This is a genomic window from Rickettsiella endosymbiont of Miltochrista miniata (genome assembly GCF_964031245.1).
Lineage (GTDB): Bacteria > Pseudomonadota > Gammaproteobacteria > Diplorickettsiales > Diplorickettsiaceae > Aquirickettsiella.
The window spans coordinates 749731-980416 of the sequence record NZ_OZ035017.1 but is presented as its reverse complement, the minus strand read 5'-3'; the positions used below and the strand labels follow the sequence as shown (position 1 = coordinate 980416).

Annotated in this window: 201 protein-coding genes, 8 tRNA genes, 3 rRNA genes and 1 riboswitch (2 of these 213 running past the window's edge); of the genes, 113 read left to right on the top strand and 99 right to left on the bottom strand. The window is 40.2% G+C overall.

All coding sequences use genetic code 11. From position 1 onward, the window contains the following. The 6 genes from rnhB to rrf all read left to right on the top strand — a co-directional run. Window positions 1-415, top strand: partial view of a ribonuclease HII gene (gene rnhB / locus AAHH40_RS04480; protein ID WP_342219489.1) — the 3' portion only. 182 nt of this gene lie to the left of the window's left edge; only the last 415 of its 597 coding nucleotides appear in the window; the start codon falls outside the window, past its left edge; the stop codon is at window positions 413-415. A gap of 606 nt (window positions 416-1021) precedes the next feature. Further along, window positions 1022-2582 (top strand): 16S ribosomal RNA (locus tag AAHH40_RS04475). A 351-nt stretch (window positions 2583-2933) separates the two neighbouring features. Beyond that, window positions 2934-3010, top strand: a tRNA-Ile gene (locus AAHH40_RS04470). An 18-nt stretch (window positions 3011-3028) separates the two neighbouring features. Next, window positions 3029-3104: transfer RNA gene (locus AAHH40_RS04465), tRNA-Ala, on the top strand. Window positions 3105-3416: 312 nt separating this feature from the next. Continuing rightward, window positions 3417-6537: ribosomal RNA gene (locus AAHH40_RS04460) — 23S ribosomal RNA — on the top strand. Between the two features lie 224 nt (window positions 6538-6761). Next, a 5S ribosomal RNA gene (rrf, locus tag AAHH40_RS04455) occupies window positions 6762-6877 on the top strand. The 16S, 23S and 5S rRNA genes sit together here with 2 tRNA genes alongside, the layout of an rRNA operon. A gap of 282 nt (window positions 6878-7159) precedes the next feature. On the opposite strand, the gene AAHH40_RS04450 is transcribed toward rrf, so the two are convergent. Together AAHH40_RS04450 and AAHH40_RS04445 are read right to left on the bottom strand one after the other, a co-directional pair. Further along, window positions 7160-7450: a hypothetical protein gene (locus AAHH40_RS04450; RefSeq protein WP_342219488.1), complete on the bottom strand. Its 291-nt coding sequence runs from the start codon at window positions 7448-7450 to the stop codon at window positions 7160-7162. After that, window positions 7443-8921 carry a hypothetical protein gene (locus AAHH40_RS04445; RefSeq protein WP_342219487.1) on the bottom strand — a complete coding sequence of 493 codons (1479 nt, stop codon included), beginning with the start codon at window positions 8919-8921 and terminating at the stop codon, window positions 7443-7445. Before AAHH40_RS04445 ends, AAHH40_RS04450 begins: the two co-directional genes overlap by 8 nt. A gap of 200 nt (window positions 8922-9121) precedes the next feature. On the opposite strand from AAHH40_RS04445, the gene AAHH40_RS04440 reads away from it, so the two are divergent. Further along, entirely contained in the window at window positions 9122-10222 is a 1101-nt protein-coding gene (locus tag AAHH40_RS04440) for a D-alanine--D-alanine ligase family protein (RefSeq protein WP_342219486.1), read from the top strand. Here the strand turns inward: AAHH40_RS04440 and AAHH40_RS04435 are convergent. Together AAHH40_RS04435 and AAHH40_RS04430 are read right to left on the bottom strand one after the other, a co-directional pair. After that, window positions 10219-10959, bottom strand: a complete 741-nt coding sequence (locus AAHH40_RS04435; protein WP_342219485.1) for a hypothetical protein — start codon at window positions 10957-10959, stop codon at window positions 10219-10221. The two genes, AAHH40_RS04440 and AAHH40_RS04435, sit on opposite strands and share 4 nt — an antisense overlap. 104 nt (window positions 10960-11063) lie before the next feature. Beyond that, a complete protein-coding gene (locus AAHH40_RS04430; protein WP_342219484.1) occupies window positions 11064-11738 on the bottom strand; it encodes a hypothetical protein in 675 nt (224 codons plus the stop codon). A gap of 308 nt (window positions 11739-12046) precedes the next feature. Between AAHH40_RS04430 and AAHH40_RS04425 the strand changes: the two genes are divergently transcribed. From AAHH40_RS04425 to lysS, 19 genes are all read left to right on the top strand, one after another. Continuing rightward, window positions 12047-12403: an NADH-quinone oxidoreductase subunit A gene (locus AAHH40_RS04425; RefSeq protein WP_342219483.1), complete on the top strand. Its 357-nt coding sequence runs from the start codon at window positions 12047-12049 to the stop codon at window positions 12401-12403. Beyond that, a complete protein-coding gene (locus AAHH40_RS04420; protein ID WP_422395876.1) occupies window positions 12394-12876 on the top strand; it encodes a NuoB/complex I 20 kDa subunit family protein in 483 nt (160 codons plus the stop codon). The genes AAHH40_RS04425 and AAHH40_RS04420 overlap by 10 nt, the downstream gene beginning before the upstream one ends. Before the next feature lie 3 nt (window positions 12877-12879). Continuing rightward, a complete protein-coding gene (locus tag AAHH40_RS04415; protein WP_342219482.1) occupies window positions 12880-13575 on the top strand; it encodes an NADH-quinone oxidoreductase subunit C in 696 nt (231 codons plus the stop codon). Between the two features lie 4 nt (window positions 13576-13579). After that, complete coding sequence (locus AAHH40_RS04410; RefSeq protein ID WP_342219481.1) at window positions 13580-14833, top strand: NADH-quinone oxidoreductase subunit D; 1254 nt, start codon at window positions 13580-13582, stop codon at window positions 14831-14833. Continuing rightward, window positions 14830-15339 (top strand): NAD(P)H-dependent oxidoreductase subunit E, encoded by a 510-nt coding sequence (nuoE, locus tag AAHH40_RS04405; protein ID WP_342219480.1) that lies wholly within the window; start codon window positions 14830-14832, stop codon window positions 15337-15339. Before AAHH40_RS04410 ends, nuoE begins: the two co-directional genes overlap by 4 nt. Then, the gene (gene nuoF / locus AAHH40_RS04400) at window positions 15329-16609 is read left to right on the top strand and encodes an NADH-quinone oxidoreductase subunit NuoF (RefSeq protein ID WP_342219479.1); all 1281 of its coding nucleotides are present in this window, start codon (window positions 15329-15331) and stop codon (window positions 16607-16609) included. Before nuoE ends, nuoF begins: the two co-directional genes overlap by 11 nt. 206 nt (window positions 16610-16815) lie before the next feature. Next, window positions 16816-19224: an NADH-quinone oxidoreductase subunit NuoG gene (nuoG, locus tag AAHH40_RS04395; protein ID WP_342219478.1), complete on the top strand. Its 2409-nt coding sequence runs from the start codon at window positions 16816-16818 to the stop codon at window positions 19222-19224. Further along, window positions 19214-20242: an NADH-quinone oxidoreductase subunit NuoH gene (nuoH, locus tag AAHH40_RS04390; protein WP_342219477.1), complete on the top strand. Its 1029-nt coding sequence runs from the start codon at window positions 19214-19216 to the stop codon at window positions 20240-20242. Before nuoG ends, nuoH begins: the two co-directional genes overlap by 11 nt. Continuing rightward, window positions 20239-20736 carry an NADH-quinone oxidoreductase subunit NuoI gene (nuoI, locus tag AAHH40_RS04385; RefSeq protein WP_339049501.1) on the top strand — a complete coding sequence of 166 codons (498 nt, stop codon included), beginning with the start codon at window positions 20239-20241 and terminating at the stop codon, window positions 20734-20736. The genes nuoH and nuoI overlap by 4 nt, the downstream gene beginning before the upstream one ends. 188 nt (window positions 20737-20924) lie before the next feature. Then, window positions 20925-21524 carry an NADH-quinone oxidoreductase subunit J gene (locus tag AAHH40_RS04380; protein WP_342219476.1) on the top strand — a complete coding sequence of 200 codons (600 nt, stop codon included), beginning with the start codon at window positions 20925-20927 and terminating at the stop codon, window positions 21522-21524. Then, a complete protein-coding gene (nuoK, locus tag AAHH40_RS04375) occupies window positions 21521-21826 on the top strand; it encodes an NADH-quinone oxidoreductase subunit NuoK (RefSeq protein WP_342219475.1) in 306 nt (101 codons plus the stop codon). Before AAHH40_RS04380 ends, nuoK begins: the two co-directional genes overlap by 4 nt. A gap of 6 nt (window positions 21827-21832) precedes the next feature. Then, window positions 21833-23743, top strand: coding sequence for an NADH-quinone oxidoreductase subunit L (gene nuoL, locus AAHH40_RS04370; protein WP_342219474.1), 1911 nt, complete (start codon window positions 21833-21835; stop codon window positions 23741-23743). Window positions 23744-23758: 15 nt separating this feature from the next. Further along, window positions 23759-25303, top strand: coding sequence for an NADH-quinone oxidoreductase subunit M (locus AAHH40_RS04365; protein ID WP_342219473.1), 1545 nt, complete (start codon window positions 23759-23761; stop codon window positions 25301-25303). Further along, complete coding sequence (gene nuoN / locus AAHH40_RS04360) at window positions 25300-26760, top strand: NADH-quinone oxidoreductase subunit NuoN (RefSeq protein WP_342219472.1); 1461 nt, start codon at window positions 25300-25302, stop codon at window positions 26758-26760. The genes AAHH40_RS04365 and nuoN overlap by 4 nt, the downstream gene beginning before the upstream one ends. Before the next feature lie 15 nt (window positions 26761-26775). Continuing rightward, window positions 26776-27348, top strand: a complete 573-nt coding sequence (locus AAHH40_RS04355) for a BON domain-containing protein (protein ID WP_342219471.1) — start codon at window positions 26776-26778, stop codon at window positions 27346-27348. Window positions 27349-27430: 82 nt separating this feature from the next. Then, complete coding sequence (locus AAHH40_RS04350) at window positions 27431-28612, top strand: DesA family fatty acid desaturase (protein WP_342220799.1); 1182 nt, start codon at window positions 27431-27433, stop codon at window positions 28610-28612. A gap of 44 nt (window positions 28613-28656) precedes the next feature. Continuing rightward, window positions 28657-28974 (top strand): hypothetical protein, encoded by a 318-nt coding sequence (locus AAHH40_RS04345; protein ID WP_342219470.1) that lies wholly within the window; start codon window positions 28657-28659, stop codon window positions 28972-28974. A gap of 36 nt (window positions 28975-29010) precedes the next feature. Further along, a protein-coding gene (gene prfB / locus AAHH40_RS04340; RefSeq protein ID WP_342219469.1) for a peptide chain release factor 2 occupies window positions 29011-30109 on the top strand; the annotation gives its coding sequence in 2 pieces (ribosomal slippage) (window positions 29011-29085 and window positions 29087-30109; 1098 coding nt in all). 40 nt (window positions 30110-30149) lie between these two features. Further along, window positions 30150-31661 carry a lysine--tRNA ligase gene (lysS, locus tag AAHH40_RS04335; protein ID WP_342219468.1) on the top strand — a complete coding sequence of 504 codons (1512 nt, stop codon included), beginning with the start codon at window positions 30150-30152 and terminating at the stop codon, window positions 31659-31661. A gap of 48 nt (window positions 31662-31709) precedes the next feature. On the opposite strand, the gene AAHH40_RS04330 is transcribed toward lysS, so the two are convergent. From AAHH40_RS04330 to AAHH40_RS04305, 6 genes are all read right to left on the bottom strand, one after another. Beyond that, complete coding sequence (locus AAHH40_RS04330; protein WP_342219467.1) at window positions 31710-34307, bottom strand: hypothetical protein; 2598 nt, start codon at window positions 34305-34307, stop codon at window positions 31710-31712. 204 nt (window positions 34308-34511) lie between these two features. Beyond that, on the bottom strand, window positions 34512-34664 hold the full coding sequence (gene rpmG, locus AAHH40_RS04325; RefSeq protein ID WP_339049490.1) for a 50S ribosomal protein L33: 153 nt from the start codon (window positions 34662-34664) through the stop codon (window positions 34512-34514). A gap of 15 nt (window positions 34665-34679) precedes the next feature. Next, entirely contained in the window at window positions 34680-34916 is a 237-nt protein-coding gene (gene rpmB, locus AAHH40_RS04320; protein WP_342219466.1) for a 50S ribosomal protein L28, read from the bottom strand. 77 nt (window positions 34917-34993) lie between these two features. Continuing rightward, complete coding sequence (gene radC / locus AAHH40_RS04315) at window positions 34994-35668, bottom strand: RadC family protein (protein ID WP_342219465.1); 675 nt, start codon at window positions 35666-35668, stop codon at window positions 34994-34996. A gap of 91 nt (window positions 35669-35759) precedes the next feature. Next, window positions 35760-36224 carry an EVE domain-containing protein gene (locus AAHH40_RS04310; RefSeq protein WP_342219464.1) on the bottom strand — a complete coding sequence of 155 codons (465 nt, stop codon included), beginning with the start codon at window positions 36222-36224 and terminating at the stop codon, window positions 35760-35762. Between the two features lie 27 nt (window positions 36225-36251). Further along, complete coding sequence (locus tag AAHH40_RS04305; RefSeq protein WP_342219463.1) at window positions 36252-37961, bottom strand: proline--tRNA ligase; 1710 nt, start codon at window positions 37959-37961, stop codon at window positions 36252-36254. Between the two features lie 208 nt (window positions 37962-38169). Between AAHH40_RS04305 and AAHH40_RS04300 the strand changes: the two genes are divergently transcribed. The 11 genes from AAHH40_RS04300 (at window position 38170) to AAHH40_RS04250 (ending at window position 47972) form a co-directional block, all read left to right on the top strand. Then, the gene (locus AAHH40_RS04300) at window positions 38170-38859 is read left to right on the top strand and encodes a hypothetical protein (RefSeq protein WP_342219462.1); all 690 of its coding nucleotides are present in this window, start codon (window positions 38170-38172) and stop codon (window positions 38857-38859) included. Between the two features lie 132 nt (window positions 38860-38991). After that, a complete protein-coding gene (locus AAHH40_RS04295) occupies window positions 38992-39342 on the top strand; it encodes a zinc ribbon domain-containing protein (RefSeq protein WP_342219461.1) in 351 nt (116 codons plus the stop codon). A gap of 12 nt (window positions 39343-39354) precedes the next feature. Further along, window positions 39355-41127: an aspartate--tRNA ligase gene (gene aspS / locus AAHH40_RS04290; protein ID WP_342219460.1), complete on the top strand. Its 1773-nt coding sequence runs from the start codon at window positions 39355-39357 to the stop codon at window positions 41125-41127. 15 nt (window positions 41128-41142) lie between these two features. Beyond that, window positions 41143-42192, top strand: coding sequence for a hypothetical protein (locus AAHH40_RS04285; RefSeq protein WP_342219459.1), 1050 nt, complete (start codon window positions 41143-41145; stop codon window positions 42190-42192). Beyond that, entirely contained in the window at window positions 42185-43189 is a 1005-nt protein-coding gene (locus tag AAHH40_RS04280; RefSeq protein WP_342219458.1) for a hypothetical protein, read from the top strand. The genes AAHH40_RS04285 and AAHH40_RS04280 overlap by 8 nt, the downstream gene beginning before the upstream one ends. Continuing rightward, entirely contained in the window at window positions 43182-44006 is an 825-nt protein-coding gene (locus AAHH40_RS04275) for a hypothetical protein (protein ID WP_342219457.1), read from the top strand. The genes AAHH40_RS04280 and AAHH40_RS04275 overlap by 8 nt, the downstream gene beginning before the upstream one ends. 175 nt (window positions 44007-44181) lie before the next feature. Next, entirely contained in the window at window positions 44182-44898 is a 717-nt protein-coding gene (locus tag AAHH40_RS04270; protein ID WP_342219456.1) for a YebC/PmpR family DNA-binding transcriptional regulator, read from the top strand. After that, complete coding sequence (ruvC, locus tag AAHH40_RS04265) at window positions 44898-45446, top strand: crossover junction endodeoxyribonuclease RuvC (RefSeq protein WP_342219455.1); 549 nt, start codon at window positions 44898-44900, stop codon at window positions 45444-45446. Before AAHH40_RS04270 ends, ruvC begins: the two co-directional genes overlap by 1 nt. Next, window positions 45443-46048, top strand: coding sequence for a Holliday junction branch migration protein RuvA (ruvA, locus tag AAHH40_RS04260; protein WP_342219454.1), 606 nt, complete (start codon window positions 45443-45445; stop codon window positions 46046-46048). Before ruvC ends, ruvA begins: the two co-directional genes overlap by 4 nt. 99 nt (window positions 46049-46147) lie before the next feature. Further along, window positions 46148-47167 (top strand): hypothetical protein, encoded by a 1020-nt coding sequence (locus tag AAHH40_RS04255; RefSeq protein ID WP_342219453.1) that lies wholly within the window; start codon window positions 46148-46150, stop codon window positions 47165-47167. A 25-nt stretch (window positions 47168-47192) separates the two neighbouring features. After that, on the top strand, window positions 47193-47972 hold the full coding sequence (locus tag AAHH40_RS04250) for a hypothetical protein (protein WP_342219452.1): 780 nt from the start codon (window positions 47193-47195) through the stop codon (window positions 47970-47972). Here AAHH40_RS04250 and AAHH40_RS04245 read toward each other — a convergent pair. Continuing rightward, complete coding sequence (locus tag AAHH40_RS04245) at window positions 47955-48869, bottom strand: Rpn family recombination-promoting nuclease/putative transposase (RefSeq protein ID WP_342219451.1); 915 nt, start codon at window positions 48867-48869, stop codon at window positions 47955-47957. The two genes, AAHH40_RS04250 and AAHH40_RS04245, sit on opposite strands and share 18 nt — an antisense overlap. A 212-nt stretch (window positions 48870-49081) precedes the next feature. Here AAHH40_RS04245 and ruvB point away from each other — a divergent pair, with 212 nt between their 5' ends. The 5 genes from ruvB (at window position 49082) to AAHH40_RS04220 (ending at window position 53583) form a co-directional block, all read left to right on the top strand. Beyond that, complete coding sequence (ruvB, locus tag AAHH40_RS04240; protein ID WP_425287978.1) at window positions 49082-50143, top strand: Holliday junction branch migration DNA helicase RuvB; 1062 nt, start codon at window positions 49082-49084, stop codon at window positions 50141-50143. Between the two features lie 272 nt (window positions 50144-50415). Further along, entirely contained in the window at window positions 50416-51051 is a 636-nt protein-coding gene (gene tolQ, locus AAHH40_RS04235; protein ID WP_425287977.1) for a protein TolQ, read from the top strand. After that, on the top strand, window positions 51041-51499 hold the full coding sequence (gene tolR / locus AAHH40_RS04230; RefSeq protein WP_342219448.1) for a protein TolR: 459 nt from the start codon (window positions 51041-51043) through the stop codon (window positions 51497-51499). Before tolQ ends, tolR begins: the two co-directional genes overlap by 11 nt. 12 nt (window positions 51500-51511) lie before the next feature. Next, on the top strand, window positions 51512-52351 hold the full coding sequence (gene tolA, locus AAHH40_RS04225; RefSeq protein ID WP_342219447.1) for a cell envelope integrity protein TolA: 840 nt from the start codon (window positions 51512-51514) through the stop codon (window positions 52349-52351). Between the two features lie 227 nt (window positions 52352-52578). Further along, window positions 52579-53583 (top strand): hypothetical protein, encoded by a 1005-nt coding sequence (locus AAHH40_RS04220; RefSeq protein ID WP_342219446.1) that lies wholly within the window; start codon window positions 52579-52581, stop codon window positions 53581-53583. A 106-nt stretch (window positions 53584-53689) separates the two neighbouring features. On the opposite strand, the gene AAHH40_RS04215 is transcribed toward AAHH40_RS04220, so the two are convergent. Beyond that, complete coding sequence (locus AAHH40_RS04215) at window positions 53690-54865, bottom strand: hypothetical protein (protein ID WP_342219445.1); 1176 nt, start codon at window positions 54863-54865, stop codon at window positions 53690-53692. 155 nt (window positions 54866-55020) lie between these two features. Here AAHH40_RS04215 and AAHH40_RS04210 point away from each other — a divergent pair, with 155 nt between their 5' ends. After that, entirely contained in the window at window positions 55021-55419 is a 399-nt protein-coding gene (locus AAHH40_RS04210) for a cupin domain-containing protein (protein ID WP_342219444.1), read from the top strand. A 90-nt stretch (window positions 55420-55509) separates the two neighbouring features. Here AAHH40_RS04210 and AAHH40_RS04205 read toward each other — a convergent pair whose 3' ends face one another. Continuing rightward, window positions 55510-56670, bottom strand: coding sequence for a serine hydrolase (locus AAHH40_RS04205; protein WP_342219443.1), 1161 nt, complete (start codon window positions 56668-56670; stop codon window positions 55510-55512). 275 nt (window positions 56671-56945) lie between these two features. On the opposite strand from AAHH40_RS04205, the gene AAHH40_RS04200 reads away from it, so the two are divergent. Then, window positions 56946-58229, top strand: a complete 1284-nt coding sequence (locus tag AAHH40_RS04200) for an MFS transporter (RefSeq protein ID WP_342219442.1) — start codon at window positions 56946-56948, stop codon at window positions 58227-58229. 144 nt (window positions 58230-58373) lie between these two features. Here AAHH40_RS04200 and AAHH40_RS04195 read toward each other — a convergent pair whose 3' ends face one another. Then, window positions 58374-59261, bottom strand: a complete 888-nt coding sequence (locus AAHH40_RS04195; RefSeq protein WP_342219441.1) for an N-acetylmuramoyl-L-alanine amidase — start codon at window positions 59259-59261, stop codon at window positions 58374-58376. A 270-nt stretch (window positions 59262-59531) separates the two neighbouring features. Between AAHH40_RS04195 and AAHH40_RS04190 the strand changes: the two genes are divergently transcribed. The 15 genes from AAHH40_RS04190 (at window position 59532) to AAHH40_RS04120 (ending at window position 71637) form a co-directional block, all read left to right on the top strand. Next, window positions 59532-59831, top strand: a complete 300-nt coding sequence (locus AAHH40_RS04190) for a cytochrome b (protein WP_342219440.1) — start codon at window positions 59532-59534, stop codon at window positions 59829-59831. Window positions 59832-59860: 29 nt separating this feature from the next. Beyond that, window positions 59861-60079: a hypothetical protein gene (locus AAHH40_RS04185; RefSeq protein WP_342219439.1), complete on the top strand. Its 219-nt coding sequence runs from the start codon at window positions 59861-59863 to the stop codon at window positions 60077-60079. Window positions 60080-60082: 3 nt separating this feature from the next. Then, window positions 60083-60568: a hypothetical protein gene (locus AAHH40_RS04180; RefSeq protein WP_342219438.1), complete on the top strand. Its 486-nt coding sequence runs from the start codon at window positions 60083-60085 to the stop codon at window positions 60566-60568. Between the two features lie 82 nt (window positions 60569-60650). Next, window positions 60651-61067 (top strand): hypothetical protein, encoded by a 417-nt coding sequence (locus AAHH40_RS04175; protein WP_342219437.1) that lies wholly within the window; start codon window positions 60651-60653, stop codon window positions 61065-61067. Then, window positions 61009-61443 (top strand): hypothetical protein, encoded by a 435-nt coding sequence (locus AAHH40_RS04170; RefSeq protein ID WP_342219436.1) that lies wholly within the window; start codon window positions 61009-61011, stop codon window positions 61441-61443. The genes AAHH40_RS04175 and AAHH40_RS04170 overlap by 59 nt, the downstream gene beginning before the upstream one ends. A gap of 19 nt (window positions 61444-61462) precedes the next feature. Next, window positions 61463-62008: a peptidoglycan-associated lipoprotein Pal gene (gene pal, locus AAHH40_RS04165; protein WP_342219435.1), complete on the top strand. Its 546-nt coding sequence runs from the start codon at window positions 61463-61465 to the stop codon at window positions 62006-62008. A gap of 14 nt (window positions 62009-62022) precedes the next feature. After that, entirely contained in the window at window positions 62023-63096 is a 1074-nt protein-coding gene (gene ybgF / locus AAHH40_RS04160) for a tol-pal system protein YbgF (RefSeq protein ID WP_342219434.1), read from the top strand. A 163-nt stretch (window positions 63097-63259) separates the two neighbouring features. Then, entirely contained in the window at window positions 63260-64048 is a 789-nt protein-coding gene (gene truA, locus AAHH40_RS04155) for a tRNA pseudouridine(38-40) synthase TruA (protein ID WP_342219433.1), read from the top strand. A gap of 80 nt (window positions 64049-64128) precedes the next feature. Then, window positions 64129-65226, top strand: a complete 1098-nt coding sequence (gene potA, locus AAHH40_RS04150) for a spermidine/putrescine ABC transporter ATP-binding protein PotA (protein WP_342219432.1) — start codon at window positions 64129-64131, stop codon at window positions 65224-65226. After that, the gene (potB, locus tag AAHH40_RS04145) at window positions 65216-66082 is read left to right on the top strand and encodes a spermidine/putrescine ABC transporter permease PotB (protein WP_342219431.1); all 867 of its coding nucleotides are present in this window, start codon (window positions 65216-65218) and stop codon (window positions 66080-66082) included. The genes potA and potB overlap by 11 nt, the downstream gene beginning before the upstream one ends. Then, window positions 66060-66833 carry a spermidine/putrescine ABC transporter permease PotC gene (potC, locus tag AAHH40_RS04140; RefSeq protein WP_342219430.1) on the top strand — a complete coding sequence of 258 codons (774 nt, stop codon included), beginning with the start codon at window positions 66060-66062 and terminating at the stop codon, window positions 66831-66833. The genes potB and potC overlap by 23 nt, the downstream gene beginning before the upstream one ends. A gap of 2 nt (window positions 66834-66835) precedes the next feature. Next, on the top strand, window positions 66836-67870 hold the full coding sequence (locus AAHH40_RS04135; RefSeq protein ID WP_342219429.1) for a spermidine/putrescine ABC transporter substrate-binding protein: 1035 nt from the start codon (window positions 66836-66838) through the stop codon (window positions 67868-67870). Between the two features lie 157 nt (window positions 67871-68027). Next, complete coding sequence (gene accD, locus AAHH40_RS04130; protein ID WP_342219428.1) at window positions 68028-68921, top strand: acetyl-CoA carboxylase, carboxyltransferase subunit beta; 894 nt, start codon at window positions 68028-68030, stop codon at window positions 68919-68921. Further along, window positions 68908-70188 (top strand): bifunctional tetrahydrofolate synthase/dihydrofolate synthase, encoded by a 1281-nt coding sequence (gene folC, locus AAHH40_RS04125; RefSeq protein ID WP_342219427.1) that lies wholly within the window; start codon window positions 68908-68910, stop codon window positions 70186-70188. Before accD ends, folC begins: the two co-directional genes overlap by 14 nt. Before the next feature lie 84 nt (window positions 70189-70272). Beyond that, entirely contained in the window at window positions 70273-71637 is a 1365-nt protein-coding gene (locus AAHH40_RS04120; RefSeq protein WP_342219426.1) for an NCS2 family permease, read from the top strand. Window positions 71638-71654: 17 nt separating this feature from the next. On the opposite strand, the gene AAHH40_RS04115 is transcribed toward AAHH40_RS04120, so the two are convergent. Further along, entirely contained in the window at window positions 71655-71915 is a 261-nt protein-coding gene (locus AAHH40_RS04115; RefSeq protein WP_425287952.1) for a Txe/YoeB family addiction module toxin, read from the bottom strand. After that, window positions 71905-72168: a type II toxin-antitoxin system prevent-host-death family antitoxin gene (locus AAHH40_RS04110; protein ID WP_342219424.1), complete on the bottom strand. Its 264-nt coding sequence runs from the start codon at window positions 72166-72168 to the stop codon at window positions 71905-71907. Before AAHH40_RS04110 ends, AAHH40_RS04115 begins: the two co-directional genes overlap by 11 nt. 253 nt (window positions 72169-72421) lie before the next feature. Between AAHH40_RS04110 and AAHH40_RS04105 the strand changes: the two genes are divergently transcribed. The 7 genes from AAHH40_RS04105 to lapB all read left to right on the top strand — a co-directional run bounded on the left by AAHH40_RS04105 (window position 72422) and on the right by lapB (window position 79829). Beyond that, on the top strand, window positions 72422-74170 hold the full coding sequence (locus AAHH40_RS04105) for an ABC transporter ATP-binding protein/permease (RefSeq protein WP_342219423.1): 1749 nt from the start codon (window positions 72422-72424) through the stop codon (window positions 74168-74170). A 194-nt stretch (window positions 74171-74364) separates the two neighbouring features. Then, entirely contained in the window at window positions 74365-74832 is a 468-nt protein-coding gene (locus tag AAHH40_RS04100) for an SPOR domain-containing protein (RefSeq protein WP_342219422.1), read from the top strand. Continuing rightward, window positions 74833-75618 (top strand): orotidine-5'-phosphate decarboxylase, encoded by a 786-nt coding sequence (pyrF, locus tag AAHH40_RS04095; RefSeq protein WP_342219421.1) that lies wholly within the window; start codon window positions 74833-74835, stop codon window positions 75616-75618. Continuing rightward, a complete protein-coding gene (gene cmk, locus AAHH40_RS04090) occupies window positions 75609-76316 on the top strand; it encodes a (d)CMP kinase (RefSeq protein ID WP_342219420.1) in 708 nt (235 codons plus the stop codon). Before pyrF ends, cmk begins: the two co-directional genes overlap by 10 nt. A gap of 148 nt (window positions 76317-76464) precedes the next feature. After that, window positions 76465-78036 (top strand): 30S ribosomal protein S1, encoded by a 1572-nt coding sequence (rpsA, locus tag AAHH40_RS04085; RefSeq protein ID WP_342219419.1) that lies wholly within the window; start codon window positions 76465-76467, stop codon window positions 78034-78036. Window positions 78037-78264: 228 nt separating this feature from the next. Further along, the gene (locus AAHH40_RS04080; RefSeq protein WP_342219418.1) at window positions 78265-78555 is read left to right on the top strand and encodes a LapA family protein; all 291 of its coding nucleotides are present in this window, start codon (window positions 78265-78267) and stop codon (window positions 78553-78555) included. Between the two features lie 113 nt (window positions 78556-78668). Then, window positions 78669-79829 (top strand): lipopolysaccharide assembly protein LapB, encoded by a 1161-nt coding sequence (gene lapB, locus AAHH40_RS04075; protein WP_342219417.1) that lies wholly within the window; start codon window positions 78669-78671, stop codon window positions 79827-79829. Between the two features lie 5 nt (window positions 79830-79834). On the opposite strand, the gene AAHH40_RS04070 is transcribed toward lapB, so the two are convergent. After that, window positions 79835-81415, bottom strand: a complete 1581-nt coding sequence (locus AAHH40_RS04070) for an ABC-F family ATP-binding cassette domain-containing protein (protein WP_342219416.1) — start codon at window positions 81413-81415, stop codon at window positions 79835-79837. Window positions 81416-81876: 461 nt separating this feature from the next. Here AAHH40_RS04070 and AAHH40_RS04065 point away from each other — a divergent pair, with 461 nt between their 5' ends. Continuing rightward, a complete protein-coding gene (locus AAHH40_RS04065; RefSeq protein WP_342219415.1) occupies window positions 81877-84048 on the top strand; it encodes a hypothetical protein in 2172 nt (723 codons plus the stop codon). A gap of 51 nt (window positions 84049-84099) precedes the next feature. Here the strand turns inward: AAHH40_RS04065 and AAHH40_RS04060 are convergent, their stop codons facing one another. Continuing rightward, a complete protein-coding gene (locus AAHH40_RS04060) occupies window positions 84100-84987 on the bottom strand; it encodes a class I SAM-dependent methyltransferase (protein WP_342219414.1) in 888 nt (295 codons plus the stop codon). A 256-nt stretch (window positions 84988-85243) separates the two neighbouring features. Here AAHH40_RS04060 and AAHH40_RS04055 point away from each other — a divergent pair, with 256 nt between their 5' ends. Further along, window positions 85244-85906: a beta/gamma crystallin domain-containing protein gene (locus AAHH40_RS04055; protein ID WP_342219413.1), complete on the top strand. Its 663-nt coding sequence runs from the start codon at window positions 85244-85246 to the stop codon at window positions 85904-85906. 100 nt (window positions 85907-86006) lie between these two features. Here the strand turns inward: AAHH40_RS04055 and AAHH40_RS04050 are convergent, their stop codons facing one another. Both AAHH40_RS04050 and AAHH40_RS04045 read right to left on the bottom strand, forming a co-directional pair. Then, entirely contained in the window at window positions 86007-87107 is a 1101-nt protein-coding gene (locus AAHH40_RS04050; RefSeq protein WP_342219412.1) for an ankyrin repeat domain-containing protein, read from the bottom strand. Window positions 87108-87766: 659 nt separating this feature from the next. Next, entirely contained in the window at window positions 87767-88789 is a 1023-nt protein-coding gene (locus AAHH40_RS04045; RefSeq protein WP_342219411.1) for a hypothetical protein, read from the bottom strand. Window positions 88790-88935: 146 nt separating this feature from the next. Between AAHH40_RS04045 and AAHH40_RS04040 the strand changes: the two genes are divergently transcribed. The 3 genes from AAHH40_RS04040 (at window position 88936) to mutM (ending at window position 92115) form a co-directional block, all read left to right on the top strand. Then, window positions 88936-90534, top strand: a complete 1599-nt coding sequence (locus tag AAHH40_RS04040; protein WP_342219410.1) for an anthrax toxin-like adenylyl cyclase domain-containing protein — start codon at window positions 88936-88938, stop codon at window positions 90532-90534. A 77-nt stretch (window positions 90535-90611) separates the two neighbouring features. Beyond that, window positions 90612-91223, top strand: a complete 612-nt coding sequence (locus tag AAHH40_RS04035) for a hypothetical protein (RefSeq protein WP_342219409.1) — start codon at window positions 90612-90614, stop codon at window positions 91221-91223. Window positions 91224-91293: 70 nt separating this feature from the next. Continuing rightward, complete coding sequence (mutM, locus tag AAHH40_RS04030; RefSeq protein WP_342219408.1) at window positions 91294-92115, top strand: bifunctional DNA-formamidopyrimidine glycosylase/DNA-(apurinic or apyrimidinic site) lyase; 822 nt, start codon at window positions 91294-91296, stop codon at window positions 92113-92115. Here mutM and AAHH40_RS04025 read toward each other — a convergent pair. From AAHH40_RS04025 to AAHH40_RS04015, 3 genes are all read right to left on the bottom strand, one after another. Further along, entirely contained in the window at window positions 92105-94384 is a 2280-nt protein-coding gene (locus AAHH40_RS04025; protein WP_342219407.1) for a hypothetical protein, read from the bottom strand. The genes mutM and AAHH40_RS04025 overlap by 11 nt on opposite strands. 491 nt (window positions 94385-94875) lie before the next feature. Beyond that, on the bottom strand, window positions 94876-95715 hold the full coding sequence (locus tag AAHH40_RS04020; protein WP_342219406.1) for a DNA replication terminus site-binding protein: 840 nt from the start codon (window positions 95713-95715) through the stop codon (window positions 94876-94878). A gap of 264 nt (window positions 95716-95979) precedes the next feature. Beyond that, window positions 95980-96402, bottom strand: a complete 423-nt coding sequence (locus AAHH40_RS04015) for a response regulator (protein ID WP_342219405.1) — start codon at window positions 96400-96402, stop codon at window positions 95980-95982. Window positions 96403-96872: 470 nt separating this feature from the next. On the opposite strand from AAHH40_RS04015, the gene AAHH40_RS04010 reads away from it, so the two are divergent. The 4 genes from AAHH40_RS04010 (at window position 96873) to folE (ending at window position 100032) form a co-directional block, all read left to right on the top strand. Continuing rightward, window positions 96873-97919 (top strand): methionine ABC transporter ATP-binding protein, encoded by a 1047-nt coding sequence (locus AAHH40_RS04010; protein ID WP_342219404.1) that lies wholly within the window; start codon window positions 96873-96875, stop codon window positions 97917-97919. Continuing rightward, window positions 97897-98550, top strand: a complete 654-nt coding sequence (locus AAHH40_RS04005) for a methionine ABC transporter permease (RefSeq protein ID WP_342219403.1) — start codon at window positions 97897-97899, stop codon at window positions 98548-98550. The genes AAHH40_RS04010 and AAHH40_RS04005 overlap by 23 nt, the downstream gene beginning before the upstream one ends. A gap of 108 nt (window positions 98551-98658) precedes the next feature. After that, entirely contained in the window at window positions 98659-99459 is an 801-nt protein-coding gene (locus AAHH40_RS04000) for a MetQ/NlpA family ABC transporter substrate-binding protein (protein WP_342219402.1), read from the top strand. A 33-nt stretch (window positions 99460-99492) separates the two neighbouring features. Beyond that, window positions 99493-100032 (top strand): GTP cyclohydrolase I FolE, encoded by a 540-nt coding sequence (gene folE / locus AAHH40_RS03995; protein ID WP_342220798.1) that lies wholly within the window; start codon window positions 99493-99495, stop codon window positions 100030-100032. Window positions 100033-100172: 140 nt separating this feature from the next. On the opposite strand, the gene AAHH40_RS03990 is transcribed toward folE, so the two are convergent. Next, window positions 100173-101675 carry an ArnT family glycosyltransferase gene (locus AAHH40_RS03990; protein WP_342219401.1) on the bottom strand — a complete coding sequence of 501 codons (1503 nt, stop codon included), beginning with the start codon at window positions 101673-101675 and terminating at the stop codon, window positions 100173-100175. A 176-nt stretch (window positions 101676-101851) separates the two neighbouring features. Here AAHH40_RS03990 and lpxO point away from each other — a divergent pair, with 176 nt between their 5' ends. Beyond that, the gene (gene lpxO, locus AAHH40_RS03985) at window positions 101852-102754 is read left to right on the top strand and encodes a lipid A hydroxylase LpxO (protein WP_342219400.1); all 903 of its coding nucleotides are present in this window, start codon (window positions 101852-101854) and stop codon (window positions 102752-102754) included. Between the two features lie 23 nt (window positions 102755-102777). On the opposite strand, the gene AAHH40_RS03980 is transcribed toward lpxO, so the two are convergent. The 7 genes from AAHH40_RS03980 to AAHH40_RS03950 all read right to left on the bottom strand — a co-directional run bounded on the left by AAHH40_RS03980 (window position 102778) and on the right by AAHH40_RS03950 (window position 115622). Continuing rightward, window positions 102778-103089 (bottom strand): CopG family antitoxin, encoded by a 312-nt coding sequence (locus AAHH40_RS03980; protein WP_342219399.1) that lies wholly within the window; start codon window positions 103087-103089, stop codon window positions 102778-102780. Then, window positions 103070-103381, bottom strand: coding sequence for a toxin (locus AAHH40_RS03975; protein ID WP_342219398.1), 312 nt, complete (start codon window positions 103379-103381; stop codon window positions 103070-103072). Before AAHH40_RS03975 ends, AAHH40_RS03980 begins: the two co-directional genes overlap by 20 nt. Before the next feature lie 225 nt (window positions 103382-103606). Then, complete coding sequence (locus AAHH40_RS03970) at window positions 103607-105115, bottom strand: adenosine deaminase (RefSeq protein WP_342219397.1); 1509 nt, start codon at window positions 105113-105115, stop codon at window positions 103607-103609. Window positions 105116-105314: 199 nt separating this feature from the next. Continuing rightward, window positions 105315-106103: a TatD family hydrolase gene (locus AAHH40_RS03965; protein ID WP_342219396.1), complete on the bottom strand. Its 789-nt coding sequence runs from the start codon at window positions 106101-106103 to the stop codon at window positions 105315-105317. Further along, window positions 106097-107080 (bottom strand): DNA polymerase III subunit delta', encoded by a 984-nt coding sequence (gene holB / locus AAHH40_RS03960; RefSeq protein ID WP_342219395.1) that lies wholly within the window; start codon window positions 107078-107080, stop codon window positions 106097-106099. The genes AAHH40_RS03965 and holB overlap by 7 nt, the downstream gene beginning before the upstream one ends. After that, window positions 107077-107736: a dTMP kinase gene (tmk, locus tag AAHH40_RS03955; RefSeq protein WP_342219394.1), complete on the bottom strand. Its 660-nt coding sequence runs from the start codon at window positions 107734-107736 to the stop codon at window positions 107077-107079. The genes holB and tmk overlap by 4 nt, the downstream gene beginning before the upstream one ends. 353 nt (window positions 107737-108089) lie before the next feature. Beyond that, window positions 108090-115622, bottom strand: coding sequence for an ankyrin repeat domain-containing protein (locus AAHH40_RS03950; protein WP_342219393.1), 7533 nt, complete (start codon window positions 115620-115622; stop codon window positions 108090-108092). A gap of 274 nt (window positions 115623-115896) precedes the next feature. Between AAHH40_RS03950 and AAHH40_RS03945 the strand changes: the two genes are divergently transcribed. Further along, a complete protein-coding gene (locus tag AAHH40_RS03945) occupies window positions 115897-116178 on the top strand; it encodes a hypothetical protein (protein WP_342219392.1) in 282 nt (93 codons plus the stop codon). A 145-nt stretch (window positions 116179-116323) separates the two neighbouring features. Here AAHH40_RS03945 and mltG read toward each other — a convergent pair whose 3' ends face one another. The 11 genes from mltG to ubiA all read right to left on the bottom strand — a co-directional run bounded on the left by mltG (window position 116324) and on the right by ubiA (window position 124965). Next, window positions 116324-117415, bottom strand: a complete 1092-nt coding sequence (gene mltG / locus AAHH40_RS03940) for an endolytic transglycosylase MltG (protein WP_342219391.1) — start codon at window positions 117413-117415, stop codon at window positions 116324-116326. A 6-nt stretch (window positions 117416-117421) separates the two neighbouring features. Next, entirely contained in the window at window positions 117422-118657 is a 1236-nt protein-coding gene (gene fabF / locus AAHH40_RS03935) for a beta-ketoacyl-ACP synthase II (protein ID WP_342220797.1), read from the bottom strand. Between the two features lie 84 nt (window positions 118658-118741). Beyond that, complete coding sequence (gene acpP / locus AAHH40_RS03930) at window positions 118742-119008, bottom strand: acyl carrier protein (protein ID WP_342219390.1); 267 nt, start codon at window positions 119006-119008, stop codon at window positions 118742-118744. A 139-nt stretch (window positions 119009-119147) separates the two neighbouring features. Further along, window positions 119148-119888 (bottom strand): 3-oxoacyl-ACP reductase FabG, encoded by a 741-nt coding sequence (gene fabG / locus AAHH40_RS03925; protein ID WP_342219389.1) that lies wholly within the window; start codon window positions 119886-119888, stop codon window positions 119148-119150. Between the two features lie 10 nt (window positions 119889-119898). After that, a complete protein-coding gene (gene fabD, locus AAHH40_RS03920; protein ID WP_342219388.1) occupies window positions 119899-120828 on the bottom strand; it encodes an ACP S-malonyltransferase in 930 nt (309 codons plus the stop codon). A 137-nt stretch (window positions 120829-120965) separates the two neighbouring features. After that, on the bottom strand, window positions 120966-121916 hold the full coding sequence (locus AAHH40_RS03915) for a beta-ketoacyl-ACP synthase III (protein WP_342219387.1): 951 nt from the start codon (window positions 121914-121916) through the stop codon (window positions 120966-120968). Further along, window positions 121913-122950, bottom strand: a complete 1038-nt coding sequence (plsX, locus tag AAHH40_RS03910) for a phosphate acyltransferase PlsX (protein ID WP_342219386.1) — start codon at window positions 122948-122950, stop codon at window positions 121913-121915. The genes AAHH40_RS03915 and plsX overlap by 4 nt, the downstream gene beginning before the upstream one ends. An 8-nt stretch (window positions 122951-122958) precedes the next feature. Continuing rightward, the gene (rpmF, locus tag AAHH40_RS03905) at window positions 122959-123135 is read right to left on the bottom strand and encodes a 50S ribosomal protein L32 (RefSeq protein ID WP_342219385.1); all 177 of its coding nucleotides are present in this window, start codon (window positions 123133-123135) and stop codon (window positions 122959-122961) included. Between the two features lie 76 nt (window positions 123136-123211). Then, complete coding sequence (locus AAHH40_RS03900) at window positions 123212-123472, bottom strand: YfhL family 4Fe-4S dicluster ferredoxin (RefSeq protein ID WP_342219384.1); 261 nt, start codon at window positions 123470-123472, stop codon at window positions 123212-123214. Window positions 123473-123593: 121 nt separating this feature from the next. After that, window positions 123594-124040, bottom strand: coding sequence for a pantetheine-phosphate adenylyltransferase (gene coaD, locus AAHH40_RS03895; RefSeq protein ID WP_342220796.1), 447 nt, complete (start codon window positions 124038-124040; stop codon window positions 123594-123596). A 61-nt stretch (window positions 124041-124101) separates the two neighbouring features. Continuing rightward, window positions 124102-124965: a 4-hydroxybenzoate octaprenyltransferase gene (gene ubiA, locus AAHH40_RS03890; protein ID WP_342219383.1), complete on the bottom strand. Its 864-nt coding sequence runs from the start codon at window positions 124963-124965 to the stop codon at window positions 124102-124104. A 94-nt stretch (window positions 124966-125059) separates the two neighbouring features. On the opposite strand from ubiA, the gene AAHH40_RS03885 reads away from it, so the two are divergent. From AAHH40_RS03885 to AAHH40_RS03875, 3 genes are all read left to right on the top strand, one after another. Then, a complete protein-coding gene (locus tag AAHH40_RS03885) occupies window positions 125060-125653 on the top strand; it encodes an outer membrane beta-barrel protein (RefSeq protein ID WP_342219382.1) in 594 nt (197 codons plus the stop codon). A 76-nt stretch (window positions 125654-125729) separates the two neighbouring features. Continuing rightward, window positions 125730-126368, top strand: coding sequence for an outer membrane beta-barrel protein (locus AAHH40_RS03880; RefSeq protein WP_342219381.1), 639 nt, complete (start codon window positions 125730-125732; stop codon window positions 126366-126368). 177 nt (window positions 126369-126545) lie between these two features. Beyond that, window positions 126546-127160 carry an outer membrane beta-barrel protein gene (locus AAHH40_RS03875; protein ID WP_342219380.1) on the top strand — a complete coding sequence of 205 codons (615 nt, stop codon included), beginning with the start codon at window positions 126546-126548 and terminating at the stop codon, window positions 127158-127160. A gap of 188 nt (window positions 127161-127348) precedes the next feature. Here the strand turns inward: AAHH40_RS03875 and AAHH40_RS03870 are convergent, their stop codons facing one another. Together AAHH40_RS03870 and AAHH40_RS03865 are read right to left on the bottom strand one after the other, a co-directional pair. Beyond that, a complete protein-coding gene (locus AAHH40_RS03870; RefSeq protein WP_342219379.1) occupies window positions 127349-133306 on the bottom strand; it encodes an NB-ARC domain-containing protein in 5958 nt (1985 codons plus the stop codon). Between the two features lie 92 nt (window positions 133307-133398). Next, entirely contained in the window at window positions 133399-134550 is a 1152-nt protein-coding gene (locus AAHH40_RS03865) for a hypothetical protein (protein ID WP_342219378.1), read from the bottom strand. A gap of 230 nt (window positions 134551-134780) precedes the next feature. On the opposite strand from AAHH40_RS03865, the gene AAHH40_RS03860 reads away from it, so the two are divergent. Then, window positions 134781-135437 (top strand): outer membrane beta-barrel protein, encoded by a 657-nt coding sequence (locus AAHH40_RS03860; protein WP_342219377.1) that lies wholly within the window; start codon window positions 134781-134783, stop codon window positions 135435-135437. A gap of 107 nt (window positions 135438-135544) precedes the next feature. Here the strand turns inward: AAHH40_RS03860 and AAHH40_RS03855 are convergent, their stop codons facing one another. Continuing rightward, window positions 135545-135835 carry a GIY-YIG nuclease family protein gene (locus tag AAHH40_RS03855; RefSeq protein WP_342219376.1) on the bottom strand — a complete coding sequence of 97 codons (291 nt, stop codon included), beginning with the start codon at window positions 135833-135835 and terminating at the stop codon, window positions 135545-135547. A gap of 335 nt (window positions 135836-136170) precedes the next feature. Between AAHH40_RS03855 and AAHH40_RS03850 the strand changes: the two genes are divergently transcribed. From AAHH40_RS03850 to AAHH40_RS03830, 5 genes are all read left to right on the top strand, one after another. Continuing rightward, on the top strand, window positions 136171-136857 hold the full coding sequence (locus AAHH40_RS03850; protein ID WP_342219375.1) for an outer membrane beta-barrel protein: 687 nt from the start codon (window positions 136171-136173) through the stop codon (window positions 136855-136857). Between the two features lie 230 nt (window positions 136858-137087). Further along, the gene (locus AAHH40_RS03845) at window positions 137088-137783 is read left to right on the top strand and encodes a porin family protein (protein ID WP_342219374.1); all 696 of its coding nucleotides are present in this window, start codon (window positions 137088-137090) and stop codon (window positions 137781-137783) included. 191 nt (window positions 137784-137974) lie between these two features. Beyond that, window positions 137975-138697: an outer membrane beta-barrel protein gene (locus tag AAHH40_RS03840; RefSeq protein WP_342219373.1), complete on the top strand. Its 723-nt coding sequence runs from the start codon at window positions 137975-137977 to the stop codon at window positions 138695-138697. Between the two features lie 192 nt (window positions 138698-138889). Next, a complete protein-coding gene (locus AAHH40_RS03835) occupies window positions 138890-139606 on the top strand; it encodes an outer membrane beta-barrel protein (protein WP_342219372.1) in 717 nt (238 codons plus the stop codon). A gap of 241 nt (window positions 139607-139847) precedes the next feature. Next, window positions 139848-140522, top strand: coding sequence for an outer membrane beta-barrel protein (locus tag AAHH40_RS03830; protein ID WP_342219371.1), 675 nt, complete (start codon window positions 139848-139850; stop codon window positions 140520-140522). Between the two features lie 151 nt (window positions 140523-140673). On the opposite strand, the gene uvrA is transcribed toward AAHH40_RS03830, so the two are convergent. Further along, window positions 140674-143544 (bottom strand): excinuclease ABC subunit UvrA, encoded by a 2871-nt coding sequence (gene uvrA / locus AAHH40_RS03825; protein WP_342219370.1) that lies wholly within the window; start codon window positions 143542-143544, stop codon window positions 140674-140676. A 189-nt stretch (window positions 143545-143733) separates the two neighbouring features. Here uvrA and ssb point away from each other — a divergent pair, with 189 nt between their 5' ends. From ssb to AAHH40_RS03810, 3 genes are all read left to right on the top strand, one after another. Next, window positions 143734-144213, top strand: a complete 480-nt coding sequence (gene ssb, locus AAHH40_RS03820) for a single-stranded DNA-binding protein (RefSeq protein WP_342219369.1) — start codon at window positions 143734-143736, stop codon at window positions 144211-144213. A 531-nt stretch (window positions 144214-144744) separates the two neighbouring features. Then, the gene (locus AAHH40_RS03815) at window positions 144745-145095 is read left to right on the top strand and encodes a BON domain-containing protein (protein WP_342146535.1); all 351 of its coding nucleotides are present in this window, start codon (window positions 144745-144747) and stop codon (window positions 145093-145095) included. 73 nt (window positions 145096-145168) lie between these two features. Further along, on the top strand, window positions 145169-147211 hold the full coding sequence (locus AAHH40_RS03810) for a reprolysin-like metallopeptidase (protein ID WP_342219368.1): 2043 nt from the start codon (window positions 145169-145171) through the stop codon (window positions 147209-147211). A 149-nt stretch (window positions 147212-147360) separates the two neighbouring features. On the opposite strand, the gene AAHH40_RS03805 is transcribed toward AAHH40_RS03810, so the two are convergent. Next, on the bottom strand, window positions 147361-149211 hold the full coding sequence (locus tag AAHH40_RS03805) for a transglycosylase SLT domain-containing protein (RefSeq protein WP_342219367.1): 1851 nt from the start codon (window positions 149209-149211) through the stop codon (window positions 147361-147363). Window positions 149212-149236: 25 nt separating this feature from the next. Here AAHH40_RS03805 and AAHH40_RS03800 point away from each other — a divergent pair, with 25 nt between their 5' ends. Further along, on the top strand, window positions 149237-150436 hold the full coding sequence (locus AAHH40_RS03800; RefSeq protein ID WP_342219366.1) for a DNA recombination protein RmuC: 1200 nt from the start codon (window positions 149237-149239) through the stop codon (window positions 150434-150436). Between the two features lie 274 nt (window positions 150437-150710). Here AAHH40_RS03800 and AAHH40_RS03795 read toward each other — a convergent pair whose 3' ends face one another. Beyond that, a complete protein-coding gene (locus AAHH40_RS03795) occupies window positions 150711-150935 on the bottom strand; it encodes a DUF378 domain-containing protein (RefSeq protein ID WP_342219365.1) in 225 nt (74 codons plus the stop codon). Window positions 150936-151170: 235 nt separating this feature from the next. Between AAHH40_RS03795 and AAHH40_RS03790 the strand changes: the two genes are divergently transcribed. Next, on the top strand, window positions 151171-152841 hold the full coding sequence (locus AAHH40_RS03790) for a hypothetical protein (RefSeq protein ID WP_342219364.1): 1671 nt from the start codon (window positions 151171-151173) through the stop codon (window positions 152839-152841). Window positions 152842-153100: 259 nt separating this feature from the next. Here the strand turns inward: AAHH40_RS03790 and AAHH40_RS03785 are convergent, their stop codons facing one another. The 18 genes from AAHH40_RS03785 to AAHH40_RS03700 form a co-directional block, all read right to left on the bottom strand. Continuing rightward, window positions 153101-153547: a universal stress protein gene (locus AAHH40_RS03785; protein WP_342219363.1), complete on the bottom strand. Its 447-nt coding sequence runs from the start codon at window positions 153545-153547 to the stop codon at window positions 153101-153103. A gap of 136 nt (window positions 153548-153683) precedes the next feature. Further along, window positions 153684-153760, bottom strand: a tRNA-Pro gene (locus AAHH40_RS03780). A gap of 181 nt (window positions 153761-153941) precedes the next feature. Continuing rightward, the gene (locus tag AAHH40_RS03775) at window positions 153942-154241 is read right to left on the bottom strand and encodes an integration host factor subunit alpha (RefSeq protein WP_342219362.1); all 300 of its coding nucleotides are present in this window, start codon (window positions 154239-154241) and stop codon (window positions 153942-153944) included. A 6-nt stretch (window positions 154242-154247) separates the two neighbouring features. Beyond that, window positions 154248-156623 (bottom strand): phenylalanine--tRNA ligase subunit beta, encoded by a 2376-nt coding sequence (gene pheT, locus AAHH40_RS03770; protein ID WP_342220780.1) that lies wholly within the window; start codon window positions 156621-156623, stop codon window positions 154248-154250. A gap of 1 nt (window position 156624) precedes the next feature. Then, a complete protein-coding gene (pheS, locus tag AAHH40_RS03765) occupies window positions 156625-157644 on the bottom strand; it encodes a phenylalanine--tRNA ligase subunit alpha (protein ID WP_342220779.1) in 1020 nt (339 codons plus the stop codon). Between the two features lie 44 nt (window positions 157645-157688). Then, entirely contained in the window at window positions 157689-158270 is a 582-nt protein-coding gene (locus tag AAHH40_RS03760) for an Rpn family recombination-promoting nuclease/putative transposase (RefSeq protein ID WP_342220778.1), read from the bottom strand. Then, window positions 158248-158478: an Rpn family recombination-promoting nuclease/putative transposase gene (locus AAHH40_RS03755; RefSeq protein ID WP_342220777.1), complete on the bottom strand. Its 231-nt coding sequence runs from the start codon at window positions 158476-158478 to the stop codon at window positions 158248-158250. Before AAHH40_RS03755 ends, AAHH40_RS03760 begins: the two co-directional genes overlap by 23 nt. Before the next feature lie 67 nt (window positions 158479-158545). Then, window positions 158546-160468: a hypothetical protein gene (locus AAHH40_RS03750; RefSeq protein WP_342220776.1), complete on the bottom strand. Its 1923-nt coding sequence runs from the start codon at window positions 160466-160468 to the stop codon at window positions 158546-158548. Window positions 160469-160817: 349 nt separating this feature from the next. Then, window positions 160818-161006, bottom strand: a complete 189-nt coding sequence (locus AAHH40_RS03745; protein ID WP_342220775.1) for a Trm112 family protein — start codon at window positions 161004-161006, stop codon at window positions 160818-160820. After that, window positions 160999-161697: a tRNA (adenosine(37)-N6)-threonylcarbamoyltransferase complex dimerization subunit type 1 TsaB gene (gene tsaB, locus AAHH40_RS03740; RefSeq protein WP_342220774.1), complete on the bottom strand. Its 699-nt coding sequence runs from the start codon at window positions 161695-161697 to the stop codon at window positions 160999-161001. Before tsaB ends, AAHH40_RS03745 begins: the two co-directional genes overlap by 8 nt. Before the next feature lie 6 nt (window positions 161698-161703). Continuing rightward, window positions 161704-163407 (bottom strand): hypothetical protein, encoded by a 1704-nt coding sequence (locus tag AAHH40_RS03735; protein WP_342220773.1) that lies wholly within the window; start codon window positions 163405-163407, stop codon window positions 161704-161706. A gap of 21 nt (window positions 163408-163428) precedes the next feature. Further along, on the bottom strand, window positions 163429-163752 hold the full coding sequence (gene fdxA / locus AAHH40_RS03730) for a ferredoxin FdxA (RefSeq protein ID WP_342220772.1): 324 nt from the start codon (window positions 163750-163752) through the stop codon (window positions 163429-163431). A 45-nt stretch (window positions 163753-163797) separates the two neighbouring features. After that, window positions 163798-163884: transfer RNA gene (locus AAHH40_RS03725), tRNA-Leu, on the bottom strand. Between the two features lie 36 nt (window positions 163885-163920). Beyond that, window positions 163921-163994 (bottom strand) — tRNA-Cys (locus AAHH40_RS03720). 231 nt (window positions 163995-164225) lie between these two features. Then, window positions 164226-164301: transfer RNA gene (locus AAHH40_RS03715), tRNA-Gly, on the bottom strand. Between the two features lie 36 nt (window positions 164302-164337). Further along, window positions 164338-164886 (bottom strand): CDP-diacylglycerol--glycerol-3-phosphate 3-phosphatidyltransferase, encoded by a 549-nt coding sequence (gene pgsA / locus AAHH40_RS03710; RefSeq protein WP_342220795.1) that lies wholly within the window; start codon window positions 164884-164886, stop codon window positions 164338-164340. 59 nt (window positions 164887-164945) lie between these two features. Next, a complete protein-coding gene (uvrC, locus tag AAHH40_RS03705; protein WP_342220771.1) occupies window positions 164946-166778 on the bottom strand; it encodes an excinuclease ABC subunit UvrC in 1833 nt (610 codons plus the stop codon). A 290-nt stretch (window positions 166779-167068) separates the two neighbouring features. Continuing rightward, window positions 167069-167368: a hypothetical protein gene (locus AAHH40_RS03700; RefSeq protein WP_342220770.1), complete on the bottom strand. Its 300-nt coding sequence runs from the start codon at window positions 167366-167368 to the stop codon at window positions 167069-167071. Between the two features lie 399 nt (window positions 167369-167767). Here AAHH40_RS03700 and AAHH40_RS03695 point away from each other — a divergent pair, with 399 nt between their 5' ends. Together AAHH40_RS03695 and AAHH40_RS03690 are read left to right on the top strand one after the other, a co-directional pair. Further along, the gene (locus AAHH40_RS03695) at window positions 167768-168697 is read left to right on the top strand and encodes a hypothetical protein (RefSeq protein WP_342220769.1); all 930 of its coding nucleotides are present in this window, start codon (window positions 167768-167770) and stop codon (window positions 168695-168697) included. 50 nt (window positions 168698-168747) lie between these two features. Next, window positions 168748-169650: a hypothetical protein gene (locus tag AAHH40_RS03690; protein WP_342220768.1), complete on the top strand. Its 903-nt coding sequence runs from the start codon at window positions 168748-168750 to the stop codon at window positions 169648-169650. A 27-nt stretch (window positions 169651-169677) separates the two neighbouring features. Here the strand turns inward: AAHH40_RS03690 and uvrY are convergent, their stop codons facing one another. The 5 genes from uvrY to rlmB form a co-directional block, all read right to left on the bottom strand. After that, the gene (gene uvrY / locus AAHH40_RS03685) at window positions 169678-170355 is read right to left on the bottom strand and encodes a UvrY/SirA/GacA family response regulator transcription factor (RefSeq protein ID WP_342220767.1); all 678 of its coding nucleotides are present in this window, start codon (window positions 170353-170355) and stop codon (window positions 169678-169680) included. 34 nt (window positions 170356-170389) lie between these two features. Beyond that, window positions 170390-170479, bottom strand: a tRNA-Ser gene (locus tag AAHH40_RS03680). Between the two features lie 116 nt (window positions 170480-170595). Further along, entirely contained in the window at window positions 170596-171069 is a 474-nt protein-coding gene (gene tadA, locus AAHH40_RS03675) for a tRNA adenosine(34) deaminase TadA (RefSeq protein WP_342220766.1), read from the bottom strand. Window positions 171070-171236: 167 nt separating this feature from the next. After that, entirely contained in the window at window positions 171237-171470 is a 234-nt protein-coding gene (locus tag AAHH40_RS03670; protein WP_342220765.1) for a hypothetical protein, read from the bottom strand. Window positions 171471-171546: 76 nt separating this feature from the next. Then, a complete protein-coding gene (rlmB, locus tag AAHH40_RS03665) occupies window positions 171547-172308 on the bottom strand; it encodes a 23S rRNA (guanosine(2251)-2'-O)-methyltransferase RlmB (protein ID WP_342220764.1) in 762 nt (253 codons plus the stop codon). Window positions 172309-172354: 46 nt separating this feature from the next. On the opposite strand from rlmB, the gene AAHH40_RS03660 reads away from it, so the two are divergent. Further along, window positions 172355-173362, top strand: coding sequence for a hypothetical protein (locus AAHH40_RS03660; RefSeq protein ID WP_342220763.1), 1008 nt, complete (start codon window positions 172355-172357; stop codon window positions 173360-173362). 77 nt (window positions 173363-173439) lie between these two features. Here the strand turns inward: AAHH40_RS03660 and rnr are convergent, their stop codons facing one another. Together rnr and AAHH40_RS03650 are read right to left on the bottom strand one after the other, a co-directional pair. After that, window positions 173440-175662 (bottom strand): ribonuclease R, encoded by a 2223-nt coding sequence (rnr, locus tag AAHH40_RS03655; protein ID WP_342220762.1) that lies wholly within the window; start codon window positions 175660-175662, stop codon window positions 173440-173442. 138 nt (window positions 175663-175800) lie between these two features. After that, window positions 175801-176526 carry a 16S rRNA (uracil(1498)-N(3))-methyltransferase gene (locus tag AAHH40_RS03650; RefSeq protein WP_342220761.1) on the bottom strand — a complete coding sequence of 242 codons (726 nt, stop codon included), beginning with the start codon at window positions 176524-176526 and terminating at the stop codon, window positions 175801-175803. A 60-nt stretch (window positions 176527-176586) separates the two neighbouring features. On the opposite strand from AAHH40_RS03650, the gene lolB reads away from it, so the two are divergent. From lolB to AAHH40_RS03630, 4 genes are all read left to right on the top strand, one after another. Continuing rightward, window positions 176587-177198: a lipoprotein insertase outer membrane protein LolB gene (gene lolB, locus AAHH40_RS03645; protein WP_342220760.1), complete on the top strand. Its 612-nt coding sequence runs from the start codon at window positions 176587-176589 to the stop codon at window positions 177196-177198. 4 nt (window positions 177199-177202) lie between these two features. Further along, entirely contained in the window at window positions 177203-178081 is an 879-nt protein-coding gene (gene ispE, locus AAHH40_RS03640; RefSeq protein WP_342220759.1) for a 4-(cytidine 5'-diphospho)-2-C-methyl-D-erythritol kinase, read from the top strand. Then, window positions 178061-178135, top strand: a tRNA-Gln gene (locus AAHH40_RS03635). The genes ispE and AAHH40_RS03635 overlap by 21 nt, the downstream gene beginning before the upstream one ends. Window positions 178136-178187: 52 nt before the next feature. Beyond that, window positions 178188-179138, top strand: a complete 951-nt coding sequence (locus AAHH40_RS03630; RefSeq protein WP_342220794.1) for a ribose-phosphate pyrophosphokinase — start codon at window positions 178188-178190, stop codon at window positions 179136-179138. Here AAHH40_RS03630 and AAHH40_RS03625 read toward each other — a convergent pair. After that, complete coding sequence (locus tag AAHH40_RS03625; RefSeq protein ID WP_342220758.1) at window positions 179098-180219, bottom strand: TcdA/TcdB catalytic glycosyltransferase domain-containing protein; 1122 nt, start codon at window positions 180217-180219, stop codon at window positions 179098-179100. The genes AAHH40_RS03630 and AAHH40_RS03625 overlap by 41 nt on opposite strands. A gap of 342 nt (window positions 180220-180561) precedes the next feature. Here AAHH40_RS03625 and AAHH40_RS03620 point away from each other — a divergent pair, with 342 nt between their 5' ends. The 3 genes from AAHH40_RS03620 (at window position 180562) to ychF (ending at window position 183098) form a co-directional block, all read left to right on the top strand. Next, entirely contained in the window at window positions 180562-181272 is a 711-nt protein-coding gene (locus AAHH40_RS03620; protein WP_342220757.1) for a 50S ribosomal protein L25/general stress protein Ctc, read from the top strand. 107 nt (window positions 181273-181379) lie between these two features. Next, a complete protein-coding gene (gene pth / locus AAHH40_RS03615) occupies window positions 181380-181994 on the top strand; it encodes an aminoacyl-tRNA hydrolase (RefSeq protein WP_342220756.1) in 615 nt (204 codons plus the stop codon). 12 nt (window positions 181995-182006) lie between these two features. After that, window positions 182007-183098: a redox-regulated ATPase YchF gene (gene ychF, locus AAHH40_RS03610; RefSeq protein WP_342220755.1), complete on the top strand. Its 1092-nt coding sequence runs from the start codon at window positions 182007-182009 to the stop codon at window positions 183096-183098. A 1-nt stretch (window position 183099) separates the two neighbouring features. On the opposite strand, the gene AAHH40_RS03605 is transcribed toward ychF, so the two are convergent. Next, window positions 183100-183435, bottom strand: coding sequence for a hypothetical protein (locus AAHH40_RS03605; RefSeq protein WP_342220754.1), 336 nt, complete (start codon window positions 183433-183435; stop codon window positions 183100-183102). A 180-nt stretch (window positions 183436-183615) separates the two neighbouring features. Between AAHH40_RS03605 and AAHH40_RS03600 the strand changes: the two genes are divergently transcribed. Further along, window positions 183616-185346 (top strand): hypothetical protein, encoded by a 1731-nt coding sequence (locus AAHH40_RS03600; protein WP_342220753.1) that lies wholly within the window; start codon window positions 183616-183618, stop codon window positions 185344-185346. A gap of 183 nt (window positions 185347-185529) precedes the next feature. Here AAHH40_RS03600 and AAHH40_RS03595 read toward each other — a convergent pair whose 3' ends face one another. The 9 genes from AAHH40_RS03595 to sdhC form a co-directional block, all read right to left on the bottom strand. Further along, complete coding sequence (locus AAHH40_RS03595; protein ID WP_342220752.1) at window positions 185530-186507, bottom strand: cysteine synthase family protein; 978 nt, start codon at window positions 186505-186507, stop codon at window positions 185530-185532. Window positions 186508-186517: 10 nt separating this feature from the next. Further along, window positions 186518-187387 (bottom strand): succinate--CoA ligase subunit alpha, encoded by an 870-nt coding sequence (gene sucD / locus AAHH40_RS03590; protein ID WP_342220751.1) that lies wholly within the window; start codon window positions 187385-187387, stop codon window positions 186518-186520. A 48-nt stretch (window positions 187388-187435) separates the two neighbouring features. Further along, window positions 187436-188611, bottom strand: a complete 1176-nt coding sequence (sucC, locus tag AAHH40_RS03585) for an ADP-forming succinate--CoA ligase subunit beta (protein ID WP_342220750.1) — start codon at window positions 188609-188611, stop codon at window positions 187436-187438. Between the two features lie 266 nt (window positions 188612-188877). Further along, on the bottom strand, window positions 188878-190113 hold the full coding sequence (gene odhB / locus AAHH40_RS03580) for a 2-oxoglutarate dehydrogenase complex dihydrolipoyllysine-residue succinyltransferase (RefSeq protein WP_342220749.1): 1236 nt from the start codon (window positions 190111-190113) through the stop codon (window positions 188878-188880). Between the two features lie 33 nt (window positions 190114-190146). Continuing rightward, window positions 190147-192936, bottom strand: a complete 2790-nt coding sequence (locus tag AAHH40_RS03575) for a 2-oxoglutarate dehydrogenase E1 component (RefSeq protein ID WP_342220748.1) — start codon at window positions 192934-192936, stop codon at window positions 190147-190149. 26 nt (window positions 192937-192962) lie between these two features. Continuing rightward, entirely contained in the window at window positions 192963-193661 is a 699-nt protein-coding gene (locus tag AAHH40_RS03570; RefSeq protein WP_425287970.1) for a succinate dehydrogenase iron-sulfur subunit, read from the bottom strand. Between the two features lie 201 nt (window positions 193662-193862). Continuing rightward, window positions 193863-195629: a succinate dehydrogenase flavoprotein subunit gene (gene sdhA, locus AAHH40_RS03565; RefSeq protein ID WP_342220747.1), complete on the bottom strand. Its 1767-nt coding sequence runs from the start codon at window positions 195627-195629 to the stop codon at window positions 193863-193865. After that, window positions 195626-195988 carry a succinate dehydrogenase, hydrophobic membrane anchor protein gene (gene sdhD, locus AAHH40_RS03560; protein WP_342220746.1) on the bottom strand — a complete coding sequence of 121 codons (363 nt, stop codon included), beginning with the start codon at window positions 195986-195988 and terminating at the stop codon, window positions 195626-195628. Before sdhD ends, sdhA begins: the two co-directional genes overlap by 4 nt. After that, complete coding sequence (gene sdhC / locus AAHH40_RS03555) at window positions 195982-196353, bottom strand: succinate dehydrogenase, cytochrome b556 subunit (RefSeq protein WP_342220745.1); 372 nt, start codon at window positions 196351-196353, stop codon at window positions 195982-195984. The genes sdhD and sdhC overlap by 7 nt, the downstream gene beginning before the upstream one ends. Before the next feature lie 180 nt (window positions 196354-196533). Here sdhC and AAHH40_RS03550 point away from each other — a divergent pair, with 180 nt between their 5' ends. Then, window positions 196534-197043: a hypothetical protein gene (locus AAHH40_RS03550; RefSeq protein WP_342220744.1), complete on the top strand. Its 510-nt coding sequence runs from the start codon at window positions 196534-196536 to the stop codon at window positions 197041-197043. On the opposite strand, the gene AAHH40_RS03545 is transcribed toward AAHH40_RS03550, so the two are convergent. The 5 genes from AAHH40_RS03545 to scpB all read right to left on the bottom strand — a co-directional run bounded on the left by AAHH40_RS03545 (window position 197036) and on the right by scpB (window position 199918). Further along, a complete protein-coding gene (locus AAHH40_RS03545; RefSeq protein ID WP_342220743.1) occupies window positions 197036-197401 on the bottom strand; it encodes a helix-turn-helix domain-containing protein in 366 nt (121 codons plus the stop codon). The genes AAHH40_RS03550 and AAHH40_RS03545 overlap by 8 nt on opposite strands. Then, window positions 197370-197648, bottom strand: a complete 279-nt coding sequence (locus AAHH40_RS03540; protein ID WP_342220742.1) for a BrnT family toxin — start codon at window positions 197646-197648, stop codon at window positions 197370-197372. The genes AAHH40_RS03545 and AAHH40_RS03540 overlap by 32 nt, the downstream gene beginning before the upstream one ends. A gap of 48 nt (window positions 197649-197696) precedes the next feature. Continuing rightward, window positions 197697-198434 (bottom strand): 23S rRNA pseudouridine(2605) synthase RluB, encoded by a 738-nt coding sequence (gene rluB, locus AAHH40_RS03535; protein WP_342220741.1) that lies wholly within the window; start codon window positions 198432-198434, stop codon window positions 197697-197699. A gap of 204 nt (window positions 198435-198638) precedes the next feature. After that, window positions 198639-199178, bottom strand: a complete 540-nt coding sequence (locus tag AAHH40_RS03530) for a gamma carbonic anhydrase family protein (protein WP_342220740.1) — start codon at window positions 199176-199178, stop codon at window positions 198639-198641. 146 nt (window positions 199179-199324) lie between these two features. Continuing rightward, on the bottom strand, window positions 199325-199918 hold the full coding sequence (gene scpB / locus AAHH40_RS03525) for an SMC-Scp complex subunit ScpB (protein WP_342220739.1): 594 nt from the start codon (window positions 199916-199918) through the stop codon (window positions 199325-199327). Between the two features lie 154 nt (window positions 199919-200072). Further along, a riboswitch (TPP riboswitch) is annotated at window positions 200073-200175 on the top strand. Here scpB and thiM point away from each other — a divergent pair. The 4 genes from thiM to AAHH40_RS03505 all read left to right on the top strand — a co-directional run bounded on the left by thiM (window position 200167) and on the right by AAHH40_RS03505 (window position 206230). Then, window positions 200167-201015: a hydroxyethylthiazole kinase gene (gene thiM, locus AAHH40_RS03520; RefSeq protein ID WP_342220738.1), complete on the top strand. Its 849-nt coding sequence runs from the start codon at window positions 200167-200169 to the stop codon at window positions 201013-201015. (Overlaps the previous riboswitch by 9 nt.) 34 nt (window positions 201016-201049) lie before the next feature. Then, window positions 201050-201886 carry a bifunctional hydroxymethylpyrimidine kinase/phosphomethylpyrimidine kinase gene (gene thiD, locus AAHH40_RS03515; RefSeq protein ID WP_342220737.1) on the top strand — a complete coding sequence of 279 codons (837 nt, stop codon included), beginning with the start codon at window positions 201050-201052 and terminating at the stop codon, window positions 201884-201886. Beyond that, entirely contained in the window at window positions 201879-202529 is a 651-nt protein-coding gene (locus AAHH40_RS03510) for a TenA family protein (RefSeq protein WP_342220736.1), read from the top strand. Before thiD ends, AAHH40_RS03510 begins: the two co-directional genes overlap by 8 nt. A gap of 248 nt (window positions 202530-202777) precedes the next feature. Continuing rightward, the gene (locus tag AAHH40_RS03505; protein WP_342220735.1) at window positions 202778-206230 is read left to right on the top strand and encodes a hypothetical protein; all 3453 of its coding nucleotides are present in this window, start codon (window positions 202778-202780) and stop codon (window positions 206228-206230) included. Between the two features lie 43 nt (window positions 206231-206273). On the opposite strand, the gene AAHH40_RS03500 is transcribed toward AAHH40_RS03505, so the two are convergent. Continuing rightward, entirely contained in the window at window positions 206274-206630 is a 357-nt protein-coding gene (locus AAHH40_RS03500; RefSeq protein WP_342220734.1) for a DUF4383 domain-containing protein, read from the bottom strand. Window positions 206631-207059: 429 nt separating this feature from the next. Between AAHH40_RS03500 and AAHH40_RS03495 the strand changes: the two genes are divergently transcribed. Both AAHH40_RS03495 and AAHH40_RS03490 read left to right on the top strand, forming a co-directional pair. Beyond that, window positions 207060-209714, top strand: a complete 2655-nt coding sequence (locus AAHH40_RS03495) for a PD-(D/E)XK nuclease family protein (protein WP_342220733.1) — start codon at window positions 207060-207062, stop codon at window positions 209712-209714. A gap of 91 nt (window positions 209715-209805) precedes the next feature. Continuing rightward, window positions 209806-213207, top strand: a complete 3402-nt coding sequence (locus AAHH40_RS03490) for a UvrD-helicase domain-containing protein (protein ID WP_342220732.1) — start codon at window positions 209806-209808, stop codon at window positions 213205-213207. Here AAHH40_RS03490 and AAHH40_RS03485 read toward each other — a convergent pair. From AAHH40_RS03485 to AAHH40_RS03475, 3 genes are all read right to left on the bottom strand, one after another. Further along, window positions 213194-214471 carry a hypothetical protein gene (locus AAHH40_RS03485; RefSeq protein ID WP_342220731.1) on the bottom strand — a complete coding sequence of 426 codons (1278 nt, stop codon included), beginning with the start codon at window positions 214469-214471 and terminating at the stop codon, window positions 213194-213196. The two genes, AAHH40_RS03490 and AAHH40_RS03485, sit on opposite strands and share 14 nt — an antisense overlap. Before the next feature lie 201 nt (window positions 214472-214672). Beyond that, a complete protein-coding gene (locus AAHH40_RS03480; RefSeq protein WP_342220730.1) occupies window positions 214673-215275 on the bottom strand; it encodes a DedA family protein in 603 nt (200 codons plus the stop codon). Window positions 215276-215383: 108 nt separating this feature from the next. Further along, entirely contained in the window at window positions 215384-216295 is a 912-nt protein-coding gene (locus AAHH40_RS03475) for a L,D-transpeptidase (protein WP_342220729.1), read from the bottom strand. Window positions 216296-216396: 101 nt separating this feature from the next. Between AAHH40_RS03475 and AAHH40_RS03470 the strand changes: the two genes are divergently transcribed. Then, window positions 216397-217911 carry an MFS transporter gene (locus AAHH40_RS03470; protein ID WP_342220728.1) on the top strand — a complete coding sequence of 505 codons (1515 nt, stop codon included), beginning with the start codon at window positions 216397-216399 and terminating at the stop codon, window positions 217909-217911. A 219-nt stretch (window positions 217912-218130) separates the two neighbouring features. Then, entirely contained in the window at window positions 218131-221076 is a 2946-nt protein-coding gene (locus AAHH40_RS03465; protein ID WP_342220727.1) for a hypothetical protein, read from the top strand. A 69-nt stretch (window positions 221077-221145) separates the two neighbouring features. Here the strand turns inward: AAHH40_RS03465 and cysS are convergent, their stop codons facing one another. Continuing rightward, on the bottom strand, window positions 221146-222546 hold the full coding sequence (cysS, locus tag AAHH40_RS03460; RefSeq protein ID WP_342220726.1) for a cysteine--tRNA ligase: 1401 nt from the start codon (window positions 222544-222546) through the stop codon (window positions 221146-221148). Further along, window positions 222530-223933 carry a glutamate--tRNA ligase gene (gltX, locus tag AAHH40_RS03455; RefSeq protein ID WP_342220725.1) on the bottom strand — a complete coding sequence of 468 codons (1404 nt, stop codon included), beginning with the start codon at window positions 223931-223933 and terminating at the stop codon, window positions 222530-222532. The genes cysS and gltX overlap by 17 nt, the downstream gene beginning before the upstream one ends. 230 nt (window positions 223934-224163) lie before the next feature. Here gltX and AAHH40_RS03450 point away from each other — a divergent pair, with 230 nt between their 5' ends. Next, on the top strand, window positions 224164-224892 hold the full coding sequence (locus AAHH40_RS03450; protein ID WP_342220724.1) for a UDP-2,3-diacylglucosamine diphosphatase: 729 nt from the start codon (window positions 224164-224166) through the stop codon (window positions 224890-224892). A 6-nt stretch (window positions 224893-224898) separates the two neighbouring features. On the opposite strand, the gene AAHH40_RS03445 is transcribed toward AAHH40_RS03450, so the two are convergent. The 4 genes from AAHH40_RS03445 to AAHH40_RS03430 form a co-directional block, all read right to left on the bottom strand. Then, window positions 224899-225411 (bottom strand): CvpA family protein, encoded by a 513-nt coding sequence (locus AAHH40_RS03445; RefSeq protein ID WP_342220723.1) that lies wholly within the window; start codon window positions 225409-225411, stop codon window positions 224899-224901. A 147-nt stretch (window positions 225412-225558) separates the two neighbouring features. After that, the gene (locus tag AAHH40_RS03440) at window positions 225559-226092 is read right to left on the bottom strand and encodes an orotate phosphoribosyltransferase (RefSeq protein ID WP_342220722.1); all 534 of its coding nucleotides are present in this window, start codon (window positions 226090-226092) and stop codon (window positions 225559-225561) included. Between the two features lie 8 nt (window positions 226093-226100). Then, entirely contained in the window at window positions 226101-228719 is a 2619-nt protein-coding gene (gyrA, locus tag AAHH40_RS03435) for a DNA gyrase subunit A (RefSeq protein ID WP_342220721.1), read from the bottom strand. Window positions 228720-228912: 193 nt separating this feature from the next. Next, window positions 228913-229242 carry a hypothetical protein gene (locus AAHH40_RS03430; RefSeq protein ID WP_342220720.1) on the bottom strand — a complete coding sequence of 110 codons (330 nt, stop codon included), beginning with the start codon at window positions 229240-229242 and terminating at the stop codon, window positions 228913-228915. Window positions 229243-230074: 832 nt separating this feature from the next. Here AAHH40_RS03430 and AAHH40_RS03425 point away from each other — a divergent pair. Beyond that, window positions 230075-230686 carry the 5' portion of an Rne/Rng family ribonuclease gene (locus AAHH40_RS03425; RefSeq protein ID WP_342220719.1) on the top strand. 1779 nt of this gene lie beyond the right edge of the window, so the window shows 612 of its 2391 coding nt (coding positions 1-612); the start codon lies at window positions 230075-230077; the stop codon falls past the right edge of the window.

Sequence of the window (230686 nt, the reverse complement as noted above, 5' to 3'; positions counted from 1 at the left end):
AAAAGCAAAGGCATGGGCGATAGGTCGTGCTGAAGTGGAAGAAATCGATCGCTTAAATATTTTTCATGCAAGTTTGCTGGCTATGCAACGTGCTGTGTGTGCTTTAGCGTTAATACCGAGCTTAGTCTTAGTCGATGGTAAACATTGCCCTAAGCTAAATTATCCGACCGAAGCTATTATTAAAGGCGATGAGAAAGTTGCGGTCATTAGTGCGGCTTCTATCTTAGCCAAGGTTCACCGTGATGCCTGCATGGTCTTGTTAGATGCTGAATATTCAGGCTACGGATTAGCACAACACAAAGGCTACACTACGCAGCAACATTTATTAGCCTTAAAAAAATTAGGACCTAGTCCAATTCATCGCCGTTCTTTTGCGCCTGTCCGACAATCAGCTTTCGTCATTGCGAGCGCGTAGTAAACTCTCGTCATTGCGAGCGCGTAGCGCGCGGCAATCTAAAAATTACAATTATACCAAAACTGGATGGCCACGCTCATTGCATTCGCTCGCCATGACGTTTTTCTACAACTGTTTAATTCAATTCGTAAAACTTCTGATAATGTTTTGTAAAATAGTTATATAAATATTTAAATTAGCATTAATAGTGGTTAATTTTATTACTGAATAATGGTATAATGGGCCGTATTCTACGGTATAAAAGCAAATAAATTTCTTTAGATAGAAAACTTATTTCAAGCGGCTTGGTTTTTGTAACAAAATAGTTAAAAAATTTTTTAGCGCTTGACAGAAAAAATGTATGATGTAGAATTCGCGAGCTCTTGAGTTTTCGGCTTGAGGGAAAGGATAAAAGCTTAGAAGGGTTTAGGCTAAAAGCTAAACAACGACTAAGAAAAATCTTAAAGAAGTTCATTAACAAAGTAGATGCAGTAAGCAAAGTGTGTGGGCGCTTGGCAAGAGCCGATATGAGGGCTATTAGAAGAAATTTTGATAGTTATAAGTATTAGCAAACCGAGCGCTGAGATTGTGAGAGATCATAATTTGAGTGAGACGGGATTAAACAAAAAAGTGAAGAGTTTGATCCTGGCTCAGATTGAACGCTGGCGGTATGCCTAACACATGCAAGTCGAACGGCAGCACAGTAAAGATTTCGGTCTTTATGGGTGGCGAGTGGCGGACGGGTGAGTAACGCGTAGGAATCTGTCCTGGAGCGTGGGATAACCCGAGGAAACTCGGGCTAATACCACATGATATCGAGAGATCAAAAGCAGGGGACCGAAAGGCCTTGCGCTCTGGGGTGAGCCTACGTCGGATTAGCTAGTTGGTGGGGTAAAGGCCTACCAAGGCGACGATCCGTAGCTGGTCTGAGAGGATGACCAGCCACACTGGGACTGAGACACGGCCCAGACTCCTACGGGAGGCAGCAGTGGGGAATCTTGGACAATGGGGGAAACCCTGATCCAGCGATACCGCGTGTGTGAAGAAGGCCTTCGGGTTGTAAAGCACTTTAGGTGGGGAAGAAAGGTAGTGAGCGAATAACTCATTGCTATGACGGTACCCGCAGAATAAGCACCGGCTAACTCTGTGCCAGCAGCCGCGGTAATACAGAGGGTGCAAGCGTTAATCAGAATGACTGGGCGTAAAGGGCGTGTAGGTGGTTGACTAGGTTTGATGTGAAATCCCCGGGCTTAACCTGGGAATTGCGTCGAAAACGGGTCGACTTGAGTGAGATAGAGGGTTGTGGAATTTCCGGTGTAGCGGTGAAATGCGTAGATATCGGAAAGAACATCAGTGGCGAAGGCGACAACCTGGATCTTAACTGACACTGAGGCGCGAAGGCGTGGGGAGCAAACAGGATTAGATACCCTGGTAGTCCACGCAGTAAACGATGAGAACTGGCTGTGATGTGTAGGGAGCAATCTCTGCATGACGTAGCGAAGCTAACGCGTTAAGTTCTCCGCCTGGGGAGTACGGCCGCAAGGTTAAAACTCAAAGGAATTGACGGGGGCCCGCACAAGCGGTGGAGCATGTGGTTTAATTCGATGCAACCCGAAGAACCTTACCTACCCTTGACATCCTTGGAAGAAGGCAGAGATGCCTTTGTGCCGAAAGGAACCAAGAGACAGGTGCTGCATGGCTGTCGTCAGCTCGTGTCGTGAGATGTTGGGTTAAGTCCCGTAACGAGCGCAACCCTTATCCTTTATTGCCAACAGGTTATGCTGGGAACTTAAGGGAGACTGCCGGTGATAAACCGGAGGAAGGTGGGGACGACGTCAAGTCATCATGGCCTTTATGGGTAGGGCTACACACGTGCTACAATGGGGCGTACAGAGGGAAGCCAACCCGCGAGGGGGAGCCAATCCTTTAAAACGTCTCGTAGTCCGGATTGGAGTCTGCAACTCGACTCCATGAAGTTGGAATCGCTAGTAATCGCGAATCAGCAAGTCGCGGTGAATACGTTCTCGGGCCTTGTACACACCGCCCGTCACACCATGGGAGTGGGTTCTACCAGAAGGCGGTAGATTAACCTCGCAAGAGGGGATCGCCGACCACGGTAAGATTCATGACTGGGGTGAAGTCGTAACAAGGTAGCCGTAGGGGAACCTGCGGCTGGATCACCTCCTTATGAAAATAAGATAATAAACCCTACGCCCAGCGCCCACACACATTGCTTGCTTTTAAAGAATATAAAACCTTCATTGCGAGTTCCATAGGAGAGCGCAGCAATCCAGATAATTACTAGATTGCCGCGCGCTACGCGCTCGCAATGACGATGTAGAAATAACAGAACTAAAGAAGCGAAGAATTTTAAACTTGGTTTGTTAAGCCGAGTGAACTGAATTATCGGGCCAAGTATTTTGTTTTAGTTCGAGGCGGACGCGCTTTGAGAAGCGGAGTGTACTGGAAGGTACATGAGCATTCGAAAAGCAAGTCCAACGAAGAAATAAAATAAAAGACGAAGGCCTTAAAAGATTAAGGGTCTGTAGCTCAGTTGGTTAGAGCACACGCTTGATAAGCGTGGGGTCGGTGGTTCAAGTCCACCCAGACCCACCAGCTTAAGAACTAGAACGAGGGGCCATAGCTCAGCTGGGAGAGCATCGGCTTTGCAAGCCGAGGGTCGTCGGTTCGATCCCGACTGGCTCCACCAAGAATACAGGCCCAGAAAGAATTTAGAGAATATAAGGAAGAGAAGGAAAAAATAATAAGAAGCCAGGAAGGTAAAAGGAGATCGTAGTCGTCTTTGGCGGCTATAGAGAAGTTCATTAACAAAACAGAAATCTGTAAGAAGGCGCGAAGATATAAAAGAAGTAAAATTTTTTTATGATCTTCCAAGAATGAAATAATGAAGTTGTTGTAAAACAATTTCAGGGTATGTTGCATTCAGCGAAAAGAACCAGAAAGAGAGGGATCCAACGAGTCAAAGCTTGCAAGCTTTTAAGAGTAACGAGTTGGGTTCTCAAATCAAGTAAAGAAGCGCAGAAGGTGAATGCCTTGGCAGTCGAAGGCGAAGAAAGACGTGGAAGCCTGCGAAAAGCTTCGGGGAGTTGGCAAACAAGCTTTGATCCGGAGATATCTGAATGGGGAAACCCGATCTATTTTATATAGGTCATTGTTAACTGAATACATAGGTTAACAAAGCGGACCGAGGGAACTGAAACATCTAAGTACCTCGAGGAAAAGAAATCAAATGAGATTCTGCAAGTAGCGGCGAGCGAACGTGGAAGAGCCTTCACGAGCTAGTTAATAGGTTAGCCAAAAGGTCTGGAAAGGCCTGCCATAGAGGGTGAAAGCCCCGTCGGCGAAAATCTGTTAATGAGACTAAGCGTGAAAACAAGTAGGGCGGGACACGAGAAATCCTGTTTGAAGATGGGGGGACCATCCTCCAAGGCTAAATACTCTCGACTGACCGATAGTGAACCAGTACCGTGAGGGAAAGGCGAAAAGAACCCCGGTGAGGGGAGTGAAATAGAACCTGAAACCGTCTGCGTACAAGCAGTAGGAGCTCCGCACTTAAATTACTTTGTAGACCAGTTAATAGAGATATGAAACTGAAAAATAAAGAAGACTATTAGGGTAATAATAAAAAATAAGATTGAAGATTATTGTCTTAGATAGTACACAGAGTAATTAAAGTGCGGAGTGACTGCGTACCTTTTGTATAATGGGTCAGCGAGTGACTTTTAGTGGCAAGCTTAACCGAATAGGGTAGGCGAAGGGAAACCGAGTCTGAATAGGGCGTTGAGTCGCTAGGAGTCGACCCGAAACCGAGCGAGCTAGCCATGTCCAGGGTGAAGCTTGGGTAACACTAAGTGGAGGCCCGAACCCACATCTGTTGCAAAAGATGGGGATGAGGTGTGGCTAGGAGTGAAAGGCTAAACAAGCTCGGAGATAGCTGGTTCTCCTCGAAAGCTATTGAGGTAGCGCCTCGTGTTAACGACTAGGGGGTAGAGCACTGTTTCGGTAAGGGGGTCATCCCGACTTACTGAGCCGATGCAAACTTCGAATACCTAGTTCGTGATGCACGGGAGACACACGGCGGGTGCTAACGTCCGTCGTGAAAAGGGAAACAACCCAGATCACCTGCTAAAGTCCCAAAAGTTAGGTTAAGTGTGAAACGTAGTGGAAAGGTTTAAACAGCCAGGAGGTTGGCTTAGAAGCAGCCATCCTTTAAAGAAAGCGTAATAGCTCACTGGTCGAATCGGTCTGCGCGGAAGAATGAACGGGGCTCAAACCTAATACTGAAGCAGTGAATGTCATTGATTTACGAATCGATGATGTGGTAGAGGAGCGTTCGGTAAGCCGTTGAAGGTGACCTGTAAAGGTTGCTGGAGGTATCCGAAGTGCGAATGCTGACATGAGTAACGATAATGCGGGTGAAAACCCCGCACGCCGAAAGTCCCAGGATTCCTGCGCAACGGTAATCGACGCAGGGTGAGTCGGCCCCTAAGGCGAGGCGGAAACGCGTAGTCGATGGGAAACAGGTTAAAATTCCTGTACTTTTATAGACTGTGATGGGAGGACGAAGAAGGCTAGATTAGCCGGAGACTGGTAGTTCCGGTTTAAGCGTGTAGAGAGAATCTCTAGGAAAATCCGGAGGTTCATTAATCTCGAGGCGTGATGACGAGTTGTTAACCTCGGTTAACGATGAAGTAATTGATGCCCTGCTTCCAGGAAAACTCTCTAAACTTCAGGTCTATAGGAACCGTACCGCAAACCGACACAGGTGGACAGGTAGAGAATACTAAGGCGATGAGATAACTTGGGTGAAGGAACTAGGCAAATTGGCACCGTAACTTCGGGAGAAGGTGCACCTTTTTTGGTGATTGGGTTTACCCCAAAAGCTGAGGGAGGTTGAAATAATCAGGTGGTTGCGACTGTTTACCAAAAACACAGCACTCTGCGAACTCGAAAGAGGAAGTATAGGGTGTGACGCCTGCCCGGTGCCGGAAGGTTAATTGAAGTGGTTAACTTGCGCTGAGATGGCTTTTGAAATTGAATTAGAGAGAAGAATAATTCGAAGAGAAAGATCAAAAGTCATGTCAGCGCAGGTGAAGCTGCGGATCGAAGCCCCGGTAAACGGCGGCCGTAACTATAACGGTCCTAAGGTAGCGAAATTCCTTGTCGGGTAAGTTCCGACCTGCACGAATGGCGTAACGACAGCCACACTGTCTCCACCCAAGGCTCAGTGAAATTGAAATCGCTGTGAAGATGCAGCGTACCCGCGGCAAGACGGAAAGACCCCGTGCACCTTTACTACAGCTTTACACTGGACTTTGAATTTAACTGTGTAGAATAGGTGGGAGGCGTTGAAGCGAGTTCGCTAGAATTCGTGGAGCCGAGAAGTGAAATACCACCCTGTTAAAGTTGAAGTTCTAACCTAGGGCCCTGAACGGGCTTGGGGACAGTGTATGGTGGGTAGTTTGACTGGGGCGGTCTCCTCCTAAAGAGTAACGGAGGAGCACGAAGGTACCCTCAGCGCGGTCGGACATCGCGCATTGCGTGTAATGGCACAAGGGTGCTTGACTGCGAGACAAACACGTCGAGCAGGTGCGAAAGCAGGTCATAGTGATCCGGTGGTTCCGAATGGAAGGGCCATCGCTTAACGAATAAAAGGTACGCCGGGGATAACAGGCTGATACCGCCCAAGAGTTCATATCGACGGCGGTGTTTGGCACCTCGATGTCGGCTCATCACATCCTGGGGCTGAAGCAGGTCCCAAGGGTATGGCTGTTCGCCATTTAAAGTGGTACGCGAGCTGGGTTCAGAACGTCGTGAGACAGTTCGGTCCCTATCTGCCGTGGGCGCTGGAGATTTGAGAGGAGCTACGCCTAGTACGAGAGGACCGGCGTGGAGGTACCGCTGGTGGTCCGGTTGTTTCGCCAGAAGCATAGCCGGGTAGCTACGTACCGACAGGATAACCGCTGAAAGCATCTAAGCGGGAAGCCTCCCTCAAGATAAGATCTCCCGAGGATTTATTCCTCCTAAAGGTCCGTTGAAGACGACGACGTAGATAGGTGGGGTGTGTAAGTGCAGCAATGTATTGAGCTAACCCATACTAATTGACCGTGAGGCTTGATTTGAGAATCCAACTGGTTATTCTTAGTGAATACACTGGATACACTGAATCAGCATATCCAACACTTTTTACAGATTTTTTGTTTTAATAAGCATTATTTAAGAATTATTTTCGTCATTGCGAGGGTATAGAAACCCTCGTCATTGCGAGCACCGAAGGTGCGCGGCAATCCAACTAGATGGCCACGCTCACTAACGTGAGCTCGCCATGACGGAAATTAAAAGAATGCCTGGCGACCTTAGCGAGTAGGTCCCACCTGATCCCATTCCGAACTCAGACGTGAAACTACTCTGCGCCAATGATACTTTGGGGTTCCCCCATGGGAAAGTAGGGCATCGCCAGGCTACTGTATAGCACCAAAAAACCCGCTTTCCGCGGGTTTTTTCTTTATAATCGGCGTCTTTTTATTTACTTCTTTGTTGAAAGATCGACGTCATGGCAAGCTCACGTTAGTGAGCGTGGCCATCTAGTTGGATTGCCGCGCGTTTAGCGCTCGCAATGACGATCTGCACTCTCAGCGCTCGCAATGACGATCTACATTTTCAGTGTTCGCAATGGACGAGCTGCACTCTCAGTGCACGCAATGACGTAGATAATCATTATTGCTAAATTAAAAATAGTAAAATTTAAAATTTAAATATATTCATACTTCCACCTGCCAATCCGATTGAAAAGTTAAATTCATCAGGGAAATCTTGTCTAAATTTTTGCTTAAAAAAATTAGCGTAAACCTTTGTGTCTGTTGTATCTAAATTTCTGTTGCTAGCAGAATTTGTTTCGGTGTTTTCAGCGGTGCTGCCATAGGAAGAGTTTCCAGAGGTGCAGGTAAGTGGTATGGTTTCTTGTTGTTGCGGCATAGAGTTCCTCTTCTTGTTTACAAATAATTGAAAATATTTATTCCATGGTTGATTAGGCATAATGCAGTTTCGAAACAGTTTCTGCTTCTGCTTGTGATGTTTCCAGAGCATTTAAATGCGTGAGCGTAAAAGCATATTTTTCGTTATCGGCGAGTCGAATTCCATACGGACGTTGACAATAAAATAATGGATACCAGTTTTTAGGATGCGCTAATTCAATAAATTTACTATAAACAGCCTGTGTTAGTAATTCAATTATAAGTGATTGTTGAGTTTTACAAATATCGGAAATTTTACGATTGTTACCATGTGACTTTTCCAATACATATTCTACGTAGATTTCTCTTGCTGCTTCAATTTCTCTAACGGGTATCGATGAAAAGCGAGGTATTTTTTTTATTAATTCATCCCAGTGGATTATTATTTCATTAATTTTAGGGTCGCTAGTTTGATCTAATTGAGAACCGATTTTCATGAAAAAATTGGATTTTGACGCACGTAAGCTGCCGCTGCCGGCAAAAAATTCGTAATCCATAAAGTAAGCCAAATCTGAAAAGTCTTGCACTGTTTTCTTATCGCCAATATAGCAACAGGGTACGCCTAATTCTTGGGCAATAGTGTGTGCATGTGCTAATCCTACTAACAATAAAAATTTAGGATGATGCTGCTTAAATTGTAATGCTTCGATGCTTCTTATCATACAAGCATTTCCTACCTTGAGCCGATGTTCTTTATCCAATATTTGCTCAGTTTGATTGAGAAAATTTAACGAATTAACATCGCAGGCTTGAATAGCAATCCCGTGGTTTCTTGCCGCTAATAACAATTTTCCAAAATGCTTAAGAAAAGTTTTATCCTGGTAAAGCTTACTCGCTCCTTTTTTTAATTCACTGATGATAAGTCTATGATCAGATTTCTTCTTATTAAAATCTTCAAGTAAGGGCGAAAAAACGCGGTAAGGTAGCTCTAGATAAAGAATTTTTATTTCTTGAAATTTACAGGTGAGTAGTAAACTAATGAGTTCAGCATAAGAGGAGGTATCATTATGGACATGTCCGAGTACCAAACCCGAATTACACGTTAAAATTTGCTGTATCGCAAAGCTTGAGCTTACAATTCCATTGAATAGCGGAAGATTTTTACTATTTTTACTTTCATAAGTCCTTATGCTTTGTGAGAATAAAAATCCATTATCACCTAACATCAGCGCTTCTGCTTCAGAAGTTGCAAACTTTAAATTTTTAAAAAAATCACTACAAAGCTTATCGAGACCGATTTTTTTACTAATTGTTACTAGGGCAGCTTGGGAGTGTTTAACGCATTCTGTCTCCAATAATCGAGTATTTTTATTATAATGAAAAAATAATTTTTCTTGTTGCCAAATCTTTTCATTGGTATTATCGATAGAGATAGGTTTTGATTTTTTTTGATTTACTGTTAAATGGATACACAATTGATTAAATAAAATGCAGGTTAACTGTTCTTCTTGAAGTGGCGTCAGTCCCTCTAAAAATGCGGCATAATGCTTCATTAATTAACTCCCTATTATCTCATTATTTCTGACATAGTAGCATAATTAAGTATCCTCCTACGAATTAAACTATCTAAATATATGACCTTCTTTGTAATTTTAAACTAAAACTATTGGGATAGGGGTTATCGTTCGCGGATGGCTTTAATTAAGGTTTGTTAGGTTCTATAATGAATTTTTATTATCGTGTATGAGCTTTTATGTCATTAAAAGAAAATTCAAAGATTAAAGTGGCGGTTCTGTATGGTGGTCGATCGGCTGAGCACGAAGTTTCACTGTTATCCGCGGCTTCAGTGATTAAAAATTTAGATAAAAATAAGTTTACAGTTATTCCTATCGGTATCGATAAACAAGGACGTTGTTTTATCAATGAGATCCAAGACTTATATTTAAATGACGCGATAGTGTTAAAAACTAAACATGCAGAGTGCGTGAATAGTTTAGCAGAACTAAGTCACCACAAAAAAAATCATGCCGATGTCGCTTTTCCAGTATTACATGGAACGTTTGGTGAAGATGGCACGATACAAGGTTGTTTAGAAATATTAAATTTGGCTTATGTGGGTGCGGATGTATTGGGTTCGGCCATCGGTATGGACAAAGATGTGACTAAACGCTTAGCCAGTGCAGCGGAGATTCCGGTCGTGCCTTTTTTAAGTTTTAATTCGGGTCTCTGGGCGACCAAAAAACAGCAACTGATACAAAACATTGAGCAAAAAATATCGTATCCGCTGTTTGTTAAACCGGCAAATGCGGGTTCAAGTTTGGGTATTACTAAAGTAAAAAAATCAGATGAACTAGCCGATGCTATCGAACTCGCTTTCACTTATAGTACTAAGGTATTGCTTGAGCAAGCATTGGAAATCCGTGAAATAGAAATGGCGGTATTAGAAAATCTACAATGGGGTGCTGAGCCGTTAGTGAGTAGAGTGGGTGAGATTATACCTAGCCATGAATTTTATTCTTATGAAGCCAAATATTTGGATCCTAAAGGCGCAGAATTGATTATTCCGGCCATACTGCAAGAAGGCCAATTGCAACAATTAAAAGATCTAGCGATTAAAATATTTAAATGTTTAGATTGTTCAGGGATGGCTAGGATAGACTTTTTTATCGAAAAACAATCGCAAAAAATCTATTTTAACGAGCTGAATACTATTCCTGGATTTACGCAGATTAGTATGTATCCAAAATTATGGGAAGCATCCGGTCTTTCCTATCAACAACTATTGACGCAGTTAATTGAATTAGCCTTGGCACGTCATCAGCGTCTCTCCTTGCTGAAACGTTCATTAAATTAATTATAAGATTCCAATCTTATTTGCTGAAAAAATTGTGGTATTTGTTGTTGCAGCAGCGCATCGATAATTAAGGCCCGCGGCTGATACGTCCAAGGTCGGCGCGGATAGATTCTATCGTTAACCCAATGCAAGGACCAATCACTGGTGGTGTTAACACAAGCCGCCGCAAAATTTCTTAAATGGAATTTTTCCTCAATCTCTAAACAACCCGCTAAAAAAATATCGACGTAAGATTCGACGATAGGGTAACGAGCGGAGGGTGGAGCGAGTAATTCAGGCTTTAGTTGATAGATCCAAAATTGTCCTTGCGGTAGCTTTTTTCCGGTTAATAAGTGAATATCGCGCGGTGCAACCAAAACTCGACAGTAATATTTTTCTCGTGCGTCATAATTTTTGAATAAGTGAGCAGTGGGCAAATTAAAAATTGTGCCATTAAAATGCGCATGCTTACTTTTAATGACGCCTAAATAAGTGGTGCTAAATCCATCCGATAAACCTTTAGAGAACCATCCACGTTGATAGTGTTCAACCCAAACGGGTTTGTTTTCACCGCTGTGATTATCAGTGGCTTTTTTGGAATTGCTTTCCATCAATGAGCCATAGGCAATAATATACTGTTGGCTATGCGAATTGACACGAGGATGACACATACTATCGTCAATAGCCAATGCTGATTGGGTTAGAAAAGTTAAAAAAATAAAGATAAAACTTCGGCTAACGATCCAGGGCTGCATCATGTCAATAGCTCATAGGTTAATAGGTGACAACGAAGCTTAAGTCTATTTTAAGCGATCTGAGTTTGTAAAGCGTGGACATGATAGTTTTTTTTCGTTTGGAAGAACTATTTAGTAAAAGAAATTAAATGATTGTCTTCATTAGGCTCGATGGAAGCGTCATAGAAATCTTCATTGATAGGAGAGAGTCGGCGTTCAATATGATTTAAACGATTGTTATCTATATTAGCGCTAAGCACATCATTTTGTGGGATTTTTTTAGCCGAAAATAGACAGGGATCAGACGTAGGGCTAGAAACTTTCTGTAATGGGCTATTTAGACTCTGCGTCTTAAACTTTTCTGAGTATAACTTTTTTGTAAATTCTGAACAGTGTGTTTTTAGTTTGTTCCAATCAATTTCTTGCTGATAACCACTCATTTGGTTAAACAACGTAAAAATATTAACTGAAAATAATAGTAAAGAAACGATAAAAATTAAAGTAATACTGACGGCAGTAACGGGAAAGATTGCTAACGCAATAAACGACATAGTCAAACTAGCAAATAAGCACAACAGTAAAAAGACACGAATACGTTCACTGGCTAAAAAAGCGTTATTACATTCTTTGAGATAATTATTCAGCGCATGTGCTATTTCTATAGAGTCTGGCGGGGTATCTGAGTTTCCAGCAATTGGATGAAGAAGGATAGTTAAAGCTTCTTTGACCAAATCGATATCGCATTCTAGTAGGTAGGGTTGGTCAGAGAGTGATATCCACTGATAATCCATTGCAGGGTACATTTTATTTTCCTTAAAATTTTTCAACCTTAATCTTTTGTCATCCTAACATTTATTAAATTAGAGCTCAATCACAAACAACGACAGGAAATTTTTCTAAATTAAATTCATTTTTATCGAAATAAGTTTGTCACTGCGAGCGCAAAGAGTATTGATCGTCATTGCGAGCGCGTAGCGCGCGGCAATCGACTGGATGGCCATGCCTCATTACATTCGCTCGCCATGACGGTGATCTTTCTGTATTAAGTATAGAATTTTGACCGATGAAGGTTGTATACTAGCAACAAAATTGCTCAGGGTAACGAAAAACCATGTTACAGAATTATTTTCCCATACTGATCTTTATTGCCTTTGGCTTATTTATTGGTGTGGCGGCCTTATCAATTGGGCGCTTAACGGGCTTGCGGCGTCCGGATCCGGCGAAGTTATCTTCCTATGAATGTGGTTTTCCAGGCATTAGCGACGCGCGATTGCCTTTTGATATCCGTTATTATCTTGTAGCTATTTTATTCATTATCTTTGATTTAGAGACTGCTTTTTTATTTCCATGGGCGGTTTCCTTAAGACGCATAGGTTTGTCTGGTTTAATAGCGATGGGTATCTTCCTGGGTCTATTATTGATAGGTTTTATATATGAGTGGAAAAAAGGGGCCTTACAATGGGAATAGAACCATTATTACAACAACAAGGTTTTGTCACCACGTCCTTAGATAAGCTGCTGGGTTGGGCTCGCAGTGGATCATTATGGCCGATGTCCTTTGGTTTGGCGTGCTGTGCGGTAGAAATGATGCATTCGGCCGCAGCACGTTATGACCTGGATCGATTTGGTGTGGTATTTCGTCCCAGCCCGCGGCAGTCCGATGTCATGATCGTTGCTGGGACTTTGTGCAATAAAATGGCTCCAGCTTTACGTAAGGTTTATGATCAAATGGCGGAACCGCGCTGGGTGATATCGATGGGATCGTGCGCGAATGGTGGAGGTTACTACCATTATTCCTATTCAGTAGTACGCGGTTGCGATAGAATTGTGCCAGTGGATGTGTATGTGCCGGGTTGTCCGCCCACCGCAGAGGCATTAGTGTATGGCGTTATACAATTACAAAATAAAATAAAAAAAACACACTTTATTGAGCGTACTTAAACTATGTCAGACGCTGTTCTGCAACTTCAAAAAATTAACCAACGTTTTGACGCGGTTATTCAAGAAATAATCGTTGCGCGTGGCGAAATCAGTTTGGAAATTTCTGCTGAAAAATTACTTGAGGTTTGTTTGGCGCTGCGTGACGAAGCAGATTTTAAATTCGAATTATTAGTGGATGTCTGTGTCGTGGACTATTCTGACTATGGTATCAGTGAATGGACCACCGAGCGTTCAACGTTAACCGGTTTTGAGCGCGGCGTGGACGTCACTGGTGATCTACACCCGGTGGCTTGGACTAAGCCACGCTTTGCCGTGGTCTATCATCTATTATCACTTCAGCATAATCAGCGTTTACGTTTGCGTGTGTTTGCCCATGGTGAACCCCCACAAGTGCCGTCGATCATTAAATTATGGCCGGCGGCTAATTGGTACGAGCGAGAAGCGTTCGATCTGTATGGTGTGTTTTTTAATGGACATCCCGATTTGCGGCGTTTGCTAACCGACTATGGTTTTGTCGGCCATCCTTTTCGTAAAGATTTTCCATTAACCGGACATGTCGAGGTACGTTATGATGCGACCCAAGGCCGGGTTATTTACCAGCCGGTCACGGTGACGCCACGTACCTTAGTGCCAAAAACCATTCGTAAAACAACGACTGAAGATACCTTAACCTGTTTTCACGAAAACCAGAACGAGTAAACACATGCCTGAAATACGTAATTACACGTTAAACTTTGGTCCGCAGCATCCTGCCGCGCACGGTGTGTTGCGTTTAATTTTAGAATTAGACGGTGAGGTCATTCAATCGGCAGATGCGCATATTGGTTTATTACATCGTGCGACCGAAAAGCTAGCCGAATCAAAACCTTATAACCAAAGTATTGGTTACATGGATCGCTTGGACTATGTGTCCATGATGTGTAATGAACATGCCTATGTTTTAGCGATAGAAAAATTATTAGGTGTGACGCCTCCGAAACGTGCCCAATATATTCGAGTCATGTTTGACGAGATTACGCGCATCTTGAATCATTTATTGTGGTTAGGTGCACATGCCTTGGACATCGGTGCGATGACGGTTTTTTTATATTGCTTTCGGGAACGTGAAGATTTAATCGACTGTTATGAAGCCGTGTCAGGTTCGCGTATGCACGCAACCTATTATCGACCGGGAGGCGTGTATCGTGACTTGCCGGATAAAATGCCGCAATACAAACCTTCACAATGGCATAATGAAAAAGAAACACGTGAGATGAATGCCAATCGCGAAGGCAGTTTATTAGACTTTATTGAAAGTTTTATTACTCGATTTCCCAAGCTGATTGATGATTACGAAACCTTACTCACCGATAATCGCATTTGGAAACAACGAACTGTCGGTATTGGTGTATTATCGGCGGAACGCGCTTTACAATTAGGCTGCACGGGTCCAATTTTACGCGCCTCGGGCGTCGCTTGGGATCTGCGCAAAAAACAACCGTATGAAGTGTATGACGAGTTAGATTTTGATATACCGATAGGTAGCAAAGGCGATTGTTATGATCGTTATCTAGTGCGAATCGAAGAAATGCGTCAATCGAACGCTTTAATTCAGCAATGTGTGCGTTGGTTACGCGCGAATCCCGGCCCAGTCACACTGACTGAACATAAAGTGGTGCCGCCGACGCGTTTGCAGATGAAAGAGGATATGGAATCCTTGATCCATCATTTTAAGCTTTTTAGCGAAGGTTATTGCGTGCCACCGGGTGAAGCCTATGCCGCGATAGAGCATCCTAAAGGGGAATTTGGAATTTATATGGTATCGGATGGCGCTAACAAACCTTATCGGGTTAAAATACGCGCAGCGGGGTTTCCGCATTTGGCAGCTTTAAATGAATTAGTTTCTGGACACATGATTGCCGATTTAGTCGCTATACTATCCAGTCTTGATATCGTATTTGGTGAAATCGATCGATGAAGCGTGTGACGAATAACAAAAGCGACCTATTGCCTGAAGCATTAAAAATCGCTATTGAGAAATGGGCCAAGAAATATCCGCCGGATCGCAGACAATCGGCGGTGTTACCGGCGTTGACTCTCGCGCAGGATTATAATGGTGGTTATTTATCTCAAGATTTAATCGATGCTGTGGCTGATTATCTAGAGATGTCACGCGTGACCGCTTATGAAGTCGCCACGTTTTATACGCTTTATGAACTCAAGCCGATAGGTCGGCATAAGATTGGGGTTTGTACCAATGTTTCTTGCATGCTGAGCGGATGTGACAAAATTGTTAAGCATTTGCAAAATCGTTTGCACATTACTCTGGGCGAAACCACTGCTGACGAAAAATTTACCTTACGCGAAGTCGAGTGCTTAGGTGCGTGTGCAAACGCCCCGGTAGTACACATCGGACAACGTTATTATGAAGATTTAACACCCGAAAAATTAGATAAAATCTTGGATAACTTAGATGGCGAATGATATTTGTTTCCGAACCCTGCAGTTTGATGAGCCATGGAGTCTCGAGAATTATCGGCGCGTGGGTGGTTATCAAGTCTGGGAAAAAATCTTAAAAGAAAAAACGCCTGCAGAACAAATTATTGCTGAACTAAAACTTTCTGGTTTACGGGGTCGTGGTGGGGCAGGGTTTCCGACGGGTTTAAAGTGGAGCTTCATTACGCGCGGCGCTCCGGGTCAAAAATATATCGTGTGTAACTCCGATGAAGGAGAACCGGGAACCTGCAAAGATCGCGATATTTTACGTTTTAATCCGCATCAACTCATTGAAGGGATGGCGATAGCTGCTTATGTGATGGGTGCTAGCGTGGGTTATAATTATATACGCGGTGAATATTATGAACCTTTTGAACGTTGTGAAACCGCGATAGCAGAGGCGTATGCGGCCGGTTTATTGGGCGCTAATATTTTAGATTCCGGATTTGATTTCCAACTGTATAACCATTTAGGCGCCGGTGCTTATATTTGTGGTGAAGAAACCGCTTTAATGGAATCTTTAGAGGGAAAGAAAGGTTTTCCGCGTTTTAAACCCCCTTTCCCAGCGAATTATGGTTTATACGGCCGTCCGACAACGATAAACAATACTGAAACCTTAGCTTCGGTTCCGGTGATATTACAAAAGGGCGGGCAATGGTTTTTAGAATTAGGTAAACCTAACAACGGCGGCTGTAAATTATTTAGTGTCACTGGCCATGTTAATAAGCCCGGTAATTTTGAGGTGCCTTTAGGCATTTCATTTAAAGAATTATTAGCACTTGCGGGTGGTATGAAAGACGGGAGAAGCTTAAAAGCAGTGATTCCAGGCGGATCGTCTATGCCGGTGTTAACGGCTGAAGCCATGTGGAATGTAACCATGGACTATGATTCGATTGCCAAAGCAGGTTCAATGTTAGGTTCTGGCGCAGTGATCATTATGGACGAAACTACTTGCATGGTGAAAATTTTAACGCGTATTGCGCATTTTTATAAAGAAGAATCCTGTGGTCAATGTACTCCCTGTCGCGAAGGAACCGGCTGGATGTGGCGTGTGTTACACCGTATTGAACACGGCCTAGGACGAATGAGTGATTTGGATTTGTTAGATAGTGTGGCAGGCAAGATTATAGGGCATACCATTTGTGCCTTAGGTGATGCGGCGGCGATGCCGGTGCAAAGTTTTATTAAGCATTTTCGGAATGATTTTATTGAGCATATTGAACATAAACGTTGCCCTGTTGGTGATTTGCATGATTAGTCACTCCAAATGCTCGTCATTGAGAGCGCGTAGAATCTTGATCGTCATTGCGAGCACCGTAGGTGCGCGGCAATCCAGATGGCCACGCTCACTTTGTGAACTCGCCATGACGGATCGTTGGTTTTTTTGTCATTGCGAGCGCGAAGAATTTAGATCGTCATTGCGAGCGCGGAGCGCGCGGCAATCCAAGATGGCCACGCTCCGCCATGACAGCTTCAGTGAGAAATGAAACGATGATAGACATTGAAATAGACGGTCGTACCTTACACGTCGAGCCAAATACCACTATTATAGAAGCGGCCGATAAAGCGGGTATTTATATTCCACGTTTTTGCTATCATAAAAAGCTTTCCATCGTTGCCAACTGTCGCATGTGTTTAGTCGAAGTTGAAAAATCAGGAAAACCGTTACCGGCTTGCGCGACGCCAGTAACAGCGGGTATGAAAGTTTATACGACATCAGCAAAAACCAAAGAAGCGCAACGTTCAGTGATGGAATTCTTACTCATTAACCATCCTTTAGATTGTCCCATCTGTGATCAAGGCGGCGAATGCGAATTACAAGATCTTTCCTTAGGTTATGGTTCTTCGCTGTCACGGTTTACTGAAGGTAAACGTTCCGTCAAAGATGATAATTTGGGATCTTTAATTTCAACTGAAATGACACGCTGCATACAATGTACCCGTTGCGTGCGTTTTGGTCAGGAAATTGCTGGAATTAAAGAATTAGGCACACTGAATCGTGGCGAAGATTTACAAATCAGCACCTATATCGAACATAGTTTGGAATCAGAATTATCAGGAAATATTATAGACCTTTGCCCTGTCGGTGCGCTCACGTCGAAACCCTTTCGCTTTACTGCACGTGCTTGGGAATTACAACAATCCGCTAGCATAGCGCCGCATGATTGTTTGGGCTCTAATATTTATTTACATACACGTCGCGAACAAGTGATGCGGGCAGTGCCACGTGAGAATGAAGCGATCAATGAGACTTGGCTATCGGATCGGGATCGATATAGTTATCTCGGCATTCATAGTAAAGAACGCTTAACAAAACCGCACATTAAAGAAAATGGACAATGGTTTATTGTCGATTGGGAAACCGCGCTAGCAAAAGTGGTGACTGAATTTAAAAAAATTCTGCAAACACACGGTTCTCAAGCTATCGGAGGTTTGGCTTCGCCTTCCTGTACGACAGAAGAATTTTATTTTTTCCAAAAATTATTGCGTAGTTTGGGGTCGCCGCATATTGATCATCGTTTGCATCAAACCGATGTATCGGATCAAATGCACTCAGCGCTGTGCCCGCTGGGGATCACGTTGTCTGAATTCGAAAAGGCCAATTTTGTGTGGTTGGTAGGTTCGAATATTCGACGTGAACAACCGATAGCGGCGCATCGCTTGCGCAAAGCGAATTTAACAGGCACAAAAATTGCGAGTCTGCATTGTGTGGATGTCAGTGTTCCTTTTGCATTGCATGAAAACTGGCGCGTGAGTCCGGATACATTCGTACCCACTTTATTGAGCATTGCTAGAGCGGTGGCGGATGATGAAAAATCACTGGCGGCGTTTGCTGCGATCCCAGCCAGTCCCATACAAAGTGATTTGGCTGAACAATTAAAAGCGTCCGAAAATACGCTGATCGTATTGGGCGCCTTGGCACATAACCATCCACAAGCAAGTTTAATTCGATTATTAACGCAGTTTATTGCTCAGCAGGCCGGCGCACGTTGTGTGACTTTAAGCGAAGGTGCGAATAGCGCGGGCGCTAGCTTAGCCGGCGCTATACCCCATCGTTTGCCGTGCGGTGTTTCCGTTGCTGAACCTGGTTTATCCGCTGCTGAGATGCTCAATGCGGATTTACGCGCGTTTATGCTATTAAATATCGAGCCCACTTTAGATTGCGCTAATCCGCAACAGGTTAGCAAGGCGTTAAAGCAAGCCGATTTTGTATTAGCTTTATCACCGTTTAAAGCGAAATCGTTGTTAGATCATGCGCATGTTATTTTACCGATGGCAACATTTGCTGAGATTGAAGGTAGCTTTATCAATATGGCGGGTTGTTGGCAAAGCTTTTCAGCAGCGATACCGCCGTTAGTGCAGTCGCGTTCAGGATGGGAAATCCTTCAGACATTAGGCAATAGTTTGGAATTAGCTGATTTTAACCGATCCGATCATGCCTTTATTCGTGAAGAGCTGGAGCCAACATTACTAGAATATCTTGGACTCGCTCAGCTTGCCGCTAAGCTCGATACACAAAACCTAAACATCGACTTTAATGTGATGCAAACTTCGCAACAGGACAAAAACAAAATAACACGCGTCAGTGAGTGGCCTATTTATAGTGTCGATAGTTTAGTGCGTCGATCGTTAGCGTTACAAGCTTCAGCAACGAATGATCCGGTTTCTGTTGCCATGAATCCCACATTAGCCAATGAATTAAATTTTACTTCTGGTCAATTAATTCGTATCGAACAAGGCGTAGGCCAGGTTTTATTACCGCTGTCGATACAAGCAGGTATTCCTGATCAGTGTGTTTACATTGCCGCCGGTTGTGAAGAAACTGCCGCTTTAGGCGAATCATTTGGCGAGGTTAAACTCTATGCTGAATGATTTAGTATTATTAATTTGGATCTTGATCAAGATAGTTGTCATTACCATCCCTTTATTGCTAACGGTTGCGTACTTAACCTTTATTGAACGTAAAGGTATCGGTTATATGCAAACGCGGATAGGACCGAATCGGGTGGGGCCCTTAGGCTTTCTACAGCCCATAGCCGATGTGATTAAGTTGATTACCAAAGAAATCATTGTTCCCACCGCGTCGAATCGTTATTTATTTATTTTAGCCCCGGTTATTACCATCGCCCCGGCGTTAGCCGCTTGGGCAGTTATTCCGTTTAGCGAAGGTTTGGCATTAACGCAAATTAATGCCGGTGTACTTTATTTATTTGCGATTACTTCGTTGGGTGTATATGGCATTTTAATAGCAGGTTGGGCGACTAACTCTAAATATGCTTTGCTGGGCTCGCTAAGAGCAGCGGCGCAGACCATTTCTTATGAAATTGCCATGGGCTTTTCGTTTGTCGGTGTTTTATTAGCAGCGGGCAGTATGAATCTGCATGATATTGTGCTTCGCCAACAAGGCGGCATTTGGCATTGGTATTGGTTACCATTACTACCATTATTTGTTTGCTATTGGATTTCGGGAATCGCTGAAACCAACCGCGCTCCTTTTGATTTAGCGGAAGGTGAATCCGAAATTGTAGCGGGTTTTCATGTCGAATATTCAGGCGTTAGTTTTGCTTTATTCTTTCTCGCTGAATATATGAATATGATTTTGATTTCAGCCATTGCCAGCTTATTGTTTTTAGGGGGTTGGTTATCACCTTTTCAAGGTATTGCGGGGTTAGATCAGGCATTCGTATGGGTTCCCGGTATCATTTGGTTTTTTATAAAAATGATTAGTTTTTTGGGGCTTTTTATTTGGTCGCGAGCAACTTTTCCCCGTTATCGCTACGATCAATTAATGCGTTTGGGTTGGAAGGTGTTAATTCCGGTTACTTTACTTTGGATATCGGTGGTGGCGGTCGCTGTACAATTTAAATGGGGTCCTTGGTTTAACGTATGAACTTGTTAAGAAAAATCGTACAGCTCATCAAAACCTTCACACTTTGGGAACTTTTTAAGGGACTGGGTGTGACCGGCCGACATTTTTTTAAGAAAAAAGTCACGATCCAATTTCCCGAAGAGGAAACGCCACGTTCAGTCCGGTTTCGCGGTTTACATGCATTACGTCGTTACCCTAATGGTGAGGAACGCTGCATTGCCTGTAAATTATGTGAAGCGGTGTGTCCGGCGTTGGCAATTACGATTGAAGCAGAGCCACGTGATGATGGTTCCAGACGCACGACCTTATATGAAATCGATTTATTTAAATGCATTTATTGTGGATTTTGCGAAGAATCATGCCCGGTAGATGCCATCGTCGAAACCAATATTCCACATTATCATTTTGAAAATCGTGGCGAAGAAATTATGACTAAGGAAAAGTTGCTGGCAATTGGTGACAAATATGAAAAACAGATAGCGGAAGAAAGGAAAGAAGATGCCCCTTATCGTTGATTTTCGTCATTGGATGGCTACGCTCATTCCATTCGCTCGCCATGACGTTGGTTTTCGTCATTGCGAGCGCGTAGCGCGCGGCAATCTAAGATGGCCACGCTCACTTCGTGAGCTCGTCATGAGGGATGGTTGGTTTTCGTCATTGCGAGCGCGCAGCGCGCGGCAATCTAAATTTTAAGTATTTATTTATGATATTTCCGATTCAACAAGGTGCTTTCTTCTTATTCGCTGCAATGTTAATTGGCGCGGCGTTAATGACGATAATTTCGCGTAATCCGGTTCGTTGCGCGTTGTTTTTAGTGCTGGCTTTTTTTGCTGCTGCCGCTTTATGGATATTATTAGAAGCAGAATTTTTAGGTTTAATCTTGGTTTTAGTGTACGTCGGCGCGGTCATGACGCTATTTTTATTCGTCATTATGACTCTGAATATTGCTAGTGCAGAAAAGCAACCTATCCACGTGCGTTATCTATTTTTTGCGGTTATCAGTGTGCTGATCTTATTGGCATTATTGATCTACGCGGTATTTCCGCTTTCGGGTACTCCCGGCCTGCTGCCATTGTCTCAAGATGCGAGTAATACACAAGCCTTAGGAGATGTACTGTATACGCAGTATGCCTATCCCTTTGAAATTACCGGTGTTTTATTACTGGTGGGTATTATTGCGACCATCGCCTTGAGTTTTCGTGAAAAGCGTTTGAATAAAGCGATTGCGCCTGAATTACAATTAAAAGTGAAGCCTTCGGATCGATTACGAATTATAAAAATGCCAGCCGAGAGAAAAAAATGATTCCGTTAAATTATTACTTAATACTCGCCGCTATCGTATTCAGCTTGGGTTTACTCGGATTGATAATCAATCGGAAAAATATCATTATTTTACTGATGTGCGTCGAGCTACTATTATTAGCCGTGAATATGAATTTTGTCGCATTCTCACATTTTTTTGCGGATTTATCCGGCCAAGTGTTTGTGTTTTTTGTGTTGGCTGTGGCCGCTGTTGAAGCGGCCATCGGCTTAGCGATATTGATTGTTTTATTCCGCACCCGACATAGCATACAAGTCGATGCCTTAAATCGTTTGAAGGGGTAGTTGGTAATGAATCATTATCAGTTAATCAACCTCGCATTGGTATTGTGCCCTTTAGTGGGCGCCTTATTTGCCGGTTTAGGTGGTCAACGTGTGAGTGATCGCTTGGCCCATACGATCACTATTTTAGGTGTTGCTGTTTCATTCGCTTTATCACTGTATTTTGCTTACCAAATCTTTTTTTTACACGCGGGCGCTTATGACGGAAACCTTTATTTGTGGGATTTGACCGGTAAATTTCGCTTTAATATCGGTTTTTTAATTGATCCGTTAACCGTAGTGATGTTTCTTATCGTCACGTTTATTTCATTGATAGTGCATATTTATAGTGTTACCTACATGGCCGGCGATCCAGGTTATAAGCGTTTTTTTAGTTATATGTCAGCATTTACTTTTGCGATGTTGATGTTGGTGAGTGCGAATAATTTTCTGCAGTTATTTTTTGGCTGGGAAGCAGTGGGTTTGGTTTCATATTTGTTGATTGGTTTTTGGTTTAAGCGCGAAGCGGCGAATGCCGGAAGTTTAAAAGCTTTTCTGGTGAATCGTGTCGGCGATTTTGGGTTCTTTTTAGGCATTGCGCTATTATTTAATTATTTTGGTAGTTTAGATTATTACCAAGTTTTTCATGCTGCACCTGCATTGAAAGACGCCAGTATCAGTATTTTTCCACATACTTCTTATTCGGTTATTGCAGTCATTTGTTTTCTGTTATTTGTTGGCGCAATGGGAAAATCTGCACAGATACCGTTGCATGTTTGGTTGCCGGAATCCATGGAAGGTCCTACACCTATTTCAGCATTAATTCATGCGGCTACCATGGTTACCGCCGGTGTTTATTTAGTCGCACGTCTCTCGCCTTTATATGAATATGCACCGAGCGTGTTAAATCTTATTTTAATTTTAGGTGCGACCACCGCGTTATTTATGGGCTTAGTGGCGATCGTGCAAAACGATATTAAACGCATCATTGCTTATTCTACGCTTTCGCAACTGGGTTATATGATGGTTGGTTTGGGTGCTTCGGCGTATGCGGCAGGCATGTTTCACTTAGTGACACATGCTTTTTTCAAAGCATTATTATTTTTAGCGGCAGGCTCCGTCATCTTAAGCATGCATCATGAACAAGATATTCGTAAAATGGGCGGCTTAGCGAAAGTGATGCCGTTGACTTATGGTTGCTTTTTGGTCGGCGCCTTAGCATTGGCGGCAGTACCGCCTTTTTCAGGTTTTTATTCTAAGGATGCTATTATCGATGCAGTGCATGCATCGACTTTACCTGCCGCATCTTATGCCTATTATTGTGTGCTAATCGGTGCATGGGTCACCGCATTTTATATTTTTCGTGCCTTTTTCCTGGTGTTTCATAGCCAAGCGCGCATACCCGTCCAACATTATCAAAAAACCACGGCTATCGTTAAGTTCAGTTTAATTGTTTTAGCGATTCCTTCAGCGATAGCCGGGTTTTTATTAATGCCGCCTTTTTTAAATGTTCCGGGTTTACTTGCTGGTAGTCTGAGCGTGCTACCTAATCATCAGATGATGACCACTGAGCAAATATTAAGTACGGCAACTATTTTTTCTGTCCTAGGTATCGTGTTGGCGTGGTTTTGTTATTGTCAATTTCCTGCCATTCCTGCTTGGACACAAAAACATTTTGCGTGGTTGTATCGAGTTTTGGTGAATAAATATGGTTTTGATGAATTTAATCAGCGCGTATTTGCGAACGGTGGTCGGCGCTTAGCAAAATTATTTTTTAATGTTGATGCGAATGTACTCGATCAAAAACTGATTGATGGATCAGGAAGGCGTATTAGTTGGTTATCTAATATATTACGTCGTCTGCAATCGGGTTACATTTATCAATATGCGTTTATTATGGTGTTGGGAATCATTATTTTTTTATTGGTTTATTCCTTATAAATTTGTAGTATAAGAATGTTTTTAACTTTATTAGCTTTGTTCATACACAACCATTTATTAAGTTTACTTATTTGGTTGCCGGTATTAGGCGGTGTGCTGGCGGTGGCCGTTAATGGTGATCGTTATCCTCAGCGCGCGCGTGTGATTGCTTTAATCACTTCACTGATTACGTTACTATTGTGTGTACCGTTGTATTTGGATTTTAATCCTGCTCTTAGCAGTATGCAGTTTCAAGAAAATATTCCTTGGATAACGGTATACAATATTAATTACGCTTTAGGTGTCGATGGTATTTCTTTACCACTGATCATATTAACGGTGTTTACGACTTTACTGGTTATTTTAGCGGCTTGGCGTAGTATCACTCTGCGGGTTGCGCAATATATGGCGGCGTTTTTACTCATGCAAGGCATGATGATAGGAACATTCGCTGCGACCGATTCGATCTTATTTTATGTGTTTTGGGAAGCGATACTTATTCCTATGTATCTAAGTATCGGTGTGTGGGGTAGTGATAATCGTTCTTATGCATCGATAAAATTTTTCCTATATACCTTTTTCGGTTCGGCATTGATGTTGATTGCATTATTGTATCTCGGTGTGCATAACCCAGAGCATGATTTTTTGATTACGCATTTTTATCCGATAAAATTGACCATGCCGGTGCAAGTATGGATTTTTGTCGCTTTTTTAATTGCGTTTGCCGTAAAAATTCCAATGTGGCCATTACACACTTGGTTACCGGATGCGCATACCGAAGCACCCGCCGGTGGTTCAGTGGTGTTGGCGGCATTAATGTTAAAGCTAGGAGGCTATGGTTTTCTGCGCTTTACATTGCCAATCGTTCCAGACGCGAGTCGTTTACTAGATGGTTTTATGATAGCGCTGGCCTTGATTGCTATCGTTTATATTGGTTTGGTCGCCTTGGCACAAGTGGACATGAAACGTTTAATTGCTTACTCCTCGATTGCACATATGGGTTTTGTGGTGCTCGGTTGTTTTATGCTATTTGCCATCATGAAACATAGTCATAACACCTTAATGGCGTATATGAGTTTGGAAGGGGCGATGGTACAAATGATTTCTCATGCGTTTAGTTCAGGCGCGATGTTTTTAGCGGTGGGGATGTTGGCGTATCGTTTTCGCAGTCGTCAGATCAAAGATTATGGTGGGCTTGCCACCAGTATGCCTTTATTGGCGTCTTTTTTCATGTTGTTTGCTATGTCGAATGTCGGCTTACCAGGCACGTCCGGCTTTGTCGGCGAATTCATGATCATCCTCAGTGCCATGCAAGCCAGTTTTTGGATTACTACGATAGCCGCCACTACATTAATTCTCAGTGCGTCTTATACACTTTATATGTACAAGCGCGTATTTTTTGGTGAAATTACTAATCCCTTAGTGGCTGAAAGTAGTGATATCCATGGTTTTGAAAAACTGGTGTTTATTTTATTAACGGTGGCGATTCTTTTTATTGGTATTTATCCCGCTCCTTTGTTGACAATCATGCATGCTTCCATAGACTCAATTTTACATTGGAGTTTGCAAACTAAATTATGATGACATTACAACAATTACTTCAATTTCCTGCTACTCCTGAAATCGCTTTATTGTTGATGACATGTGTGATCTTGTTACTCGAATTATTTGTGGAGCAGAAATCCAGTTTACTTACCTATAGTGCGACGCAAGTAAGTCTCGTTATTACGCTAGCGTTAGTGATGCATCTGCAGCATGTACCCGCGCAATTTCTGTTTCATCAACATTTTACTTGGGATCTGGTTGCCTATTTTATTAAATTGTGCATTTTGATATTCAGTGTATTTGCCTTTGTTTATGCCCGTGATGCGATTAAACAGTTACATATGCATTCGGGTGAATATTATTTATTGGGTTTATTTTCAATACTGGGTATGTTGGTATTGACGTCGGCGAATAGTTTATTAAGTCTGTATCTGGGTTTAGAACTATTATCCTTTCCGCTGTATGCGATGGTGGCTTTACAACGTCAATCCAGTCAGGCAGCAGAAGCGGCGATGAAATATTTTATTTTAGGCGCATTGGCTTCAGGCTTATTCTTATATGGACTCTCATTATTATATGGTGCCACGCATTCTCTAATCTTGCCTACGATACATCAGGCTTTACTCGTGGGTGGGCAATCCCATGTGCTTTTGAGCACGGGGCTTATCTTTATCCTAGCGGGTACCGCATTTAAGATTGGGGCGGCACCTTTTCAACTTTGGGTTCCTGACGTCTATCAAGGTGCTCCCACGCCAGTTACTTTGTTTATCAGTGCGGCACCGAAGATAGCCGGTTTAGCACTGGCAATCCGGCTATTAGTCGATGCCATGCCTAGCTTATTCAGCTATTGGCAGCCCTTATTAGCGGTTATCGCTATTTTATCCTTCAGTTTGGGTAACCTAGTGGCTATCGTGCAAAGCAACTTAAAGCGTATGTTGGCTTATTCCGCCATAGCGCATATGGGCTATGGCTTACTTGGCTTAGTCGCCGGTACGGCGATGGGTTATGCCATGAGTCTGTTTTATATGTTGGCGTATGGCCTGATGGCCTTGGCCGCATTTGGCTTATTGGTGGTGATGAGTCAATCAGGACAGGTTGAGCACATTAGTGACTTAAGAGGACTGAATGCCCGTAATCCTTGGTTAGCGCTGATGATGTTGCTGGCGATGTTTTCTATGGCAGGAATTCCACCCACGATTGGCTTTTTTGCCAAATTAGGTATCTTGGAAGCCCTAATTTCAGCACATCTGCTCTGGATAGCCACATTGGCCATTATTTTTGCTATAATTGGCGCTTATTATTACATTAATGTCATAAAAGTGATGTATTTTGAGGAGCCTGCACCCACTACACCGTGCTTACTGGTAGCGCCCGATGCCTACCTTGCACTGAGTATTAATGCTATACTACTCCTCGTTCTAGGTTTATTTCCCAGTCAGTTAATTTGGCTGGCCAAGGCGGTTTTTTTTACCATTAACCATCCTGTTTATTAGAGGCTAGGAAACGAAATGAGAAAAATCTTTGTTATTTTAATCCTATCACTGGGGTTACAAGGTTGTCTGGCAGGCGCTTTTGTGGCGGGTAGTGCAACCACGGGTGGTTTAGTGACGGATCCGCGTCCTATTAATACGATTAAATCCGATGAGGAAATTAACTTTAGAATCAACAGAAAATTGGCGAATGATCCGGTGCTAAATGCCGAAACACATATCGCCGCGGTGAGTTATAATCAGGTGATCTTATTAACCGGTCAGGCCTATGATGAGGAATTAAAAGCGAAGGCAGAACACTATGCCCAAAGCATCCCGCAAGTCCGACGTGTATTTAATGAAATTGCCCTCGGCATCCCTACAACAGTCTATCGACGTGCCCAAGATGTGGGCATCACTTCAGCGGTTAAGACCAAGATGTTTGCGAGTAGAGAGCTTAAATCCAATAATTTTAAGATAGTCACTGAAAACGGTGTGGTGTATATATTAGGGATAGCGACACCGAAGCAAGCTGATTTAGCGGTATCGATAGCGAGAGAGTCTTCCGGTGTGAAAAAAGTGGTCAAGTTAATCGAATATAAACAAGAATAAGAATCAAATTTTATAAAAAAGCTTTTTGACTATACTAAGAGTGACTTAGGTTAGCATTAAAATACAAGAGGTTACTGTGGAAATACTATACGGTGTATTGAATTTATCATTTTGGGGTTATGTCATTGCCTTATTGATATTAACGCATATCACTATCGTGGGCGTGACGGTGTATTTGCACCGATCCCAGGCGCATCGTGCGTTAGAATTGCACCCCGCCATCTGTCATTTCTTCCGTTTCTGGATCTGGTTGACCACGGGTATGGAAACCAAAAAATGGGTTTCTATTCATCGTAAACATCATGCTAAGTGTGAAACCGATGAAGATCCGCATAGTCCACAAACCCGAGGTATTAAAAAAGTATTTTTTGAAGGTGCAGAGCTGTATCGTGCCGAAGCTAAAAATAAAGATACGATGGACAGATATGGTCAAGGGACGCCGGATGACTGGTTAGAACGACATGTTTACACCAAGCATAGCGCGGCGGGTATTGCACTGATGTTTGTTATTGACGTGGTTTTATTTGGTATTCCTGGAATTACTATCTGGGCTTTACAGATGGCCTGGATACCTTTTTTTGCCGCCGGTGTGGTGAATGGTATCGGTCATTATTGGGGTTATCGAAACTTTGAATGCCCGGATGCGGCGCGAAACATCATCCCTTTAGGTGCCTTTATTGGCGGTGAAGAATTGCATAATAATCACCATACCTTTCCAACCTCGGCTAAGTTTTCGGTGAAATGGTGGGAGTTTGATATGGGTTGGGTGTATATCCGCTTATTACAATTTTTAGGTTTATCTAAGGTTAAACGCGTATCACCTAAACTTGAGAATATCCCAGGTAAGTCACTTGTCGACGCAGATACCTTAGCGGCATTGATTACGAATCGTTTTCAAGTGTTGGCGCGTTATAGTCGCGAGGTATTATTACCGGTGTTACATGAAGAAAAACTAAAAGCCAATACCAGCAGTAAAGCCTTATTAAAGCGAGCCAAGGTCGCACTCATTCGTACCGAGTCTTTATTAAATGAAGAAGGTAAACAGCAGATCGCGGAAGTGATGGATAATCATCATATGTTGGCGCTAGTGTATCAGTATCGCCTTAAACTGCAGGCAATTTGGGGTCGTACCACCGCGACGCAACGCGAACTATTAGAAGCGTTACAAGAGTGGTGTAAACAAGCCGAAGCAACTGGCGTGCATGCATTACGAAAATTTGCGATTAGTTTAGCTGGATTTTCAACACAAAAAAAGTTAGGTTAAGTTACAATAAATAAGTTTATAAAAATAAAAACAGGATAGTGTTTATGAGCAATCCAATATTTTTTGATACGTTACAGTATGTTAAAAAACTTAGAGAAGCCGGTGTTGCAGAGAACGTTGCCGAAATTCAAGCCGAAGCATTTAAAGAAGTTATGGAAAATAATTTAGCATCTAAGCAAGACATCAAGGATTTGCGGCAAGATATGTTAGCTATGAAAAAAGATTTGACCCACGATATAGAAGGCTTATCAAGAAATATAGAGCTAGTTAAAAAAGATCTCACCATTCGATTAGGCGGCGTGATGGCGGTCGGAATAAGTATTCTTGGTGTGCTGACCACGATCTTAAATAGAGCGCATTAAAAAATAATTTTTCTTTAGTTCACATCGTTATTCTTTATGTTTGAAACGGCACCTATCATTCAAAAAATCAAAGAACTTGAAAACCGTAGTATGGAATTACGGAGGTACCTTTGACTATCCAACCAAACTTGAACAACTCCAAGAATTAGAACAAGAACTACAAGATCCCCACATTTGGAATCAACCTGAAAAAGCGCAACAATTAGGCAAACAACGTGCGCAGTTGCAGCAAATCGTTGACACCTTTCAGCAATTAGATAAGGGTCTTAGCGATATTAAAGATTTGCATGACTTGGCGATTAATGAAGGGGCTGAAGATCTATTAGCCACGCTGCCGCAAGAATTACAAACACTAGAAGCACGACTGGAACAACTCGAATTCAGACGGATGTTTCCACGCGAATTAGATAAAAATTCTGCGTATTTAGAAATCCAATCCGGTTCAGGTGGCACCGAAGCGCAAGATTGGGCAGAAATGTTATTACGTATGTATCTGCGTTGGGGAGAGCAAAATCATTTTAAAGTCGACTTAATCGAAGTGTCTGCCGGTGAAGTGGCAGGAATAAAAAGTGCAACGATTAAGTTTGAGGGTGAATATGCTTATGGTTGGTTACGTACCGAAACCGGCGTGCATCGTTTAGTTCGTTTATCTCCTTTCGATGCGAATAAACGTCGTCATACTTCATTCGCCGCCGTATTTGTGTCACCGGAAGTGGATGACACCATCGACATTGAAATTAACCCCGCCGATTTACGTATCGATACTTATCGCGCTAGTGGAGCGGGGGGGCAGCATGTCAATCGTACTGATTCAGCCGTGCGTATCACACATATGCCTAGCGGTGTAGTGGTGCAATCACAAAGCGATCGTTCACAACATAAAAACCGTGACCAAGCGATGAAGCAATTACGTGCAAAATTATATGAATTAGAATGTCGTAAACGTGCGGAAGAAAAACAAAGCCAAGAGTCTTTGAAACGCGATATCGGCTGGGGTAGCCAGATTCGATCTTACGTATTGGATGATGCGCGGATTAAAGATCTGCGTACCGGTGTGGAAACAGGTAATACGCAAGCAGTGTTAAACGGTCATCTTAATCCTTTTTTAATCGCTAGTTTAAAAGCAGGGTTATAGCTATACTTTTCGCAGTTGAATCAGTTTGGAAAAAATTAACATGAGCCATGAAAAAGAAACGACCACGAATAATGCTGAAGATTTATTTGCACTACGTCTTGCAAAATTAAACGAACTACGACACATCGGAGAGGCTTATCCGAATCATTTCCGCCGTGATAACTTGGCGGCTGATTTATATAGCCAATATGAACAAGCCAATACCGAACAATTAGAGCAAAAGCATTTGTCTGTCCGACTTGCTGGCCGGATTATGTTAAAACGCGATATGGGTAAAAGTTTATTTCTCGATATTCAAGATATGTCCGGAAAAATGCAGGTCTATGTTAAGCAAGACAACATCGGATTAGAAGATTTTGAAGCGGTTAAACGTTTGGACTTGGGCGATATTGTGGGTATTAAAGGGGTATTGTTTCGTACTAAAACCAAGCAACTTTCCGTTAAAGCAGAAAAAGTTTATTTACTAAGTAAATCCCTGCGGCCATTACCGGATAAATTTCATGGACTTTCAGAATCAGATAAGGAACAACGTTATCGACAACGCTATTTGGATCTGATGACCAACGAAAAAACTCGCAAAACATTTCAAATACGTTCGCAACTTATTAACAGAATCCGTCAGTTTTTAAACCAGCGGGGTTTTGTTGAAGTGGAAACCCCAATGATGCATGTGTTACCTGGTGGTGCTTTGGCCAGACCTTTCATCACACATCATAATGCCTTAGATATGGAATTATTTCTGCGTGTGGCGCCAGAGTTACATTTAAAACGCTTAGTCGTGGGTGGTATGGAAAAAGTTTTTGAGATTAATCGTAATTTTCGTAACGAGGGGCTTTCGACTCGACATAATCCTGAGTTCACGATGTTGGAGTTTTACCAAGCTTATGCCGATTATCACGATTTAATGGATTTAACTGAACAATTAATTCGCGAGTTAGCGCAAGCTATTTTGGCTACTGAACAATTGACCTATCAAGGCGAGACCTATGATTTGTCCCAGCCTTTTAAACGCCTCAGTGTGGTTAATGCCATACTCGAATATAATCCGCAATGGCAATTGCAACAGTTGACTGAGTTACCCTCTTTGCAAAAAATTGCCGCTGATCTAAAAATTCCAGTGAGTGAATCTATCGGACAATTGCAGTTTGCTGTGTTTGAAGAAGCCGTTGAGCAAAAATTAAAGCAACCCACCTTTATTACCGAGTACCCTATTGATGTGTCGCCTTTGGCCAGACGTAGTAATAAAGATCCACAGTTAGCGGATCGTTTTGAACTCTACATTGGAGGTCGGGAACTAGCGAATGGATTTTCTGAGTTAAATGATCCGGAAGATCAAGCAGCGCGTTTCAAACAGCAAAGTTTAGCTAAATCAGCGGGCGATTTAGAAGCAATGCCTTATGATGAAGAATATATACAAGCATTGGAATATGGTTTACCACCCACCGCAGGAGAGGGTATAGGTATCGATCGCTTAGCGATGTTATTCACTGATTCGGCATCGATCCGAGATGTTATTTTGTTTCCCTTGATGCGTCCGGAAATTAAGAATTAATAGCGGCAAGAATTACATTTAAGAGAGTAGTGTAATAAATACGAAAAATCATCCTTGTTGAGTGTATGCATTTTGATAGAAGGCAACGGTATCCTGCGAACGTCTGCACAAAAATCTAAAAAAAGTATTTTGTTTGGATTTCCGATTAAATTCATCTTTTACATCTAGAGCGGCACGAGCCCACCTATAATAGTCGTTTTGTTTATATGATTTTAGTTCATCTATCTTATCATTTAGAAAACACACCGCTTTAGGAACCCGTTTCTCTGCAATACGAGTTCTACTAAAAAATCCGAGATTCCAATGTTTCGCTAAACAATCCTGATGAAGTTTCAATAGATTTTGTTTTTTTCGTTCCAAAAAATATTTTTCGTAGAGTATTTCTTTCCATTCATAGAGCTTTATAGACTTTTCTGAGGAAGAATAAAAGATAATAGGCAAAACGATAGAAAATTTCTCTTTAATTTCATTTTGACGTGTAATAGCTAAGTTACGTGTTTCATCAGTATCCTGTCCTATCACAATGGCCAATAATGCATCTTTATTCAATTGCGCTAAAACTTCATTGGTTTGATCGGTTTCTTGGATTTTAATTATAAAGGCCTCTTCATCAATTTCATTGCGTCCTCTCATATAAGTTTGATAGTTTAATACAGTAGGTTTATTACCTATCCAACCATGGTTATAAGTCCCAGAATCTTGAGTGAGACGCGCTTTTATTTTACATTTTTCTTGATCAAATAAAAAACCTACTAAATTAGATGCGATATTATGACGTTCACCAAAAAGTAGCGTATTATTTAGTGAAGAAAGTAATGTTGTCGATGTTTTCTTGGTGTGTGTATATTCTTTATTCGGACATTTTTTTTTGATATATGTTACGATTTCTCCGCTTAGGTGAACAAATTTGTGTGTCGGATTAGCAATAGGTTTACGTAAATGCGCTCGATAATTTAAATTTTCTAATTGTTTGATAAATAATGGGTAATCTTTTGGTTTAATGACCTTAGCGAGCACTTTATTATTTGAAACAGAATTATCTATTTCTTTAAAAGCGTTAGGATAATTTGCTATCTGTTGTAGAATACCGTTCTCATAAAAAGGGGAAGTAGACCCCTGAAATAATCGATTAATTGACAGCAAATCCATTAACACAACCTGAGTAACAAGATCGTTGTTTTCCCGTAAATAGCGATAATGATTCCAAGATTTTACGCCTTTTTGCCAAATTTCATGGGCATTCATTTTGGTAAAATAAAAATTTTCTTCCTTTATCTCTATAGCTCTCAAAACAGCGGTTTCTTTTTCAGTTAATTCCGATTTTTTTCCTACATGGTCCTCAAATAAATGGATTAATTTTCCAGATAATATATTCCCTTTACCTTCAAAATAGTCATCTATACATTGGGTAAACAATAATTCTTGATTGGGGACTAGGGATTCAAGTCGTTTGTTTGAAATAAAAGTGACTAAGGAAATTACTGCGCTGACTATTACTCCTGCAGCCATTACCATCAAAATGGCACTCAGTAACAACGGGCATGAAAAAAAAAATCCCGATATCAAAAAATTTTCAATTAAATTTCCTTCCCTTATGCACGTAAGCGTAAGACAAAGAGTTAAACAAAGTATGCTTAATCCTAATACTAACCCTGGCAGAAATATTAATCCTATCGTTATTAACGCTATTCCCGCTATGGCTGTTATTGTTACGAACAGTGGTAATACAAAAGAATCGCGAAATTTATCAAAACTTACGATAAAATGTTCCCAAAAAAAACCAAGCTTTTCTATAACATTAAGCTTAGAAGATTCTATTTTATTTATTTTCTCTATTTCTTCTAACAATAGAGTACATACTTCAAAAGATTTTATTGGTAATGACCCTTTTAGCCAGGTTATTTTTTCTAAAAATGTAAAGTTTTCAAATAAATTTTTAATTGTTTCAAACTCTTTACTAGGGAGTTTAATACCGAAAGCTTCTGTTAAGTATTGTTTAATTAAGACTTCATCAATAATATAATCTTTATTTTTCCAAATGCACACTTGGCCGATAAAAGGCTTAAAAAAAGCATTGGCTTTCTTGAGTATCTCTGTCTCATCATCTTCAGGCATAAATAGGCATTGTGCCATTAACTGATCCAAAGAGTGAGAGGGGCTGCTCATACAAACCGCAGCAAATAAAAGTGCTTTTGCTGTACGTGCCTCGATACAACCAATATCTCGATCAAATTGCAATTGGCGAGCGAAAAGCTCTAGTTTCCCAAGCGCTTGCATCGCTTCAATAGCATTTTCGAACTGTTGAACTAAGTTTTCTAAGGCAGACTGAACATCCTCTTTAGTATGATAACTATTTAAGTGTATGCTCGTGTTATGAAAGTCTCGAATAACTCCTTTTGCTTTATCTGTTTCATACGTATAGAGTTGAGGATCGGATCGGTTTTCAACTGCATAACCAATAAACGCTAAGTTGATCTTAATAAATTTTAGGCAGTTAATGATTTTAATGGCATCTTTTTTAAAATGTGTAGATTCTGTAACATTTATCTCCATTGCGCTTACAAAATCAGTAAAATCATTGAGTGTTTTGAGCGAACGTTCGGATCGTTCAGATAATAGGGCAGGGTTATTTTTAGATGGAATCACAAAATTACTTATAGTTGATAATTAAAAGTAATTATATATTTAGATCCTTAAATTTTTCTTAACGTGAAAATTTCTACTCGCATGATTTAAGGAAAAGGACAAGACTATCAAACTAAATTTGATCTGAGGTTGCTCTACAAAATCGGCAACTATCAGATCAAATTTAATTAGATAAATAAGCGGTTTTAGATTGGCGGAAAAAAATTATTTAATCTTATCCTCTTCAAACATTTCGTGTTTGCGAGTGATAGGATCATATTTTTTAAATTTTAATTTATTCGGCGTGGCTTTCTTATTTTTACTGGTTGTATAGTAATAAGCGCTGGCCGTTGATTTTAACTTAATTTTATCACGCATGATGTGCTTTCCCGTTTAAACTTTTTCGCCGCGCTGACGTAGCGTAGCTAGTACTTTGTCGATACCTTGCTTCTCAATAGTACGCAAACCATCTGCAGTTATTTTTAATGTAACAAAGCGCTTTTCGGCAGCTACCCAAAGGCGACGCACATGCAAATTAATCTGAAAACGACGTTTAGTTTTTCGGTTAGAGTGAGATACATTGTGTCCCACCATGGGCTTTTTACCCGTTACCTGACAGACCCTAGCCATATATAATGTCCCCAATGCAGATTAGCTTCGAATATTGCCCGCTTTTATACCAAAAATGCGGCAAACTGTCAAAAGATTTACAACAGACCTTGAGTTGCAAAAGAGGTCATACAGCCTTCTCCGATAATGATATGGTCCAATAGGCGTACATCAATTGCTGATAAAATAGATTTAATTTCCTGTGTAATCCTTTTGTCTGCCTCACTCGGCTTAGCAATGCCGGAAGGGTGGTTGTGGGCCAAAATGACTGCCGCAGCATTATGTTGATAGACCTGCCGGACCAGCTCGCGAGGGTATACGGCTGCTTCGTTAATACTGCCATGAAACAGCTCTTTAAAATGAATAAAGCGGTGAGCGTTATCCAAAAATAAACAGCTAAAGACTTCATAAGGATAGGATCGCAACTTATGCGTTAAATATTGGTAAACATCGTGCGGATTTTCAAAGGTATTCCGTTGTTCGAGATTTTCTTGCAAACAGCGAGTTGCTAATTCTTTAGCGGCTTGAATCTGGACATATTTCGCTAGACCTAAACCCAGCGTCTTTGAAAACTGTTCTAAATTGGCTGCAACGATGTTCCGTAAGTTTCCAAATTGTAATAGGAGATCGCGACTAATATCTAGGGCAGTTTTTCCACGGACACCGGTACGAACGAATAGGGCCAACAATTCTGCGTCAGATAAGACAGCGGCACCTTGAGAGAGTAATTTTTCACGTGGACGTTCTTTTACAGGCCAATTGGTAATAGACATATTTTACTTTTCCCTAAGTAGATTATTATTGTGAGTAGAGATTATTATATTGAATACAGATGATTTTAAATAGAGGTCAAAAGCTTTAAGTTTATCGATTATGCTCTCGAGCCATAATATGCTGCCATTCAAATGCTGTCAGCGGCATGACCGATAATCGATTGCCTTTTTGTAATAAACGCATTCCTTTTAGCGCCGCTTGGCTTTTTAAATCTTCTAAAGAAATAATCGATTTAAAAATGCGTATTAATTGTACATCCACGCTAACCCAACGAGGCTTACTCACTGTGCTTTTAGGATCATAATGATGATCACCGACTTGCAAGGCGGTTTTATCCGGATAAGCAGAATTAACTATTTTGATCATGCCAACGATACCCGGCGTAGGACAACTTGAATGATAAAAAAAAGCCAGATCACCTTTTCTCATCGCTTGAAGAAAATTTCGCGCTTGATAGTTTCGTACACCATCCCAGGGTTCTGTTTGATGAGAGCGCTTGGCTAGATCCTGGATGCTAAAACAGGTGGGTTCAGATTTCATCAACCAATAGTTCACTTAATTTTTCCTTTTATTGAATCGTTTTTATTGGGTTAATTTTTGCTGCAAAAAATCCATAATATCTTGCATGTTTACTATATGCTCTGTTTTTTCGGTTCTTGCTTTGTAGGCAATGACTTTTTCTTGCAAAGTTTTTTCACTGATGACTAAACGATGTGGAATACCGATGAGATCATTGTCAGCAAACAGTAAGCCGGGACGCTCCGCTCGATCATCGAGTAAGACGTCTATGTCTGCATCACGCAGTTGTTTATAGAGTGCATCGGCCGCATGTTTAACCTGTTCAGAGCGATGATAGGCAATGGGTACTATCACTACTTGAAACGGAGCCATGGCTTGTGGCCAAATGATACCTTGTTCATCATGATTTTGTTCGATAGCGGCGCCGACGATGCGCGATACACCAATCCCATAACATCCCATTTCCATCGGCAGTAAACTGCCATCTTCGGTCGTTATGTTGGCATTCATCGCGAGACTATATTTATTACCGAGTTGAAAAATATGTCCGACTTCGATACCACGTTGCATTTTTAAATGTCCTTTCCCATCCGGACTGGGATCACCGACTTGTACTTGACGCAAATCGGCGACCGGGGGCAGCGGGCAATCACGTTCCCAATTTACATGCGTGTAATGAAAACCTTCTTCATTAGCACCACAGACAAAATCAGCCAACACAGCCGCTGAACGATCGACGATTAAAGGTATCGATGGTAAACCGACCGGACCTAAGTAACCAACAGCGACTCCGGTTAGTTTTAAGATATCTGCTTCTTCAGCAAAGGTTAGTGGATGTGCAATCTCGGCTATTTTAGCGAGTTTGGTGGGATTTAATTCGTGATCGCCACGCAGTATAAGACCGATTAAAGGGTGTTTTTTTCCCTTCACCATTAATAGTTTGACGCAATGTTGAGGATCAATTTTTAAAAATTCACAAACTGCCGCAATGGTTTTTGTACCAGGTGTTTTTTCTTTCTTGAGTGGTGCAGTAGCAGCAGGGCGTTGATTGACGACTAGACTTTCAGCCAGTTCGGCGTTTGCAGCGTAATCGCTACTATCACTATAAAAAATTTGATCTTCGCCGATTTGCGCCAATACTTGAAATTCTTGTGATTGACTGCCGCCGATATTGCCGGTATCGGCTAGGACCGCACGAAATTTTAATCCTAAACGCGTGAAAATTCGGCAATAACTATCATGCATGGTCTGATAGGTTGCTGCCAAGGAAGCTTTATCCCGATGAAACGAGTATGCATCTTTCATAATAAATTCACGTGCGCGCATCACGCCAAAACGTGGACGAATTTCATCGCGAAACTTAGTCTGTATTTGATAAAAAATCAGTGGTAATTGTTTGTAACTACGGACTTCATTACGCACTAACGAGGTAATGACTTCTTCATGTGTGGGTCCAAAGCAAAACCAGCGTTGATGTCTATCAGTAATGCGTAGTAATTCTGGACCGTAGGCATCCCAACGTTCCGATTCTTGCCAAAGCTCCGCCGGTTGCAGATTGGGCATCAGCACCTCTTGGCCATTGATACGATTCATTTCTTCACGCACGATGGCTTCGACTTTGCGTAACACGCGTAAACCCAAAGGCAGCCAGGTATAAATTCCAGTAGCCAGTTTACGGATCATGCCGGCGCGCAACATTAATTGATGGCTTTTGATCTCGGCATCGGCCGGTGCTTCTTTGAGCGTGGGTAAATACAGATGACTGCTGTGCATAATGGATAGTCCCGACTATTTTTTAAATGACTAAAGCTTACTATAGTATGAGTAGCTTTTTTTTTTATCAAGTTCAATTATTTAGGAGTTTCGCGACTAGTGCAAAGAAAAAGAAGGATGTAAGCTATGCTAGATAAGGCATTTACTCGTCATTGCGAGCGCGAAGCGCGCGGCAATCCAGGAAAATGAAAATCTAGGGAGGTTTACTATGAAAAGTGAGGAACAAGAATTGCAAAAAAAATATCTGGATTATCAACACTGTCAAATAGATGTATTACGTGTAAAAGAAGGCATTAAAAAAACCGAAGACATATGGAATAAATATAGTGCGCATATAGGGAATTTAATTGCTTCCGCTAAGATTAAGGATCAAGATATCGATGCGATCAATGGAAGAATAGAGGTTTTGAATGAACATTGGAAAAAATTTAAAGCGGCTTGGGAATTTACACTTCCTAAACCCAACGATCGCGATTATGATCCTTTTGATCCTAATCCCAATCAGCAATATAGTGTCGGTAAACTGATACCAAAATCTACGCAGAAGCAGGAGTTTGATTGTTTTGCGAAAAGAATAACCGAGTTGCATGACAAAATCCAAGAATTGGCTTATTCCTGTTGGTTCGATAGATTATATCAATTTATCAAGACTAATTTGTTAAGGCTTTATAATTGTTTATATGCGGGCCCCGGAAATCTAAGCGCCGAAAATGTCTATCTTGTCGCTGCTCATCATGGACAGGCTGCTATGATGCCATGCCATAGGCCTAAGAAACATAATTATTTTATCTGTCAAGAAAAGCTCAGCGATAATACTGCTTTACTTCAAGAAGACCTTGCTGTCATTAAAAATTGGCAAAATGCTTCCCGACTTGATTGCCCCTCACTGAAAAGATAGCGAGAGATCAGACTGGCCAAAGTGTAAACACTGGATTAAAATGCCGCTTATGCTTGAGCCGCATGGAATCTATCCTATCGGTTCACCGTTTAAACCCATATCCGAATGAATGTAACACATGTGAGGAACACCATGCCTATTTATGAGTATCAATGTAAGGCCTGTGGTCATACGTTTGATACGATACAAAGCTTTAGCGAAGAGCCTTTAACTGATTGTCCGGTTTGTAAAGAACCCGCGCTGAAGAAATTGATTTCGGCATCGGCTTTCCATTTAAAGGGGAGTGGCTGGTATGTGACAGATTTTAAAAATCCACCGGCTAAAAAGGATAATTCAGAGAAAACTAAAACTGAGGATGCTACTAGTAAACCGGTGGAAGCAAATAAAGAACCTGGTAAAGAAGCCAAAACAAAAGAAACTGCAGCAGCAAAACCTGCGGATAAAACCAGTAAAGCCGATAAATCGGATGAAAAATCCTCTTAAATTGAAAATATTATGCAAAGAACACATTATAATCAGCAATTGAATCAAAATTTAGTTAATGAAACCGCGCAAGTCTGTGGTTGGGTTCATCATCGGCGTGATCATGGTGGCATTATTTTTATCGATTTGCGCGATCGGAGTGGGATTTTGCAAGTAGTTTTTAATCCCGAACAGGCTGATCTTTTTAAGCAAGCAGAAACATTACGTAATGAATATGTGGTGCAAATTAGCGGGAAAATACGTTTACGTCCTGAAGGGACTGAAAATGTTAATTTAAAATCTGGAACAATAGAATTACAGGCGACAAAATTAAACATTTTGAATACTTCCGCACCGTTACCGATTTCCATTGATGCCTATACACCTGTGAGTGAAGAAGTGGCATTACGTTATCGTTACCTAGATTTGCGTCGTCCTGAAGTTCAGGAACGTTTTCGTTTGCGGACACGAGTGGTGCAATTGATGCGGCGTTTTTTTGATGAAAGAGGATTTTTAGATATCGAAACACCGGTGTTGACTAAAGCCACACCTGAAGGGGCGCGTGATTATTTGGTACCGAGTCGTGTTCATCCGGGTGAGTTTTATGCGCTACCGCAATCGCCACAATTATTTAAGCAATTATTGATGATGTCAGGATTTGATCGTTACTATCAAATCGTGCGTTGTTTTCGCGATGAGGATTTGCGTGCCGATCGGCAACCTGAATTTACACAGCTAGATATGGAAATGTCGTTTTGTAATGAAGAAGATATACAAACATTAAATGAATCCTTGATCCGGCATATATTTAAAGAATTATTAGAGGTGAATTTACCGGATCCTTTCCCACGCATGACTTACGCAACAGCCATGCAACGCTATGGGAGTGATAAACCTGATTTGCGTATTCCATTTGAGTTAGTGGATACTGCTGATTTGGTAAAAGACATCGAGTTTAAGGTTTTTTCGGGACCGGCCAATGATGCACAAGGACGAGTGACTGCTTTACGCATTCCTAAAGGCGCAGATTTGAGTCGTAAAGCGATTGAAGAGTATACACAATACGTGGCTATCTTTGGTGCTAAAGGCTTGGCTTATATTAAAGTCTTGGATCCTGCATTGGGACTTGAAGGTCTACAGTCACCGATCTTAAAATTTATTCCAGAAGCCACTGTCAAAGCAATATTGCAACGCGTGGCGGCAGAAAAGGGCGATATTATTTTCTTTGGTGCGGGCACAGCAAAAATAGTCAGTGAATCCTTAGGTGCTTTGCGTGTCAAATTGGGTCATGATTTTAACTGTGTTAAGGATGCATGGTTGCCGTTGTGGGTAGTGGACTTTCCATTATTTGAATATGACGCACAAGAAAAACGCTGGCAAGCCTTGCATCATCCATTTACTGCACCAAAGGTCAATGATGCGGCTGAGTTACAAGCTAATCCAGGATCATGCTTATCCAGAGCTTATGATATGGTATTAAACGGTTGTGAAATTGGTGGTGGATCGATCCGTATTCATGACACACATCTGCAATCGGCGGTGTTTAATTTATTAAATATTAATGAAGCCGAGCAAAAAGAAAAGTTTGGTTTTTTACTCGAAGCGCTGAGATTTGGTTGTCCACCGCACGGTGGCTTGGCCTTTGGACTGGATCGTTTGGTGATGTTGATGACAGGCGCAAAATCGATACGTGATGTGATTGCTTTTCCAAAAACACAAACGGCGAGCTGCCCGTTGACGCGCGCACCCAGTCCGGTTTCCGAGCAACAATTAAAAGAGTTATCGTTACAGATTCGAAAAAAATAATAATCGGTATTTCCCATGTCTGATTCTTTGCCACCATCGGTAGTTAAGGCCACTAAAGGTGAATATGAAATTCCGATCAAGAGCTTGTGGGTAGAAACGTGGCGACAGCTTCTCCAAATGCCAAAAGCTTTTTGGCAAGCATTTGGCTTAATGTTCCTAGTGTTATTGGGCACGACTATTTTTATGGATTTTTTATTGCGCTGGTATGATATAGGATTAATACATTTTCAAAATTATCAAGCTCAGTTACCGAATTTGCATACGTTACATGTGTTAAATAGCCTTAAAGGGCTACTTAACACTTTTACTGCAGCGATAATACAAATTTTGCGTACATTGTTAATCGTTTCTTTGGCCTTTTTAGTCTTAAATCAAATTCGAAATCAGCCTATTAAAGTCACCATGGTGTTTGCTTTTTTAAAAAATTGGCGAAGTTTATTATTGATTAGTGCATTACTTTATCTAGTGAATAGCATTCTACGCTATGGCTTAGTTTTTGTTTTTCGAGCGATGCATTTATATCCATTGCTTCCATCACAAGACTTTCCAATGATTGCGCTAGCTTATGGCGCACATACTTTTTTAGCCGTTTTTTTGTATACCTATTTTATGGCAGTTGCATTTATGGCGGGCTTACTCATTTTAGATAAAAAAATGACTTTTAAAAAAAGCCTATATATTGCCTTTAAGTCAATCAATCGACATCCCTTAAAAAATATGCTTTTACTCTTCTTAGCGAGTTGGGCGTATATGGGCGCAGGGAGTGATACCTTTAATCTTTTTTTCAGTATCAGAAGTGGATATAGTTTATTTGCCTATTTAATTCTTTTGCCAGGGATGTTCATGGCTATTTTGTTTATGTTGTATAAAAAAATGGCACTCCAGACTAAACGGTCGCGTATGAAAAATATCACTTTGATAATACTAAAAGTGATTTTAGGTTTAGTTGTTTTAGAATTGTTTTTTTCAAATATAGGTTTAATTTGGCTACTGCCAGTGATAGCATTATTGATAACCATTCAGTATCAGCATATTTTTTCTGATAAAGGCTTGTCTTATGTCTAATTTTTTATCGCCCAATTTGGTAAAAGCCGTCACAGGTGATTATCGTATATCGATTAAGTCAATCTTTAGTGAAACAGGGCAACAACTTCTCAAGATGCCTAAAGCTTTTTGGCAAGGTTTTGGTCTGATTATTTTAATATTGGTAGGTACGATTGGATTATTGACAAGATTGTATGATTTCGTTATGTGGTTTGGACATTTAACTAAAGTTCCCATTCCGACTAGTATAGCCATGTTTGGAATTGCTATCCTGGAAATTTTTCGTTTTTTATTCACGGCTTCATTGGCTTTTTTAGCCTTACATCACATTCGAAATCAGCCAACTAAAGTAATGATGATTTTTACTTTTTTTAAAAATTGGCGAAGCTTGTTGTTTATTAGCGTATTATTTTATCTACTGAGTAGAGCGGTACACTATGGTTTACTTTTTGTTTTTCGAGCGATACATTTATATCCACTGCTTCCCCAAGACTTAAGCAGGCCAATTTTTGCGCTGGGTTATGGCGCGCATATTTTTTTAGCCATCTTGTTGTACACTTATTTAACGGTAGTCGCTTTCATGGCGAGTTTACTGGTTTTAGATCAACAATTGACGCTTAAAAATAGTTTAGCTTGCGCCTTTAAGTCCATTAATCAACACCTGGTTAAGAATCTTATTTTAATGTTTTTGGCGAGTGTGGTGTACGCAGCGATTTGGATAGATCTGGCAAATTTATTTTTTTCTATTGAATTTGCTTACTATAAGAAGTTAGGTTTTTTTGCGCTGGGGGCATTAGCGCCTATTTTAATCATAGGCTATAAAAAGATAACACTGACGTATAGCCGATCAATAGTTAAAAATTTTGCATTGGCGTCATTGTTGGTTATTTTAGGTTTGGTTATTGCCATTTTATTTTATGCGGGCGTGGGTTTAACTTGGTTGCTGCCAGTGATAGCGTTATTGATAGCCATTCAGTATCAGCACATTTTTTTGGATAAAAGCTTGTCTTATGTCTAATTCTACACCACCGAATTTTATCAAAGCCACTAGTGGCGATTATCGTATTCCGATTAAAGCGATCTTTTTGGAAACTTGGTATCGGGTCAAAGGGATCAAAGCCTCTTTTTGGCTAGGGTTACTTTATTTTATCCTAGTGATGGCGGTGGCTTGTCTGGTATTAGGCTTAGTATTGGCTTTATATGATGTGTTTATACTGCCATTGGCTAGCGCTCATAACGTTGCTTCTTTCCATAATATAAAGCTAGGTCTTAAATTTATTGTCGTCGCCATCGTTGAAGCGTTACGTTTTTTATTCACGGCTTCGTTGGCGTATATGGCCTTACAGCATTTACGTAATCAACCCATCCATGCGAGCTTGGTTTTTTCTTTTCGTCAGGCCTGGCGACCTTTAGTAATTATTGCATTATTACTCTATCTGTTTAATAGTTTTATCATATCAACCACCAATATCCTTTTACATAGCGCTTTATTTAAACAGCAGATTGCTTATTTAGGCTCAGGTTTAGGCAGCATTTTTTTATTGGCAATTTTTTTAATCTGTTTCTTTTTATATTTCTATCTTTCGATCCTCGTGTATATGACGGTGCTGCTTATTTTAGATCAAAAAATACCCAGCAAACAAAGTTTAGGTTTGGCTTTTCAGTCAGTTAATCAACATTGGTTTAAAAATATCGGTTTGATAGTCGTCACGAGTATGGTATTTGGTCTTTTGGCCTTGATGACTTTAGGTATTGGTTTAATTTGGCTATTACCGATGACATCCTTAGTGACGGCCATCCAATATAATCAAATTTTTTGTGAAGGTAATTTATAAAACGGTTCGAACTTGAAAATGCGAAAAGTTAAAATTCGTATTGCGAACAGCGAGAATATTGACCGTCATTGCGAGCGCGGAGCGCGCGGCAATCCATAGATGGCCACGCGAATGAACATTCGCTCGCCATGACGATATTTTCAAATGCAATATATAATATATATAAGAGAATTTTATGGCAGGACATAGTAAATGGGCAAACATACAACATCGAAAAAATAAACAAGATGCTAAGCGAGGTAAATTATTTACCAAATTGATCCGCGAAATTACCGTGGCTGCCAGGATGGGTGGTGGTGATTTAAATAGTAATCCGCGTTTGCGTTTAGCGGTGGATAAAGCCTTAGCCGCTAATATGACCAGAGAGACTATCGACCGCGCGACCAAGCGTGGAGCAGGTGGTTTAGATGGTGCGCAAATGGAAGAGATCCGCTACGAAGGTTATGGTCCCAAAGGTGTTGCTGTTTTAGTCGATACCTTAACCGATAATCGCAATCGTACCGTGGCTGAAATACGGCATGCGTTTAGCAAGTCGGGCGGTAATTTAGGTACTACAGGGTCGGTTGGCTATTTGTTTAGTAAAAAGGGTGTGATTACTTTTCCACCCGGTTCCGAAGAGGAACGTATTTTAGAGATCGCTTTAGAGGAAGGTGCGGAAGACGCTATCACTTATCCAGACAAAAGTATTGATATCTTGGTTGAAGAAAACCAATTACCGACTTTAGCTAAGCTGTATCAAGATAAAAATTTAAATCTTGCGAATAGTGAAGTCACTTGGTTGGCAAGTACGAAAGTTGAACTCAATGATGAGGATCAGGAAAAGTTGGATCACTTAATTGAACAGTTAGAAGACTTAGACGATGTGCAAAATGTCTATACTAACCAAGCCTAATGTTGAATCAGAAAACCCCAAGCTTAGGTAAAAATGCCATTATTCTAGGTATCGATCCTGGTTCTTGTATCACCGGTTATGGCGTTATTCAGGTCGAAGGTTCACAATTAAGCTATCTTGATAGCGGCTGCATTAAAGTGGCGAAAGTGGCTTTTGCTGAACGCTTGGAAAAAATATTTTCTGGTTTACAAAGTGTGGTTGAACAATATAAACCTAATGAAGCCGCTATAGAGCAAGTATTTATGCATATCAATGCCAATGCGGCACTGAAGTTAGGTCAAGCGCGAGGTGCTGCGTTAGTCGCGGCGGCTTTAGCTAAATTAATCGTCAGTGAATATTCTGCTAGGCAAGTCAAACAATCGGTGGTTGGTTATGGAGCCGCGAATAAACAACAGGTACAACATATGGTACGACTGTTATTAAATTTAGACAGTTCACCCCAAGCCGATGCTGCAGATGCGCTGGCGATTGCGATCTGTCATGCACAAGCGCGGCAATCGGGAGGACGAGGACTTAAACAAGGATTTCGCCGAGGAAGAAGACGATGATTAATCGATTGCGCGGCATACTGATTGAAAAACAGCCACCGTATCTATTAATTGAAGTGGCCGATGCGTTTACTTATGAAGTACAAGCGTCGATGCATACGTTTTATCAATTGCCGGAGTGTGGAGAAAAAGTTTTTTTATATACACAGTTTATTGTGCGTGAAGATGGACATTTTTTGTATGGTTTTAGCACATCCAATGAGCGGGCATTATTTACACAATTATTAAAAGTAAATGGTGTGGGGCCCAAAGTCGCTTTAGGTATTTTATCAAAAATAGAAGTTGCAGAATTTATTAATTGTGTTGAGCAACAGAATGTCAGCGCTTTGCAACAGGTTCCAGGTATCGGTAAAAAAACCGCCGAACGATTAATCATCGAAATGCGTGATCGTTTAAAAAGTTTATCCCATAACCAATCTAACAAAGCGGATAAAAATAATATTCGATCCTTACAGCATTACCAACAAGACGCTATTTCAGCATTGGTGGCCTTAGGTTATAAAAATCAAGAGGCGAGTCGTGCAATAATGCAGATTAAAGACACATCATTGTCTTTAGAATCGTTAATCCGGTTAGCATTAAAAAGTGTCGATTCCTACTAAGTTAAGCATTCGCTTAGCTTAATTTTTAGGGTGTTAAGCTTAACTTAAGCATTCATCCCTATACTTTTGTTTTTTAATTAATTGTAAATAAAAAATCGTATGCCAGAACTAAAAATTAAGTCAATCCAAGTAGAAATCGGACGCATTTTATCCGCATTTGAGCGACATCTTGATGCAGTGAAAAAGTTACGCGATAAACACAATGCTGATGATGAGGAATTAAATAGAAGATATGGAAAACACTCTGATCCGGATGAGTATGACGCAGAAAGAGCGCGTCTTGCTTCGAAACATATTGGAGAAAATAAGAATGAAAAAAATCTATTCAATGGAAACCTCCAGAAATTATCGCTTAGTTTAAAAGAGTTCATTAATCTCAATGTACAACTAATGGAACTATTACCTAAGCTCTCTTTCATAGAGATTTCTGCGTTACTATTTGTACTTGAGCCAGATCAACAAGAAATAGCACTAACGCATCTCAATGAGCAGAGTAATACTGCGATAATAACAGCCAATGAGTATAAGCAACTTAAAAATTTAAAAAACTATAACCCATCTGAGCATTCTGAAAATAATAAGTGCTGGCAAGCATTTTGTTCGAATAAAATAGCTCCTTATGAACAGCAGGCAGCTGAAAAACGGAAACAAGCAGTTGAAAAATTGGCGCAAGAGGAGAAAGCTCGACTTTCTCAGGAAAGACAGCAGATAAAAGCGGCTGAGGAAGCTCGAAAGATTAAATTTGATCAACGCGTACAGTCTGAAACTACATTGAAAAACGATCTAGAGCAGATTATGCAGCAAGTCAAAGGAAAAGAATGGCAAACTTCAGGTGTTCCCAGCTTTTTTAGAAACCAGAGCTATGGCCAATACCGTTCTTTACAACAGTGGCGCCCTAATACAATTAGGAGCATAGAAAAGCTGTTGAACGAAGAAAGTAAAATGCCAAAGGGTTATACCAATTACTCCAAAGTAGAAGAAAAAATGATTCTAGCGCTGGAGAGTGTAACCAAACAACCTCATTCATTTTGGAATTCATTTGTTATAGGGCGCTCGAATGATACGATTCAGGCGTATGAAACTATTTTGCAAAGTTTAAAAAGTAAAGCCAGCCTATAAAATGAGGTTTTCTGAGAGAAAAACAATGAACGATACCAGTGAGTTTGGTCTAGAAAATTTAATTAATGTATCTACGCAAAATAATTTCTGTGGGTATTATGTACTCGCTAGACGTATCATTAATGACGCTAATTTTGCAGTGATACTTGATAAGTTTAATCAATTTTATCAAACAAACTGGTATCCTGATCAGCTTGCAGAGGTTGTGGAAAATATGCATCCTCAACAAGCCGATATCATGCTGGGCTTAGTGATTCATCATCAACACTCACCGTCATTAGGAAAAGGAAGAGGCTTGTTCGAGGATGAGTTGGAATTACTCTGTGAAGCTTTTGGATATAATCCTTCTATCATCTCGGCCGGTTTTGAAGGTCTCCGTGATTCGGTTATGAATGAGCTTCAAGATCAATCAGATTCTAGAAAAATATTAATTTTATTTGATCGACCTAAAGGCAACGCTACCATAGGACATTACTATTTGATCGAACCTGATGCGACTAAGGTTACCGATTATAAGGAAAAATGCTCTCCAGACGTCGATCATGCCTATGAGATTAACAATTGCGGCGGAATAGACTTTGTCGAAAACATTAAAAAGTCTGTAGCAAAGATTAAACCAAACTGGACGCTTGAACTAAAAAATCAACAAATTCAAGAAGACGAAATTTTTGCTTGGAAACTCGCCGCTGAGGAAGCTCGACGAGCAGGTTTAACATTCTTTACCAGTGAGCGCACTATAAGCAATGAAGAAAAAACTCGCTTAGAGCAGCTTCAAAGTGCTAGATGGTTAATTTTCCAAACTTAGTAAGTCTTGATCGGATAGGCCAGTTAATTCCTTGATAAGAGCAACGTTAAATCGTTTGGCGAGCATGTTTTTAGCGACGCTCATAGCTTCTTCATGTCGACCTTCTTCACGCCCTTGCTGTAGACCTTTCTGTAAGCCCAATTGTTCAATTTTTTGCGCAATACTCATGATATCTGCCTCGTAAATTCGAATAGTTTGTAGCTTTTCTAGTAGCTTGTTAACGTCATAAGCTTCGGTTTCTCTAAAAATATAATACAGTAAAGTCTGGCATTGTTCACTGCTCAGATAGCCCTTGTTAAGCTCTTCCACTATATTCTCTAGCCCATCTTGTATATCTCGATTCAAACAAGAATATTTTTGCGCAAAATCGAGTATGGCGATATTACCGTGTTTTTTTATTTCCTCGTCAGACATAGAACTTATATCGGTAATAGGATAAGGCCTCAGATAAATCTTTTCAGCCAGTGTTTTATTTTTCCCGAAGCAATCAAAAATATTACCTGTAAATGGGTAAGGTATCACTTTGCCACGATAATACAAAATAGGTACCACGATGGGTAAATCAACATGACCTTGTTTTAAGTGTTGATCCATAATGGCATGAACATAGCGGGAAATTTTAAAAGGGGTCATTTTTTCAGGGGTAGTTTCATGCTCAATTAAAGGGTAAAGATAGCCTTGATCGTCTTTCATTTGCACAGAATATAAAATATCAGAAAAATGTTTGCGTAAGTTTTTCTCCACAAAAGAACCCGGTTCGAGCTTTAACGAAGAAAAATCACATAATATTTTTATATCGTTTGGCAAATAAACTTCAAAAAAGGTTTTTGCCATGTTGATATCGGCAAGATAATTTCGGAATAAAGAATCATGCGGATGATGAATAGAAATCGCCATTTATTATTTTCCTGGTGGAGGCTTGATAAAAAAATTTATCTTAAATTATCTGAACAGGCAATAGTTAATCTAAATTTTAAATAAAAAACTATTTTTTAATCATTAATGCTTTATTTAGAATGATGCGAGTTAAGCTTGCTAAAAGTGGTGCAGTTAGCTAATAATGAAAATGTTGTTAGTATTTTACGCTGCTTGAAAACTTTTCATAAACTATCACTATGCAAATCTCTGACCGCTTAACCGCTGCCAAAAAACTTTCTGAAGACGATAAGTTACATCCACGTATTCGGCCGCTGGCTTTAGCCGATTATTTAGGACAAGCATCGGTTTGTGAACAAATGGCTTTATTTATTCATGCCGCACGCGCGCGTGGCGAAGCCTTAGATCACGTATTAATTGTTGGGCCGCCGGGTTTAGGTAAAACCACGTTAGCGCATATCATTGCGCATGAAATGGGTGTCACACTCAAACAAACCTCAGGACCGATATTAGAAAGAGCGGGTGATTTGGCTGCTTTGTTGACACATCTTGAAGCAAAAGAAGTATTGTTTATTGACGAAATACATCGTTTAAGTCCCGTGATTGAAGAAATACTCTATCCGGCTTTAGAAGATTATCAATTAGATATCATGATAGGCGAGGGCCCAGCGGCACGTTCGATTAAATTAGATTTACCACCTTTTACCTTAATTGGTGCGACAACGCGTGCTGGCTTGTTAACTTCACCGCTACGCGATCGATTTGGTATCGTACAACGTCTAGAGTTTTATAGTGTTGTTGATTTGTGTCGGATTGTGACGCGTTCGGCAGGAATTTTAGGTGTGACGATCGATGCAAAAGGCGCAAGTGAAATTGCCAAACGTGCGCGCGGTACACCGCGGATCGCGAATCGTTTGCTACGTCGTGTCAGAGATTTTGCCGAAGTAAAAGCCGATGGCAAAATTGATCAGCATTTAGCCGCACAAGCTTTAGATCTACTTGAAGTCGATAAAGAAGGTTTCGATCAACAAGACCGAAAATTATTATTAACCCTACTCGAAAAATTTGACGGTGGACCGGTCGGTTTAGATAGCTTAGCTGCAGCCATTGGTGAAGAGCGTGATACGATAGAAGAAGTGATCGAACCCTATTTAATTCAACAAGCATTTATCATGCGTACACCACGTGGCCGGATTGCCACAAAAAAAACCTATATTCATTTTGGATTGACCATGCCGGGTCATCTCAACGGACAAAAACAACTCAATTACGATTTTTCTGATAAAATAAACTAATATAAACTCGTGCTTAAAAGATACAAAAGATTGAAATAATTTACTCGCCATTGCGAACACGTAAAACATGATCGTCATTGCGAGCACCGTAGGTGCGTGGCAATCCATGGATGGCCGCGGCCTCACTGACGCTTCGGCCTCGCCATGACGGTGCGTGATTTTTATCAGTGAGATGTATCTCATACAAAATATAATGAGGATAGGTAATGCCAACGGTTGATCCAACACTATGGAGTTATTTTTCCGCTGCTAGCGGAATTGTCAAATTGGTTATGTTAATTCTGCTGGTTGGATCCATCATTTCCTGGTCGATGATCTTGCAGCGCGGATTTATGTTAAGACGTTCACGAAAGGTACTGGCTCAATTTGAAGACAAATTTTGGTCAGGGATTGATTTGAGTAAACTGTATGCCGATTTAAATCGTGAACACGATGAACACGTTGGCCTGGCGAGTATTTTTCATGCCGGATTTCGTGAGTTTCTGCGTTTACATCAACAAGTAGGTGATGTACCGGTTATTATTATGGAAGGTGTGCAACGTGCGATGCGTATTGCTTATTCCGAGCAACACCAACAACTGGAAAAACATCTCGATTTTTTAGCGACTTTAGGTTCGACCAGTCCGTATATCGGCTTGTTTGGTACAGTGTGGGGCATCATGACCTCTTTTCAAGCATTATCGGCTTCGCAACAGACAGCCACGATTGCCATGGTCGCGCCCGGTATTTCTGAGGCTTTAATCGCCACGGCGATGGGTTTATTTGTCGCTATCCCCGCAGTGATTTTTTATAATCGTTATTCTCATCAAATCCAACATTTATTACATAATTATCACCGCTTTCAAGAAGAGTTTGCGAATATTTTGTATCGTCAAGTCCATGGGAATACGGGTAGTTATGTTGCATAGTCCTTATCAATTTCCGCCGCAACGACGCAAAGGACCGATGTCTGAGATCAATGTCGTTCCCTATATTGACGTGATGTTAGTGTTATTAGTAATTTTTATGGTTACGACACCGTTATTATCGCAAGGTATTAAAGTGAATTTGCCGCAAGCACAAGCGCAAACGATAGCGCCAGCGCAAGAGCCCATTATCGTATCGATAGATGAGAAGGGACTTTATTATTTAAATACCGCTGCGCATCCTGAAGCCGCTTTAGATGCTCATCAATTAAGCCGAGAGGTGAGTGAACAAATACGCAGCGCAGAACAAAAAAAAGCGCCACGCCAAGTGTTTGTGAAAGGGGACAAAAAGGTTGATTACGGTAAAGTAGTGACAGCCATGGTTTTATTACAACAAGCCGGTGCTATCAATATAGGCTTGTTAACTGAGTCACCGCCAAAAGCGGTTTAAAGTGTGATGTATGTGTCAGTTAATAAAGAAAAGTATGGTTATCCACTAGTCGCTGCGATTTTGTTGCATATCGTTTTATTTTCAGCCTTTTTCTTAAGTCTACGCCATAGCTCAAAATTATTATTTTTAGCCCCTCCACCTTTACAAGTGATACACGCGACAGCCATATCGATGGATGCACTGGTGCAGAAGCCTGTGCCGGTTGCAGAAAAAATAAAACCGCCACCTCCTGCTACTGCGCAAACACTATCAAAACCGGTGTTACTGGAAAAAAGTCCGGTATGGTTACCAGTGAAAGAAAAGAAAGTTCATAAAGCTGAACAGGATAAAATTATTCCACTTAAAACACTGAACAAACAACCATTACTGGAAAAAAAAGTGATACCCGTTAAAACTAATCTCACAAAAGTCGTGACCAGTAAATCAAAGAAAGACAGTACTAAACATCTGAAAGCGTCAAAAGAATCATTAAAGTTAGTTGAAAAAAATGTTCAGCAATTACTTGATCAAGAAATGAAAACGCTCGCGAAACAACAGATCAACGCTGCGCGCAATGCTGCGACGACGGATAAATATCGGCATCTCATCTTACAAGCGATTGCTCAACAATGGATCATTCCCCCAGAAATGAACAAACACCTGGAAACTAAATTAGCCGTGCATTTGGCGCCGGGTGGTATGGTGTTAGAAGTGATTATTGTTAAAAGCAGCGGTAATTCGGTATTGGATCGTTCGGCGCAAACGGCGGTATATAAAGCATCGCCTTTGCCCGTGCCAAAAAATAATGGTTTGTTTCATACGTTTCGTCAAATCAATCTGACTGTCCGTCCGGAAGGCGTTATTACTCAATAACTATTCCTTATAAAAATTTATCCCCTAACCAAGTTTGCACGTTAACATATTTAAAACTTTATAGTAAGGCATTTTTCGTCATTGCGAGCACCAAAGGTGCGTGGCAATCCATGGATTGCCACGGCCTCACTGACGCTTCGGCCTCGCCATGACGGGCTACTTTTAATTTTCTCTTAATAATTAATAACTATACTCGATCATTCTTAAACTTAGCTTAAGGTTTGATCATGCCCAAAAAAAATAAAAATTTCACGCAATCTAATACTTTAACTCGTTTATTTAGCCGCTTAAAAAATGGAAATGGAATGAACTCCACTGAGAATGATCAGTTTAAGGATATAGATCGAATTGCTCCACTTAAGAAAAAAATAGAGCTTCTTAATGCTAAAAAAGAAAAAAGTCCGGAAGAAAAGATAATACTTATTTCGGCGATAGTTCTACTTATCGATCGTCTTAATGCTAAAGCAGAAAAAAATCCAGAAGATGGAATCACACTAGGAGAAATGCTTGCGCTACTCAAAGAGCTTGCCAATAAAACCCCAAGTAAAACAGATGAAGTTGTTGTTGAAAAGAGGGTTGTTGTAGAAGCAGTGAGTCAAGAAATAGCTTCAATTCTAGAGCAACAACTACGATCGGTTAAATTAAAGCCAGTAAAAAAAAATGAAGTTCAGAAAGAGCATGCTAAACCCGCTAAAGAAGAAAATGACCCACCCGTTTTTGTTATTAATAAAACTGATCTTGCTAGCATTAATCTTAAATCTGTAAAGCGCGTAAATTCGGTAACTTCAAGTCATGATGAAGTCCAGCTCACAGAATTAGAGATAAAATTTGCTGAACGAAGAGCATTGATAGAAAGGAAAACTGTAAACACAAGTAGTGCAATTAGCGAAGAAAGTTCATCAGGATCAGATGGAGATTCAAAACTAATAATTCCTGTGTTAGAGCAAGCTACCTATCCTAACTTTTCTTCTGGAATCTCTGATGAAGGATCAGGTTCAGATTCCGAAGAAGATGTAGATGAATTTAATTTTATGGAGAATATTTGTAATGCACCGGGATTTTTTGGTGGTTCACGAGATATCCCACAGTTTATAAATAGGCTATCAAAAATTTATGAAGATCAAACAACTATGGATGAATTAGATGAGTTATTAAAAACTCTTCAAGCGTTTATAAATGAACCAGATGATGAACCCGTCATTGTAGAAGCTATTGTAAAACCAAAAATATAAAGCACTACAAACTGAACAGGAGAGAAAAGCATACTGTAGTTAAACAGTATGCTTTTTTACGGCTTAATTAACCATTTTTTGCGTTAATAATAGGACTTAATAGGATTCATATGGTTGGCTGTCTAACGAATTGATTGTGCGAATCTTCCGACACAAGGCTATTCAGATTATTGCGTGTATTAGCCGGTGGGGCTGTATTAAATTTAAGATCGCGATGCTTTCTAGGTCTATTCGACTCAGGGTTTAATTCCAGCAAATAAGTTTCAATTTTTTCGGCAGGATTTTCTTGCTGAGCGAGATCAATGATATGATCAAATACCGATTGTCGTTCATTAACGTCAGCAAGTTGGGGCAAGTAAGTTTCCAATGGACGCCAAACTAAAACATATGCTTCGCTTTCAAGTAGAAATTGATTTGCTGAGTCCAAGAGTTTGCTACGATTATCGTCTGTCAATAATTCTGATTGGTCTAAAAGGATTAAAATAGAGGCAATATTTACTGCAGCACCAGGCTTTTCGAAAATACTATCTAAATTTATTTGATTTAAGCAATACTTATCTTCAAGCATATTTACCGCGTTGGCAATGATACCTATCGTTTCTACGCGATTAGGATGTTTTAGCGTGTTGTCAAAATTATTCGGTGTTAAAAGTCCACTGGAATGGAGTTTTTCTACTAAATGGGTCAATATGCGGATGTTATTGGGGTATAGATCGACTAGGTGGTCGATATTTTCTTGTGTAAATAGTTGATTATGATAAAGCTCCTTCAGTAATTTAGAAAGCTCACTAAAATCCTCTTGCTTTAATCGGTCGGCCGCGGTGAGCTTATCGACTGCACTGGCAATAATGCTTAGTTTTTCTGGCGCTTCATAATAGAGGGCGATGCTCGCTAAATTCTGTTGTGTGAGCAGTTGAGCATTGCTGAGTCTTTTAACTATTGAAGCGAGATTTTCGAATTGATGGGTATCCAAATGGTTTAAACTATCAACGTTGATATGTTTTAAGAGTTTAACGCTATACAGTTCATTCGTCACCTCGGCAATCGCAGGGTTTAAATAAGTGACAGCTTGATACACTTTATAAGATTCTTGTGTAACTTTAGGTAAGTTTTCAATAAAGCATTGATTAATTTTTAAAAAATTCAATTGCTCAGCGTCGCCTAGTCTGCGTAAAGCGCGTATCGCGGCTTGATCACGACCGAAGAAGCGTAAGCGTCGCCAGAAACCTTTGTTATTATCATAGACGCGTAAGGCATTTTGTATTTCTATAGGGAAGGGCATAATAACTCCTTGTTATTGCTTATTAGATTTGCAATAGTTGCAAACTGAAATTGGCTGCCATTATAGTGTATCTACATTTAAATAGTCATGTCCTTTTTAGACAAGGGAATGGTTTTTAGTTACTAATATTTTTTTAAAATTCTATTGAGGTTTTTATGTATAAAATTCGTTCTCTTTTACTATTAAGCACGCTGGTAAGTCTCGGTTGTATGACAGCGAGTGTGGCTTTTGCGGAATCGATACCACAAACCCATGTCTTACAAAGAATTAGTATTCCGCAATCGCCTTATCAAATGGGTATGGGTATCACTGAGTTTGCCCCGAATGCGACCAAAGCGGCACAAAAACAAACTGGGCCTGAATTGTGTTATGTATTAGAAGGTGAAGTGGTGTTTATGGTGCAGGGACAACCACCAAAAACTTATAAAGTGGGAGATAGTTACCAAAATTTACCTAACTTGGTTCACTGGACTAAAGCAGGTCCTAAAGGCGCTAAAATTCTTGCTACTTGGGCCTTACAGCCAGGTAAACCATTTGTTATCCTGGGGCATTAAAAAATACCATCATGACGAGCGTATGTAATGCGTGTGGCTATCCAAGTTTCATATTCATGGATTGCCGCGTGCCTGTCGCGCTCGCCATGACTAGCTAGTTGATAGGCTGAGTAAAATATCGCGTCCCAGTTTGATTCTTTCGTCACCTAAGAATTTATTAGTCAGAATGACAACGCCCGTTTTTTGCTCGGGAATATAGGCCATATAACTGGACATTCCATAACCCGATCCGGTTTTATCAATAAAAATTTTACTGTCGGTTAAAGGATTGGCGTTAATTATTTTTTTGTTATGGAAGAGTGGAGAACCTTCTTTATCGAAATTAATAAAGTAAGTATCACCCGTGGAATTTTTTAAATCTGAAATAGCATGTTCTTGCCATGCCAGTTGTTCACAAGAAAGAGGGTTGGCAAAACAATATTTATTTTTATGCACCTCTATAAACGTTTGAGCTAAGGTTTTATCCTTCAGCTTATCGATATGGATTTGTGCATACACATACTTGGCTAGATCGGGAACGCTGGATTTTAACGATCCCGCTGCAAACCAAATATCTAAATTTTTATTATAAGCTACTATTTGGTTATCTTTAGTATGGCCGACTGCAATGTGTTGCTGTTTTTCTAATGGCACATTTAAATAAGTTGAATCCATGCCTAATGGCTTTACGATCTTAATGGTTAAAAGATCTTGATAAGGCATAACATAAACCCCTTGCAAGACATAACCGACGATACCGATACCGGCATTCGAATAACTGTATTCACTACCGGGCGCTCTAGTTAATTTAAACTGTTGCAAGTCGTAGATAAGTTCCGGATAGTTTTTCGGTCGCGGCTTAAAGTCAAAAGGAAGGCCAGAAGCGTGTGCTAGTAATTCATTAAAAGTAATTTTATTTAAATTCGAGTTGTTTTTTAATTCGGGAAAATAGTGAATAAAAGGATCATTTAAATTTAATTTTTTTTCGACCATCGCTCGAGCGGCTAAGGTTGCAGTAAAGGTTTTGCTAAAAGAACCTATGGTATAAATAGTCTGATTACTGGTGGGAATTTTTTTTACTGGATCGGCCCAGCCCAGATTATAAAAATGGATGTTATTGTGATCGATGACCGCCATCGACAAGCCTGGAACTTGATTTTTTTCCATAAAGGTATGCGTTAGAGCGTTTATTTTTTCGTCGTTATAAGCATACGCTGGAATCTGTAGACAGAAAGTGAATAAAAACAGCCAATATTTACAGTATTTTTTCATAAATCAAAATAATCCTCTCGTATTATTATTGGCGCACCAGTTGGCAAGATTCAGCAAGCTTATCAGGATCATCGAGTACTTGAAAATAAATATATAGTCAGCATCGACATAGACAAAATTTTTTTCACTGTTTACTATAGACCGTTCTATGGACGGTTTTAAAAATCCTAAAGTAAGGGAATAATGGGCTTATAAGTAGCCTACAGGGATGTGTTTGCATAGAAAGGAACTTACTTATCCTGTTTCAGTTAACTTAAGTTTGGGATTACACAAAAATGTCGAATAATCGTTTTATCAATAGATGGTTGCAACACCCGTATTATCCTTGGTTAGTCTGGGGTTTGGCAGCGAGCGCCTTTTTTATCGAGTACTTTGCCAGAGTAGCGCCAGGTGTAATGGTAGATTCCTTGATGCACGATTTTAAAGTCCAAGCCTTAGCATTGGGAAGTTTATCGGCTTTTTTCTACTATACCTACGTGGGCATGCAAATTCCGGTCGGCATCCTCGTCGATCGGTTTAGTTTGCGCTGGTTATTGACCAGTATGATCTTTCTTTGTGGTGTATCTTGCCTTATTTTTGCAAGTACCACGCATCTAGAAATTGCTGCGTTTGCGCGCTTAATGATGGGTTTTGGCGCAGCATTCGCTTTTGTCAGTGCATTGAAAGTAGCGGCAGTGTGGTTTCCGGCGCAAAAATTTGGATTATTAGCCGGCTTAACGCAAGCCTTAGGCATGTTGGGTGCTGCAGTTGGTCAGATGCCGATGGCTTATTTAGTAGACAATTTCGGTTGGCGCAACGCTTTAATTTTTATTGCCGGGTTGATGATTTTACTATCGATATTGGTGGCTCTCCTGGTACGCGATCCGATCTTACCCGCTACACAAGCGAAAGCTAAAAAAACTTTAACGCAGTCGCCTAGCTCAGGTTTAATGCGCGTACTGCGAAATCCACAAAGCTGGTGGAATGCTTTATTGGCGGGTTTACTTTATGCGCCTACAGCGGCATTGGCAGAATTATGGGGCGTTAAATTTTTTCGTCAAACCTACGATTTAACTAACGAAGTCGCTGCGATGGGTATCAGTTTAATCTTTATCGGTTGGACCATCGGCGGGCCTTTAATTGGTTGGATTTCAGATAAAATTCAACGACGCAAGATTATCATCATTTTATCGGCAAGTTTTAGTTTGTTATTTGCTAGTCTGGTTATTTTAGTCCCAGGTTTACCGCTGGGTGTTTTATTTAGTTTGTTATTTTTATATGGATTTGCTAATACCGGCGTCGCGACGGCTTATGCCGTGGCCTCAGAAATTAACCCGCAATCGGTTGCCGGCACGTCGGTGGCATTCGCGAATATGGCATCGGTGATTATTGGTGCAGGATTTCAACCATTGATAGGCTGGTTGTTACAAAAAAACTGGGATGGTGTGATGGTACAAGGTTTACCGTATTATTCTAATAGTGATTTTCGTTCGGCTTTATTTATCTTGCTCGGCTGTTTATTGTTGGCCATATTCGTCGCTTGCGGTATCAAAGAAACCTATTGTCGACGCATCAATTAAATTAATAAAGCTATCTCGTCATTGCGAGCACCGAGAATATTAATCGTCATTGCGAGCGCGGAGCGCGCGGCAATCTAGAAAATATACTCGCAAAAGTTTGCCATCAATTGCTGTTAACAACTGATGGCAATAAGAAAGACCCGTTTATTTTAGGTTTAATGTGGGTGTTTGCACGCGAACTTCATCTGTCGTGTTAGCCGCCGCCGGCGCGCTAGGATTAAAAAAGATATTTGGTGAGCTGGGTAACTGAATGGCGATATTGGTTTTTGTATTTAAGTATTGTTGTATATCTTCGAGACTCAATTGACTCGCTTTGCTCCAAAGGCTAGCGTCTAGTTGGTTCGTCTCATCGGGAACATAACGTTCATTAAATCGAGTCACCCATGCTTTGGTTGCGTCGTCGTAAATGCCGCTTGCCTCTATCGCATAACCATATTCTCTTAACTTCGTTTGTAAATCTATAATTTTTGCTTCGGAGCTTGTCGGTGAGACACATACTTCGGCTTTTTGCTCGGGAGTGGTTGCTAAAAACAAACCAAAACCCTGTTGGGCTAATTGTTCCCAGGGGAAGAATTTACCGGGTGCAATATGGCGCGGAAGAAAAGGTCGGTCTTTTTCTAGCGCGACTTCACCTAGACCTGCAATGTCTTTTTTTAGATCGAGATGTGGATATCTTTGTTGAAGATCTTGTAAAAAATCGATTAATTTAGTTATTTGTTCTTGTTTAAAAGCACTTTCCGCATTATTAATCAACATCATATTGATGCTAATTTCATTTAAAGAGGATTGACCTCTAAATTCACTTTTTCCACAGCAAAAGGTTATATCCGTTGCATCATTCGTGAATTGATTTTGCTTACCATTTTCTTCAATAATATAATGCACACTGGCACCACGATTGTTCAGTGTAACTAAAGTTTTTTCTAGATCGGGTGAAACTGAATAAGTTAATACCACTAAACTGACTGGTTTGGTTCTGGGTTTAGAATCTTTATTATTATTCGTTCCGCTAATTCCATTTGTATTTGGCATAGTATCTCCTATTTTTTTAAGTAATTAAATTGATTATTTGTTCTTTTATTGTAACATAAAATTATTAAAAATGATCATTAAAATTTTAAAAAATAACTATTTTTTAAAATTATTTTTTTATTTTTTTTTAATTAAAAGTTTTAGAATAAATAATAAATCGTATTAAAAATAATGCTTCTGATTGGTATTTGTGGAGAATTCAGCTAAATTATTGGTTCAGCTCTTTTTTTCTGATGACTCGATAGGCATTTTAAATTTTTGTTAAATCATATGATGTTAAAAAATACAGCAACGGTTTATGGCGCTATTGCTAAATTCTTTCATTGGTTGATGGCACTGCTTATTTTCGGTATGTTTATCGTGGCCTATACGATGATCAATATCCCAGCCTCTCATTTTAGCGATGGTTTATTTAATCTGCATAAAGCAACCGGCTTGCTACTATTCGGTTTAGTGAGCATAAGACTTATCTGGCGGTTTATAAATAAGACACCGACATTACCGCCATCGATTCCTTACTGGCAGCGACAATGTGCCACATTTAATATTACCCCGCGCTGTATCTATTAATGCTGGCGATGCCGCTAACGGGATTTTTTATGTCAACACTGGGTAATCATGCGATTAGCTTTTATGGTATTTTTACTGTGTCACCGTTAGCGGATAATCAGCTGGCGTCCAAATTTTTTGCTAAGGCACATGAAATATTGGCTTATTTACTGATCGCGTCATTTACGTTGCATGTGATCGGTGCATTTTACCATCCTGTTTTGCAAAGAATGTGGGTATTATCTAAAAATAGAGTAAACGGAGAATAACAAATGAATGGCTTGTGCTTAAAAAAGTCGTGTCATACGGCGAAAAAATTTATTTTTATATTGATCAATGTATTGCTTCTCGGCAGTTTGTTTCTTAGTACTACCGCCTCGGCAGCATTGAATCTTGAATTAACGCAAGGTGTGGCTAATCAATTGCCGATTGCGATCCTGCCTTTTGAGAGTACTGAAAACTTTGCATCCGAAAACGATATCGGTCGCGTGATTCAGTCGGATTTAAGCCACAGCGGCCAATTTAAAGTCACATGGGTCAAAACGCAATCGTTACCGCAAGCTGCTGGCATCGATAAAGTATCAGTGGCTTATTGGCGAGCGCACCACATTGATGATGTGGTATTGGGTAAAATAACGCCGATAGGGCAGGGACAATATCGAGTCCATGTTGATTTAGTGCATGTTGCACAGGGCCATAAGCAAATCTTAGCGCAACGCGCAATTTACCCGCGAAATATGCACAATGTCGTGCTTTAGCCCATCATGTAAGTGATCTGATTTATGAAAAAATTAACCCGGTGTCAAAGGGGTTTTTTCTACGCACATCGCTTATGTGCTGGTGACGCGCCAGAATAATCATCGCGTTTATAGTCTACAAGTGGCGGATATGGATGGGCATAATGCCAAACCGTTATTAACTTCGACACAACCGATTATGTCTCCAGCATGGTCGCACGATGGTAAACGCATTGCGTATGTTTCTTTTGAAAAGATCATGCCGCGTATCTATATTCAAACCATTGCAAATGGGCAACGCCAGTTGATTAGTGATTATCCCGGTATTAATGGTGCGCCAGCATGGTCTCCAGATGATAAAACCTTGGCGTTAGCGTTATCTAAAAATTCGGCGACACCGAAAATTTATTTAATGGACTTATCCAATAAAGATTTGCGTCAGTTAAGTTTTGGATTTTCTATTGATACCGAAACCGACTTGGTCAGCCGATGGTCGATCTTTGTTGTTTACTTCGGATAGAGGAGGTGGGCCACAAATTTACCAAATGGATTTGCGCAGCAAACGGTTACAACGCATTACGTTTGATGGGAGCTATAATGCGCGTGCCTCTTTTTCACCGGATGGAAAAATGATAGTGGTACTCAATCGCGAACAAGGAATGTATAATATAGCGGTGCAAGATTTAGACGACGATACTTTATTAAGCGTTACACATTCAGGCTTTGATGCTTCACCCAGTTTTGCACCGAATGGACAAATGGTTTTATTTGAATCAAAACCCGGTGAACATGGCTTGTTAGGCATGGCGTCTGTCGATGGAAGAATTAATGTGCGCTTACCTACACCTGAAGGTGATGTACAAGATCCGGTCTGGTCGCCTTTTTTATCGAGTTAATTATTTTAGAGGGTAGTCTATGTTAATAAAAAGATGGTTAAAAATAAGTGTTATGGCTGTAGCCTGCGTTAGTTTGGGTGCCTGTTCCACTGCAGATAAGAGTGAATTAGGCGAAACCACTGCTAGTCCGACGCATGTCGATAGCGCGCTGACTCAGGGAGCCGGTGATGTCGGTAGTTTTTATGGCGACGAAGGCACGCATCCCCTGCAGGTCGGTAATCAAATCTATTATTTTGACTTTGATAAAAGCATCGTCCGTGAAGAAGATAAACCTTCGCTGCAAGTACAGGCGCATTACCTAATTAGTCATCCACAAGCTAAAATATTGATAACCGGTAATACCGACGAACGAGGCAGCCGTGAGTATAACATTGCTTTAGGCCGACGTCGGGCCTTAAGTGTGCAACAATTTTTAATCGCGAATGGCGTGAGCGAACAGCAAATCTTAACGGTCAGCTATGGTGCAGAAAAACCGGTTGCGTTTGGTCATAGCGAAGCAGATTATGCAAAAAATCGTCGCGCTGATTTACAGTATCAAACTCCGGTCATCACCGATAAGATGTAATACTAGGATTAACTATGCGATTGAATTTACCTTTGAATAAAATACTCCCATTGAAAAAAAGAATAAATCCGCGCCTAGTTAAGTCGATTAAAATTAGCCTATGCTGTATGAGCTTATTAGTAAGTTCACTCGCCTATGCACTCGCACCCGTCGTAGATGCGTATGATGATGATGACGATGACGCGCCAGCGACGACGTCTTCTACTTCTGCGCCTTCAAGCGCTGCGACTGCGCCGAGTGAGCCCAACAATACGATGCCCAGTTCTGCTCCCAGCATGGCAGCGCCGAGTCCGCCAGCGGTTCCGAGTAATTCAGCTTCTTTTTCCTTGGAACAGCGCGTCACGATTTTAGAACGGCAAATCGCTAATCTCAATCCTTTGTTGGTACAAATCGATGATATACAACAACAATTACAAAGTATACAAGGCAAAATTGAATCACAACAACATGTGATCAAAGTGTTGGAAGAGCAAGTACGCAATCAATATTTAGCTTTAGAAAAACGTTTAGTTCCGCGAAATAATCAGCCTATGGCGTATTCCGCGAAACCGGTCACTGCTTCAAGTATGTCGACTAATAGTATGGGCCCGCGTCCATTAGTGGATCTCAGTAGCTCTAAAAAAGAAACCTCTCCTGATAGAAAGTCGATGATGCCGAATGCCGCGCCTACGCCCGCGGCAGAGCGTGCTTATCAGGGTGCTTTTCAATTGTTAAAAACCAAGCAATATAACGAGGCGATAGAGGCCTTTGAGACATTCAACAAAAAATTTCCGAATGATCTGAATGTGGCGAATGCCGATTACTTTTTAGGTCAGTTGTATTTGTTACAAGGACAAGCCGATCCCGCGATAAATTTCTTTAAACGTTTTATTACGCGTTATAGTCAAGATGCACGCGTGCCTGATGCCATGTTGCAATGTGGCTTAGCTTATTTTGCCAAGGGCGATAAGCAAATGGCGATGGATACGTTTGAAAAAATAATTCAACAATATCCTGACTCTAAAGCGGCACAAGCGGCCCAAGCACGTTTACAGCAATTTAAAGCCATGATTTCTGCTACGACTAACCCGACAAAAAATAAGGTGTAAAGAAATAAATGCAGAAATATAAAAATCGACGTCATGGCGAGCGAATGGAATGAGCGTGGCCATCCATGGATTGCCGCGCACCTACGGTGCTCGCAATGACGAGTAATATTTTATGTACTGACAATGTGACGAGCAAGAATAATATTAGGCAGACGATCAGCTTATGAGAATTGCATTGGGTATTGCCTATCAAGGTAGCGCTTACCATGGCTGGCAATCGCAAATGGGATTGTCGTGCATACAAACCCATTTAGAACTAGCCATTAGTCATGTCGCGGACCATCCGATTGTTCTTAACTGCGCCGGACGCACCGATAAAGGCGTGCATGCCTTAGATCAAGTGGTACATTTTGATACGACATCGCAGCGATCCCAACGCGCTTGGTTGTTAGGCTGTAATAGTCATTTACCCGCGGATATTCGGGTCAACTGGGTGCAAGCGGTTGACAGTCGTTTTCACGCGCGCTTTTCTGCCATAGCGCGCCGTTATCAGTATATTATTTACAATAATCGCTTAAAAAGTGCACTGTGGAATCAGTATACGAGCCATTGTTATTATCCTTTAAATGAAAAACAGATGCAGTCTGCTGCACAGTATTTAGTAGGTGAACATGATTTTAGTTCATTTCGCGCGGTCAGCTGTCAAGCGAGAAATGCTCGACGCGAGGTGCAACATATTAAAGTGAACCGTCAAGGATGTTATGTCACCATCGATATTAAAGCGAATGCTTTTTTACATCACATGGTGCGTAACATCAGCGCGGTATTAATGTCGATAGGCGCGGGTAAAAAATCCATCACCTGGGCTCAAGAAGTGTTATTAGCGCACGATCGTCGTGCCGCGGATGTGACTGCCTCACCGAATGGCTTATATTTATCTCAAGTCTTTTATCCAGAAAACTTTGCGCTGCCTCAAACAGGAAATGATTTTTTTAAAATGACGATGATATAAAATACTTGGTTTTAGTGGAGCTCTATTGCATAATCCCTTGCGATTTTACTACTCTTAATGAAGGTGAGGTTACTTGTGTAATGAACGGCAATGTCCTTGAACTCAAAGGAGTCACTAAACGCTTCGACGACGAAGATGTATTAGAAGATATTAACTTCGAGGTGAGGCATGGCGAATTTTTGACCTTGCTGGGGCCTAGCGGTTGCGGAAAGACCACTTTGTTGCGTTTAATCTCAGGTTTTGAACAGCCCGATGGTGGCGTCATTTGTATTAATGGTATTGATGTTAAAGGATTAACGCCGCAAGAACGTCATGTCAATACCGTTTTTCAAAGTTATGCTTTATTTCCGCATCTAAATGTCTTTGACAATATTGCCTTTGGCTTGCGTTGTAAAGGTGGCTTATCCAAAGCAGAGATTAAACAGCAAGTTGATGAAGCCTTGAATATGGTGAAGCTGGCACATTTAAGCGCGCGCAAACCCGAACAATTAAGCGGTGGACAACAACAACGTGTAGCGATTGCCAGAGCCGTGGTGAATAAACCCAGCATTCTGTTATTAGACGAACCGTTAAGTTCTTTAGATTATCGTTTGCGTAAAACCATGCAGCTGGAATTAAAACAATTGCAAACGCAATTGGGTATTACATTTATCTTCGTGACGCACGATCAAGAAGAAGCCTTGTCGATGTCGGATCGTGTGGTGGTGATGCATGAAGGACGTATCGAACAAATTGGGACACCGCGCGAGGTGTATGAAGAACCACATAGTTTACGTGTGGCGCGCTTCATAGGCGAAGTAAATATTTTCGAAACACAAATTATTTCTGCCGATGAACATGTGTTTCATGCGGTGATTGAAGGTAAAGAGTTTACGTTAAAAAATCGACGCCATTTTTCTAAGAATCAAAAAGTTTATACTTTAGTTAGGCCAGAGGATCTCGAAGTTTGGTCACCGGCTGAAGTGACGGATACCTCACAAATGTTTCCAGGTGTGGTTGAACAGGTCATTTATAAAGGTTCAACCGTGGATCTGATGGTGCGTTTGGAAAGTCAAAATTTATTAGCGGCCACGCAATTTTTCAATGAAGATGATGAAAAATTAGATTTTCATAGCGGGGAGTCGGTTTGGGTGCATTGGATTCCAGGGTGGGAGGTTATTTTGCCCGATGAAAGTTGATCGCCTCTTCAAAGGAAGCACCATAGGTATCATTTGGCTGTGGTTGTCTGTATTTGCTTTACTGCCGACGCTCTTGGTGTTGATAATAAGTTTACTTGAAAATGATCCGGCCAATCTTATTCGCTGGAAATTTTCACTACAAAATTATCAAGCCTTATTAAATCCTATTTATTTTAAAGTATTTTGGCATTCTTTTTGTGTGGCCGGACTGTGCAGTTTAATTTGTTTAGTATTAAGTTATCCGTTTGCCTATTTATTAGCACGCCTCGATTCTAAATATAAGAGTTTATTATTATTTTTAGTGATTATTCCTTTTTGGACCAGTTCATTAATCCGTACTTATGCGATTATCTCAATACTGAAAGCGAAAGGTTTGTTAAATACCTTATTATTATCATTGGGTATTATTCATCAGCCATTAACGATTTTATATACCAGCACGGCGGTCATTATTGGTTTAGTGTATAGCTTACTTCCGTTCATGATTTTGCCTTTGTATGCGAATATCGAAAAATTAGATACGCAATTTATTGATGCAGCGCGTGATTTGGGGGCTAATAGCGTGACAATTTTGGCACGCGTGATTTTACCGTTAACGCTGCCGGGTATTATGGGTGGAATCATTTTGGTGTTCTTGCCTGCGATGAGCATGTTTTATATTCCGGATATTTTGGGCGGCGCAAAATCGTTGTTGGTTGGGAATCTTATTCAAAATGAATTTTTATCAGCACATAATTGGCCATTGGGTTCTGCGGTGAGTATGGTACTGACTTTAGCAATGTGTGTACTGTTGTTACTGTATCGACGTGCCAATAAAATAGGACAGTATCACGATGAACCGATTGGCGAGATTTAGTTATTTAGCAGTGATCTACTGCTTTTTTTACTTTCCTATCATTTTGTTGATTGTTTATTCTTTTAATAATTCGACCTACTCATTGCTTTGGCATGGATTTACTTTAGATTGGTATAAGCAATTAGGCGATGATAGCAATCTTGCCGTTGTCGCTTTCCATTCATTAGAAGTGGGCGTGTTAGCGGCAAGTTTTGCGACCTTGATAGGCACGATTGCGGCCACTTGTCTGTATCGTTATCGCTTTTTTGGCAAGCATTTACTGCATGGTTTATTGTTCGTATTGATCGTCTCGCCGGATATCGTCATGGGAATTTCATTACTTATCCTGTTTTTTTTATTGAACATGCGTTTGGGTTTTTGGTCATTGTTATTATCACATATTACTTTTTGCATTCCTTTTGTGGCCGTTACGGTTTATAGTCGCTTGACCGGTTTAGATAAAAATATTTTTGAAGCCGCGCGTGATTTAGGTGCGAATGACTTTATGAGTTTTCGTCGGATTATTATTCCTATGTTATGGCCGGCTATTTTAGCAGGCTGGTTGTTAAGTTTTACGTTATCACTCGATGATGTGATCATTAGTTTTTTTGTTACCGGTCCTGATTTTCAAATTTTACCCTTATATATTTACTCCTTAGTGCGTATCGGATTAAAACCAGAATTGAATGCTCTGTGTTCGGTGATGTTTGCTATTACTTTGTTTATCGTGGTGGCTTTCCAACTGGTATTACCTAAAAAGGTCAAGCAATAATCATGCGTCTCATCTGTTTCTTAATCGTGTGCTTGAGCCTGCTTGCTAGACCTGCGACTGCAAAAGAAAATATTGTTAATATTTATAATTGGTCGAACTATATTTCCAGTGATGTATTAAAAGAATTTACGCAAGAGACTGGGATCAAAGTCAATTATACGACCTATGACAGTAATGAGACGTTGTATGCGAAACTTAAAGCGAATCCGCATACCGGCTACGATGTTATTGTCCCATCTACTTATTACGTCGATCGCATGCGTCAACAAGGCATGTTACAAGCACTGGATAAATCCCGTTTACCGAATTTTAAAAATCTTAATCCGGCGTTACTGAATAAAGCTTATGATCCAGATAATCATTATAGTATCCCGTATTTTTGGACTTCAACCGGTATCGTCATTAATAGCAAGATCCATCCCGTGCAGCAATTACAAACTTGGGCAGATTTTTGGAGTCCGCGTTTTCGTAATCAATTGCTCTTATTAGATGATGTCCATGAGGTCTTTTCCATGGCATTGATGGTGTTGGGTTATTCAGCGAATGACACTGATCCTGAACATATTCGCTTGGCCTATCTTAAATTAAGACAATTAATGCCGAATGTACGTTTGTTTAATAATGATGGTGTAAAATCGCTTTTTATAGATGAAGATATAAGTCTCGGCATGGCTTGGAATGGTGATGTCTATCAAGCAGCACAAGAAAATCCTGCTTTACGTTTTATTTATCCTAAAGAAGGCTTTGTCATTTCTATTGATAGCATGGCGATTCCGATCGGCGCATCCCATGTTAATAATGCGTATACTTTTATCAATTTTGTACTCCGGCCGGATATTGCGAAAAAAATGAGTTTAGCGACTGGCTATCCAACACCTAATCTTGCCGCCTATAAACTGATGCCGAAGGCTATCTTGAATAATTCCATGATTTATCCAGATAAAAAAACCTTACAGCGAAGTGTGGTGCAAGTCGATGTGGGTGCGGCGGATAGTATTTATCAACATTATTGGGAGTTGTTGAAAATTGGTGGTTAATTTTAGGCAGAATATGAATGTAAAGGTATATACTATCTTAGATTGCCGCGCACCTACGGTGCTCGCAATGACGATAAAGGCTATCGGTGTCGCAATGACGAGTAAATTGGTTTAGAAAAAAAGATTTAATTTAGCGGGTGAAGGTTAGAGGAAGCTTATGAGTTGGTTAAAAAAAGTCATTAAAGGAATTCAGACGGTGGTTAGAAACACCACGGGAGTTCCTGAAAATAGTTGGATTAAATGTGAGTCCTGTGGCGCGGTATTATATCGTGCAGAATTTGAACGTAATCTGATGGTGTGTCCCACCTGTAATCATCATCATCGAGTTAAGGCACGTAAGCGTCTAGCCCAACTTTTAGATCCTGAAACCGGCCAAGAAATAGGCAGTCAAATAGAAGCAGTGGATAGACTCAAATTTAAAGATCAATTTAAGTATAAAGATCGCTTGCAATCGGCGATGAAAAAAACCGGTGAAAAAGAAGCTCTGCTGGTCATGCAAGGAAAATTGCAGGATAGAGCGGTCGTTTGCGCGGCATTTGAATTCGATTTTATGGGCGGATCGATGGGTGCTGCAGTAGGCGAACGTTTTGTGCAAGGTGTATTAAGGGCGATAGAGGAGGATATTCCATTTATCTGTATTTCAGCCAGCGGTGGGGCGCGGATGCAAGAAGGTTTATTCTCATTGATGCAAATGGCAAAAACCAGTGCCGTCCTGGCTAAGCTTAAGCAGAAGGGATTACCTTTTATTTCTATATTAACCGATCCGACCATGGGTGGCGTTTCAGCAAGTTTTGCTAATCTTGGCGATGTTATTATTGCAGAACCTAAGGCTTTAATCGGTTTTGCTGGCCCACGGGTTATTGAACAAACCGTACGTCAAGTGTTACCCGAAGGATTTCAACGCAGTGAATTTTTGTTAACGCATGGTGCCATCGATATGATCGTCGATAGAAGGGAATTAAAAGATAAAGTGGCATCGCTATTAAATAAACTGATGGCAGCGAATCAAGGACGTTATTCACTCACCGCCATTGCCAATGACGATATCTAATGAATTAAGCTTAGATTCTCGAACATTATCCGATTGGTTAGCCTATATTGATACCTGTCATCCTAGCAGTATCGATTTAGGTTTAGAACGCATTTCACAAGTAGCCGAGCGCTTGCAAGTATTACACTTTAATTGTCCGGTGGTGACTGTTGCTGGAACGAATGGCAAAGGCTCTAATGTTGCTTTGACCGCCGCAATTTTAACTGCAGCCGGTTATCGAGTGGGTACGTATACTTCACCACATCTTATTCGTTATCAAGAACGTATCCAAATTGCGGGCCACTGCATTAGCGATCAAGACTTATGCCGTGCCTTTCTGGATATTGAAAAAAATCGCGCTGATATTTCATTGACTTATTTTGAGATTGGAACCTTAGCTGCATTATGGACGTTCAAACACGCCGCATTAGACGCGATTATTTTAGAAATAGGTTTAGGTGGTCGTTTGGATGCCGTCAATTGTGTGGATGCGGATCTGGCTATTATCAGTATGATAGATTTAGATCATATGGATTGGCTGGGAGATACGCGCGAAAAAATTGGTTTTGAAAAAGCCGGCATCATGCGTCCGAATCGACCGTGTGTGTGCGGCGACTTTGCGCCGCCGCAATCACTACTCAACACGGCTCAATCGTTAGCCAGTCCCTTGTATCGCCAAGGCATAGAATTTGATTATAAAATGCAGGGGCAATCTTGGTCATGGACCAGTCAACAACTTACGCTGCGTGATTTACCTTTACCCAACATCGATTTACAGAATGCAGCGACTGTCTTGCAAGCGATCGAATTACTCGGCGATCATTTCATTATTACGCCACTGGCCATACAAGAAGGTTTAAAACGCGTATTTATACCGGGTCGATTTCACCTCATTGAAAAAAATGCGCGTCAAATTATTATCGATGTGGCACATAATCCCGCTGGCGGGGAATGTCTATCAAAGCGCTTAGCGAATACTCCGTGTTTAGGAAATACTTATGCTGTAGCAGGTATGTTGGCTGATAAAGATATTATCAATACCTTGCGCCCTTTAAGGCATCATGTGGATCATTGGACTGTTTGTGATTTGGCAGAGCCACGCGGCGCGAAAGCGACACAATTAAAACAAGCATTATTGGATCTCGAAGTCAGTCAAAGCATATTAGAGTTTTCATCACCGGATTTAGCTTTTCAATACGCTTATCGTCAGTTACAAAAAAATGATCGGCTACTGGTGTTTGGTTCTTTCCATACGGCAGCAGCCATCTATCTTTATTTAGATAGTTAATTTCACCGTCATGGCGAGCGAATGTAATGAGCGTGGCCATCCATAGTTTTTATTTCAGATTGCCGCGCACCTTCGGTGCTCGCAATGACGAATTCTGCAGAGGTAAAAATGATCAAGCAAAAGAAAAACTTACTTGACGCTTATTTTAACATTCACGCACGGGGTAGTACCGTGCAGCGTGAAGTGATGGCCGGCTTAACTATTTTTTTGGCCATGCTATATTCCGTGATCGTCATCCCTAATATGTTAAAGCTGGCGGGTTTTCCACCATTAGCCACCTTTATTACCACGTGTTTGGTGGCGGCGTTTGGTTCCTTGTTGATGGGATTATGGGCCAATTTACCGATGGCGATAGGTTGTGCGGTTTCGCTTACCGCATTTACGACTTTCAGTATTGTTTTAACTCAACATCTGAGTATTGCTGTTGCATTAGGTGCAGTGTTTTGGTTAGGGATTTTGTTTACACTCATTTCGGTAACCGGGATACGTGCGTGGATTTTGCGTAATCTACCGCAGGGTGTGGCGTGCGGTATTGGTATAGGGATAGGTTTGTTTTTATTATTGATTGCCGCAAACAGCATTGGTTTGATCATTAAAAATCCGCAGCAAGGTCTACCGCTGCATTTAGGTGTGCTTACTTCGTTTCCCGCGCTGATGACACTGTTAGGTTTGGCGATGATTTTTGGTTTAGAAAGAAGAGGGGTTCCAGGAGCGGTGTTATGGGTGATCATATTTATTTCAATGCTGGGTTTATGGCTCGATCCACAGGTTAAATATCAAGGATTGTTTGCCGTACCGCATTTATTCAACGCCAAAACCGACGCGTTATTTTTGCATTTAGATATTATTGGCGCATTGCATCTTAGTGTATTACCCAGTGTTTTAGCGTTAGTCATGACCGCGGTATTCGATGCAACCGGTACGATTCATGCGGTAGCCAGTCAAGCCAAATTGTTGCAGGCCAATCAACCGATGAAAAATGAATCGAGAGCTTTAACCGCAGATTCTGTTAGCAGTATTTTTGCGGGTTTAATCGGTGCTTCACCGGCGGCGGTTTATATCGAATCAGCAGCGGGTACAGCCGTAGGTGGAAAAACCGGTTTGACGGCAACGATAGTGGGACTGTTATTTTTGCTCACGTTATTTATTTCGCCCTTGGCTTATTTAGTGCCCGCTTATGCTACGGCGCCGGCTTTGATGTATGTGGGTTTATTGATGCTAAGTAATGTATCAAAACTAAACTTTGCCGATTTTGTCGATGCCTTATCCGGTTTATTATGCGCGGCTTTTATTGTGTTAACGTGTAATATTGTGACTGGTATTATGCTAGGGTTTAGTTCTTTGGTGATAGGGCGCCTCTGTGCGGGAGAATGGCGACAATTAACCCTGGGGACAGTGGTGATTGCAGTGATATTAGTGTTGTTTTATGCCAGTGGGTGGCCGATTTAATCCCTAAACCGTTACCCCTAATAATGATATCTACACTGTGCTATTTGTATGTGGTTACCCGTTACTTTATAAACCAATCTATGCTCTGGTGTAGTACGACGACTCCAATACCCTTTTAATGCATATTTTAAAGGCTCAGGTTTTCCGGTGCCAGAAAACGGTTCGCGATCAATTTCTTTTATTAGTGCATTTATTTTCAGCATCATTTTTTTGTCGTTTTTTTGCCAATATAAATAATCTTCCCAGGCATTGACGTGCCAAACAATATTATGCTTCATCGTCATCTATTGGATCGCGTTTTTTTATATTTTTCTTAGTTTCTAAACCAGAAATAGCTTTCAGTAATCGTTGTGCGTTTTTAGGACTTTTTAACAAATAAGCGGTTTCTTCTAACGAACAATAATCTTCGTAAGATAACAAAACAGCTTTGCGTTTTTTATGAGACGTGATAAATGTAGGTGCATGATTATTGGATACCTGATCAATCATTTGCTTTAAATTTTGTCTTAGTTCACTGTAGGACGCTTCCATGAGTGGGGTTCTCTTAATAAAAAATAAGTACAATATTATTGTACGTATTTAAGCGCTTGTCAATCTAGGTTTGGATGCTCATATAATATGATATATTAATATCTTTTAAGATTTAAATGTTCTTTTTTTGTGCTTTTTTAACTAGCGTTTCATGCTTTTTTCCCGTAAGCTGCTAGCGCTGTTGAGCTGCTTTAGCGCAGCATTCGAAATAGGCCTATAAAGAGAAAAAAGGGCCTCTTGCAGCATAAATAATATGAAAAAATCAAATCCGCATTTAACATTTAATAAGCATTTCTGGCTGAGCTTTTGGCGCTTACTGAAACCTTACTGGCAATCCGAAGAAAAAAAAATCGCCTATATCTTACTTGGTTTAAATTTATTTTTTACGTTCGCTGCTGTAGAAGGCAATGTCTGGTTAAGCTATTGTAGTAAAAACGTCTTTAATGCGCTGCAAAATTTTAATAAACCAATGATTTGGCAAAATTTACTGTTGATGGCAATTGTCATTACGTTGATGTTTTTATCGTTTGGTTTTGCTTTTTATGTGAATGGTTTATTGGCGCTACGCTGGCGACAATGGTTGACTAAAAATACCTTACGTAACTGGTTAGCGAATAGAAATTATTATCGCTTTCAGTTTTTAGACAAAAAAATAGACAATCCGGATCAACGTATCAGTGAAGATATGGATCAATTCACTCAATTGACTTTAGGGATAGCGTTTCAAGTTTTGCAATCACTAACTCTTTTTATTTCATTTGGCACGATACTTTGGCGAATCGGGGGTCATTTTAACATCCCGATAGGGCATCTTAATATTCTAATACCCGGTTATTTATTCTGGGCGGCTTGTTTATTTGGCGGTTTAGGTATATGGCTAACCCATCGCATCGGTAAAAAATTAATAAGTTATAATTACCATCAGCAACGTTACAATGCCAACTTCCGTTTTGCGTTGATAAAATTTCGTGAGTCCAGAGACGAGATTGCTTTACAACGCGGAGAACCCTCAGAAGCCAGCCAATTTAATGGTTTGTTTGATAAAATTTACCATAATTTTATCGATATTATCCAAGTAAAAAAACGTTTAACCTTTCTATCAATGGGCTTTAGTTTAGCCAGCATTCCCATAGCAACGCTGGTTGCTATACCACTTTTTTTAAGTAAAAAAATACAGTTTGGCGGATTAACGCAAATTACTATGGGATTTGGTAGCGTGGTGGCTGCATTTACGACCTTAATGCGCGTATATGCCGAATTAGCTGATTGGAACTCGGTTATCATCCGTTTAAGTGAGTTAAATAAGGCTATCGAACAAGCTAATGCATCATCTAGCAAACTCATCATCCAAGAAAAAAAGCATAGTCATCACATTACGCTTAAAAATGTAAACTTGTTTTTGCCCGACGGACAAAAGTTATTAAATGCTATTAATCTCTCTTTAGATTTAAACGAGAATTACTTGATTAAAGGCCGATCAGGCATCGGTAAAAGCTCATTGATTCGCGCACTGGCTGGAATTTGGCCTTTTGCAGCAGGGTCTATTTATTTTCCAAAAGATAAAAAAACTTTTTTTCTATCACAAAAAACTTTTTTCCCATTAGGGACATTAAAAGATAGTCTTCTCTATCCTAATCAACATTCAGTCACAGATGATGAATTAAAGGAATTACTCCGATGTTTTGGTTTAACAAAATTTCAATCTGAATTGAATGAAATTAAGCCGTGGCAGCAAATCTGTTCGCCTGGCGAGCAGCAATTAATGGCCTTGATTAGAGTGGTTATCGATAAACCCGACATCTTATTCCTTGATGAAGCCACTTCAGCCTTAGATGCAGCATCGCAAATTAATGCATATCAAAATTTACGCTTACTGTTACCCAATACCAGCCTAATAAGTATTGGACATAGGGCCGATCTAGAACAGTTTCATAGTAAAATATTACTTTTTACCAAAAATGAACAGTCTAGTATAGTTACCTCTGCTCTTGAGGTAGTATAAAAAAATTTCCGTCATGGCGAGCGAATGTAATGAGCGTGGCCATCTAGTAGATTGCCGCGCGCTACGCGCTCGCAATGACGTCAATAACTCTGGTGCTCGCAATGACTGATAAGTGCTAGGAAAAATAAATTTATCGCTTCGCAAATCCATATATAAGTAGGTATAATTCACCTATCAATTTATTGAGAGTGCTTGTGGATTTTTCATTTAAACGTATTAGTTTTATTACTACTATTGTTATTGCTGCCTTGTTGGTTATTTTTGTGCCGTTATGGATGAAAGATTATCGTGCTGATAATTTACTGTCGTTTACCATTCCCACTTTACCGGTTGCGCCCACTGCAGCGTTATTACGTTTAACTTCCACTAAGCCGAGTATGAAAAGTTTGCTGAACTTTCCTTTAGCACCGGCAAAAGCATGGGTAATCGAATTACCGGATATCAAAGATCCAGCAGAGGCGGAGAATTTGGTGCAAACCTTACGCCGTAAAGGCTTCAATGCCTATAGTCGTCAATACAAAAGCCTATTAGGTTCATTGACGCGTGTTTTTGTAGGTCCAGAAATTAAACCCGAACAAATGAAACAAGTGGCTGAACAACTTAATACCGAGTTGCATCTTACGACACAGGTTGTTCCATTTGATCCTTTACTCAACCCATAAATGTCAAAAAAAATTAAAAAATTAAGTTTTGCCGAACGGGCGACGGTTTGCTTAAACCCAAGCGCGCAACGCTTGTGTCGATTGATAGCGGAAAAACAAACTAATCTTTGCTTATCTGCCGATGTCAGTGGTGCAGCTGAATTACTGAATTTGGCGGATAAAGTCGGAGAGGAAATTTGTCTATTAAAAACTCATGTCGATATATTGTCTGATTTTACCGCTGACTTTATCAAACAACTTCGATATTTAGCGGATAAGCATCAGTTTTTAATCTTTGAAGATCGTAAATTTGCTGATATTGGCTATACCGTCAAACAACAATATGCGGGTGGTATCTATCAGATCGCTCATTGGGCCGATATCGTTAATGCACACACCGTTCCTGGCCCAGGCGTTATTCAGGGTTTGCGCGAAGTCGGCTTAGCTAAAAAACGTGGTTTATTATTGCTTGCCGAAATGAGTTCAGCGGGTTCTTTAGCTAAAGGGGCGTATACGGAAGCGAGTCTAGCTATGGCTAAAGAATATCCCGATTTTGTCATGGGTTTTATTGCACAGCATCAATTAACAGAAAATCCAGGTTTGTTACATATGACACCTGGTGTGCAATCCGATTCCAATGGTGCCGATGGCCTCGGTCAACACTATATTTCTCCGGAGCAAGCGATTACACAAAACGGCACGGATATTATTATTGTCGGCCGCGGTATTTATCAAGCGGACGACCCTGCGGCGCAGGCCCATAAATACCGAAAATTGGCTTGGAAGGCTTATTTGTCATGTTGTTAGCTACAGAAAATACATCCCGGATTCCCGTGATTACTATCGATGGTCCGAGTGGTTCAGGGAAGGGTACCATTAGTCATTTATTAGCCCAAGCACTGGCTTGGCATTTCCTCGATAGTGGGGCAATTTATCGTGCTGCCGCTTGGATTGCTGTATCGACGCAGACTCCTTTTGAGGAGGATAAATTACTTCCTTTGGTGGCGGACTTAGCGCTTAAATTCAGCGTACGAGCTTCGGATCAAGCACTTAGAATTTTTTGGCAACAGCGCGATATCACCGATAGCCTACGCACACAAGAAGTAGGTCAATTAGCCTCACAATTAGGGGCTTATCCTAAGGTTCGGCAGGCCTTACTTGCCTATCAGCGGGCATTTCGCCGTGCACCAGGTTTGGTAGCAGACGGTCGGGATATGGGTAGTGTGGTTTTCCCGGATGCGGAACTTAAAATCTTCCTGGAAGCCAGCCTCGAAGAACGTGCAAAACGACGTTATTTACAGTTGAAGGCGAAGGGGAAGCATGTTAGCCTTGACGCTGTGCGAGCAGAGCTTGAGCAACGTGATCGTCAAGATAAGCAGCGTCCAGTAGCGCCACTCATAGCGCCTAGGGGAGCTATTACTATCGATACGACGCACTTAAGCATCCAAGAAGTGTTACAACTTATTATAAGTAAGTTGCCACAGGCTAGCACGAAAAAAACGTGACAGGGGGCATTAGGCTAGAAATTTCCTGAAAATTTCGCGTAATGCTGGGTATGTTGTCATTCAGCGAATGGCGACATCCGAATAATTTTAACCGCGCATAGTGCGCCATAACCATGGTTCTCTAAAAAAGAACAAGTGATATAACTATATGAGTGAGAGTTTTGCACAGTTACTGGAGGAGAATTTCTCCGAACGTATTTTTTACACCGGGATGATCATTACCGGAACCGTAGTCCGCATCGAAAAAGACCGTGTCGTTGTCAATGCGAATTTAAAATCAGAAGGCTTGATTCCCATTGAGCAATTTTATAATGAAGAAGGGGAATTAGAAGTCCAAGTCGGCGACCAAATTGACGTCAGTATAGAATCTTTAGAAGATGGTTTTGGTGAAACACGTTTATCACGTGAAAAAGCCAAGCGTGCAGAAATGTGGACGGCTTTACAGCGTGCACACGATGCCGATACGGTGGTGACGGGGAAAGTGACAGGAAAAGTGAAAGGTGGTTTTACGGTAGAAATCGGAAATCTACGTGCCTTTTTACCTGGCTCATTAGTGGATGTGCGTCCAGTACGCGACTCCAGCATTATCGAAGGTAAAGATCTGGAATTTAAGGTCATTAAACTCGATCCTAAGCGTAACAATATCGTTTTATCACGACGTGCGGTGCTTGAATCTGAAGGTCAAGCCGGACGAGAACAGTTATTAACTGAATTAGAAGAAGGTCAAGTCATTAAAGGTATCGTAAAAAATCTAGCCGATTACGGTGCATTTATAGACTTAGGTGGCATCGACGGCTTATTACACGTGACCGATATTTCGTGGAAACGCGTCAAGCAACCCAGTGAAGTGTTAACCATCGGCGACGAAATTGAAGTCGTGGTGTTGAAGATCGAAAGAGACAGAGGCCGTGTTTCATTAGGGCTTAAACAATTAGTCGGCGATCCTTGGGAAGACTTAGTCAAACGTTACCCTGTTGGTACACGTTTAAAAGGTAAAGTGACCAATGTGACCGATTATGGTTGTTTTGTCGAAATAGAAGAAGGTGTTGAAGGTTTAGTCCACGTTTCAGAAATGGATTGGACCAATAAAAACATTAATCCGAATAAAATCGTTCAAGCAGGCATGGAGATTGAGGTCGTCGTATTAGACATTGATTCGGATCGACGTCGTATTTCTTTAGGTATTAAACAATGCAAATCTAATCCTTGGGAAGATTTTGCGAATACGCATGCTAAAGGTGAACGTATTACCGGTAAGATCAAATCGATTACTGATTTCGGTCTCTTCATCGGTTTACCAGGTAACATCGATGGTTTAGTCCATTTATCAGATATCGCATGGAATATCTCTGGCGAAGAAGCCGTTCGTAAGTACAAAAAAGGTGATGAATTAGAAACGATCATCTTATCCATCGATCCTGAGCGTGAACGCATTTCGCTGGGTATTAAACAATTGGATACCGAATCATCGCATCCTTTTGATAAATATAGTAAAGACCAAATGGTCAAAGGAAAAATTACTGAAATCAATGACGAAGGGATGAAAGTCGATTTAGGTAATAATATAGAAGCTCAGATTAAAACAACTGAGTACGGTGAAGAAGGGAAAACTTTTGAAATGGGACAAGAAATCGAAGCAAGAATTTTAAATCTTGATCGAAAAAATCGTCACATTTCACTGTCTTTCCTTCCCCAAGAAGAAAAAGCAGTCACTAAGTAAGTTTTTTCTTAAAAAAAAGGAAATCAGCATGGGCTAGCAGGTGTCTTCAGACCTCTTGCAACCAGTGACAGGCTTGAGTTCGAGGCAAACGATAATCGAGGACCGGAGTTTACATGAGTAAATGAGGACCGTAGAGTAGCGTTTAACGATGAAATCGAGCCTGTAACGCAGGTTATGCAAGAGGTCTCTAATTGAGGACACCTCAGTTCCCATTTAATAGGTAAGTCTATGCGATGCATAACATATTTGTTCCTAATAGTATTATTCATATTGGGACTGATTTTTGCCGGTCTTAATGCCGATCTGGTCAGTGTTAATTATTATTTGGGTACTAAGCGATTACCACTCTCTTTATTAACCATACTCAGCTTTATTTTAGGCGGCTTATTAGGTTTGTTAACGGCCTTTATTACCTATATAAAACTCAAGTATGTTAATCGGCGTTTACGACATCGTTTAAATCTCGTCGAAAAAGAACTCAGTAATTTAAGAGCTTTACCGTTTAAAGATCAGCATTGACGCCCACCGTCATGGCGAGCGAATGTAGATTGCCGCGCGCTCCGCGCTCGCAATGACGAGGGTTTGCTGCGCGCTCGCAATGACAGAGATGTTACCCCATTTAATGAGCTACTATGCTAGAGTTACTGTTTCTATTGCTGCCTATTGCCGCCGCTTCTGGTTGGTATGCTGCTTATTGCCAATTTTCTAATTCAAATTCGAGTAAGAAACACGAATGTAATCGTGAGTATTTGCGTGGTTTAAATTATTTACTCAATGAGCAGTCGGATAAAGCGGTGGATACCTTTATTAAGATCCTCGAAGTTGACACAGAAACCGTAGAAACTCATTTAGCCTTAGGTGTGTTATTTCGTCGGCGTGGTGAAATCGATCGCGCTATCCGGCTCCATCAAAATTTGATTGCCAGACCTAATCTCGCGCATGCACAAAAATTACAAGCCTTGTTAGCCCTAGGCAGAGATTATTATTGCGCAGGTTTATTAGATAGGGCAGAGCGCTTATTTTTTGAAGTGATCCATCATGACGATAGCGAGTACGCGCGTATTGCTGTGCGTTATCTATTAGAAATCTACCAACAACAAAAGCGTTGGGAAATCGCCATAAAACAAGCAAAAAAAATTTCGAAATGGGATAACAAAATTTTTAAAAATATTGCGCATTATCATTGCGAATTAGCACAGAATTTACTCAATACCCAAGCCAGCCAAAAAGAAGTTATTAAACTCTTAGAGCAGGCGCTAAAATATGATGTGAACTGTGTTCGAGCTAATCTTATTAAAGGAAAATTGGCCATTGCTGCCGAAAAATGGGAAGAAGCTATTACTATCTATCAAGCAATAAAAAAACAAGATCCGGATTATATTACTGAAACGTTAGCACCACTTAACCAATGTTATTTACAACATCATTCAGGAACGATAGGGTTATTAGGTTATTTGCATGAAACACTCAACGAGCATGCACAGACACCCATTTCACTGGCTATCGTTAAATTAATCCAAGAAAATGATAATGATAAAGCACTACAATTTTTGACGCGGCAATTACAAGCTAAGCCTTCATTGCCTGGCTTATATCAATTAGTTGATTTGCATTTAGCACAAGAAAATTGTTCTACGACGGATAAAAGTAATTTAACTAGCCTAAAAGATCTGATTAAAAAATTGATGGAAAATAAACCGGTGTATCGTTGTTTAAGCTGTGGTTTTAATAGCAAAATGCTTGATTGGCTATGCCCGGCTTGTCGTAATTGGAGTACGATAAAACCGCTATGAAAAAATTAATCTAAATTAATCGCATCTAATCGTTTAACATCTTGTAACTTCTTATCATGTGAAATGAATAAAATGCGATCCGCTATTTTGTTGATAAAATGTCGATCGTGGCTCACAAAGAGTAATGTGCCAGGATAATTGCGTAAGGCACTCGCCAGCGCTTCAGTTGCTTCAATATCGAGATGGTTGGTGGGTTCATCCAGGATTAAGACATTCGCCGATTCTAATACCATTTTTGCCAATAATAAGCGGGCCGCTTCGCCGCCGCTTAGGGCTAAAATATCTTTGAGAACATCTTCCTTATTAAACAAGACTTGTGCCAGGGTTTTACGTATCGATTGCTCACTGATGCCAGCGGAATATTGTTCTAACCAGGCTAAAACGGTTGCATGTTTATTCAGTAAATCATGATGGTCCTGTGAAAAGTAACTGGTATGCGTTTCATAACCCCACTCAACACCGCCTTGATCAGCTGGAATAGTGTTGAGTAATATTTTAATTAAGGTTGATTTACCAATACCATTTTCACCCATAATCGCTACTTTTTCGCCACGCTTTATCTCGAAGTTCAGCTGCTGGAAAAGTTTTTTCTCTTGAAAGTTTTTCGCTAATGCTTTAACGCGTACCACCCATTTTCCAGAAGGGCGTACCGATTTGAATTGAAATGTTGGGGATAATCGCGAAGATTGTTTAATATCTGGAATTTCCATTTTGGCGATCATTTTCACACGTGATTGGGCCATTTTCGCTCGGTTGGCACTGGCGCGAAATCTATCCACAAAGCTTTGCATGCTCGCGATTTTAAGTTCTACGCTACGTTTTTCTTGGAGTTTTTGTTCAATAATTAATTGTTTTTCGGCAAGAAATTTTTCATAGTTGCCGCTATATTGACGTATTTCACCGTAATCGACATCAAGGATCTGATCCGCTAAGCGATTGATGAACTCCACGTCATGAGAAATAAACAGCAATAAACCTGAAAATTCATTTTTTAAATATTTTTCTAACCAGACGATGGAAATAAAGTCCAAATGATTGGTTGGTTCATCCAATAATAAAATGTCAGGTTCTTGGAATAAAGCTTGCGCCAGCAACACACGTAGTTTAAAACCACCCGATAGCGTGCTTAACGGTTTTTCATGGTATTCAAGCTGTATCCCTAAACCCATTAAAAGCTTGGCCGCTAGGGCATAAGCGCTGTAACCATTCAGACGCGCAATTTCCTCTTCGAGTTTACCTAAGCGATTGATGTTTTTTTCGTTATGCAGGTCACTGTGTAGCAATTTATCCTTTTCTTGCATGGCTTGCCATAACGCAGGCTTTCCTTGTAAAACGATATCGATAATCAGTGTATTTTCATAACGAAATTGATCTTGTTTCAGCCATCCTACACTAGCGGTTTTAGGTATGGACAACGTACCGGCGATGGGTTGCTCTGCGCCGGTAAGTAATTTTAGAAAAGTAGACTTACCCGCACCATTCGCACCCACTAAGGCATAACGACTCTGTGACGATAGAATAAGATTAACATCATAAAATAGCAGCTTTTCGCCATATGCCATGCTGAGTTGATTAATCGATATCATAGTTTATTGCTCGAAAATTTAATTTTTTTGCCGAATAGTATACCGGTCTAATGTAAAAGGCGAATTTTCTGTGATTTAATCTCCTCTAGTCATTCTGCGAATGTCTAGAATGCCGCACGCTACGCGCTCGCTATGACGATAAAATTTAGAAGTAAAGGATTATAATTTTTAAAAAACAGATTGGAATCATTAAAAAGTTATGCTAAATTTATTTTAAATAAGCTACGATTATATAGAATCATTCATATTAAATAAGAAAATTTATTACCTAAATAAATAATCTCAACCTAAATAATATTAATAAATATAGGGAAATTATTTCATAGATTAATAATCCTAATTAATTTCACTCTCAAAAAACTTATTACTTTAGCCTTTAGCTGAAGATCATTTTTATACGGTAAATAAAAAAAACGTCTCAATAAAATATAAAAAACAATCTTAAAAAAAAGGAGATGGATATGCCATTATCAATTAACAATGCGGATAACAATTCTGAACTCGACGTATCGATTAGTAGTAACGAGGATTCTCATCTTATTGATATAAAAGAAAATGAAGAAAGTATTCAGATAGGAAATCTTATACCCAATCAGGAGATATCTGTAGTCACACAGAACGCATTAAATGCGGTTATCAAATATCACCTGGACGGGGAAGGGCGCGGTGGTTTGACCCGAGAAGTATTCAAACAGTCAGGGCTGTTCGCCGTAGCCATATTTGGAGTGATATTCTATTACGTTCCTGCGAATGCGTATGCCGAATCAATTTGTGCCGATCCGACCTATAAGGATATACCCTGTGATTTTTTTGTGATAAATCACGTGGCAGGTACTATGCTGGTAGCAGGGGGGATATTAATATCGGCAACCAATGCATTTTTCGACCGGCAAAAGGCGGAATATATTCCTTTAAAACTACAAAATTATTTAAAATATCCTTTAACTGCCAAACAAAAAATGGCAGAAGATACAGTGACATTTGCAGGATCGTTTATTGCTTCAATTCCTTTTATGATAATTACGTGTGTTAATCCGATACCCGGTTTACCCAAGCCATTAATCATTTCGCAAGCCTTTATTGTAGGTGTGACAAATACCTTGTTGCATTTATTACCGTTCAAATTGGCATTAAAAAATCCGTTGTATCGTGCCCCTTTTTTACCTTTAGAATTTTTTTTTAAAAAAATAACTAATGCGCTACAAAGTGAAGAAAAAAAACAAGAAATAAAACTACAGCAGGAAATAAATCTTCATTATCAAATGATCAAGCAACGCTTGATTAATCATTTAGATCTCGCGCAAAGGCTTTTAAGTATTTATGGCTTTAGATTTACAGGCTGTAGCTATAGCAATGAAGTAAACACCAACATACGCGACATTAAAGAATTAACTCAGTCTCCCTTACAATTATTAACTCAATTATTAGATTGTTTGCATGAGATGTCTCCTGATCGAACTATTGCCCCATCCGGTAGAATAAATAACTTTTTTAGAAAAGTGGTTTATATTCCAGGGGCATCCTGGGTGATATTGGCTTGTGCGGGCTTTTGGGGCGGTACGTTTAATGAAATGAACGAGGCAACCGGCAGTTTGGTATCAGGAGCTGCCATTTCAGCGCCTTCTATTTATTGCTTAGGTGTATTATTGGCGTTTTTTGGTGGTAATGCTTTGCAAAATAGCTATGATTATTTAACGGCATGGAAAGATGATACGGTTAAAATTCCCATGGCTTTTAAACTTTATCCAAAAACATCGGTCTTATTAATCATGATTTCGATGTATTTATCTGCTTTTTCTTATGCAGCAGGGGCGCAATTAATTAATGATAATTTTAATGATAAATTAGAATTTTTGCATCCTTATTTACTCGGTTTAGCCAAAACAGGCTTAACTTTTTTAGGCTTTACGGCGATGATAGATTTCTTTAGTAATGTATTGAGCAAATTTGCCCAATATGGTGGCGCTGAAGATACACAAACTGTGGCTAGGCTTGCTGATGCGTTAAACCAAATGAAAGATAGTATCCAACTAATGGAACCCAATCTATTGTTAGATTCTTTAGCTCGGGCAAATAAAGATCAATTAAAAAGTATTTTGAATATTAAGGACCAAAACGATCTGAAAAATTTCAGTGCAACGCTTATCCAACTCGCAAAAAAATTAAAAATCAAAGTACTTAAAGAAGCCGAATCCATAAACAAGGAAAATGTCGATGAAGCTAGTATATTTGAGCTGTTATATCAATTGGGTAATGATCAGGATTATAGCGTCGAAAAGATTGAAGCATTGATAAGTTATTTCGATACAGAACCCGAATTAATTTTATCTTTTAGTTTGAAAGAAGTTTGCCAGGAATATAAGGCGGTTTGCGAACTCATGCAAAAGCTAGGCAGTGTAAACTTAGTGAGGGAGCTTGATGCTTTTCCTTATGGTAGTATAAATGACGATGATAGTTATGCGGCTGGACCTTCTTCAGAAATAACGCCTTTAATCCAAAGGAATGCGTTTAGCCCTGAGGGAGCCAGTATCCAAAGCAGATTTTTTCATCCAACACCTTATGGTATTAATGATAGGGCGTCGAGTCTTTCTCCTCAGCCTGTATTTTCAAGATCAAACCAGATGGGCGTATAGTAATAAAACGCTGAAACAAGGAACAGAGCCTTCCTTGTTTCTCTATGTAATTCAAGCTCCCATGTATCTTTTAGCGCGCATTTTTTCATCATTACATTCATCTTCCATATTAGTGGTAGGAGGTTTAAAAAAAGCCAAGCGTTGGCTAGGCGTTAAATTCTCTGAAACAGCCAATTTTTTACCGCTAAATTTAATCGCTTCAATAGTTACATTGCATTCTTTATTTCCTTTGGCTTTAAAATAATCTTCTAATAACTCATCAGCAAAAGCATTTTTCAGATCCTCTTGTTTAAGGTGAGTGATATGAGGAACAAGAGTTAAATAAAATTTATGAAATTCTTCTCTCGTTTTAAAAGTGTGCGGAATACTTATTTTTTCCATTAAATCAATTTCTATTCCAGCGGCTTTGGCATAACTATCATATTTTGTATCGTTTAAATAAATAAAAGGAGATAAATAATTTTCAAAAAATTGAATCCAATGTGGTTTTTGAGTCAAGTTGGTTATTAGCTCAGCTTGGATTTTTTCATAAACAGCTGCGAGTATAAATATTTTAGCTTCATCCTTCAAAGCTGTCGCAATGTTTTTAAATGCTAAAGCTTTATCGGTAATCCATGGCATGCAAAAAAAGCTTACTGCAGCTTCAAATTTAGATTCATGTTTAAAGCTGAGCACGTCATTGATACGAAAATCTAAATTTTTTAGCTTGAAATGCTCGTTTGCGAATTCAATCATATCTGCAGATTTATCAATTCCCATTACTTTCCCGGAAGTGATCTGTGATGCAAGGTAATAGGTTGTTTTTCCGTTACCACAGCCTATATCAAGGATAGATTCATTTGAATTAAGTCCGCATGTAGTTAAAAAATGAATAGCTGCATGATATTGAAAATCTGAACATTGGGTATAAACAATGGGATTCCATTTTTGTTTAAACATAGGTAATTTAATTCCTTTTTGTCTTAAAAAATAATTAATTTTTTTTAACGAAATGTAAAAATTATCCTAAATAGATTATAATTACAAGTTTATATTCTATGGTGGCTGGAGCGGGTATCTTTTTTTCTCCCCAACGACAACAGTTCTATGGAGTGCACAAAAATTGTTTTTTTAATAAAATCAATTATAGTTAACTGAATAGGATAAAAATGACCAAATCGGGGGACAAACCTAATTTTTACGGAGAATATATTGAATGCCATTAACAGAAACGACTAAAACTAACCCAGCGCCGGATGAGGTAATTTTCTTTATAAATGAAAATTATGTCGGTAAAGCTTATTTATCCAAGCTTGGCGATAGAGTGGATATTTGGAAAGAATACCTTTCGCTGAATGACAAACTAAACTCGGTAAAAGTTGGTGATTTATCTGAGTTGACTCTATTCCAACATGGTGGTTTTGGTGGTATTTCACATGTACTTAGTGCTGATACGCCAAAGATAAATGTTTCTGGACTGAGTGCGTTCATCGTTCTCGACAGAAAAGCAAAAGAGCATGCAGTTTCATTTACTTTTAAAGATAATTTAAATGAAGGCCGCAGAATGACGCTTAAAAGCAGTAGTTTTCCTGAGGGGGGCGAGAACGGCGTCATACAACCTAATCCTACGCCAGAGCCTGGTGTTGATCCCAATGACCCGCGCGTATTTGCCATACTAAAAGATAGCAATGATGAGAATACCCCTATAACAATAGCAATCTATATTAGAAAGGCTAATGGTGAGTATGAAGACGTGGGCGCTACGCTGTATATTTACTGGCAGGCTGGGAAGGTCCATGTAAAAGAATTACCTGATTATGGACATCCAAAATTACATCATACACAAGAAGGTCCCATCATTCATTTTTCATGGGAATAACTTTGATATGATCTGAATATACGCGTGTGCCAGATGCCTTAACTTCCGATAACTTTTATTATCGGAAGTTAAGGGAATGAAGGAAAGTAACCTTTTTTCACTACATGCGTAACTTTTGCGTGCTATGACTTAATTGATTTTGATTAGTCGGCTCTTGATCTAAATTTAAAATAAAACTATACCTATCGGGATAAGTCAGGATACTATCATTGCCACGTTGAGTAGAGAAAGAACACCTTTTACCATTATCAAAAAAATTACCGTCTCTAAATTTTCTAAAATTATCATTGAGCTGAGTTTTTTCATTGCATATATTTAGTTCATATTCAGTTTGAAATGTCATTAATATAGGATAGTCAGGTTTAATCAGCTTTGGAAATACCTGATTTACTATTTGGCAAAATATATGCTGTCTACCGTTGCTTTCGGTGAAATCTCCATTACGCATTATCCCAAAATCAATAGAGTGCGACGGTATAATTACGCTCATTTTACTGGAGTTAGAGGCATCTGCACAAAAGAATCTCACATTTTCATACGCTTTATATCTAGCTTTGTTGTCTTCAATTATAGCGCTGTTATTATCTATGCCAATATAATTAATTTTCTTATTTTGATGTTGAAAATACACGATTAAAGGTAGGATCTCATTAGAGATACCACAAGCCAAACTAAGAATTGTAAAACTATCTTCGTGTTCTTTTTTTGGAAAAAACTCAACTAGTTTTAATCCATCTATAATTGAATAAAAACCAGTTGCTATCGCTGATTCACCTTCAAGTTCCGACGGTGAAGTAATTTTTTGGCATTCTTTTTTTAATATAGAATGTACTAAACTAAAATAGCAGGAACCTTCTTTGATTAAGCCTGCATGAAGAGAGTTTAAATATCCATCACCTTCTCTAAATAAATCACACGGCTTTTTTCTTATTTTGTTTACAGAAAGATAGTCCGCGCCATATTGGATTAACAACTGAATAGTTTTACTATAATCTGCAGAATTACCTTTATATATTTCCACTGCCTTAAAACAAGCCCAATGCAAGGCTGTATTTCCGTTAGAACTTTGACTATCTATATTAAACCTTGAGCTTCCATTATTCCTATTTGCATCTAAAATTTCTTGAACTTTTTCAAAATCGCCTTTTGCGGCGTGTTTACGTAGCAAAAGCTCCTCATCTTGCGAATTATTCTCTAACATATTTTATTCCCTAAATTGTTTATGTTACTATAACTATAGTAACAAATGGTATATACAATTTAGACAATACCCTAGGTACTGCATTACACATGTCAGTTAATTCTAATCGTGATGAGAATAAAAATGAAAAAGCGTGAATTTACTTCCTTCTTTAGTAGCCTGCCATTTATGGCTTATGCGTTCGTGGTCTGTCTTTTCTTCTTTTTGCCCCTTATACAGACTATTGGGGTTCTACCGTTGGTTAGTGCGCTTAGCATTGCTGCTAGTTGTGCAGCGTTTGCTGCCCTTGCCCCATTGGTTGCTGTCTTGGCTTTAGCTGTCACTGTAATTTTCTGTGTTTCCTGTTTTACTTTCTTAAGTTGTTTAATCCAAGGTGATAACTCTATGAATAAGTGTGACAGCAAGAAATTCACGTGTGAAAAGAATACGCTTTTAGCGACAAAATGCTCAGAGAACGATAACAATGTTAGGATGCAACCTAGAGAACACCAAAGGTACAAACCATCAAAAACGTATCTATTTTTTAATGAAATTAGCGATAAAAATATAATTGGTAACTGCTCGTCTACGCATCAGCGTTCGCTTAGAGCTTAGAGCAGAGCTTAATATTTGACATCGTTATTAGGGTTTATGCGCATTTTGTTTTCCTCTTATCTTATCTATATGTCTAATTTGGAATTCAAACTCTCATGTTGCCTAAGCAAATTGTTTAGGCTGGCCAGATAGTCTTTATAAGCTTCAGGCGCCCTATTTCCCATAATTCTCATTACAGCAGTTTTGTCATATGGGTTTAGCAAAGGATATTTTAATAAAAATTCTTTATTTTGCTTTATTTCTTTTGCAGAGACAAATACTTCGTACCAAGGATCCATGATTAAACAGTTGTCGTTCCATGTGTCAATATTGGTTAATACCGACTCAGCATCGCGGTTAATTATAATATAACTATGGCCATCAAAATTATTTCCATTTTTTATAACCCGTTCTATGGTAATCGGCATCTCTTGTTCAATGAGCTTTAACGTTAGCAATGCTGCCATCGAGACACAATCAAATACTTTATTTTTTATACCCATTAGCCCTCGCAATATTGCTTGATGCTCATAATAGTTAATATTAAGGCTTCTTAATGCTTTATATAAAGTTTTATCTGTATCTAAAAAACCTAGCAGCGGACCGAAAGTTCCCATGAGATGGCTGGCTTGCTTATTTGCTTTGTTCATTCTGTCACTCGCTGCACACAATTTAAGTTCTTCTGGTTTTAAGAAAAAACTTCCTATATAACGATATTGGAATGGAATATCAGTAAACACAGTTTGATATTTTAACGTAAAAATACTAAGCATAAACGCTATAATAAAAGGCGCCGATAAATTAGCCTCTTCGTTAATAAAAAGTTCATGAAAAAGCATACAGAAAAACACAGCCGGTAAAATCCAGTACTTTGCAGCATAGGCTCTTGGCCCATTTATTTTTTTTATATAAGCATTAAATCGACGCAGATACGCTTGTTTTGCTTGTCCATCATGGTTGATTCCTTGGACTTCTAATGGATAAGCAAGTTCTTTATTTACTACGTTATCTTTTATCCATTGAATTTCATTAAATGATTGATAAACTTCCCAGCATTGTTTTCTATTCATTTCAAATTGATCTTCTGTCAAATAAATTTCTTCTGGCATTGCTTAACCCTCTTTAATTGTTATTACTTTCAATTTTATTTTTAAATTAGTCAATTAAAAAATATTTAATTTAGTGTTAATAATAATAATCTATACTAAAATTAAATAAGAAGAAAATAAAAAATCTTCTTAACAAGGAGTTAAATATGTTTTTTTCAAGTTCTAGTAATACTTCCGAATTAAACAATGTTTTTCAGCACAAAGATCAAGGTATTCCTAAAAAAGATTTGCTTGCTGTTGCAAGTTATGCTCGTATCCATGATGTGATTTTACTCTTCCGGCCAGTAGAGACTCTTACCAAAAATTTTCATGAGGATGGAAATTATCCAACTAAAAGTTTTAAAGTTAAAGTTAAATCTGCTTCGCGCGGATTATGCGCAGGCTTTATTCCTGTTAATCCAGAGTTCAGCAAATCAAATGCTGCGACCATCGAAGAGGCTAAAAAAGAGGTTCAAGCGTGCATTCAGCAAGGCTATGCAATGGCTATACAATTAATAATTACTGAAAAACGTTTTCAAGAGTTATTAAAAAAAGAAATTATTTTTCCTCAAAATCAGAAAGAAGGCGAATACTTAGTTATTTATTGCCCTCACCCATATGCTGATGAACATCCCGTAAAATTTGACTTATTTTATGCAAAAAAAATAAATGCCGAATCAGGAATAGAATATGAAATCTATACGTCTGAAAAAAAACCTTTCTATGTTTTAGCCGACCTGGTTTTAAAAAGACCACTGATCGCGGATTATGATTTATTAGCTGTTTTTAGTCCTTGGAAAAATTACTCACAAGATTATATTCGGCTTAATCCACATATTACGCCTGAAAATCGCCAGCGCAGATTGTCTCCTAAAGCGATAAGACGTTCCCTGGAAAATCCAGAAGATTTTTTGGATAGAGAAGATCCCACTATGGGGAATGTTGCAAATATAACGAAACAACATATCGCTGGATTAAATAAGATCTTAAATAAGGGTGAAGGTTTACAATGTATTCATCACAGTGATGATGCAGGTTCCCCATTTAGTAACCCAGAGGCTAACTATCCCGCCACCGTGGTAATTCCTCCGATTAAAGGATTTGCTTCCACGATATTCATGATTGAAAACACCGAGCAGTTGGTTGATTTCCTCAATAAACTAAATTTAATTGGGGATTACCGAATTGAAGTTAATCCTTTATGGGAGCCACCGGTTAAATGGGCGGCAGTTAGAAATTATTTTTTTTCTAAAATTCAATTAGCTTATTGCAAGGATAAAAGCCTAGAAAATTTAAATAAGACATTAATAGAAATATTTAAATCTATCGGTTTATCTGATACCACTTTAACCAAAGAATTAACCAATTTATTTGGAATTATGACAAGGGGAAATTTTGACAATAAAGTTTTATTGGAAAAATTTTTTGATATTATTCAGTCTAGTCTATTTTTAAATTCAACTTTAGTCGTTAAACTATGCCGCTCTTTAGAAACCATACTCAATTACGAGGCCTTATCCGAAAAAAATATTGATCGATTACTTACACTGAATAAGATTCTAAGAAAAGATGTTCAAGATTTTTATGAAATATTAGATATATTAAACATTTTACCCACTAAAGATGCTAGAATTATAAGTGATTATTTAGAATCAGCTGAAACTCATATTTATAATAACAAATTAGATAGAGACGGGTTTAAACATGGCCTAGAAAAGTTTAGTTTAGAATCTAAAATAAACCAGACTGCAACATTTAGACCTTAAATTAGCTAATTTTGTACTTAGGAATGTTAGGATAGACTCAGGAAGAATAATAGTAAATAAAATATAGGAAAAGCCCTATGCCAACAGAAAATTTACCTGATACCCTTTTTAGTTTATTAAGGGATAATTCTTCATTCTCGACTATAAAAAAAAAATCAATTGTGGATGAATTAACTAATACACCCGAATTATTAGCCTATTTTTTATGGAAATGTACGTTGGCACCGACTGAAGAAATTGAAACGATAATCAAGAAGCTAATCGATCTGGAAGTCTTTAATAAAACAACGATTAACCAGATCTTTGTTAGCAGTACATTTTTCAACAGGCAGCAGCTCTATTCTGTTAGTTATTTGTTGCTTTCCAATGCCGAGGGCAGGAAAATTTTAAAAGAAAATCAGTCCTTACGTGATCTTATCGGTGAAGAATTATCGGAGAATCATATCAAGCAATTCGTACATCAAAGTACACATGAAGGAGTTTTATATTATTTATTGGCTGATGAAGAAGTGGGCCAAAAATTATTAAAAGAATATCCTAATTTTCGTGAAAAAATCGACAAAATTGTTAGCTTAGATAAAACAGTATTAGCAAAACAAATTGCCGATGGGCCTCATAAAGGTCAATCCTTTGGGGATTTATATGAACTTATATTTCCAAATTCACTTAATAAAACCTTTTCTCTCTAAAATATCAAAAAAATAGTTTAATAACGCTAAACTTGCTAATATTCTCGGAAATAATATTAGCCATCATTCTATGCCTGAATTACCTGAAGTAGAAATTACGTTGCGAGGCATACTATCCTCAATACAAAACCAAACTATCCAAACATTTCTGATCCGTCGACCTAATCTACGTTGGCCTATTCCTTCGAAAGATATCCAACGATTAGTAGGTTTCGCCATCACTCATGTCATGCGGCGCGGCAAATATCTACTATTAAGCACTACGCGAGGGCATATATTGATCCATCTCGGCATGTCTGGTCGCCTACGTATCTTGGACAAATGGGTAGCACCCGATAAGCATGATCATGTGGATATAGTCTTTAATAATGGCACCCTACTCCGCTTTACCGACCCGCGTCGGTTTGGTGCGCTACTCTATACAGAAGATAATCCGAAACAACACCCCTTGCTGAAAAATTTGGGTGTCGAACCTCTTAGTCGTCAATTTAATACCATGTATTTAAAACAACAGTTAGCCAATAAAAAGTTGCCAATAAAATCGGTGATTATGGATCAACGCATCGTCGTCGGTGTGGGCAATATTTATGCCACTGAAGCTTTGTTTAAGGCCGGAATTAATCCATTAAAATCGGCAAAATCTCTTTTACTAAGCGATTTAAAACACTTGGTAAGTGCAATTAAAGTTATTTTACGTTGTGCTATTGCACATGGCGGTAGTAGCTTAAAAGATTTTTTAAACAGCGAAGGTAAACCCGGTTATTTTACGCAACAATTAAACGCGTATGGCCGTGCCGGACTCCCCTGCTTGCGATGTCAAACAACATTACAACTGATACGCATTGGGCAACGCAGCAGTGTGTATTGTCAACAATGCCAGATTAACGATTAGCAACTAACCCGTTCTCGTAATTAGGCTTAGCTGTAGGTATAGCAGCAGCTGTTTGAAAAAAATGTGCGCTACCATGAGCATATCCATTTCCATTATTTGAGGTTTTTTTCGTGAGCAGCTCATTTTCTGAACCCGTTGGACTAGGAGGATTGACAGTATTAGGTTCCTGCGGATAACTGCCAGAGTTAGTATTTAAACTGAATTTGAGTGGTTGCTGTGTTTTATCCAAATCAAAATCATAGGTTGACGCAGATGCGTCAGCTTTAGTGCGGGTATTAAAACTTGCTACTTTTTTAGCTAGTGCTGCGGTTGCCAGGTTTCTGTTGTGCTGATTCATATCCGTTTCAGACATGTTTCCGCTATAAGAATTAAGTGTGCACGCTATCATTCCCGCAATCGACACAGGAGAACCATCTAAAACCAATGCGCCATTAGCGGCGGCATTGACAGTAAGAGCAGGAAAATCATTAGCAGCAGCAGAAGAAGGTCTTACGATGGCATTTTTTAACTTATTAATGGATGAAAATGTAAAAGGCACCTGCGCTAAATAAGCCACAACTCCGGTAACGATAGCACCGATTAGTCCAATAAAGGGCGATAAATCAGCACCTGCGGTATAGCGAAAATAAGCTAAACCGAGTAATCCAACTGGGAGTAACAACAACATAAGGAGTACACCTGCTTTTTCATGCCCGTCTAAATTCCAAAAATTCTTGAACCAGGTTATGCAATTCTCATAGGCATATTGGCAAAGTTCCTTGAAACCCTTATTTAAGGCAGCCACTTTTTTTAAAATCTTTAAAGAAGCTGTCATTTGTGAGACCGTCAAGACGATGGCCACCATTACCGCTAAAACAATGGCAATAATCAACGGCAAGGGTGGCCAGAGTATGGCGAGTATCGGTAATAGCGTGGTAAGCTTGATCAATAAACTTGATATAGTGATATAAGTTATCGCCGTAGCCCCGGCCCCTACTGTTAGCGAAGCAAATATAATTAAGGGTGTTAATAGATATTTGTAAGTTGCAGAGAATTGCTTACGACTCCCGTGAATATCAATATATTCATTGATCCCCCCTTTTTTTACTAGGCTAAGCAGAAAATCAGGGAAATTCTTTGAAAAAAAACCAAAATTAGCTTTAAAACCATATAAGCCAGCTAATACTCCTAAGTAAATAGCACTCAGTAGCAAGCCCAAACCAGGGGTTAGTAAAAGGCCCAGTGAAAAAGCAATACCACCCATGGTTAAGCCACAGGCTAATGATATAGCGATACCAATAAAACTACGATTAAAGGTAAGACCAACTACGAAAGTCAATATTACTAAGAAAATACTGAATGTCAGCAAACTAGGTCCCATTAAAAAAATAAAACCACCCGTTGTGAGGCCACACGCTAAGGATGCAATGAAAGCCAGCAAGATACCGGCATATTTGAGTAGTTTTTTCTTTTTATTCGGTGTTAGCAAGGATGAAATAGCGCGTCCGATCTTTTCTATTTCGTGGTATAGTTCGTTTTGGTCTAGAGAAAGCACGGTGTTTGTGGTTTTACCATATCGATCAGACTCAAAATTATTTAAACTCTCAATATGATCGAAAATAAAATTAAGGGGAGTTTGTTTGTTGTCTATAACATCAAGAATTTTATTTTCAATGTCTTTATCCGTGAACGCACGATCTTTAGCATAAATCTCCAAGCTTTTTTCTTGATGTTTTATAAAGTTGTTGCTTTGCTGACAAAGAATAAAAGTTATGGTTTGAAGAGCGATATGGATTGCATGTCGATCATCTTTATCTAGATCAGCTTTGAATTTAATTAGCTGGTGTAATATTTTTTTTTCCGATTCTGATAAAGTTAATTGTTCTGTTTCAGGTTCTTGTGAAGGTTTCGGATCTTCTTCGGTTTCTGAGAAGTTGTTTAATGGTTCTGATTTAGATTCCGTGTTATGAAAATATCTTGGATTTTCTTTCCATGCTGTTAAAAAAATTGCTAGCACTGATAATTGATTTTTAAGCTGATTAATATGTTGTGGAATATCTTCAATATTAACTGTTTCAGGGATATTAGAGTGAGTAATTTTTGCGACTAGAAATTCTTTAAACGCTGGATTTGATGTAAATTTATATTTTTCGACGTCATCTGATAACGGAGAGTTTAGCCAAGCTTGTTTAATCGGAAGACCAATTTGACGTAAATTACTGAGAAGTTGGTCATAGTTTCTGGTGGTTAAATTTTCTTGTATGGATACGACATCATTGTTTCTTAACATAAGACCCCGCTGCACTAAAATAAATTTAAATTTGTATCACTCAAGATTTATTACTTGGCACTTATTAAGTGTAGTCCCCATAGCTTAAGGTAAAATTAAACCTTTCTTAGCAAGGCTTAACAGAGGTACAAATTTTAGGTGCTAGAGTAAAGAGATGAGCGTTTGAATAACTTATCTCTTCAATACGTTATTTAGAGATTTGTGTGAGGGAGGATCGACAGGTTTCTGTGGTTGGCAAGATAGTATTAGTGGCTTGGGCGGCAAATTGTTTATTAATAAATTCTGTTTTTAACTTTGCTTTAAGCATAATATTTTCCTCAAGTTTTTTCAGATTTTTTTATAGTTTATTAATCGTCATTGCGAGCACCGTAGGTGCGTGGCAATCCATGTCAATTGACTAGAAGTCAATAAATTTAAACATGTTGAAAAAATAAGTGCAATGGTTAGATATTATAATGAATATAATAAGTGCTTAGATATTTAATTTATAATTAATTAACCCCTTCTTTTTTATATCGGTACACACTAATAGACGGTAGAAAAGCAACCGTTTCGATTTGTTTATCGATGCGCGTCTTACGATTTTGCACCCGCGGTTTAGCAAAGCAGACGATAGGATTTGGCAATTGTTGATCATGCAAATAAAATAAAGGCAACGCCGTTCGTATGTCTTCATACGCCGAGCAATTATTTTCTTTAAATGCACCGATATTGACTACCCAACCCGGTTTAATGTCTCGGTGTTTAATGAGTTTGGTTTGATGAGATAAACCACTTAATTTTGCTTTTTGTATTTCAATATGTAAGCCCTGCCCTGCTTTATCCAATAGCTTTTCTGAAGCTTGTCTGGACAATTGTTTACTTGTGGTGTGCTTGCCTTTAGTCCATGCGATGCGTCGGGGATGATAGGTTATATAAACAATATGGCGAAAAACCTGTTTTAGTTTAACTGCAGGATAACCAGCATGTGCCAAGGTGTCACGGACAAATTTAGTCATATCTTGCTGCGTGCTTTGCTGACATACGCGCACAAGTTCTTTAAAAGTAGTTTTAGCCTGGTTAACCTTATCAATCAGTGCTAAGGTTTGCGACGTACTTGCCACGACTCCGGGACATTTAAAGGTTTCTTGCGGTGATAAACCTGGCGTTGGGCCAAAATTTGCTAAGGCAAAGATGACTTTATCGCGATTTCTAACAAAAACTTCGGCCCCATTATCCACCCATAGAGGTAATTCATTGAGCTCGTTTTGAATATGTGCGTTACAGCTATCGAGTGTTTGCAATAATGATGTAAAGCAACTAATGAATTGCGGCGCAAAATCTATTAACATATCCACTCCTTTGAAAAAGCAATGTTCATATTTATAGTTTATCCCATAACCTAATAGTGTTTAACACACTACTACAATATCAAATGCTAACCATTTAGCATATCTCGCCCCCAAGTTCCTTGATCAATATCTAAAAAGTATCTTGCGCACTCTCAAATAATAGAGGTTTCACAAAGTTTTTTTCAATCATAAATTGAATACTAGTTGGTTATGGGATAAACTATATGTATTAGTCTTTATCCCACTCACCTTATAAAGTTGAAACTAACCTAATCGAGATAATTCTGCTAGTCGAGAATGACAAAATTCAATGGCCCGAGCTAAGGTTTGCTTATTGAACGGCTTAATAAACACCACGTCAGCGCCCATATACAGACATTTTTGCTGCATAGGTCCATCCGCATGGGCTGTAGCCACAATCAGCGGCGTTTGTTGGTTGGCCACAAACTCACGTACCGCGCGTATGACTAATTCACCCGATTGATCAGGCAAGCCTAAATCTAACACAATCAGATGGTAAATATTATGCTCTACACGATCGATTGCTGTTGCGGCATCGGTCACGATTTCTACTGTATACCCCAACTCATGAAGACAATGACTTTGTACCTTTTGGCAAAAAAGATCATCCTCTATCAGCAACGCAAAACGTTTTTCTAAGGCGGGTTGTTGTTCTAGATTACTCATAAAATCATCCATTAATTTTTAATTTTATTTTTTTAATGCACACTATTTTCTATCATTAAATGAAAATTAATAATAAAAAAATTGATTGTAATTTATTTTATAATATCGTTGTCGGTTATGCATCGACTATCTCTAAGTTAATTTAGACTAAAATTTATCTTCTTGGGATATATGCTAGGTAGATTAAAGATTAGTGTCAAGTCATTCAAACATTTTTTTTATTTTTTTTTATACTAGTTTTAAAAAATTAATATAAAACTTTATTTTTTATAAAAAAAAGTGATAGATAATTTAGTTTTTAGTCAAAAACATGTTTCACAAACCGCGTCATAGCATTGATTTCACTAGAAGAACTCAATAAGATAGCCACTCAAACAAAACTATGAGACAACTTCTTCTTGCGTTCTTTCTCTAAGTACCGATAATACCCTTAAGCCAAGCTCCTCTTAGCAGAATACGACATTGACAAGATGATAAAACTTATTAATATCGCAAAAATTTATAATAGCTTAGACCCGCCTGTCTATGCCTTACGCGATATTAATCTAACTATTCGCCCAGGAGAAATATTTGGGATTGTCGGCCAAAGTGGTGCCGGTAAGAGCACACTGGTACGCTGTATCAATCTGTTGGAAAGACCTGACCAAGGACAAGTTTGGGTTGATAAACAAGAGTTAACCTCACTGAACGCCGCCGATTTACGCTTAGTCAGACGACAAATAGGCATGATATTTCAACAGTTTAATTTGCTAGCGGCAAAAACCGTGGTTGAAAACATTGCTTTACCATTGAAATTTGCTCACTATTCCCAATCAGAAATCGAATCCGCGATTACTCCCTTATTAAAACTTACCGGTTTGAGTGACAAACAACACGCTTATCCGGCCCAACTCAGCGGCGGACAAAAACAACGCGTCGCAATTGCGCGTGCACTCGCCAGTCAACCCAAAATATTACTCTGTGATGAAGCGACATCGGCGCTGGATCCACACACCACACAAACTATTCTGCAATTATTAAAAGATATTAATCAGCGCTTAGGGATTACCATCGTATTAATTACACATCAAGTCGACGTCGTAAAAAGTATTTGTGACCGTGTTGCCTTGCTAGATCAAGGGTCGATCGTTGAAGTCGCTGATATCGTCAGTTTTTTTACTGACCCAAAAACCAGCTTAGCCAAAAAATTTGTCAATTTATCTTTAAAGCATGAATTACCCTCCCGATTACAAAAACGACTCGGCACGCAAAAAAAAGCAGATAGTCACGCGGTACTCAGAATAATATTTCAGGGACATGCCGCCGCTGAACCTTTAATAGCCCACGTTATGCGTGAAATGGGTATCCATCTGAATATTTTACAAGCCAATATCGAATGTCTCAAAGAAACAATCTTAGGTATCATGGTAGTCGAAGTCATGGGTGATCAAGCTCCTTTACCTCAAGGAATACAGTATTTAATTAATAAAGGACTTCATGTAGAGATTATGGGTTATGTCGACGAATCTATTGTTTGAATTACTCACCGCCACGGGAGAAACATTGTATATGGTGTTGGTTTCAGGCTTATTGGCTATGCTATTGGGATTAGCTTTGGGTGTATTGTTATTTAGTACACGGCAAACCAATTTATTGCCGATGCCGTTATTTAACAAAACTTTATCTTTAATCGTTAATATGGCACGTTCAATTCCATTTATTATTTTAATGTTGGCCATTATTCCTTTTACGCGATTGTTAGTCGGGACTTCGATAGGTACCAGCGCTGCTATCGTTCCATTAACATTGGCCACCGTACCATTTTTTGCACGGATGGTCGAAAATAATCTCAACCAATTACCTCCCGGCTTAATTGAGACCGGACTCGCCATGGGTGCTACGACTTGGCAATTAATCCCAGCTATTCTACTGACAGAAGCACTACCGGGTATGGTAGGCACATTAACCACGACCGTGATTACTTTAATAGGCTATTCAGCCATGGCAGGAGCAGTCGGGGGTGGTGGCTTAGGTGATTTGGCGATACGCTACGGTTATCAGCGTTTCGATGCCGGTGTGATGATCATGACTATCCTGATCCTTATCGCCTTGGTCCAAGGCACACAACATTTGGGAGATTATTGGACAAAACGCTTAACCCATCACTAAGCTTAGATTGCCGCGCGCTACGCGCTCGCAATGACGGGTTTGGTACGCGCCTCGCAATGACGAGGTGGGAATTAAAAATTTTACTACGTTGTTTCGGAATTATTTAAGATGCTAAAAAAAATTCTTTATTTATTGCTAATCGGCAGTATGTTATGCATAAGCGCTTGCCATCAGCGTGAAAACCCACATCAAATTCGTTTAGGTACGATCAGCGGGCCAGAAACAGAGCTCATGCAAGTTGCACAACAAGTGGCGCAACGAGATTATGCTTTAAAAATAAAAATTATTGAATTCTCCGACTACTCACTACCTAACCGAGCATTAAACGACGGTAGTCTTGATGCTAATCTATTTCAACATCAAACTTTTTTAAGCGACGAAATTCATAACCGCGGTTATCCATTGGTCGCCATAGCCAAAGAATTTATTTATCCTATGGCTATCTATTCAGTAAAAATCCAGCGTTTAAACGAATTAAAAACGCATGCCAGCGTGGCGATTCCCAATGATCCGAGCAATGAGGCACGAGCTTTGTTGTTATTGAGTCAAGCCGGCTTAGTGACACTGGACATACACAAAGGCACATTAATGACACCCGCCGATATCCGGAGTAATCCTAAACAATTAGACATCAAAGAACTGGATGCCGCGCAGTTACCGCGCGTACTTGCCGATGTTGATTTAGCGGTGATTAATGCTAACTATGCGGCTCTGGCGCATCTTTATCCACAGCAAAATGCGTTATTTAGTGAAGGTCGAAACTCTATTTATGCTAATCTATTAGTGGTCAACGCTAGCGATAAAAATAATCCTAAATTTATTAATTTAATTAAGGCCATACACTCCCCTGAGGTTTTAGCCGCCGCAGATAAATTATTTCATGGGTCAGCCATTCCAGCTTGGAAGTAGCTCGCCAAATTAAACTTAATAAGAAGATACATGATGGAAAAGCATATTAAAGCAATTCTAAGCGCGCTCGGAGAAGACACGGAACGCGAAGGATTAAAAAACACGCCGTTACGCGTCGCTAAATCCTTACGTTATTTAACCAGTGGTTCGCGTGAATCTTTAGATGACATTTTAAATGGCGCAGTATTTCGCTCAGCGATGGAAGAAATGATCTTAGTCAAAGACATCGAATTATATTCGCTATGTGAACATCACTTATTACCTTTTATCGGCGTCTGTCATATCGCCTATATTCCGAACGGAAAGATCATAGGCTTATCAAAAATATCGCGTATTATTAATTTTTATGCACGACGTTTACAGATTCAAGAAAACTTAACCCGTCAAATCGCTGATACTTTGATGAAAGTATTAGATGCCAAAGGCGTTGCTATCATTATTGAAGCCAAACATCTGTGTATGATGATGCGTGGTGTTGAAAAACAAAAAGCTTCGATGAAAACCTCGGTGATGCTCGGTCTATTCCGACAAGATTTACGCACGCGATCGGAGTTTTTAAGCTTAGTCGTCTAAATTTACATAGCATACCAAGATTTATTTCGTCATTGCGAGCGCAGAAAATTTTAATCGTCATTGCGAGCGCGTAGCGCGCGGCAATCCAACTAGATGGCCACGGGCCTCACTAACGTTTCGGCCTCGCCATGACGGGGCCTTTAGTTTTTAAAGTATTTTAAATAGAAAAAACTCGGCGCATGCGGTAAATACGGTGGGTCGATCCAATAGGTATCATTAATCGCCCTCAATATGTTTTGTCGATAGACCGGATAATTAAATTTTGTACCGAGCAAATAATAAAAAGCAGCCTTTTCATAGTAAAAAGTATGCAATGTCAAATGCTGAAAATAAGGCTTATAGTCGTTATAGATCAGAGGCGTGCGTGAAAAAATTAAAAAGTTTTTATTTTTAAAATGTTTGAAATTGGTAATTAAATCATCTTCACGACCGTGATAAGAACCTTTCAAAAATACCGAAGCATAATGATGCGTGTCGAAAAAAAATAAACAAGCATCCGCGTAATTAGGACTTGCATAAATAAGCGGTTGCGAATATTTTGCTTTCAGTAAGCCATTGATGGTCTTATGATGAAAAAAATACACGATCTTATTATAGTTTAAAGCCAAAACATTACGTTGTTGTATCGACTTGAGTGGAATAAGTAGTAAACAAACTATCAATATCAGCTGTATACCCGTCCAATAAAACGTAAATTTAAATAATTTTCTTAAGCTATCTGTACTTAAATACAGCCCAGCCCAAACATAAATGAAAGAAATAAATGCCAGTGGCCAATGTAAGCCTATCGGTTTAACACTACTCAACAAGAAAAATATTAACAGCGGTATAAAAAAGAAATAAAATAAAGGTTGTTGCTTTAATTGCTGCTTAGGAAATTTTGCCACCGCTAATACTAGCGGCGGTGTAATCAGATACAGTAAAATAAGCACATATCCGAACAGTGTCTTAAGACTAAAACCCATATCATGGTTTCGATTGTAAATATTAAATAAAATATTTGACCAATCATGTTGGTAATTCCAATAAATATTCTGTAAGGCGAAAGGCAGCGTAAATAAAGCCAATAAACCTAAACCGATGAGGCGCGCGCGACTCGGTGCAACAAAAAGAAAATACACCGCATACGCTAAGCCTAATAAACAAGCAAAATATTTTGAGAAAAAAGCCAAACCCAAAAACAATCCACCGAGAGCAAACCAACGCCAGTCATCATTATTCCTTAACGCCTGTAACACGCACATCACGGATAAAAAGGAAAATATAAATAAAGGTGTATCCGTAGTAACGATGATATTGAATAGGCTAATCGGTGCAATCATTAATAGGATGCTGGCCATAGCCGCGCGCTCTGGGTCATCTTTTTTTAGATAGAGATAAGTAACCATACCCACTATAAGACTGGTAAAGATAGCCGGTAAGCGTAGCGTCAAGGCATGATGACCGAATTGCAACAGCGGGTATAAAACAAACCCTATCATCGGCGGATGATCATACCCGCCGCCACTCAGATAAGCACCCCATATGGCATAATAGGCTTCATCCGCAGTAATAGGAATAAAGCTAGCCAACAGGAATTTAATAGCCAGTACGCAAAAAAGGGCTATAGCAACGCGGGTTGCTGGAGAAAAAGAGTGTTTCACTTGTTATTTTTAGTAGATATTGTAAATAAAAGAAACTGTGCCGATACTAACCTTAGCCCAATATAAAAACAAGATACGCTGTACAAACTAAACATTTTCCTTTTTAATTCAGGTATTGATTTCGGGGCTTGAAGGCTCGATATTTTCACGTTCATGCGCTAAGAGAAGAAATTTTAATGAAGTATATCATCGTTATTTTATTTGCAGCCTGTGTTTTTTATATCCACCGACGCGGAATAGAGCGCTATCCATTTTGGCGCCAGCTTTCCGATCATTCGACTTTTTTTGCGCCGCTAAATGCCTTTATGTACCTGTTTTCGGCTGTGCCCAGCACACCCTATCTAAAACTGGAAGATTTTCCTGAATTAGAAATCTTACGCCAAAATTGGCAACTGATACGCGAAGAAGGCATGAATCTTTTAGCTCAACAACACGTTAAAGCCTCCGAAAAGTATGATGATGCGGGATTTAATTCTTTTTTCAGAACCGGTTGGAAACGCTTTTATCTGAAATGGTATAACAGTCACCATCCTTCTGCGGCAATTCACTGCCCGAAAACCACTGCGCTATTAAAAACACTACCCTCGGTTAAAGCGGCGATGTTTGCGGAATTACCTGATAAAAGCCGTTTACCACGCCATCGTGACCCCTACGCTGGCTCCCTACGCTATCACTTAGGTTTAATGACACCGAATGATGATCGCTGTTATATTAATGTTGATGGCTCACTCTATAGTTGGCGCGATGGTGAAGGCGTCATTTTTGACGAAACCTATATTCATTATGCCGAGAACATCAGCGGTCAAAATCGTTTAATCCTATTTTGCGATATTGAACGACCCTTAAAATACCGTTGGGCACAAAAATTTAATTATTTCATGGGTCGTTATTTAATGAGCGCTGCCGCGGCACCGAATGATGAAACCGATGATACAGGTGGTGTGAATCGCATCTTTAAATATGTTTATTTTATTCGCCGCGTCGGCAAGCGCATTAAACAATGGAATAAACCCACTTATTATTTGATTAAATGGGCTTTATTTGGTGGTATCGCTTCTGCCATCTTTTTTGCATTTTAATCGGACCGAATGGTATCTAAGTTTTAAGCCGCTTCTATGAAATGTCCTGCAGCGTATTCATGTAAAACACTGGCAATAAAGGTTTGATAAGGCAAGCCTTTATAAGCTGCTTTTTGTTTCAGGCGTTCCAAATCACCACTTGAAAGACGAAGTGTTACCCGAGCATCCTTACGCTGAAAGTTAGCAGCAGCTTCTCTAGCTAAATTCATTTCTTTTTTGAGATTTTTAATACTTTTTAGTTTCCCGCGGTCAAGAGCCTTATCAATAGCATCACTCATGGCTTGTTCTTCTTTATCTAGCTTACTATCAAACCTATTACTCTTTGTCTTTTTCATGCTTTTTACCTCGTAAATATTGCTTAGTTAATTTTCGGTGAAAGAAAATAGTCTTTAAAAAAATTGTATTTTTATCCTTTCTAACAAAAGGAACTAAGCATACATAGTTATTGATGTTCACTATATATATCATTTGATTGGGATATTTAGCGGAATTAGGGTGAGGTATTATATCTAGTATCAACCCCTCCTCTATTGCGGCAATCGCTTCTTCAAAGCTAATACCTCGCTCGCTTATGAGCTGCTGGTTTTTTTCTGCTGAAAACTCATAATTTGACTTATTTTCTTCCATGTTTTAAATGTATCACATTGTGCTACTTTTGTCAAAAGTATCCTTGGCTATTTAATGGAACAAACCCACTCACTTATTTGATTAATGGCTTTATTTAGTGGTATCGCTTCTGCCATCTTTTTTTCACTATAATATCGTCATTGCGAGCACCGTAGGTGCGTGGCAATCTAGGAAGTATGAAATTGTGGATGCCACGCTCATTACATTCGCTCGCCATGACGATGATTAATAACAGTGCGGTTTCATAAAGGTTTGTTCAAATTTTAAAAATTGTTGTTCTAATTTCCATTGGGTATTGGCTTTTTCACTGCTAGCCAAGAAACGTTGACAAGTGGAAAACAGTTTACCGGTGCGTAAACTATCCCTACAAGACAAAACCGGATGTTGATAATTGGCATCTTGCCATAAACTCACCCCGGGTAAAAAGCTATACTGAATACTGTTACGTGCTAATTGTTTTAAGGTCGAATAAGTAAAATGATAGTTTAAAACCGCTAGTTTGAATTGCTCAGTCAGATTGGTTCTTAATACACCTTCATCATCCGTAGATAAAGCCACAGGTACGTGATGTTGTCTATACAGTAGTATCGGATGTTGTCGACCCTTAACGTTCAAGATTGCTGCATTACTACTGAGGTTAATTTCAACTAATATCCGCTTTTTAGCCATTTCCTGCATTAATTGCGCCGCATGATCTTCATGACGAATATCCACGCCGTGACCAATCCGATTCGCATGCGCTATTTCTACGGCTTCACGGATATGAAAACGTAAACCACACTGTGGCACCAAACCGGGAACCAATTCTCCAGCGTGTAAACTAATTTTTACGCGCGGATATAAATAGTGCAAAAACCCCAGCATCCGCATCTGCAAGCTATAGTCGCGCATGGATATTTTTCCATCTTCCGCTTGCACTAAATTAATCCCTACGACACGTGGATCGCGGCTCGCCAATTCGAAACCGGTTAATAGCTGCGCAAACACTTGCGCTGGTGGTTGTTCGCGTAATACTTGATATAAATAACGTAATGTAAAATTGGGGCACAACTGCTTACCGGGTCCAGTCAAAAATCCTTGCATGTGCTTTTGGTAACTATCGAATTGCTTAGAAATATCCAAGACGATAGGAATAACTCCTGTTTTTAAAAGCTTTTCACGTAAGCGACTTAAATTATCATCCCATTCGAGCTTACTGCCTAATAATCCAGACTTATCGTCATCCGGCATGATCATGAGTTCCAGATACAGTAGATTTTCTCGGCATGCTCTTTCCACTGCTTCATTCAACATCTCGGCACGATGCTTCATCAAAATAGGTAAATATTTTTCAAACGTCGCAAAAAAATGATCATGTCCCGATTCTTTCCCGGGTCGGAAATGACGCATCGACCACGCATCAATAGTTTGATTATACAAAGTTGGGAATTTTTGGATCTGCGCGATACTATATTGTTGCGGACAACTAAGATCATTCTGCACAACAGAACTTTTAGCATTGACACAGAGATCATCGTGTTTCGCATAGCGCAACATATTTTCTGCCATACTCACACCGCCAAGATGATTATGCAGATCACCGCCTTTCGGCATCGCCTGCAAAAAAACGCTTAATTTTTTCGGTTGAGTCAGTATTGAATGATAGTACGCAGCCGTTGCGTGCGACGCATCGGTTTCTGCCACGCATAAACTACCGCTCAGTAACAACAGAAAAAAAGTACATATGCGTATCATTAAACGTCTCTCTCTTAGCGGGTATTAGAAATTAATATAAAAAATCACCGTCATGGCGAGCGAGAATGTAATGAGCGTGGCCATCCACAATTTCATATTCCTGGATTGCCGCGCGCTACGCGCTCGCAATGACGATCAATATTCTACGCGCTCGCAATGACGATCAATATTCTACGTACTCGCAATGACGATTAAGTCGTTACTCGCTACGTTGTGCTTGCTTAAATAAATTAAAAAAATTAGTGGTGGTTTGTTCGGCAATTTCATCTAACGCACAATCACGCAATTCGGCTAAACATTCGGCAACATAACGCACATACGCGGGCTGATTTGGCTTACCGCGAAACGGATGTGGCGCTAAATAAGGGGCATCGGTTTCAATTAACAGGCGTTCCAAGGGTAATGTTTGCGCGATGGATTTTAAGTCAGCGGCATTTTTAAAGGTTAAAATTCCGGAAAAAGAAATATAAAAATTATTCTCTTTAATGGCCGCTTCCGCCATAGCTAAATCTTCGGTAAAACAATGCAATACGCCGCCCACTTGGTGGGCACCCTCTTCTTTTAAGATACGTAAAGTGTCTTCGCGCGCTTGTCGCGTATGCACAATAAGCGGTTTATTCACAGCAATGGCGGCGCGAATATGTTGACGAAAGCGTTGTTGTTGGCATTCTTTTTGCGTATTTTCACGATAATAATCTAAGCCTGTTTCGCCTATAGCGACAACGCAGGGATGCTGTGCAAGCTTAATCAATTCATTCAATGTCGCTTCTTCAGCCACTTGTTCGGTGGGATGCACACCGACGGACGCAGAAACATCGGTAAACTGTTCAGCAATCGTTAACACCGCCGGGAAATTGGCTAAATCAATGCATACACACAGAAAATGCATGACGCCTTCTTCTCTGGCAAAATCCAAACAACCCTTTAAGTCTTGTTTAAAATAATCTAGATCGAGACGATCCAGATGGCAATGTGAGTCAACTAACATAATTTACCTTGTATAGCCCAACGAGAAAACAGATCTTCTAACATTAACGGTAGATTCAGCGTAATTTTAGCCGTGTGCGCTTGTAATGCCATGACGTCATCAAAATACTGCAACAAAAAATCCGTCGACAAACACCTCGCTAAATGCACTAGCGCGCCTTCCATAGCACTATATCCACTCAATAATTGGCATTTTAACAATTCGCTGACGACATTCAATAACGTAGACAATAATTGCTGTGCATCCGTTTTCACATAATGTGCAGCACAGTGGATCGGATCCAGTTCTTGATTAAATAACTGCATTAAGAACGCCAATAAATCGGTATAAAACGGATAATAATTATGTTGTGCATAGCTCAATGCAAGTAACGGCGCACCAGCCGATAAATGATACAGTTTATCGACCGGTGTAGACGCTGGAAGTTGCTGCGCTAACCAAGCCGTCGCTAGCGATTTTTCTGGCGGTGTAAAACGAATCACTTGGCAACGGCTGCGAAGTGTCGGTAGTAAACGCTCAATTTTTTCGGTCAGTAAAATAAATAAGCTACGCTCACTGGGTTCTTCTAAACTTTTTAATAAGGCATGACTGGCGGCCAGTAATAAACTATCCGCCGGATTAATCACAATAATTTTGTAGGCCGCTTGACTGGTGTGATTTAATTTTTCTATCACCGCACGTACTTGATCAATTTTAATGCCCTGACTGGATTTTTCCGTCGCCAGCAAACACAGATCCGGATGCGTACCCGCTGCTACCCATACGCAATCGCGACAACGCTGACAAGCCATCTGATTCACTGCTTGTTTACATAATAAGGTTTTGGCAAAATTTGTCGCAAATAAAGCTTTACCTAAACCGGCTTGCCCTACCAGCAACAAGGCATGCGCTAAACGACCCTCTTGATGACAGCGATACAGTTGCTGCCATTGTTGGGTATGCCATGGCAAAGGGACCGAATAGTTATTCAGCATCATTCTTCATCCGATTTTACCCATAACGCTAATAGTTGATCCAACACCCGCTTAATTTGTTTTTGCACATCTTTTACCGAACGACTGGCATCAATCACATGATAACAATCAGACATTTGTTTGGCCCGCTCTAGATAGCTGGCACGTGCACGCGTAAAGAAATCTTGCTTTTCCGCTTCAATGCGATCCACCGCTTTTCGATGATGCGTACGCCGTAAGGCAATATCCACCGGCGCATCGAGTAATAACACCGCATCGACTTTCAAATCTTGTTGCACCCATAACTGTAAACTACGAATAAAGGCTAAATCGAGACCTCTGCCGCCACCCTGATAAGCATAACTGGTTTCGGTAAATCGGTCACAGAGCACCCAATCACCACGCTGCAAGGCCGGTTTAATGACATAGTGAATATGCTGCGCACGCGCGGCAAAAAATAATAACAATTCTGTTTCTGGAATGATGGTTTCGGGTGCAAAATCGGATTGTAACACTAAAGCCCGTATGGCTTCTGCTACTTGCGTGCCGCCGGGTTCGCGTGTGACAGTCAGCGAGATACCCGCTTGTTGTAAATAATCAGCAACAAACTTGAGTTGCGTGGATTTTCCTACCCCTTCGATGCCTTCCAAGGTGATAAAACGCGCTTGCGTGACTTGCATAACACTTCCAATGAAATATTTCAGCAATTATACGCATAATAGTAAGGGTTTCGCGAATAGTGCATAACAAACTTTTGTCATTGCAAGCACGTAGCATATTGATTGTCATTGCGAGCGCATAGCGCGCGGCAATCTATGGATGGCCACGCTCATTACATTCGCTCGCCATGACGTTGTTCTATCCATCATGGCGAGGCTCATAAACAAACCTTGTCATTGCGAGCGCCAAAGGCGCGCGGCAATCTATGGATGGCCACGCTCATTACATTCGCTCGCCATGACGGTGTTCTATCCGTCATGGCGAGGCTCATAAGCAAACCTTGTCATTGCGAGCGCCAAAGGCGCGCGGCAATCTATAGTCGACTAAGATTCTGAGTCGGAGCAGGTCCATTCAAACGAGCTGTAGCATTTTGATTGGCAGCGCCATTAAAGAAACCGGAGCGCGTTAATCCTAAAAAACGGGCTGGACTAGCCATGCTTTCGTTGCTTGCTGCACGCGCATATACATCATTATCTCTCGGTTGAAAGCTGGATGATGTAGGGCAAGCTATATCTTTAATTTCATTCAACATTTTTTCCAAAGCAAATAAGTTCTCGGTAAATTCTGTTGCTTCGTTCCATGGTATATGATTGCGTTTAATAAATTGTTCAAGCTCTTCTTGTCGATCTTCTAATCGATATTGGATCCATTCTAGTTTTTGCCAATCAATTCGCGTATGCAATTCTCGTAACTGCTCCTCCAGCGCATTTAATTTTGTATCCCATAATGCTTGTTTCATTAAAAATACATTGACTAATTGATATCGAGTGTCAGTAGCAGCAGCTGGCTTTGAAAAAAACTTGTTGATAATCGCCACAGTTAACTGTCCTAACATTATCCAGCCATCGATAGGATCAAAAATGCGTTGTGGCAATTGTGGAGTAACAATAGCGGTTGTTTTTTCTCCCTCACACGCGACTGAGGGGCGGCCATACCATTCTAGTGGTTGGCAATTAGCAAAGTTATCTTCTGGCTGCTCAAAAGCGGTAGGACGAGTTTCAAAAGGAATGTTATGGAAAAAATTAATCCTTGCATTGGGAATACTACAACTTACTCCATTTACAAATTGTTGATCGGTATCCACTAGATTTAAAGAAACACATTTTTTTAATGGCACATCACTAGCATCAAGCGTGTGCTTTTGAATAACATTGAGCTGATCAGTTAGATGGGAAGTTTTATTACCTAATAGTTGAGATTGATTAAGTAAATCTGGATTGCCAGAAAAATTTATGTCCTGTAAATAAACACTCAGATTCGTGATATTTGCTCCTAAATTCGTAAAAATTTCTCCTGTTGCGCGTACAATATTTTCTGCTAATAAGCGTGGGAATTGAATCCAGCTCTGTAAACCTGATGCACTTGAAGTAGCAGTGGGATCAGATATATCTTCAGCTGCACGACGCCGTCTAAATACATTAATCTCATTCGTTTCTTCACCCGAATAGTCCTCGGTATGATCTTCTACTGAGGTCGCATTAATATCGTTAATAATATCATTATCTAAATAATGTTCCTGATCCCGACTGACCTCAATCTCGCTAGCATTAGTAGGTTGATTGGTTGGATGTAAATCAAGTGGTTGGGAACTCAGAATCGCTAAGGATGCTGCTCTTAAATTGGCAAGACGTGCATTGCTGGCCTCCTCAAAATCTTTTGTTGCATTAAGCTGGGTTAATTTATTTTTTAAGGCTATTTTCTTATTAGTAAACTGCAATGTTAACGTTTTTAATATAGGTTCTTGAAAAAATTTCTCTACTATCAACGTAAAAGGTAACACTTGATTAGAACTATTACTGAGCATATTCGTCCATAATAAATTAGTTTGATTATGGTGGAAAAAAGCACCCGGTTGGTAGGCATGTGGAATAATAATATCGCTATCTACTGCAACATCTTTTATACCGACAATCGCCAGCTCATGCTGTGAACCAAATTTTAATGGCTCGGGTTTTAAATGCAGATGCGAATGACGACCGGCTATCCGATGTGCTTGAAGCCCATTTAAATAAATGTGTAAATATTTTTTATGCCAATGATTCTGTACATCTTTCAAGAGAATTTCAACAATCGGAATAGCTTTCTTTGCAGGAGTCCATTCTGTCTGCATCCCAACCATAAGTTTCAAATCATTCTTGCCTAATTTATTTCTCTTATTTGGCTTCTCGAATCGAATCTTAGTGGTTGCATTTATTGCTCGAACTTGTGCATTTAACTCTCGTAAATCTAAGCTATCAACATGCGTATCCTCAGGACGACGATACAGCACGACTTCCTTTACGGGTAATTGTGACTTTAATAAAGATTCCATTCCCGATTTAATAACAAATAGCCCTTCTCCACCATTCCCATTCAGATGTGTTCTCGCTAAAGGGTTATTATACATGACTTCTCGGCCGTTATGGCCTATAACAACTGTCTCATTTTGCAATGTAGTGATGATAAAAATTATATTTAAACGACGGGCAATAGGCGGATAAATACGCATAATATCTTTTATGCTTTGATCCGTCTTAAGAGTAATATAAAGATTTTTTTTGCCTATTATAAGCTCCGCATTATCTATAAACTGAAGGCTCGTGCTAGCCGATAAATAGGCATTTAATTCGAATGTAAAATCTTCCACACTCTCATCATTGATTAAATTTAATAACGCATGGCGTATTTCATGTGGCTGGGTTAATGTCACATTAAAACTATCCGCCGCTGGGTTTACCAAATGTTTTTTCAAAAGCTCTCGTGTTCGATTAGTTTGTAATTGCGTAGGCAGAACAAAAGGCGCTTTATAGCTATCCGATTTAAATTGATATGCTATGCTTACATTGGCTGTTGCATTAGGCTGAGAGAAGGAAATTTTATCCGTCTTTCGAGAAAGTGTTCTCATTCTATGATCTATGAAATGCAATTTAATCGCTTGTGATTGTTCATCGTCTGATGTAGAAAATGAGATAGAAGATACATCTGAAATAAGCGCATTAAAAACAAATTGCTGTTTTAACGGTTTAGTATTCGCATTATCCTCAGTCCTTGTTAAGTTAACGGCAACGTTTCCTTTACCAGGTAAAATGTAATAGGTAAAGTTACCGACTTCTGCTGCATTAGTAACAACAGTATTCGGATGTAAATGCATTTTCAAATTATAATCACAACTCGTATTTCTAGGAATTAAAAGGATATCTGGATTTCTTAACGTTGGCCCACCTTCTGTATCAATCACTTCTGTAGCACAAGCCGCCGTTACAGTGAGAGGAAAAGTCCCTCCGACGAGTTTCTCTATGCTGGTAAGCGCCAGCGTATTATTTCCAGCTTGCAAATAACCTTCATTTAAATCGATTTCTATTCTAATTGCGGGCTGAAATCCGGATAAAATTAAGCTATCTGACCCTTCTGCTCCATTTAAACCACCGTTCTCTTCTCCGTCTATAGGAAGTGCCGTCCAGACTTGCGTAGCTTGTACTATATAAACATCGTCCTGCTTGCCACCTTCATAGTCTTTAGCACCATTATTGACCATAAAAATATTTGGAATATCCTCAAAACCCACTGCATGATCTACTCCTTCACCTAGGTTGTAAAAGGCTGCGTTTCCTGTACTGTTAATATTCGTCAGGCCTAATGCCCTATCACAGGCATAAGCCCCCCCTTTAGGGAGTGATTTGCCTTCTTCGCCGCCTGTCGGCACGCAAAGCAGTTCGCTGCCCTCGGGCGCTGTAATTTCTTCTCGAGTTAAAGTAAAACCAATGAGCTTATCTTTGAAATAGACATAATTATCTTCGTAGTCAGTAAAAGTGGGATCACATACTGTTTTCTCATTGGTACAAGTAGGGGGAAAAGAGAGCCCTCCTCCAGAACAAGATCGTTCTCCAATAACGATACGACAACTTTTACCTGTCTCGTTAATAGCGGGAAAAATAATGTGTTTAACTTGAGGATGGTTTTTTAGAAATTCTAACTTTTTGGGTAAGATGCGACTGTATTCAGTTACTTCATCAACCATTTTCTTTATATAGTCCTCGGGGCCCAGAGCTAAAAAAGCCAGGCCGCCTTCTTTAAGTTTCTCCCAATCCGTTAAATGAACAGCATGATTCTCTCCTTCAACTATTTCTACATCATCATAGATTCTATTTACCACCATGACGATAGCCACCACAACTTCGCCAGCTGGCCCCGTCACGCTAGAAATAGCCAATTCTGCCATCGTTTCAGAAGTTGCCTCAGCCACTTCTACGGCTATTTCTACTCCATCAACGCTGGTGTAAACAATATCGCTGGCCACACGAACCTTAGCATCCTGAAGCGCATTCGTGTCATTCGTATTTAATGCTTTAACATCCTTTACCAAGTTATAAATATTTAATAGCGCAGTCCCTCGGCCTACGACGCGTGAACCTCCTCGCCACAGTTTACTCTGAACTGCCTTTCCTTCCGTCAACACGCTCAATCCCTTTTCATCTAAGCGTTCAGCAGCTTTTCCTAACCCATAACCTGATGCTTTAAATCCAGCAAGCTGGATAGCTGCGGTAGCATTACCTTTAGATAAGTCAACGAGTGCCTCTTCGAAGAACATACCATCAGTGCCATGAGATAAAATGCTTGCCGTTGTTTGCAGATGACTGGTTGTTTTTTGATTATGCACCAGCGTTGCAACTTCTTCTTGCTTAGTTCCACCCACGCGGCGAGTGGCCACATAATCTAAAGCTTCAGATTGCTTGGCTTCGGATAACTTGGCCAGTTCTTCAAGCAAGGGTTTACTATCTATTGTGCAAAGACCGAGCTCACGTTTGTGTCTGTTAAGACAGATAAACAATTTATTCAAATCTTGATCATAAATAATATTATCATCATCATTTATCTGAGGAGCTTTAAGAGGGGCACCTTGATAATAATTCCTTCGAAATTCCGTTAACAAGCCTTGCGTAAAGTCTGAAGGCGCGACTCCTGCTAGCTTGTCAGTCACTCTCATTAAGGGATAGAATATTTGATCATGTTTCCAAGTTTCTCTCTCAGAGGGGCTGTTGGGATTAGCATACCAATTAGTGTACTCAACAGTCTTATCACGTATTGTCTGTTGTTCTTGTGCAGAAAAACTTATCGTTCTTTCTGTTGCACTTTTAGTAAAATCGACTGGATTCAATGGGCGTAAATAGTCCGCTTTATTTTTTTGAAGCATGAAATTGACTGCTCTTGATTCAAGGCTGCTATCAGCACGATTAGGCGTAGCATGGACTAATCGTTGGGATCGCACATCAAAGACGATGCCTTCAGGCGATGGCTTAGTTTCACCTACATCACAGGCTTTAATCTTAAATCGGCCATTTTCCGGATTGCCATCGACTGAATCCTCTATATTTTTTAAATGTATTTGTTTTAAGACAAAATCGATATTATTATCCGATATTTTACTCGGAATCTGGGTTGACGACAAAGTCACAGGATCTCTTCCGCCGCTGATATAGAGATCTATATTAGTTTGGCCTGGAAACTGTTCGACAAGTTGATCGATAAAACTTGCGGGTCCAGAATCTTTATCAAAATGCGACAAAACTACTTTTTTACTGGCAGGTTCAAATGCTACGACAGCCACACATTGCTGAATATTATAAGTACCTAAATTGGCATTGTTAGCAATACCAATTTCACGTTGTAATACCACATGCGCAGAATTATCCATCTTGCCTTGGGTTAGTTTATAGGCTTGGTGGTAATGAAAAGATTCTCGCATCTGTAAATCATGCATTGAGAAATGCGGAGATTGGAACGACTGCCCTTTAAGCTCCTTGTAAAGACCGGCTAATGCCAAATGCCCCTGTAATTGTCCCAGGTTACCTCTAGAATGCAACTTACGCCGATTGGTCTCTTCATACTGAGATATCGCCAATTCACCTTCACTAACATAGGTTTTTGCTAATTTTTGATAGGCGGGTTCAAGAAAATTATACTCCTTCACCGTATGATAAATATCGATAGCTTTTTCTAAATTTATCCGTGCATCGTCATTACTGTTTTCATCTAGGTATACGTTAGCTAATTCGTCATAAGCATAAGCGAGCGAACGATGCTCAGAATAGCTAGGATTAGAATTATATAAGCGGATCGACTCTTTTAAACTAGATATAGCATCTTGATAAGCTCCATGCCGATACTTGTTCTGCCCATCACTGTACCATGCTTGCGCCTGGTCATAAGTTAGCTCAAAAGGCACAGGAGTATTTAATAAGTTACTATCTACGGTATCCAGATTTCGAAAACTGCGTGGTAATCGTATTTGTTCAGCTCTCCAAGCAGAATATTTCTCTTGTTTTACATTTTTTAAGGAATCGAGATAACTTGGATGAAAAAATTCCTCTTCTTTAGTAGCTGCGAGTATGCTACGCGTCTTCGAAACCAATTCCTCTGCATCATCTAACGAAAAAGTAGCGCGCTGCTCGTATTTTTCTAATTCGATGAATAAATCATCTAGTTCAAGCGATAATGCCTTTGAAATTTTATCATCAAGCGGATCGCTATCCCTTAAATCACCAATCGCTGTCTTCAAAAATCCGATTTCTTCAGGTATATCTACTTGATCTATTTCATCTTCCTCAAATTCAGGTGCATCTACAAACTCTTCGAGAGCCCTAGTCGCCTCTTCGACTTCTCCTACTAAAGCATGGATTAAGTTTGCTTCACTCAGTAAACGCTCGGCCATTTGTCCCGCTGTCTCGCCACTACGAATCTCAACCCCGTTAGCATCAAGAATGGGGTTATTTTTAATATTTAAATCATCTACTGTCGCGACACTCAGTAAAAACGCTAAAATCTTAGGTCCTCGCCAGGCGTCTTTAACAGCTTCGTGGATGGCGGTATTACCGTGTTTATTTTGAATACTTAAGATTTTTAAATCAGTAAATTTATAATCGCTTTTATAAATAGCGTTAACGACATCGAAATTACTGCAGATGACGGCGGTATGTAGTGGCGCATTTCCATCCAAAAGCTCCTTTATGGTAAGAAGTTCTTGAATTTTAGCCGATTCTGCGCTCGCAATAACAATATCAGTAATTTCTTTTTCTTCTTGCATTTCCGTTCGTTCATTTTCTTTTTCTTCTTTATTTCGATAAGCAGCTACCATATGCAGCGCTACTTCACCATCACGATCAAACTGTCGAAAAATTTCGTCTGGACCTGAATCAGCAATTTCCTTAACCACTAAGCTTTTTCGAAGGCCAATAGCACGATGGAAAGCAGAAAAATTTTCTTGACCTGTTTGCAAGTCGGTTTGAGCACCTTTTGCAATGAGTGATTTTGTAAGCCTAGCCCTGGCTTGTTCTGTCGCTTGCTGATCTGTCAAACCTGAAAAATCTTCACCCGTCGCAGCGGAAAGTTCTGCACGGGTTACTATCGCTGTGCTTTCAATCGCAGCCACCAAAGGCACTGTTTCGCCAGTATATTCTTGATTTCCCACTTTAACTTTGAGATGACCATTACCGAGATTCGGATCGGCATCATAGCCTAACAAACGATTCACTGCAGCCAGTTTTAGTTCATTGCAAGCATCATACAAAGGAGTTTTATGCTGAGCATCTTGACGATCAATCTCGTGGCCGGTTTCCTTAAGAAATTTAATTAAAAATAAATTTTCTTTTGCTGCGGCTAGATGTAAAAATGATTTGCGATTAGTTCGATTGACAACAAAAATATTTTTCCCTTTTAAAGCATGTCCATCAGGTAAAAAGTTATTCAATCCAGCCTGTCTAATTTTGAGAAAATCATTTGCATTAAGATTAGCTCCATCGGCTTGGATATAAGCAGCTAATAGTTGATATCGATTATTGAATTCAGTTTCTGATATGGGTGCATAAGGCATTTTTTTATTTTTCTCTGTTTTATTAAAAATTAAAATTTCTTATATTTAAGTGGGCGCGAAATATAACGATAATTTTTAATTCTGTATAGTGATTTTATTAACTATTTTTAATATACAGTTTTTTATTAAAAAAGATATTGATATCTAATAAAATTATTAACAATAAAAAAATAAGAACGATGCAAAATGCTGTTTTTCTAAGTAGAAATAGGTATATAATGGGTACTAAGTGCAGGAACCACTCATCACTTATAATAAAAGCAGGATGGCAACCATGACGAGTACACTAATGCGATTTGATACCTTAGCATGGGCTAAAAAACTTGAGAAAGCAGGTGTACCTTCTGCGCATGCTGAAGCGCAAGTTGGAATCCTTTCAGAGGTGATTGAAGATAATATTACGACTAAGCAAGACTTAGCTGAAGTAAGACGCGATATTATTCTAGAGATTGAAAAAATTAAAGCCAGTCTTAATGCTCAAATAGCTAAATGGGTTCTTGGCGTTTCTGCCGTTCAAGCTACCGTGTTAGTCAGCTTAATTCGCTACATACATTAAATAGGATAAAAAATCACCGTCATGGCGAGCGAATGTAATGAGCGTGGCCATCCATAGTTTTATATTGCTTAGATTGCCGCGCGCTCCGCGCTCGCAATGACGAAAGTTAGCTAAACTTTCGTCTCAACTCCATAGATAAAAAATACTAAAGTTCATTCAGTTTACAAAAAAACGTCCGCATCGACTTACTGAGATACCAAAGACTTTGACAGGATCTTCTTTTCTTCACGTACGGATAACGTCGATCGAGTTGATAAAGTTGTACCGCTAAATTATGTTCAGCTAAATGCGCAGAAAACTGATGTGTGCCATCGCCTTTTGCTACAAAATATAAATTTTGACTATGATCCGGATGCAAAACAGCAACAATGGAAGCCAAACTCGGACTGCCTATCGGTGTAGGTGGCAAACCTCTACGTGTATAGGTATTGTAAGGTGTGTCTTTACGTAGATCTTCAATAGTTAGTTTACCCGTGTAATGTACACCTAAACCATAAATAATACTGGCATCAATTTGCAAAGGGATACCCGCCTGCAAACGCCGCACGATCACACCCGCAATCATCGGTCGTTCTTTAGCAATCGCGGTTTCTTTTTCAACTAAGGAGGCGGCTATCAGTGCTTGATAAGAAGTTTTATACGGTAAATCGTCAGCGCGCGCTTTCCAGGCTTCATGTAATTTTTTTTCCATTAACTGATAGGACCATTTTAATAAATCGCTATCTTTAGATCCAGCGCTGAAATAATACGTCGCAGGATAAAATAAACCTTCCGGATTCTGCGCGGGTAAACCCAAATTAGCTAAGATTTGTTCCGGTGATATGTGATTTAGTTGATGTTTAACGACGGTTAAATTATTTAATGCGTTGATTAATTGTTGAAACGTCCACCCTTCAACAATGGTAAAGCGATGAAAAATGGCTTTTCCGGCTAACATTTGGTCCAACATCTGACCGGGCGTCGTCCCTGGATCAAATTGATATTCACCAGGTTTTAATTTACTGGTCGCTCCTTTAACATAGGCTAATAATAAGAAAAAACGCGGATGTGGCATGTCGCCTAGCTGCTGTAAGTCCGCGATTAAATGATGCACCGAAGCACCAGGTGCAAATACAATGTGTATCGTTTGCGTTTTACTTAAAGGCGATTGTAAAAACCGGTGATAATGCGCAACAAAATAGGTTAATAAAAAAGCGACGACCAGAATGACTAAGGCAATCAGAGTCAATCTCTTCATTAGATCTCACAATCTTGCAAACAGCAATGACGCATTGGTTCCACCAAATCCAAAAGAATTAGATAACGCATAATCCATTTTTAATTCTTGTGGTACATTCGGGACAAAATTCAGATCGACAAAATCATCATCAGGAATATTGAGCTCAGGTGGATTGCCTGGATTATCTAAATTAATAGTCGGCGGCGCCTTTTGTTCTTTGAGTGCCAAAATAGTAAAAATAGCTTCCACCGCGCCCGCTGCACCTAACAAATGGCCGGTCATCGATTTAGTCGAACTAATCGCCATCTTTTTTGCATATTCGCCAAACACACGACGGATGGCTCTTAACTCTAAATAATCACCTTGTAACGTCGATGTGGCATGCGCATTGATATAAGCGACTTTTTCTTTATCGATATTGGCATCATGCAAAGTATTTAACATCGCTGTCATCGCACCCTGCCCGTCTGGCGCTGGACTGGTCATATGATAAGCATCGGCACTCATACCAAAACCCACCAATTCGGCGTAGATTGGTGCATTACGTTGTTTGGCGCGTTCATATTCTTCTAGAACTAAAACACCGGCGCCGTCGCCTAACACAAAACCATCGCGCGCTTTATCCCATGGACGACTGGCCGCTTGTGGATCTTTGTTACGATTAGATAAAGCACGACAAGCAGAAAATCCACCTAAACCTAACGGTGTCGTCGCCATTTCTGAACCGCCCACTACCATGACATCTGCATCGCCATAAAGTATGGTCCTTGCACCCAAACCGATATTGTGTGTACCCGTGGTACAGGCCGTTACTACGGCAATATTAGGACCGCGTAACCCATAGCGTATAGAAATTTGACCGGCTAACATATTGGTAATAGCACCCGGGATAAAAAAAGGAGATATTTTTCTGGGGCCACCTTGTTCTAATTTAGTGTGGTTTTCTTCAATGAAAGGTAAACCACCAATCCCTGAGCCTACCGCAACACCGATCCTGTCGGCATTTTTTTCAGTCACTTCGAGTTTTGAATCCGCCATCGCTTCTATTGCCGCCGCTAAACCGTATTGAATAAATAAATCCATTTTGCGGCCATCTTTCGGTGTAATACCATATTTTTCTGCTTGAAAATCACGCACACTGGCAGAAATTTGACAGGGAAAAGCGGAAACATCAAATTGGGTGATAGCAGAAACGCCGCTTTTTCCTGCCAATATCGCTTCCCAAGTTGTTTTGGTATTAAGACCTAACGGTGTCATCATACCCACACCGGTTACCACTATACGTCGCTTTTTTTTCACGTTCGCCCCCTACAAATAAAAAACTGACTTATATTTTGGATGTAATTATTCTTCAGTTTCTTCAGAGTCTTCAGTTTCGACTTGATGTTGTTTGATATAATCGACGGCTTGCTGAATAGTGCGAATTTTTTCAGCTTCTTCATCTGGGATTTCGGTATCGAATTCTTCTTCTAAAGCCATGACTAATTCGACGGTGTCTAAAGAATCGGCACCTAAATCATCGACAAAAGAAGCTTCCATAGTGGCTTCTTCTTCTTTTATTTCAAGTTGATTAACCACTACCTTCTTGACACGTTCTTCGATTGTACTCACTGAGAATCTCCCCTATTTAGTATAAATAAAACCTGTCGCTTAGTTTATTCAATTCCTGAATGAACGCAAGTCACTTTACTCAAATTAACTAATTAAGTTTACGCTTATAAACTTAAACCATGTTAAAAGCCATCCCTGTTCAATTCATATACATTCCGCCGTTGACATGTAAAGTATTACCTGTCACATAGTCAGCCCACTCCGATGCTAAAAAAACACAGGCATGCGCGATGTCCATCGCTGAGCCTAATCGTCGCACTGGAATTTTTTCTAGTAACGATGTGCGTTGCTTTTCATTTAATTGACGGGTCATATCGGTTTCTACAAATCCTGGCGCCACAACATTAGCAGTGATATGCCGTGTTGCAACTTCTTGCGCTAAAGCTTTAGTAAAACCGATTAATCCGGCTTTTGCAGCGGCATAATTGGCTTGGCCTGGATTTCCAGTACACCCTACTATAGAAGCAATATTAATAATACGTCCATACTGTGCTTTCAACATCGGCTTTAAACACAGTTGCGTTAATTTAAAAACGGCGCTTAAATTAGTCTCTAGCACAGCATTCCATTCATCAGCTTTCATCCGCAATAAAAGATTATCACGCGTAATGCCTGCATTATTCACCAATATATTAGGCAGCCCAAACGTAGCTAATTCGCCCATTAAATTTTTTATCGACGCTTCATCGTTTAAATTTAAAACAAAACCTTTACCTTTCAAGCCTTGCTCTTGCAATGTGTGGGAAATTTTTTCTGCGCCGGCAACACTGGTTGCTGTTCCAGCAACCAGTGCACCTTGTTGTGCTAGCGCGACAGCAATCGCTGCGCCAATACCACGACTGGCGCCGGTTACCAAAGCGACTTTATTCTTTAATAACATAAATCTTCCCTTAACCGATTAAGGCTTCTTGGAGTATTTCCGGATCCTGTATCGAGAGTGTGGGTATCGATGTGATACGCTTATTTAAACCGGTTAATACTTTGCCCGGACCACATTCAATAAATTCTTCGATCCCACGTTTCTCAAGCGCTTGAATTATTTCTACCCAACGTACGGGATTATACAGTTGTTCGACTAAAGCTTTTTTTATCATAATCGGATCGTGTTCGATACCGACATCGACATTATTGATAAAAGGGATATGGGGTACTGAAATATGAATAGTTTGCAAGGTTTCTGCTAAATGTTCTGCAGCGGGTTTCATTAAAGCACAATGTGATGGCACACTAACGGGAATAAGTTTCGCTAATTTAGCACCGGCTTGTTTGGCGTGTTCGACCAATCGACCCACCGCAGCCGCATTCCCTGCCACCACCGTTTGTCCGATGGCATTATAATTCGCTGGCGCTAAGACTTGACCTTCAGCCAGCGACTCACATAAAGCCTGTAATTTATCATTGTCTAAACCCACGATAGCCGCCATCGCACCGACGCCAGGCGGAACTGCTGCCTGCATTAAACGTCCTCGTTCAGCCACCAAACGTACCGCTGTCATAAAGTCCAGCGCATCGCCGCATACTAATGCAGAGTATTCACCCAAGCTATGACCTGCCATAAAGGTCGGTTTAATACCACGCTGTTGCTTCCAAACTCGCCATAAAGCCACGCTCGCTGTCAACAAAGCCGGTTGTGTATTTTCCGTTTGATTGAGTGCAGCCTCTGGACCTTCTTGACACAATTCCCATAAATCAAACTTTAAGACGTGTGAAGCCTCCATGAATGTTTCTTGAATTAAAGGATAGTCTTTAGCAAACTCGGCTAACATACCTAATGTTTGCGAACCTTGCCCCGGAAAAATAAATGCAATTTTTTTAGTCATTATAATTACTCATTTAGATAGTCCATAAATAGAACTCAGCAATGTACATATGGATGGCCACGCTCATTGCATTCGCTCGCCATGACGGTGTTCTCCTCGTCATTGCGAGCGCGTAGCGCGCGGCAATCTACACATTTTTAGTAGCGTACTAAAGCAGAACCCCAGGTTAACCCTGCGCCAAAGCTTTCCATTAATAATAATTGTCCACGTTGCACACGGCCATCTCGCACCGCAACATCTAAAGCTAACGGAATAGAAGCAGCTGATGTATTGCCATGTTGATCTAATGTCACCACCACATGCTGCATGGTCATTTTAAGTTTATTCGCCATGGCTTGAATAATACGTAAATTAGCCTGATGCGGAATTAACCAATCAATATCTTTTTTATTTATCTTATTCGCGGCTAAAGTTTCTTCTAATACCGCACTTAATTTATTCACCGCAATCTTAAACACATCACTACCTTGCATTTTAAGATGCGGAACATCATCCTTTTTTAAACCGGTACCTAGTGACAATAAATCTTTATAAGATCCCGCAGCATGTAGATGGGCAGAAATAATGCCTGGTTCTTTGGCGGCTTGCAGGAGCACCGCACCGGCCCCGTCACCAAATAAAATACAGGTCGAACGATCTTCCCAATTGATAATATTCGACATGCTTTCACTGCCGATGACGAGTGCCGTCTGAACCACACCGTTACGAATAAATTGATCAGCAACACTCAAAGCATAATTAAAACCCGCGCAAGCCGCTACGACATCAAAGGCCGGGCAACCATCTTCACCCAACGCCGCTTGTACTAAACAGGCGGTACTAGGAAAAAATTTATCGGGGGTGCTCGTGGCAACGATAATCAGCTCTATATCTTTTGCGGTAACATCGGCCGCCAGCAAGGCTTTTTTTGCAGCCGCGGTCGCCATACTCGCGGTGCTATCGTTAGGACCAATAATGTGACGTTCGCGTATGCCGGTACGTTCGACTATCCATTCATCCGTGGTAGCCACCATTTTTTCAAGTTCGGCATTGGTTAGTATTCTTTCCGGCAAATAACTACCGGTGCCTGCAATACGTGAATATTTCATAAAGACTGTTCAGATTCCTTCAATAAACCGGTCACTTGTTCGCGTATACGTTCGGGAATATTTTTTTGCACTTCTAAAATTGCTTCATTAATCGCATTTTTAAAAGCGAATACGTTCGCGCTGCCGTGACTTTTAATCACTATGCCACGCAAACCCACTAAGCTTGCGCCGTTATAGTGCGCCGGATCAAATTGTTTACGTAATCCTTTCAATACATGTAACGCCATTAAACCGGAGAGACGTGAAAACCAATTACGATTAAACGCTAATTTAATATAATGGCTCATTAATTTTGCCACACCTTCGGTGACTTTCAACGCGACATTGCCGACAAAGCCATCACAGACGATCACATCCGCTAAACCTTGATAAATGGCATCGCCCTCGATGTATCCGATATAATTGATGTGTGCATTCTTTAATAATTCAGCGGCCTTTTTAACCTGCTCATTGCCTTTGATTTCTTCAGAACCAATATTCAATAAGGCTACGCGCGGACTCGGAATATTGTCGATCTCAGAACTTAATACCGAGCCCATAATGGCAAATTGCAGTAGATGTTCAACTTCAGTATCGACATTCGCGCCCAGATCTAAGACACGCACTTTGGTCTGTTCTTTCATAGTGGGGAGCATCGCACTGATAGCCGGTCTATCAATGCCCGGTATGGTTTTCAATACAAAACGTGCAGTCGCCATCAATGCTCCGGTATTGCCGGCGCTGACGCACGCCTGAGCCTCGCCTTCTTTGACTAAATTAATCGCAACGCGCATGGAAGAATCTTTTTTATTACGCAACGCCAAAGCCGGAGGTTCGTCCATGGATACGACTTGACTTGATGCGTGTAGCGTCAATTGACTCGACATTGGCTTGGTTTTTGCCAGCTTCAACTGCTCTTGCAAGGCATCCAAGTCACCGACAAGAATAATATGTAGTTCAGGCTCCTCCTGAAGGGCTAAGAGCACAGCGGGTACTATCACGGAGGGACCGTAGTCGCCTCCCATAGCATCGATAGCCAGAGTATAACGAGACATTTAAGGTGTTATTCCTTGGCTTTTAGGACCTTTTTTCCACGATAATAGCCATCTTTGGTGATGTGGTGGCGGATATGGGTTTCGCCACTGGTTGCATCAATCGAGACAGCTGGCGAAGTTAATGCATCATGCGCACGGCGCATGTTTCTTTTCGAGCGAGATTTACGTGATTTTTGGACTGCCATGATGGCCCTCTTATGTAAGCAATTCTAAAAGACGCATATTATGCGGTCTGATGGTCGAAAAAACAACCGGCGTTTTTTATTTCACTCCAGCTGCTTTGACCAAGCCTTGATACTTCAATAACAACTGTTCAGAGGTTTCTTTATACTCAGGATTAATGACGATACAGGCTACTGGACAGACTTCAACACACTGCGGGGCGTCAAAATGGCCTACACACTCGGTACATTTGTTGGGCTTGATTTCATAGATAAACTCACCCTGAATGATGGCTTCATTCGGACATTCGGGCTCACATACATCACAATTGATGCAATCATCGGTTATTAGTAAAGCCATCGCATACCTATTGTTCTTAAGTAAATCACTGTCATGGCGAGCGAATGTTCATTCGCGTGGCCATCCAGGGATTGCCGCGCGCCTTTGGCGCTCGCAATGACAATACTCTTTAAAACAATACTCATGTTCGTTTAAACTTAGCTTGTAAAGCCTCTGCCACCACCGCCGGTACAAACTGCGCCACGTTGCCTCCGAGACTGGCAATTTCTCTGACTAAATTAGCCGAGATGAAGGAATGCTGTTCGGCCGGAGTTAAAAATAAGGTTTCCAAATCAGGCATCATTTTTCGATTCATACTCGCCAATTGAAACTCATACTCAAAATCAGACACCGCACGCAAACCCCGTAAAATGACATGCGCGTTATAGTCTTTCGCACAATTGATTAACAAACCATCAAAACCATGTACCTGCACATTATTCAGATCGCTTAATACCTGTTTGGCTAAATGGATACGCTCATCGACAGAAAAAGCCGGCGTTTTACTCGGATTTTTCGCCACTGCAACTATCACGGTTTCAAACAAACGCGCAGCACGTTGCACGAGATCCAGATGGCCATTGGTCATTGGATCAAAAGTACCGGGATAGATCACTTTGGTTTTCACGGATCACCTCTTACCTATAAGCTTAAGCATGTACACCGAAAAAAAATCCTAAAAATATTAAACCACCTATCCATGCATTATTCAAAAACGCTTTAAAACACAATTCAGGTTTTCGATTTTTAATTAAATAGTGTTGATAAATAAGTAAGCCAACCGCCAACGCCAACATCAAATAATAAGGCATGTGCGCTTTTAAGCAGAAACCTATGATGCTTAATAGTAAAACAAAACTTAACTCTAGGGCAGCGATAAACATCACATCATGACGGCCCAGCGCTAACGCACTGGATTTAATACCCACACGCCTATCATCCTCTCTATCCACCATGGCATAAATGGTATCATAAGCGACACACCACGCATAAGCGGTCAAAAACAACAACCAAGCAATGGCCGGTATTTTTCCGGTTTCTGCCGCAAAAGCCATCAAGATAGACCAAGCACCAAACACCACACCTAAAAATAACTGCGGCCATTCGATATAGCGTTTGGTAAATGGATAGAGCACTATCATAGCAACCGCAATTACCGCCAGTTCTATGCTTAAGCGATTCAATTGACAGACCACTAACAACGCTAATAAAGTCAAAATGATTAATATCAGCACGGCCGCTTTCAAACTCACTGCGCCGGTTGCTAAAGGTCGATGCTGAGTTCTTGCCACAAAACCATCCAGATTTCTATCCGCGATATCATTCATCACGCAACCCAGCGATCGTGTTAACACCGCACCGATGATAAATAAAGCGAGGATTTTAATATCCACATGGCCCGCACTTGCAATCCATAACGCCCATAATGCTGGCCACAATAATAAAAATATTCCTATCGGTTGATGTAATCGTAGCAAGGTGAGGTAAGCTCGCCAACGTGGGTGGTAGTTCATGCTGCTTATCGTATAATAGGATCAGTCACACTGCAAAGCATCGATAATAGGTATATTATATAAAGATGATCTTCATACACAAGGAGCGTCGTTCATGTTGAAAAAAATTAGGACTAAGATACTTTTTATTTTTTCATGGTGCTTTCCACTGCTAGCCAGTGCATCTATTCCTGGGTTTTATATCTTAGGTCAACTCGGCACCGCCGACACACACCAAGAAGCCAGCAATGCCGCTGCACAATCGATTAGTAGTAAAATGGCTTTCACCGGTCGCATCGCCGGTGGTTATCAATTTAATCAAAATATCGCTTTTGAAATTGGTTATACACGATTTTCTGATGTTGATTTCTCCGGCGTCGGCGGTGTGCCCGGCCAAAATGTTTCTTTAAGTGAAAAAGCCATCGATTTCATGGCGAAACCGATGTTACCTATTTCGAGTAACGTGAACCTTTATGCCAAATTAGGTTTAGCGTATCTTAAAGCCAATGGTTCCGCTGTCGTGAATGGTCGGAATTACTTAGGATACTCCGATAGCTGGAATCCCAGTTTCGGTCTCGGTCTTAGTTACGACATTACCCCCTTTGTTCCGATCGATTTAGCTTGGACACGCATTCAGAGTGTCGGCGGCGGTAACAGCATACCCAGTACTGATTTTTATTCCATTGGTTTGGCGTATTATTTTGGTTGATACTGCAAATAGTAAACACTTATAATTTTTTTGATAACATCTTCTAAACCGTTAAACATTATTATTAGGAAGCACTATGCTAAAAAGAAATACAAGCGCCTTACTACTGGCTAGCACTATTCTCAGTGTCACAGCAAACGTGCATGCTGAAATGCCAGGTTTTTATGCCGGGGCACAACTCGGCTATGCGAATAGTCATATCAATACCACTAATTTAGTCACGGTAAATAATGGAACATCGCCGGTAGCGTTACCGGATCTGAATAATCTTGCTTTAGCGTATCGTCTCAGTTTTGGTTATCAATTTGATAACTATTGGGCGATGGAATTTGGTTATCGTCATTTTGGTCATACTGATATTTCAGTCGCTACCAATAATTACCTCGCCACTGCATCGAGTAAATCCAGCGCCTTTGATTTAACCGCAAAAGGGATACTTCCCGTCACAGATAAATTAAACCTGTATGCAAAATTAGGCTTGGCTTATCTACGACCTAACGCACAAGGGGGCTTAATTGCCAATAGTCCGTACAGCGGCACAATGAATAGCTATGCCAAAACCTTAGAACCGACGTTTGGTTTAGGTATCAGTTATGCACTCAAACCGAATGTTCCGGTCGAATTTTCTTGGAATCGCATCCAAAAAGCGGGTGGCAGTAATCACGCGCCGAGCAGTGATTTTTATTCACTCGGCGTATCGTATTATTTTGGATAATACGACTTACTCGTCATTGCGAGCACCGAGAATATTAATCGTCATTGCGAGCGCGTAGCGCGCGGCAATCTATTACTTAAAACTTCTCGTGAAACTCAAGATAAATTGACATTAATTCCTATTAACGGTTAAATAGTACGCTCTAATAACAATGTTTCTGTGGAGAAAATAATAACAATGCTTAAAAAAATACTCATTACTAGCGTAATAACCGCGAGTGCATGCGCGATAATGAATGCGAATGCAGCACTTCCTGTGGGTTTATATGTGAGTGGTCAAGCAGGTTATGCTGACACACACATGAAATCTCGTCTTTCATCATCGACCGGAATACCCTTAGCCAATGATGGACTGGCGGGTCGCGTCGCACTGGGTTATAAAATCACGCCGAATTTTGGTTTGGAAGTAGGTTACTTACAATTATCTGAAGGAAAATCTAATTTCCCGCATGACACTCAATCTAATAAACAACATGCGATTGACGTTGCTGCCAAAGGCATGTTACCGGTTACGCAAAATGTCAATATCTACGGCAAATTAGGCGTTGCTTATTTAACTACCGAGTTAAAAAAAGACGCAACTGACAAGGGAATCCCCATTTCTACCGATCTCAATCAAGCGGAAGGCATTGCCAAACACAAATGGGCGCCTGAAGTGGCTATCGGTATGGGCTATGACATCACACCTAATGTGACTGTAGACACCTCCTTAACTCACATCCAACCGATGGGAAACAACCGTCCGGGTAACATCGATTTCTTGGCTGTCGGTGTCAGTTACAACTTCGGCTAAACACACACACTTAACTAGTTAACCTTGGTTAACTAGTTAAGTTTTTTTATTGATCGTCATTGCGAGCGCTAGAATATTGACGTCATTGCGAGCACCGCAGGTGCGCGGCAATCTAGATATGGCCATGACGGGGGTTTACTGGCATACGCGTAGCGCGCGGCAATTTATAAATGCCAGTGCCTTAAAGACTATCCACGACCATATTTTTTTACTCCATCCTGTAAGTTTTTAAATGCCCAATCTGCGTCTGAAGTCTTTTCAGCGCGTGATAATACTTGCTCCCTCTTTTGTATTCGCTTAACAGCAGAAGGAGCAAACAAAGAAGCTATCCATCTACCCAAATAAACATTTCCGTAGAATGTTCCCTGGTAGTTAATTGGCAAATTCGTCTGAGAATAAGAAACTCCCGTTATAACGGATCGGTTATTCGGTATGAAATCCTCAGAATACAATGATTGTATCGATTTAACCTCTGCCTTGCTTGTAAAGTCGACTTGACGGTTAATTTGTCGCTTAGGTCGTGCGGATCGAGTTGTATTACTATTTAAACTATCGTTATGAGTCTCTGCCGCATATTGCTGAATGATATTATCAAAACTGGCAGCATTATTGATTTGCTCTGTATAATTTTTCAATAGTATTTGCTGATCAAGAAACGTCAGCGTTGTGCTTAATACCTTTTCTTTCATGGCAGGTAGTTGATAAAATTGACTGAATATAATCGTACATAGATCACGTTGCCGCGTAGGGTTATTCAATATATTGCTTAGCATGAGATCAGTGTTGTTATTTATAATAAAGCTAAATTGACCACTTTTTTTAAGAATAATAAGCTCGGATTCTTTTTCAATATCGGTATTGGTTATGACTATAATTTCTTTATCATTATTGAATACTAAAGGCGCATATACTAACCCCCAACGCCGATTATCAGCGATAATATTCATGGGCATATGTATATTATTCAAACTGATATCAAGATTCTGATACCAATTATCTTCCGATGCTTTTCTTAACCTTACATTCGCGATAGGCCAAGTTGTCATCAGAGGCAAACAGCTATTCGATACGCGATAATAGTGAGCATTTAATGAGACAACTAAGTCCTGCTGATGCTGGGATACGCTGAGTGAAATTTCTTGTTCAGGACACTCTTGTTTGGCTTGCTGTACCACCCAGCGTAAATCAAGTGTATCGGTCAGATCTTCCCGCACTTTGTAAAGCGTCACTTCAGGTATTGGAAATTTATCAGTACCCAATGCAGCCGTAATGACGTTGATATTTTCAGCACCGTTGCCCATTAAATGACTTTTAGCTAACGGATTATTGTACAGGATCTGATGCTGTTCATGTCCAATCAATACCGTTTCATTCTGCTTGAGTCGTATGGATAGCGCCATGTTGAGACGGCTGGCAATCGCTGGATACTGACTCACTATTTCATCCACGGTTTTATTGCTGCGCAACTGGGCATAGATAGTGTTTCTATTTACTAGTTTGATTTCTGCATCCTGAAAAACGTAATATGCATTGATCGGGCATTCTGGATAATGCATTTTTTTATCGTGGAATAAGCTGAGCTCTCTAAAAGGATCCGAAATAATGAGATTGAAGGTTTTATTCTGAAATAACAAATTAAAAGTAATGTTGTTAGCTTGAACGGTAATAGCGTCCAGATCTTCAAGTGAAAAATCAAAATAAAAACGCTGTACAGTAGGATCTGTAAATAGCAGCTGAACATGGGTTTCACCGGTTTCGTCATTTGGAATCCTATAATTAACCGACTCTAGACGTTCACTCGATCCAAACGTATGGACCACGGCGTTATTTCTTAATACGATTTTGGGATTATTATTGGATACATCGGTAATATAGATGTGATCGGAATAGTCTTGACTTTCACCGCCATAACTGTCGATAAACTCCAATTTTTCAGTTATATAGATGACATCTTGCTTATTCTTTCTTCCATCCATTTGCTGAATATTATCTATTTGGAGCCCGCCCTCACATTGTTGTGCAATGATTCCATTAGTCCTATTTTTTCCACAGATAAACCCTTGATCATCTAGCAATACATATCCGCTGACATTTTGATTAAAGTCCAACTTTATTTTATTATGCGCTGCATTGCCTCCGTTCAGCGTTCCTAAAATAGCATTCCCTTGCAATAGGAATAGATTACCGACATTACCACCGGTGTAATTTACCCTGCCATTACTCACCAGAAAAATGTTGGGCGTATCCGTTAATCCTATAACGGTGTGATTACCCTCATTTAAAGCAATGAGCGTGAAATTTTCTGTTCTATTTTGCGAATATTCCACACCGATTGCTTTTTTACAAAGGTAGGTAGATATTTCATTATCTTGATTCATGAAGGGAGGATAAGGAACCATAGGGATCCATTGACTGGAACTGACAGGGGTCCGGGATCGACCGAATAAACAAAACAAGCTCCCTTCGTTGGAGTTATCCGGCATCGTGTCATCTAATGCTATCTTGATTTTTTTATCCAAAAAAACTTCTGCCGATGAACTTCCTAATGAAGAAATAACGCGTTTAATCTGCGGATGATTTTTTAAAAAGTCGATAATGTTTTTGACCCGTTGATTATTAGATGCTTTCGTTTCAATATAACGCGAAGGAGGAAAATACAAAAATGCTCGCCCGCCCTGAATAACTTTTTCTTCCTCATCGAGATGTACATTTTTCTCAATCGATGCCAATTGATCGTCAACATGTTCGATATCTGATCCTAACCAAATTAATGCGACTGCCGCATCTCCGAACGGCCCAGTGAATGCAGAAACCCCTTCCATGATCTCTAAGTTCTCAGCCGCTTCTACCCCAAAATCTAATCCGTCTTTGCTTACTATCGCTCCATTGGTAACAATTCCAGATAGCTCAGCTTTATTACCCGCTCTATATGCTTTTATTTGATTTTTTAAATTATAGGCGAAGAAAACCGATGGCAATCGCGCCAGAAAAGGGGAAGCGACTTTCATGCTGTTACCTAAAAACTGTCTTTTACCGGCTGTGATCACTTCTTCATCGGTTAATATACTGAGCGCCAACTTACCGTTTAAGGATAATTTTTTCTCCATTAATAAAGTTTCGTCTGCCGATGTTAATATTTCGCCTTGGGTTAAGAGTGAATTCGATACTTCTCCTAATAATGTACTGCTGGCTAGCAAACTAAAATTAATCGCTACCGTACTTAAATTACCTTGCAACAGCGCAGATAACGTATCCTTGGTAAATAGACCGGAAGACACTAACGTCGCGACTCGGCTCACCTTTTGTAGATGCTGCTTAATGCGTTGATTCAGCTGTTTGTTAGCTGTTTCTGGCTCTTCTTCCGAACGCAAACAGCCCACATCGCTACTTCTTTTTTTTCTTTTTTCTAATGACGAACACGCGCGTAATTCTTCTGGGGAAGGAAATATTTTTTCCTCGAATTCATAAAGTAACCGAACTGCATCGAGTTGCCGCGCTCTTTCCTCTTCTTTTGGTGAGAAGCGCTCCCCCAGTCGGTAATGTTTATCAGAGATTTCATATTTATAATCTAAAACTTTCCGGATATCTTCCTTAGAAAGAATCCCTTCATCTAGGCGTTCTTCTAGATAGTTCATCGTAGCAGTCAGCAGAAGTAGAAAAGGATATCGGGTGTAAACGAATGAGGCCTCGCCGATAAATTTAAGATACTCTCCTCGGCTATAGATCATATAAGCCGTATCAAACAAATAAATCAAACGAGTGACATCAAATTCAGAATAAGTAATGATATCTAAAATCCTTCTTCGGCTTGCTCGCACCTTTAATGCTTCTGTTAACTCGACATGTAGATTTATATGCAATAAAAAATGTAGATAATGAAACTCTACTTCCTTACCTACACTGAAACCTTCAGTTAATTTCAGAATTTTTTCTGCAATGTCTTTAAATGCAGGTTGATCTTTTTCTAAATTGACGCGTGTTACCTTCTGCACCAATCGATGAATAGTCGATTTATCTTGTTGACTCCCTGCGTTAAGCATGGAATAGCTTTTCAGTAGATGAATCGCTAGTGGCAATTTTTCAGGATGCTCCAAGGGAAGAAAAAAATTATTAGCGATATCATCAGGACATATGTACGCCATAATATTCAAAGTTTCGAGTGCTTTCCCTCCGGCGTATCGATCTTCCCTTATCTTATCCAGTGTTATTTGCCACGTAGTAAAGACGGTTTTTGCATAGGGGTCATTACCATAGCTGGGAAAATCGAAATCCAGTATTTCTAAGCCTTTTGCTTTATACAATTCTAGATAATCCTGGATTCCAAATTGAATATTGATATTTCGCTGAATATTAATATAAGCAACTGCCTGCTGCAGTGCTAGTGGTAATCCTTGCAATAAGGTGATTAATTCCTTGATTTTTCCATCCTGTGACTGATCGTTTGCCGTTATCGTTAACGCCGACTTGATCAATTCTTTCCCTTCTTCCTCTGTGAGGACATCCAGCGATACTACCGTCGCTACATTTCCCCAATTCCGATATCGAGAAGTGATCAATATAGCCGGCTTATTACCTAGTAATAACTTAGGTAAAAAATTTTCAAATTCTCTATAATTCTCGACGTTATCAAAAATGAATAAGCTTTTCCCCGTAGAAAAATACGTATAGACTTCCTCTAAAATCTCTTCTATCTCTTTTTCATTACCATATCTGTCTTGTCTTTCAATATTTAGTTTATTAGCCAGTTTTCTGACTGAATTGGCAAGATCCCCTTTGGATTCAGCATTGATCCATAACACATTGTGTTCATAATCGGCGGCATAGGTTCCAGCGTAGCGTAAAGCCAATTGAGTTTTTCCTACCCCCCCTAAACCACTCACAGAAGCCTGAACAGCGCTGGAAGACTCATCCCCTGATCTCGCCGAATTGACTGACAAACCTGACATCGCTTGCGCAATGACTGCGGTATTTCGAGTGGATAATAATGTCTTATGCAATTCTGCTAAGACTTTTTTTCTGCCAACAAAATTTGCTACCGGCTTTCTTAAATCAAAGAGTATCGGGTTCTTGGTTACGACTTGCTGCTCGACTCTCTGTGGTTCTATTGCAGGATAACGATCTTTAATTTTATCGAGTATGCGCGTAGATTCTTGTTTAAGATCGGCGGGTTGTAACACATATTCATATCTTCTTAAGTTATATTGGGCGACCGTTTCTGTCTGAGGGAATATTTCTTGCCGGTATTCACTTTGATAAGCGGCATTTAGCTCTCCATTAGCTAGGGTTTCCCAATCGAAAAGACGTCGATAACCATATTGCGTACTATCAGGACGATCAATTTTTTTATAGAATTTATTCGATTCGCTACCAACGATCGTAAGACCGACTTTTTCATACAAATTTACGGTGTTGACATCTTTTCCATTGGCATCTTGCAGTATGCTGCCCGAAATCCGGATCCGAACATTTTTAATACTAGGGTCAAAATATTTTTCTGACTTACCCATGACGATGCCTTTGGTTATTAACTCCTGCGTAATAGTGGGATTATCTTTTGCGTTTGCAGCAATATAATTCAATGCTCTAGCTGCCGCATCTTCGGCTAATTTTTCCATGGCCATCTTGTCACCCGCTTTATCAGTATGCTGCATAAATTGACTTTCAAAACTGTGGAAAGTTTCGACAGCCGCTTCTGATAATAGTGTACCTAAATCACCTTCAGCGACATTTTCAAAGGCTTTAGTGATACTTTGCGCTTTTTCTCTGGAGAGATAATATTGGCTACTCAGCGATCGCACTGAAGTCACTATCGAAGGGAGCGAGCCTAATAAGCTTTGCGAAACAGCGATACCGACTAATGCTGCCGTTGATCCGGTTTTTATTTCTACCTTCAAGGCTTCCGCCGTTATTCTCCCTCCTTTTGCTGTTATATGATAAATAGCCAGTCTTTTACTGAACTCATTAATAAAACTATCCGCAAATATTTCTAATTGTTGCTTGACTTTTTCTTTCTGTGACTCAAGTTTGGTTTTTTTTGCCTCAGGTTCTCCGCGTTTGAATCTTGATTGAACAAATTGATAACTCTTCTCTGAAGTTTGCGGCAGAAGATTGTCAGGTAATTTTTCTAATTCAATTATTTTCACCACGGTTTTAATTCCTTTTTAAAATATTGTGAGCATTGAACATCACTATTTTTCCGCTGCGAACATCAAAGCGGTTTCTTTGGTTTTTGTGTTAACTAAGGTGCAAAATTAACTTTCGGCATTTCTTCCTTAGCCGGTGGCGTAAGATTTGCGGGTGCTACCGAAAAAAAACGCGAACGCGCAATGGAAGTTACTGCTTGAGTTTCTATATGATCTTCACTGGCTAAAATATCCTTTTTCATGCACTCAACATTTAATTTCTTTTTGAGCACTTCAGCATAGGCTTGGATATCCTTTCTAAAATCATTTTCGTTACTATTTTCAGATAAATTAAGCAAACCTTGCCAAACCTCTGCGGTGATTAACTCTTCCGGCATTTCCTCGAGTGCTAACAACCAAGAAAGATTATTTTCTGATGAAATCAAATCAAAATTTTCTTGTGTTAAAAGATCCAGTTTTTCTAACAATTTAACGGTACGATGTAATGCAATAGGATAAGAAAAATCGGCTAAAATTTTGCGATTAGCTAATGTGTTTAATCCAGTTTTATCCAAAGCAATGAGTATGTGAGTTACTGGTATAATAATCGATCCGCGATAAGCGAGGATAAACGCTTGATTCTCCGGAGTTAATGTGTCGGTATGTTTCATCTTGATTAAGCATTTAGCCAAAAAATTAGCTTGTACATTGGATTTAATAGCATTGATATATTCTTGACTTAACATTCCCTCCACACATAACTTGCTTAAAGCAAGAAAGCAGTCACCGGTGAAATTGTTTTCTTGATAACACTGATTCAATACTTGAAAAAATTCCTGCATTTTTTCGGCGTTGCTTTTGTTATCTAATTGTTCCAGTGTTAATTTTGAAAAATACTCTGGAAATTGTTGATAACCGGCTTTACCGCAAGTCGCAAATCCCGCATACTTTATCGGTACCGGATAGCTGAGCAGTTGACCTAATTGATTGGCTTGACCAAAATTTAAGGCACAAAAATTTTGGTAATTAATAGTGTACCAAGCCTCATACGATGCCTTTCCAGGCTTCACCGGATGATCGCATAGAAAGAAACGGTTAATATTAAACAAATCCTGATTAGATAATAAACCTTTATGAAGTTTCAGTGATTTTAAATACTCATCAGTAGCGCGTATTGCAGGATGTTCAGTTCGAGCTAATTTTTTTAAGATGCCTTTATTCTGATGATAGTGATTGATGACTTCCGTGACTTGTTGGATGTTCAGCATAAATTTTCCTTAATTTTAATTTTCTTTGCATGCGTGCGCCATTATCTTAACCAAATAAATAAAAAAAGAAAGTTTCACATAAAAATTAATTATTTTTCTCAAAAATAAAAAATAAATTAAAGAAAGTGAAAGAAAAAATTTTTTTAAAGCAGAAAAGTTGACAATAAAACGATCTGATTGTTTAATAGTTGTTCGTTTGACTAGTTAAACTCTTCAGGAGAATAATAACAATGTTTAAAAAAGTTCTAAGCACAACTGTGTTAACTGTTTCTGTATTAGGTGCAATGGCTGCGAATGCTGCTGCACCGGGCGTGTATGTGACCGGTCAAGTCGGTTATGCAAATACACATATGGGCAGCAAAACACAAATTTCTGATCTTATTTCAGATCAAAATTATTCAAAAGACAATGATCTATCCAATAATGGATTAGCCGGTCGTGTTGCATTGGGTTATCAATTTAACCAAAACTTTGCTGTGGAAGCCGGTTATCTGCAGTTAGGCGAAAGAAAAGTCGATACTAGCAAAATTGGTGCAACCACACAAAGCACTTTGAAACTCCAGCAAAATGCGATTGATTTAGTCGGCAAAGGTATTATGCCTCTCGGTAGTAACTTTAATGTTTACGGCAAACTCGGTGTTGCTTATGTAACCAGCAATATTGACAACACCACTACTGGCTCAGGAAATACTTCTACTACTGACCTAAATCGTACCGCTAACGTTGCTAAACACAAATGGGCGCCAGAAGCGGCCGTCGGTGTGAGCTACGACATTACGCCGAATGTATCTGTAGACACTTCATGGACACACATCCAACCTTTAGGAAACAACAAACCAGGCAATATTGATTTTGTTGCCGTCGGTGTTGGTTACAACTTCGGTTAAACATTCGTTTAAACCTAAGATTCAAAAAAACCCCTTGTCTCAAGGGGTTTTCTTTTTGGTTACCATGACATTGATCCACTCGTCATTGCGAGCGCGCGGCAATCCATTTATATAATTTCTTCATATAAATCTGTCCAACTTGGGTTTATCGCTTCTATCAATTGCAACTTCTTTTTTCTAGAGCCTGCCTTAATTTGTTTTTCTCTCATGATGGCTGATTCCATGGTTTCGTGTAATTCGTAAAATACTAATAATTCACAATGATATTTTTTAGCTAAGCCATGAATTATCCCTTTTTTATGTTCATAGACTCTTTTAGCTAGCATTGATGTTACTCCGGTGTATAGAGTCCCCCTCTTCTTGTTAGCAACAATGTAAACTGCAGGTTGTTTTAACATCGTATTTTACCTGGATTGCCACGCGCTACGCGCTCGCAATGACGAATAATATTTTCCGTTTTCACAATATGACGAATAATATTTTACACGCTCACAGTAATGACGAATAGAGCACCGTCATTGCGAGCGCCAAAGGCGCGCGGCAATCCATGAGAAATATGAAGCTATAGATGGCCACGCTCATTCCATTCGCTCGCCATGGACACAATCATAAATTAATCTATTTTATTATATCTATATAAGATATTCACTATTGACATACATTGACAATAAATGAATCTGCTTGTTAAATAGACACTCGTTTAACTAGTTAAACTCTTAGGAGAAAAATAATAATGTTTAAAAAAGTTCTATGTACTACCGTGTTAGGTGTTTCTGCATTGACGGTGATGGCAGCCAATGCCGCAGCACCCGGCGTGTATGTCACCGGTCAGCTCGGTTATGCGAATACGCATATGGGCAGCAAAACCAATTTTGCAGATATCAACAAAAACACACCGGCTGATTTCAACTTTACCGCTAACAACGCTAAAGATAGCAACTTGGCAAACAATGGCTTAGCGGGTCGTATTGCTTTGGGTTATCAATTTAATCAAAACTTTGCCGTTGAAACCGGTTACCTATACTTAGGTAGTAAAAAAGTAGATGGTACCATTGCAAAAGATCATCGCAATGACACGCTCTCACTCCATCAAAATGCCATTGATTTAGTGGGCAAAGGCATCGTTCCTATGAGTACCAATGTTAACCTGTACGGTAAAGTCGGTGTTGCTTACTTAACCACTGACGTGGAAGGAAAAATAGCTGGAACTGATTCCAAACCTGAGGTGACAGCAGACTTAAACAAAAACGCGAATTTGAACAAACACAAGTTCGCGCCTGAAGTGGCCTTAGGTGTGAGCTATGACATCACGCCCAACGTGTCAGTCGACACTTCATGGACACACATCCAACCTTTAGGAAGCGATAAACCGGGTAACATTGATTTTGTTGCCGTCGGTCTTGGCTACAACTTCGGTTAAACCTTCGTTTAATCCCTAGCTCCATAAAACCCCTTTTTTAAGGGGTTTTTCTTTTCCAGATTGAAAAAAGGCTTATTTTTAAGGATTTTCAGTAAATGTAGTCAAATAGATGACAATCTTAGCCCTATTTTCGCTCATTATTCATAAAAACATATTGATAGTATTTTGACCAAATGATATACAAGTTCATCAGTTTAACTAGTTAAACTTATTAAGAGGAAAATAATAATATGTTTAAAAGAATAATCGCAGCAAGCGTATTAGGCGTTTCGGCGCTCGGTATGATGGCTGCTAATGCAACATCAAATGGAGTCTATGTAACGGGACAACTAGGCATTGCCAATACCGGGAATCAATTCCAAGCCGCTAAAGGCCTTGAATCTGATGTCACCTTCGGCAAAGATAAAAAGTCACTCAAAAAGGACTTAGCCGGTCGTATCGCGATAGGTTATCAATTCACTCCCCATTGGGCAGCTGAATTAGGTTACTTACAATTAGGCCAACAAAAGTCTAGCGCGTCTATGCTAATTCCAGGTATGGCGAATATTGTGCCAATGGATGCACCGCAAACTTTTGTAAAGAATACCGTTAGCACTCAAGAAATCACCATTAACCAACATGCTTTTGATGTGGTAGGTAAAGGTATTTATCCCATTAATGATAAATTCAATGTCTACGCAAAAGCCGGTATGGCTTACTTAGTCACCGACGTGAAAGGTGATAAAGTAAATGATAAAGCTAAACATAGCCTTATGGCTCCAATTGCTAAACACAACTGGGCGCCTGAAGCCGGTCTTGGTTTCACGTATAACGTGACTTCGAACGTGTTCATTGATACCTCCATTACTCATATTCAACCTATGGGTAAAAACAAGCCGCGCAATATAGACTTTGCTGCAGTAGGTATTGGTTACAGCTTCGGTTAATCCCTCGCTTTAAACCAAACTGTTTGTTGAAAAACCCCTATTCTAGGGGTTTTTTTTTGGCAAAAACTCGCTTTTAGGCTCATTTTACTCAGATATATCAATTAAATTGATAAGAAAGTTGACAGCTATTTATACAAATGATAAATAAGAGCCTGTTTAACTAGTTAAATACTTACGAGGAAAATAATAATATGATTAAAAGAATAATCGCAGTAAGCGTACTAGGCGTTTCGGCGCTGGGTATGATGGCTGCTAATGCAACCACCAATGGTTTCTATGTGGATGGCCAAGTAGGCTATGCGCCGCATACTGGTAATAAATTTACCGGTTTACCTTCTGATCTTACCGTTGGCAAAGACAAAAAAGCAGCCAGAGGTAGCATCGCAGGTCGTTTAGCGATTGGTTATCAATTCACTAAAAACTGGGCAGCTGAATTAGGCTATACACAATTTGGTCAACAAAAGTCTAATCTTTTAATGAGTAATACAAGCACTACAACTGAGTATGTTGTTTCACCTTTTATCATACACGGCGATCCTGTGATTGTTCCTGTTGATGTAACAACCACCACTATCGTTGCAAAAGAAGCTATTACCATTAATCAGCATGCATTTGATATCGTTGGTAAAGGTATTTATCCTATCTCCGACAAATTCAATGTGTACGCTAAAGCCGGTATGGCTTACTTAACCACTACCGTAAAAAGTAAGGGTGATATGCAATACCAAGGTAAACCAGCAACAGCCGTATTTAGCAAAAACAACTGGGCTCCTGAAGCCGGGATAGGTCTGACCTACGACATTACTCCTAATGTCTTTATAGATACGTCCTTTACACACATTCAACCCATCGGCAAAAACAAGCCGGCAAATATTGACTTTGCGACGGTTGGTATTGGTTACAGCTTCGGTTAATTCCTGAGTTTAAACCAACGTTCTGTATGTTAAAAAACCCCTGTTCTAGGGGTTTTTTTTGGCAAAAACCCGCTTTTAAGCCAATTTTACTCAGATATATCAATTAAATTGATAAGAAAGTTGACAACTATTTATACGAATGATAAATAAGGGCCTGTTTAACTAGTTGAACCTTACGAGGAAAATAAAAATATGTTTAAAAAAATAATCACAGTAAGCGTATTAGGCGTTTCGGCGCTGGGTATGATGGCTGCTAATGCTACATCGAATGGAGTTTATGTCACTGGACAAGTCGGCTATGCACACAGAGCTAATCTTACCAGTGCGCAAGGCTTTCAATCCATTCAACCCATTTTTGGGGGCTTTGTTAATGCTCAGTCAGACGTCAGTTTTGGAAAGCCTGAAACTTCTGCAAAAAACCTAATGGGTCGGTTAGCGATTGGTTATCAATTCACACCCAATTGGGCAGTGGAATTAGGTTATTTACAATTAAGTAAAGAAACTTCTAGTATCGGCATCTCCAACACTACTACAGCAGAAGTTTATCCTTATCCAGTTATTACAAAAAAATCAACCCAAGTTGTTACGCTTAAGCAACATGCTTTTGATGTGGTAGGTAAAGGTATTATTCCCATTAATGATAAATTCAATGTCTATGCTAAAGCGGGTATGGCTTATGTAGTCAGCAGCGTAAGTGGAGATAGTGCCAAAATAAATGGAGAAGCTACCTCTGTAATCGCTCCGATTGCTAAACACAATTGGGCTCCTGAAGCAGGTATAGGTCTAACCTACGACATTACTCCTAATGTCTTTATTGATACGTCCTTTACACACATTCAACCCATCGGTAAAAACAAACCTAGCAACATCGATTTTGCGACAGTTGGTCTTGGTTACAGCTTCGGTTAATTCCTTCAGTTTAAACCAACTTCTGGTATGTTAAAAAACCCCTGTTCTAGGGGTTTTTTTTATAGATTGCCGCGCGCTGCGCGCTCGCAATGACGATCAATACTTTTTAGCGCTCACAATGACGAGTTAGCATTACCCTTCTTATTCATTTCATGGATAAGAAAGTTGACAACTATTTATACGAATGGTAAATAAGAGCCTGTTTAACTAGTAAAACAATCCATTTGAGGAAAATAATAATATGTTTAAACAAATCATGACGGCTACCGTATTAGGCGTTTCGGCGCTCGGTATGATGGCTGCTAACGCAACCGCTAATGGCGTTTATGTCACCGGCCAATTAGGTTACGCTAAAAATAAAACCGCTCTTAGCCCTATTAACACGTCAGACGGAAAAGCACTCTTTAATGTGAACGACAAGCTTTCTGCATCTGGCAGAAATTTAGCCGGTCGTTTGGGGATAGGTTACCAATTTAGCCCAAACTGGGCCGTGGAAATGGGTTACCTACAACTCGGCAAAAAGAAGTTTGATGGTTTACTATATACGCCCACCAAAGGACCCACCGGTGGCACAGCAATTAATGGTTCATCTAGCATTTCACAAAGTGCTATTGACTTAGTTGGTAAAGGTATTTACCCCATTAATGACAAGTTCAATGTATACGGAAAATTAGGTGTGGCTTATGTCACCACCAGCATCGATAATAAATGTGATACTGGCCCTCATACTACACTGCTCAACAAAAACGCTATTGCTAAGCATAAATGGGCTCCTGAAGCGGCAGTTGGTGTTAGTTACGACATCACACCGAACATGTTTGTTGACACTTCTTGGACACACATCCAACCTTTAGGAAGAAACAAGCCAGGCAATATTGATTTTGTTGCTGTCGGTCTTGGTTACAGCTTTGGTTAATTCCTTAGTTTAAACCAACCTCTGTTTGTTAAAAAACCCCTGTTCTAGGGGTTTTTTTTAGATTGCCGCGCGCCTGCGGCGCTCGCAATGACGATTAATATTTTACGCGCTAATGCGATTAATATTTTACGCGCTCACAATGACGGAAACCTTAACCATGGCGACTGCCATCTTCACTCGATAAACTGCGTTTACCTAATAAGGGTTTTAAATATTGGCCGGTATAAGAAGTGGGTTGCTTTGCGACTTGTTCCGGTGTACCGACACACACGATCTCGCCACCCTTGCTGCCTCCCTCTGGACCAAGATCAATAATCCAATCCGCGGTTTTAATCACATCCAGATTATGTTCGATCACCACCACCGTATTACCTCGCTCACGCAACCGATATAACACCTTCAATAGCTGCTCAATATCATAAAAGTGTAAACCGGTGGTGGGTTCATCCAGAATATACAAGGTATGACCGGTGTCGCGTTTACTTAACTCTTTAGCCAGCTTGACGCGTTGTGCTTCGCCTCCAGATAAAGTGGGCGCACTTTGACCCAGGTGTAAATAACCGAGGCCTACTTCGATCAAGGTATGTAATTTTCGGGCCAGCACCGGCACCGGATTAAAAAACTCATGCGCTTCTTCTACCGTCATTTCTAAAATTTGATAGATATTTTTTCCTTTATAACGTATCTCCAAGGTTTCACGATTATAACGCTGGCCTTTACATACATCGCATTGTACATACACATCGGCTAGGAAATGCATTTCTACTTTAAGTACACCATCACCTTCACAGGCTTCACAACGCCCTCCCTTCACATTAAAGCTAAAGCGTCCGGCACTGTAACCGCGTGAACGGGCTTCCGGCGTGGCGGCAAATAATTCGCGTATCGGTGTAAACAAACCAATATAGGTAGCAGGATTGGATCGCGGCGTACGGCCGATAGGACTTTGATCAATATCGATCACTTTATCCAATTGCTCTAAACCGGTAATCGATTGATACGGCGCCGCTTGTGGCAAAATAGCTGCATTTAATTTTTTAGCCGCGAGTGGATACAAGGTGTCATTAATCAGCGTTGACTTTCCAGAACCGGATACGCCGGTAATGCAGGTCATTAAACCCAGCGGAATTTCAACATCGAGATCTTTTAAGTTATTACCGCTCGCACCTAATAGTTTGATGATGTGATTTTTATCAAATTTAAGTCTTTTTTTAGGACATTCGATACGTCGCTGGCCGGATAAATACTGACCCGTTAACGAATTTGGATTGCGCATAATCGCCGCCGGTGAGCCTTGGGCAATTACACGACCGCCATGCACACCCGCACCCGGTCCCATATCCACCACATAATCCGCATGGCGGATCGCTTCTTCATCGTGTTCGACGACGATCACGGTATTACCTAAATCACGCAACCTCAGCAACGTACTTAACAAACGGCCATTATCGCGCTGATGTAATCCTATCGATGGCTCATCAAGGATATACATCACACCCACTAAACCTGAACCAATTTGGCTGGCTAAACGTATCCGCTGCGACTCGCCGCCGGATAAGGTATCGGCACTCCTGTCCAATGATAGATAATTTAAACCGACATCAATTAAAAAATTTAAACGATCAATAATTTCTTTTTGTAAACGCAAAGCAATCTTGGCACGTTGACCAGACAAATTTAATTTTTCAAATAATTCTTTTAATTTATCCAGTGGTAAAGCCACCCAATCGGTAATCGCTTTATCCGCAATAAAAACATGCCGAGCAGCGATATTGAGCCGCGTACCATGGCAACTAGTACACGGTTTGGATGCTAAATAACGCGCTAAATCTTCACGTACCGAATCCGATTCGGTCTCTTGATAACGGCGCTGCATGACCGGTATCACACCTTCAAAAGGTTTTTTCTTATTATAGACATAGCCTTTTTCACTCTCGTAGTGAAACTTTATTTCTTCTTTACCACTGCCATATAAAATAATTTTCTGAATCGTGTCTGGCAATGTATTAAAAGGTGACTCTAAAGAAAAATGATAATGCTTAGCTAACGTCGATAACAACAAAGAATAATAAGGATTTTGCGCATCCCAACCGCGGATAGCCCCGCGCGCGATACTTAACTCCGGTTGCGGTATCACCTTATCCGCATCAAAAATCATTTCATGGCCTAAACCATCGCATTGTGGGCAAGCGCCGGCAGGATTATTAAAAGAAAATAAGCGTGGTTCTAACTCACCAATACTATAACCACACTCCGGACAAGCAAAACGTTCAGAAAAAATCAATTCTTGCTTAGTTTTTCCTGCCTCATCTTGGACGATCACTGTCACTAAACCTTCGCTCAAGGCCGCCGCGGTAGCTAAAGATTCACTCAAGCGTAAACGATGATCGGGTTTTATTTTCAGTCTATCCACGACCACATCGATGTTATGCTTTTGTTTAGGTTTTAAAGCTGGCACTTGATCCAATTCGAGCAATTCGCCATCAATACGCGCGCGTAAATAACCTTGACTGCGTAATTCATCAAATAAAGGTTTAAATTCACCTTTGCGTCCTTGTACCTTCGGCGCCAAAATAAGTAAGCGTGTCTCATGCGGTAAGGCCATCAATGTATCAACCATCTGACTAACACTTTGCGCAGCTAAACTGATGTTATGCACAGGACAACGCGGCTCACCTATTCGGGCAAACAACACGCGCAAATAATCATATATTTCAGTCACCGTACCCACCGTCGAACGTGGATTATGTGAGGTTGATTTTTGATCAATAGCAATCGCCGGAGAAAGTCCTTCAATATGATCGACATCGGGTTTCTCCATCATGGAAAGAAATTGCCGTGCATAAGACGACAAAGATTCCACATAACGACGCTGACCTTCGGCATATAAAGTATCGAAGGCTAACGAAGATTTACCCGAACCGGATAATCCCGTCACCACAATTAATTGATCACGTGGAATATCCAGATCGATATTCTGTAGATTATGGGTGCGAGCACCACGAATGCGAATTGTATCCATAGATAAACATGAAAGTTCTGGTGCAAAAGCTAAAAACTTTATCAGCTATTGTTGAAACCCCACACTATAACCTTGAAAATAATGAAAAGAAACCTCTAAAAAACTCCTTTTTATCGCTTTCTTTTTTGCGCTACAAGATTTAGAATTCAGGGTTAACTGTTATGATTTTGTTATTGTGGAGTATCGAACATGGCCAAAGGCATTAATAAAGTTATTTTAATCGGCAACTTAGGTGCCGATCCGGAAATGCGTCATATGCCTAATGGCACCGCTGTTGCTAATGTTAACCTTGCCACCAGCGAAAGCTGGAAAGATAAAAATACCGGGGAGCTACAAGAGCGCACCGAATGGCACCGCGTGGTTTTTTATCAACGCCTAGCTGAGATTGTTGCTGAATATTTAAAAAAAGGTTCTAAAGTGTACGTTGAAGGCCGTTTACAAACACGCAAATGGCAAGATAAAACCTCTGGTCAAGATCGCTACACCACCGAAATTATTGCCAATGAAATGCAAATGTTAGATAGCCGTGGTGGCGGTGCAAACAGTGATGTATCATCTTCTTTTACCACTACCGCACAGAATACTTCTGCTACGCGATCCAAACGTGAAACCAACCCATTACCCGAAATGGCCAGCGAAGCATTTGAAGACGATGATATTCCTTTTTAACTCAATCTACTTGTCATTGCGCGGCACCGGAAATACGAAACTGTAGATGGCCGCGCTCATTACATTCGCTCGCCATGACGTTTATTTCGTCATGGCGAGCACCACTTTTCCACGGTCATTGCGAGCGCCGCTTTTTTCCCGTCATTGCGAGCGCCGAAGGCGCGCGGCAATCTAGACACTCGCTCGTCCTGACGCTGATCCACTTTTCATTTGTACACTTAATGTACAGCCCAGAAATCCATTTAAAGTGAGATTCCTTGATTTATCTGCCGACTTGACTAATCTTTTTATAGGGAACAGTTATTTCTCATGAAGAAGAGTGTAAAACTAAGGGGGGGATAGTGAAATATTTAATTGCTTGGTTATTAGGCATACCTATTGCTGTATTGTTACTTATTTGGTTATTCAGTCATCTATTTTAAAATCTAACTCTATATAGAACAAAATTTTTACACTCAAATGATCCAAGTTTATGATCCAGGTTCTATACTCACAGCAATGAGTATATTTTCAAGTAGGAGTATTCATACTATGAAAGCAAAGTTATTTGTTATCTTAGGCTTAATCGCATTACCTATGGTAGCCACCATAGCCATGAGCAGTCATCGCGCTATGCAACAAGAAACCACTGGTCAATATGTTGATAGCAGCGTCATAACCTTAAAAGTAAAATCTAAATTATTGGCCGACCCCGATGTAAAAGGTCTCGCCATTTCCGTCATGAGCTATAAAGGTCAAGTCAAACTCGGCGGTTTTGCAAATAGTTGGGCACAAAAGCAAAAAGCCGGCATGCTCGCTAGACAAGTTGAAGGCGTCACCGGCGTAACCAACAATATCGTCGTTAAAAAAATAGTACGTTCTAATACTTATCCTGCTAAATAAAAAAGCATAAAGAGCTGTTATTGTAAGAAAAACAAGGTTAATATCCTTGTTTTTCTTACATTATAATAACGCTATGTCTTACCGAATGCTTTCCCCGTCTATTCTAAAAAAATGCTCCGTCGGCTTATTGGCTATGCTGCTAACCGCTACGAGTCATGCCTCGGTGCAAAATTTTTGGCAGGACATGAATAGCGAAATCCCATTAAACTTAACAACAGAAAAACCGCAACCGGATTATTATCGCATTATTAGTTTAAATGATGCGTCTTTAAACACGCTGCGCCACGATCTGAGTAGAAAAAATACAGCAGAGATATTACTACCTTTACCCGAAGGTGATTTCTCATTATTTACTGTCTCTGATGCGCATACGATGCCGCCGGAACTCGCCAAACGTTATCCTAGCATTCTCAGCTTAAAAGGATTGGACAAAGAAGGACGACGTTTACGCTTAGATATTTCTCAACAAGGCTTACAGGCGATGGTGTTTGATACGTCTGGTAATTGGCTGATACGGTCGGTTGGAAATAAGTTTAACAACAATCAAGCTTATCAAAGCTTCCGACTCGAAGCGCTCCGTACCGGCAATGCACGCCTGCGCGAAAAATTAATAGCTAATCCCAACGCCACGCAACTCGCGACTAAACCACGCCAGATTAATGACACTATCCATCGCGAATATCGCATTGCGATTGCCATGAGCAGTGACTACGCTCAAAAATATGGTGGCACCATTGCAGGAGGGCTGGCCAATGCGGTACGCACGCTTAATCGTATTAACGAAATCTATGAAACTGATTTTGGCATCCATTTAATCCTCGTCAAAGATAACGATAAAATTATTTTTGCCAATCCCGCCACCGATCCTTATCTGCATTTGGATCAGGATCAACAACGCGTAAAAAATATCGCAGTCCTAAACTCCGTTATCGGCACTAAAAATTTTGATCTCGGTCATCTATTTTCCAGAGCTACCGGCGGAGGAACAGCCAACGGAACGGTCTGCCTAGCCGCTAACAAAGCCGACGGATCAAGCGGCTCAGCCACTGTCGCTCCTGATGGTACAGCCAATCCACCCGACAAGGATGTGAACGAACTTACCTTCGATTTGCTTGCGGCGCATGAGATAGGTCACCAATTCAACGCCGACCACACGTTTAATGGCTGTAACCCCGATCCCGGTACAGAGCACACGGCATACGAACCCGGTAGTGGATCTACCATTATGAGCTATGCCGGTGAATGTTTTGATGAGTATACAGTGCCCTTTCATCAAGACAGTTTGGAAAATCTTCAGGATCATAAAGATCCTTATTTTCACGCAGCCACGATTGATCAAATCAAGGCTTTTATCTCAGGTCCTGCCAGTGTCTGCGGCAAAAAACTACCAAATCCTAATCGGCCACCGGTAATCGATCCTCGCTCGACTGCGCCATTCGGGAAGCGAGTATTAACCATTCCTGCCAATACACCCTTCGTATTGCATGCCTATGCTCGATCCTACTACCATCGAAACGCCAAACTTACCTATATTTGGGAGCAAATGGATCTCGGTCCAGCACAACCGATAAAAACACCATTACGAGATGATGGACTCGGCCCGATCTTCCGTTCGTATCTACCCAATAGCAGTGGCGAACGCATCTTTCCGCGTTTAGAGGCTGTGCTCGGCAAACAAGCGTTAGGTTTAGGCGAAGTCTATCCAACTACGACGCGAAAACTACATTTTCGATTGACGGTACGCGATAATCTCCAAGAGCAAGCCACCACTGCCAGTGCCGATATGGTGATCAATGTATTAAATACCGGACTAAACTTCGCGATTGCTCCTATTGAGGCACCCTGGAAAAGACATGAACCGAAATGGGTCAATTGGAATGTAGCAGGAACCAATCATGAGCCTATCGCCTGTCAAACGGTGCGCATAGATTTATCAGTAGATGGTGGATATACCTATCTTCCCCAAGCGCTGGCAACGAAAGCACCTAATCATGGAAGTTTTGCCATAGTCGTGCCTAGCCTTGATAAAGACACCTCCAGCGCACGTCTGCGAATAAGCTGTAATGAAAATCTATTTTTTGCCGTCTCACCGCATAACTTTAGCATCATAAAATAATTGAGCGTCATGGCGAACACGAATCTAAATCGTCATTGCGAGCACTAAAAATATTGATCGTCATTGCGAGCACCGCAGGTGCGCGGCAATCCATGGATGGCCATGCTCACTAACGTTTCGCTCGCCATGACGGCCTTATGGAAGAGTAACTATATTTGACTGTAAATGTTGCGCGCTAGACCCACACTCTTAACATAATCGCGGGTTTCCTTCCAAGGTAAAATTTCTACCCAAACATCTTTCGGTAGACGCTGATACAATCCTTGAAAATGTTTAATCCGATTCGGACCCACATTATAAGAAGCTGTGGCTAAGGTTGCATTACCATCAAATAATTTTAATAATTGTCTTAAATAAGTACTACCTAAGCGTATATTCTGTTCTGGATCGAGCAAATCTAATCGACGTAAAGCCAATCCACGCGCCAACTGTCTACCCGTATTCGGCATAATTTGCATTAAGCCTAAAGCCCCCGCACTGGATTTAGCATTCCACATAAAAGCGCTTTCTTGACGCATGATGGCCCAGACCCATGCCGAATTTAAATGTGTTTTACGCGCTGCTGCCAGCACTGAACGACGATAAGCGAATGGGAAACGTAATTGAACATCATTGTGAATATTCGCTTTGCTGGCTCCAACGATAGCTAAATCATACCAACCCCATTGTTTAGCCAGTTGAGCCGCCGCTTGGCGTTGTGGCACACTCAAACTATCCAATGCCCATAACCATTCCTGACGCGCTTCACCAATAAAACCTAAAGCCATCAATTCTTTAGCACGTTGTATGGCAAGATTATTTCCCAGTGCCTCGCGATCACCCAACATGCGGCGGGTAGTAGGATGATAGTGGAGCTTCAAACGTTGGCTCGCTAACACACCGTAATAATCAACCTCTTTCGCTAGACTTGCGTAAATGCTATTCGCTGCCGCGGTTTGCTGGGTCTCAGCGAGTGCCCTCGCCCGCCAATATCGCCAACAAGCGGATTGTTGTTCTTTATGTGACAAATGATCCAACCAAAAAAGCACCTTATCCCATTGACCATTGAGTAAACTATTGCGTACGCGCCATTCACGTAAGGTTGCATCAGCATAAGCGGGTTTAATTTTGTTTAACCAATTTCCCGCAGCACTATGGCCACGTCTGGCTAAACTGACCGCTAAATCAGCCAAAATGGGTTGTCTTTCAGCTTCATTTAAAGCATACGCTCTACTTAATTGCGACCAATCTTCTGCCAATGCTATTGGATCTTTATTCGCCAAGCGCTTCATGCCGAACAATAAAATTTTTCTATCGACAAGGTTACCCGGATCAAATTGATTCGTATGCTCAATTAATAATGGATGCCGTTGCACTTGATACCAATGTTTAACTTGTCGACGTTGTGCTGGCGGTAAAAATTGTGCGACATGTTGGATCACCGTGACATTATTTTTTGTCATCGCCTGATCTAACTTTTTCCAAATTAAATCTGAAGTTAATCCTCCAGATTGCTCCCAACGAGCAAAAACTTTGCGACAACCACTCGTCGGTACATTAACTTCTAACCAAAGTGTCGCTATTTTTTTAAACGCTAACGATTTTTGTTGTGTCGCCAATAAAGATTGCAGGTAATAACATTGTAATGGTGTAGCATAAATAGGTTGATAATAATGGATGAAATGCTGCCAATCTTGTTTTTTAGCCAAATAAGCTAACCAATCAGCACGTAATTTAACGGCTAACGGTGTATCATTATAGGTTTGCAAAAACTCGTCGATTTCGCCACTATTGGCATAAGTCCATTGTTGTTTTAATTGGATAAAAATTAAATAAGGATATAAAGGATAATCTTTTAGTTTAGCTTTTAAAGCAGAAAACTGTGGATAATGTTTAGTCATTAACAATTGTCTAGCCTGCCAAAATAGTTTTCGTTGTTGATCTCTATCCTCAGCGTGGGCTAAACATGGCCATGTTAATACTAAACTGATGATCAATACGGTACTTTTTATAATCCCCATAGCATACTAAGAGTAGGAAAAATTTATGCCCCTCTATTTTATATATATCACTTTAGCGCTGCTTACCAGCTTAATCGCTTTTACACTGTTGCATTTTTATAAATTAGAACGTCAACATGACAAATTAATCCAAATGGAAAGTCGTTGGACAGATATCAATCGTTTACTCCATCAACTGCATGATGCGCGGGTCATCGATCAACGGCATACGGCAGAAAACAAAGAACAACTGTTACTCGAATTGAATACCTATCGACAACAATTTGATCAACATCAACTCGGTAGTTTAAAACTGTTACAAGATAGTTTACAGCAGGGTTTGCAACATATCAGTCAACGTATGGATAAATTAACCGAAAACACGCAAGAAAAATTACTCGCCATTAGCGGCCAAGTCGAAAAACGTTTATTTGATGGCTTTGCCCAAACCACCGCCACGTTTGCTGACGTAGTGAAACGGCTCGCGTTGATTGATGAAGCACAAAAACGCATTACCGAACTTTCCACTAATGTGGTTAATTTACAGCAGATTCTGGCTGACAAACGTTCGCGCGGTGTTTTTGGTGAAGTGCAGCTGAATGCCTTAATCGAAAATGTCTTGCCAGCTAAAAATTACAGTTTGCAACACACTTTAAGCAACGGCAAACGCGTTGATTGTCTATTATTATTACCTGCACCCACTGGCAGCATCGCCATCGATGCTAAATTTCCCTTAGAAGGCTTTCGAAAATTAACCGACATCGACCTGCCAAAAAGTGAACAACGCGCTGCTGCAGCGCAATTTCGCCAGGATATTCGCCATCATATTCAAGCGGTGGCGACTAAATATATTATTCCTGGTGAAACTTCGGAAGGCGCATTATTATTTATTCCCGCCGAAGCCATTTTTGCCGAAATTCATGCACATTATTATGATTTAGTCGAAGAAGCACAGCGCCAGCGGGTCTGGTTGGTCTCACCCACAACGATGATGGCCGTGCTCACCACCACCAGCGCTATCTTAAAAGATGCCGCGACACGCGAACAAATTCATTTGATACAAGAACATTTAAGTGTACTAGCTAAGGATTTTTCGCGTTTCAAACTACGTATGGATCAGTTATTCCGCCACATTCAGCAAGCCTATACCGATATTCAAGACGCAAAAACCTCGGCCGATAAAATCACTTCACGTTTTGAAAAAATAGAAAAAGTAGAGTTAAGTGCGAGTGTACTTGAAGGATAAAATGAACAAATCTTCTAGATTGCCACGCGCTGCGCGCTCGCAATGACGATGGGCTAAATTGGTTATGGGATATACTTTATGGGTGTGATAATGTCATTTTGTCATTGCGAGCACCGTAGGTGCGCGGCAATCTACTGAATACTGGCCCCATAAAAATGACAATATAAGCAAGTAATCTCATGCTATTTCCAAATTTTATCCGTAAGCGATTTTTATTAAAAAAATAGTATCCCCCCGTACGAGACGGGAGGTTTTTTGATGAACTGAGTAGAATTTAAGGTACTGAAATATTCTTTTTGCAACAGCTTATTGCACGTACCAGTACATAAATAGCACATAAACCAATGATAATATAAATAATTCTAGCAATTGGACTGTAATCTCCAAAAATGCCGGTAATTAAATCAAAATGGAATAAACCGACTAAACCCCAGTTCAAACCACCGATAAATAAGATAACGAGTGCAATCCAATCTAAAACGCTCGGACTTTTGAACATAAATACTCCTTTATTTAAGCAAGTGAAACTCACGTAACACACTAAACGTCTTATTTTTGGCTCATTTGACAGCAATACCCCCTTACTGTAGCTCAAAAATTTAAGATAAACAAATTTTGCCACTGAGATGGCTTTTTTAACTCGAATTTATTTATAAATTTTAAGCTTATTTAATAGTTAATTAATAATAAGTCTTTAACATAATACCAATCTCTAACCAATTTAGGAGTATGCTATGAAAGATAACTGTTATGCCTATGTTATCGATGCAAGTCTTGAGAAAGGAAAAACAGGAAACTATAGCAAACCCCTTGTATTTGAATGTCAACCTCTTCTTAGCTCCAATCTGGGCGGAAGCTCAAAATGGAGTTATAAAAATGCTTTTGCAAAGGCGTTTCCTGATGCGAATATGACTATCGATATACAGGGAAACAAAACCAAAGTGTACGCCGATAATCTATCGCATCGCAAATTAATAAAAAACTCTGAGAATGTTTCAACCGATGAATTTATCAAAATTAGCCAAGGTAAGTATTATAAGCATGTCCATACTGGATCTTTTGAAGTCGAGATTGATAAACTAAATAATAAGGTTTATCAACGACTGTACTTACCCGATGAAGTCTCGCCCGAATATCGAATTCTGCAATCAAAAACTGCGACTGAAAAATTAGCAGAGGATATTTTTAATTACTTCAGCACTAAAAGGATAGCTAAAATAGTCTTAAAATCGGCGGTTGGCCATGAAGGGAAAGGCAATATTTTTATTAATGATATCCAGGATAAAGAAGCGCTAAAAAAAGACATCGAAAACATAAAGTCGTTGAATCAATACCAACCTGATGCTAATACCAAATACTTTCTGGCGGAAGAACAAAAAGAACATCCGCACGTGAATAGAGAAACGGACGAAACTAAGCCTGGTCATGTAACTTACCGACTGGTTGGTATTACTAGCCAAGAGGGAGATTTAGGCCATTTTATTGCGACTAAATCAAACTCAGCTAGCTTAGACTCTCATCAGCGCGGAAAAATGAAATGTTATTTTGGCACACCTGGCAAAACCCATGTAAGCAAAGTAGGATGGTCGCTGCAAGCCTGCGGCCCCAAAGATAAATATTTTGGTAAAGGCGATAATAAAGTCGATATCGATCCAATTTTAATGAACAAACTTAGCAAACGTATGTATCAACTTTATGCGGATATCAAGACAATGAGCGATGAAAATTTTGAAGAACATATTGATCAGCTCGTAATTCTTAAAAACGTATTAGGCTCACGAGAAGAAAAAATAACCCACTTTGCTATTGAAGAAAAAACAGAAAATGAGTTGATCAACACGCCCAATCTTGTGGCTTATTCAAGAGCTGCCGTTGCTTATCCCCGATTAGCGGCATCTATCGCCAGTGAGATGGTTGAAACTAAGACAGTTGATCTATCCGAATTAGCGAAACTGCCCTGCTACAATAATGAAGACATCGAGCCTTTTTTAAATGCGATGCGCCAACAAAAGCAATTTGATGGATTGAAAACAGCGAATACCGAGCAATTAAACTATTGTGTTAAAGAATATGCTTGCCAAGATATGCAAATACCTAAAAAAGCTAAGGAATTACTCATCGAAAAAAATAGCCAAAAGCCGGAAAAACAGGTCAATCCAGTCCCTCCGCCACAAATGGGAACCTCCAATTATCATACTAGATTGCAGCATGCTTTCTTTGCTGACAATGCTTTTGGAGAAGCATCAGGAAGCACAAGCTCAAACAATAAAGAAACGGGTAACCTTAACCTGCCAAACTCTGTATCTAGACTTGCTGGATTAAGTTTATTTACTACGCCTCAAGCCATAAAAAATGAAAATGAAAAAAATTCAGAAAAACAAAAAAAGCACAATTATGCAAAATAAATGCTTTAATCCGTATTCAAAGAATCAACAGCCAGCGTTGATCCAGTTTTGTCAATGCGTCACTATCCAATTGCTGACTCGTCGCCTTTTTATTTTAGTATGACGTTGGTTTATTAAACTATAATTAAAATTTAATCATTTAAAAAAACAGCAGAAATATTTATGGAGATAAAAAAGCACAGAAAATTTAAAACAAAACTACCCTAAACCTAAGAAAACGTAAGTGAATTTATTGTGGTGCTTAATAGGGAATAAATTATTAGGCTTTTAGTTCAGGAATCTTCACCACTAAGGCATCACAAGATAAGTGATGGATCACTGCACTGGCGGTGGAACCAAATAATACGCCAATACCATGTCGACCATGACTACCAATGATAATTAAATCCGTTTTTAATTGTTTCATTTTATCGAGTATCACTACCTTAGGCGATCCGACTTCGACAAATTGATGCTTGGCAGGGATGTCAAATTTTTTCGACAAATCGGCTAATTGTTTTTGTGCTTCGGCAAGCATTTCGCCTTCTAAATCAATTACGGCAGGGTAAGCTTGTGCAACACCGTAGGCATTGATGTGTTCGACGGCATGAATGACCGACAATTTACCATGCCCGCCTTTGACTAAAGCGTGAGCACGCTTCAAGATAATTTCATCACAGGCAGGGTGCAAATCTATTGCTACTAAGATATTTTCATAAATTGCCATAGCCTATCTCCTGATTTTAGGTAAATACAAATTTCCATTCGACTAATTTATCCTACACTAAGCAAAGATAAACAGCCAATAACATTAGATAGTTAACAAGAACAGGTAAAAGATTAAACGAAGCGAGTATCGAGATTGGTCGGGACGACTGGATTTGAACCAGCGACCACCTACACCCCATGCAGGTGCGCTACCAGGCTGCGCTACGCCCCGAAGTGCGCACATTGTAATGTGCTGATAATAAACACGCAACTACCAATTAATCCTGCAGTTGGATCGTCATGGCGAGCGAACTAGATTGCCACGCGCCTTCGGCGCTCGCAATGACGATCATACTCTCAGTGCTCGCAATGACGATCATACTCTCGGTGCTCGCAATGACGAGAGTTAGAACTTAGTTTTTTTGGTTCTTCAATTGCGATTTTAATTTCTGGCTGGCTTGAAATAACACCACATTGCGCGAAGTGACGATGGTTGTCACACCGGTTTTCGGATTTCGGCCAGGTCGTTCCTTTTTTCTACGCCGTCGAAAACTTCCTAAGCCGGAAATTTTTACTGGCTCGCCTTTTTCTAAGGCTAATACGATCGTTTCAAAAAAAGCATCCGCCAGCTGTGTAGCTAAAGGCCGGCTGAGACTGGGTTCTTGTTGTCTTAAGCTGTTAATCAAATCAGCTTTGGTTAACACTGGACTCATAATACTCTATTCCCGTAATTGAATAGCAAAACTCTGTTTAAGATAATGTATTACTTTTTGCATTAATTCATCTACTTCAGCATCAACCAAGGTACGTGTCGAATGTTGCCAACATAAGGCCAACGCTAAGCTACGTTTTTGTGGTTCTTGCTCGGCAAAATACACGTCAAACAAAAAGGATCGATGCAGACACTCACCGCTTTCTTGATTCACTGCCTGTAAAATAGTTTGTGCAGGATATTTTTGATCTACCCAAAAAGAAATATCCCGTCGTACCATAGGAAATTTAGAATAAGATTTAAATTGCGGTAAGCATCTCTGGCTAATGGCGGAAGTTTTTAGTTCAAAACAATAAATAGGACCCATTAAATCTAACTCGGTGATAATTTTCGGATGTAAAGCACCAAAATAACCAATGATCTTGCCCGCCTGTTGCACATTACTCGATTGGCCAGGATGTAAAGCCGGGTGTGTGCCTGGCATAAACTGAATATCGGTTTTATCCGTTAAACTCAATAACGCTTCCAGATCAGATTTAATGGTAAAAAAATCTAATGGCGTACCAGCAACACCCCATTGCTCAGGTAAACAATCTCCACTGGCGACGACAGCTAAATATTCTTGCTGTTCCAATTTTCCGCTATGGCGATGAAAACACATACCGGTTTCAAATAAACGACAATTCAATTGCTGTCGTTGCTGATTGTAGCGCAAGCTATTTAACAACCCCGGCCATAAACTGGTGCGCATCACCGACAATTCACTCGATATCGGATTCAGCAAACTTAAAGGCTCTGAATCGGGAAGTATCGTTTCCTGTAGTTTAGGCGCGGTAAAACTATAATTGATAGCCTCGCGATAGCCTCGGTCGATGAGTAAATCTTGCAGTCGAGTTAATGAAAGTTGAGTTTCTGGTTGTGGTAAAAATGTTAAAGAACTATTCGGTAATGTCACTGGAATATGTTGATAGCCATGAATCCGCGCTAATTCTTCGATGAGATCCACTTCTAATGAAAGATCAAAACGCCAAGTGGGTGGTGTTACCTGCCAAGCTTGTGCATCCTTATGCTGCACATGCATCCCTAAACGTGCAAAAATGCTGTCTATTTTTTCTTCGCTTAAAGAAAAACCTAACAATTTTTGTACCTGCGCCGGACGAAATTTTATGCTGGGGATAGGTTGAGCCGCCGATTGCACCTGTGTAACCGGCCCTGCTTGACCACCCACTATTTCAGTCATTAATTGTGTTGCTCGCTCTAAAGCCGACACTGTAATAGCTGGATCCACGCCGCGTTCAAAACGATACGCCGAATCCGTATTCAATCCATAGTGCCGAGCACGTCCAGCTAGACGAGTTGGATTAAAATGAGCACTTTCCAAAAATACATCCTGAGTTTGCGCAGTCACGGCCGAGTTCGCCGCTCCCATCACACCCGCAATCGCTAGGACTTGGCTTTCATCCGCGATGACTAAAGTGTTTGCATCCAACACTATGTTTTTATCGTCTAGTAAGGTGACTTGCTCTTTGGGATGCGCGAGACGGACGTTCACTACCTCTTTTAACTGCTTAAGATCGAAAGCATGCAACGGTTGGCCCAATTCTAACATCACATAATTCGTCACATCCACGACCGGATGAATACTGCGTACACCGCTACGACGCAAACGTTCTTGCATCCATAACGGTGTTTTGGCTTGCGTATTAATGTTACGAATAATTTGCCCCGCATAATGCGGACAATCGGCAGAAGAGGCGACGTTAATTTTAATTTTATCTTCTATCACTACCGGCTGTTTCGCCAGCAATGGCTGAGTCATCGTCTGTTGCGTTATGGCGGCAATATCTCTTGCTAAACCTTTGACACTCAAGCAATCGCCACGGTTAGGTGTTAGATGTATATCCAAAACATGATCGTTTAATTGTAAATAGTCACGGATATCTTTACCTAGCGGTGCATCAAAGGGTAGTTCCAGGATGCCGGTATCCTGCGCCGCTTCAGCAAAACCCAACTCACTGCTGGAACATAACATACCCTGTGAAACCACACCGCGTAGCTTGGCCTCTTTAATCAATACATCCTGCGGTAAATGCGCGCCGACTTGTGCGACGGCTACTTTTAAACCCACTCGACAATTTTTAGCACCACATACGATCTGTAATGTTTGATCTGCGCCGGTATTCACTTCGCACACTTGTAAACGCGATGCATCGGGGTGCGGTGCTGCACTTAACACTACCCCGACGATGACTTTATCAAACGATCCCGCAACGGGATGCACCGCAGCCACTTCTAAGCCAGCTAAGGTTAGTTGCTCAGCCAATTGCTCAACGCTCAAGTTGGGATTAACCCACTCACGTAACCATTGTTCACTCAATTTCATATTAAAATTGCTCTAAAAAACGACAATCATTTTCAAACATCAAACGCAAATCGGGAATTCGATAACGTAATAACGCTAAGCGATCGATGCCCATACCAAACGCATAGCCTTGATACTTATCTGGTGCTAAACCCACTTTTTCTAATACGTTCGGATGCACCATGCCACAACCTAATATTTCTAGCCATCCGGTTTGACTGCAGACACGACAGCCTGCGCCTTCGCACATCACACATTGGATGTCCACTTCAGCAGAAGGTTCAGTGAAGGGAAAATAACCCGCACGAAAACGAATGGCCAGATCGTTTTTTTCAAAAAACTGCTGCAAAAATTGCGTTAATAAACCTTTGAGTTCAGAAAAATTAGCCAATTCATCGATTAACAATCCTTCAACTTGATGAAACATCGGTGTGTGCGTGACATCCGAATCGCAACGATACACACGACCCGGTGCAATCATTTTTATGGGAGGTTTAGCGTTTTCCATCGCACGTATTTGCGCCGGCGAAGTATGCGTACGCAACAGTAAACCATTCGCAAAATAAAATGTATCATGTAAAGCACGCGCCGGATGATTGCTGGGAATATTCAAGGCCTCAAAATTATAATAATCATCCTCGATTTCAGGACCCTGCTCCACAGTAAAACCCGCGCCGGTAAAAAAACGCTCAATACGCTGTCGCGTACGCGTCACCGGATGCAAACTACCATTAGACTGACCACGACCGGCTAGAGTGATATCTACTTTTTCACGCGCCAATTGCGCGTTGATTTCCTGATTAATTAACAATTCACTTTGCGCTTTCAGCAAGGCTTCAATTTGTTGTTTAGCTTGATTAACTGCCTGTCCTAATTGTGGTTTTTCCGCAGCGGGCACCTGAGCTAATTTTTTAAGATAGTCGTTTAAGGCACTTTTTTTACCTAATAGCGTGCTACGTAATTGTTCTAAATCAAATGAACGTTTTGCTTCGGCAATCGACTGCGCCGCTCGCTCAATAATCTGTTGCAAATCATCTGTCATGATGCGTTAACCTTCATCTGCTATTTAATTTATTCACTCTTCGCCTATGCTTTTTCTAAATCAGCCAATGCTTGCTCAGAAATATTAGTAAGTTCCTTAATAAAAGTGATGTCTAAGCCTTTAGCTAGCATTTTTTTAGCAATCATTATCCCTTCCTCTTGTCGACCCTCTTGCTTTAATTGTTGTGCGAATACCGAGCCTTCTTGTATGGCTTCTTGCCGACCTTCTTGCCTTAGTTGTTCTGCAAATGTCATAATAACCTCTCTTTCTTGGGGAAAAACCTGTATTAACTCGTGTATCAAATGTTGAGCTGCTTGTGACCGTGTCTCATCCTGACTGGTATTAAGGATGTAGTTTAGCATATCCGTTAAATAGGCTATATCCAACTGTTTAATAACATTCTGAACCAAATTTGTTTGAATTAATGTTCGCATAATCGATAAAAATTGCTTAGACCGATGATGCTTGAACAACATTTCCAATAAAGCCGCCAAACCATGTTGGGAAATCTCTTCATCCGACAATATCGTCAAATCGATCAACTTAAAGGGCTTAAATGCCAATTCCCTGGCTAATTCGGGATCATCAAAGCAATCATATAAATCATTTGTAAGCAGATTTTTCATTAATTAGACATTTATAAATAATATCGCTGTGTATCTCTTTCAACTCAGGAATAACAAAACTTTTTTCGGTGAGTTGTAAGGAATTGATATCAATTTTTTCGTAGATTTTTGGAGATAAATAAGCTTTTAAAAAATCAATGGCGATCTTTTTTTCTTTCAGTGAGTTTTTAAAAAATTTATCATGAACTTGATGCAGCGCTTTTTTCATTCTTATTTTCCTGCAAAGAATAACTCAACCTATTGTCCTTTATAATAAGCTTGACTAGAAGAGGAGTCTACAGTGAGTTTCTAAGTGGTGTCATATGGCCGAGCTTACTTTCAGAAGCTGAAGATGAAGGACTATTTGCAGCAGGAAAAAATCTGCAAGAAGAAGAAGAAGAAGAAGAAGAACTATATTTGAGACTGTTGCTCACAATAGGCACCGTTTCTACGCTTACATTTCCATCCGTTTTATATCCATACTGGATTAGTAATTCCTTACTGGCTTTGCTCGCTTTATCTCTAATATGTTCTTCATGCTTATCCTGTTTAATTAACGTGCCCGCAATAGCAGAAAAACAGCAGGCTATCGCAGCAATGGCGGAGATGATTGATCCATTGAAAACTTGAATCGATCGACCTATCGCATTTACAAGTAACATGAGCGCATTAACTATCCGCATAAAAAGATTATTATTGGGTAAAGAAGACCGCTGATCTTCAGTCTCGAGTGGCATCTGTTCAGTCCGAGAAAAAAAATTGACCATGCTTACACTGAAAGCGCTCAAACTGTCCCAAAAGGCACACATAGTGATTACCGTAAAGGGAAGATCACCGATAAACGCAGCGAGACCTGTTATCCAAGAAGCTGTTAAGCCTAATGCCGGAACTAAACTAGGTATCCCAGCAAAACATAAGAAAAATAGGCCGAATAGAGCAAAACTTATAAATGCTGCCTTAAAGATATAACTCAGAATCTGAATAAAAGATAAGGCAAAAATACGTTTAAATAGCGCTTGTATCCCTTTGAAGATGTAGTTCGGAATTTGAGTAAGAGGCAAGGCTTTTATTTCATTAAAAATACGCTTTAACCCGTTTTCCAACCATAGGAAAAACGGGCTTTGCAAGAAATGCACCCATGCCTTAAATATGACGAAGCTTAATGCTATTGTTATTCCAAATACTAAAATACCGATTACGATGCCTGGAAATGAAAAGGCTCCCACCGCCAACATCGGGAAAAGTTTAGCCACTAACTCGACACCAAACATGATAGTTAAAGAAGCCGTACTTAGGCCAACGGCAAATGAAACAAAAGCACCAAATAAAAGTATGCACTTGCTGGAAATTGGTAATTGAGCGCGTTTGCCCTCTTTATCGATAAATTCAGTGATTCCACCACTTTTAGCCATAGCGCACAAAAACTTAGTACTGTGGATAGAAAAAAGCCTAAAATTAGCACCAAAGTTAGCCAGAAACATCAAAACACTCATCGATGCTGCAAACGCTAAAGATGCACCAACCCCACTCAGTAATAAAAAAAGAAATCCGCCGGTAGCGGCTGCGACTGCCAATGCTGCAGTAACACCGAGAAAAAGTCCTAATCCATGTAAAAACTTGTCAGCTGAAGGTGTAAAAGATGCAATAGCTTTGGCAGCTTCATCATAGATTTGCCCGATATTATCAGGCGTTTGGCTTTTTAGGGAACGAATGCAATCAGCAAGATGCTCTCTTAGTCCTTTTTTTAAATCAAACTCCGATAATTTTTTTTCTGCCAGAAAATTATTTACCTCTTGATATGTTCTAGCGACTTCTGCAATAAGTCCAGCATATATAAGTTCTAGAAAATATTCGTCTATATTGCTTCTATGCTCAATCGCTTGACATAGTTTTTTATCTTCTTGTTTATGTAACTCTGGATCTTCCCATGCCGTTAAAAAACTTTGTAGATGCCAAAGTCTTGTGCATAAACTTTCTTTTGTCACCCGCCCAGGAGGAAAATTAGATAAAGATTCTGTGATGTGATGGGCGATATATTTATAGAATCTTTCCTTTTTATCCGTTTCTTCAGCAAATGTTCCTTCTGGATTCTTCTCAACCGCTTGGACAAAATCCTTTTCCAGAAGAACCCCAAATATATATAAATGTTTTATATAAGAAGAAAAATCTCTTTCGAGTAATAATTGATTATATGATTCGATTAATTCGTTGAGTGGCATGACAAAATTATTTTTCTTATTAACGAAATCCTTAATACCCGCTGTGAGTTTGAAAGTTTGTTTTGATACACACGGTGTATTAAATTATAGACAGCTTAGCTTAGGTTTCGCTTAAGGGAATCTCTAAAAAATTAATGAGTCCGTCATGGCGAGGCCGAAACGTCAGTGAGGCCGTGACCATCCATGGATTGCCACGCACCTACGGTGCTCGCAATGACGATGAATATTTAATGACGATTAATATTTTACGCGCTCGCAATGACGAAAAATGCTAAAATTGAATAAGAAAGACGCGTACTAATAGAAAGATAGACAGATTACTTGTGTGGCATTTAAGTAAGCAGCCTTTCTAACTTAACCTATCATACTCTTCTAAAGAAATCCTTCTTGCTTCGGATTCTAACATCACGGGGATCTCATCTCGAATAGGATAAGCCAGACGATCAAAGCGACAGATGAGTTCTTGAGCCGATTTTTCATACACCAAACTTGCTTTGCATAAGGGGCAAACTAGAATACTGAGTAAATATTTATCCATCGCAACCTCGTCGTAGAGCGACTGTTTCTCTTAAATAAGTCGGTAAAGCTTCGCTAGCAGTAACCATTTCATCGCGCTGATAGGCATCAGCGGCAATCACAGCGACGTCATAGGCTCTAGGATAGCGTTGTGGCAGCCATTGCTGCAATTGGTTCTTGAATTGATCGGCGAATAGTGCATGATACTGATCCCAACCACTACCCACACCAACAAAATCAGTTAAACCGGTCGCTTCACACTGTTGTGGTAAGCATAATTGTTCAGCGCTGCAGGCTTGCATGATAGCACTCCCTGTTTGTAGTCGATAGGTGGCAGAAAAGACTTCTTGCAAACGCGCATCAATAGCTGCGAATACCTGTTGTGCTTGCAACTCCCGGTAAGCACCTTGCGCCAAACACTGCAAACTAGACACCAACACCACCGGCAAATCAGCAGCAAAGGCACTGGCTTGAATAATACTCGCGGCAATGCGTATTCCAGTAAAACTCCCTGGTCCGCGCGTAAAAGCTAATGCATCTAAATTGCGTAGTTTGAGTCCTGCTTCATCCAACAGGGACTGCATCATCGGTAATATCAGTTGTGTATGCGCGCGTGGTGCACATTGATAACGCTCCAGAATTTGCTGGTTATGCAACAGAGCCGCCGAACAGGCTTCGGTACACGTATCAATCGCTAATAGCTTAAGGGGCATAAATTTTTAATTATATTGATAGTGACGAGTCTCCGTTGCAGGCACTGCGCTAGAATCATTTTCATGGATACTAAAAAACTGTGGTTGAAATTTGGTCTTGATATTAGCATTATTGCATGGATTTTTGCTAATTTTTGCGCACATAGGCCGCTGCTTTTCTAAGCTGTCCAGTAGTGCCAATCTTTTTGTAGCAGTCATCGGTAAATAGGGATGAAAGAAATTCAGCCCTTGTTCAATTAAATCTAACAACTCTTCCGCCCGATCCACATCCCCAGTCATTTTCATCCAGAGTTCTTCACTGCTTAAGCTTGAATTGAATAACATTCGCCAAGCCTCTCTATCCATCTTAAAGAGCGGTGGATCATAAGCAAATAAAGCCTCTGGATTAATGACCGCATTTTTGGCCAACCTTTTTAGTGCATTAACGATAGGTTGATTTCTATAACTTGGCCCAATAGTAATAAAATTAATTAAGTTTTTATAAATCTCTTTATAAACGTCGGGCGTCTTATCCGTATATAAACCATAATGAAGTAAAAAATAAAACGTATCACCGTCTGCTCGACCTATCGCCTCGGATTCCTGCACTCCCGTATAGACACAGCTTGGATAAATCGGGTTTTTACCTAGCGTATGTGCAAGATAGGTAGAAAAACGCGTTTCACCATCGGCATAATCCATGATAGCGGTCAAATCAAAATCATAGGCTCTTATTTCAGTTTCTTTGAGAGTTTCTAAGCTCCAGTCATCATAAAACTCTTTAGCCATATCCTTTAAGCAACGCAATGCAGGGATATACGTCGTGAAAATATATTCACGTTGCGCTTTAGTTAGCATACTTCCCCAAAAGGTATGCCCGATATCATGTAGCCACATGGCGAAGGGACCACAGCGGTAACCATCGGCGTTTTTTGGATTGGATAGGATTTGCGGAGCATATAATGATACGGGATGATAATCTTGTGCATGCCAGTCATATAAAGTAGCTAAGCCCGGATTACCAAAAACCGGACGCATGCGCAGCGGCTGTTCATTCAACGTCTGCAAAAAATAATTAATCATCGATGAGGAAGGTATTAAATACTCCGTGGTCGGGTCTTCATAGTTGCCAGCGGATACCTTGTTCATAAAAGGTAAATTGTTTATCAGTACCCAAACTAAACGATTAGAATCTTGTTTGCTCTCACGCAGCGTCAAATGATGGTTAAATTCCGTTTTGATTAACCACTGCTCGATGCGTGGCAACGCCAATACATAATTGACTAATTTTTCGAAATTCACGGAAACATTTAATTTTTCTAACGCATAAGACACGCCCAGCAAGTAGTCATAACCCAGCAAGGTTATTTTTCCGGCTTTGACTAAAGGAACAATCTTGACTTGATAATCGAATTTGACATCTTGATCTTCTGCACGCATAACCTGTGTTTTGGTATATTGCATTTTCGCAATCAAATACACATAAGCGGTAATCCCCTGCCAAAAAGGGATCCTTTTTTCGTTGATGAGATAAATCAGATATAAATTACAATGGGGATGATTCCAGATCTTCGCTCGGAAATTTCCTTTATGAATTGCTTTTTTTAAGCAGCGCAGTCTTGGATCATGAGCTGTCAAATTATTTAAAAACCCGGGAATGGTTTTATTTTTCTGCACTAATTCCAGTATATTATTGTGTGCGGGCGGTAAATTGAAAGTCGAACGATCCATGTGAGCTATAGGTGAGTTATATTATTTTTCGAGATAGGTAAGTTTATCTTCTTTATCTTTCCATTCATCGGCATCGGCTGGCGGATCTTTGCGGTGCGTGATATTTGGCCATTTTTGTGCGAGTTCTTTGTTCAATGCTAAAAACTCTTTATATTTTTCCGGCAGATCATCTTCAACATAAATGGCATTCACCGGACATTCTGGCTCACACAAACCACAATCAATACATTCGTCAGGATGAATAACCAACATATTCGGTCCTTCGTAAAAACAATCGACAGGACAGACCTCTACACAATCGGTATATTTACAACGAATACATTTTTCAGTGACTAAAAATGTCATTGGACTTCTTTTACAGTGCAAGTAATGTATAAAACGAGTTTAATCTGGTGCCCGGGGCCGGACTCGAACCGGCACAGTGTTACCACCGAGGGATTTTAAGTCCCTTGCGTCTACCAATTTCGCCACCCGGGCTAATAATTATTTCTTCTTCTCTCATTTCTCTCTATCTGGAGGCTAGGGCCGGAATTGAACCGACGTACGCGGCTTTGCAGGCCGCTGCATGACCACTCTGCCACCCAGCCAATCTGTATATCTATCGGCTTCGTCTTTTTGCCGATTTCTTCGTTGGATGCTTGTTTCCGGTACTCATGTACCTCGCAGTACATTCCGTCCCTCAACAATCATCCGCCTTGAACTCAGCAAAAATACTTCAGCCCCCATTAATCTGTAATATACTCTCCGTATTTGAATTTTTGAGTGTGAGTATATTTAACTTCAGCCTCTTCGGTAATATATACTCAATAAAAAAATTTTGGAGCGGGAAACGAGGCTCGAACTCGCGACCTCAACCTTGGCAAGGTTGCGCTCTACCAACTGAGCTATTCCCGCAAAACGGGTGATATTGTAACTGCATGAAAAATGCTGTCAAGAAGATAAATCATGCCAAGCCGCTTTTAAATATAAACACATACTCCACAACGTTAAAAATACTGCAAGATAAAGTAATACATAACCTGACAAAGCAAATCCTATCCAAGCACCGGGTTTGTAAAGTAATAATAAAATGATCGCTAACATTTGTATCGCGGTTTTTATTTTTCCTAGCATGCTCACCGCCATACGTTTGCGTTTACCTATTTCTGCCATCCATTCACGCAATGCCGACACCATAATTTCTCGACAAATAATAACGATAGCCGGAATGGCTAAATAAGGTAAGGCTCGATCACCCACTAATAATATCAACGCCGTTACCACAATTAATTTATCGGCAACCGGATCAAGAAATGTACCTAATTTAGAAACTTGACCCAAACTTCGCGCTAAATAACCATCTAACCAATCGGTCATCGCTGCAAAAATAAAAATGATCGCGGCCAATATATGACTGCCACGAAACGGTAAATAAAATAATAAAATAAAAACGGGGATTAAAATAATGCGCAGAAAGGTCAATATATTGGGAATACCCATAGGATGTATACCGGTAGCTAGCAGATCCAAGGTTTTATCTAGTAGTGTAACCTGTTAGTTTAGCCTTTTAAAGCTAAATAAATCTGTTCGGCTAAACGTTTACTAATACCGGGAACCCTAGCTAAGTCAGCGGCACTGGCGTTTTGTAACGCGTGTAAACCGCCAAACTGACGTAATAATTCGCGCCGCCGTTTCGCACCGATACCTGGAATATCTTCTAGCGTTGAAGTTCGTCTTTTTTTTGCCCGTCGACCGCGGTGACCGGTAATGGCAAAGCGATGTGCTTCGTCACGTATCGTTAAAATAGCATGTAACGCCAATGAATCGGCCGGTAAAATGATAGCCTGGGATCGTGATGAAAGATATAAGCTTTCCAGTCCAGATTTGCGTCCCGGACCTTTTGCCACTCCGATGATAAAAATACCATTAATCTGTAACTCTTCTAAGACTTGTTCGGCTTGCTTTAATTGACCTTTGCCACCATCGATAAGCAACACATCGGGTAAATTTTCTTCTTCATTTTTCAAATGTTTATAACGGCGCAACAGCGCTTGGCGCATCGCCGCAGTATCATCGCCGGGAGTCACGTCCTCAATATTAAAACGCCGATAATCCATTTTTCGTGGGCCTTGCTGGTCAAATACCACGCACGATGCAACCGTCGCTTCGCCTTGCGTGTGACTGATATCAAAGCATTCTAAGCGTTGCGGCAAATTATCCAGCTGCAAGGCCATTTGCAAACATTCGAGTTGCTTATAAAAAGCCAATTTATCGGCAAGGTGCGCTATTAATGCTTGTTGGGCATTTTCATGCGCCAACGCCAACCAATGTTTCTTCTCTCCACTGGGTTTATTTAATAATTTAACCTTATGTCCAGAACGCTCGGCTAAAGTAGCTATTAACCAATCTTGCTCAGCAATTTTTAACGGAATAATTATCTCATCAGGTATACTATGAAAAATTTCTGTTTGACAATAAAATTGCTCCATAAAAGCCGATAACACTTCCGCCGCTTTATGATCAGCGGGGACATCAGGGAAATACGCTTTACCGCCTAATAATCGACCATGGCGTACATTAAGCACATACAAGACATAGTGCGAGGTTTGTTGCGCTAAACCGATAATATCGAGATTCCCCTGGCCGGTAGTAATCACTTGTTTCTGTTGAATTTCACGCAGCGCAGCAATTTGATCGCGCAAACGTGCAGCCGTCTCATAATCTAATTCCTGCGCCGCTTTTTCCATTTGTTCAGCGATATCATCGATAACCGTTTGATTTTTACCTTGTAAGAATAAAACCGTATTCGTTACATCACGCTGATAACTCTCTGGTGTAATCAAACCCACACACGGAGCGGTACAACGTTTGATTTGATATTGTAAGCACGGCCTAGTACGATTGCGAAAAAAACTATCTTTACACGAACGAATTCTAAATAATTTCTGCAATAAATTTAAAGTTTCTCTGACCGCCAAGATACTCGGAAACGGTCCAAAATAGCGATAATCTTTTACACGTGCACCACGATAAAACGCTAAGCGCGGATAACTCTGATGTTTGCTAAGAATAATATACGGGTAACTTTTATCATCGCGTAATAAAATATTATAGCGTGGCTTGAGTTGTTTAATGAGATTACTTTCTAGCAATAAGGCTTGATTTTCGGTTTCTGTACTCGTGGTTTCGATAGCAGTCACCTGCCGCATCATCAACGCCACGCGACTACTTTGCTGGTCACGAAAATAGCTACTGACACGTTTTTTTAAATGCCGCGCTTTTCCCACATACAATACTTGATGCTCAGCGTTTAAAAATAAATAAACACCCGCACTTTGACTGATAAAAGCCAGTTGTTGTTTTAGATTCGTTGCATCCGCACCAAGCTTCACAGAATCACCTACAAAATACCCAATAAACCATCATACTAATGAATATACCTCGCGAACTTCAAGCTGCGCAATGCAAAATGCAAAAAGTGTAACCGCCGTCATTGCGAGCGCAGTGCTTGTTCGTCATTGCGAGCACGCAGTGCTTGTTCGTCATTGCGAGCACCGTAGGTGCGCGGCAATCTAGACATTCGCTCGCCATCCGGTGACTTCTCTCCTCTTGAAAATCTCCATCGCGAGATGAAAGCCTATCTAGATGCGAATCAGCATCTAGATAGACTACTAGGTATATTTTATTTATTTAAGTTATCAAAGATTTGTTTAACGGTTTTTAATGCCGGTAAATTAGGAAACTGCGTAGCCAAGGCATCGACTAAAACGCCCACGCCTTTAAAACCGGTTTTGGTGGTAACCTGTTGTTGATTCAGTTCCTTAGAAGCATTAACTTGTTGGTTCTGCTGGCTTTTAAGTTGATCTTTAATCATTTGCACTTCGTGGCGTAACTCTGTACAACAATCACTATCTTGTGCCCAAACGGGACTCACCACAAAAACGGCTAATAAGAATAATGTCACTGGTTTTAATAAAGACATCTAAAAAAAACCTCCTATGCTAAACAATGCGACCTACACCGAGTATGGATCAAAAATACTGCCCGCCCGGTTTAGCGTCGCCACATTTTAATACTAAGCAAAAGAAGCATAGTCTATCGGCTAAACTTATGCTAAATGGCATTTTTTTGCGCAAGATTTTTGGGTAATTTAATGTGCAACTGTGAAATTTTTGACTAATTACTTCTGAAAAACTTTTAATTTTTTTTATTTTTTAAAACAAGAAATTTATTGAATAAAATTGGACCACAAACACAGAATCGTAAACTCTTTTCATCGAGCCGCCGTTAAACATGAAATTTATGCTTATATCTTTAATTCTTGTCACTGCGTTAGAAAAAAAGTAAGATAAAAATTGAAATTTAAATAAAAAGGATTTTTATGCCATATTCTTTAGAACAAAAAAATGTTTTAATCGTACCTTTATCTTTATTCATACGTTTTAATAAAAAAATGGCTGGGGAACAATTTGCGAATTTATTCGGAAAGTTTTTTGATGACATGTTTAGCTGCGACGAAGAAATGCAAGCACACGAAAATTTTTGTGAAAATTTACTGCAAAAAATCCTCACTTCTCAAATTGTGGCTGATTTTAATCTAGGAAAAAAAACCCAACGTGCATTTATTGCAGAATTATTGAGTTTTCTAAACTTACCAAGCGATAAATCCATTGATATTAAAAATGCCTGGAATTCTTTGATGGAATTTGATCGAGAGTCGAGTAACGCATTCGATGCTTTAATTCATTTAACGCAACAGGGAAAATCTATTTATTTTATTGGCGAGACTAATGAATTGCATGCTAAAAAAATCTTAGATCTATTTAAAAGCTATCCATACAACAAATTATCATTTTTAGAAAACTTACCTGAAAAGGTACAAGCTTTGCCGGTCGCTGTTAGTCAAGTCTCCAACTCGGAGTTGGGTGATGATGCTATGCGAATTGGTACGATTTATTTTTGTTTATCGTATGCTTATAAAACCTTAATAGAACACCCACAGAATGTACTGACTAAGTTATTCACTGCTTTTAAACCAACTTCAGGCTTGATCACGCATTTGAAGCTACATTTAAATGAGATGGGTAAGACTAAAGACGAAATATTATTAATAAATCCCCAAGAAAAAGACTATGCTATAGCGAAAAAACTAGCACTAGAAACTCTTTCCAAAGAAAACTTTTATACTGCTTTATTAGGATCTTCAGGCATTGCTGCTACGGCTACCTGCATTCCGCTACAAATACTCGACCCCGATCCTGCGTTAGTTGTATGCAGCGCCCGTTTGTCGACAAGCCCACGGACACACTAAACTACTTTTTTGATCAAAATAATATTTTTAAATAACGTAGGAAAAAACTAATGATCCCCAACCTTAAACCATCCATATCTCAAGATTATATCGTCAATTTATCCACTATCAATAAATTAAAACCCTTATCAGAGGTTCTCGATGAATTTGCCGATTTACATTATCAGTATGCACAGAGTTGGCTGCATTACAAATGGTATAGCAAACTTTGGGTCAGCTCAAAATATCTAACGATGACGCATGCAATTAATGATTATAAGCTGGGAAAAATAGATACCGATACTTTTATCAAAAAACTACAAGAAATTTTTTATTTTATTCCAACCGATAAAAATCCTAAAAAATTATTAGAAAATGCTTGGAATTCATTGATTAGCTGGGATGAACAATCGACACAGCGGCTTAACTATTTAATAACGAAAAATCAACCTATTTATTTAATTTCGAATACGAATGAATTAAATATTGAAAAAATTAAGCACGATATCGATAGCGCCACAAAAAAAACCTGGGATTGGCAAGAACAAACATTAGGAAAATGTAAATTTCAGATCAGTGAAAATTTTAGATTAATGACTTCTTATGAGAATAGTGTATTTAAGACAGAGGGTTTAACAGCGAATTTGGTCGAACAACTTTTAATTGAAGGGAAAATTCACGAAAACATCATGTTAGTCAGTCAATATCAACCGGATTTAGCTAAAGCAAAAGCATTAGGTATTAAGAGCAAGCCGGCTGATCAATTTTTTCCTGCAGTTCCAGTATCGAGCCTGACAGCATCGCAAGCTCCTTTAAATAGCATCGCTATGAGCTCAACAACTACCGCTCCAACCCCCATTCTTTTTATTGCTAATAATTTAGCTAGCAGTCGGAGAAATTTTTTCAGTCATGTTCCTAAGAATGAAAATTCAGAAACGCGTCCAGAAGAAACGACTCCGCTACTTCGTCAATAACCAATTAGAATAAATGCCGGAGGAATGTTATTCCTCCGGATTTTCTGGCGATTTATCGGCGTAACCTTCTTCTTCTTCCAGTAACCCATAACGCAACGCGAGGTGGGTTAACTCGACATCGTTATGCACGCCTAATTTTTCATACAATCGATAGCGATAGGTGTTTACCGTTTTAGGACTTAAACAAAGTTTTTTTGCAATGCCATTTACTTTAGTCCCATGCGTCACCATATACATGACTTGTAATTCACGTTCGGAAAGTTGCGCAAACGGTGATTTGGACGCATCAGAAACTTGACGCAAGGCCATTTTTTGCGCAATTTCTAAGGTGATATAGATTTGACCGGCAACCACTTTACGAATTGCGGTAATTAATTCTTCAGCATTGGTATTTTTAGTGATATATCCCGCTGCGCCCGCACGCACGAGTCGATCCGGAAAGGGCCCTTCACTGAATACGGTGACAACAATAATTTTAAGCTTCGGGTTGACACGTATCAAACGGCGCGTTGCATCTAAGCCACCTATTCCAGGCATTTTTAGATCCATCAACACCACATCGGGTTTGGTTTCCTTTACTAAATTAATGGCGGCCTCGCCACTTTCGGCTTCACCGATAACATTAATATCACGAACATCCTCTAACAAGCGCTTCATACCTAAACGTACTAAGGCATGATCGTCAACGATAACGACGTTAATCATGGAACGCCAACTCCTCTTGTCAATTGCATTTTTTTGGCGGAGGGACAGGGATTCGAACCCTGGAAGGAGTTGCCCCCTTGACGGTTTTCAAGACCGTTGCTTTCAACCGCTCAGCCATCCCTCCTACTTTAATCAGTAGCTACGGCTATATTAGCATAAACTATATAGGATGTAGACTATAAAGAAATACGTCAAACGCTGAGCTCAAATTACGCGATTAACTTTGTTAAAGACATCCTCTCATATCATCGTGCGCAGCATTTGACGTTTGTGTTTAAAAAATTTCTGTAATTTTTCTGCACAAGTTTCAGCTAATACTCCATCGGTAACATCAAACGTATGATTAACACCTTTTAAAGGCTGCCAGTGTGACATTATCACACCAAAACGCGAATCATACGCACCGAACACCAGTCGTTTAATTCTGGCTTGGATCATTGCACCGACACACATTAAGCAAGGTTCTAAAGTAACATACAATGTTGACTCTAATAAACGATGATTTTTCAGCTGTTTGGCCGCTTGTTGTAGCAACAAAACTTCAGCATGTGCGGTAGGATCACAGTGAGTGAGTGTTTGATTATAAGCCGTACCGATGATCGCTTTATTCAGCACCAAAACGGCACCGACGGGAACTTCGCCACACATCTCTGCCCGCTCTGCCGCCTGTAAGGCCTGCTGCATATAAGCAATGTCATCCTGTAGAGCGTTCATAAGATAAAAAAACCGTCATGGCGAGCAAATGGTATTGTGTGGTCATCCAGTTTACAATGCTTCTTGGATTGCTGCGCGCTTCGCGCTCGCAATGACGAGTAAATTATTTGAGTTCCACATCTTATCGATTGGAAGTGATAAAAAAATAGTCAATTTATTTTTTTGATTTATTTTTTATTACACATCTTACAATGATCACAGCCACAGTGGCAGCCTTTGTGCGAGCGAGGGCAGCATAAATACTTGATCAATGCACCCACGGCTAAAATCGGCAGCATAATATCAAAGAAACGCGAAACCATCACTATGGTATCCACCGACTCGGGCTTCGCAAGACTTGCAGCAATAGCCATTAGAACAGCAATAATAATCACTATGGCTGGGAAGAATTTACGACACATATCAAGGTCTCCTTGCAATTTTAAATAAAGGGTAGGATCTCTTTTCGCAACACGCAGATACTATCATAGTTGGATTTTATTGTCTTTGCCTAACCGCTTCGAATAAACAGATCCCAGCCGCGACTGAAACATTTAAACTACTCACGCTACCTGCCATCGGAATAGCGATCAAACCATCGCAGCGCTCTTTGGTTAAACGACGCAAACCTTTACCTTCAGCACCTAATACCAGCGCCAATGGTCCAGTCAATGCGGTATCATAAATAAGTTGCGTGGCGGATTGGTCTAATCCATAACACCACACTCCGGCCTTTTTTAATTTCTCTAGCGTAGTGGCCAAATTAGTGACAGTAAACAGTGGCGTCATTTCAGCTGCACCGGCGGCTATTTTTCGCACACTTGGCGTCATGCTCACCGAACGATCCTGTGGAATAATGACCGCATCCGCACCGGCTGCATTGGCAGAACGTAAACAGGCGCCTAAATTATGCGGATCCTGAACTTCATCTAAAATTAATAAAAACGGCGGTTTGGTTTCATTTGCTAGCCGCCGATCCAACCAAGTAAATAAATCAGGCTCGCTTAATTGCTTAGAAATTTTTATCTCAGCTAACACACCTTGATGTATTGCATTACTCGACCATTCATCACATTTAATCTTAGATAAAGTTTGAATGGGAATTTGCTGATAGTCGGCCAACTGCACTATCTCTAGCATGCGCTTATCTTCACGGCCTTCTTGTCGATAGAGTTGGCATATTCTTTCTGGATGTGTTTTTAACAACGCAGTAATCGCGTGAAAACCAAAAATAAATTCTTTTTTAACGTTATGACTCATGATAAAGTACTCAATAAAAATATTTTATTTGAAGGATTAAATAGCTGTGCCACATACACTCTCGATACGCATTAACCCTGACTGTTTAAACCAAATCCAATATGAAAAAAACGTATCGCCGCGGCAAAATACCTTTATCGAGAGTATTAATGATCTCCATAGCACAGTAAAGCAATTAAAATCGCAAACTTGTTTTGAATTTACGCAGGAAGACGAGAAGGCAATCGGGCGTGGCAATTTTTACGCCTTGACCAAGTCCTTAGAAAAAAAGTTTACTAAACAACCCCCTATTACTTTTTCTGATTTACAAAATGTACTGAAGAAGGAATTCCGCATTAAAGATGAACAGACTATTAATTTTATCATTAAGTCGCTGTTAGAACCCCACTCGCTGCCTTTTGCATTATCTTTGCTAGCCTACTCTGTCCTAACTGATGACAGTTTTTGGTCTAATGAGTGCACAGCGTCAGGTTCAGAGTTTAAATATACGCTAAAAGCAAAACAAAGCCCTAGCGGAAGTATCATTTTTAACATGAGGATGAATTTAAAAAATCCTAATTTATCACCAAGCTCACCGCAAAGTTCCGCACAGATTCAATTTATGGTAAATCAGCAAGAACAAATTAAACTGCTGCCATTGGATATGGAATTTAATTTTGTTGATAAAAAAGCATTTAAAGAATTTAAAAAAGAGTTGTGCTGCGATTTTCGAGATTGGATTTTTCTGCATAAAAGCCACTGGCTCACTACTGACTTATGGATTATACCGACTTTGCTGGGTTGCTTATTAGGTTTAATTGCTATGATTAGTCTGCTCGCATTAAGTTTAACCCCCATTTCACCGTTGTTGCTACCACCTTTAGGTTTTGCATTGGGTTTAGGTTTATCGAGTGTTATGCATAGTTATGCTCATATCAGTATAAAAAAAGACCAGGAAAAATTTAAACGGCCGATTCACATCTTTAATAGAAAACCAGTGCAAACCACTTTTTTCAACTCTCATTGCTTAAACAACACCATCGAATCTGAAACTCGATTTGTACTCGCTAGATAAAGTCATGTTTAGATTGCCGCGCGCTACGCGCTCGCAATGACGAATAAAAAAACTGCGCTCGCAAAGACGCACGTTTATTATTTTCTTTTTTTATATTTTTTAGCTTTTTTTGTGGATTTTTGAACTTCAGGCTCGATCAGTTCAAAATCTATTTTACGTTGATCGAGATCAACACGCCCCACTCGCACCTGTATCCTATCGCCCAAACGATACACTATTCCGGTACGTTCACCTTGCAAGCAATGACGACTCGCATCAAATTGGTAATAATCATTATGTAAGGCGGTTACATGGACTAAACCTTCGACATAAATATTTCGCAATTCAACAAATAAACCAAAGCCAGTGACATTAGTGATAATGCCATCAAAGCTTTCACCGACACGATCCCGCATGTACTCACATTTTAACCAATCTAATACTTCACGTGTCGCTTCATCGGCGCGTCGCTCGGTAGTCGAGCAATGTTCACCTAAACGAGATATCGTGACCTTATCATAGAAAAAATTCTTAAGCTTGCGTTTGGCTAAGACATGGCGTATGGCTCGATGCACTAACAAATCCGGATAACGACGGATAGGCGAAGTAAAATGTGCATAAGCATCGAATGCCAAACCAAAATGGCCAATATTTTCCGGACTATAAATCGCTTGACTCAGGGATCGCAACATCACGGTTTGAATTAAATGCGCATCCGGCCGATCAGCAATTAATTTTAACAAGCTTGAATAATCTTCCGGAGTAACGGTCTTTTTATTCGGAAAACGTAAGCCCAATTCCGCTAGAAAACTCTTCAAATCGGCTAATTTTTCAGCCGCTGGAGCCGCATGGTCGCGAAATAAGGTCGGTATTTTTGCTTTCAATAAAAATTGCGCAGCAGATACATTGGCCAATAACATACATTCTTCAATGATGCGATGCGCCACGGTGCGCACACTGGGAATGATCTGTTTAATTTTTCGATTCGGCCCAAAAATAACTTGCGTTTCAGTTGTTTCAAAATCTATCGCACCTCGTGCTTCGCGTGTTTGGCGTAACAATTGATAAAGGCTATGCAGATTCTGTAAATGCGGTAATAAACTTTTATATGCTGGTGGACATTTATTCGTGTTTAACCATGTTGCAACTTCATTATAAATCAAACGTGCTCTAGAATGGATCACTGCCGGATAGAATTGAAAACGTTTCAATTCTCCTTTACTGGAAATCAACATATCACAAACCATACACAGTCGATTAACCTTAGGCTTCAATGAGCACAACTCATTGGATAATACTTCCGGTAACATCGGCAACACACTATTCGGAAAATACACTGAGTTTCCACGCGCTTCCGCTTCTTTATCTAATTCACTTTGCGGACTGATATAATGACTAACATCGGCAATCGCTACGACTAAACGCCATTGTTTTTTTTGTCGTTCACAATACACCGCATCATCAAAATCTTTGGCATCTGCACCATCAATGGTAACAAACGCTAAATCTTGTAAATCAACCCGATGCTCTTCCTCATCGCTCGGTAACACACCCGCTTGCAAAGCATCAATTTCTTCCTGCACTGAATCGGGCCAGACATGCGGGAGATTATAATTACGTATCGCTATTTCTATTTCTAAACCCGGCGCCATATGATCACCGAGTATCTCGATAATGCGACCGATCGCCTGTTGACGAAAACTAGGAAAATGGGTTATTTCAACGACGACTATCTGCCCCGATGTTGCCGCACTTTCATCATCCACACCGATTAAAATATCTTGTGCAATACGATTATTCGATGGAACGACAAAAGCGACACCGTTCTCTTTTAAAAAACGTCCGACTAAAGTAGGGGTATTGCGCTCTAGCACTTCTACGATCGCGCCTTCAAGTCGATTGCGTCTATCGGTTCCTATCACGCGCGCTAACACTCTGTCGCCATGAAATACTAGCTGCATTTGTCGCTCATTTAAATACAGATCGTCACTACCATCATCGGGAACCAAAAAGCCATATCTATCGCGATGACCAATAATCCGACCGCGTACCAAATTCATTTTATCTGGCAAACCATAACCTTCGCGACGCGTTAAAACAATTTGCCCATCGCGTTCCATCGCCCGCAAACGTCGTCGCAACGCTTCTTGGCGTTCTGGATCGCTTAAACCCAAACGTTGATTGAGCTCGTCGCGTTTAACCAGATGACCACATTTTTTTAAAAAATCTAAAATGTATTCGCGACTAGGAATGGGATTATCGTATTTACCGGCTTCACGTGCCGCATAAGGATCAACGAACTGTTTCGGTTTTTTTGCCATAGTTATCACTAATTAATGAGTTGCATCACACTTTCTGCATGGTTTCATCCTAAACTATATTTAGTATTATGTCGCCTTCGATTAACTCGTCATTGCGAGCGCGCGGCAATCCCCATTCGCTCGCCATGACGGGTGATTCTATAAATCACCGTACAAACTTTGTACGATACTTACCGCGGCCAAACCGGCAGTTTCTGCCCTTAGGACGCGGGGTCCCATTTGCATGGGACTATAATCTGCAACCCGTGCACACTTCAACTCATTTTCGGACCAACCGCCTTCGGGTCCCACCAATAGCGCAACACTCTGACAATGGGGTAAAGAATTGATATTTTGCTTGGAGCCAGGCTGTAAAATTATCCGCTGATCCGCTTTTATCGACGTGGTAGCCACATCAAAGGTCATAGGATTTTCTAGTTTCGGCAAACGTGTTCTTCCTGATTGTTCACAGGCCGCGAGCATCACGCCCTGCCAATGTAAACTGCGTTTTTGCCAGCGTTCGGGTGCTAACTTCAGTGTACTATGCGCCGTTAACATCGGTATCAAGCGTGTCACGCCCAATTCCACCGCTTTTTGCAACATATAATCCATTTTATCGGATCGCAAAACTGCTTGCGCTAAGGTAATTTGCAAAGACGATTCACGATTCACTGCATCAAATTCACCGAGCTTCACCTTCACCATGCTTTTATTTAGCTCGATAATAATGGCGCGAAATTCTCCCGCTTTACCATTAAATACGATAAACTCATCACCAACCTGTAAACGCAGTACGCGAATTAAATGTCCTGCCGCCTCTTTAGTTAAGTTGACTATTTGCCCGGTGTTTAAAGCTTGCGGTTGATAGATACGAGTCAGACGCATAGAATGTTTAACGACCTCAATTTAATATACTCAAAGCGTATATTTTGCTGGTAAATTTTTATGCACAAGCTTAGCGTCATTCTTTTAGCGATTTTTTTGAGCAGCTGCGCGAGTTTGTCGCAAGCCCCCACACCACTCCCTAAGCCTAAAATAGTGAATCACTATCTTCCCTGGGCACAACGCAAAACGCAACTAAATGCGATACAAAATTTTCGTGTCAATGGCAACCTTGCCATACACGAAACATCGGGTCGTGGTGTGAATGCCTCGTTCAGCTGGGAACAGATCTATCCTAATTATCAACTCAGCTTTTTTGGACCTTTAGGGTCACAAGGCGCGGTACTTACCGGAAGTCCTAAGCAAATCAGTTTAACCACGCATCAACAAACCTATCATGCACAAAGTCCAGAACAACTCTTACATGATCAATTAGGTTTAAATTTACCCGTTTCACAATTTTATTATTGGTTACGCGGTCTACCGGCGCCACAATCCCGTTATATCACCAATCTAGATGCCTATAACCGACTCATGCAATTACGGCAATCCGGTTGGCGTGTGGTTTACCGACATTTCACTAACATTGGAAAAATTGATTTACCGGATCGTATTGATCTGTCCAATTGCCAATGGCAAGTCCGTATTATAATCAATCACTGGAATATTAAATAACAACATGTACTATTGGCCAGCCCCTGCTAAATTAAATCTTTTTTTACATCTGACCGGTCGAAGGCCCGATCGCTATCATGAACTGCAAACCGTTTTTCAACTGATTGATTACTGCGATGAATTAAGTTTTACACAACGCTCCGATCCACAAATTAATTGCACATGTTTATCATTACTTAATCCGGTCACCGCGGCGGTCATCCCCGATGAGGATAATTTAGCGATTAAAGCAGCACGATTATTACAAGATAGAAATAAAAACTTACCTGGTGTCGATATATTGATCAAAAAACGAATTCCTATCGGCGGCGGTTTAGGTGGTGGTAGTTCCAATGCAGCAACGACACTCGTGGTTTTAAATCACTTATGGAACATGCATCTTCCTTTAGACGAATTATTGAGCTTAGGCATCACACTCGGCGCCGATGTACCGATATTTATCAAAGGAGTAAGCAGTTGGGCGGAAGGCATTGGCGAAAAACTACAAGCGATACCGTTACCTGAAACCTGGTTTGTAGTCATGATTCCACCATTGACTATTTCAACTGCAAAACTTTTTTCACATCCCCGATTGACATACAACACGACACCCATCAAAATACAAACCTTTTTAAGCGGATCATTAAATACACATAATGATTTTGAACACATCGTTAGGCAGGATTATCCGATGATTGCAGAGGGCTTAGACTTCTTAAATCATTATGCTCCTGCTCGCTTATCAGGGACCGGAGCGTGTATTTTTGCCACACTTAAGTCAAAAATAGCCGCTGAAACACTACTAGAAAAAATTAAATCGCCTTATCAAGGCTTTGTCTGTAAAGGGTTAACCACTTCACCTTTACAACAAATAATGAAAAATTGGGGTGTCGCCAAGTGGTAAGGCACCGGGTTTTGATCTCGGCATTCCTAGGTTCGAATCCTAGCACCCCAGCCACCATTCATCCGTCCTTTTTTATTTAACACGTTGAGGTTCCTCTGTGTCTGAAATGATGCTCTTTACTGGTAACGCTAACCGACCTTTAGCAGAAAAAGTCGCTAAACATTTAGGAAAAGAATTAGGTAAAGCCACCGTCGGTCATTTTAGTGACGGTGAAATCATGGTAGAGATCTTAGAGAATGTCAGAGGACAAGACGTATTTATTATGCAACCGACGTGTCCGCCGGTTAACACAAATTTAATGGAACTTATCATTATGGCCGATGCCTTACGTCGTGCATCGGCTAAACGTATCACCGCTGTCGTTCCGTATTTTGGTTATGGTCGACAAGACCGCCGCATTCGTTCTTCACGAGTTCCGATTACCGCGCGCGTTGTTGCGGATATGATGACTGCCGTCGGCATTAGTCGTTTACTCACGGTGGATCTGCATGCCGATCAAATCCAAGGATTTTTTGATATTCCTGTGGACAATGTCTATGCCACACCCGAAATCTTAAAGGATATGGAAAGTCAAAAGCTTTACAAAAGCAATGAACAACTTATTGTGGTATCACCGGATGTAGGGGGCGTGGTTAGAGCGCGCGCTATTGCTAAACGCTTTAATGATGCCGATATTGCCATCATCGACAAACGCCGTACCGGTCCGAATAAAACCGAAGTCATGCATATTATCGGTGAAGTTAAAGACCGTAATTGTCTATTGGTCGATGATATTGTTGATACCGGTGGCACACTCTGTTTGGCCGCCCAATCATTAAAAGAAAATGGCGCCAATTTAGTCATGGCGTATTGTACGCATCCCGTCTTATCCGGCAATGCCATTAACGATATTCAAAACTCATGTATCAATGAGCTTGTCGTCACCGATACGGTACCCTTAAGCGATGAAGCACGGCATTGCAAAAAAATTCGCCAACTGAGTTTGAGTGATATGTTGGCAAAAACGATTTGCCGCATTAATTCCGAAGAATCGGTGAGCTCGATGTTTGTTGACTAATTTGTTTTTCGGAGTTTGACTTGTTTTCTTCAGCTTGACGAGTAAAAAATCCGTATCGTGATCGGCTAGGAATAGCACTATCGTCAAAAGCTTTTACTGGTATTTTATCTGGCTTTAGCCAAGTTAGATCAGTTGTTTCTGCTATATCAATAGACAGGTTTGCGAACGATACTTTTTTGCTAGTCAAACATTCACGTTTCTTAGCCAATGTATCTAATTGACTTTTTTCTATCGAAGATAGTACTTGCTCCTGGCATGCTTCTATAACCTCAGTAAGCAAGAGCGAGCCGCTCGACTGACTGGTCAACTCAAGGCGATCACCTTGCTGCGGATTTCTATGATTATATCGTTTCTTATCCATCTCCGTTTTTTCATGCTTCCCAGAATCGCTGAGCTTAAGCTTATCAAGGTCATTATAAGCATCTAGGGCACTCCCTATAGTTATTTCTAAAATGGGATGTTTAGGCACCGCAGCAAGGATGTCATTACGCCACCAAACCGATGAAAACTCTAGCGGAAATTGTTCAGCGCAAAGTGTGTATTTCCCATCAAGTAGTGACGATTGTATTAGCCATTTACGATTTTGATCACGAATAATATTAAAAAAATCAAATTTTGTATCGGTATCAAAATAATAACCGCCTTTTAAATAAAGGATGGTATAGCGCAATAAATTAGACGCGGCAGCAAAATTCTTTGCACCGATCATTTCCCGTTCAACACACTGCCAAAAATCACTATATCGATCCTGACGTCGAGTAAAAGCACCTGCTTTTATCTCATCAATCACATTATGTGTATTTCCCTGTAAGAAAAATTCATTACTTTTCATTTCATGCTTTAATTCGCCAAGTTCTTTAACCTGTAAAAACGAACTCTGTGCAGACAACTCCAGATCAGGCATGTATCTATCCAGAGACTGATAATAATGGGATGGATGATCAACCCATAAATTAATCTTAAATCCAGAGCGTCGAGCAATCGGTATAAGCTCTAGTAGTGTAATGAGATATTTCTTTGGTAAGGGACTACCTAGCCAGATGAAATGAAGTTCTGATGGGATAGCTGCAGAATTAGGCATAGGATACCACCTGATATCAAATTATTTTTCTAAGGCGTCTGTTACTATTGTACTAATTGAAACTTAAGCCATTATGAAAAAAAGATATTAAGCAACTCTCATTGCTAGCACATACCAACTCTCGTCATTGCGAGCACGTAAAATATTAATCGTCATTGCGAGCACATACCAACTCTCGTCATTGCGAGCACCGTAGGTGCGCGGCAATCCAAATATTTATTCCATGAACCTTTTGTAAAGCCCCTAAAAACCCCTGGAGTTTTATGATAAATCCCCGTAAACTACTGCCCACTTATCCTGGTCGCGGGGTAGGTATTTTTTTTGAATTTGAGGAATAAATCGATGTCAACGAATCACTTATTTGAACTCCACGCTGAAGCTCGAGAGGTGTTTGGGTCGGGTGCGAGCCGCCGTCTCCGCCGTCTTGAGAATCGTGTTCCGGCTATTTTATATGGCGCTTCAGAGCCACCCCTACCTGTCTCCTTAGATCATAATCAGGTATTACGGGCCCTGGAAAATGAAGCCTTTTACTCGCATATTTTAACCATCAAAATCGATGGCATCGAGCAAAAAGCGGTATTAAAAGACTTGCAGCGGCATGCCTATAAGCCACGTATCCTGCATGTCGACTTATTGCGCGTATCGGCCAAAGAAAAAATCACTATGTCTGTCCCCTTACATTTTAAGGGAGAAGCAATGGCCCCTGGGGTTAAAGACGCTGAAGGTGTGCTAACCAAACTGTTAAATAGTGTCGAAGTTCGCTGCTTACCAGCGGCACTTCCAGAGTACATTGAAGTCGACGTGTCCCACTTGGGACTAGATGAATCCATCTTATTATCCCAGCTCCACTTACCGCAAGGTGTCGAATTAACCGCAGCCATCAGTCATGAAGATGACCGACCGGTGGTCAATATCCATATACCACGTGCGGTGGTCGAAGAAGATCTCACTACAGCGCCTGAATCGGCTGAAGTACCTGCGATTAATGTCAAAGATGATGCCGAACAAGCAGCGGGTGAGAGTAAAGAAAAGGCCGAAAAGGACAAACACTAAGCCTGTCGCATGGCAACTCATCCCATATACTCACAGCAATTGGATTTTTGGCAAGTGCCGCGTCGCTGTGCAACAACCTGGAGTGTACAATACCAGAGGATTGCGAATTGAGCGGCAACACAGACAAAAATTCAAGTGCGAAGAGTATACAGCTGATTGCCGGCTTAGCGAATCCTGGGAGGGACTACGCAAAAAGCCGGCATAATGCCGGAGCATGGCTGATCAACGCACTGCTAAATCAGCACTCCTTATCCCCTTTAAAAATGGAAAATAAATTCCATGCCTCGGTGACTGCTTGGTCTCTTGCCACTGGTAAATGTTGGCTGCTCATCCCTAACACTTATATGAATGATTCGGGGCGGGCAATCAAGGCCATAGCCCATTTTTATCATCTCCCCATTGAGTCCATATTAATTGTCCATGACGATTTAGATCTATTACCCGGCACCGCACGCTACAAACAAGGAGGGGGTGATGGCGGACATAATGGCTTAAGAGATATTGTTAAACATTTGCAGAGCAAAGACTTTTGGCGGCTACGGCTGGGAATTGGCCATCCTGGGCACCGTGATCGCGTGCACGATTATGTTTTAAATTCACCTTCTGTCGCAGATAAACAAAGAATAGAGCTGGCTATCGAGCAAGCATTGACTACGTTAACCCTATTTGCCGAAGGCAAACATGACCTAGCCATGCAAATGTTACATACTCAACAAGAATAACGGGAAAACTTTATGGGATTTAAATGCGGCATCGTTGGGCTTCCCAATGTAGGAAAATCCACTCTATTTAATGCACTAACTAAAGCCGGAATTGCAGCCGCCAACTACCCTTTTTGCACCATCGAACCGAATGTCGGTATCGTCCCCGTTCCCGATCCACGTCTCAATGAACTAGCCAAAATTGTAAAACCACAAAAAATAATACCTACCAGCATGGAGTTTGTTGATATCGCCGGTTTAGTACAAGGAGCCGCACAAGGTGAAGGTTTAGGAAATAAATTTTTAGCTCATATACGCGAAGTCGATGCGATTGTGCATGTGGTACGCTGTTTTGCAGATCCCGATGTAGTACATGTCACCGGGCTCGTCGATCCCGTCGCGGATGTGCAAACGATTCATACCGAATTAGCCTTAGCTGATTTAGAGAGCGCTGAAAAAGCGGTGTTACGGCTGAATAAAGCCAGTAAATCTAACGACAAATCAGCACAACAAAGTAAAAATTTATTAGAGCGCATCATTCCGGAATTAAACCAAGGTCGTTTATTGCGTCAACTTGATTTCAGCCCCGAAGAATTAAACTTGTTACGTCCCTATTCTTTTTTAACGCTGAAATCGACGTTATATATTGCCAATGTGGATGAAAAGGGTTTTGTGAATAATTTATTACTCGAGCAATTAGAAAGTTATGCCCTGGCAGACAAAGCCAAAGTCGTCGCGATTTGCGCCAAATTAGAAGAGGACTGTATCGATTTAAGTGATGAGGAAAAACAGGAGTTTTTACGCGACTGCGGTTTAACCGAAACCGGTTTAGATCGTTTGATACGTGCCGGTTATGAATTACTGGATCTACAAACCTACTTTACCGCCGGTGTCAAAGAAGTCCGCGCTTGGACGGTACACAAAGGCGCCACCGCACCACAAGCCGCCGCCTGTATCCATACCGATTTTGAAAAAGGCTTTATCCGCGCTGAAGTCATCAATTATGATGACTTCATACGTTACCAAGGTGAACAAGGCGCGAAAGAAGCCGGTAAATGGCGCTTAGAAGGTAAAACCTATCTGGTCAAAGATGGCGACGTGATGCATTTTTTATTTAATGTTTAGTTTAAAAATTTCTTGGTTGTGTCAATGAAATGACTTTAGGTTCAGAAGTTCTGAAATTTACAGGGCTTGAAGTATTCTTAAAAACAGAAGCTAAAGTAAATAAAGTACGCTCTAAAAATGTTAATGGCTTTTCATGTATTGTTCGCTTAACTTTTAAATTATATTTTCCAAGTGCACACTCCACATTTTTTTGTAGTTCGTCTAATTTTTCTTCTTGCTTAAGCTCGAATAAAGTTAACCCTTTTAATTGTTGCACAGTGTGAAAAAAACATAAATCGGATGTAGAATTAGAAAAAGTGGATGATGCATTGGTTAAAGAAGTATTTCCTGTCAGCATAGTGTTTCTCTTTTAAAAAAACGCATTCTACAATATTTTTAACCAAATATATCATTTTTAATTTTATTTTTTATTTTAATTTTTTTTATAAAGTTATCTAATTTATTTAATTTTTGTTATACTTTAACTTTGATAGATAAGGATTATCCTTCAAATCAAACTCCAGGATAAGGAGCGCATATGCATTTAGACTATTTAGATCAACTGATACCGAAACGTTGGATTTTACTACTCCGTTATTGGCTACCCTTTTTTAAAACTCCGAGTAATTTTTATTTTAGGTGCCGCGACTTTATTGATAAGTTGAAACACTCGGGTTGCTCCCATTTCCCATGGGAGAAATTTCCAAATTTATTATCTATTTTTGAAAAAAATGTTTGCACAGTGACAGAAAAAAAAATAGCCAGAGAAATTATTAGCAACATTTTTACACGAGAAAATAAAACCATCACATTAGAACTTTTAATTTTAATTTTTAATCAATTTGATCCTGATAATAAACAGACATCTATTTTAAAAGAAGTTCTGCAGCGTATTCCAACTAAATTTTATCTCCAGTATTTTAGTACTTTAAACGCCTTTAATTGTTCTCCACGAAACTTAAAATGGTGTGCGCTTCTAAAAGATAAATTTCTGCTAGAAGATAAATTAATCCTTATTTTATCACTGTCCGATGAATCTTTAATGGCCAATCAGGCGACCGTTTTTCAATTGGCTATCCAAGAGTGTGAGGATAAACTACTCACTCGGAAATTTGGTCTAAATAATTTTCTAAATGCTTATGTCATTGAACGATTGCTAGAGTTTGTCTTATCGCGTAACCCCAAAATAATTTTTTCTCCTATCTTCATACACACATTAATTAACCAATTACTCGAAACTCAACATCCGATATTAACATCATACCTACTAGAACTTGATGAACCCGCAAGATACAGTTTTTTTGAAAAATTCTTGGTCCATAGTCAAAACTTTCAGCAAGCTACACACTACTTCCTTAATCTGTGCCCAGAAGAACAACGGACCGATCTGATCGATCAATTAATTACATCTGTGTTTAACGCTAATGCATCTGAAATGAATGATGACGCTATAAAAGAAAATAAAGCGACTGCAGATAACTCGGACTTGCTATTATTGATCCAGATACAAGAACAATCTGACATCTATCCAATTAGCCTATTTCAATTTCTTGCCCTACAAAGTTTAACGAAAAAGCCGCTTGATATAGAAAATCTTAAAAAATTTTTCCAAGCTCCTCACGTTTCACTTGAACATCGTAAAAATTTCTCAATCGCATGCCAATCTGCTGTTGCTGAGCACAGCATTCTCGCCATAAAAGTATTTATTAAAGATAACTTTATGATCTACGTACGCAAAGAAAACACACGTCAAGATATTCATCGGGCTTTTTATCAATTTTTTAACAACGAGACTATCGGCAAGCCTCTAAATGTAGCCAAGCTTATACTAAAAAAATTACCGCAACATTTACAGTTAAACTGCGAGCCAGATTTAAACTTTTTACAACAATTGTTATCACAACTTTATTTAGTTATGGAGGATCCAGAAATTGTTGCCTATAACAATAAACGCTTCATGGAGTGGAATAAAAGTCAAAGAGAATATGAGGAAAAAAGCGAGGCTCGCAGAGAACTTCTGCAACGTATCCGCGAAGGAAGACAAAGTAGCATTGCTTATCAACGCATGGAAGAGCTATTTGGTGACGAAGCAACAACGATGCAAGCAAAATGGAAAAAAACATTAGGCGTGCATTTTTTTGATGCTAACGATAAAGAAGAATGCAAAACCGCTTTAAAGGAAGCAGCTGAAATTATAAAATTTAATCGTGAATGTAACGAATTTTCTTGTTTAAGCACCTCACCCTCATCAGCAAGTTATTTTGCTTAATAAATCAATTTTCGGTTTCAACCTATAAAAAAATCTTTTGTCATTGCGAGCGCGTAAAATATTAATCGTCATTGCGAGCGCGGAGCGCGCGGCAATCCATATACCTTAAACTAGATGGCCGCGCTTAATCAAATCAAGGATTTCATCTCTTTAAGCAATTAAAATTATTTAAATAAGTCCACTTTAATCGCGAAAAATATGCGCTTGCATCCATTCATCATTATAGATCTTGCTGAGATATTTAATACCGCTATCTGGCAAAATAGTGACAATAGTGGCAGGCTCGGGTAAGTCGGCAGCGACTTTCAATGCGGCCCATACATTTGCACCGGATGAACCTCCGACTAACAAACCTTCTTCTTTGGCTAAACGCCGTGCCATCAAGAACGCTTCTTTATCCGTAAAAGGGATAATCTCATCTAATACAGAAAAATCTAAGGCTTTCGCGATGTGATCTTCGCCTATGCCTTCCACTAAATAATTGCAATTACCCTCTTGGGGAATTTTTCCGGTCGTAAAATATTCATAGTAAATAGAACCGACGGGATCCGGCATCATCACTTTAATCGCTGGGTTTTTTTCTTTCAAAAAACGACCCACACCAGAAACAGTGCCGCCGGTACTGCCGGAGGCAATAAAGATATCGACTTTACCTTGTGTTTGTTGCCAAATTTCCGGCGCAGTATTGACGTAATGTGCCTCAGGATTTTTCGGGTTATCATATTGATCCAGTCGAAAGCTATTTGGCATTTCGGCGGCGATGCGCTTGGCAACATTGACATAATGTTCAGGTGAGTCCGGAGCAGCAGCGGTCGGTGTCACGACAATTTCGGCACCGTAGGCACGTAAGGTATTTTGTTTTTCTATACTCACCTTATCCGGCATAGTCAAAATTGCACGGTAGCCTTTTACTGCCGCTAACATGGCGATAGCGGCACCGGTATTTCCGGACGTATTTTCAATGATAGTGCCGCCCGGTTTTAACCTTCCCTTTTGTTCGGCATCGGCAATAATATAATCGACTATACGATCCTTAATACTGCCGCTGGGATTAGCAAATTCACATTTAACTAAGATGGTAACGTGTTTATTTGGAACTATTTTTTCTAATTTAACTAACGGCGTATTGCCAATTGCGTATAAAATAGAACGCATCATCATTAAAAATTGATCATATTAATTGTGCGACCATTTTACCCATATCGGCGGGTGATTTTACGGTATGCACACCGGCAGCTTCTAAGGCCTTAAATTTTTCAGCGGCAGTTCCTTTACCTCCAGAAATAATCGCACCAGCATGACCCATACGTTTTCCGGCGGGCGCTGTCACGCCGGCAATATAAGCGACCACGGGTTTAGTGACATAGGTTTTAATAAAATCTGCCGCTTCTTCTTCAGCTGTACCGCCGATTTCACCCACCATGAGTATGGCTTCTGTTTGTGGATCTTCTTGAAACAAACGTAATACATCCACAAAATTCATACCTGGAATCGGATCCCCACCAATACCCACACAGGTACTTTGACCTAAACCTAAATCGGTCGTTTGTTTAACTGCTTCATAGGTTAACGTACCGGAACGTGACACGATACCAACGCGACCCGGTTGGTGAATATAACCCGGCATGATGCCAATTTTACATTGGCCTGGTGTAATCACACCCGGACAATTCGGTCCTATTAAGCGTGCGTTAGTATTATTTTCTAAATAAACCTTCACATCTAACATATCGAGTACGGGTATGCCTTCGGTAATACAGACAATTAATGAAATACCCGCATCGGCGGCTTCAATAATGGAATCTTTACAAAAAGGCGCCGGTACATAAATGACACTGGCATCCGCACCCGTTTCAGCAACGGCATCGGCTACGGTATTAAACACCGGTAAATCTAAATGTTGTGATCCACCTTTTCCGGGTGTCACGCCACCTACCATCTGTGTACCATAAGCGATGGCTTGCTCTGAATGAAATGTTCCCTGTTTTCCCGTGAAACCTTGGCAAATGACTTTAGTTTTTTTGTCGATTAATATACTCATACATCTACCTTTAATAAGAAAATACGATTATTTTTGTAGCTATTAGGCTTAAGCCGTCTGTGGTGATTTAACAGCCGCCACTATTTGCTCTGCTGCTCCGGTTAAACTAGTCGCTGCAATGATATTTAAACCGCTTTCAGATAACTTTTTAGCACCTAAATCCGCATTATTACCTTCCAAACGCACTACCACTGGAATTTTAATACCCACCTCTTTGACTGCGCCGATAATTCCATCAGCAATCATGTCACAACGCACGATACCGCCAAAAATATTAACCAATATACCTTTGACTTTTTCATCGGATAAAATGATCTTAAATGCTTCGGTAACACGTTCTTGTGTAGCACCACCACCGACATCTAGGAAATTAGCAGGATTACCACCGTGTAATTTAATTAAATCCATAGTCGCCATGGCTAAACCCGCACCATTCACCATACAACCGATGTCACCGTCTAAGGCGATATAGTTTAATTCCCAATTATGGGCGCGATTTTCGCGTTCGTCTTCTTGTGAAGGATCGCGCATCGCACGTAATTGTGCTTGGCGAAATAAAGCATTATCATCGACCACTACTTTGGCGTCTAAACAGATCACGTGATCATTTTTGTCGATAATCAAAGGATTAATTTCTACTAAACTCAGATCGCGCTCGACAAACATCTTACCCAGACCTAATAAAATTTGCGTAAATTCCTTTAATTGATTAGGCGTTAACCGTAATTTAAAACCAATATCGCGCGCTTGATAAGGCATTATTCCTAGCAAAGGATCCATAGTGATTTTTAATATTTTTTCCGGTGTTTCTTCCGCCACCTTTTCAATTTCAACACCACCTTCAGTACTCGCCATGATGACGACGCGCCGGGTACTGCGATCCAGCACCGCACCTAAATATAATTCGCGTGCTATATCACAAGGTTGTGCAATCAGTACTTGATTAACCGGTTGCCCGTGCTCATCGGTTTGAAAAGTCACTAAACGTCGACCGAGTAGACGTTTACTTTCTGCTGCTACCGCTTCTTTACTGGTAACATATTTCACACCCCCGGCCTTACCTCTGCCACCGGCATGCACTTGCGCTTTGACCATCCATGCATTTCCACCTAACGCTTCGGCAGCGGCCAAGGCTTCTTCGACTGTGTTAGCGGGTTTACCTAAAGGCACGGGTAATCCATATTCGCTAAATAGTTCTTTACCTTGGTATTCGTGTAGATTCATGGATTTCTTTTTCTCCTAATTATTACTTCTTTAAAAAAATGTAACGGATAGTTTGTGATTAACTATAGTTTATGCTGTAGGTCTCCAGATAGAACAAAAAATCAAAAAAAGCCGTCATGACGAGGCCGAAACGTCAGTGAGGCCGTGGCCATCCAGAGATTGCCGCGCACCTGCGGTGCTCGCAATGACGAATAACTGCGGCGCTCGCAATGACGAAAGTTCAATCATGACATTTTTTTACCCTATACTGAAGCTATAACTATCACTTAAACATCAATTAATAAACGGGACGGATCTTCCAGTAACTCTTTAATAGTTTTTAAAAAGCTTACTGATTCTTTGCCGTCAATAATACGATGATCATAGGATAAAGCAACATACATCATTGGTCTAATGACCACCTGGCCGTTTTCCGCCACCGGTCGTTCCTCTATTTTATTCATCCCGAGTATCGCACTTTGCGGCGGATTAATAATCGGTGTGGCTAATAGCGAGCCGAAAACTCCGCCATTGGTAATGGTGAAGGTACCGCCGGTCATGTCTTCAATGGCGATCTGATTATCTTTGGCTTTACGTCCATAATTAGCAATAGTTTTTTCTATATCAGCAAACGATAAACGATCCGCATCGCGTAAAATAGGCACCACTAAACCGCGATCGGTTGAAACAGCAATACCAATATCAAAGTAACTATGATAAACCACATCATTACCATCAATGGATGCGTTCACTGCCGGAAAACGTTTTAAGGCTTCGATAACGGCTTTGGTAAAAAAAGACATAAAACCTAAACGTGTGCCGTGTCTCTTTTCGAAACTATCTTTGTAAATACTACGCAGTTCGATTACCTTATGCAGATTAATTTCATTAAAAGTCGTTAAAATTGCGGCATTATGCTGTGCAGCCACCAGCCGCTCAGCGATACGTGCACGTAAACGTGTCATGGGCACGCGTTTTTCCAAGCGCTCGCTGCTGGCATGCATAGCCGATGCAGACACGTCAGACAGTCGATTCGAAAGATGGGGTGTTGATGGTGCAGAAGCAGGTGCTTGCTGCAATACATCGGCTCGCGTCACACGTCCCGATTTACCGCTACCTTGAACATTTTCTAAGGGTAAATCTTGTTCAGCCGCAGTGCGTCTTGCCGCAGGCCCCGCCAAATGGGCAGCACTATCGGCGGTTTTAGGTTTTTCTGCGACGGGTATCGCAGCGGATGGAGATGTAGATGCAGAAGGTTTCTCAGTTTTCATACTAGCTTCCTTGTCAGTATCTAGATGCGCTAAAATTTCACCCGCTTTAACCACAGTTCCTGCTTGTTTTACAATTTCGCCCATCACACCGTCGGCGGGTGCCGGTACTTCTAAAACAACTTTATCGGTTTCCAGATCCACTAAATTATCATCCCGTTTAACCCTTTCACCTGGTTTTTTATGCCATGTGACGACGGTCGCATCAGCAACCGATTCCGGTAACATCGGAACTTTGACTTCTATACTACTCATTTCTGGATTCCTCTCATTAAAATTAACTCAGCTTTAGGTTAAAGCTTCTTTAACCAATGTTTGTTGTTCTTCTGCATGCACTAAAGACGAACCCACCGCGGGAGCTGCGGAAGCCGGCCTACCCACATAACGCAAACTTTGAGTTTTTGCAAGACACGAAACAAGGTGATGTTGGATACAATACCATGCACCTTGGTTTTTAGATTCTTCTTGGCACCATAGAATATCTTTTACTTTAGAATAACGTTTTAGTTCAGCACTCAACTCAGTGTCTGGAAAAGGATACAGTTGTTCGATGCGAATCAGTGCAATATCATCCCGTTTTTGTGCGCGACGTTGCTCGAGTAAATCATAATAAACTTTACCGCTACATAAAACGACACGTTTTATTTTTTTGTTCTCAACTTCACTGTCAGAAATAATCGATTGCCAACCACCGCTGCTTAATTCTTGCAAAGTGGAAACCGCTAATTTATGACGTAACAAACTTTTCGGCGTCATCAAGATCAAAGGTTTTCGATACGGTCGTAACATTTGTCGTCGCAAACAATGAAAAATCTGCGCCGGTGTACTGGGCACGCAGACTTGCATATTGTCTTGTGCACAGAGCTGTAAGAAACGTTCTAAACGCGCTGAGGTATGTTCAGGACCTGAACCTTCATAGCCATGCGGTAGAAATAAAACTAAACCACACAGTCTGCCCCATTTTTGTTCCGAGGAACTTAAAAATTGATCAATAACCACTTGAGCGCCATTAACAAAATCACCGTATTGCGCTTCCCAAATGACTAAACTGTTCGGGTTAGAAATAGCATAACCATACTCAAAACCCATGACAGCGGCTTCTGAGAGTATCGAATCAATCACGGTAAACGCATGTGGATTTTTAGCCAGCTGCGCTAACGGCACGATGGTTTGATTGGTATTAAAATCATGCAACACAGCATGGCGATGGAAAAAAGTTCCACGCTCGCTGTCTTGACCGGACAGGCGTACCTCGTAATCTTCTTGCAATAACGTAGCGTAGGCCATGGTTTCAGCATAACCCCAATTTAATGGTAATTCACCGGCGGTCATTTTACGTCGATCTTGCATAATTTTAGCGACTTGCGCTTGCAATACAAAACCTTGCGGCAAGGTTTCTATTTGCGTGGCTAATTTTTTAAGGTCATCTAAATTCACCGCGGTATCCACGGGTGACCGCCAATCTTGATAACGATAAGGACGCCAATCGATACGAAACGGATTTTCGTAATCGCTGGTAAGACGTTGCACCACGGGTTGCCCATTATCTAAACGATTTCTATACTCATCGGACCATAGTTGCACTTCTTCCGCACTCACAATATTCTGACTAATTAAGACATCGGCATATTGTTGTTTTGCAGTCGGTAATTGTTTAATGGTTTGATAGATTAACGGTTGTGTCGCGGCAGGTTCATCGGCCTCATTATGACCGTGACGACGATAACAGACTAAATCAATCACCACATCTTTTTTAAAGGTTTGCCGAAAATCAAACGCAAGTTGTAACGTAAATAATACCGCTTCAGGATCATCACCATTGACATGAAAAATCGGTGCATCGACTATTTTAGCCGGATCGGTACAATACCAACTAGAACGTGCATTTTGCGGATCAGTGGTAAATCCAAGTTGATTATTCAGGACGATATGTAAAGTCCCACCGGTACCGTAAGCTTCGGTTTGCGATAATTCGAAATTTTCCATCACGATGCCCTGACCAGAAAAAGCCGCATCACCATGAATCAGTAAAGGTAGTACTTGTTTTCTACTGCTATCTTCTCGACGTTCTTGACGTGAACGTACCGAACCTTCCACCACCGGATTAACAATTTCTAGATGTGAAGGATTAAATGCCATAGCGATATGCATCACCCCATGGTCGGTTTTTATATCGGCAGCAAAACCTTTGTGGTATTTGACATCGCCAGAACGATTTTCTTGGGTTAACTTACCGGCAAATTCTTCGAATAATTTAGCAGGTGATTTACCTAAAATATTAATCAGCACATTTAATCTGCCACGATGCGCCATACCAATGACGATTTCTTGCACTGCAGCGGCACTGGCATGCGCGACTAATTCTTCCAGCAAAGGAATTAAACTGTCACCGCCTTCCAAAGAAAAACGTTTTTGTGCGACAAATTTATTGCCAAGAAATTTTTCTAAACCATCGGCCTGGATTAAACCTTTTAAAATAGTTTTCTTAATCTGCGCTGAGAAATTGGGTTTACCCGCCACCGATTCAATCCGATCTTGCAGCCAAGACCGCTGCGCATGATCAGTAATGTGTTCATATTCAAAGCCGATGCTACTGCAATAGATCTTTTTAAGCTGCGCCAGTAAACTTTCTGCAGTAACACTTTGTAAACCGAGTAAGCCATTGAGATTAACGATGCGCGTTAAGTCTTGTGCACTAATGTCATGGTTTTCTAAACTCAAATCGACTATCTCTCGTTTTGCCGCTAATGCTAAGGGATCCAAATGTGCCTGATAATGGCCATAACGGCGATAGGCATCAATTAATCCTAACAGCTTATAGTGTAAATCACTGGTCTCGTTGGTTTTACGATTCCCGACTGGTCGTTGCGCTAATTCAGTGAAATAGCTGCGAATATCGGCATGCGAAACATCATTTTCTTTATCACTTAGTTGACTGAAATAGGTTTGCCACTCAGCACTGAGTTGACTCGGGTCGTGCAGATACTGCTCATAGAGGGTTTCTAAATAAGTGCCATTGCCACTAAATAGATAGGAATTTTGCTGTAAGGCCTGCGCCGATTTTAATTGCTCAGTCATGATGTTGAATTTTACCTATTAAAATTTCACACTTCTTCTTTTAAAAGCTCTGAACGTATATGACCTATTGCCTTAGCCGGGTTAAGACCCTTAGGACAGACCGTGGTACAATTCATAATAGTCCGACAACGAAATAAACTAAATAGATCATTTAATTCTGCTAAACGTTGCTCTTTGGCATCGTCGCGATTATCCACCAAGAAGCGACAGAGCCACAATAAGGCCGCTGGCCCCAAAAATTTATCCGGATTCCACCAATAGGAAGGACAAGCGCTGGTACAACAAGCGCATAAAATACATTCGTAAAGCCCATCTAACTTTTCACGCTCCTCGGGTGATTGTAAACGTTCTTTGGCGGGCGGTTCTTTATCATTGATGAGATACGGCTGGGCTTTTTCGTATTGACGAATAAAAGGTTCCATGTCCACCACTAAATCCCGGATTACGGGTAGGCCAGGCAGCGGTCTTAAAACGATCGGTGAACGTAAGGATGAAACCTGTGTGATACACGCCAAACCATTTTTACCATTAATATTCATACCATCGGATCCGCACACACCTTCGCGGCAAGAGCGACGAAAGCTCAAGCTTTGATCTTGTTCTTTTAAGCACTCCAAGGCTTCCAATAACATCATGTCTTTACCGGACGCAATCTCCAGCGTGTAATCCTGCATATAAGGCTTTTTGTCGATCTCGGGATCATAGCGATAAATAGAAAATTGCATAATTTAGCCTAATAACCTTGAATAATAGGATCAAGTTAAAAAATAGAGTTGTTGTGAACGCCTAGCACTTATTCGTCATTGCGAGCACCAAAAATATTAATCGTCTATTGCGAGCGCCGAAAATATTAATCGTCATTGCGAGCGCCGCAGGCGCGCGGCAATCTACATTCGCCGCCATGACGGCAATTTTTTTATGTTGCATCAATAAGTCCGTTCTTTGAGATCCATGGGTGGAACCGTCAAAGGTTTCCGATTAACCGGTCTAAATCCTATGGTATCCGCTTTAGAAAAGTATAGTAAATGTTTTAACCAATTTTTATCATCTCGTTTCGGAAAATCTTCACGACTATGCGCGCCACGACTTTCTTCACGCGTTAATGCCGATATGGCTGAAGCATAGGCTACTTCCATGAGGTTATCGAGCTCTAAGGCTTCTATACGAGCGGTATTAAAAACTTGACTATGATCGCTCAAAACAGCGTGGTTTAGACGTTCTCGCAATTGTTTTAGTTTGACTAAGCCCTCTTCCATATATTTTGCCGTACGAAACACACCAAAATCGGTTTGCATCACTTTTTGCATCGCATGCCGAATTTCGACCAAGCTTTCACCCTGTTTAGATTGCTCCCAACGATTCAATCGACTTAAGGCAACCTCTAAATCATCTTGCGTTATATTTAGCAACGGTAAATCCTGGATTAAGGATTCGCCGACATGTAAACCGGCGGAGCGGCCAAATACAATTAAATCCAGCAAAGAATTACCGCCCAAGCGATTCGCACCATGCACGGAAACGCAAGCACACTCACCTGCGGCGTATAAGCCTTCAACCACTTGATCCTGACCTTCGATATCAACCGTAATAACTTGACCATGAACATTGGTGGGTATTCCGCCCATCATGTAATGACAAGTTGGAACAACAGGAATAGGTGTGGTAATCGGATCCACATGCGCAAATGTCATCGCCAATTCCCGAATTCCTGGTAAACGTTTTTTAATGATATCTGCGCCTAGATGATCGAGTTTTAATTTTAAATAATCGACCCCTTCTGGATTAAATCCGTTTCCGGCACGTAACTCTAAGGCCATGGCGCGTGCGACTACATCGCGAGAAGCTAAATCTTTGGCATGTGGTGCATAACGTTCCATAAAACGTTCGCCGTTTTTATTAATCAGATAGCCACCTTCGCCGCGGCAACCTTCTGTCACTAATACACCCGCGCCGGCAATCCCCGTCGGATGAAATTGCCACATTTCCATGTCTTGCACTGGGAAGCCCGCGCGTAAGGCCATACCGATACCATCACCAGTATTGATCATCGCATTGGTCGTGGATTGGAAAATCCGCCCTGCGCCACCGGTCGCTAAAATAGTCGCTCGAGTATGAAAAAAGACCACTTCGCCGGTTTCAATACATAACGCAGTCAGCCCCGCGACATGACCCTGCGGTGTCTTAACCAAATCTATGGCATACCATTCATTAAAAAAATGGGTTTTAGCTTTTAAGTTTTGCTGATACAAGGTATGTAATAAGGCGTGACCGGTTCTATCCGCAGCGGCGCAGGTTCGTGCCGCTTGATCACCACCAAAATTTTTGGATTGTCCACCAAAAGGACGTTGATAGATTTTTCCAGAGTCCATACGCGAAAACGGCAAGCCCATATGTTCAAGTTCATACACCGCTTCAGGGCCGGTTTTACACATATATTCAATACTATCTTGATCGCCTAAATAATCGGAACCTTTAACGGTATCGTACATATGCCAACGCCAGTCATCTTCATGCGCATTACCTAAAGCGCAGGTAATTCCGCCTTGCGCCGAAACCGTATGTGAACGTGTTGGAAATACTTTAGAAATCAGTGCAACTTTCTGGCCAGAATGAGCTAATTGTAATGCTGCACGCATACCCGCGCCGCCGGCACCAACGATCACCGCATCAAATGTGTATGTCGGTAAGGTCATAGATGTGTGCCCCAGAAAATAACTAAACCCCAGATAAAATAGAGGAATAGCGCAATGATAATGATGAGTTGACTGATTAAACGTAAACCCGCTGATTTAATATAGTCCGTCACTATCGTCCACATACCGATCCAAGCATGCCAAAATAAACTTAATAAAAATAAACTACTAAACAAACGCATACCGAAATGACTGAATAAACTCTGCCACGTCATATAATCTAGAGGTTGATGGCACAGAATAAACGCCAATAAAAAAATAATATAAGCAGCCAAAATAACCGAAGTAGTACGTTGGATTAACCAATCGCGCATGCCGTTACCGCTCAGACTGGTTACATTAGTTAATTTTTTTACCATAAATAAATTCCCATCAGACCGGTCAGTAGTATTGCTAGCACGATAACCAAACCGGCACTAAAACGAGCGGATTTCAATTCTTCACCCATTCCAGCATCCATTAACAGGTGGCGTAGTCCGGCAAATAAATGGTAAAAAAGTGCAAATAAAAAAGCTAAGAGGATCAATTTAGTTAAGGGATGCGCAAAGCAGGTATGCACGGTAAAAAAAGCCTCTGGGCTCTGTAGTGTCAGTGCCACGATAGCTAAAAAAACCGGGATAATTAAAAATAAGAAAAAACCAGAGATTCGATGCAAAATGGACACGATCGCCGTGACAGGAAAGCGAATCGTCAATAAATTAAGATTAATGGGTCGTTTACTCACAGAGTGTAAGCCTTTTAATGAAACCAGGGTAAAAAAGACTGGGCGATTATACGCTTAAATAGCGCGCAAATACAAATTACTTGTATTCTTTATAGCTGATATATTATACATGAGATGAGTAATAGACTCAGTCGGATATTACACACTATGTTAAGATAAAATTTTTAATGGTGGGATCAAATGCAGGAAGCCTTCAATAAACCTTCACTTCTCAATTCTCCTCCTCAAGCTATTTTTTTTACCATGCTCGAGCTATTGTTACAACTGCAACACTCAAACAAGAAGTTCTTAGTTTCTCCAGGTTATTTAGAAAAATATGAAACTTTTCTAGATGAAATATTTTTACAGGGGAAATTCGCAAATTTTCAAGCAGGTAATTTTAATTGCTTCCAGGACATGACTGAACCTGAATTTGATCACTGGAAAGCTTATCTGGCAAAAATTGCAAATAACCAAAAAATTGATTTTTTCACCAAACTACTTTTGAATGAAGAAATTTCTTTAAGCTATTTTAAAATTCAAATTGGGCGTTACCAGATTAAAAGCTTAAAAAAATGCTGCTTCTTTACATTATCTAAAAACATACGAATTCAGCAAATTGATCAATTACCTCTACCCAAGCTTTTGAAAGAAAATTTAACAGAATTTGTTCAACAACAAGGGAGTGATGATAGAAAATGTATTATTTAGTCAATGCCCTCAATACCGCTTTTGGTTCCTTTTCAATGACCTTAAGAAAATTACGCGCTGTTGCCGTAGGCTCCCTTCTATGTTGCTCCCACTCTTGAATAGTTCTTATACTTACACCAAAATAATGAGCAAATGCATCCTGAGAGAGATGTAAGCGGGTACGTATTGCTTTGATATCGACTGTTTGAATAGGGGATACACGCTTAAATTTCTTCAACTGTGCCGCCGTTAATAAAGGAGCATCTGGATCTGACTTTGCAGATTTTTTAATCTGACGTTCCGTCATTGATTTAAGTTTTCTCCACGCCGTTTTACCCTTCTGACGTTTATTGTGCATCGAAATAAGCTTTGCGTTCATTTTTACTAGCCCTCCTCGCAGAAATAATTCTTTTCACCCTGTTCCTAATTGTATAAACAATCAATAAAACTATATTGTTAACATTGGCAATCGTTTGATAACGAATTTCACCATGACGGACGGTTTCTAATTGTATCCGGTTTGGATCATGAAATACTTCAACGGCATCAAGAAAGTCAATCCCATGTTTATCTAGATTGAGCGCTCTTTTGGTTTCATCCCATTCGAATACCTGCATATTAATCATAATACGTCAATGACGTATATAATTCAAGGGGTATTTTATAACCGACTTTTAATCTAAACCGACTAAACGCGCTAATTTTTGGATATCGTCGGCTTTTAATTCGCGGTGTTGGCCTCTACTCAGATCTTCTGGCAAGGTCACATTACCAAATCGTACGCGCAACAAACGACTGACATTAATACCTTGTGACTCCCATAAACGCCTGACTTCACGGTTACGCCCTTCTTTCAGCACCACATGATACCAATGATTGGCACCCGATCCGCCCCGCTCTTCAATTCGCGTAAACGCTGCCATGCCATCTTCTAATTTCACTCCTTCTGTTAAACGCTGCAAAATTTTTTCATCGACTTTACCTAACACACGCACGGCGTATTCTCTTTCAATTTCATAAGAAGGATGCGATAAGCGATGCGCTAATTCGCCATCATTGGTGAAAACAAGTAAACCTAAGGTATTAATATCCAAACGACCGATCATAATCCAACGTTGACCCCGTAATGGAGGCAAATGTTCAAATACCGTCGGCCGACCATCCGGATCCGAACGTGCACAGATCTCGCCTTCTGGTTTATGATAGATCAGCACGCGGCGCTTAAAATCAGTAGTAGGTATTAAAGGTATAGGCTTACCATCTAGCAAAATTTTTGCCGTCAAATCAATTCTATCACCCAGCTTGGCGGCCTGTTGATTAATCCGAATTCGACCTTCGCGGATCCAACGTTCTATTTCGCGACGCGATCCAATACCTAAATTGGCCAATACTTTTTGTATTTTTTCATTCATGCAAATAACTCATTAATCCTCTCATGTTATGCTAAATTAAACTTTTTTGCTGATTTTTTTTCAATTGTGATTTAATGGTATACTCAAACATGCTTTCAGGATGAAAAGTTCGTTACAGGAGTGACATGTTAGCCAGAATATTTATTGCCATATTATTAATACTCACCGCGGTTACCACTTACACACAAACGCATAATACTATTATTAATTCACGCTCAGTTGGGGTTCAAATCGTTTAAGACCTTTTTGATAACGATGAATCTTTTCTACATAATGTTGTGCATACCATTGCATATCGGCTATTTGTTGTGGGGACAATGGTTTTATTTTCCCTGGCGAACCCATCACTAAGGAGCCATCCGGAATATGTTGATTTTCTAACACCATAGCATTCGCGGCAATCAAACAATGTTTACCAATCACGGCGTTATTCAATATCTTAGCGCCAATCGCAACCACTGAATAATCGCCCAGCGCACGCGCATGCACCATGGCATGATGAGCAATCGTTACATTTCTACCCACTTGCATCGGCATATCCGGATCGGTATGCAACACCGCCCCGTCTTGAATATTGGTATTTTCGCCGATTTCTATCACCGTATTATCCGCACGAACGACGGCATGAGGTAAGATAATGACATGATTGTGAATAATCACTGAGCCAATGACATCCGCACTCTCAGCAATAAAAATATCTTCGCCTAATAAGGTTGGATGTCTATCTTCAAAAGAATAAAGCATTTGCCTAACCTGCGTGATAGACTTGATTTCATTGTTAAACGCTACTCTACGGTCCTCATTTACTGATGTAAACTCCGGTCCTCGACTATCGTTTGCCTCGAACTCAAGCCCATCACTGGGTTATGCACGAGGTCTATAAACTTCAACTAATTTTCAAGGACATCGAGTGAAGCATTCGATTCACTATCAGCGGCGAATGGAACCTCTGTAGGTTCGATGATCCCAGGCAAAGGAAAAGGCGGCAATTCCGCTAACTCTTTTAAGCCAAAATGATCGAGAAATAATGTCGACGTCGCATAGAGATTAGGTCGTCCGGGAACCTCACGTTGCCCGACCACCTGTATCCATTCTTGCTCCAATAAGGTTTTTATAATAGTTGGATTCACCGCAACACCGCGTATCGCTTCAATGTCGCCGCGTGTCACAGGTTGTTTGTAAGCAACGATACTTAAGGTTTCTAAGAAGGCACGTGAATATCGGGGTGGTTTTTCTGGCCAGAGTCGTTTTACCCAATCGTTGAGTGCACTCGCCGTTTGGAAACAATAACCACTGGCCAATTGTTTTAATTGGATACCGCGGTCTTGATAATCTTCGGTTAATTCCAGCAAAATTTTCTTCAGATTCGATTTGGTTGGCCGCTCTTCTGGGCTAAATAAATCCAACATGCGCTCAATGCTTACCGGCTCGCCGGCGGCAAGAATAGCGGCTTCACATATTGACTTAAGCGTTTGATTTTCCATAGCCAAACTATAGCAGTAAAGTGCCCGTCATGGCGAGCGAATGTCTAGATTGCCGCGCACCTACGGTGCTCGCAATGACGATTAATATTTTGCGCGCTCGCAATAACGGGTAAGCTAAGTCGCTTGATCCGACTCGTTAATTGCTGTCTAATAGTACCCACTCCAGGGGTGCCTTTTTATGGCTGAGAGAATGTTCCATTCAACCCTCATAACCTGATCGGGCTAATACCTGCGTAGGAAGAAGTACATTGAAAACAAAAAATTGTTTAGATAGATTATCTGTATCCAGTAGCGCGTTCACCTTAGCAACGCTATTCCATGACGTCGATTTAATCCGACTCACCCATCCTTTAATTCACAATATCACCAATCTGGTCGTGATGCCGACCACGGCTAATATGTTATTGGCATTAGGTGCTGCGCCGATTATGGCACATGCCGAAGAAGAATTAGAAGAAATTATCCAACTGGCACAAGCCTTAGTCATTAACATCGGCACACTCGATGCCGCTTGGCTAGCGGCCATCGAACAAGCTCAACGAGCTGCTTTAAGACGCGGTATTCCCGTCATATTTGATCCAGTGGGTGTTGGCGCAAGTACCTATCGCACCACTGCGGCTTTAAACATCATCAAGAGCGGTGTTGACGTTATCCGCGGCAATGCTTCAGAAATTATGGCTTTGCTCGATACCTCCATCACCACCAAAGGTGTCGATAGCACTCAAGCCAGTCACAATGCTGTTACTTCCGCGCAAACCTTAGCGCAACAATACCAATGTATTGTCGTCGTCAGCGGCAAAATCGATTTTATTGTCGGTGAGTCGATGTCCGTTGCATTGGATTATGGAACACCGCTACTTACTAAAGTCGTTGGCATGGGATGTTCCTTAACCGCTATAATTGCCAGTTTTTTAGCGGTGAATCCGGATCGATTTAACGCGTGTGTTCATGCCATGGCCTGGATGGGACTGGTGAGTGAAGTTGCTGAAAAAAAATCCCATGGCCCGGGAAGTTTTTATAATCAGCTACTCGACTGTTTTTATGCTGTACAAAAAAAAGATTTACAATCCTTACTTAAAACGGATATTACCGTATGACTATTGATTACTCTTACTATCTTGTAACATCGCTATGTCAGCGCGTAACGCTACGTTAGCCCAAGTCGTCACGCTTGCTGGTACCGATCCTTCCGGTGGTGCTGGCATACAAGCCGACATCAAAGCGATCTCAGCCACTGGTAGTTATGCAGCCAGCATCATTACCATCTTAGTCGCGCAAAACACAGAATCCGTTACCGCGATACAAGAAATTCCATTAGCTTTTATTCAGCAACAAATCGATGCAGTATTTACTGATTTATCTATCGACGCGGTTAAACTCGGCATGCTTTATCATGAAGACATTATTCATTTAGTCGCCGCTAACTTAAAAAAATATCAACCTCCTTTTATTGTGCTTGATCCAGTCATGATTTCCCAATCGGGTCATGCCCTATTGAAAACGGAAGCCATACAAGCTTTAGTGAATGATTTATTCCCATTAGCAACCCTAATTACACCCAATATTCCTGAAGCCGAATCGATCTTATCAATTAACATTAACGGCGAACGCAGCATGCAAGATGCCGCGATTCTGATCGCGACACGCTATAAGGTGTCGGTATTGCTGAAAGGTGGACATTTAAAAACCACACGTTCACCGGATATTTTTTATGATTATCCACAACAACAAATACACCGATTTGATACGCACCGTATAAACACTAAAAATACGCATGGCACCGGTTGCACATTATCGGCTGCGATCGCTTCGTATTTAGCTCAAGGTGAGAATTTGTATCATGCCATTGTTAAAGCAAAACACTATTTGACACAATGTATTTTGGCCGCAAAAGATTTACAAATTGGTCATGGCCAAGGGCCCGTACATCATTTTTATTTTTTAAGTAAGGCAGAACAACATGTTTGAAGAACTTAAAGCCGCTGTAGCGGACATCATGCCAAAAATCTATCAGCATCCTTTTAATCAAGAACTGGCGCAAGGTAATTTAGCTTTAGAAAAATTTATCTTTTATTTAAAACAAGATGCTTTATATCTCGCCGATTTTTCTAAAGCACTCGCACTTACCGCAACACGGCTGCCACACGATCAACAAAGTGAATTATTTATGCAATTTGCCATGAATGCACTTAAAGCTGAACGTGATCTGCATAATAATATTCTAAAAAAATATGCTGCTACGCCACCTACAATCCATAAACAAAGTCATTTTTGTTTTATGTATACCAATTATTTATTACGTATGGCAAGTACAGCGCCTGTAGAAGAAGCTGTAGCGAGTTTATTACCTTGCTTTTGGGTTTATCAACAAGTAGGACAACGCGCCTATAATAAAAAAATTCCCAATAACCCTTATCAAGCATGGATCGATTTATATTCCAGTCATGAATTTAATCATTCCGTCGATCGAATGATAGCGACACTTAACGATCTTGCAATACATGCCAGCATTCCATGTCAACAAAAAATGTTAAGCGCATTTAGACAAGCTACTTTGTGCGAATGGCAATTTTGGCAAGGGGCTTATATACAACAAACCTGGCCAATTTAAACCACGAGATCTAACTATACGCTTCGCACATGACATTGCTTGCTATCACTCATCATTTTTTTAATTAATTTTAATTAAAAAATATTTAAAATTTTCATTGTTTGATTAAATTGAATTAAGCTTAACGCTATTGTGAATATGAAAGTGACCTGATATCCTTACTTTATATTTCTTATAAAATTATCTATATAATAAAGCATAAATTTTAAATAATTAATTTTTTATTCATAACAATAGAGGGATATTAAATGTTAGATGAATACCAAATAGATCCTGCCTTTAATAAAAATCTCGTTTTTTCTTATCAACCACCTCCCAACATTAATGCAACTGAGTTGCCGATCTTAGATAAGACTTGGTTAGTCGATTTTAAAAAAATTATTTGTGAAGCCGATAATAAATTACCGAAAAATGTTTTTGATAGACATATAGGTGAAATATCCGATTATCGTGCCAAAGTACCACTACTAAAACAATTGCAGCTTATTTATCATCGCTTACTAGGACATTTAGATTCAGAATTAGGCAAACTCTCGGCGGATAATCATCAGGCTATAATAAGTAGCTTAACTGAAGACATTATCGAATGCAGCGAAGGTTTTCATAACCGCGTTAACATTATCGTTGACTCATTTCATAAACCACGCAATTTAGCCGAACTACTTTGTACTGTACGCAAAGAATTAGTCAAAGAAGTCGCTACGACACTCACCAATGAAGTTCATGCCTGGAATCGGATTAGCGTGATTGCCGCCAGTGATGGCTTAGGCATAAAAGCCAATTTTCCTGACGATACGTATTCGGGCGCTTTATCTGAAACTTTGATTCGACGCGCTTTACAACAAATATTTTATAAAAAATTTACACCTTTTCATTTACCCAGTTTACTCATAGCAGCGTTTAGGGAATTCATTCCAGAATTAGAAATTGAGATCGAGAAAGGTAAAAAAAATGGTTTAGGTTTAGGTCTGCAAATGAAAGAAAAGATCACTCGATTGATCAAGGTTTTTTTACCTGAATACATCAATGAAGAAAATGAAAAAGACAAGAATCCCAATAATTGGGAAAATTATTTTAAAATATCTCCAATAGATTCTAGTTTGGTCGATGTTAATTGGGAAAAAATGTATCGATCTTTTTATGAGGCTTTGTCTGATAATAATTATTTTAAAAGACCACAAATAAATACTTTGCTTGATAGTGCTTATTATAATTTATTTTTAATAAAAAAAACCGCTCACATTCCTAGTAAACTTATTTCCAAACTTTTTAAGGAAGAAAAACATTCGGATTTATTAGAGCAATTAGTCGAATTAAACACCCGGTTTCCTAAATATTACCAACATGTAAGCAAAAATAAAATTTTCATTAAGAATTGTTTAGTATTCATCGATTATTTGACGCAACAGTTAAAAATTAGCAGCGCATACTCCACAGAGATCATGCAAGGTCTCCGTTTAATCATCCGCTTAGATTTACGCCGTAAAAATTTTATCATTGAAAAAATAGCCGATATGTTTCTTTTAAAAAATCGATCCGGCTTTAACCCCTTGATGCTAGGGGCAGTTAATAATCCTGAACTGTTAAATGATATTTTAGTTTTTCTAAAAAAGAATGAAGCCATCATTGACTCTCGAAAAGTTGAGGAAATGCTTTTAATGAAAAATAAAGACAATTGCAATGCGCTGATGTTAGCAGCCAGCAAACAAGCCGAGGCAATTGGAACCATTTTAAGCTTTTTAACCACTTCCATCGGCCGGTTTGCTAACGACACCTTGCATAAACTATTTACACAGCAACAAAAAGATAGCTATACCGCTGTCACTTTAACTGCGCGCGATCATCCCGATCGTCTTAACAATGTTTTTGCATTCGTAACCAACTATATAACCTTTGACGGAGAAGCCCTACTTAAACTTTTCTTCACTGAAAATGCAAATGGGAACTGTACGTTATTGAGGCTAGCTATAAAAAATCAACTCGAGACGACCTTTTATATTATCGACTTTATGTTTAAAAATATAAAAAAATTTAATCAGACCATTTTATGGAAAATGTTTTTAGAACAGGATCAAGATGGTTTTACTATTTTAATGTTAATTGCTCGTTGGCAGCCTAAAGCTTTAGAATTTATATTTACGCTTATTTATGAACATCCTGACTTTTTTCCTGCAGAAAATTTACTTAAATTATTTTTAGAAAAAAATAATAAAAATTATAATTGCTTCATGCTACTTGCTGAATTTCAACCTACATTCGTGCCAATATTTTTAAATTTTATTAAGAAAAAATTAAAAATATTTAAATCGAATATAGAAGAAATATTATTTACAAAAAATAAAAATGGTTACAACAGTTTGATATTAGCCCGTCATCATCCTGAAGCCCTGGCGTCCATTATAAAGTTTATTCATGGGCAACCAAAGGCTGTAGTTTCTGTAAGTTTGGAACAAATATTCTTAGAAAAACATGACTCGGGTTTAACTTTTTTGATGCTCTTATCGCGAGATAAAGCCGAATCGTTAAAGTTTGCATTTGAATTTATTGAAAAACATCCTGATCTCTTTACTCGAGAAAATTTGGCTAAGTTAATCTTAGAAACAAATGAATTACACTATAACAGCTTAATGTTAGCTGGACGTAATCTATATAATGCTGTTGCATATAGCTTGAATTTTATTCAAAAACATCCTGAAATTTTTTCACCTATATTGCTTACCCAACTTCTATTAGCTGAGAACCAATATAGAGCTAATGCATTAATGATAGCAGCCATGTACCAACCTAAGGCGGTGAAATTGTGGTTTGCGTTTTTAGCAAGCACTATTAACCATATCGATAAGGATAGTATAAATGAATTTGTTTTTAAAAAAATTCGTGATTATGATGCCTGCAATGCTGTGTTTTTTGGTGGTCGCTACAATTACAGAAAAAGCGTCATGTCAGTCACCGCTCAGCTTGAAGATCGTACCGCGATCAATGCACTGCTAAAGTTTACCGATGATCATATTAGCTTATTAGGAATCCAAATCTTCGCTGAACTACTCATAGAAAAAGATAACAACGATGATTATATTTTTCGGCCTGCCTGTGCTAAATATCCTTTTACCATGAAAAAGGCTTTAAACTTTATCGCCGATTCAGCGAAAAGTGAACACCTGATCCCTATTCAAGATATCACAGCCTATTTTATATTCGAACAATTCGCTCGATGGACCAACCTCCAGACTGACGAAGATCTAGCCTATAAAATCATCCATGCGTATTCAGTACCCTTGTTAAACTATTTTACGAAAGATTATTTCAATCAATATCCTTGCAATTTACGTTACGTTACCGATCAATTACTCGATTGTTATTTAAAAAACCCAGAAACTACTAAAAATAAATATGAAGCTTATACCTATAGACTTTACTTTTTTAAATCATACTTTTCTTACGATAAAAAAACAAAAGCAGCCCTAGCCTTAAAAGAACTCGTGTCATCTAATGATTTTAATCTAGAAAATCTAAACAAACTCGAAGCTCAACACCCTATTTTAACAAGCAAACGCTTACCCGATAATTCTAATTTACAGGATAGTATACTTAATAATTTGTTTGGCGCTTACCTTGAGATTGCTAAAACTCACGACTTAGACATATGCAATAGTTTGGCAGAAAATAATTCTGTTTATCCGAAACTAATGAAAATGGGATAGTTTCGGTTAAAACGTCCCTTCACAGGCAAAAAGAAATGAAATTTTAATGCGCATAGCTGCGAGGCAATTTACTGGTAAAGCCCAAATACAGCGCAATGATGGCCATCAGCAGATAGAAAAAACTATCCGAGATATTAATATGTACTAGCCTTAAGTTGCCATTCATGGCGAAACCCCAAATCGCAATTGCAGCAAAGATGATACCAAAAAATTTAAAATACATGCGCGCATAAAACATCGAACCGCTGGCAGACAAGGCCAGCAAACCGATCAGTATATAAAAAAGATTTAATAAGATACCCACCGTAAAAAAATTGATCAGCACATGGTTGGGTGTAATAGGTGGAATGAAGCCCAGTATGCCTAATAGAATAAAAACAATAGCAAAGATTAAGGCCATACCTCTTAAGAACACGCTGAAACTCCCTTTGCAACGCTTGGCTTTTGCTAGCAAAGCATGAGTATAGTTTTACTTATAGAAATAAGCAAATAGATCGGCGCGGCCTGCGCAAGCTATCGTACATACCTAAAAATGTTTAATTATTAGGCATTAGGATGACAAATCCAGGTTTACCCACAGATTCTGTGAATAACTTTGTGGACAGAGTTGGGGGAAGCTAGTAAAAACCTTGATTTATAAGTCATCGTAACAATTTGTACAAGCTTTAAACAAAAGATAAAAATCTTCTTTTTTCAAATAGTTATGTCCTGTCAATCAGAAAATTACATTTTCTACTGTTAAGATTACATAGAATAAATTAAATTAAGCCGACTTGTGCAAAAGTCCTGACCATTCTTAGCTAAACTTAAGCTTGTCAATAGGTAGTCTATGGAAATTTATAACAAACTTTTCAAACGTTTAAATCCAGAAGATTTATTACTGACTGGAAATAAACGCTTAATTCCTTTTTTACATAAAGCCTATGCGCAATATCAACAAACACAGAAAAAACAGATTTGGCCTACACCGCAATTTTTTACTTTTACACACTGGTTAGAAACACTTTGGGAAAAACAACTTATTGAACAAACTGGTTTTTGTTTGCGTTTACTCAATAAATCACAAGAATGTCTGATATGGAAAACTATTATTCAGCAATCGGCATATTCTTTTTTAGATACTACGCACACCGCAAAAAACGCTCAGCAAGCTTGGCAATTACTACAACAAGCACAACTCGATTATCAAACCACTCACTTTAAACAAAGCAATGAAACCGAAACCTGGCAAGCCTGGGCCACGCATTTCTTAAGCTTTTGCCAAAGTCATACCTATGTTGATTTATCCAGTGCAGTTAATCACCTCATTCTATTATTCAGCAAAAGAATTTTAAAATTTCCGCCACGAATTTTTCTCATTGGATTTAATGAAATAAATCCACAATATAAAAGACTGCTCAAGATCTTGGAAGAGCAACACTGCGAGATTTGTCATTACACACCGATTTATTCAGCAACTAAACAACAACGACTGTGCTTAAGTGACAAAGAATCTGAATATCATACTATGGCACTCTGGGCATATCAGTCTTGGCAACAAGGTAAGAAAAATATTGCTTGTGTCATTCCCAATCTAATCGAACAGCGCACACATTTATTCAATATCTTCACTGAAGTATTCAATGAGTTAGCGCCTGATGAGATGCACGCTCCACCTTTTAATATCGCTGCAGGTAATCCGTTAATAGAATTTGGCTTGATTCAAACTGCAATCCAGATACTCGGCTTAGAAGACATCAATTCATTTGTGCAAATCAATCCATTGCTACGCTCACCCTACTTAGGTGGCTCACAACAAGAACAAACAGCACGCGCTCAGCTGGATATCACTCTGCGTTGCAGCGCTGAAAATAGATTGAGCTTAGACCAACTACTTAGGATCAGTAACCAGCAAGCATGCCCGCTTTTAAGTGGCTTAATCACACAGCTCATTCCATTAGTAATGGAATATCCTACCCATTTTTTAGCCAAACCAAGTTTCTGGTCAGAATATTTTACCAAAAAACTTCATGCCTTAGCCTGGCCAGGCGATGGTTTATTAAATAGTAGTGAATTTCAATTGTTAGAACGCTGGTCTGAATTACTGACAGAGTTCGCTAGTTTAGATTTTATTCTCGGTGATCTATCACACGCACAAGCGTTGCAGCAATTGCAAGAATTAATGGCAAATACTTTATTCCAAAGTAAGACATTGCATGAACCACCGATACAAGTACTAGGATTATTGGATAGCGCCGGTATGTATTTTGATGCAGTATGGGTCATGGGACTGGATGATAGAACTTGGCCCGCAGTCGCTACGCCTAATCCATTTATTCCTTATGCTTTACAACGCACCCATCAAATTCCTTATGCCTCGAGTGAACGAGAATACTATTTTGCTTCCCTGCTCACGAAAAATTTAATCGGCTGTACTGAAAACATTATTTTCAGTCATCCAGCACAACATTTAGATCAGATGTTACGTCCTAGCGTCTTGATTAAATCCATACCCGAGGTCGAGTTGATCGATTTACAGCTTCCTGCCTATCAAAGCTTAGCAAAAAAAATAATGCGGGCCCAACATTGGGAATATTACCTTGATGAACCAGTGCCATTACCTACGGGACATGGTTTTAACGCCGCCACGCAACTGTTACAATCACAAGCCGCTTGTCCGTTTCAAGCCTATGCGCGCTGGCGCTTAAAAGCATATTTTCATCCCTTCCCGCATAACGGTCTTAATGCCGTAGAACGTGGTAGCTTGTTACACCAAGTATTAGAACAATTTTGGAATGTAGTGCAGAATCAAGCAAGCTTATTACAGCAAACACCCAGCGCTCTCGAAAAAATCATTAATGACGCCATTGACCACTGCTTAAATTTATTTAGTAAAAAACGACCCTTAGGTTTTAAAAGGCTTTTTATCGACATCGAACGGCGACGCTTACAATCTTTATTAAGCAACCTCATCGCTTTAGAAAAACAACGTCCCGCTTTTATGCAAACCCAACATGAAACAAAAAAACAATTAACGCTAGGTGCATTATCTTTCAAATTAAGGATTGATCGCATCGACAAGCTCAGCGCAACACAGTATCTGATTATTGATTACAAAACCGGTGCGCCGAGTAAAATAGATTGGTTAGAAGAACGTTGTGATTATCCGCAATTACCCTTGTATTGTTTAAGTCATGCCGAAACCGTACGCAGTTTTGCCATCATGCATCTACGCAGTAATAAGATTACTTTACAAGGAATCAGTGCAGAAGAATCAATTATGCAGCAACTTACGCCCTTGAAAAAATTAAAAACCGCTTTGGTCCTAAATGATTGGTCCGATCTACTCAAGCATTGGCAAACTTCTTTAGAAAAACTCGCCATAGAATTCCAACAAGGTGTGGCCGATGTCCATCCAAAACACGGCCCGACTACCTGTCGACATTGTGATCTTCAATTGTTTTGTCGAATTAATCATCAACCACATACGGTAACGGCATCATGATAGCTTCAATATACTCACAGCAATTGAGTTTTTGGCAAGGCGCCGTGAGAATGAGCAACCGGAGTGTATTGTTATACATGAGGATTGCGAATTGAGCGGCAACACAGTCAAAAATTCAAGTGCGAAGAGTATACATTTAGCCGACGCCGAGCAACGCATGCAAGCACTCGATCCGAATGCTTCGTTTATTGTGCAAGCACCTGCCGGTTCCGGAAAAACAGAATTATTAGTACGGCGTTATCTGATGTTACTCACACGCGTAGCCGTGCCAGAAGCCATTATTGCGATTACTTTCACACGCAAAGCCGCTAATGAAATGCGCTTGCGCATCATGCAAGCCTTAGAGCTAGCACTAAGCACCGAAATACCCACGGGCAAAGAGGCCGAACGTTATTATTTAGCCAAAGAAGTATTGGCACAGGATCAAGCCTTAGGATGGAATTTATTAAGTAATCCCAATCGACTACGTATACTCACCATCGATAGTTTTTGCCAAAGCTTAACCAGGCAAATGCCTTTACTCGCTGGAACAGGCGAAAAATTAACGCCGGTTGATCAACCCGAGTATCTTTATCGATTAGCGATACAAGAACTACTCAAACAACTCGAAGAACCCTGTTCTTGGCAAACTTCACTCAGTCATTTGTTAAGCCATTGTGATAATGATTTTCAACGCGTAGAAAATTTATTCATACCGATGTTAGCCCGACGCGAACAATGGCTCGCTTATTTGCTACAGCATCAACAACATTTACGCGAAGATTTAGAACTGACTTTATTTAACATTAATCAAGCATTAGTCGAAAAATTAAATCAACTGCTGAATAAAGACTTGATACACGAGCTTAAGCAATTATTGAATTTTTCATTACAGCAACGTCAGCTCGCCCCCTTAATCCATGATGATGATTTAAATTTTTGGCAAGCTGCCAGTCAGTTACTGCTAACAGAATCGAATACCTGGCGTAAACAATGTCGCAAAACCGAAGGTTTTGCTGCTAAGAATGAAATAAAAGATAAAGTCGCGCAAGCAGAAGTTCAAAGACTAAAAAAACAATGTTTGAATTTAATTGCACAATTAAGTCAACAAAGCTTGCTCCAAGAAACCTTAACCGCTTTAAAGCTAGCACCGCCTTTACACTATACCGACGCACAATGGCAGATTCTCAAGTCATTATTTGAACTATTACCGGTATTGGTGGCGCATTTAAAAATTATTTTTCAGCAGCAGCAAAAAGTCGATTATACCGAGATCCTTCTCACCGCGAGCTCAGCATTAGGGCTAGCCGAAAACCCCAGTGATTTAGCACTGGCTTTAGACTATCAAATCCAACATCTACTCGTCGATGAATTTCAAGATACTTCCAGTACACAATTATATTTAATCGAAAAATTAACCGCCGGTTGGCAAAATCAGGATGGTCGGACCTTATTTTTAGTGGGCGATCCCATGCAATCAATCTACCGATTTCGCAAAGCCGAAGTCGGTTTATTTTTACACATACAACAATTCGGCATAGGCACATTGCCACTGCAAGCCTTAAGCTTGTCGGTTAATTTTCGCTCCACGCCCGGCATCATCGCTTGGGTCAATCAACAGTTTAGTCAATTACTCCCAGGTATGGATGATCTTCAACATGGCTCTGTCTGCTATTCCCCGGCAAAAGCTTATTCACCCGCAACCCCCAGCAACAACGTTTATACGTATTGGCAACAAAGTACCGCTTTCGCAGAACCGGCAGAAGCCGAGCAGCTCATAAACCTTATTCAAAAAATTAAACGTGAAAATAGCCAAGCTTCTATTGCGGTTTTAGTCCGCGCACGTAGTCATTTACGCAGCATTTTACCGGCCTTACGCCGCGCAGCGATCCCTTATCAAGCGATAGAGATTGATAGTCTCGCCGAAAAATCAGCCGTGCAAGATATACTCAGCTTAAGCCGTGCGCTGCATCATTTGGGTGATAGGATCGCTTGGCTCGCGTTATTACGCTCACCTTATTGCGGTTTATCGTTAAGCGATCTATACCTGATTACACAATTTAACGATGATAAAAAAACATCGCTTAGTATTTGGCAACAGCTGCAACAGTTTGAAAAAATTCCACTTGCTGCCGACACCAAACAACGTCTACGTCGCATCGTGCCAATTTTACAACAGTGCTTGCAACAACAAGGTCGAGTTACTTTACCGTTATGGATTAAACAAACCTGGCTAGCGTTAGGCGGTCCAACCACTTTATCAAACTGGGAAGAGATGGATGATATCCATGCGTATTTAAATTTTCTAGAAAATAAAATTAAACTCGAAAAAGAAGCGCTGGATTTTTTTAAGCTGGACGATGAATTAAGTCACATCTACACACAAACCACATCCGCAACACCCGCACACGCGGTCGACGTCATGACCATCCATAAAGCCAAAGGCTTAGAATACGATCATGTCATCTTACCTGGTTTACATCGCCGTGGTCGCCCTGAGCTATCACCTTTATTGTTGTATAGCGAGAAAATGCTAACGCCACAAAAAAAAGATTTTTTACTGGCACCGATCAAAGCCAGTGATGAAGAACAAGATTTAATTTATAATTATTTGTTCAATGAAGAAAAGCAAAAAAACGCCGCTGAGTTAACGCGCTTATTATATGTCGCTTGCACACGCGCTAAGCAATCCTTACATCTGTTAGGCACACTCACGTTAGATGAAGCTGGAGCAATAAAAGCCCCTGCTCCACACTCCTTATTAGGCCAGTGTTGGCCGGTGCTGAATATCAAGCCAGAAGAAATTTTAGCGCCTGCATCTGAAAAAACTACTCTAGATTTAACCACGCAACGTTTATTAAGGCGTTTACCCGCCGCTTGGCAAGCACCTATTCGCAGTCAATTTGATCTATCTCATGAAATAAAACCACAAGCCTATGCTTACCATTGGCAATTACACCCAGAACGCGTGTTGGGAACCATCATCCACCGTTTACTGTATCAAATCAGTCAAGACGGCTTAGAAAAATGGGATAGAGAAAAAATAAGGTCCGCGCAATCGATGTTTGCTCGTTTATTGACACAAAACGGCTTGTTAGCCTCGCAAATACCGGAAGCCATAGATAAACTCACTGTCTGTTTAGAAAAAACCTTAACCGATCCGCGGGGACGCTGGATTTTGAGTTCGCAACATCAAGCTGCACAATCGGAATATGCCATCACTGCCCGACTCCATGGCAAGCTGCAAAATTACGTCATCGATCGCACGTTTATTGATCCGAGTACAAATATAGGCTGGATCGTTGACTATAAAACGACGGATTACCAAGGAAATAAATCGGAAGAATTTTTAAAGACTGCCATGCAGCAGCATCAACAACAACTCAATACCTATGCACAAGCACTACTACTCGATAAACAACAGACTATACACTGTGGTTTGTATTTCCCACTCACTTCACTGTGGTGTGAATGGGAATATACCGAAACTGCGATTGAATCTATCGAGAATTAACTATATTTGATGTTAATTCCTCATTTTTATTGATACTTTCACGCTGAGAAGAATTTCCAAACAACGACGCCCTAGAACTTACTCCACTATCAGCATTAACTGTTTGGTTAATAATTGTATTGTTATCTATTTCAGTCTTTTCGTTAAAATATTTTAAAATATCATCAAAAAATTCTTGAAAAAACTTTTCGACACGAGATAAAAAATCAACCAATGTTGAGCATAAACGATCAACTAAAGAAATGGAAGAACCGGATTCATCAAGAGAAACACCGTCAACCCGATCTTGTTGCGCATCATAAATACTAGCATTAAGAAATGTATCTAAAAATTTTAAAAAATTATCCTGATTTAAGATGTTAGTTTTATGCATGGTAACCAACACAGGAACAATTTTTTCAAAATCAACTGTGTTTAGACCGATAAGTTGATCAATATTTTCTTGTGTTAACAGATTTTTTAGGTTGATAGCTAAATCAAATTTTTCTTGGGTTAAGATGTTTGATTTATCTTCTGCTTGTATAAATTTAGCCAGCACTTCTAAATTAAGTTCAGGATTTTCTAGTAACTTATCCAGATTAGCTTGAGTCAGCAGATGATCGATTCCGCCACTTAAATTAAGTTTATTAAGTACATTAGAAAATAGTTTAATATTTAGTTGAGGATTGGCATTAATTTTCTTTAGGTTACCTTCCGTTAGTAAATCGAAATCACTGAGTCTTACCAGCATTTTAGCCGTTTCGAAAGATTCAGCATGAGTTAAACTGTAGTAGATTGCATCCATTTTTGTTGAAAAATCAACTGATTGGAAAAAATCTGATTTGTTGAGAAAAAACTCTAATGTGTTAAAAATTTGCGAAACCTTCGAGACGGTTAACTTTTCAAAACCTGAATTAGCTGATAATGTCAGTATTTTTAAGTAAACTTCATTCTCTTTTTTTTCTGTAATTTTTTCTTCAAGCCCTTTCAAATCAAATGTTATATCCTCGTTTTCTTGGTTTACATTTTTTTCTTCTTGATATAACTGTGCAAGAAGTTCTTTATTTAGAAGTTCTTTATCTAGAAATCCCTTAAATCCCTCAAAAAACAATCGATAGTCTGAAACCTGAGTTTCCTCGCCAATTGCAATCTTCCGCATATTTTTTATAGCAGGGGAAAGTAAAAATCGATTAAAATAACCCTCTAAATTGCCTCCCCTTTTTTCAAGAGCGAATTTAATCAATGCAGAGAACTTATTACTGTCTATTTCTTTTAGTTCTTTCATATTATTCTCCGATTCAGCGTCCTGCCGGATTGTTATTTCTATCCAGTGTACGGAGAAAATCTTAAGAAACGCTTAAATATCAGCTTTCTTTTACTAAAAAGAGGATTTTTATGGATTGCCGCGCGCTACGCGCTCGCAATGACGAGGGTGGGGATGCGCTCGCAATGACGAATAAAATCTGGGGACGCAATAACCATGGAACTATAGGATGGGTTTTAACAGTAAACTGAGCTGCGTGTGTAAGGTTTCGGCCGCACTGTGCCAATGGTCATGGAATAAATAACCGGCACCAACGAACAAACTGACCCATAGGACTGCGCCAGAATAAGCAAACAATGCAAAATAGCGAAATGGTAATTTTAATGCGCCCGCGACATATCCTGTCAGGTGCCGAATACCGGGAATAAAATAACCGATTACTAACGCCCATTTGCCGAAGCGTTCAAACCAATTGTGTGCCTGTTGATAACGCTTTTCGGTTAATCCGATATATCGACCCCAGCTTTGTGTCAAAAAATGACCCGTCGCTAAACCTAAACCATAACTGCCGCTGATACCGCAACAACTTCCGGCGTAGGCGGCTATTAAACTGGGGATCACCGCAAGTTTCCCTTTAGCCATTAAAAATCCCAGCAGTAACAACAACGATTCTTCAGGTATCGGTAATGCAAAAATGCCTAAAGCAAACCAAACAAAAATCGCTAGACTACCGTAGTGATTTAACCACGGTAAAAAATGATCTAGCAACGAAGGTAAGGACATAAAATAATCTCGATAAAATACGGGTAATAACTCATTCGTCATAGCGATCGCATCCCCACCCTCGTCATTGCGAGCACAACAAAAATTTCGTCATTCCGAGCGCGTAGCGCGCGGCAATCCAGTACTATAAACTAGATGGCCGTGACACGCTTAAGCATGCTTAGTAATCTCATCTTCGATCTTTTTCAGCTCAGCTTGATTCTTATCATCTTGGCTGGCTGCCACTTGCTCATCGAGCGTATTGGTTATTCCCAATTGGTTATCGGCTACTTGTGTATCGAATAGTTCGAAGTCATCGTTGCTACTCACTATATCATCATCGTCATCGTCGTCGTCATCGCTGACTTGAACATGATTTGAAGGATAAGGTAAAATAATCACCTGCGTACCGATATCGGCAAAGTCTTTATTCAGCCATAGGGCATCGTCAGCAAATAATCGCAAACAACCATGACTCGCATTATATCCTGGTACACCACGCGAACCGTGCATAGCAAAACCGCCTTTAAAAAACATACAATACGGCATCGGCGCACCACCATAAGGTTTAGGAAATTTAGTTGAAGTACAACCTGACCCCCGTTTCTCATAGATTCTGAAAGTTCCTGAAGGCGTATGACAAGGTCTGCCTAAATCCGGACACCAATTTTGTCCGCTCGATCCAGGTCCCCAGCGAATAATATTGCCTGCCGGACCATAAGCCGCCCAAGCATTTAATGCCGGCGAGTAAACGATCATTTTTCTACCGGTAGGCGCTCTATAGGGAGAAAATGGTGTATAATCCATCCAATTAGTGGCGTCGAGATTTCGTGGTGCAGCGATCCTCATTCCAGGCCAAATACCCGTATTCATACGGTTAATACGTTGGACCAATTCGCGTCGTTGTGGATTAGGAAATAAGGTATACCAAGTTTCCCCTCTTGCGACGACCAGACAATAAAGTCGAGGATCATTACACAAACTTTGTAATAACCACCCGCGCGCTGCAAAGCTATCTCCATGCATAATTAAGAACACAACCAGTAATGCAATCAATAAACTAAACCTTATGAGTATACGCATAATTGCTCCTTCCGCTTTTTGAGGACGGTTCTTTCGCTTTTTAAGAAAGCGTTACTCTTATTAAAATGATAGTCTATTTTTGAAGGCTAAGAAGAAATATCATGCTCAAATTTGCTGAAAAAAATCGTAAATGGTGGATCCTGCTGGCTATGTCGAGCGCTTTGGCGCTGGTATTTATTGACCAAACGGCCTTAGCCGTCGCTCTACCCGCTATGCAACGCGAACTTAACCTCACCAATAGCCTCACACAATGGATAATCAACGCTTATTTACTCGCGATAAGTGCCATTATCTTATTGGGCGGGAAAATCGGCGATAGATTAGGTCATAAACGTGCCTTTTTATTTGGTGTGACGGTTTTTGTGGTTTCCTCAGTATTGTGTGCCTTAGCCGAGTCCGGTTGGTGGCTCATCACCATGCGTGCTATTCAAGGTATCGGTGCTGCCTTTATGATGCCTTCGACTAATGCCTTAGTCACTAATGCCTTTCCTGATAAAGAACGCGGCAAAGCCTTAGGAATTTATGTTGCTCTAGCCGCTGTATTTCTCGCCTTAGGACCTTTATTAGGTGGATTCTTAACCCAAGTATTTAGCTGGCGCGCGGTGTTTTGGATTAATTTCCCCATTGCCTTAATCAGTATTTTCTTAGCGATTTCTTCTGTTCCCAGCTGGCAACGCACCGAAAAATTAAATATCGATAGCTTAGGATTTTTTATTTCGATACTTTTTATTAGTGGTTTTGTACTAGGTTTTATGGAAGGACCGAATTGGGGTTGGACTTCTTTGCCGATTATTAGTTTATTCCTATTTAGCATCGCAAGTCTTTGTGCTTTTATTATCTGGGAAAATAAAATCAATCATCCATTAGTTGAATTAGCTCTGTTTAAAAACCTTACTTTTTCACTACTATTTAGTGTACTGCTGATTATTCAGGCCGTGGGGATTGTATTTGTATTTTGGGCGATATTTTTACAAAATGTTTTACTTTACTCCCCTTTAAAAGCCGGTGTACTGCTACTACCGGCGATGGTACCTATCATTATTATGGCGCCCGTCGGTGGTTATTTACGTGATAAATATGGACCCAAAATACCGATGTGCTCGGGATCGTTACTCATCGTATTAAGTCTTATTTGGGTGGGTATTTTTAGTCATCATCAACGCTATGCCATTTTATTTCCTGGTTTACTCGGTTTTGGTATTGGCATGCCTTTGATGTTATCCGGCATTATGGTAACGGTGATGAATATGGTCAAAGTCGAACAACGCGGCATTGCCAGTGCCATCATGAATTGCTCACGACAATTTGGCATCTCGATAGGTTTAGCGGTATTAGCAGGGTTGTTAGGCAGTTTAAATAAATGGCAACTCGGTTCTTTTTTGAAGCAGAGTGCCTCACCCTTTTCTTCTCTAAAGGAATATCAGATTGATGGTTTATTAGTGCAATCGCAACGCGCGATGCAAGCGGTCAGTCATTTCTCAGCACAAAATCTGCAATTATTAAAAACCGCAGCCGCTAAAGCATATACTAATGCTTTTAGTATCACCATGTTTGTCGCCGCTTTTTTTGCTTTAATCACTTTAATGTTAATATTCAAAATTCCGCGCAAAAAATAAGTAATTTTTTAATCTTATAGTAAAGCATTTCGTCATTGAGACATAAACAAACCCTCGTCATTGCGAGCGCGGAGCGCGCGGCAATCTAGACATTCGCTCGCCATGATTGACTCATTAATTTTTGTACTATGCGGAGCGCGATAAAAATTTAACGTAGTTTAATAAAAGTTTAAGTTTACCTCTATATGATTGGTTAAAGATTATAGATAGGAGACTTTTATGGGTGTTCCGAAAAAAAATAATCCAAACTCACCAGAGTATGCTACTCAGCTTGAAACGCTCAATCATTTCACCGATTTTCTCTTAAATTTAGACCCCAGCCCATCAACGAAGCTTAAAGAAGATGCCCTAAAAGTTATTGAATGCTTAAAATTTATTAAGCTTAACGCAGAGTATATTGGTTACGCCGTAGAGCATCGAGAAGATCCTGATCTTTACACGTATTCTACGGATAATGCAAAAGGAGTTATTCGAGATTTCAACAATACCGCTATGCATTTTAACTCTTATCACTCGAAAGAACAGGTTAAGACAGGCTTAGAAAATTTAGTTAAACAATTCGAAAACGCTATTACAGCGATGCAAGAAAAAGAAAAATTATTAGCTTTTGCACAAAAACTACAATTTGATGGGGATATTGGCTGTATTGAAGAAAGAACAGCCAATGCTTTGTCATTTGCAGCTACGACTCTAAGTAGTTCATCGCAGAACTTAGATGAACTGATGGAAAAATGCCAGTTTACAGCTGAAGATGATGAGGACGTCATGCTTGGGAAAACAAAAAACTTTTTTGAGCCCTATATTGGACAAACTTGTATTTGGAATAATCAAGAACATGTTATTAACCACTCATTAATTAAACGCTATTTAACGGAAGTTTTTGGTGTTGAATTTCCTATTTCAGAAAAGCTATTAGACGCATTAGAAGATAAAAGTGCGAGTCAATATTGTTTAGAGCTGATTGAAAAAGTAGACTCCTCTGAACTAGAACAAGCATTATTAACTCAAGATCGAGGTTTTAAAACTTTACAAAGTATTATTCTGCATCAACCACCGAATGTCTGTTTAGCCTTTATTAATAAACTAAGTTCTAAAACAATTAATACATTATTTCATGAATGTAATAGCTTAGAAAAAATGCAATGCTTAAAATCAGCATTGCAAATTCAGTCTTTGGAAGTTTGTCTAGCGCTGCTTGAAAAAATGGATGAAATAGAAAATGTTAAGTTTACATTTAAAGATAAGCTTAGTATTTTTTGGAAACATTTTTGTAACCACATTAAAAAAACTGATTCTTTTAGGACGTCAACCTTATTTAAATTAATAGCCTACACAATAGCGATAATATTAATAGTAATGTTTCCACAAATATCACTTATGATTACTCTGATAATTGCGCTGGTATCCTTGTGCATAGTCCCAATATTATTACTCATTGATTGCATAAAATTTTCTATAAGCATCGTTGAAGATTTTTTTAAGAGCCTGAACTCTGCTAAAATACTGACAAATATAGAAAGTAATTTTAATGACTATCTATTAAACGATCTATTGACTTTTCAATCCCCTAAGTTATTAGCAGCTTTTCTTAATAAGCTATCGCCGCAGCAGCTTAAACAGATAACTTTACCCCTGGAATTGCTTAAAGAGAAAAAATCCTTATTGAATTTTTTATTTGCGCCCGATTGTGAGCATTCGTCAGAATCCATGGATGCTTATTATGCTTATTTATGCGCTAATAAATCATTAAAAAGTGATTTATTAGCTAATAGGCATTTTTTAATGACATCGTGTATCGATTATTTTTTTGAAGGAAAGCCTGGGAAGTTGCATCCGAAATTAATCCAATTATTTGAGGAATGTTTACATAAAAAACAGCACCTATCTGAAAAAGAGCAAGCTTTTTTAGAAGCTTTAAAAAAAGAAACAATTTCTTCTCCTGAAATAACAGCTAAGGAAGTTTGGTGCGCCGGAGTAGATTCCTGGAGCCATTATCGATATTTAAGGCAGAAAAATGACCCTGCCATGCAAGCTGTACTAGATGAATTGTTGTTAGTTGATCGCTTATTTCAAGGAGATACCCGAACTTTTCATGAAAATAGAAATGATGAGTTTGCAAATGAAAAGCAGGATTTTGAGGAAGCGCACACGTGTATTCGAACTAATAAAGGTTTAGCTAAGACCATTCAGTCAAATAATTATCCAGCATTTATGCAGCAATTAGAAAATTTAAATCACCGGCCACGATTACGTCAAACGGTAGATGGAGCAAACAAGAAATTTGTTCATTTAACCGGGGAAATTGTTGATTATCAAAAAAAGCGACAGCAAAAAGTGACACATACGCACACTAAGAAAACGTCAACTACTTTAGTGTCCGAGCAATTAAATACCCCTCTGTTTAATGAAGCTCCGGGATTCTTATTTCACCAAGATCAATGCAAGGTTAAAGCAAGAATGCTACAAACCTCCAGAACTTTCTCTCATGAATGGCTAGGTGGTGAGGCCAAAGTAAATCAATATAAAACCACTATGCAAAGAATCAACGAAACAGATGAAAAAAAATTTGTAGAAAAAATAAAAAATGGCGGCATTACTAATGAAGTCTTAGCGAAATTGAATAAAGATGCTTTACAGGCTGTTATAGTTACTCAAGATACTCCTGAAACACTTCGATTAGCTACTTCACGTCGGAATGAGCTAAGAGATAAATTTTCTCTTAATTTACCGATTATTTTTTATAACGCTTCACAACGTTCTATAGCGTACTATCGACTTAAAGAAATGAATAGCTTAGCTAAGAAACTCATGTTGAATGTTTATAGGTTTTGTTTAGAAAAACAGGATTGGAAGCCCGGTTTTTTTGCTAACAATGCTCCTACAGAGAATAAACTAACACCAAAAACCGTTTCTTTTATTAAAAAATTAGTTGAGGATGCCCAGCAAAAAGAACAAGCTAATAACAGTGCTAACGACACTATTTGGTTAGATGTAAAAAATAAAGTAGAAACCAAGCTTAATAGTGTATGCCATTCTGCCAGTGTGTCTCAATTTTTCAGGGGACGCAGTGCGAATACACAAAATTTTTATCACGATATCAAAAATTTCATGAACAACCAAACTAATAATGATAATTGGAGTGCCCCAATCAAGCCAGCTATTTAAAATGAATCGGTTTTTAGAGAATCTAAAAGTTAGTTACTCAAAATATAAAGGAGGGTCAGCGACATCATTTTATTTCCGTCGCCATTCAGTTCCATTGGCTGTATCTTCTAAAACTACACCTAAACTGAGTAATTCATCACGTATCCTATCCGCTTCTTGCCAATTTTTAGCGGCTCGTGCTGCATTGCGTGCAGCAATTAATTGATTTATTTTATCCGCATCAGAATTATCTGCTTGTGGACCCAATTTTAAAAACTGTTCGGGATCTTGTTGTAAAAGTCCTAAGATACTCGCCAGATATTGTAAACACTCAGCATAATGCTGCGCTTGCTTACTATCTGTTTCACGCAAGCGATTAATTTCACGTGCCAATTCAAATAATACCGCCAAGGCATCCGGTGTATTGAAGTCATCATCCATCGCGGTTTGAAATTTCTCTAGATATTCTCCGGAGAATTGCTTAGCATCAAAATTTGACGGCGCTTTACCGACTAAGCCGCGTAAACTGGTATATAAACGTTGTAATGCCGCGTGTGCGGCTTGCAGATTTTCTTGGCTATAATTGATCGGACTTCGATGATGACTCGACACTAAGAAATAGCGGATCACTTCTGCAGGATATTGCTTTAAGACATCACGCAGCGTAAAAAAATTACCTAAGGACTTTGACATTTTTTGGCGATTAGTCTGCACGAAACCGACATGGATCCAGGTATTAACAAATTTCTTGGCGGTCGCTCCTTCGGATTGCGCAATTTCATTTTGATGATGTGGAAACACCAGATCCAAACCACCACCGTGGATATCAAAATGTTCACCTAAAGCCGCCATCGACATCGCTGAACATTCAATATGCCAACCGGGACGCCCTGCTCCCCAGGGAGATTCCCAACTCGGTTCATTGGGTTTAGCTTGTTTCCATAATACAAAATCTAGGGGATCTTTTTTTGTTAAATCAACAGCGACGCGTGACCCACTGCGTAATTTTTCCAAATTTTGATGCGCTAATTCACCATACGTTTTAAACTTTTCCACCGCATAACAAATATCACCATTTTCTGCCGGATAGGCATAGCCTTTATCCAGCAAGATTTGAATTAAATCCAACATTTGTGGGATAGCATCCGTGGCTCGTGGTTCATGTGTCGGTGGCAGAATATTTAATTGCGCGAAATCTTCATGCATCGCTGCTATCATGCGCTGTGTCAACGCTGACATGCTTTCATTATTTTCTTGTGCGCGTTTGATGATCTTATCGTCGATATCGGTGATATTACGCACATAATTAACTTGATAACCCTGCATCGTTAAATATCGCAGCATCACATCAAATGCGACTAATACGCGCGCATGACCAATATGACAAAGATCATAGACTGTCATACCACACACATACATCCCGACTTTTTTGGCATGCATCGGCGTAAATTTTTCTTTTTTTTGGGTTAAGGTATTATAAATTTTTAGCATGGAGTATTCTCTCGCGAATTTTTTCATTGCCTAATAGGGTAAATAATTTTGCCAGTTCAGGACCATCATGACGCCCAGTCAATGATAAGCGTAACGGTGCAAACAAAGCTTTTCCTTTAAGATTCAATCTTTCTTGTAACTGTTTTATTAAGACTTTAAAATCAGCGTTTCCTTTCTCCAATAAGTCTAAGAGTGTCTGCCAGTAACGGGGATCGACCTTTCGCAAAAAAATCTTGGTTTCTATTGAAAAGTTTAACGCGCCAGCTTCACTAAATAAAATAGTAGCCCATTCCACCGCCTCATCAGGAAAACAGATAGTCCCGCGCATTAATTCAATAAAATCTAACTTAACATCACTCGGCACTAAATTTTGTATTTTAGCATCCAACCATTCGATCAGTTTATCATTAGAAATATGCAATAAGACCTGCTTTTGCCAATATAATAATTGAGTTTGGTCATAGCGGGCCGGAGATTTACCAAGACGACTCGGTGAAAATTGTTCTGCTAAGGCGTGAATATCGAGAAAATTTGGATTCGTATAGGTATGACCTACGCGTGCTAAATAATTTTGTAGGGCTTCGGCAAAGTAACCTGCCTCGCGCAAACTTTTAATACTAAAACTCCCATGTCGTTTGGATAACGGCGCACCGTCATCACCGACAATTAATGCCATATGCCCATACGCTGGAATATTTAAACTCAGTGCCTGTAATAACATGATCTGCCTGGGTGTATTGGTGAGATGATCTTCGCCACGCAGCACATGTGTAACCTTCATTAAAGCATCATCAATAGCATTACAAAAGAAAAATGCTGCGGATCCATCACTACGTTGAATCACAAAATCACCGATATCTTCGGTGGCAAAGCTTTGCTTGCCTTTGACAAAGTCATCAAAACATATCTCTTGTTTAGGTAAAACATGAAAGCGCAAACTGGCGAGCAAACCTTGAGCTTTTTTCTCGGCCACTTGTTCTGCCGTTAATTGCCGGCAGTGACCACTGTAACGCGGTGGTTTGCCCAATGCTAACTGGCGCTTGCGCATCATTAACAATTCCGATTCGCTACAAAAACACGGATAAGCACGGCCGATACTGACTAATTGTTCATAATAAAGCGTGTAAATCGCTTGTCTTTGCGATTGGTAATAAGGACCGAGACCTTTTTCTTGACTAGGACCTTCCTGCCAAGGCAAACCTAACCAGAGCAAGTCTTCTTCTAATTCTTTAGCTAGCGTTAACAGTGAGCGTGTTGCATCACTATCTTCTATCCGCAATAAAAAACAACCGGCTTTTGAATGGGCTAATAAAAAATTAAATAACGCGGTTCTAGCATTGCCTAAATGGATATGTCCGGTGGGGCTAGGTGCAAAACGAGTTTTCATAATCAACTACTTGTTTAAAATTTTGATATCTTGGTCCAGAACTTAGTCCGTCATGGCGAGGCCGAAACGCCAGTAAGGCCGTGGCCATCCATGGATTGCCACGCACCTACGGTGCTCGCAATGACGATTAATATTTTACGTGCTCGCAATGACGAGGGTTGCTAGCACTGCAATGACGAAAAATGTTTTAATAATCTCCTATCAACTAATTTACGCTATGATTAAGTCCTATGTCGACCCTCTTTATATCCGATTTACATCTTAGTAGCGACCAATCTGCTATAACGCAGTTGTTTCTAAATTTTTTACAGCATCAAGCGAGACAGGCAGAAGCTTTATATATATTAGGTGATCTATTTGAAACCTGGATAGGTGATGATAATCTAAGCCCCTATAATCAAACAATTATAACAGCACTCGCCGAATTAACCGCCAGTGGCGTAGCCGCTTATTTCATGCCCGGCAATCGCGACTTTCTTATCGGTAAGCGCTTTATTCAGCAAACTGGCTGCCGCTATCTTGTTGATCCAACAATAATTGATCTGTATGGAAGCCCAACACTGCTTACACATGGTGATAGTTGGTGCACTTTAGATGAAGATTACCAGCGCTATCGACGCTGGTCGCGCTATCCGTTTTGGCAATTCTTATTTTTACATCTTCCCTTAGCATGGCGACAAAAAATTGCTAATTATTTACGTGGTCAAGAGCATGCCGCCCCACCCACTGATACGATGAAATATGATGTGGTCATGGCAGATTTGCTGGCTTGCTTAAAACACTATCCGGGAACACAACAGATTATTCATGGTCACACGCATCTACCGAGTATTCAATTAGTAAAGCAAGCAGATAATACTTGGGTAAAACGCTTTGTATTAAGTGATTGGAATAATACCGAAGGCAATGTATTAGTGGCATTACCAAATCACGAATTTAAATTAGCTTACTTCAGCTAGTCGCAATTAGTACTGATCTTTCTGTAATTCGAGATGACTATGCATGGATTCGGGTAAGAAACTGCTTAACCAATCTTCTAAAGGTTGAAAATGTGGTACTAACACCGATTCTTGCCAAGACGATTCTTTGGCAAAGGGTGTTAAACTGACCAACATCATCAATAAGACGACCACTAAAATTCCGCGTGCAATACCGAAAATAACTCCTAACACGCGATCCGTACCGCTTAAGCCGGTATTCGACACTAATTGGCCAATCAAATAATTAATCAGCATACCCAATACTAAAGTAACTAGGAATAAACCGACAAAACTAACCACTAATCTGACTGAATCGGAGTGAATAAAATTTACCAGTAAATCAGCTATATAACGGTAAAAAATAAAACTCACCGCAATCGCAGCTACCCAGATAACCAACGATATCACTTCGCGCACAAAGCCACGCATGACGCTAATTAAAACGGAAAGCGCAATGATGGCGATAATGGTGTAATCGATCCAATTAAATGTAGACATTAGAAAACCTTAGAATAGATAAAAACTTCGAAAGCTTAGATTTAATTATCAAACGGAGATTTATTATAAACTATTTTTGTCAATGAGTAATCATCGTCATTGCGAGCGCGTAGCGCGCGGCAATCTATTTTTATTTATTGGAAAACTTCAAGCACGCGTATTGACGAGCTCATTCAAGGTATACACACTATGCAATTGATAACCCGCCGCCTGCAATGCTTCTTTGCCGCCTTGTTGTCTATCTACTAACACGACAATATCTTTTACTTGTATAGCGTGTTTTTTTAAACTTTCTGCTATTTGTAGCACACTACCACCGGTAGTCACGACATCTTCAACGATTAAACATTCTTGACCGGGTTTAAAAACACCTTCGATTTGTTTTTTTGTGCCATAGTCTTTAGTTTCTTTACGACACATCAACATCGGTAAATTTTGTTCAAGTGAAATAGCCGTAGCCAGTGGTAATGCGGTATAAGGCACACCACATAACAAATTCGGTTGCAGATGTTTTACCTTATTCCATAAGGTGTTGGCGACAGCACGCAATAACGGTGGGTACGAAATAATGGCGCGACAATCGATATAGATCGGCGAGATCTCGCCGCTACGTAGCGTGAATTCACCCCATTTAATGACATCAATGTTGATTAGCGCTTCGAGCAACTTTTGTTTTTCCATCGACGGACCTAATTAAGATCTTCGGTGCCGGTTTTTTCGGCCGCTAAATTTATCAATGTATCGGTTTGTTCTGGACTTGCACCGACCAAATCTTCTTCGATACGTTCTAAGCCGACTAAGGTTTCACCTTCATTCAGGCGTATTAATCGTACACCTTGTGAATGTCGACCCGCCACACGAATTTCAGCCACACGTGTGCGCACTAAAGTCGCTTTATTGGTAATTAACATCACTTCATCGGAAGGCAATACTTGCACAGCGGCTACGACATTACCATTACGTTCCGTGGTTTTAATCGCCACCACACCACTACCACCACGACTGGTTAAGCGATGTTCAGGAACAGGTGTACGTTTACCATAACCATGCGTGGTTGCCGTTAATATTAATCCTTCTGGTTTAGCGATGATTAAGGATATAACCTGTTGTCCCTCTTGTAATTTAACACCACGAACACCGCAGGCGGTACGTCCCATACAACGCACTTTACTTTCATTAAAGCGTATCACCTTACCGGCATCGGTAAACAATAAAACATCTTGCTGACCATCGGTTAATGCGACACCCACTAAACGATCACCTTCACGCAAATCAATCGCAATAATACCGTCATTACGCGGCCGTGAAAAATCAATTAAGCTAGTTTTTTTCGTCGTGCCATTCCCGGTTGCCATAAAAATAAAATGCTCAGCACTATAATTCAGCACCGGTAATACGGCGTTAATCCGTTCATTTTCGCCTAAAGGCAATAAATTAACGATGGGTCGGCCTTTAGCGATACGACTACCTTCTGGTAATTTATATACTTTAAGCCAATACACTTTACCGACACTAGAGAAACACAATAACGTAGCGTGCGTATTCGCTATTAATAAGTGCTCAATAAAATCTTCTTCTTTGACATCGCCTGAGGATTTTCCTCTACCGCCGCGACGTTGTGCTTGATAAACATCTAAACTTTGTCGTTTGACATAGCCTTCATGCGATAGAGTGACCACCACATCCTCGGCCGGAATCAAATCTTCTTCGTTAATTTCGGCATCGACACTGATAATTTCGGACCGTCGCGGATCGGCAAATTCTTCTTTAATTGCCACCAGTTCATCGTGTATAACCTGACGTAAGCGCTCGGGTTGATTTAAGATATCTAATAAATCAATAATAATATCGAGTTGATCGCGGTATTCTTTTAAAATTTTCTCTTGTTCAAGACCGGTTAAACGGTGTAAGCGCAGTTCTAATATCGCTTGTGCTTGTTCAGGTGATAATCGATAACTATTTTCGCCTTTTTTTACACCATATTCATGCGCTGCATCGATTGTTAATTGGGTTTCTAGCAAATCGGTTTTAGTGAGCATCTCCGCCACCAACCCTAACTGCCAGTGTTGCGCTAACAATTGAGATTTGGCATCCGCTGGATCTTTAGCCGCCTTAATTAAAGCGATCATCGGATCGATGTTAACTAAGGCAATGCCTAAACCTTCTAAAATATGCGCGCGTTCTCTTGCTTTACGTAATTCAAAGATCGTGCGCCGTGTCACTACTTCACGTCGATGCGCCAAAAATTCAGTAATTAATTGTTTGAGGTTGAGTAAAACGGGTCTGCCATTGACCAAAGCCACCATATTAATACCAAACGTGACTTGCAATTGGGTTTGCGCAAATAAATTATTCAATAATACATCCACGTTTTCACCGCGACGTACTTCGATGACCATACGCATACCGTCTTTGTCAGATTCATCGCGCAATGCGGTAATTCCTTCAATACGTTTTTCCTTTACCAATTCAGCAATTTTCTCAATGAGTTTTGCTTTGTTTACTTGGTAAGGCAGCTCGGTAACAATAATTCGTTGTTTATTCGATTTTTCATCCTGTTCAAACTCTACTCTAGCCCTGACAAATAGACTTCCTCGCCCACTGTGGTAGGCTTCCTTGATCCCTCTCTTACCATGAATTAACCCTGCGGTAGGAAAATCAGGCCCCTTGATAAATTGCATCAACCTATCAATAGTCAGCTCAGAATCCGCAAGTAAAGCAAGACAGGCATCGATGACCTCACCCAGATTGTGGGGTGGTATGTTAGTGGCCATACCCACAGCGATACCCGAAGAACCATTGACCAGCAGGTTAGGAACGCGTGTCGGTAATACCGTAGGCATCTGTTCAGTTTCATCGTAGTTCGGCACAAAATCGACCGTCTCTTTGGCCAAATCCGCCAACAAGGCATGAGCCAACTTGGACATACGAATTTCGGTATAACGCATCGAAGCGGGAGAATCACCATCGACCGATCCAAAGTTCCCTTGGCCATCAATTAATACTGAGCGCATGGAAAAGGTTTGCGCCATACGTACAATAGTGCCGTAAATCGCACCATCGCCATGGGGATGATATTTACCAATCACGTCACCCACCACACGGGCGGATTTTTTATGCGGCTTATTCCAATCATTGCCAAGCTCGCTCATGGCAAATAAAACCCGCCTATGTACGGGTTTTAAGCCGTCTCGTACGTCAGGCAATGCCCGACCTACTATGACACTCATAGCATATGCTAAATAAGACTGCTTTAATTCCTTTTCGACGGTTACCGAAATGATTTCATTAGCCACTGATTCTGCCATAAAAGCTCAAAACCTATGATACGTAAAAGAACTAAATAGTACCATAAATAGCTTTAAACTGCAGGCAAAAATTCAAATGCGGAGAGTATATCCTGCGCTGTTTTTAAACAGCACAGGACAGGTCCAGATGGCTCTGGTTAGTCGCTTGTTTTTAAACTGGTCTCTAAAAATGTGTGACCCAGTCACCATTAACTTATTGTGCTCCAGCCGCAGAATTAGCTGAATTATCGTTATTAGCAGGTTCGGCCGGCGTAGCATTGGTCGTTCCATTGTCAGAAGTTGTATCCGGTGTCGCTGGAGTAGCGGGCGTAGTATTATCACTAGGTGGTGTCTGAGTAGGCTCCACCGCTGATGGATTAACCGGTATTTGCTGATCCGAACCAGACGAATTCGCCGGATTAGCCATTTGATCTTGAACCGGCATCGCGGCATCTGATTGATCTCCTTGCTTATCAGAAGGCTGATGATTACAGCCGACTAACGCCGCCGTCAGCAGCATTGAAACCAAAAACTTCTTATACATAAGCAAAATTCCCCATCTAAAAAGTAGTGCAAAAAAGCATTAAAAAACAAATTGTCAGCCTAGGACTGACAAGCCCACTGACAAATCCATAGCCCATAGTAGAAGCCAACTTAAGCATAGCAAAACTTTCAAGTAAAACAAAATCTGATAAGAATTGTACTCCGCCATGCTTAGCCTCTATGCATAGCCCCCTTCTTTTGGATTACCAAGCTACTAAATCCTCTTACAAAGTCCTATACTGCAGCCCTCTTTCGATTGCCAACCTACTAAATACTGTTATAATGAGTCCTAGATTTAGTTTCCCGTGTCAGCCTATAGATCGGCTAATCCCCTTTATTTAACTGACACAAAACAGAGCGAAATGATAAGAAATCAACGTTTTGTAAATAGAGCTAACTAAAGTAAAAAATTTTAATTTTTAATAAATTTAACTTATTTTTGGTGATGAACTTAAATCCCAAAATCAGAAAATTAGTCCGGCTTCTTAAGTTTGCAACTTTTATTTGGAACGATATTCTTCCGGTGCGGGTTCTATAGATAGTAATTACTATCTATAGAAAAATGGTATTGAGAATATGCAAGCATATAATCCGTGTTAAAAATCAGTTATTTAAAACTCTACGCTACTTAAGCCCAAAGGCAAAAGAGCTTATGCAAAGAACCCTGTTGACTCACTTAGCCCTTTTTAAATGGGGTGTGTCGTCATTCAACACCCTAATTAAGTGGTCATTGTTTCAGGGTATGGCAACAGTTTTAATTTTTTTTAACAACGATTATCACGTTTACAGATAAGCAAGCTTAGTTGAGCCTTCATACAAAATAGGATTCAACGATGCATAATGAAAAGAATCGAATATTAATAAATGCTAATCAACCAGGAGAAATCCGCGTTGCTTTGCTCGAAGAAAACAAACTGTCCGACCTAGATATTGAATATAGTGGACATGAACAAAAAAAATCAAATATCTATAAAGGAAAGATTAGCCGCATTGAGCCTAGCTTAGAAGCTGCATTCATCGACTATGGTGCTGCTAAGCGTCATGGCTTTTTACCCTTCAAAGAAATCGCCCCCGCTTACTGCAAGGGAAATCATGACTCGCGCGCTACCAAACATTCACTTGAAGTCGGTCAGGAAGTGATGGTGCAGATTGAAAAGGAAGAGCGTGGTGATAAAGGCGCCGCTTTAACGACTTACATAACCTTACCTGGTAGTTACTTAGTGCTGATGCCAAATAACCCTCGCGGTGGAATTTCCCGTCGTATCGAAGGAGAAGAGCGTCGTGAAATGCAGGATTTACTCAGTCAAATGGAACTTCCTGATGATATGGGTCTTATTCTGCGTACCGCGGGCGTCGGTCGAGAAATCCATGAACTACAAACTGATTTGAATTTACTCCTGCAACAATGGAACGCCATCCAAGAGGCCTTTAACAAAGGTTCTGCT

Bases quoted from the DNA above. Each gene is read 5' to 3' on its own strand.
- rnr (WP_342220762.1), bottom strand. From the start codon at position 175,662: ATGGCAAAAAAACCGAAACAGTTCGTTGATCCTTATGCGGCACGTGAA.
- AAHH40_RS04050 (WP_342219412.1), bottom strand. From the start codon at position 87,107: ATGTTAGAGAATAATTCGCAAGATGAGGAGCTTTTGCTACGTAAACAC.
- mltG (WP_342219391.1), bottom strand. From the start codon at position 117,415: ATGAAGAGATTGACTCTGATTGCCTTAGTCATTCTGGTCGTCGCTTTT.
- AAHH40_RS03670 (WP_342220765.1), bottom strand. From the start codon at position 171,470: ATGTGTCGTAAATTCTTCCCAGCCATAGTGATTATTATTGCTGTTCTA.
- AAHH40_RS04365 (WP_342219473.1), top strand. From the start codon at position 23,759: ATGTTTTTAACTTTATTAGCTTTGTTCATACACAACCATTTATTAAGT.
- AAHH40_RS03735 (WP_342220773.1), bottom strand. From the start codon at position 163,407: ATGGATCGTTCGACTTTCAATTTACCGCCCGCACACAATAATATACTG.
- nuoE (WP_342219480.1), top strand. From the start codon at position 14,830: ATGAAGCGTGTGACGAATAACAAAAGCGACCTATTGCCTGAAGCATTA.
- AAHH40_RS03570 (WP_425287970.1), bottom strand. From the start codon at position 193,661: ATGCAATTTTCTATTTATCGCTATGATCCCGAGATCGACAAAAAGCCT.
- AAHH40_RS03965 (WP_342219396.1), bottom strand. From the start codon at position 106,103: ATGTTAGTTGACTCACATTGCCATCTGGATCGTCTCGATCTAGATTAT.
- potC (WP_342219430.1), top strand. From the start codon at position 66,060: ATGAACCGATTGGCGAGATTTAGTTATTTAGCAGTGATCTACTGCTTT.
- AAHH40_RS03860 (WP_342219377.1), top strand. From the start codon at position 134,781: ATGTTTAAAAAAGTTCTAAGCACAACTGTGTTAACTGTTTCTGTATTA.
- AAHH40_RS04380 (WP_342219476.1), top strand. From the start codon at position 20,925: ATGATATTTCCGATTCAACAAGGTGCTTTCTTCTTATTCGCTGCAATG.
- AAHH40_RS03510 (WP_342220736.1), top strand. From the start codon at position 201,879: ATGTTTGAAGAACTTAAAGCCGCTGTAGCGGACATCATGCCAAAAATC.
- AAHH40_RS03540 (WP_342220742.1), bottom strand. From the start codon at position 197,648: ATGATTAATATGCAGGTATTCGAATGGGATGAAACCAAAAGAGCGCTC.
- AAHH40_RS04415 (WP_342219482.1), top strand. From the start codon at position 12,880: ATGTCAGACGCTGTTCTGCAACTTCAAAAAATTAACCAACGTTTTGAC.
- AAHH40_RS04200 (WP_342219442.1), top strand. From the start codon at position 56,946: ATGTCGAATAATCGTTTTATCAATAGATGGTTGCAACACCCGTATTAT.
- AAHH40_RS03700 (WP_342220770.1), bottom strand. From the start codon at position 167,368: ATGTCTTTATTAAAACCAGTGACATTATTCTTATTAGCCGTTTTTGTG.
- AAHH40_RS04045 (WP_342219411.1), bottom strand. From the start codon at position 88,789: ATGCCAGAAGAAATTTATTTGACAGAAGATCAATTTGAAATGAATAGA.
- AAHH40_RS04210 (WP_342219444.1), top strand. From the start codon at position 55,021: ATGTATAAAATTCGTTCTCTTTTACTATTAAGCACGCTGGTAAGTCTC.
- AAHH40_RS04105 (WP_342219423.1), top strand. From the start codon at position 72,422: ATGAAAAAATCAAATCCGCATTTAACATTTAATAAGCATTTCTGGCTG.
- fabD (WP_342219388.1), bottom strand. From the start codon at position 120,828: ATGACTAAAAAAATTGCATTTATTTTTCCGGGGCAAGGTTCGCAAACA.
- ybgF (WP_342219434.1), top strand. From the start codon at position 62,023: ATGCGATTGAATTTACCTTTGAATAAAATACTCCCATTGAAAAAAAGA.
- AAHH40_RS04275 (WP_342219457.1), top strand. From the start codon at position 43,182: ATGTCTAATTCTACACCACCGAATTTTATCAAAGCCACTAGTGGCGAT.
- pheS (WP_342220779.1), bottom strand. From the start codon at position 157,644: ATGACAGATGATTTGCAACAGATTATTGAGCGAGCGGCGCAGTCGATT.
- nuoF (WP_342219479.1), top strand. From the start codon at position 15,329: ATGGCGAATGATATTTGTTTCCGAACCCTGCAGTTTGATGAGCCATGG.
- odhB (WP_342220749.1), bottom strand. From the start codon at position 190,113: ATGAGTAGTATAGAAGTCAAAGTTCCGATGTTACCGGAATCGGTTGCT.
- AAHH40_RS04355 (WP_342219471.1), top strand. From the start codon at position 26,776: ATGAGAAAAATCTTTGTTATTTTAATCCTATCACTGGGGTTACAAGGT.
- AAHH40_RS04115 (WP_425287952.1), bottom strand. From the start codon at position 71,915: ATGAAGCATAATATTGTTTGGCACGTCAATGCCTGGGAAGATTATTTA.
- cysS (WP_342220726.1), bottom strand. From the start codon at position 222,546: ATGCTAAAAATTTATAATACCTTAACCCAAAAAAAAGAAAAATTTACG.
- nuoL (WP_342219474.1), top strand. From the start codon at position 21,833: ATGAATCATTATCAGTTAATCAACCTCGCATTGGTATTGTGCCCTTTA.
- AAHH40_RS03975 (WP_342219398.1), bottom strand. From the start codon at position 103,381: ATGGAAGAAAATAAGTCAAATTATGAGTTTTCAGCAGAAAAAAACCAG.
- rpmF (WP_342219385.1), bottom strand. From the start codon at position 123,135: ATGGCAGTCCAAAAATCACGTAAATCTCGCTCGAAAAGAAACATGCGC.
- AAHH40_RS03545 (WP_342220743.1), bottom strand. From the start codon at position 197,401: ATGAACGCAAAGCTTATTTCGATGCACAATAAACGTCAGAAGGGTAAA.
- mutM (WP_342219408.1), top strand. From the start codon at position 91,294: ATGCCTGAATTACCTGAAGTAGAAATTACGTTGCGAGGCATACTATCC.
- AAHH40_RS03835 (WP_342219372.1), top strand. From the start codon at position 138,890: ATGTTTAAAAAAATAATCACAGTAAGCGTATTAGGCGTTTCGGCGCTG.
- sucC (WP_342220750.1), bottom strand. From the start codon at position 188,611: ATGAATCTACACGAATACCAAGGTAAAGAACTATTTAGCGAATATGGA.
- ispE (WP_342220759.1), top strand. From the start codon at position 177,203: ATGTACTATTGGCCAGCCCCTGCTAAATTAAATCTTTTTTTACATCTG.
- AAHH40_RS03970 (WP_342219397.1), bottom strand. From the start codon at position 105,115: ATGATACGCATATGTACTTTTTTTCTGTTGTTACTGAGCGGTAGTTTA.
- nuoK (WP_342219475.1), top strand. From the start codon at position 21,521: ATGATTCCGTTAAATTATTACTTAATACTCGCCGCTATCGTATTCAGC.
- AAHH40_RS03625 (WP_342220758.1), bottom strand. From the start codon at position 180,219: ATGCCTAATTCTGCAGCTATCCCATCAGAACTTCATTTCATCTGGCTA.
- AAHH40_RS04270 (WP_342219456.1), top strand. From the start codon at position 44,182: ATGGCAGGACATAGTAAATGGGCAAACATACAACATCGAAAAAATAAA.
- AAHH40_RS03465 (WP_342220727.1), top strand. From the start codon at position 218,131: ATGGGTGTTCCGAAAAAAAATAATCCAAACTCACCAGAGTATGCTACT.
- sdhA (WP_342220747.1), bottom strand. From the start codon at position 195,629: ATGACCTTACCGACATACACATTTGATGCGGTGATCGTTGGTGCCGGC.
- rlmB (WP_342220764.1), bottom strand. From the start codon at position 172,308: ATGAGTCATAACGTTAAAAAAGAATTTATTTTTGGTTTTCACGCGATT.
- AAHH40_RS04000 (WP_342219402.1), top strand. From the start codon at position 98,659: ATGCTAAAAAAAATTCTTTATTTATTGCTAATCGGCAGTATGTTATGC.
- AAHH40_RS03840 (WP_342219373.1), top strand. From the start codon at position 137,975: ATGATTAAAAGAATAATCGCAGTAAGCGTACTAGGCGTTTCGGCGCTG.
- AAHH40_RS03875 (WP_342219380.1), top strand. From the start codon at position 126,546: ATGCTTAAAAAAATACTCATTACTAGCGTAATAACCGCGAGTGCATGC.
- aspS (WP_342219460.1), top strand. From the start codon at position 39,355: ATGCAAAGAACACATTATAATCAGCAATTGAATCAAAATTTAGTTAAT.
- ruvC (WP_342219455.1), top strand. From the start codon at position 44,898: ATGTTGAATCAGAAAACCCCAAGCTTAGGTAAAAATGCCATTATTCTA.
- AAHH40_RS03445 (WP_342220723.1), bottom strand. From the start codon at position 225,411: ATGTCTACATTTAATTGGATCGATTACACCATTATCGCCATCATTGCG.
- AAHH40_RS03850 (WP_342219375.1), top strand. From the start codon at position 136,171: ATGTTTAAAAAAGTTCTATGTACTACCGTGTTAGGTGTTTCTGCATTG.
- AAHH40_RS03630 (WP_342220794.1), top strand. From the start codon at position 178,188: ATGATGCTCTTTACTGGTAACGCTAACCGACCTTTAGCAGAAAAAGTC.
- AAHH40_RS03650 (WP_342220761.1), bottom strand. From the start codon at position 176,526: ATGCGTCTGACTCGTATCTATCAACCGCAAGCTTTAAACACCGGGCAA.
- coaD (WP_342220796.1), bottom strand. From the start codon at position 124,040: ATGACCAATGGCCATCTGGATCTCGTGCAACGTGCTGCGCGTTTGTTT.
- AAHH40_RS03845 (WP_342219374.1), top strand. From the start codon at position 137,088: ATGTTTAAAAGAATAATCGCAGCAAGCGTATTAGGCGTTTCGGCGCTC.
- AAHH40_RS03450 (WP_342220724.1), top strand. From the start codon at position 224,164: ATGTCGACCCTCTTTATATCCGATTTACATCTTAGTAGCGACCAATCT.
- pal (WP_342219435.1), top strand. From the start codon at position 61,463: ATGTTAATAAAAAGATGGTTAAAAATAAGTGTTATGGCTGTAGCCTGC.
- AAHH40_RS03690 (WP_342220768.1), top strand. From the start codon at position 168,748: ATGATCCCCAACCTTAAACCATCCATATCTCAAGATTATATCGTCAAT.
- AAHH40_RS03470 (WP_342220728.1), top strand. From the start codon at position 216,397: ATGCTCAAATTTGCTGAAAAAAATCGTAAATGGTGGATCCTGCTGGCT.
- AAHH40_RS03495 (WP_342220733.1), top strand. From the start codon at position 207,060: ATGGAAATTTATAACAAACTTTTCAAACGTTTAAATCCAGAAGATTTA.
- nuoG (WP_342219478.1), top strand. From the start codon at position 16,816: ATGACAGCTTCAGTGAGAAATGAAACGATGATAGACATTGAAATAGAC.
- nuoN (WP_342219472.1), top strand. From the start codon at position 25,300: ATGATGACATTACAACAATTACTTCAATTTCCTGCTACTCCTGAAATC.
- AAHH40_RS03945 (WP_342219392.1), top strand. From the start codon at position 115,897: ATGACGAGTACACTAATGCGATTTGATACCTTAGCATGGGCTAAAAAA.
- AAHH40_RS04215 (WP_342219445.1), bottom strand. From the start codon at position 54,865: ATGCCCTTCCCTATAGAAATACAAAATGCCTTACGCGTCTATGATAAT.
- AAHH40_RS04425 (WP_342219483.1), top strand. From the start codon at position 12,047: ATGTTACAGAATTATTTTCCCATACTGATCTTTATTGCCTTTGGCTTA.
- AAHH40_RS03805 (WP_342219367.1), bottom strand. From the start codon at position 149,211: ATGGGGATTATAAAAAGTACCGTATTGATCATCAGTTTAGTATTAACA.
- pheT (WP_342220780.1), bottom strand. From the start codon at position 156,623: ATGAAATTGAGTGAACAATGGTTACGTGAGTGGGTTAATCCCAACTTG.
- AAHH40_RS04110 (WP_342219424.1), bottom strand. From the start codon at position 72,168: ATGGAAGCGTCCTACAGTGAACTAAGACAAAATTTAAAGCAAATGATT.
- plsX (WP_342219386.1), bottom strand. From the start codon at position 122,950: ATGTCTCGTTATACTCTGGCTATCGATGCTATGGGAGGCGACTACGGT.
- rpsA (WP_342219419.1), top strand. From the start codon at position 76,465: ATGAGTGAGAGTTTTGCACAGTTACTGGAGGAGAATTTCTCCGAACGT.
- AAHH40_RS03475 (WP_342220729.1), bottom strand. From the start codon at position 216,295: ATGCGTATACTCATAAGGTTTAGTTTATTGATTGCATTACTGGTTGTG.
- AAHH40_RS04345 (WP_342219470.1), top strand. From the start codon at position 28,657: ATGAGCAATCCAATATTTTTTGATACGTTACAGTATGTTAAAAAACTT.
- tsaB (WP_342220774.1), bottom strand. From the start codon at position 161,697: ATGCCCCTTAAGCTATTAGCGATTGATACGTGTACCGAAGCCTGTTCG.
- AAHH40_RS04195 (WP_342219441.1), bottom strand. From the start codon at position 59,261: ATGCCAAATACAAATGGAATTAGCGGAACGAATAATAATAAAGATTCT.
- scpB (WP_342220739.1), bottom strand. From the start codon at position 199,918: ATGGAAAATCAAACGCTTAAGTCAATATGTGAAGCCGCTATTCTTGCC.
- AAHH40_RS03605 (WP_342220754.1), bottom strand. From the start codon at position 183,435: ATGCTGACAGGAAATACTTCTTTAACCAATGCATCATCCACTTTTTCT.
- AAHH40_RS04005 (WP_342219403.1), top strand. From the start codon at position 97,897: ATGTCGACGAATCTATTGTTTGAATTACTCACCGCCACGGGAGAAACA.
- AAHH40_RS04300 (WP_342219462.1), top strand. From the start codon at position 38,170: ATGAAAAGTGAGGAACAAGAATTGCAAAAAAAATATCTGGATTATCAA.
- AAHH40_RS03785 (WP_342219363.1), bottom strand. From the start codon at position 153,547: ATGGCAATTTATGAAAATATCTTAGTAGCAATAGATTTGCACCCTGCC.
- AAHH40_RS03810 (WP_342219368.1), top strand. From the start codon at position 145,169: ATGTCTTACCGAATGCTTTCCCCGTCTATTCTAAAAAAATGCTCCGTC.
- AAHH40_RS03815 (WP_342146535.1), top strand. From the start codon at position 144,745: ATGAAAGCAAAGTTATTTGTTATCTTAGGCTTAATCGCATTACCTATG.
- nuoI (WP_339049501.1), top strand. From the start codon at position 20,239: ATGAACTTGTTAAGAAAAATCGTACAGCTCATCAAAACCTTCACACTT.
- ruvA (WP_342219454.1), top strand. From the start codon at position 45,443: ATGATTAATCGATTGCGCGGCATACTGATTGAAAAACAGCCACCGTAT.
- tmk (WP_342219394.1), bottom strand. From the start codon at position 107,736: ATGCAAGTCACGCAAGCGCGTTTTATCACCTTGGAAGGCATCGAAGGG.
- AAHH40_RS03795 (WP_342219365.1), bottom strand. From the start codon at position 150,935: ATGTTCAAAAGTCCGAGCGTTTTAGATTGGATTGCACTCGTTATCTTA.
- lysS (WP_342219468.1), top strand. From the start codon at position 30,150: ATGAGCCATGAAAAAGAAACGACCACGAATAATGCTGAAGATTTATTT.
- gyrA (WP_342220721.1), bottom strand. From the start codon at position 228,719: ATGGCAGAATCAGTGGCTAATGAAATCATTTCGGTAACCGTCGAAAAG.
- folC (WP_342219427.1), top strand. From the start codon at position 68,908: ATGACGATATCTAATGAATTAAGCTTAGATTCTCGAACATTATCCGAT.
- AAHH40_RS04305 (WP_342219463.1), bottom strand. From the start codon at position 37,961: ATGCACAGCAGTCATCTGTATTTACCCACGCTCAAAGAAGCACCGGCC.
- AAHH40_RS04205 (WP_342219443.1), bottom strand. From the start codon at position 56,670: ATGAAAAAATACTGTAAATATTGGCTGTTTTTATTCACTTTCTGTCTA.
- AAHH40_RS04420 (WP_422395876.1), top strand. From the start codon at position 12,394: ATGGGAATAGAACCATTATTACAACAACAAGGTTTTGTCACCACGTCC.
- AAHH40_RS04295 (WP_342219461.1), top strand. From the start codon at position 38,992: ATGCCTATTTATGAGTATCAATGTAAGGCCTGTGGTCATACGTTTGAT.
- AAHH40_RS03760 (WP_342220778.1), bottom strand. From the start codon at position 158,270: ATGAAAAATCTGCTTACAAATGATTTATATGATTGCTTTGATGATCCC.
- AAHH40_RS03790 (WP_342219364.1), top strand. From the start codon at position 151,171: ATGAAAGATAACTGTTATGCCTATGTTATCGATGCAAGTCTTGAGAAA.
- AAHH40_RS03595 (WP_342220752.1), bottom strand. From the start codon at position 186,507: ATGATGATGCGTTCTATTTTATACGCAATTGGCAATACGCCGTTAGTT.
- nuoH (WP_342219477.1), top strand. From the start codon at position 19,214: ATGCTGAATGATTTAGTATTATTAATTTGGATCTTGATCAAGATAGTT.
- AAHH40_RS03485 (WP_342220731.1), bottom strand. From the start codon at position 214,471: ATGAAAGAACTAAAAGAAATAGACAGTAATAAGTTCTCTGCATTGATT.
- uvrY (WP_342220767.1), bottom strand. From the start codon at position 170,355: ATGATTAACGTCGTTATCGTTGACGATCATGCCTTAGTACGTTTAGGT.
- ssb (WP_342219369.1), top strand. From the start codon at position 143,734: ATGGCCAAAGGCATTAATAAAGTTATTTTAATCGGCAACTTAGGTGCC.
- AAHH40_RS03440 (WP_342220722.1), bottom strand. From the start codon at position 226,092: ATGGAAAAACAAAAGTTGCTCGAAGCGCTAATCAACATTGATGTCATT.
- AAHH40_RS03575 (WP_342220748.1), bottom strand. From the start codon at position 192,936: ATGACTGAGCAATTAAAATCGGCGCAGGCCTTACAGCAAAATTCCTAT.
- AAHH40_RS03885 (WP_342219382.1), top strand. From the start codon at position 125,060: ATGTTGAAAAAAATTAGGACTAAGATACTTTTTATTTTTTCATGGTGC.
- AAHH40_RS04025 (WP_342219407.1), bottom strand. From the start codon at position 94,384: ATGTTAAGAAACAATGATGTCGTATCCATACAAGAAAATTTAACCACC.
- gltX (WP_342220725.1), bottom strand. From the start codon at position 223,933: ATGAAAACTCGTTTTGCACCTAGCCCCACCGGACATATCCATTTAGGC.
- potA (WP_342219432.1), top strand. From the start codon at position 64,129: ATGAACGGCAATGTCCTTGAACTCAAAGGAGTCACTAAACGCTTCGAC.
- rpmG (WP_339049490.1), bottom strand. From the start codon at position 34,664: ATGCGTGATAAAATTAAGTTAAAATCAACGGCCAGCGCTTATTACTAT.
- AAHH40_RS04180 (WP_342219438.1), top strand. From the start codon at position 60,083: ATGAATGGCTTGTGCTTAAAAAAGTCGTGTCATACGGCGAAAAAATTT.
- AAHH40_RS03980 (WP_342219399.1), bottom strand. From the start codon at position 103,089: ATGAAAAAGACAAAGAGTAATAGGTTTGATAGTAAGCTAGATAAAGAA.
- AAHH40_RS04020 (WP_342219406.1), bottom strand. From the start codon at position 95,715: ATGTTAATAGATTTTGCGCCGCAATTCATTAGTTGCTTTACATCATTA.
- pyrF (WP_342219421.1), top strand. From the start codon at position 74,833: ATGTCAAAAAAAATTAAAAAATTAAGTTTTGCCGAACGGGCGACGGTT.
- fabF (WP_342220797.1), bottom strand. From the start codon at position 118,657: ATGATGACACCGTTAGGTCTTAATACCAAAACAACTTGGGAAGCGATA.
- AAHH40_RS04245 (WP_342219451.1), bottom strand. From the start codon at position 48,869: ATGGCGATTTCTATTCATCATCCGCATGATTCTTTATTCCGAAATTAT.
- AAHH40_RS03695 (WP_342220769.1), top strand. From the start codon at position 167,768: ATGCCATATTCTTTAGAACAAAAAAATGTTTTAATCGTACCTTTATCT.
- AAHH40_RS03600 (WP_342220753.1), top strand. From the start codon at position 183,616: ATGCATTTAGACTATTTAGATCAACTGATACCGAAACGTTGGATTTTA.
- AAHH40_RS03830 (WP_342219371.1), top strand. From the start codon at position 139,848: ATGTTTAAACAAATCATGACGGCTACCGTATTAGGCGTTTCGGCGCTC.
- AAHH40_RS03530 (WP_342220740.1), bottom strand. From the start codon at position 199,178: ATGCTTTATTCTTTTGAAGATAGACATCCAACCTTATTAGGCGAAGAT.
- AAHH40_RS04410 (WP_342219481.1), top strand. From the start codon at position 13,580: ATGCCTGAAATACGTAATTACACGTTAAACTTTGGTCCGCAGCATCCT.
- AAHH40_RS04220 (WP_342219446.1), top strand. From the start codon at position 52,579: ATGCCCAAAAAAAATAAAAATTTCACGCAATCTAATACTTTAACTCGT.
- AAHH40_RS04190 (WP_342219440.1), top strand. From the start codon at position 59,532: ATGATGTTAAAAAATACAGCAACGGTTTATGGCGCTATTGCTAAATTC.
- pgsA (WP_342220795.1), bottom strand. From the start codon at position 164,886: ATGGGTATTCCCAATATATTGACCTTTCTGCGCATTATTTTAATCCCC.
- AAHH40_RS03800 (WP_342219366.1), top strand. From the start codon at position 149,237: ATGCCCCTCTATTTTATATATATCACTTTAGCGCTGCTTACCAGCTTA.
- AAHH40_RS04060 (WP_342219414.1), bottom strand. From the start codon at position 84,987: ATGTTTAAACAAAAATGGAATCCCATTGTTTATACCCAATGTTCAGAT.
- potB (WP_342219431.1), top strand. From the start codon at position 65,216: ATGAAAGTTGATCGCCTCTTCAAAGGAAGCACCATAGGTATCATTTGG.
- uvrA (WP_342219370.1), bottom strand. From the start codon at position 143,544: ATGGATACAATTCGCATTCGTGGTGCTCGCACCCATAATCTACAGAAT.
- rpmB (WP_342219466.1), bottom strand. From the start codon at position 34,916: ATGGCTAGGGTCTGTCAGGTAACGGGTAAAAAGCCCATGGTGGGACAC.
- AAHH40_RS03950 (WP_342219393.1), bottom strand. From the start codon at position 115,622: ATGCCTTATGCACCCATATCAGAAACTGAATTCAATAATCGATATCAA.
- radC (WP_342219465.1), bottom strand. From the start codon at position 35,668: ATGTCTATTACCAATTGGCCTGTAAAAGAACGTCCACGTGAAAAATTA.
- AAHH40_RS03755 (WP_342220777.1), bottom strand. From the start codon at position 158,478: ATGAAAAAAGCGCTGCATCAAGTTCATGATAAATTTTTTAAAAACTCA.
- AAHH40_RS04430 (WP_342219484.1), bottom strand. From the start codon at position 11,738: ATGTACCCTGCAATGGATTATCAGTGGATATCACTCTCTGACCAACCC.
- sdhD (WP_342220746.1), bottom strand. From the start codon at position 195,988: ATGGTAAAAAAATTAACTAATGTAACCAGTCTGAGCGGTAACGGCATG.
- AAHH40_RS03480 (WP_342220730.1), bottom strand. From the start codon at position 215,275: ATGACGAATGAGTTATTACCCGTATTTTATCGAGATTATTTTATGTCC.
- tolR (WP_342219448.1), top strand. From the start codon at position 51,041: ATGTTGCATAGTCCTTATCAATTTCCGCCGCAACGACGCAAAGGACCG.
- AAHH40_RS03430 (WP_342220720.1), bottom strand. From the start codon at position 229,242: ATGTATAAGAAGTTTTTGGTTTCAATGCTGCTGACGGCGGCGTTAGTC.
- AAHH40_RS04070 (WP_342219416.1), bottom strand. From the start codon at position 81,415: ATGATATCGATTAATCAACTCAGCATGGCATATGGCGAAAAGCTGCTA.
- AAHH40_RS03745 (WP_342220775.1), bottom strand. From the start codon at position 161,006: ATGGATAAATATTTACTCAGTATTCTAGTTTGCCCCTTATGCAAAGCA.
- sucD (WP_342220751.1), bottom strand. From the start codon at position 187,387: ATGAGTATATTAATCGACAAAAAAACTAAAGTCATTTGCCAAGGTTTC.
- cmk (WP_342219420.1), top strand. From the start codon at position 75,609: ATGTTGTTAGCTACAGAAAATACATCCCGGATTCCCGTGATTACTATC.
- lpxO (WP_342219400.1), top strand. From the start codon at position 101,852: ATGAAGTATATCATCGTTATTTTATTTGCAGCCTGTGTTTTTTATATC.
- folE (WP_342220798.1), top strand. From the start codon at position 99,493: ATGGAAAAGCATATTAAAGCAATTCTAAGCGCGCTCGGAGAAGACACG.
- AAHH40_RS04080 (WP_342219418.1), top strand. From the start codon at position 78,265: ATGCGATGCATAACATATTTGTTCCTAATAGTATTATTCATATTGGGA.
- AAHH40_RS03550 (WP_342220744.1), top strand. From the start codon at position 196,534: ATGCAGGAAGCCTTCAATAAACCTTCACTTCTCAATTCTCCTCCTCAA.
- rluB (WP_342220741.1), bottom strand. From the start codon at position 198,434: ATGAATGAAAAAATACAAAAAGTATTGGCCAATTTAGGTATTGGATCG.
- AAHH40_RS04435 (WP_342219485.1), bottom strand. From the start codon at position 10,959: ATGATGCAGCCCTGGATCGTTAGCCGAAGTTTTATCTTTATTTTTTTA.
- AAHH40_RS04120 (WP_342219426.1), top strand. From the start codon at position 70,273: ATGACGAATTCTGCAGAGGTAAAAATGATCAAGCAAAAGAAAAACTTA.
- lolB (WP_342220760.1), top strand. From the start codon at position 176,587: ATGCACAAGCTTAGCGTCATTCTTTTAGCGATTTTTTTGAGCAGCTGC.
- ychF (WP_342220755.1), top strand. From the start codon at position 182,007: ATGGGATTTAAATGCGGCATCGTTGGGCTTCCCAATGTAGGAAAATCC.
- AAHH40_RS03855 (WP_342219376.1), bottom strand. From the start codon at position 135,835: ATGTTAAAACAACCTGCAGTTTACATTGTTGCTAACAAGAAGAGGGGG.
- holB (WP_342219395.1), bottom strand. From the start codon at position 107,080: ATGATGCTGAATAACTATTCGGTCCCTTTGCCATGGCATACCCAACAA.
- tadA (WP_342220766.1), bottom strand. From the start codon at position 171,069: ATGAACGCTCTACAGGATGACATTGCTTATATGCAGCAGGCCTTACAG.
- AAHH40_RS04445 (WP_342219487.1), bottom strand. From the start codon at position 8,921: ATGAAGCATTATGCCGCATTTTTAGAGGGACTGACGCCACTTCAAGAA.
- AAHH40_RS04035 (WP_342219409.1), top strand. From the start codon at position 90,612: ATGCCAACAGAAAATTTACCTGATACCCTTTTTAGTTTATTAAGGGAT.
- AAHH40_RS04065 (WP_342219415.1), top strand. From the start codon at position 81,877: ATGCCATTATCAATTAACAATGCGGATAACAATTCTGAACTCGACGTA.
- truA (WP_342219433.1), top strand. From the start codon at position 63,260: ATGAGAATTGCATTGGGTATTGCCTATCAAGGTAGCGCTTACCATGGC.
- accD (WP_342219428.1), top strand. From the start codon at position 68,028: ATGAGTTGGTTAAAAAAAGTCATTAAAGGAATTCAGACGGTGGTTAGA.
- AAHH40_RS04135 (WP_342219429.1), top strand. From the start codon at position 66,836: ATGCGTCTCATCTGTTTCTTAATCGTGTGCTTGAGCCTGCTTGCTAGA.
- tolQ (WP_425287977.1), top strand. From the start codon at position 50,416: ATGTTAATTCTGCTGGTTGGATCCATCATTTCCTGGTCGATGATCTTG.
- AAHH40_RS04280 (WP_342219458.1), top strand. From the start codon at position 42,185: ATGTCTAATTTTTTATCGCCCAATTTGGTAAAAGCCGTCACAGGTGAT.
- AAHH40_RS03750 (WP_342220776.1), bottom strand. From the start codon at position 160,468: ATGCCACTCAACGAATTAATCGAATCATATAATCAATTATTACTCGAA.
- AAHH40_RS03900 (WP_342219384.1), bottom strand. From the start codon at position 123,472: ATGGCTTTACTAATAACCGATGATTGCATCAATTGTGATGTATGTGAG.
- AAHH40_RS04285 (WP_342219459.1), top strand. From the start codon at position 41,143: ATGTCTGATTCTTTGCCACCATCGGTAGTTAAGGCCACTAAAGGTGAA.
- AAHH40_RS04015 (WP_342219405.1), bottom strand. From the start codon at position 96,402: ATGAGTAATCTAGAACAACAACCCGCCTTAGAAAAACGTTTTGCGTTG.
- fabG (WP_342219389.1), bottom strand. From the start codon at position 119,888: ATGTTATTAAAGAATAAAGTCGCTTTGGTAACCGGCGCCAGTCGTGGT.
- AAHH40_RS03915 (WP_342219387.1), bottom strand. From the start codon at position 121,916: ATGAAATATTCACGTATTGCAGGCACCGGTAGTTATTTGCCGGAAAGA.
- AAHH40_RS04055 (WP_342219413.1), top strand. From the start codon at position 85,244: ATGCCATTAACAGAAACGACTAAAACTAACCCAGCGCCGGATGAGGTA.
- AAHH40_RS04040 (WP_342219410.1), top strand. From the start codon at position 88,936: ATGTTTTTTTCAAGTTCTAGTAATACTTCCGAATTAAACAATGTTTTT.
- thiD (WP_342220737.1), top strand. From the start codon at position 201,050: ATGTCAGCGCGTAACGCTACGTTAGCCCAAGTCGTCACGCTTGCTGGT.
- AAHH40_RS03505 (WP_342220735.1), top strand. From the start codon at position 202,778: ATGTTAGATGAATACCAAATAGATCCTGCCTTTAATAAAAATCTCGTT.
- AAHH40_RS03500 (WP_342220734.1), bottom strand. From the start codon at position 206,630: ATGGCCTTAATCTTTGCTATTGTTTTTATTCTATTAGGCATACTGGGC.
- AAHH40_RS04255 (WP_342219453.1), top strand. From the start codon at position 46,148: ATGCCAGAACTAAAAATTAAGTCAATCCAAGTAGAAATCGGACGCATT.
- AAHH40_RS04250 (WP_342219452.1), top strand. From the start codon at position 47,193: ATGAACGATACCAGTGAGTTTGGTCTAGAAAATTTAATTAATGTATCT.
- AAHH40_RS03880 (WP_342219381.1), top strand. From the start codon at position 125,730: ATGCTAAAAAGAAATACAAGCGCCTTACTACTGGCTAGCACTATTCTC.
- ubiA (WP_342219383.1), bottom strand. From the start codon at position 124,965: ATGAACTACCACCCACGTTGGCGAGCTTACCTCACCTTGCTACGATTA.
- AAHH40_RS03620 (WP_342220757.1), top strand. From the start codon at position 180,562: ATGTCAACGAATCACTTATTTGAACTCCACGCTGAAGCTCGAGAGGTG.
- AAHH40_RS04450 (WP_342219488.1), bottom strand. From the start codon at position 7,450: ATGCCTAATCAACCATGGAATAAATATTTTCAATTATTTGTAAACAAG.
- fdxA (WP_342220772.1), bottom strand. From the start codon at position 163,752: ATGACATTTTTAGTCACTGAAAAATGTATTCGTTGTAAATATACCGAT.
- AAHH40_RS04440 (WP_342219486.1), top strand. From the start codon at position 9,122: ATGTCATTAAAAGAAAATTCAAAGATTAAAGTGGCGGTTCTGTATGGT.
- AAHH40_RS04185 (WP_342219439.1), top strand. From the start codon at position 59,861: ATGTCAACACTGGGTAATCATGCGATTAGCTTTTATGGTATTTTTACT.
- AAHH40_RS04010 (WP_342219404.1), top strand. From the start codon at position 96,873: ATGATAAAACTTATTAATATCGCAAAAATTTATAATAGCTTAGACCCG.
- AAHH40_RS03865 (WP_342219378.1), bottom strand. From the start codon at position 134,550: ATGCTGAACATCCAACAAGTCACGGAAGTCATCAATCACTATCATCAG.
- AAHH40_RS03775 (WP_342219362.1), bottom strand. From the start codon at position 154,241: ATGAGTCCAGTGTTAACCAAAGCTGATTTGATTAACAGCTTAAGACAA.
- lapB (WP_342219417.1), top strand. From the start codon at position 78,669: ATGCTAGAGTTACTGTTTCTATTGCTGCCTATTGCCGCCGCTTCTGGT.